This window comes from Streptomyces globisporus C-1027, assembly GCF_000261345.2.
GTDB lineage: Bacteria > Actinomycetota > Actinomycetes > Streptomycetales > Streptomycetaceae > Streptomyces > Streptomyces pakalii.
On sequence record NZ_CP013738.1, the window covers coordinates 6,789,604 to 7,019,190 of the forward strand.

At 71.9% G+C, this 229,587-nt stretch carries 210 protein-coding genes, 1 tRNA gene, 3 pseudogenes and 1 riboswitch (2 of these 215 cut by a window edge); of the genes and pseudogenes, 141 read left to right on the forward strand and 73 right to left on the reverse strand.

Annotated features, from left to right (window positions below; genetic code table 11):
- On the forward strand, positions 1–352 hold the 3' portion of the coding sequence (locus tag WQO_RS29945) for an ACP S-malonyltransferase (RefSeq protein WP_010058244.1). 587 nt of this gene lie to the left of the window's left edge; the window shows 352 of its 939 coding nt (coding positions 588–939); its start codon lies off the left edge, out of view; the stop codon is at positions 350–352.
- A gap of 75 nt (positions 353–427) precedes the next feature.
- On the opposite strand, the gene WQO_RS29950 is transcribed toward WQO_RS29945, so the two are convergent.
- Entirely contained in the window at positions 428–1,369 is a 942-nt protein-coding gene (locus tag WQO_RS29950) for a 4'-phosphopantetheinyl transferase family protein (protein WP_107115846.1), read from the reverse strand.
- Between the two features lie 45 nt (positions 1,370–1,414).
- Positions 1,415–2,860, reverse strand: coding sequence for a cytochrome P450 (locus WQO_RS29955; RefSeq protein ID WP_010058240.1), 1,446 nt, complete (start codon positions 2,858–2,860; stop codon positions 1,415–1,417).
- Positions 2,861–3,187: 327 nt separating this feature from the next.
- On the opposite strand from WQO_RS29955, the gene WQO_RS29960 reads away from it, so the two are divergent.
- The 28 genes from WQO_RS29960 to rbsD all read left to right on the forward strand — a co-directional run bounded on the left by WQO_RS29960 (position 3,188) and on the right by rbsD (position 29,605).
- Positions 3,188–3,442 (forward strand): acyl carrier protein, encoded by a 255-nt coding sequence (locus WQO_RS29960; RefSeq protein ID WP_010058239.1) that lies wholly within the window; start codon positions 3,188–3,190, stop codon positions 3,440–3,442.
- Between the two features lie 76 nt (positions 3,443–3,518).
- Positions 3,519–4,751: a beta-ketoacyl-[acyl-carrier-protein] synthase family protein gene (locus WQO_RS29965; RefSeq protein WP_010058238.1), complete on the forward strand. Its 1,233-nt coding sequence runs from the start codon at positions 3,519–3,521 to the stop codon at positions 4,749–4,751.
- Positions 4,748–5,938 carry a beta-ketoacyl-[acyl-carrier-protein] synthase family protein gene (locus WQO_RS29970; protein ID WP_010058237.1) on the forward strand — a complete coding sequence of 397 codons (1,191 nt, stop codon included), beginning with the start codon at positions 4,748–4,750 and terminating at the stop codon, positions 5,936–5,938. The genes WQO_RS29965 and WQO_RS29970 overlap by 4 nt, the downstream gene beginning before the upstream one ends.
- Positions 5,935–6,903, forward strand: coding sequence for a beta-ketoacyl synthase N-terminal-like domain-containing protein (locus WQO_RS29975; protein WP_010058236.1), 969 nt, complete (start codon positions 5,935–5,937; stop codon positions 6,901–6,903). The genes WQO_RS29970 and WQO_RS29975 overlap by 4 nt, the downstream gene beginning before the upstream one ends.
- Before the next feature lie 17 nt (positions 6,904–6,920).
- On the forward strand, positions 6,921–7,781 hold the full coding sequence (locus WQO_RS29980) for an alpha/beta fold hydrolase (RefSeq protein WP_058954149.1): 861 nt from the start codon (positions 6,921–6,923) through the stop codon (positions 7,779–7,781).
- Positions 7,774–8,793 (forward strand): thioesterase family protein, encoded by a 1,020-nt coding sequence (locus tag WQO_RS29985; RefSeq protein WP_029182065.1) that lies wholly within the window; start codon positions 7,774–7,776, stop codon positions 8,791–8,793. The genes WQO_RS29980 and WQO_RS29985 overlap by 8 nt, the downstream gene beginning before the upstream one ends.
- Before the next feature lie 55 nt (positions 8,794–8,848).
- Positions 8,849–10,036 carry a beta-ketoacyl-[acyl-carrier-protein] synthase family protein gene (locus tag WQO_RS29990; RefSeq protein ID WP_058954150.1) on the forward strand — a complete coding sequence of 396 codons (1,188 nt, stop codon included), beginning with the start codon at positions 8,849–8,851 and terminating at the stop codon, positions 10,034–10,036.
- Positions 10,033–11,040, forward strand: coding sequence for a beta-ketoacyl synthase N-terminal-like domain-containing protein (locus tag WQO_RS29995; RefSeq protein WP_079055610.1), 1,008 nt, complete (start codon positions 10,033–10,035; stop codon positions 11,038–11,040). The genes WQO_RS29990 and WQO_RS29995 overlap by 4 nt, the downstream gene beginning before the upstream one ends.
- 66 nt (positions 11,041–11,106) lie before the next feature.
- Positions 11,107–11,901 (forward strand): SDR family oxidoreductase, encoded by a 795-nt coding sequence (locus WQO_RS30000; protein ID WP_010058228.1) that lies wholly within the window; start codon positions 11,107–11,109, stop codon positions 11,899–11,901.
- Entirely contained in the window at positions 11,901–12,899 is a 999-nt protein-coding gene (locus WQO_RS30005; RefSeq protein WP_010058227.1) for an alpha/beta hydrolase, read from the forward strand. Before WQO_RS30000 ends, WQO_RS30005 begins: the two co-directional genes overlap by 1 nt.
- A complete protein-coding gene (locus WQO_RS30010; RefSeq protein ID WP_010058225.1) occupies positions 12,892–13,218 on the forward strand; it encodes a DsrE family protein in 327 nt (108 codons plus the stop codon). The genes WQO_RS30005 and WQO_RS30010 overlap by 8 nt, the downstream gene beginning before the upstream one ends.
- Entirely contained in the window at positions 13,218–13,625 is a 408-nt protein-coding gene (locus WQO_RS30015; protein WP_010058224.1) for a hypothetical protein, read from the forward strand. The genes WQO_RS30010 and WQO_RS30015 overlap by 1 nt, the downstream gene beginning before the upstream one ends.
- Complete coding sequence (locus WQO_RS30020) at positions 13,625–14,023, forward strand: hypothetical protein (RefSeq protein ID WP_010058222.1); 399 nt, start codon at positions 13,625–13,627, stop codon at positions 14,021–14,023. The genes WQO_RS30015 and WQO_RS30020 overlap by 1 nt, the downstream gene beginning before the upstream one ends.
- 73 nt (positions 14,024–14,096) lie before the next feature.
- Positions 14,097–15,188, forward strand: a complete 1,092-nt coding sequence (locus tag WQO_RS30025; RefSeq protein ID WP_010058220.1) for a beta-ketoacyl synthase N-terminal-like domain-containing protein — start codon at positions 14,097–14,099, stop codon at positions 15,186–15,188.
- A 78-nt stretch (positions 15,189–15,266) separates the two neighbouring features.
- The gene (locus tag WQO_RS30030) at positions 15,267–15,527 is read left to right on the forward strand and encodes an acyl carrier protein (protein WP_010058218.1); all 261 of its coding nucleotides are present in this window, start codon (positions 15,267–15,269) and stop codon (positions 15,525–15,527) included.
- Positions 15,528–15,911 (forward strand): 3-hydroxyacyl-ACP dehydratase FabZ family protein, encoded by a 384-nt coding sequence (locus WQO_RS30035; protein ID WP_010058217.1) that lies wholly within the window; start codon positions 15,528–15,530, stop codon positions 15,909–15,911. It abuts the gene before it with no gap.
- An 11-nt stretch (positions 15,912–15,922) separates the two neighbouring features.
- Positions 15,923–16,429 (forward strand): 3-hydroxyacyl-ACP dehydratase FabZ family protein, encoded by a 507-nt coding sequence (locus WQO_RS30040; RefSeq protein WP_010058216.1) that lies wholly within the window; start codon positions 15,923–15,925, stop codon positions 16,427–16,429.
- Positions 16,430–16,474: 45 nt separating this feature from the next.
- A complete protein-coding gene (gene fabG, locus WQO_RS30045; protein ID WP_010058215.1) occupies positions 16,475–17,215 on the forward strand; it encodes a 3-oxoacyl-[acyl-carrier-protein] reductase in 741 nt (246 codons plus the stop codon).
- A 49-nt stretch (positions 17,216–17,264) separates the two neighbouring features.
- Positions 17,265–17,966: a 2-hydroxychromene-2-carboxylate isomerase gene (locus WQO_RS30050; protein ID WP_010058214.1), complete on the forward strand. Its 702-nt coding sequence runs from the start codon at positions 17,265–17,267 to the stop codon at positions 17,964–17,966.
- Positions 17,967–18,116: 150 nt separating this feature from the next.
- Positions 18,117–18,998 carry an alpha/beta hydrolase gene (locus WQO_RS30055; RefSeq protein ID WP_010058213.1) on the forward strand — a complete coding sequence of 294 codons (882 nt, stop codon included), beginning with the start codon at positions 18,117–18,119 and terminating at the stop codon, positions 18,996–18,998.
- A complete protein-coding gene (locus WQO_RS30060) occupies positions 18,995–19,540 on the forward strand; it encodes a hypothetical protein (protein ID WP_010058211.1) in 546 nt (181 codons plus the stop codon). The genes WQO_RS30055 and WQO_RS30060 overlap by 4 nt, the downstream gene beginning before the upstream one ends.
- A gap of 268 nt (positions 19,541–19,808) precedes the next feature.
- Positions 19,809–21,359 carry a DHA2 family efflux MFS transporter permease subunit gene (locus WQO_RS30065; RefSeq protein ID WP_010058209.1) on the forward strand — a complete coding sequence of 517 codons (1,551 nt, stop codon included), beginning with the start codon at positions 19,809–19,811 and terminating at the stop codon, positions 21,357–21,359.
- A 208-nt stretch (positions 21,360–21,567) separates the two neighbouring features.
- Positions 21,568–23,394, forward strand: a complete 1,827-nt coding sequence (locus tag WQO_RS30070; RefSeq protein WP_010058207.1) for an acyl-CoA dehydrogenase — start codon at positions 21,568–21,570, stop codon at positions 23,392–23,394.
- 317 nt (positions 23,395–23,711) lie between these two features.
- Complete coding sequence (locus WQO_RS30075) at positions 23,712–24,728, forward strand: LacI family DNA-binding transcriptional regulator (RefSeq protein WP_010058205.1); 1,017 nt, start codon at positions 23,712–23,714, stop codon at positions 24,726–24,728.
- Complete coding sequence (locus tag WQO_RS30080) at positions 24,725–26,293, forward strand: sugar ABC transporter ATP-binding protein (RefSeq protein ID WP_010058203.1); 1,569 nt, start codon at positions 24,725–24,727, stop codon at positions 26,291–26,293. The genes WQO_RS30075 and WQO_RS30080 overlap by 4 nt, the downstream gene beginning before the upstream one ends.
- A complete protein-coding gene (locus WQO_RS30085) occupies positions 26,283–28,238 on the forward strand; it encodes an ABC transporter permease/substrate-binding protein (RefSeq protein ID WP_010058201.1) in 1,956 nt (651 codons plus the stop codon). The genes WQO_RS30080 and WQO_RS30085 overlap by 11 nt, the downstream gene beginning before the upstream one ends.
- 57 nt (positions 28,239–28,295) lie before the next feature.
- Positions 28,296–29,219: a ribokinase gene (locus WQO_RS30090; RefSeq protein ID WP_058954151.1), complete on the forward strand. Its 924-nt coding sequence runs from the start codon at positions 28,296–28,298 to the stop codon at positions 29,217–29,219.
- Positions 29,216–29,605 (forward strand): D-ribose pyranase, encoded by a 390-nt coding sequence (gene rbsD, locus WQO_RS30095; RefSeq protein WP_010058197.1) that lies wholly within the window; start codon positions 29,216–29,218, stop codon positions 29,603–29,605. Before WQO_RS30090 ends, rbsD begins: the two co-directional genes overlap by 4 nt.
- Before the next feature lie 51 nt (positions 29,606–29,656).
- Here the strand turns inward: rbsD and WQO_RS30100 are convergent, their stop codons facing one another.
- The 5 genes from WQO_RS30100 to WQO_RS30120 are packed head-to-tail and all read right to left on the reverse strand — an operon-like array spanning position 29,657 to position 35,381.
- Positions 29,657–30,283 (reverse strand): hypothetical protein, encoded by a 627-nt coding sequence (locus WQO_RS30100; protein ID WP_010058195.1) that lies wholly within the window; start codon positions 30,281–30,283, stop codon positions 29,657–29,659.
- Positions 30,280–31,824, reverse strand: coding sequence for a sensor histidine kinase (locus WQO_RS30105; protein ID WP_010058194.1), 1,545 nt, complete (start codon positions 31,822–31,824; stop codon positions 30,280–30,282). The genes WQO_RS30100 and WQO_RS30105 overlap by 4 nt, the downstream gene beginning before the upstream one ends.
- Entirely contained in the window at positions 31,821–32,504 is a 684-nt protein-coding gene (locus WQO_RS30110; RefSeq protein ID WP_010058193.1) for a response regulator transcription factor, read from the reverse strand. Before WQO_RS30110 ends, WQO_RS30105 begins: the two co-directional genes overlap by 4 nt.
- Before the next feature lie 28 nt (positions 32,505–32,532).
- On the reverse strand, positions 32,533–34,182 hold the full coding sequence (gene murJ, locus WQO_RS30115) for a murein biosynthesis integral membrane protein MurJ (protein ID WP_010058192.1): 1,650 nt from the start codon (positions 34,180–34,182) through the stop codon (positions 32,533–32,535).
- A complete protein-coding gene (locus WQO_RS30120; protein WP_010058191.1) occupies positions 34,179–35,381 on the reverse strand; it encodes a lipid II:glycine glycyltransferase FemX in 1,203 nt (400 codons plus the stop codon). Before WQO_RS30120 ends, murJ begins: the two co-directional genes overlap by 4 nt.
- A gap of 218 nt (positions 35,382–35,599) precedes the next feature.
- Between WQO_RS30120 and WQO_RS30125 the strand changes: the two genes are divergently transcribed.
- The 4 genes from WQO_RS30125 to WQO_RS30140 all read left to right on the forward strand — a co-directional run bounded on the left by WQO_RS30125 (position 35,600) and on the right by WQO_RS30140 (position 40,983).
- Positions 35,600–36,811 (forward strand): L,D-transpeptidase, encoded by a 1,212-nt coding sequence (locus WQO_RS30125; protein WP_010058190.1) that lies wholly within the window; start codon positions 35,600–35,602, stop codon positions 36,809–36,811.
- A 133-nt stretch (positions 36,812–36,944) separates the two neighbouring features.
- The gene (locus tag WQO_RS30130) at positions 36,945–38,399 is read left to right on the forward strand and encodes a hypothetical protein (protein ID WP_010058188.1); all 1,455 of its coding nucleotides are present in this window, start codon (positions 36,945–36,947) and stop codon (positions 38,397–38,399) included.
- A gap of 80 nt (positions 38,400–38,479) precedes the next feature.
- Positions 38,480–39,736 (forward strand): AAA family ATPase, encoded by a 1,257-nt coding sequence (locus WQO_RS30135; protein ID WP_010058186.1) that lies wholly within the window; start codon positions 38,480–38,482, stop codon positions 39,734–39,736.
- Positions 39,733–40,983: a vWA domain-containing protein gene (locus WQO_RS30140; RefSeq protein WP_010058185.1), complete on the forward strand. Its 1,251-nt coding sequence runs from the start codon at positions 39,733–39,735 to the stop codon at positions 40,981–40,983. Before WQO_RS30135 ends, WQO_RS30140 begins: the two co-directional genes overlap by 4 nt.
- A gap of 41 nt (positions 40,984–41,024) precedes the next feature.
- On the opposite strand, the gene WQO_RS30145 is transcribed toward WQO_RS30140, so the two are convergent.
- The 6 genes from WQO_RS30145 to WQO_RS30170 all read right to left on the reverse strand — a co-directional run bounded on the left by WQO_RS30145 (position 41,025) and on the right by WQO_RS30170 (position 47,092).
- A complete protein-coding gene (locus WQO_RS30145; RefSeq protein WP_010058184.1) occupies positions 41,025–41,834 on the reverse strand; it encodes an N-formylglutamate amidohydrolase in 810 nt (269 codons plus the stop codon).
- 109 nt (positions 41,835–41,943) lie between these two features.
- Positions 41,944–42,924 carry a sphingomyelin phosphodiesterase gene (gene sph, locus WQO_RS30150; RefSeq protein ID WP_010058183.1) on the reverse strand — a complete coding sequence of 327 codons (981 nt, stop codon included), beginning with the start codon at positions 42,922–42,924 and terminating at the stop codon, positions 41,944–41,946.
- Between the two features lie 161 nt (positions 42,925–43,085).
- Positions 43,086–43,736, reverse strand: coding sequence for a class F sortase (locus WQO_RS30155; protein WP_010058182.1), 651 nt, complete (start codon positions 43,734–43,736; stop codon positions 43,086–43,088).
- Between the two features lie 83 nt (positions 43,737–43,819).
- Positions 43,820–44,254 (reverse strand): hypothetical protein, encoded by a 435-nt coding sequence (locus tag WQO_RS30160; RefSeq protein ID WP_010058181.1) that lies wholly within the window; start codon positions 44,252–44,254, stop codon positions 43,820–43,822.
- A 104-nt stretch (positions 44,255–44,358) separates the two neighbouring features.
- Positions 44,359–46,389, reverse strand: a complete 2,031-nt coding sequence (locus WQO_RS30165; protein ID WP_010058179.1) for a sensor histidine kinase — start codon at positions 46,387–46,389, stop codon at positions 44,359–44,361.
- Positions 46,382–47,092, reverse strand: coding sequence for a response regulator transcription factor (locus tag WQO_RS30170; RefSeq protein ID WP_010058178.1), 711 nt, complete (start codon positions 47,090–47,092; stop codon positions 46,382–46,384). The genes WQO_RS30165 and WQO_RS30170 overlap by 8 nt, the downstream gene beginning before the upstream one ends.
- 215 nt (positions 47,093–47,307) lie before the next feature.
- Here WQO_RS30170 and WQO_RS30175 point away from each other — a divergent pair, with 215 nt between their 5' ends.
- The 8 genes from WQO_RS30175 to WQO_RS30210 all read left to right on the forward strand — a co-directional run bounded on the left by WQO_RS30175 (position 47,308) and on the right by WQO_RS30210 (position 57,879).
- Complete coding sequence (locus WQO_RS30175) at positions 47,308–48,609, forward strand: cytochrome P450 (protein WP_010058176.1); 1,302 nt, start codon at positions 47,308–47,310, stop codon at positions 48,607–48,609.
- Complete coding sequence (locus tag WQO_RS30180) at positions 48,606–49,859, forward strand: cytochrome P450 family protein (RefSeq protein WP_010058175.1); 1,254 nt, start codon at positions 48,606–48,608, stop codon at positions 49,857–49,859. The genes WQO_RS30175 and WQO_RS30180 overlap by 4 nt, the downstream gene beginning before the upstream one ends.
- Before the next feature lie 58 nt (positions 49,860–49,917).
- Positions 49,918–50,310 (forward strand): hypothetical protein, encoded by a 393-nt coding sequence (locus tag WQO_RS30185; protein WP_010058174.1) that lies wholly within the window; start codon positions 49,918–49,920, stop codon positions 50,308–50,310.
- 211 nt (positions 50,311–50,521) lie between these two features.
- Positions 50,522–52,024 (forward strand): aldehyde dehydrogenase family protein, encoded by a 1,503-nt coding sequence (locus WQO_RS30190; protein WP_010058173.1) that lies wholly within the window; start codon positions 50,522–50,524, stop codon positions 52,022–52,024.
- Between the two features lie 93 nt (positions 52,025–52,117).
- Positions 52,118–53,737, forward strand: coding sequence for a GMC family oxidoreductase (locus WQO_RS30195; protein WP_010058172.1), 1,620 nt, complete (start codon positions 52,118–52,120; stop codon positions 53,735–53,737).
- Positions 53,734–54,918 (forward strand): quaternary amine ABC transporter ATP-binding protein, encoded by a 1,185-nt coding sequence (locus tag WQO_RS30200; RefSeq protein WP_010058171.1) that lies wholly within the window; start codon positions 53,734–53,736, stop codon positions 54,916–54,918. Before WQO_RS30195 ends, WQO_RS30200 begins: the two co-directional genes overlap by 4 nt.
- The gene (locus WQO_RS30205; protein ID WP_010058170.1) at positions 54,918–56,903 is read left to right on the forward strand and encodes an ABC transporter permease; all 1,986 of its coding nucleotides are present in this window, start codon (positions 54,918–54,920) and stop codon (positions 56,901–56,903) included. Before WQO_RS30200 ends, WQO_RS30205 begins: the two co-directional genes overlap by 1 nt.
- 1 nt (position 56,904) lies before the next feature.
- Positions 56,905–57,879 carry an ABC transporter substrate-binding protein gene (locus tag WQO_RS30210; protein WP_010058168.1) on the forward strand — a complete coding sequence of 325 codons (975 nt, stop codon included), beginning with the start codon at positions 56,905–56,907 and terminating at the stop codon, positions 57,877–57,879.
- A 101-nt stretch (positions 57,880–57,980) separates the two neighbouring features.
- Here the strand turns inward: WQO_RS30210 and WQO_RS30215 are convergent, their stop codons facing one another.
- The gene (locus WQO_RS30215) at positions 57,981–59,348 is read right to left on the reverse strand and encodes a cytochrome P450 (RefSeq protein WP_010058167.1); all 1,368 of its coding nucleotides are present in this window, start codon (positions 59,346–59,348) and stop codon (positions 57,981–57,983) included.
- Positions 59,349–59,568: 220 nt separating this feature from the next.
- Between WQO_RS30215 and WQO_RS30220 the strand changes: the two genes are divergently transcribed.
- Positions 59,569–60,294 carry a GNAT family N-acetyltransferase gene (locus WQO_RS30220; protein ID WP_010058166.1) on the forward strand — a complete coding sequence of 242 codons (726 nt, stop codon included), beginning with the start codon at positions 59,569–59,571 and terminating at the stop codon, positions 60,292–60,294.
- Here the strand turns inward: WQO_RS30220 and WQO_RS30225 are convergent.
- The 3 genes from WQO_RS30225 to WQO_RS30235 all read right to left on the reverse strand — a co-directional run bounded on the left by WQO_RS30225 (position 60,270) and on the right by WQO_RS30235 (position 62,989).
- The gene (locus tag WQO_RS30225) at positions 60,270–60,719 is read right to left on the reverse strand and encodes a hypothetical protein (protein ID WP_010058165.1); all 450 of its coding nucleotides are present in this window, start codon (positions 60,717–60,719) and stop codon (positions 60,270–60,272) included. The genes WQO_RS30220 and WQO_RS30225 overlap by 25 nt on opposite strands.
- Positions 60,720–60,842: 123 nt before the next feature.
- The gene (locus tag WQO_RS30230; protein WP_010058164.1) at positions 60,843–61,709 is read right to left on the reverse strand and encodes a hypothetical protein; all 867 of its coding nucleotides are present in this window, start codon (positions 61,707–61,709) and stop codon (positions 60,843–60,845) included.
- Entirely contained in the window at positions 61,709–62,989 is a 1,281-nt protein-coding gene (locus WQO_RS30235; RefSeq protein WP_032747897.1) for a VWA domain-containing protein, read from the reverse strand. Before WQO_RS30235 ends, WQO_RS30230 begins: the two co-directional genes overlap by 1 nt.
- Before the next feature lie 112 nt (positions 62,990–63,101).
- Here WQO_RS30235 and WQO_RS30240 point away from each other — a divergent pair, with 112 nt between their 5' ends.
- Entirely contained in the window at positions 63,102–63,713 is a 612-nt protein-coding gene (locus tag WQO_RS30240) for a hypothetical protein (RefSeq protein ID WP_107115848.1), read from the forward strand.
- 45 nt (positions 63,714–63,758) lie between these two features.
- Here the strand turns inward: WQO_RS30240 and xylB are convergent, their stop codons facing one another.
- Entirely contained in the window at positions 63,759–65,240 is a 1,482-nt protein-coding gene (xylB, locus tag WQO_RS30245; protein WP_010058161.1) for a xylulokinase, read from the reverse strand.
- Between the two features lie 241 nt (positions 65,241–65,481).
- Here xylB and xylA point away from each other — a divergent pair, with 241 nt between their 5' ends.
- The gene (xylA, locus tag WQO_RS30250; RefSeq protein WP_010058160.1) at positions 65,482–66,648 is read left to right on the forward strand and encodes a xylose isomerase; all 1,167 of its coding nucleotides are present in this window, start codon (positions 65,482–65,484) and stop codon (positions 66,646–66,648) included.
- A gap of 169 nt (positions 66,649–66,817) precedes the next feature.
- On the opposite strand, the gene WQO_RS30255 is transcribed toward xylA, so the two are convergent.
- The 4 genes from WQO_RS30255 to WQO_RS30270 form a co-directional block, all read right to left on the reverse strand.
- Positions 66,818–68,065: an ROK family protein gene (locus WQO_RS30255; protein ID WP_010058158.1), complete on the reverse strand. Its 1,248-nt coding sequence runs from the start codon at positions 68,063–68,065 to the stop codon at positions 66,818–66,820.
- A 102-nt stretch (positions 68,066–68,167) separates the two neighbouring features.
- Positions 68,168–68,821, reverse strand: coding sequence for a DUF305 domain-containing protein (locus WQO_RS30260; RefSeq protein ID WP_010058156.1), 654 nt, complete (start codon positions 68,819–68,821; stop codon positions 68,168–68,170).
- Positions 68,818–69,468 (reverse strand): DUF3105 domain-containing protein, encoded by a 651-nt coding sequence (locus WQO_RS30265; protein ID WP_010058155.1) that lies wholly within the window; start codon positions 69,466–69,468, stop codon positions 68,818–68,820. The genes WQO_RS30260 and WQO_RS30265 overlap by 4 nt, the downstream gene beginning before the upstream one ends.
- 127 nt (positions 69,469–69,595) lie before the next feature.
- Positions 69,596–70,027 (reverse strand): hypothetical protein, encoded by a 432-nt coding sequence (locus tag WQO_RS30270; protein ID WP_010058153.1) that lies wholly within the window; start codon positions 70,025–70,027, stop codon positions 69,596–69,598.
- A 134-nt stretch (positions 70,028–70,161) separates the two neighbouring features.
- On the opposite strand from WQO_RS30270, the gene WQO_RS30275 reads away from it, so the two are divergent.
- From WQO_RS30275 to WQO_RS30310, 8 genes are all read left to right on the forward strand, one after another.
- Entirely contained in the window at positions 70,162–71,985 is a 1,824-nt protein-coding gene (locus WQO_RS30275) for an FUSC family protein (protein WP_058954152.1), read from the forward strand.
- Positions 71,982–72,488: a MarR family winged helix-turn-helix transcriptional regulator gene (locus WQO_RS30280; RefSeq protein ID WP_010058149.1), complete on the forward strand. Its 507-nt coding sequence runs from the start codon at positions 71,982–71,984 to the stop codon at positions 72,486–72,488. Before WQO_RS30275 ends, WQO_RS30280 begins: the two co-directional genes overlap by 4 nt.
- A gap of 464 nt (positions 72,489–72,952) precedes the next feature.
- Complete coding sequence (locus WQO_RS30285) at positions 72,953–74,593, forward strand: sensor histidine kinase (protein WP_032747894.1); 1,641 nt, start codon at positions 72,953–72,955, stop codon at positions 74,591–74,593.
- Positions 74,590–74,997, forward strand: a complete 408-nt coding sequence (locus tag WQO_RS30290; protein ID WP_006128841.1) for a roadblock/LC7 domain-containing protein — start codon at positions 74,590–74,592, stop codon at positions 74,995–74,997. The genes WQO_RS30285 and WQO_RS30290 overlap by 4 nt, the downstream gene beginning before the upstream one ends.
- Positions 74,994–75,365: a DUF742 domain-containing protein gene (locus tag WQO_RS30295; RefSeq protein WP_029182063.1), complete on the forward strand. Its 372-nt coding sequence runs from the start codon at positions 74,994–74,996 to the stop codon at positions 75,363–75,365. Before WQO_RS30290 ends, WQO_RS30295 begins: the two co-directional genes overlap by 4 nt.
- A complete protein-coding gene (locus WQO_RS30300; RefSeq protein ID WP_010058144.1) occupies positions 75,346–75,960 on the forward strand; it encodes a GTP-binding protein in 615 nt (204 codons plus the stop codon). Before WQO_RS30295 ends, WQO_RS30300 begins: the two co-directional genes overlap by 20 nt.
- A gap of 147 nt (positions 75,961–76,107) precedes the next feature.
- Positions 76,108–77,664, forward strand: a complete 1,557-nt coding sequence (locus WQO_RS30305; RefSeq protein ID WP_010058143.1) for a cytochrome P450 — start codon at positions 76,108–76,110, stop codon at positions 77,662–77,664.
- Between the two features lie 126 nt (positions 77,665–77,790).
- A complete protein-coding gene (locus WQO_RS30310) occupies positions 77,791–79,137 on the forward strand; it encodes a 6-phospho-beta-glucosidase (protein WP_010058142.1) in 1,347 nt (448 codons plus the stop codon).
- Positions 79,138–79,216: 79 nt separating this feature from the next.
- Here WQO_RS30310 and WQO_RS30315 read toward each other — a convergent pair whose 3' ends face one another.
- Both WQO_RS30315 and WQO_RS30320 read right to left on the reverse strand, forming a co-directional pair.
- Positions 79,217–79,654 (reverse strand): hypothetical protein, encoded by a 438-nt coding sequence (locus WQO_RS30315; RefSeq protein ID WP_029182062.1) that lies wholly within the window; start codon positions 79,652–79,654, stop codon positions 79,217–79,219.
- On the reverse strand, positions 79,648–80,124 hold the full coding sequence (locus WQO_RS30320; RefSeq protein WP_010058139.1) for an ATP-binding protein: 477 nt from the start codon (positions 80,122–80,124) through the stop codon (positions 79,648–79,650). Before WQO_RS30320 ends, WQO_RS30315 begins: the two co-directional genes overlap by 7 nt.
- A 207-nt stretch (positions 80,125–80,331) precedes the next feature.
- Between WQO_RS30320 and WQO_RS30325 the strand changes: the two genes are divergently transcribed.
- The 4 genes from WQO_RS30325 (at position 80,332) to WQO_RS30340 (ending at position 82,816) form a co-directional block, all read left to right on the forward strand.
- The gene (locus WQO_RS30325) at positions 80,332–81,192 is read left to right on the forward strand and encodes a helix-turn-helix domain-containing protein (RefSeq protein WP_010058137.1); all 861 of its coding nucleotides are present in this window, start codon (positions 80,332–80,334) and stop codon (positions 81,190–81,192) included.
- Entirely contained in the window at positions 81,192–81,428 is a 237-nt protein-coding gene (locus tag WQO_RS30330; RefSeq protein ID WP_010058136.1) for a DUF397 domain-containing protein, read from the forward strand. The genes WQO_RS30325 and WQO_RS30330 overlap by 1 nt, the downstream gene beginning before the upstream one ends.
- A gap of 43 nt (positions 81,429–81,471) precedes the next feature.
- Entirely contained in the window at positions 81,472–82,281 is an 810-nt protein-coding gene (locus WQO_RS30335; protein ID WP_010058135.1) for an SAM-dependent methyltransferase, read from the forward strand.
- A 100-nt stretch (positions 82,282–82,381) separates the two neighbouring features.
- The gene (locus WQO_RS30340) at positions 82,382–82,816 is read left to right on the forward strand and encodes a YchJ family protein (RefSeq protein WP_029182061.1); all 435 of its coding nucleotides are present in this window, start codon (positions 82,382–82,384) and stop codon (positions 82,814–82,816) included.
- Positions 82,817–82,861: 45 nt separating this feature from the next.
- Here WQO_RS30340 and WQO_RS30345 read toward each other — a convergent pair whose 3' ends face one another.
- The 8 genes from WQO_RS30345 to WQO_RS30375 form a co-directional block, all read right to left on the reverse strand.
- A complete protein-coding gene (locus tag WQO_RS30345) occupies positions 82,862–84,955 on the reverse strand; it encodes an MDR family MFS transporter (protein ID WP_010058133.1) in 2,094 nt (697 codons plus the stop codon).
- A gap of 66 nt (positions 84,956–85,021) precedes the next feature.
- Positions 85,022–85,876 (reverse strand): ATP-grasp domain-containing protein, encoded by an 855-nt coding sequence (locus tag WQO_RS30350; protein WP_010058131.1) that lies wholly within the window; start codon positions 85,874–85,876, stop codon positions 85,022–85,024.
- A gap of 117 nt (positions 85,877–85,993) precedes the next feature.
- Positions 85,994–86,170, reverse strand: a complete 177-nt coding sequence (locus WQO_RS36175; protein WP_010058129.1) for a hypothetical protein — start codon at positions 86,168–86,170, stop codon at positions 85,994–85,996.
- A gap of 357 nt (positions 86,171–86,527) precedes the next feature.
- The gene (locus tag WQO_RS30355) at positions 86,528–87,058 is read right to left on the reverse strand and encodes an excalibur calcium-binding domain-containing protein (protein WP_029182060.1); all 531 of its coding nucleotides are present in this window, start codon (positions 87,056–87,058) and stop codon (positions 86,528–86,530) included.
- 120 nt (positions 87,059–87,178) lie between these two features.
- Complete coding sequence (locus WQO_RS30360) at positions 87,179–88,393, reverse strand: acyl-CoA dehydrogenase family protein (RefSeq protein WP_010058125.1); 1,215 nt, start codon at positions 88,391–88,393, stop codon at positions 87,179–87,181.
- Positions 88,394–88,397: 4 nt separating this feature from the next.
- A complete protein-coding gene (locus WQO_RS30365) occupies positions 88,398–88,871 on the reverse strand; it encodes an SCP2 sterol-binding domain-containing protein (protein WP_010058124.1) in 474 nt (157 codons plus the stop codon).
- A 72-nt stretch (positions 88,872–88,943) separates the two neighbouring features.
- Positions 88,944–89,207 (reverse strand): hypothetical protein, encoded by a 264-nt coding sequence (locus WQO_RS30370; protein WP_010058123.1) that lies wholly within the window; start codon positions 89,205–89,207, stop codon positions 88,944–88,946.
- Between the two features lie 200 nt (positions 89,208–89,407).
- Positions 89,408–90,622: a PucR-like N-terminal domain-containing protein gene (locus WQO_RS30375; protein WP_029182059.1), complete on the reverse strand. Its 1,215-nt coding sequence runs from the start codon at positions 90,620–90,622 to the stop codon at positions 89,408–89,410.
- A gap of 809 nt (positions 90,623–91,431) precedes the next feature.
- On the opposite strand from WQO_RS30375, the gene WQO_RS30380 reads away from it, so the two are divergent.
- From WQO_RS30380 to WQO_RS30465, 18 genes are all read left to right on the forward strand, one after another.
- Positions 91,432–92,367 (forward strand): hypothetical protein, encoded by a 936-nt coding sequence (locus WQO_RS30380; RefSeq protein ID WP_029182058.1) that lies wholly within the window; start codon positions 91,432–91,434, stop codon positions 92,365–92,367.
- Between the two features lie 152 nt (positions 92,368–92,519).
- A complete protein-coding gene (locus tag WQO_RS30385; RefSeq protein WP_010058119.1) occupies positions 92,520–93,176 on the forward strand; it encodes a hypothetical protein in 657 nt (218 codons plus the stop codon).
- Positions 93,177–93,522: 346 nt separating this feature from the next.
- Positions 93,523–95,034 (forward strand): DUF6801 domain-containing protein, encoded by a 1,512-nt coding sequence (locus WQO_RS30390; protein ID WP_010058117.1) that lies wholly within the window; start codon positions 93,523–93,525, stop codon positions 95,032–95,034.
- 470 nt (positions 95,035–95,504) lie between these two features.
- Entirely contained in the window at positions 95,505–96,491 is a 987-nt protein-coding gene (locus WQO_RS30395) for an ABC transporter ATP-binding protein (protein ID WP_010058115.1), read from the forward strand.
- Complete coding sequence (locus tag WQO_RS30400) at positions 96,488–97,345, forward strand: MlaE family ABC transporter permease (protein ID WP_010058113.1); 858 nt, start codon at positions 96,488–96,490, stop codon at positions 97,343–97,345. Before WQO_RS30395 ends, WQO_RS30400 begins: the two co-directional genes overlap by 4 nt.
- 3 nt (positions 97,346–97,348) lie before the next feature.
- Complete coding sequence (locus WQO_RS30405; RefSeq protein ID WP_010058112.1) at positions 97,349–98,152, forward strand: MlaE family ABC transporter permease; 804 nt, start codon at positions 97,349–97,351, stop codon at positions 98,150–98,152.
- On the forward strand, positions 98,152–99,450 hold the full coding sequence (locus tag WQO_RS30410) for an MCE family protein (protein WP_010058111.1): 1,299 nt from the start codon (positions 98,152–98,154) through the stop codon (positions 99,448–99,450). The genes WQO_RS30405 and WQO_RS30410 overlap by 1 nt, the downstream gene beginning before the upstream one ends.
- A complete protein-coding gene (locus WQO_RS30415; RefSeq protein ID WP_010058110.1) occupies positions 99,447–100,478 on the forward strand; it encodes an MCE family protein in 1,032 nt (343 codons plus the stop codon). The genes WQO_RS30410 and WQO_RS30415 overlap by 4 nt, the downstream gene beginning before the upstream one ends.
- The gene (locus WQO_RS30420; RefSeq protein ID WP_010058109.1) at positions 100,475–101,494 is read left to right on the forward strand and encodes an MCE family protein; all 1,020 of its coding nucleotides are present in this window, start codon (positions 100,475–100,477) and stop codon (positions 101,492–101,494) included. Before WQO_RS30415 ends, WQO_RS30420 begins: the two co-directional genes overlap by 4 nt.
- Before the next feature lies 1 nt (position 101,495).
- On the forward strand, positions 101,496–102,671 hold the full coding sequence (locus WQO_RS30425; protein WP_010058108.1) for an MCE family protein: 1,176 nt from the start codon (positions 101,496–101,498) through the stop codon (positions 102,669–102,671).
- Complete coding sequence (locus WQO_RS30430) at positions 102,668–103,879, forward strand: MCE family protein (RefSeq protein WP_010058106.1); 1,212 nt, start codon at positions 102,668–102,670, stop codon at positions 103,877–103,879. The genes WQO_RS30425 and WQO_RS30430 overlap by 4 nt, the downstream gene beginning before the upstream one ends.
- The gene (locus WQO_RS30435) at positions 103,876–105,111 is read left to right on the forward strand and encodes an MCE family protein (protein ID WP_010058105.1); all 1,236 of its coding nucleotides are present in this window, start codon (positions 103,876–103,878) and stop codon (positions 105,109–105,111) included. The genes WQO_RS30430 and WQO_RS30435 overlap by 4 nt, the downstream gene beginning before the upstream one ends.
- Complete coding sequence (locus tag WQO_RS30440; RefSeq protein WP_010058104.1) at positions 105,108–105,629, forward strand: hypothetical protein; 522 nt, start codon at positions 105,108–105,110, stop codon at positions 105,627–105,629. Before WQO_RS30435 ends, WQO_RS30440 begins: the two co-directional genes overlap by 4 nt.
- 23 nt (positions 105,630–105,652) lie before the next feature.
- Complete coding sequence (locus WQO_RS30445) at positions 105,653–106,237, forward strand: hypothetical protein (protein ID WP_010058103.1); 585 nt, start codon at positions 105,653–105,655, stop codon at positions 106,235–106,237.
- A 59-nt stretch (positions 106,238–106,296) separates the two neighbouring features.
- Positions 106,297–106,863: a hypothetical protein gene (locus WQO_RS30450; RefSeq protein WP_032747891.1), complete on the forward strand. Its 567-nt coding sequence runs from the start codon at positions 106,297–106,299 to the stop codon at positions 106,861–106,863.
- Positions 106,864–106,913: 50 nt separating this feature from the next.
- On the forward strand, positions 106,914–107,678 hold the full coding sequence (locus tag WQO_RS30455) for a hypothetical protein (protein WP_010058101.1): 765 nt from the start codon (positions 106,914–106,916) through the stop codon (positions 107,676–107,678).
- A 15-nt stretch (positions 107,679–107,693) separates the two neighbouring features.
- The gene (locus WQO_RS30460; RefSeq protein WP_010058100.1) at positions 107,694–108,959 is read left to right on the forward strand and encodes a lytic transglycosylase domain-containing protein; all 1,266 of its coding nucleotides are present in this window, start codon (positions 107,694–107,696) and stop codon (positions 108,957–108,959) included.
- A gap of 165 nt (positions 108,960–109,124) precedes the next feature.
- Positions 109,125–109,847 carry a hypothetical protein gene (locus WQO_RS30465; protein ID WP_010058097.1) on the forward strand — a complete coding sequence of 241 codons (723 nt, stop codon included), beginning with the start codon at positions 109,125–109,127 and terminating at the stop codon, positions 109,845–109,847.
- 108 nt (positions 109,848–109,955) lie between these two features.
- Here the strand turns inward: WQO_RS30465 and ppk2 are convergent, their stop codons facing one another.
- Entirely contained in the window at positions 109,956–110,921 is a 966-nt protein-coding gene (gene ppk2 / locus WQO_RS30470; protein WP_010058095.1) for a polyphosphate kinase 2, read from the reverse strand.
- Positions 110,922–111,048: 127 nt separating this feature from the next.
- Positions 111,049–112,110 (reverse strand): ATP-dependent DNA ligase, encoded by a 1,062-nt coding sequence (locus WQO_RS30475; RefSeq protein ID WP_058954153.1) that lies wholly within the window; start codon positions 112,108–112,110, stop codon positions 111,049–111,051.
- A 76-nt stretch (positions 112,111–112,186) separates the two neighbouring features.
- Here WQO_RS30475 and ligD point away from each other — a divergent pair, with 76 nt between their 5' ends.
- Positions 112,187–113,209, forward strand: coding sequence for a non-homologous end-joining DNA ligase (gene ligD / locus WQO_RS30480; protein WP_237274182.1), 1,023 nt, complete (start codon positions 112,187–112,189; stop codon positions 113,207–113,209).
- The gene (locus tag WQO_RS30485) at positions 113,206–114,273 is read left to right on the forward strand and encodes an ABC-2 transporter permease (RefSeq protein WP_010058091.1); all 1,068 of its coding nucleotides are present in this window, start codon (positions 113,206–113,208) and stop codon (positions 114,271–114,273) included. Before ligD ends, WQO_RS30485 begins: the two co-directional genes overlap by 4 nt.
- A gap of 29 nt (positions 114,274–114,302) precedes the next feature.
- Here the strand turns inward: WQO_RS30485 and WQO_RS30490 are convergent, their stop codons facing one another.
- Positions 114,303–116,543 (reverse strand): OmpL47-type beta-barrel domain-containing protein, encoded by a 2,241-nt coding sequence (locus WQO_RS30490; protein ID WP_029182056.1) that lies wholly within the window; start codon positions 116,541–116,543, stop codon positions 114,303–114,305.
- The gene (locus WQO_RS30495) at positions 116,540–118,990 is read right to left on the reverse strand and encodes a ThuA domain-containing protein (RefSeq protein ID WP_010058089.1); all 2,451 of its coding nucleotides are present in this window, start codon (positions 118,988–118,990) and stop codon (positions 116,540–116,542) included. The genes WQO_RS30490 and WQO_RS30495 overlap by 4 nt, the downstream gene beginning before the upstream one ends.
- A gap of 336 nt (positions 118,991–119,326) precedes the next feature.
- On the opposite strand from WQO_RS30495, the gene WQO_RS30500 reads away from it, so the two are divergent.
- Positions 119,327–120,388, forward strand: coding sequence for a multicopper oxidase domain-containing protein (locus WQO_RS30500; RefSeq protein WP_010058088.1), 1,062 nt, complete (start codon positions 119,327–119,329; stop codon positions 120,386–120,388).
- A 38-nt stretch (positions 120,389–120,426) separates the two neighbouring features.
- Here the strand turns inward: WQO_RS30500 and WQO_RS30505 are convergent, their stop codons facing one another.
- Complete coding sequence (locus WQO_RS30505; RefSeq protein ID WP_029182055.1) at positions 120,427–122,658, reverse strand: DEAD/DEAH box helicase; 2,232 nt, start codon at positions 122,656–122,658, stop codon at positions 120,427–120,429.
- Positions 122,659–122,982: 324 nt separating this feature from the next.
- Here WQO_RS30505 and WQO_RS30510 point away from each other — a divergent pair, with 324 nt between their 5' ends.
- The 3 genes from WQO_RS30510 to WQO_RS30520 all read left to right on the forward strand — a co-directional run bounded on the left by WQO_RS30510 (position 122,983) and on the right by WQO_RS30520 (position 127,561).
- On the forward strand, positions 122,983–123,777 hold the full coding sequence (locus WQO_RS30510; RefSeq protein WP_010058085.1) for a VOC family protein: 795 nt from the start codon (positions 122,983–122,985) through the stop codon (positions 123,775–123,777).
- 85 nt (positions 123,778–123,862) lie between these two features.
- On the forward strand, positions 123,863–124,117 hold the full coding sequence (locus WQO_RS30515) for a WhiB family transcriptional regulator (protein ID WP_010058083.1): 255 nt from the start codon (positions 123,863–123,865) through the stop codon (positions 124,115–124,117).
- A gap of 69 nt (positions 124,118–124,186) precedes the next feature.
- Complete coding sequence (locus tag WQO_RS30520; protein ID WP_058954154.1) at positions 124,187–127,561, forward strand: hypothetical protein; 3,375 nt, start codon at positions 124,187–124,189, stop codon at positions 127,559–127,561.
- Positions 127,562–127,603: 42 nt separating this feature from the next.
- Here WQO_RS30520 and WQO_RS30525 read toward each other — a convergent pair whose 3' ends face one another.
- Together WQO_RS30525 and WQO_RS30530 are read right to left on the reverse strand one after the other, a co-directional pair.
- Positions 127,604–128,578 carry an acyl-ACP desaturase gene (locus WQO_RS30525; protein ID WP_010058079.1) on the reverse strand — a complete coding sequence of 325 codons (975 nt, stop codon included), beginning with the start codon at positions 128,576–128,578 and terminating at the stop codon, positions 127,604–127,606.
- Between the two features lie 187 nt (positions 128,579–128,765).
- The gene (locus tag WQO_RS30530) at positions 128,766–131,093 is read right to left on the reverse strand and encodes an ATP-binding cassette domain-containing protein (protein WP_010058078.1); all 2,328 of its coding nucleotides are present in this window, start codon (positions 131,091–131,093) and stop codon (positions 128,766–128,768) included.
- A gap of 100 nt (positions 131,094–131,193) precedes the next feature.
- Here WQO_RS30530 and WQO_RS35390 point away from each other — a divergent pair.
- Both WQO_RS35390 and WQO_RS36590 read left to right on the forward strand, forming a co-directional pair.
- Positions 131,194–131,811 (forward strand): annotated as a pseudogene (locus tag WQO_RS35390) (alpha/beta fold hydrolase); the annotation flags it as partial.
- Positions 131,808–132,463 (forward strand): annotated as a pseudogene (locus WQO_RS36590) (helix-turn-helix domain-containing protein); the annotation flags it as partial. The pseudogenes WQO_RS35390 and WQO_RS36590, both read left to right, overlap by 4 nt.
- Before the next feature lie 38 nt (positions 132,464–132,501).
- On the opposite strand, the gene WQO_RS30540 reads toward WQO_RS36590, so the two are convergent.
- Together WQO_RS30540 and ssgD are read right to left on the reverse strand one after the other, a co-directional pair.
- Positions 132,502–134,133 carry an ABC-F family ATP-binding cassette domain-containing protein gene (locus WQO_RS30540; protein ID WP_010058076.1) on the reverse strand — a complete coding sequence of 544 codons (1,632 nt, stop codon included), beginning with the start codon at positions 134,131–134,133 and terminating at the stop codon, positions 132,502–132,504.
- Between the two features lie 216 nt (positions 134,134–134,349).
- Entirely contained in the window at positions 134,350–134,766 is a 417-nt protein-coding gene (gene ssgD, locus WQO_RS30545) for a spore wall synthesis regulator SsgD (RefSeq protein ID WP_029182054.1), read from the reverse strand.
- 208 nt (positions 134,767–134,974) lie between these two features.
- Between ssgD and WQO_RS30550 the strand changes: the two genes are divergently transcribed.
- Positions 134,975–136,093 (forward strand): WD40/YVTN/BNR-like repeat-containing protein, encoded by a 1,119-nt coding sequence (locus WQO_RS30550; RefSeq protein ID WP_058954155.1) that lies wholly within the window; start codon positions 134,975–134,977, stop codon positions 136,091–136,093.
- Between the two features lie 6 nt (positions 136,094–136,099).
- Here the strand turns inward: WQO_RS30550 and WQO_RS30555 are convergent, their stop codons facing one another.
- The 3 genes from WQO_RS30555 to WQO_RS30565 all read right to left on the reverse strand — a co-directional run bounded on the left by WQO_RS30555 (position 136,100) and on the right by WQO_RS30565 (position 138,737).
- On the reverse strand, positions 136,100–136,966 hold the full coding sequence (locus WQO_RS30555; RefSeq protein WP_010058070.1) for an alpha/beta fold hydrolase: 867 nt from the start codon (positions 136,964–136,966) through the stop codon (positions 136,100–136,102).
- A gap of 63 nt (positions 136,967–137,029) precedes the next feature.
- Positions 137,030–137,326 carry a YciI family protein gene (locus WQO_RS30560; protein WP_010058069.1) on the reverse strand — a complete coding sequence of 99 codons (297 nt, stop codon included), beginning with the start codon at positions 137,324–137,326 and terminating at the stop codon, positions 137,030–137,032.
- A gap of 10 nt (positions 137,327–137,336) precedes the next feature.
- The gene (locus WQO_RS30565; RefSeq protein ID WP_058954156.1) at positions 137,337–138,737 is read right to left on the reverse strand and encodes a hypothetical protein; all 1,401 of its coding nucleotides are present in this window, start codon (positions 138,735–138,737) and stop codon (positions 137,337–137,339) included.
- Between the two features lie 108 nt (positions 138,738–138,845).
- On the opposite strand from WQO_RS30565, the gene WQO_RS30570 reads away from it, so the two are divergent.
- From WQO_RS30570 to mmpA, 3 genes are all read left to right on the forward strand, one after another.
- A complete protein-coding gene (locus WQO_RS30570; protein WP_010058067.1) occupies positions 138,846–139,538 on the forward strand; it encodes an endonuclease V in 693 nt (230 codons plus the stop codon).
- A gap of 22 nt (positions 139,539–139,560) precedes the next feature.
- Positions 139,561–139,998, forward strand: a complete 438-nt coding sequence (locus WQO_RS30575) for a glutaredoxin domain-containing protein (protein ID WP_010058066.1) — start codon at positions 139,561–139,563, stop codon at positions 139,996–139,998.
- An 80-nt stretch (positions 139,999–140,078) separates the two neighbouring features.
- On the forward strand, positions 140,079–140,222 hold the full coding sequence (gene mmpA, locus WQO_RS36485; protein ID WP_167552050.1) for a morphogenic membrane protein MmpA: 144 nt from the start codon (positions 140,079–140,081) through the stop codon (positions 140,220–140,222).
- Positions 140,223–140,249: 27 nt separating this feature from the next.
- On the opposite strand, the gene WQO_RS30580 is transcribed toward mmpA, so the two are convergent.
- Positions 140,250–141,440 (reverse strand): saccharopine dehydrogenase family protein, encoded by a 1,191-nt coding sequence (locus WQO_RS30580; protein ID WP_010058065.1) that lies wholly within the window; start codon positions 141,438–141,440, stop codon positions 140,250–140,252.
- A gap of 209 nt (positions 141,441–141,649) precedes the next feature.
- Here WQO_RS30580 and WQO_RS30585 point away from each other — a divergent pair, with 209 nt between their 5' ends.
- Genes WQO_RS30585 through WQO_RS30600 form a run of 4 tightly spaced genes read left to right on the forward strand, consistent with a single transcriptional unit; the run spans position 141,650 to position 147,417 of the window.
- The gene (locus WQO_RS30585) at positions 141,650–142,789 is read left to right on the forward strand and encodes a CaiB/BaiF CoA transferase family protein (protein ID WP_010058063.1); all 1,140 of its coding nucleotides are present in this window, start codon (positions 141,650–141,652) and stop codon (positions 142,787–142,789) included.
- A gap of 8 nt (positions 142,790–142,797) precedes the next feature.
- Positions 142,798–143,940: an acyl-CoA dehydrogenase family protein gene (locus WQO_RS30590; RefSeq protein ID WP_010058061.1), complete on the forward strand. Its 1,143-nt coding sequence runs from the start codon at positions 142,798–142,800 to the stop codon at positions 143,938–143,940.
- Between the two features lie 44 nt (positions 143,941–143,984).
- Positions 143,985–145,199 (forward strand): acetyl-CoA C-acetyltransferase, encoded by a 1,215-nt coding sequence (locus tag WQO_RS30595; protein WP_010058059.1) that lies wholly within the window; start codon positions 143,985–143,987, stop codon positions 145,197–145,199.
- Positions 145,200–145,242: 43 nt separating this feature from the next.
- Positions 145,243–147,417 carry a 3-hydroxyacyl-CoA dehydrogenase NAD-binding domain-containing protein gene (locus WQO_RS30600; protein ID WP_010058058.1) on the forward strand — a complete coding sequence of 725 codons (2,175 nt, stop codon included), beginning with the start codon at positions 145,243–145,245 and terminating at the stop codon, positions 147,415–147,417.
- A gap of 24 nt (positions 147,418–147,441) precedes the next feature.
- Here the strand turns inward: WQO_RS30600 and WQO_RS30605 are convergent, their stop codons facing one another.
- Positions 147,442–148,173 carry a MerR family transcriptional regulator gene (locus tag WQO_RS30605; RefSeq protein ID WP_010058057.1) on the reverse strand — a complete coding sequence of 244 codons (732 nt, stop codon included), beginning with the start codon at positions 148,171–148,173 and terminating at the stop codon, positions 147,442–147,444.
- Positions 148,174–148,304: 131 nt separating this feature from the next.
- On the opposite strand from WQO_RS30605, the gene WQO_RS30610 reads away from it, so the two are divergent.
- Together WQO_RS30610 and WQO_RS30615 are read left to right on the forward strand one after the other, a co-directional pair.
- Positions 148,305–148,781, forward strand: a complete 477-nt coding sequence (locus tag WQO_RS30610) for a macro domain-containing protein (protein ID WP_010058056.1) — start codon at positions 148,305–148,307, stop codon at positions 148,779–148,781.
- 114 nt (positions 148,782–148,895) lie between these two features.
- The gene (locus WQO_RS30615) at positions 148,896–149,876 is read left to right on the forward strand and encodes an oxygenase MpaB family protein (protein WP_010058055.1); all 981 of its coding nucleotides are present in this window, start codon (positions 148,896–148,898) and stop codon (positions 149,874–149,876) included.
- Positions 149,877–149,989: 113 nt separating this feature from the next.
- On the opposite strand, the gene WQO_RS30620 is transcribed toward WQO_RS30615, so the two are convergent.
- A complete protein-coding gene (locus WQO_RS30620) occupies positions 149,990–151,555 on the reverse strand; it encodes a M1 family metallopeptidase (protein WP_010058054.1) in 1,566 nt (521 codons plus the stop codon).
- Positions 151,556–151,818: 263 nt separating this feature from the next.
- On the opposite strand from WQO_RS30620, the gene WQO_RS30625 reads away from it, so the two are divergent.
- The gene (locus tag WQO_RS30625) at positions 151,819–153,204 is read left to right on the forward strand and encodes a M14 family metallopeptidase (protein WP_010058053.1); all 1,386 of its coding nucleotides are present in this window, start codon (positions 151,819–151,821) and stop codon (positions 153,202–153,204) included.
- A gap of 73 nt (positions 153,205–153,277) precedes the next feature.
- The gene (locus tag WQO_RS30630) at positions 153,278–155,086 is read left to right on the forward strand and encodes a BCCT family transporter (protein WP_010058051.1); all 1,809 of its coding nucleotides are present in this window, start codon (positions 153,278–153,280) and stop codon (positions 155,084–155,086) included.
- A gap of 357 nt (positions 155,087–155,443) precedes the next feature.
- Here WQO_RS30630 and WQO_RS30635 read toward each other — a convergent pair whose 3' ends face one another.
- Complete coding sequence (locus WQO_RS30635) at positions 155,444–156,382, reverse strand: FAD-dependent oxidoreductase (protein WP_032747886.1); 939 nt, start codon at positions 156,380–156,382, stop codon at positions 155,444–155,446.
- A 245-nt stretch (positions 156,383–156,627) separates the two neighbouring features.
- On the opposite strand from WQO_RS30635, the gene WQO_RS30640 reads away from it, so the two are divergent.
- The 4 genes from WQO_RS30640 to WQO_RS30655 all read left to right on the forward strand — a co-directional run bounded on the left by WQO_RS30640 (position 156,628) and on the right by WQO_RS30655 (position 161,394).
- Entirely contained in the window at positions 156,628–157,824 is a 1,197-nt protein-coding gene (locus WQO_RS30640) for a glycoside hydrolase family 64 protein (protein ID WP_010058048.1), read from the forward strand.
- 156 nt (positions 157,825–157,980) lie between these two features.
- Positions 157,981–158,715, forward strand: a complete 735-nt coding sequence (locus WQO_RS30645; RefSeq protein WP_010058047.1) for a carbonic anhydrase — start codon at positions 157,981–157,983, stop codon at positions 158,713–158,715.
- 239 nt (positions 158,716–158,954) lie between these two features.
- Entirely contained in the window at positions 158,955–160,592 is a 1,638-nt protein-coding gene (locus WQO_RS30650; protein ID WP_010058046.1) for an ABC-F family ATP-binding cassette domain-containing protein, read from the forward strand.
- Positions 160,593–160,626: 34 nt separating this feature from the next.
- The gene (locus WQO_RS30655; protein ID WP_029182053.1) at positions 160,627–161,394 is read left to right on the forward strand and encodes a class I SAM-dependent methyltransferase; all 768 of its coding nucleotides are present in this window, start codon (positions 160,627–160,629) and stop codon (positions 161,392–161,394) included.
- 214 nt (positions 161,395–161,608) lie between these two features.
- Here the strand turns inward: WQO_RS30655 and WQO_RS30660 are convergent, their stop codons facing one another.
- Positions 161,609–164,047, reverse strand: coding sequence for a Tex family protein (locus WQO_RS30660; protein WP_010058044.1), 2,439 nt, complete (start codon positions 164,045–164,047; stop codon positions 161,609–161,611).
- A gap of 199 nt (positions 164,048–164,246) precedes the next feature.
- A complete protein-coding gene (locus WQO_RS30665) occupies positions 164,247–165,116 on the reverse strand; it encodes an SCO6745 family protein (RefSeq protein ID WP_010058043.1) in 870 nt (289 codons plus the stop codon).
- 133 nt (positions 165,117–165,249) lie between these two features.
- On the opposite strand from WQO_RS30665, the pseudogene WQO_RS30670 reads away from it, so the two are divergent.
- Positions 165,250–166,222: pseudogene (locus tag WQO_RS30670) on the forward strand (GlxA family transcriptional regulator).
- 29 nt (positions 166,223–166,251) lie between these two features.
- Entirely contained in the window at positions 166,252–166,887 is a 636-nt protein-coding gene (locus WQO_RS30675; protein ID WP_010058040.1) for a DJ-1/PfpI family protein, read from the forward strand.
- Positions 166,888–166,892: 5 nt separating this feature from the next.
- Here the strand turns inward: WQO_RS30675 and WQO_RS30680 are convergent, their stop codons facing one another.
- Positions 166,893–167,657 carry an enoyl-CoA hydratase/isomerase family protein gene (locus WQO_RS30680; RefSeq protein WP_010058039.1) on the reverse strand — a complete coding sequence of 255 codons (765 nt, stop codon included), beginning with the start codon at positions 167,655–167,657 and terminating at the stop codon, positions 166,893–166,895.
- 80 nt (positions 167,658–167,737) lie between these two features.
- On the opposite strand from WQO_RS30680, the gene WQO_RS30685 reads away from it, so the two are divergent.
- Positions 167,738–168,361: an HdeD family acid-resistance protein gene (locus tag WQO_RS30685; RefSeq protein ID WP_010058037.1), complete on the forward strand. Its 624-nt coding sequence runs from the start codon at positions 167,738–167,740 to the stop codon at positions 168,359–168,361.
- A 145-nt stretch (positions 168,362–168,506) separates the two neighbouring features.
- The gene (locus WQO_RS30690; protein ID WP_029182052.1) at positions 168,507–168,962 is read left to right on the forward strand and encodes an ATP-binding protein; all 456 of its coding nucleotides are present in this window, start codon (positions 168,507–168,509) and stop codon (positions 168,960–168,962) included.
- A 51-nt stretch (positions 168,963–169,013) separates the two neighbouring features.
- Here the strand turns inward: WQO_RS30690 and idi are convergent, their stop codons facing one another.
- The 4 genes from idi to galE all read right to left on the reverse strand — a co-directional run bounded on the left by idi (position 169,014) and on the right by galE (position 172,496).
- Positions 169,014–169,607, reverse strand: coding sequence for an isopentenyl-diphosphate Delta-isomerase (gene idi, locus WQO_RS30695; protein WP_010058034.1), 594 nt, complete (start codon positions 169,605–169,607; stop codon positions 169,014–169,016).
- Positions 169,608–169,754: 147 nt separating this feature from the next.
- The gene (locus WQO_RS30700; protein WP_010058032.1) at positions 169,755–170,279 is read right to left on the reverse strand and encodes a GNAT family N-acetyltransferase; all 525 of its coding nucleotides are present in this window, start codon (positions 170,277–170,279) and stop codon (positions 169,755–169,757) included.
- Between the two features lie 115 nt (positions 170,280–170,394).
- The gene (locus WQO_RS30705) at positions 170,395–171,336 is read right to left on the reverse strand and encodes a cation diffusion facilitator family transporter (RefSeq protein ID WP_058954157.1); all 942 of its coding nucleotides are present in this window, start codon (positions 171,334–171,336) and stop codon (positions 170,395–170,397) included.
- Between the two features lie 182 nt (positions 171,337–171,518).
- Positions 171,519–172,496, reverse strand: a complete 978-nt coding sequence (gene galE / locus WQO_RS30710) for a UDP-glucose 4-epimerase GalE (protein ID WP_010058030.1) — start codon at positions 172,494–172,496, stop codon at positions 171,519–171,521.
- A 317-nt stretch (positions 172,497–172,813) separates the two neighbouring features.
- Here galE and WQO_RS30715 point away from each other — a divergent pair, with 317 nt between their 5' ends.
- The 17 genes from WQO_RS30715 to WQO_RS36490 all read left to right on the forward strand — a co-directional run bounded on the left by WQO_RS30715 (position 172,814) and on the right by WQO_RS36490 (position 190,760).
- A complete protein-coding gene (locus WQO_RS30715) occupies positions 172,814–174,568 on the forward strand; it encodes a DUF5941 domain-containing protein (protein WP_029182050.1) in 1,755 nt (584 codons plus the stop codon).
- Positions 174,565–175,302: a phosphocholine cytidylyltransferase family protein gene (locus WQO_RS30720; protein ID WP_010058028.1), complete on the forward strand. Its 738-nt coding sequence runs from the start codon at positions 174,565–174,567 to the stop codon at positions 175,300–175,302. Before WQO_RS30715 ends, WQO_RS30720 begins: the two co-directional genes overlap by 4 nt.
- Positions 175,290–176,351, forward strand: coding sequence for an iron-containing alcohol dehydrogenase family protein (locus WQO_RS30725; protein WP_010058027.1), 1,062 nt, complete (start codon positions 175,290–175,292; stop codon positions 176,349–176,351). Before WQO_RS30720 ends, WQO_RS30725 begins: the two co-directional genes overlap by 13 nt.
- Positions 176,329–177,108, forward strand: a complete 780-nt coding sequence (locus tag WQO_RS30730) for a CDP-alcohol phosphatidyltransferase family protein (RefSeq protein ID WP_029182049.1) — start codon at positions 176,329–176,331, stop codon at positions 177,106–177,108. Before WQO_RS30725 ends, WQO_RS30730 begins: the two co-directional genes overlap by 23 nt.
- An 8-nt stretch (positions 177,109–177,116) precedes the next feature.
- Positions 177,117–177,989 (forward strand): glycosyltransferase family 2 protein, encoded by an 873-nt coding sequence (locus WQO_RS30735; RefSeq protein ID WP_010058025.1) that lies wholly within the window; start codon positions 177,117–177,119, stop codon positions 177,987–177,989.
- A gap of 101 nt (positions 177,990–178,090) precedes the next feature.
- Complete coding sequence (locus WQO_RS30740) at positions 178,091–179,020, forward strand: ABC transporter permease (RefSeq protein ID WP_010058024.1); 930 nt, start codon at positions 178,091–178,093, stop codon at positions 179,018–179,020.
- Positions 179,013–179,798 (forward strand): ABC transporter ATP-binding protein, encoded by a 786-nt coding sequence (locus tag WQO_RS30745; protein ID WP_030711508.1) that lies wholly within the window; start codon positions 179,013–179,015, stop codon positions 179,796–179,798. Before WQO_RS30740 ends, WQO_RS30745 begins: the two co-directional genes overlap by 8 nt.
- Before the next feature lie 413 nt (positions 179,799–180,211).
- Positions 180,212–181,123: a squalene synthase HpnC gene (hpnC, locus tag WQO_RS30750; RefSeq protein ID WP_010058021.1), complete on the forward strand. Its 912-nt coding sequence runs from the start codon at positions 180,212–180,214 to the stop codon at positions 181,121–181,123.
- A gap of 29 nt (positions 181,124–181,152) precedes the next feature.
- On the forward strand, positions 181,153–182,073 hold the full coding sequence (gene hpnD, locus WQO_RS30755) for a presqualene diphosphate synthase HpnD (protein ID WP_193407312.1): 921 nt from the start codon (positions 181,153–181,155) through the stop codon (positions 182,071–182,073).
- A gap of 118 nt (positions 182,074–182,191) precedes the next feature.
- The gene (gene hpnE, locus WQO_RS30760; RefSeq protein ID WP_010058019.1) at positions 182,192–183,577 is read left to right on the forward strand and encodes a hydroxysqualene dehydroxylase HpnE; all 1,386 of its coding nucleotides are present in this window, start codon (positions 182,192–182,194) and stop codon (positions 183,575–183,577) included.
- Positions 183,574–184,677 (forward strand): polyprenyl synthetase family protein, encoded by a 1,104-nt coding sequence (locus WQO_RS30765; protein ID WP_010058018.1) that lies wholly within the window; start codon positions 183,574–183,576, stop codon positions 184,675–184,677. The genes hpnE and WQO_RS30765 overlap by 4 nt, the downstream gene beginning before the upstream one ends.
- Before the next feature lie 107 nt (positions 184,678–184,784).
- A complete protein-coding gene (gene shc, locus WQO_RS30770; protein WP_010058017.1) occupies positions 184,785–186,785 on the forward strand; it encodes a squalene--hopene cyclase in 2,001 nt (666 codons plus the stop codon).
- Positions 186,785–187,432, forward strand: coding sequence for a phosphorylase family protein (locus WQO_RS30775; RefSeq protein ID WP_029182047.1), 648 nt, complete (start codon positions 186,785–186,787; stop codon positions 187,430–187,432). Before shc ends, WQO_RS30775 begins: the two co-directional genes overlap by 1 nt.
- Positions 187,433–187,437: 5 nt before the next feature.
- Positions 187,438–188,457 (forward strand): adenosyl-hopene transferase HpnH, encoded by a 1,020-nt coding sequence (gene hpnH / locus WQO_RS30780; protein WP_010058015.1) that lies wholly within the window; start codon positions 187,438–187,440, stop codon positions 188,455–188,457.
- Positions 188,454–189,851, forward strand: a complete 1,398-nt coding sequence (locus WQO_RS30785; protein ID WP_010058014.1) for an aspartate aminotransferase family protein — start codon at positions 188,454–188,456, stop codon at positions 189,849–189,851. Before hpnH ends, WQO_RS30785 begins: the two co-directional genes overlap by 4 nt.
- Before the next feature lie 63 nt (positions 189,852–189,914).
- Positions 189,915–190,523 carry a helix-turn-helix domain-containing protein gene (locus tag WQO_RS30790; RefSeq protein WP_010058013.1) on the forward strand — a complete coding sequence of 203 codons (609 nt, stop codon included), beginning with the start codon at positions 189,915–189,917 and terminating at the stop codon, positions 190,521–190,523.
- Positions 190,524–190,586: 63 nt separating this feature from the next.
- Positions 190,587–190,760 carry a DUF6126 family protein gene (locus WQO_RS36490; RefSeq protein ID WP_010058012.1) on the forward strand — a complete coding sequence of 58 codons (174 nt, stop codon included), beginning with the start codon at positions 190,587–190,589 and terminating at the stop codon, positions 190,758–190,760.
- Between the two features lie 34 nt (positions 190,761–190,794).
- Here WQO_RS36490 and WQO_RS30795 read toward each other — a convergent pair whose 3' ends face one another.
- Complete coding sequence (locus WQO_RS30795) at positions 190,795–191,607, reverse strand: tyrosine-protein phosphatase (protein ID WP_010058010.1); 813 nt, start codon at positions 191,605–191,607, stop codon at positions 190,795–190,797.
- Positions 191,608–192,051: 444 nt separating this feature from the next.
- A riboswitch (cyclic di-AMP (ydaO/yuaA leader) is annotated at positions 192,052–192,212 on the forward strand.
- 3 nt (positions 192,213–192,215) lie between these two features.
- Here WQO_RS30795 and WQO_RS30800 point away from each other — a divergent pair.
- On the forward strand, positions 192,216–193,175 hold the full coding sequence (locus tag WQO_RS30800) for a LysM peptidoglycan-binding domain-containing M23 family metallopeptidase (protein WP_058954158.1): 960 nt from the start codon (positions 192,216–192,218) through the stop codon (positions 193,173–193,175).
- A gap of 162 nt (positions 193,176–193,337) precedes the next feature.
- Positions 193,338–194,177, forward strand: coding sequence for an SGNH/GDSL hydrolase family protein (locus WQO_RS30805; protein ID WP_010058006.1), 840 nt, complete (start codon positions 193,338–193,340; stop codon positions 194,175–194,177).
- Between the two features lie 21 nt (positions 194,178–194,198).
- Here the strand turns inward: WQO_RS30805 and WQO_RS30810 are convergent, their stop codons facing one another.
- From WQO_RS30810 to WQO_RS30835, 6 genes are read right to left on the reverse strand one after another with little or no spacing between them, the layout of a single operon-like run.
- Positions 194,199–195,116 carry an STM4011 family radical SAM protein gene (locus WQO_RS30810; RefSeq protein WP_010058005.1) on the reverse strand — a complete coding sequence of 306 codons (918 nt, stop codon included), beginning with the start codon at positions 195,114–195,116 and terminating at the stop codon, positions 194,199–194,201.
- Positions 195,117–195,123: 7 nt separating this feature from the next.
- A complete protein-coding gene (locus WQO_RS30815; protein ID WP_010058004.1) occupies positions 195,124–196,506 on the reverse strand; it encodes an STM4012 family radical SAM protein in 1,383 nt (460 codons plus the stop codon).
- Positions 196,503–197,333: an STM4013/SEN3800 family hydrolase gene (locus WQO_RS30820; RefSeq protein ID WP_029182046.1), complete on the reverse strand. Its 831-nt coding sequence runs from the start codon at positions 197,331–197,333 to the stop codon at positions 196,503–196,505. Before WQO_RS30820 ends, WQO_RS30815 begins: the two co-directional genes overlap by 4 nt.
- A gap of 43 nt (positions 197,334–197,376) precedes the next feature.
- Positions 197,377–198,534 carry an STM4014 family protein gene (locus WQO_RS30825; RefSeq protein WP_010058002.1) on the reverse strand — a complete coding sequence of 386 codons (1,158 nt, stop codon included), beginning with the start codon at positions 198,532–198,534 and terminating at the stop codon, positions 197,377–197,379.
- Positions 198,515–199,474 (reverse strand): STM4015 family protein, encoded by a 960-nt coding sequence (locus WQO_RS30830; RefSeq protein WP_010058000.1) that lies wholly within the window; start codon positions 199,472–199,474, stop codon positions 198,515–198,517. Before WQO_RS30830 ends, WQO_RS30825 begins: the two co-directional genes overlap by 20 nt.
- A 6-nt stretch (positions 199,475–199,480) precedes the next feature.
- Entirely contained in the window at positions 199,481–200,434 is a 954-nt protein-coding gene (locus WQO_RS30835) for an STM4015 family protein (RefSeq protein WP_010057998.1), read from the reverse strand.
- A 174-nt stretch (positions 200,435–200,608) separates the two neighbouring features.
- Here WQO_RS30835 and WQO_RS30840 point away from each other — a divergent pair, with 174 nt between their 5' ends.
- Together WQO_RS30840 and WQO_RS30845 are read left to right on the forward strand one after the other, a co-directional pair.
- A complete protein-coding gene (locus WQO_RS30840; RefSeq protein ID WP_010057996.1) occupies positions 200,609–200,935 on the forward strand; it encodes a hypothetical protein in 327 nt (108 codons plus the stop codon).
- 112 nt (positions 200,936–201,047) lie between these two features.
- Positions 201,048–202,049, forward strand: a complete 1,002-nt coding sequence (locus WQO_RS30845) for a DUF6745 domain-containing protein (RefSeq protein WP_010057995.1) — start codon at positions 201,048–201,050, stop codon at positions 202,047–202,049.
- 109 nt (positions 202,050–202,158) lie between these two features.
- Here WQO_RS30845 and WQO_RS30850 read toward each other — a convergent pair whose 3' ends face one another.
- Entirely contained in the window at positions 202,159–202,800 is a 642-nt protein-coding gene (locus tag WQO_RS30850) for a TetR/AcrR family transcriptional regulator (RefSeq protein WP_029182045.1), read from the reverse strand.
- Positions 202,801–202,969: 169 nt separating this feature from the next.
- Here WQO_RS30850 and WQO_RS30855 point away from each other — a divergent pair, with 169 nt between their 5' ends.
- Together WQO_RS30855 and WQO_RS30860 are read left to right on the forward strand one after the other, a co-directional pair.
- Positions 202,970–203,410, forward strand: coding sequence for a PPOX class F420-dependent oxidoreductase (locus tag WQO_RS30855; RefSeq protein ID WP_010057993.1), 441 nt, complete (start codon positions 202,970–202,972; stop codon positions 203,408–203,410).
- 102 nt (positions 203,411–203,512) lie between these two features.
- Positions 203,513–204,724, forward strand: a complete 1,212-nt coding sequence (locus WQO_RS30860) for an MBL fold metallo-hydrolase (protein WP_010057992.1) — start codon at positions 203,513–203,515, stop codon at positions 204,722–204,724.
- Positions 204,725–204,839: 115 nt separating this feature from the next.
- On the opposite strand, the gene WQO_RS30865 is transcribed toward WQO_RS30860, so the two are convergent.
- Both WQO_RS30865 and WQO_RS30870 read right to left on the reverse strand, forming a co-directional pair.
- Positions 204,840–205,601, reverse strand: a complete 762-nt coding sequence (locus WQO_RS30865) for a MerR family transcriptional regulator (RefSeq protein ID WP_029182044.1) — start codon at positions 205,599–205,601, stop codon at positions 204,840–204,842.
- Between the two features lie 131 nt (positions 205,602–205,732).
- Positions 205,733–206,233 (reverse strand): hypothetical protein, encoded by a 501-nt coding sequence (locus WQO_RS30870; RefSeq protein ID WP_029182043.1) that lies wholly within the window; start codon positions 206,231–206,233, stop codon positions 205,733–205,735.
- Positions 206,234–206,296: 63 nt separating this feature from the next.
- Between WQO_RS30870 and WQO_RS30875 the strand changes: the two genes are divergently transcribed.
- The 3 genes from WQO_RS30875 to WQO_RS30885 all read left to right on the forward strand — a co-directional run bounded on the left by WQO_RS30875 (position 206,297) and on the right by WQO_RS30885 (position 208,316).
- Complete coding sequence (locus WQO_RS30875; RefSeq protein ID WP_010057986.1) at positions 206,297–206,782, forward strand: hypothetical protein; 486 nt, start codon at positions 206,297–206,299, stop codon at positions 206,780–206,782.
- Positions 206,783–206,872: 90 nt separating this feature from the next.
- A complete protein-coding gene (locus WQO_RS30880; RefSeq protein WP_010057985.1) occupies positions 206,873–207,301 on the forward strand; it encodes a pyridoxamine 5'-phosphate oxidase family protein in 429 nt (142 codons plus the stop codon).
- Between the two features lie 85 nt (positions 207,302–207,386).
- On the forward strand, positions 207,387–208,316 hold the full coding sequence (locus WQO_RS30885; RefSeq protein WP_010057984.1) for an oxidoreductase: 930 nt from the start codon (positions 207,387–207,389) through the stop codon (positions 208,314–208,316).
- Between the two features lie 119 nt (positions 208,317–208,435).
- Here the strand turns inward: WQO_RS30885 and WQO_RS30890 are convergent, their stop codons facing one another.
- Positions 208,436–209,881, reverse strand: coding sequence for a glyceraldehyde-3-phosphate dehydrogenase (locus tag WQO_RS30890; RefSeq protein WP_010057983.1), 1,446 nt, complete (start codon positions 209,879–209,881; stop codon positions 208,436–208,438).
- Positions 209,882–210,223: 342 nt separating this feature from the next.
- Here WQO_RS30890 and WQO_RS30895 point away from each other — a divergent pair, with 342 nt between their 5' ends.
- From WQO_RS30895 to WQO_RS30915, 5 genes are read left to right on the forward strand one after another with little or no spacing between them, the layout of a single operon-like run.
- Entirely contained in the window at positions 210,224–212,404 is a 2,181-nt protein-coding gene (locus tag WQO_RS30895; protein WP_058954159.1) for a sensor histidine kinase, read from the forward strand.
- A gap of 5 nt (positions 212,405–212,409) precedes the next feature.
- Positions 212,410–212,844, forward strand: coding sequence for a roadblock/LC7 domain-containing protein (locus tag WQO_RS30900; RefSeq protein WP_029182040.1), 435 nt, complete (start codon positions 212,410–212,412; stop codon positions 212,842–212,844).
- A gap of 2 nt (positions 212,845–212,846) precedes the next feature.
- Positions 212,847–213,218 carry a DUF742 domain-containing protein gene (locus tag WQO_RS30905; protein WP_006128964.1) on the forward strand — a complete coding sequence of 124 codons (372 nt, stop codon included), beginning with the start codon at positions 212,847–212,849 and terminating at the stop codon, positions 213,216–213,218.
- Positions 213,196–213,819 (forward strand): GTP-binding protein, encoded by a 624-nt coding sequence (locus tag WQO_RS30910; RefSeq protein ID WP_010057974.1) that lies wholly within the window; start codon positions 213,196–213,198, stop codon positions 213,817–213,819. The genes WQO_RS30905 and WQO_RS30910 overlap by 23 nt, the downstream gene beginning before the upstream one ends.
- Positions 213,816–214,400 (forward strand): GAF domain-containing protein, encoded by a 585-nt coding sequence (locus WQO_RS30915; protein ID WP_010057973.1) that lies wholly within the window; start codon positions 213,816–213,818, stop codon positions 214,398–214,400. The genes WQO_RS30910 and WQO_RS30915 overlap by 4 nt, the downstream gene beginning before the upstream one ends.
- Before the next feature lie 42 nt (positions 214,401–214,442).
- Here the strand turns inward: WQO_RS30915 and WQO_RS30920 are convergent, their stop codons facing one another.
- Complete coding sequence (locus WQO_RS30920; RefSeq protein WP_010057972.1) at positions 214,443–215,465, reverse strand: LacI family DNA-binding transcriptional regulator; 1,023 nt, start codon at positions 215,463–215,465, stop codon at positions 214,443–214,445.
- A 255-nt stretch (positions 215,466–215,720) separates the two neighbouring features.
- Here WQO_RS30920 and WQO_RS30925 point away from each other — a divergent pair, with 255 nt between their 5' ends.
- From WQO_RS30925 to WQO_RS30935, 3 genes are read left to right on the forward strand one after another with little or no spacing between them, the layout of a single operon-like run.
- Entirely contained in the window at positions 215,721–216,584 is an 864-nt protein-coding gene (locus WQO_RS30925) for an ABC transporter permease (RefSeq protein ID WP_058954160.1), read from the forward strand.
- Between the two features lie 36 nt (positions 216,585–216,620).
- On the forward strand, positions 216,621–217,640 hold the full coding sequence (locus WQO_RS30930; RefSeq protein ID WP_010057969.1) for an ABC transporter substrate-binding protein: 1,020 nt from the start codon (positions 216,621–216,623) through the stop codon (positions 217,638–217,640).
- Entirely contained in the window at positions 217,637–218,467 is an 831-nt protein-coding gene (locus WQO_RS30935; RefSeq protein WP_010057968.1) for an ABC transporter ATP-binding protein, read from the forward strand. The genes WQO_RS30930 and WQO_RS30935 overlap by 4 nt, the downstream gene beginning before the upstream one ends.
- Before the next feature lie 87 nt (positions 218,468–218,554).
- On the opposite strand, the gene WQO_RS30940 is transcribed toward WQO_RS30935, so the two are convergent.
- Positions 218,555–218,965 carry a hypothetical protein gene (locus tag WQO_RS30940; protein ID WP_029182038.1) on the reverse strand — a complete coding sequence of 137 codons (411 nt, stop codon included), beginning with the start codon at positions 218,963–218,965 and terminating at the stop codon, positions 218,555–218,557.
- A gap of 124 nt (positions 218,966–219,089) precedes the next feature.
- Between WQO_RS30940 and WQO_RS30945 the strand changes: the two genes are divergently transcribed.
- Positions 219,090–220,040 carry an NAD-dependent epimerase/dehydratase family protein gene (locus WQO_RS30945; RefSeq protein WP_010057964.1) on the forward strand — a complete coding sequence of 317 codons (951 nt, stop codon included), beginning with the start codon at positions 219,090–219,092 and terminating at the stop codon, positions 220,038–220,040.
- Between the two features lie 61 nt (positions 220,041–220,101).
- Here the strand turns inward: WQO_RS30945 and WQO_RS30950 are convergent, their stop codons facing one another.
- On the reverse strand, positions 220,102–220,830 hold the full coding sequence (locus tag WQO_RS30950; protein WP_335339694.1) for a sugar phosphate isomerase/epimerase family protein: 729 nt from the start codon (positions 220,828–220,830) through the stop codon (positions 220,102–220,104).
- A gap of 197 nt (positions 220,831–221,027) precedes the next feature.
- Entirely contained in the window at positions 221,028–224,528 is a 3,501-nt protein-coding gene (locus WQO_RS30955) for a ThuA domain-containing protein (RefSeq protein ID WP_010057961.1), read from the reverse strand.
- A 301-nt stretch (positions 224,529–224,829) separates the two neighbouring features.
- Between WQO_RS30955 and WQO_RS30960 the strand changes: the two genes are divergently transcribed.
- Positions 224,830–225,219 carry an MmcQ/YjbR family DNA-binding protein gene (locus WQO_RS30960; protein WP_029182037.1) on the forward strand — a complete coding sequence of 130 codons (390 nt, stop codon included), beginning with the start codon at positions 224,830–224,832 and terminating at the stop codon, positions 225,217–225,219.
- A 55-nt stretch (positions 225,220–225,274) separates the two neighbouring features.
- Here WQO_RS30960 and WQO_RS30965 read toward each other — a convergent pair whose 3' ends face one another.
- The gene (locus tag WQO_RS30965) at positions 225,275–226,177 is read right to left on the reverse strand and encodes a transketolase family protein (RefSeq protein ID WP_010057959.1); all 903 of its coding nucleotides are present in this window, start codon (positions 226,175–226,177) and stop codon (positions 225,275–225,277) included.
- Between the two features lie 34 nt (positions 226,178–226,211).
- Positions 226,212–226,949 (reverse strand): thiamine pyrophosphate-dependent enzyme, encoded by a 738-nt coding sequence (locus WQO_RS30970; protein WP_010057958.1) that lies wholly within the window; start codon positions 226,947–226,949, stop codon positions 226,212–226,214.
- A gap of 127 nt (positions 226,950–227,076) precedes the next feature.
- Between WQO_RS30970 and WQO_RS30975 the strand changes: the two genes are divergently transcribed.
- A tRNA-Pro gene (locus WQO_RS30975) sits at positions 227,077–227,150 on the forward strand.
- Between the two features lie 243 nt (positions 227,151–227,393).
- Here the strand turns inward: WQO_RS30975 and WQO_RS30980 are convergent.
- Complete coding sequence (locus tag WQO_RS30980) at positions 227,394–228,575, reverse strand: serine hydrolase domain-containing protein (protein WP_029182036.1); 1,182 nt, start codon at positions 228,573–228,575, stop codon at positions 227,394–227,396.
- A 218-nt stretch (positions 228,576–228,793) separates the two neighbouring features.
- Between WQO_RS30980 and WQO_RS30985 the strand changes: the two genes are divergently transcribed.
- Positions 228,794–229,462 (forward strand): alpha/beta hydrolase, encoded by a 669-nt coding sequence (locus WQO_RS30985; RefSeq protein ID WP_073822208.1) that lies wholly within the window; start codon positions 228,794–228,796, stop codon positions 229,460–229,462.
- Between the two features lie 33 nt (positions 229,463–229,495).
- Positions 229,496–229,587: the 5' portion of a GNAT family N-acetyltransferase gene (locus tag WQO_RS30990; protein ID WP_010057953.1), read on the forward strand. The gene runs 415 nt beyond the window's last position; the window shows 92 of its 507 coding nt (coding positions 1–92); its start codon is at positions 229,496–229,498; the stop codon falls past the right edge of the window.

Sequence of the window (229,587 nt, forward strand, 5' to 3'; positions counted from 1 at the left end):
CCAGGTGGGCGGCGCCTTCCACAGCCTCTACATGGAGCCGGCGGTGGCGCCTCTGCACCGAGCGCTCAAGGACACGGCGTTCGCTGCCGCGCACCTGCCCGTGGTGGCCAACGTCGACGCCGAAGCACACGGCGGCGACGCCGACTGGGTCGAGCTGGGCGTCAGGCAGCTGACCTCGCCGGTGCTGTGGGAGCGGAGCGTGCGCACCCTGAGCGAGGAGCTCGGCTGCCGGAAGCTGGTCGAACTCGGACCCGGAAAGACGCTGACCGGGCTGATCAAGCGGATCGCCCCCGAGGTCGAGGCCGTGTCCCTGAACGATCCGAAGACGCTCCGGGCGAGTGCCGTCGCCTGAGGCGCGGGGAACGCGACGGGGCCGCCGGGAGGGAACTCCCGGCGGCCCCGTCGCGTCGGACCGGCGCCACGTCCCTCAGCGCCCCCTGAGCGGAACCGGCGGCCGGACTTCGCCGGTGAGCAGGACGGGGACGGCGCACACCACACTGGCCAGCGCCCCCCGCCGCTTGTCCGCCAGGTCCAGGACGTGGAATTTCTCGAACCGGCTGCGCTGCACCGAGGTCCCCGACCCGGCGGGGACCGGCGGCAGCCCGGAGAGGTCGACCTCGCGCATCGTCGCCCTGGACGTCCGGCCGACCTTGACCAGCGCCTCCTTCCGCACCCACTGCCGCATGAAGACGCCCTGCGGGTCGCGCGACCGGCCGGAGACACCCAGCTCGCGCTGGGTCAGCACCTGTTCGAGCACCGAGGGGGCCACGCTCCTGCGGCCCAGCAGCTCGACGTCGATCCCCACGGCGGCGGGGCCGGCCGCCGCCGCCACCACGCCCCGGGTGTGCGAGAGGCTGACCTGTACGTCATGACGGCCCGTCACATACGGTCTGCCGTGGCCGTGCTCCCGGCACTCGTCGCAGTACTGCGCGAGCTCGATGTCATGCGCCGCGACGCCCAGCGACCGTGCCGCGCACAGCCGTACCAGCAGGTGGGCCGCGACGAAGTCGAGCCGTGATGCCTCGTGCCGGAACCGCGCGGCCCGCCGCCGTTCCACCGGAGTCAGCAGGCTTTCGCGCGCCGCCGGATGGTGGAGGACCTCGGCGGTGGTCGACACCGTCGCGTACGCGGTGGTGACCGGTCCGGTTCCCCGTCGCGCCGGGTGGGCGGCTGCCGCTCCGGGGCGGGGCGATACCTGATGGAGCGGCTTTCCGGCGAGCGAGCGACGGGCCGACGCCAGAATGGCGTTGACCAGGTCGGCGGAGCTGTCGAGCGGCATCGCGTGGTCGGCCGCGGTGAGCTGTCGCGGAGCCTCGGGGAGGCTGCTGGTGGCTGATCGGATGACGGGCCTGGCGTCTGGTCGGGACATGAGGTGCCTTCTGTGTCCGGGTGGGGGGCGGTGTGAGGGCAGGGCCTACGAGTTGTCGGCGTACGGGCAGGCGGCGGGGGCTTCGCCGTGCGCCGGCCTCTCCCACGTCGTCGGCGGGCCGTCGTGCGCGGCGGGCCGCGACCGCCGTTCGACCCGCATGGGCAGACTGCCCCTGGGGCGCAGGGTGACCATGGGTTCCATGACCGGTGACGCCCCCGGCACGCTGCTCAGACGCACCTGTTGTGCGAGCGTCACCAGCGCGATGTGGCCGTTGAGCAGGGCGTGGTGGTTTCCGATGCAGACGCGGTGACCTGCCCCGAACGGCAGATAGGCGTGCCGGGGCAGCCCCGCCTCGCGCTCGGGCGAGAACCGCTCGGGATCGAACCGCTCCGGGTCGTGGAAGTAGTCCGCCCTGCGGTGCAGTGCGTACGGGCTGAACACGACGGCCGCGCCGGCCGGGAGGACATGGCCGAGCACCTCGACGTCCACGGTCGCCTGCCGGGTGAACATGTAGACCGGCGGATAGAGGCGCATGGTCTCCTTGAACACCTGCAGGGCGTAGGGGAGCCGCGGCAGGTCCTCCAGGGTCGGCCTCCGGCCGCCGAGGACCTCGTCCACCTCCGCGAGGAGCCTGTCGTAGACCTCCGGGTGCTCGGCGAGAAGGTGGAAACTCCAGCTCAGCGCCGTGGCGGTGGTCTCGTGACCAGGCATGAACATGTTGAGCGCCTCGTCCCGGATCTGCCGGTCGCCGATCGGGGTGCCGTCCTCGTACGTGGACTCCATGAGGAGGTTGAGCCAGTCGTCGGGCCTCCGGACGGCGGCGCGGCGTTCTGCCAGCAGGTCGTAGAAGGTCCGCTCCAGACGCTCGATCGCCCTCCGGTAGCGCAGGTTCGCCGGGGTCGGCCACTCGATCGTGAGCGGGATCAGGGCGCTGGCCTGGGAGTCGAACCCGTGGATGGCGTCGGTCAGGGCGTTGCCCAGTTCATCGGCCTCGCCCAGCACGTCCCGGCTGAAGAGGTTCTGACCGACGATGCCGAGCGTCACCGCGACCATCTCGCGCCGGACGTCGACCACGGCCCCGTCGCTCCAGCGGTCCGCGACGGTCCGGGTGACCCGCGCGGCGATGTCCGCGGAGGTCTTCACGGCGGCGGAGTGGAACCGCGGCTGGATCATCCGGCGGTTCGGCCTGTGCTGTTCGTTCGTCGCGGTGAGCAGGCCGTCGCCGAGCAGGGGCCGGGCGAAGGAGCGGAACCGGTCCGTCTTCTCGAACAGACCGCCGTTCCTGATGAGGATCTCGTGGACCAGCTCGACCGAGTTCGCGAGGTAGAGGTCCTGGCCGGCGATCGTGTAGACGCCGAGGTCTCCGCACTCCGCGAACGTACGGGAGAACAGCGCGAGCCGGTCCCGTTTGAACTCCCAGGTGTTCCCGATGAGCGCGCGGCCGGGAAGACGCGGCACACGCGAGGTGGGTGAAGCGGCGGACTGGGTCATGGGATGCCCTTCCGTGGACCGTCCTGAGGCGTGGTGGCTCCGGAGTGCCAGGTATCGAAGCACGGTGGTCCCGACGGGGGCGACGACGGCACAGCTTGCTGCCAGGGTCGGCAGCTTGCTGACAGGACAGGGGCCCCGGTTCCCTGCCGACGCTGTCAGTTAAATGCCAGGGGGGCCGAATGTTCGGCCGCTCCCGGGCCGGCTGGCAGGTAGTTGTCGGTCCGCTTGTCGTGCCGAAACCTGCTGAATAGCTTGATGGTCATGCGAGGGGCCTCTGTACGCCATCTCGTCTCCCGTCGGTTGAGCATCAGAAATGAGGGGTCCACTGTGTCCACCGTGACCGCGGAGCGCCAGGAAACCATCAAGGAAATCGTCTGCGACATCCTGGAGATCGAGCCGGACGACGTCACCCAGGAAAGCCTCTTCAAGGAGGACCACGACGCGGACTCGTTGCGCGCCATCGAGATCCTGGCCTCCCTGGAGAAGGCCTTCAACGTGGTCATCAACCAGTCCGAACTCGGCCGGATGGTCAACCTCAAGGGCGTCTACGAGGTTGTCGCGGAATCGGCCGACTGGAAGTAGCGGCAAGTGGCGCTGCGCCCGTGGATGAATGACCTTTTGGTGGTCGCCGCAAGGCCCGCCATATATGGGGGTGAAAATGTCTGACGTATCGTCGAACAGAGTAGTCATAACCGGGCTCGGTGCGGTTTCCGGCATCGGACTGGGGACCTCCGAGTTCCTGGCCGGACTTCGTTCCGGCCGCAGCGCCGCCAAGCCCATCACCGCGTTCGACACCCAGGGGTTCGAACACGCCAACGGCTGCGAGATCGTCGATTTCGATCCAGGCAAGTGGATCCGCAACTTCGACATCGAGGACCTGGGACGGGCGAGCCAGTTCTCGGTCGCGGCTTCGAGGATGGCGCTCGAGGACGCCGACCTGGACGAGGAGTACCTGGCCGCCCGGAGGTGCCTGATCTCCATCGGCACCACCGACGGCGAGTCCAGGGACCTCGACCAGCTGGTGGAGACCGAGGTTCGCGAAGGACCCGAGCGCATGGACCGCCGGGTCGCCGCCCGGGTGCCGGCCGGACGGCTGTCGGCCACCGTGGCACGGGAGTTCAAGCTCACGCAGGTCGAGGCGGTGACGTTGCCCACGGCGTGCGCCGCGGGGAACTACGCGATCGGCTACGGCTACGACGCCATCCGCACGGGAGAGGTCGAATTCGCCCTGTGCGGCGGCGCCGACGCCATGTGCCGGAAGACGTTCACCGGTTTCTACCGACTGGGCACCATCGCCCCGGAGGTCTGCCGGCCCTTCGACGTCAACCGCCAGGGCATCCTGACCGGCGAGGGCGCCGGCGTCCTCCTGCTGGAGAGCCTGGAGTCGGCGCTGGCCCGCAACGCGCGCATCTACGCGGAGGTGCTCGGCTACGGCCTCAACTGCGACGCCTACCACCCCGTGGCCCCGAACCAGGACAGCGTGGCGCAGTGCATGCAGCTGGCGCTCGACGGGGCGGGCGTCAAACCCGAGGACGTGGATTTCGTCTCGGCGCACGGCACCGGAACCAAGGCCAACGACGTCACCGAAGCGCGGGCGATCCGCCAGGTCTTCGGCGACGACACCCCCCGGACCGTCTCGATCAAATCGATGCTGGGCCACAGCATGGGGGCCGCGAGCGCGCTGTCCTCCATCGCCTGCGCCCTGGCGATCACCGAGGGCTTCATTCCGCCGACCATCAACCACGTCGAGACCGACCCCGAGTGCAACGTCGACTGCGTCCCCAACGAGGCCATCGAGGCCGATCTGCGGGTGGTGCAGAACAACGGGCTCGCGTTCGGCGGCAACAACTCGGTCGTGATCTTCGGCAAGTACGAGGCGGTGCGTTCATGACGGAGCCCCTCACGACGGACCTGCTCGCGGCGGACACCCCCGTGCTTCCCCAGGCCGTCGTCGGAGTCGGCGCCGTCAACAGCGTCGGCGGATCGGCGGACGAGGTCTTCGCCTCCCTGTGCGCCGGCCGCACCGGCCGCGCGGAGCTGCGCGGCTTCGACCGGGACCGCTTCCGGGCCCAGCACGCCTACGAGATCGACGACCGGCCGGAACCGGGCGACGACGTCACGGGCCGGGCCACCCGGTGGCTCGTCCGGGCCATCGAGGAGGCGGCCCGGGACGCCGGTCTCGGGGACGACCTCGGCGAGGTGCCGATCCTGATCGGCACCGGGCTGCGCGAGCTGCGCTCCGCCGAGCTGGGCTGGCGGGACGGCGCCGCGTTCGACGTGTCGGAGCTCCACTTCGGCACGGCCCTGCGGGAACGGTTCGGCGCGGTGCGGACCTACACCTTCTCCAACGCCTGCTCGGCCTCGCTCTACGCGTTGGCGATGGGCAGCGATCTGCTGGCCGCCGGGGGAGCCGACACCGTCATCGTCGCCGGCGTCGACACCCTCACCGAGAGCATGTACGGCCTGCTGGACCGGGTGCACATGCAACCCCCGGACCAGGTAAGGCCGTTCGACAAGGACCGCAAGGGCGTCCTGATGGGCGACGGAGCCGCCGCGATTGTCCTCCGGCGCGGCGACAGGGCGGCCGGCTCAGCGGTCCGCGGCCTGCTCCGCTCGGTCTACGTCAACTGCGACGGGTACCACGTGACCGCGCCGGACGTGGCCGGGGTCGCGGAGGCGCTGGTGGGCGCGCACCGGCTCGCCGGGGTGAAGTCCGAGGACATCGACCTGGTGATGCTGCACGGCACCGGGACGCTCCTCAACGACGAGGCCGAGGCCCTGGCGATCGGCCAGGTCTTCGGCGCCCACGCCGGAAATCCGCTGATGACCGCCGTGAAGTCGATGACCGGCCACACCTCGGGCGGCTCCGGCCTGCTCGGTCTGATCGTGGCCCTGAGTTCGCTGGAGTCGGGCCGGGTCCCGCCGACCGTCGGGCTGCGCGAGCCGGTCGAGGAGGCCGCAGGCTTCCGCTTCGTACGAGGTGAGCACGCGGAGGCCGAGCTGCGGCTCGCCCAGGTCAACGCGTTCGGCTTCGGCGGCGTCAACGCCGTGGCCGTCGTGGAGAGGGCGGAGAAGTGAGTACGTCGGACATTCTGGTGACCGGTGTCGGTCTCGCGCTGCCCGGTGTGGACGGGCCCGCGGACCTGCTGAGGACCGGGCCCACCGGCGGGGAGCCCCTGGTGGACCCGGCGGCACGGCTCGGCAAGCGCGGCCTGCGCTACAAGGACCGGGCCTCCCAGCTCGCCCTCTGCGCCTCGGCCGACGGACTGCGGGCGGCGGGACTGCTGACGGACGGCCTCACGGTCCCCGGCAGCACGGTCGGTGTGGTGGCGAGCTCCAACCTGGGCAACCTGGACACCGTCTGCGAAGTGGCGGACGGGATCAAGGAGACCGGCGTCGACGGCATCAGCCCGATGGGCCTGCCGAACGCCTCCAGCAACGTGATCGCCTCGACGGTGGCGATCCGCTACGGACTGCGCGGACCGAACCTGATGGTCTGCAACGGAGCGACCTCCGGGCTCGACGCGGTCCACTGGGCCGCTTCCTCGCTCGCCGCGGGACGTGCCGAGCGGTTCGTGGTGATCGGTGTCGAGACCGACAACCGCTACGTCCGGGGACTGCTGGGCGATCCCGCCGGGCAGCTCCTCGACGGAGCGGTGGCCCTGGTGGTCGAGCGGGCCGACGCGGCCGCCGCACGCGGGGTCACCGGCAGCGCCGTGCTCGGCCGGTACGCCCGGGAGGGCGGGATCGACCAGTGCCTGGAGCGGCTGGTGCCCGAAGGGGGAGAGGCGCCGGGCAACTGGTTCGTGCCGGAAGGCCATGGTTCCGGCGGCCGGCTCCCCGGGGACGTGCCGCGTACGGACCTCAGCGAGGTGTTCGGCCGCGCCTCGGGCGCGCTGGGCGTGCTCCAGGTCGCGGCGGCCGTCAGCTGGTTCGGCGCCGGTGAGCCGGACGCCGGCGGCCGGGCGCTGGTGATGGCGGGCACCGGCCGGGACGACGCGGTGGCCGGGCTCCTGCTCGCCTCCGCCGGGCCCGGGGCATGAGCGGGGCGGTTTTGCCGGTGACCGTGTCCCTGCGGAAGCCCGGTCGCGGGGCGTCGCCGCTGCGGGTCCTGATGCTGCACGGGCTCGCCAGCGGGGGAAACGTCTGGGACCGGTATCTGGCCCTCTCCCAGGACCAGCCGCACGAGGTGTGGACGGCGGAACTGCCGTGGCGGGCGGAGCAGGAGAGAGGCTGGACCGAGAGGTCTCCGGCCCACTGGGTGGCGCGGGCGATGGCCCAGGTGCCCGACGGGCCCGACGTGGTGGTGGCGCACTCCTTCGGATCGTGCGCGCTCCTCGCGGCGCTGGACGGCCAGGGCTCGGACCCGGACCACCCCGAGGACGAGGGGCCGGACGCGTTCGCCCGGCACCGGCTGCGGGGCGTCGTCCTGGTCTCCCCGTTCTACCGGGCCACCCCCGAGGAGTTCACCTGGGAGTCCATCTCCTACTACCTCAACGGGTTCGACCGCATCCTGGCGGAGGGCCTGCGGGTCCAGTCCGGCGGCCGGGTCACCGGCGAGCTGCGGCAGGACATGGCTCTGAAGGTGCGCGAAAGGGTGGGCCCGTACGGCTGGACCGCCTTCTTCGACACCTACCTCCGAACCCCCTACCTGCGGACCGAACGCCTGCGGGGCCCCTGCCTGGTCATCGGAGGAGAGGCGGACTTCTCGTCCTTCCCCTCCGACAGCGAGGCGCTGGGGGCCGCGCTCCCGGACGCCACGGTGAAGATCCTGGGCGACTGCGGTCACCTGGCGATGATCGAGCAGGCGGACGGGTTCGCCCAACTCACCAACGACTTCCTGGAATCCGCCGCGTCCCGGCCACGGCCGACCCGGCGGACCAAGCCCATCAGCCCACGAGGGAGCGGTACAGATGACTGAAGTGACCACCGAGGCCGTGAAGGCCCTGCTGGAGACCGAGACCAGCCTGCGGGTGCGGCCTCGCTACGAGGGCTCCAACATCAACACCTGGATCGGCTTCAAGCACGTCAACTACATGGTCGAGGAAGCGGTCCTGGAGCACTTCCGGGCATCCGGCCTGGGCTCCCGCCTTCTGTTCGAGGAGCACGGCCTCGGCGTCGACCTCGTCGACCTCGACACCCGGATCCTGCACGCCTTCCACCAGGACGACGAGGCCCGGGCGCTCGTGGCCCCGCGCACCAAGGGCGACGCCGACGTGCTCGGCTTCGACGTGACGCTGTACGTCGAGCGCGACGGCAAGGAGCTGAAGGCCGTCACGTCGAAGGTGAAGGTCTCGCTGCGGATCGACGGCTACCTCGACCGGGTCGGCGTACCGGAGCCGCTGGCCCGCTACGCCGCGGCCGAGCTCGGCGGCTCCGCCCAGGCCGGCCCCCACCACGGGGCCGAGGTGACCGAGGCGGCCAACACCGCGCTGTCCGCCGGCCGCGGCACGACGGGCGACGCCGACCCGGTCCTGGCCCAGCTCATCGGCGGCGACAACGCCTTCGGCTGGAAGTGGCGCATCCCCTACCCGTACTGCCACTTCAACGAGCGCCTGGCGATGTCGGGCTACCTCCGGCAGGTCGAGGAGGTCGTGGACCTCTTCCTCGCCGACCGGGGCATCTCCATCAAGACGCTTCTGGACGACCGCAAGTGGATCCCGGTGGTGCCGCGCTCGCACATCCAGGTCCTCGGCGAGGCGCTCATGGAGGAGGACCTCTACACCGTCTTCACGGTGGAGGAGGTCTTCAAGGACTTCACCTACACCGCCAGGACGGACTTCTACGTGGTCCGCGACGGCCGCCTGGTGCAGACCGCGACCGGCCGGATCACCCACGGCTACGCGGTGTTCCAGAACCGCAGCGACTGGAGCCTGGTGAGCTTCGACGACCACGTGATCCGCGCCTTCAAGGGCGAGACCGCAGCCGGCTGACCCCGGGACGGCCGCGAGCAGCCCCACCTGAAACCGCACCCCGGAGAGGGAACCGATGGACGATGTGCTGATCACCGGTATGGGCGTGATCTCCCACCTGGGCAGGGGAGTCGACGCATTCTGGAAGGGGCTCTCGGCGGCGCGGAGCACGCCGACCACGGCCGCCGACCCGTACGCACGCATGAGCCTGCCGCTGATGTACGAGGTCCCCGCGGAGGATGTCCCCGCAGGCCCCGAACGCCACGGAGACCTGGTTCTGGGGCGCGGCTCCCGGCTGGCCGTCGAAGCGGCACGGCAGGCGGTGGCCGACGCGGCGCTGGAGGGCGTCGCGCCGGACCGGATCGCCGTGGTCATCGGCACCGGGATGGGCGACTCGGGGCTGCACGAGGACTGGCGCTCGGGGACCGGGCCCGAGGGCGGCCACTGGTCGCCCACCTTCTCGGTCGCCTCGGCCGTCGGCTCGCTGCTCGGGGCCGAGGGGGCGAACTCCAGCGTCAGCAACGCCTGCGCGGCCAGCGGCTTCGGCCTGTCCATGGCGGCCGACCTGATCCGCACGGGCGAGGCCGACGTGGTCATCGCCGGCGGGGCCGAGGCGTACTCCCGGGTCGCCCTCGGCTGCTTCAACCGGCTCGGCGCGATCGACCCCGTGCGGTGCAGGCCCTTCGACCTGCACCGCCGGGGAACCCTCTTCGGGGAGGGCGCCGGGATGGTGATCCTGGAGTCGGCGTCCCATGCCCGGGCCCGCAGTGCTCCGCAGGTCTACGCCAAGCTGTCCGGTACGGGATGGAGCTGCGACGCCTTCCACACCACGGCGCCGGAGCCGACCGGAGCCCAGATATCCCGCGCCATGCGCGAGGCACTGGCCGAGGCCGGGGCCGGCGGCGACCGGGTCGGCTGCGTCATCCCGCACGGCACCGGTACCCAGCTCAACGACACCGTCGAGAGCCAGGTGCTCAACGAGGTTCTGGACGGTGGCCGGGTGGACCGGCCGCCGGTCTACAGCCTCAAAGCCCTGCTGGGGCACACCGGCGGAGCCGCCGCCGCGCTGGCGGTGGTGGCGGCGGCCCAGATCCTGCACCGCAAGACCGTTCCGCCGAACATCGCGCCGGACGAGCAGGACCCCGACTGCACGATCCGTCTGCCCCTCGACGAAGCGCCGCTGGAGGGGGAGTACGTGCTGGTCAACGCCTATGCGTTCGGCGGCAACAACGTGTCACTCGTACTTGAGGAGGCGTCGGCATGAGCGCGACGCGCATCGCCCCGGACCGGGTCGGCGACCTGGTGGTCTCGGGCATCGGAGTCGTCACACCCTGGGCGGACACCCCGGCCGACGCAGCGGTCGCGACCGGCAGACCGTCCGAACCGGGCGACTGGTTCGACCACCGTGAGCGGCTCGGCCGCCGCGGCTACAAATACCTGCCCACCGCCACCCAGTACTTTCTCGCGGCGGCCAGGAGCGCGCTCGCCGACACGGGCGAGACGCGCCCCGAGTCCGACATCTCGGACGAGCAGCGGCGCGGTGCGATGGTCGGGACGAACAGCGCGGCCGTGGCGCTGCACGAGTCGATGGACCGCACCGTGATGGCCGAGGGCGCCGACGCGCTCAGCCCGGCCACCGCGCCGTACTTCTCGATCAACCTCTTCGGCAGCCGACTGGCCACCGAGCACCTGTTCCGCGCCTTCAACCTCACCCTGACCTCACCGCGGGTGGCGGGCCTGGAAGCGCTCGAGACCGGGACCAGGTCCCTCGCGGCAGGGCGGGCGTCCTGGCTGCTGGCCGGGTCCACCGAGGAGGCGCTGCCCGCCGGGCACCCCGGCGCCGGCGCTTCCGAGCGGGGGGCCGTCGCCCTGGTCATGGAGCCTGCGGCGAGGGTGCTGGAGCGGGGCGCGGCCGGCTACGGCCGCTGCCGGGCCCGCAGTTTCTTCCTGCCGCCCGAGGTCGCGGCCACGCCCCGGGGAGCCGACCGCGCACGGGAACGGATCGACTCCGCGCTCACCGCACTGGGCCTCCGGCCCGGCGACGCGTACCAGGTGATCGCCGTGCTCGACGACTCGCCGGTCTCCGCCGCCGTGGCGGCCGCCGTCGGGCCGCGGGCGAAGCCGGTTCCCGCCGGATCGGGGGCGTTGGAGCCCCTGTTGCAGATCGCCGGGGCACTCAGCGATCTGTCCGGCACCGTCGTGGTCGTCACCGCCGCACGCGAGGGCAATCTGGCCGTCGCCCTGCTCACCCCGGCGGACGCGGTCTGATCCGCCCGTCACCACCAGGCCCGTCGACCGACGGCCTGCCTCGACGTGAGAAAGCAGAAGAGAGTCATGACGAAGCCACTTGAGGGCACCTGGAACCTCGTCCTCGGAGCTTCCAGCGGGATCGGACTGGCCACTGCCAAGGCCCTCGCGCTGGAAGGGGCCAACATCCTGGGGGTGCACTTCGACACCGCCGAGGGGCAGGAGAGGGCCGAGGCGGCCGCGACGGAACTGCGATCGGCCGGGGTGGCCGCGCACTTCTTCAACCTGAACGCCGCGAGCGCCGCCACCCGGTCCGAACTGGTCCCGAAGATCGCCGATCTGACCGGCGGCCGCCCCCTGAAGGTCCTGCTGCACTCGCTGGCCTTCGGCAGCCTCTCGCCCTACCTGGCGGACGATCCCGGCCAGGCGCTGACGCAGCGTCAGATGGACATGACGCTCAACGTGATGGCGCACTCCCTCGTGTACTGGGCCCAGGACCTGCACCGGGCCGGGCTGCTCGGCGGCGGCTCCAAGATCTACGCGATGACGAGCGCGGGCGACCAGAAGGTCACCGCAAGCTACGGCGCCGTGTCCGCCGCCAAGTGCGCGCTGGAGTCCCACGTCCGGCAGCTGGCGCTCGAACTCGCGCCGAGCGGAGTGGCGGTCAACTCGCTGCGGGCCGGCGTCACCCTGACGCCGTCGCTGGAGCGCATACCCGGGCACGAGAAGCTGGTCGAGCTCGCGGCGGGGAACAACCCCCACCAGCGGCTCACCCGGGCCGAGGACGTCGCCGAAGCCGTCGTCCTGCTGTCGCGGAGCCACTCCTCCTGGATCACCGGGAACATCATCGGCGTGGACGGCGGAGAGGCGCTGACCACCTGATGCCGCTCCCCGACCCCACCGCCCCCGCCCCCGCCGAAGAGGAACCGGACGGCAAGAGGCGCGCCCTGCCCCTGGTCGGCGTCCTCCCGGCCGTCGTGCTGGCGGCCCGGCACGCGTACGAGCTCTACCACCCGCCGCGGTCGAAGCCCGGCCGCACCCCGCGCAACAAGAACCTGCCGATGCGCGAGTTCACCGTCGTCACCCGCCGGGACCGGATCACGCTCCGCGGCTGGGTGGTCCCCGGCGAGGGGCCGCACACCGTGGTGCTCTGCCACGGCATGGGCCGGACCAGGTCCAGCACCCTCGGACACATCGAGATGCTGCACCGGGCCGGCTGGAACGTCGTCGCGTACGACATGCGCAACCACGGGGAGAGCGGCCGGGACAAGCGGTACGGCAGCATGGCGGAGCGCTACACCGAGGACCTCGCGGACGTCCTGCGGTGGGTGCGGGCGGAACCCGGCCTCGGCGGGGGAGAGATCGCGGTCTACGGGTTCTCGTTCTCCACCTGGGTGGCCCTCAGCGTGCTGAAACGGATCGACGACCGCCTGGCGGCGGTGATCTGCGACAGCGGCCCGGCGTTCGAGATCGACTCCGCCCTGCGGGGGTTCGCGGTCCTGCGGAGGTCGGCACTGCCCCGTTCGGTGCGTGGGGGAGCGGCGTTCTCGGTCTACCGCGCCTGCTTCAGCGCCCTGTGCGGGCACATGCTGGCCGTCCGCTCATGGCCGCCGGACCTCAGCCGGTTCACGACCCGGCTGATGTTCGTGGCGGGCGGACAGGACACCGTCGTCCCCGCCGCCCGGATCGCGCCGGCCGCCCGGCACTACCCCGACTCCGAACGGTGGACGGCGCCCAACGCCCTGCACATGAACGGGCTGAGGTTCGACCGTGAGGAGTACCGCGAACGCGTGCTCGGCTTCCTGAAGCGCAGCTTCGGCGAGGCGGGGCCGGCGGACCCGGACGGGCCACAGGACAAGAGGGCCGACATCCATGGATGAGTATCTGCTGATCGAGTCCCAGGGCCCGTGGGGCGGCCCCGGCGCGGACCGTTTCGTGGCCGACGCGGCCAGGCTCCGCAGAGCCGGCCACCGGGTCGCGCTGTTCCTCATCGAGAACGGTACGTCGGCCGCCTTCACCGGCGCCGACGAGGCACTGCGCGAACTCCTGGACGCCGGCGGCCAGGTGTGGGTCGACACCTTCTCCATGACCCACCGGGCCTTCGCCCCGGACCGGCTGATGCCCGGAGCCAGGCTGGTCGACATGGACGAGGTGGCCGGAAAGCTGCTCGAACCCGGCGTACGAGGGGTGTGGCACTGATGGACCGACGACTCCCGCGCGCGGACGTGCTCCTGGCGATCATGGGGCCGCCGCACATCAGCGACATGGTCACCAGCGCCGTCCGGCTCGCCCAGGCGCTGCTGGAACGCGGCGCCACCGTCCACATCTGGACCTGCGGCCACGCCACCGGTCTGACCAGCGCCGCCCTGGGCGACTCCAAGCCGCGCAACGTCGTGAACTGGTCGTACGACTACCCCTCCGGCGCGGCTCTGGCCGCGGAGCTGCTGGACGCCTTCCCCGACCGGCTCAGCTGGTACTCCTGCCGCTTCTGCACCGAGGAACGCGGCTCCGCGCCGCACATGTCGCGGATCAAGCAGCGGCCGCCGTTCAAGTTCACCGAGCACCTGGACGCCGTGGACTCCGCACTGTTCCTGGGGGTGTGCTGATGAGCGAGGACGGCCGCAGGCGGCTCCTGATCATCGAACGGGCCTACCGGGGCGCGCTGGAGACCCAGTTCGCCGACGTGCTGTACCTGGCGCGCGAACTGAACCGGCAGCAGGGCGGCACCGACATCCTGCTGCGCGGGCTCGCCGTCACCTACGCGGCGGCCGGGGCCCGGCCGACTCCCGCCGTGGTGGCCGGCGGCCGGACGGTCGACACCCTGCCCGACCCGAGGCGGTCGGTGCGCACCCTGATCGAGGAGGGCGCGGTGATCTGGGCCGAGGAGGACGACATCGCCCTCTTCGCGACGGGCCCCGACTGGCTGCTGCCCGGTGTACGACGGGGCGGCCCGTCGAACGCCCTGCCGGCCTGGTCCACATACCGGGGCGTCTATTTCCTGTGATCCGCCCGACCGGCGCCCGGCAGCCGGCGCCCCGAACCCAGTGAATCCGACAGTCAGCGAAGGAGCACGTCCCATGGAAGTTGCCACTGCCGTACGCGGCCCGCTCATCACCGCCTGGTCGGTCGTCTCCCCCTTCGGCATGGACGACTCCGCCTTCGGCAACGGGCTGCGCTCGGGCGCCGCCGCCACCACGGCGCTCGACGCCGGGGAATGGAAGGTGCCGTTCGACAGTGCCTGCCTCGTGGAGGGGTTCAGCAACCGCGAGGTCCTGGGCCGCAAGGGCACCCGTTCGATGGACCGGGTGACCGGCCTCGCCGTGGCGGCCGTCGGCCGGCTGCTCCAGGACTCCGAGGGCGAACGCATCTCCGGCGTGGGCCAGGACGCGGCCCTGGTGCTGGGCACCAGCACCGGCAGCGCACAGAGCATCATGGACTTCACCCGTGACTCGCTGGTCCAGGAGAAGCCGTTCTTCGTGGACCCGATGCGGTTCCCGAACACGGTGATGAACTGCGCCGCCGGTCAGTCGGCGATCTGGCACCAGCTCAAGGGCCCCAACACGACCATCGCCGGCGGGCGTGCCTCCGGGCTCCTGGCCCTCAACTACGCCCTGCGGCTCAAGAAGTCCGGCCACGCCGGCACCGTCCTCTTCGGCGCGGTCGAGGAGTTCTCCTCCGCCCGGGCCTGGCTGGAGTGGCACACCCGCGGCCAGGACGAGAGCGACACCGTCCTCGGCGAGGGCGCGGCGGTCCTGCTGCTGGAGTCCGACGACGTCGCCGAGCAGCACGGCAGGGACGGCCTGGCCGAGGTGCTCGGCCTGGAGAGCGGCGTCCACCACGAACCCGGCACCGAGGCCACCGTGCTCGCCGACTGCGTCCGGCGCGTCCTGGCGAGGACCGGCGTCCGGCCCGACGAGGTGCGCTACCTCTCCACCTCGGGGGCGGCCGCCGAACGGGACGCCCTGGCCGCGGTGCTCGGGGACCACGAGCCCGAGCCGGTGCGCTGCTCGGAACTGATCGGTGACACCCACGCGGCAGCCGCCGCCTTCCAGATCGCCGCGGTACTCGTGGCGGCGGAAGGGCGCGAGGACGCCAGGGGCCGGATCGCGCTGATCACCTCCGTCGACCGCGACGGAGTCGTCGGCTGCGCCGTGCTCCGGCTCTGCTGACCCGCGCCGCCCCGACCCCCGAAGTCCCTCGTACGGACGACACGGACCGTACGAACCACACAGAGAAGAGAGCTGAACATGACGAACAACACGGCAGCCGTCCTGGAGAAGGAAGACCTGCGGAGCACTGTCGCCGACGTCCTCGACGTGAGCGAGTCCGAACTGACCGACGAGGCCCAGTTCGTCGGGGACCTCGGCGTCGACTCGCTGATGGCCCTGGAGGTGATGGTGGTCCTGGAGAAGAAGTACGGCGTCAAGCTCGGCGAGTCCGAGCTCAAGGAGGTCACCTGCCTCCAGCGTGCGTACGACCTTCTCGCCACGAAGCTCAAGGAGTCCTGAATGCCCCCGCGCCAGGCCACCCCGGTCCAGGGCACGGCCGAGATCGTGGACCACGCCCCGGACAGGGCGGCCACCCGGGTGACCGTCGACGCCGGGGAGCAGGTCTTCCCCGGCCACTACCCGGGATTCCCGATCTTTCCCGGCGTCTGCGTCGTGGAGCACATCCACCTCAGCGCCCTGGCGACCGCGCCCGAGCCGGGCCTGAGGGTGGAGGCCATCGAGTCGACCCGGTTCCTGAGCCCCGTGTTCCCCGGCGACCGCCTGGCGATCGACCTCACGTGGGAGCGCAAGGGGGAGAAGTGGCGCTGCAAGGCCGTGGCGGCGACCGCACGCGGGGACTCCGCGAAGGTGCGCCTCCGCTTTTCGGAAGGACAGGACCAGTGAGCGCAGTACCGGTGACGGCCATCAGCGGGATCAAGCGGGTGCTTCCGCACCGCTACCCGATGCTGCTCGTGGACCGCGTGGACGAACTGGTGCCGGGGGAGAGCCTGACCGCCCGCAAGGCGGTCACCGCCAACGAGCCCTGGTACCGGGACCTCCCCGCCGACGCCACCGATGAGCAGCACCACTACCCGTCGGCCCTGCTCATCGAGTCGTGGTGCCAGGCGGCCGGCGTGCTGGCCGCCTGGAAGAACCCCAACCCCGACGTGCTCGACGGGCAGGTGATGCTCTTCGGCAGCATCTCGGAGGTGGTGTTCCGCCGCCCGGTCCTCCCCGGCGACGTGCTGGAGCACCGGGTCCGGCTGTTCCGCGAGCTCAGCGACACCGTGATCTTCGAGGGCGAGGCCCGGGTGGACGGCGAGACGGTGCTGGAGGTCGGCCGGGTGGTCATGGCCATGCGTCCGGCAAGTGAACTGGTCGGGGCGGCGGGCGACGCCGGCGGGTCCCCCGGCGCGCCGTGAGCGCGCGGACCGAGTGAGAGCTGCAACCGAGTGAAGGAGAGTCGCATGAGCGCGCAAACAGGCAAGGTGGCGCTGGTCACCGGCGGGTCCCGGGGTATCGGCCGGGCCACGGTCCTGCGCCTCGCGCAGGACGGCCACGACGTGGCGTTCTGCTACCGGTCGCGGCCGGACGCCGCCCGGGAGCTGGAGAAGGAGGTGTCCGAGCACGGTGTCCGCGTCTACAGCCACCAGGCGGACGTCTCCGTGGCCGACTCGGTGCGGGAGCTCGTCGCCGCCACCGAGGACCGGCTGGGCGCGGTCGACATCGCGGTGACCTCGGCGGGCATCGTCCGTGACCAGCCGCTGCTGCTGATGAAGGACGAGGACTGGAACGACGTCCTCGATACCAACCTGGACGGCACGTACCACCTGTGCCGCTCGGTGGTCTTCGAGATGATGAAGCGCAAGTCCGGCTGCATCGTGAACATCTCGTCGGTGGCGGGTGTCTACGGCAACCCGACGCAGAGCAACTACTCCGCCTCCAAGGCCGGGATCATCGGGTTCACCAAAGCCCTGGCCAAGGAGGTCGGGCAGTACGGGATCCGCGCCAACGTGGTGGCGCCCGGCTTCATCGAGACGGACATGACGGCGGCCCTCTCCGACAAGGTCAGGGAGCAGGCCGTGAAGAATGTGCCGCTCCGCCGCCTGGGCCGGCCCGAGGAGGTCGCCGACTCGGTGTCCTTCCTGGTCAGCGCCGCGTACGTGACGGGCGCGGTCCTCCAGGTCGACGGAGGCATCGTTGTCTGAGGCCGGGAGCGGGGAGAAGGGGGCGCGTCCCGCGAAGGGACGCACCCCCGTGCCCCCGCGGTTCTACTTCTCCTTGCGCAGCCCGTACTCCTGGCTCGCCTACCGCGACCTCATGGAGAGGCACGCCGAGCTGGCGGGCCGCCTGGAGTGGCGGCCGTTCTTCGAGCCGGACGAGCGGAGCGCGAAGGCACTGGCGGAGGCGGGTGGCGGCTTCTCGTACGTCGCGATGTCCCGCGAGAAGCACCTCTACATCCTCCAGGACGTGCGACGGCTCACCCGGGAGCGCGGGCTGGAGATCACCTGGCCGGTCGACCGGGACCCGTGCTGGGAGGTGCCGCACCTGGCGTATCTGGCGGCGGACGACCAGGGGTGCGGGGCACGGTTCATCGAACTCGCCCACCGGGCCCGGTGGGAGGAGGGCCGCGACATCTGCGACCGTACGGTCATGGGCGAACTGGCCGAGGAACTCGGCCTCGTCCCTGGGAGGTTGGCCCGGGCGGCGGACGATCCGCAGCTGCGGTCCCGGGGCGTGGCGGCGCTGCTCGCGATGGACCGGGACGGGGTCTTCGGGGTGCCGTTCTTCGTCCACCGCCGCGAGAAGTTCTGGGGTGTCGACCGGTTGGCCGCCTTTGCCGCGGCGGTGGACGGTACGCCGCGACCGGACGCGGCGCCCGGCGCTCAGGCTTCGGAGCCCGCCGCCACCGCCACAGAGCGAGGGGGTGACGGCGGACATGCGGGCGGCTGCGGTTGAGCTGAAGGGGAGGCCCCGCGTCTGTAGCATCGAGGGCGGCGGCGGCCGCCGCCCGGATCTTGGGGGAACCTGATGGAGAGCAAGGATTCCGCTGGCGGGGCGGCGGCGCCCCGAACCCGTCGGCCGTCACTGTTGAGGCGCGCGTCAGCCGTGCTCGCCCTGCCGGCGGCTCCGCTGTACGCCGCCTTCCTCTCCTACCTCGTCTACCACCCGCCGCGCCGGCCGCACCACCGGAGCCCGGAGGAGTTCGGGCTCCCCGCAACGGAGTTGACCATCCCGTGGACCGACGGGAAGGGCCCGGGGCGGAGCCTGCACGTCTGGCTCTGCCCCGGGAGCGAGGACCGGGTCGTGGTGATCGGCCACGGGATCGGGCTCAGCAAGTCGGCGAGTCTGGCCCAGGCCAGGTTCCTGCACGAGGCCGGGTACACCGTCGCGATGTTCGACCACCGCAACCACGGCCTGAGCGGCACCGACCGCGCTTTCTGGGGGCTGAGCCGCCGGCACACCGACGACGTGGAACGCGTCCTGACCCACCTGCGGGAACAGGGCGGTTACGCGGCGGCGAAATTCGCGGTCTTCGGGTTCTCCTTCTCCACCTTCCCGTCGTTCTACCTGCTGCGGCGACCGGAGAGCGGCATCGAGGCCATCGTCTGCGACAGCGGTCCGGCGCTGGAACTGCCGCCGCTGTTCCGCAACTTCATCGCGGCCAAGGGCGTTCCGGTGCCCGCTCCGCTGCGCACGGCTCCTTCGCTCGGGCTGTTGAGCCGGGTGTTCGGCTCGGTCGGCACCGCGATGCTCCAGGCCCAGTGGCCGCCGCCGGCCGAGGGCGCGTACACGCGGACGCCGGTGCTCATGATGGTGGGGGACAGCGACCGGATCATTCCGGTCGAGAGCGTGCGCGCCCTCGCCGACCGCTACCCGAAGGCGGAGGTGCGGGTGTTGCCGGAGACGGACCACCTGCAGGGGATGAAGTCCTGCCCCGAGCAGTACCAGGAGGCCGTACTGGACTTCCTCAAGCGGGCGTTCGGATGAGCCCCGCGCTGCCGGATCCGCGAGCCTGGGGCGCCCGTCCCGAGGAGATGGCGGCCGCCTACCCCTGCGACGGGCTGCTCACCGGTGCCGTCGAGGAGTGGTACCGGGCGGTCACCGTCCGGGCCGACCGGGCGACGGTCTTCCGTTGGCTGTGCCAGTTGAAGGTCGCTCCCTACAGCTACGACCTGCTCGACAACTTCGGTCGCCGAAGCCCCAGGGAGCTGACTCCGGGGGCGGACGCGCTGGAAACCGGGCAACGGGTCATGACCATCTTCGAGCTCACCGGCTTCGAGCAGGACCGCCACCTCACGATGCTGCTCGACACGCCCTGGGCGCGCCGGGCGTTCGGCGGCTTCGCGTTGAGCTACACCGTGCGGGACGAGGGGCGGGACGCCACCCGGCTGGTGGTGAAGCTGCTGGTGCGCACCGGCTCCGGGCCGATCCGTTCGCTCCGCGGCCGGGGGATGGCCTGGGGCGACCTCATGATGATGCGGTGCCAGTTGAAGACGCTCCGCGACCTGGCCGAGACGGTCGGCCGATAGCCGTCGCCCGGGTGGCCACGCGCCCCGGTCGCGAGCGCCGGTCCGGTGCCCGCGACCGGGGCTGTGCCGTTCCGCACAGGTCGTCCGTACCGGCCGCCGGGAACTCCTTGGCAGTTAACTGCCAAGCATCTGCCGTTTGTTGACTCTCCGGCGACGGCGCCCGGACGATCGTTCACATGCGGTGACGGCTCCGCAGCGGAGCGCCGCCCCGGGTGAGCATCTCGCGGGTCGGGACCGCACACCCGGATGCGGAGAGGGCTCTACACACATGGCTCAGCAACTCGACGGGCTCGCGTCGGACCAGGACCCGCCGAACACGGCGGAGGGATCGGGAGCCCGCCGGTGGCTGGCGCTGGGCGTCCTGATGCTCGCCCAGTTCACCGTCTGGCTCGACAACACGATCCTCAACGTCGCGCTCAACACGCTGGCTTCCCCGACCGAGGGCCTCGGGGCCACGACCAATGAACTCCAGTGGAGCATCAGCTCCTACACCCTGGTCTTCGCCGTCATGCTGTTCACCGGCGGTGCCCTGGGCGACCGCTACGGCCACCGCCGGCTGCTGGTCATCGGCATGGCGCTGTTCGGCGCGGCATCGCTCTGGGCCGGAATGTCGACCGGTGTCACCGAACTGATCATCGCGCGCGGCGCGATGGGGGTGGGCAGCGCGCTGATCATGCCCGCCACCCTGTCCCTGATCTCCGCCGTCTTCAGCGAGCGCGAGCGTCCGATGGCCATCGCGATCTGGTCCGGCGCCAGCGGGCTCGCCATCGCCGCCGGACCTCTGGTCGGCGGCGCGCTGCTGGAGAGGTTCTGGTGGGGTTCGGTCTTCGTGGTGAACCTCCCCATCGTCGGCGCCGCCCTGCTGGGCGTGATGTTCCTGCTGCCGGCGGCCAGGAGCGCGAACCGGGTCAAGCTCGACCCGCTCGGTGTTCTCCTTTCGATGATCGGCCTGCTCGCCCTGGTGTACGGATTGATCGAGGGCGGGCACCGCAACGAGTGGACCAGCCCGCTCGTCGTGGGCTCCCTGGCCGGCGGCCTGCTCGTGCTGGTGGTGTTCGTACGGATCGAACTCCGGGTACAGAACCCGAGTTTCGACATGCGGCTCTTCCGCAGTGGCAAGTTCACGGGGGCCAGCGTCGCCGTGATGCTCACCTTCTTCAGCCTCAGCGGCTCGATGTTCTACACCTCCTTCTACCTGCAGGGGGCGCTGGGGCAGACTCCGTTCGAGGCGGGGCTGAACCTGATCCCGGTGGCGGTCGGGGTCCTGCTGGGCGCCCCCGTCTCCGCGGCCCTGGTCCGCAAGCTGGGGCTCGGACCCGTGGTGGCCCTGGCGATGATGGTGGCGGCGCTCACCTTCCTCGCCTACACCTGGCTCGACCTGACCACCGCCATGCCGTGGTTCTGGCTGCTCCTGGCGGCGCAGGGCCTGGCGATGGGCTCGGCTGTCGCGCCGACCACGGAAGCCATCATGGCGGTGCTGCCGCCCGACCGCACCGGGGCCGGATCCGCGGTCAACAACTCCATGCGCCAGATCGGCGGCGTGCTCGGCGTCGCGATCCTGGGATCCCTGCTCAGCAGCGTGTACGCGGCCGATGTCGCCCCCGACCTGGCGGCCCTTCCCGGCCCGGTGAAGGAGACGGCGGAGCAGTCCGCCGAGGCCACCCGCCAGGTGGCCGCGGAGGCGTCGCTGCCCGAGCTGGTGGGAGCGGCCAACGACAGCTTCCTGCACGCCATGCATGTGACCTCCGTCGTCGCAGCCGGCGTGGCGGTCCTCGGCGCCGTCGTCATCTGGTTCTCGTTCCGGCCGAAGCGCGGCTGACCCGCCGACTCCGCGCCGCACACCTGCTCGTGCCGTCCGCCCCGCGCGCCCGCTCGTGCCGTCGACTCCCGGATCCGAACAGGGCTCTGGCAGGAAGCGGACACGGGCCGGGACAGTGGTCCGCCGCTGTGCTACTGCTGGGTAGCGAGAAAGCTACCTGTCGGTAGGGGTGCTGCGCAGGGCAGCGCTCCGAGGCGTCGGAGGAACCATGGGGCACTACAAGTCCAACCTGCGCGACCTGGAGTTCAACCTCTTCGAGGTGTTCGGCGCCCAGGAGCGGTACGGAGTCGGCCCGTTCGCCGAGATGGACCAGGACACCGCACGGAACGTCCTGGTCGAGGTGGAGCGGCTGGCGGTCGGCGAACTGGCCGGCTCCTTCGCCGAAGCGGACCGCACACCTCCGGTCTTCGATCCGCAGACCGGCTCCGCCTGCCTTCCCGAGGGGTTCAAGAAGTCCTACAAGGCGTTCCTCGACTCCGAATGGTGGCGGCTCGGCCTGGCGGAGGGGCTGGGCGGCGAGCCCTGTCCTCCGTCGCTGTTCTGGTCGATGGGGGAGCTGGTCCTCGGCGCCAACCCGGCGCTGTGGATGTACACCGGCTTCCCGTCCTTCGCCTCGGTGATCTTCCGCTTGGGAACCGAGGAGCAGCGGAAGATCGCCCGGCGGATGGTGGACGGGCGCTGGGGCGCCACGATGGTCCTCACCGAGCCGGACGCGGGATCGGACGTCGGCGCCGCTCGTACGACGGCCCGCCGCCAGGAGGACGGGTCGTGGCACCTGGAGGGCGTCAAGCGCTTCATCACCGGTGGTGAGCACGATCTCGCGGAGAACATCGTCCACTTCGTCCTGGCGCGTCCCGAGGGCGCGGGCGCGGGGACCAAGGGCCTCTCGCTCTTCCTGGTGCCGAAGTTCACGTTCGACTGGGACACCGGTGAGCTCGGCGAGCGGAACGGGGTGTGCGCCACCAACGTCGAACGCAAGATGGGCCTCAAGGCGTCCACCACCTGTGAACTGACCTTCGGCGCCGACCGGCCCGCCAAGGGCTGGCAGCTCGGCGAGCGGCACGACGGCATCCGGCAGATGTTCACGATCATCGAGTTCGCCCGGATGCTGGTCGGGACCAAGGCCATAGCCACGCTCTCGACCGGCTACCTCAACGCACTCGACTACGCCAAGTCCAGGGTGCAGGGCCCGGACCTGGCCGCGTTCGCCGACAAGGACTCGCCCCGGGTCGCGATCACCCGCCACCCCGACGTGCGGCGCTCACTGCTGGGCCAGAAGGCGTACGCCGAGGGCATGCGCGCCCTGATGCTCCACACCGCCACCGTCCAGGACCGGATCGCCGAGGCCGAACACCGAGGGGAGCCCGCCGACCGGCTGCGGCGCATGAACGACCTGCTGCTGCCGATCGTCAAGGGCTACGGCTCGGAGAAGTCGTACGACCAGCTGACGGAGTGCCTCCAGACCCTGGGAGGCTCGGGCTATCTCCAGGACTACCCGATCGAGCAGTACATCCGGGACGCCAAGATCGACAGCCTCTACGAGGGCACCACGGCCATCCAGGGCATGGACTTCTTCTTCCGGAAGATCGTCAAGGATTCCGGTCAGGCCTTCACCGCTCTGGTCGAAGAGATCCGCGCGTTCGTCGGGCGGGAGCCCGGCGGTGCGGAGACCGAAACCGCACGCGAGCTGCTGACCGCCGCGTTGGACGGTCTCGAGGGGATGCTCGGGTCGATGCTGGGGCGGCTCGCCGAGGCCCAGTCGGAGCCGCGGAACATGCACAGGGTCGGGCAGCACACCACCAGGCTGCTGTTCGCCGCCGGGGACGTCGTCGTGGCGTACCTGCTCCAGCGGCAGGCGGAAGTGGCGCTGCGGAAGCTGCCGACCGCCTCCACCCGGGACCAGGCGTTCTACCGGGGCAAGGTGGCCGCCGCGCAGTTCTTCGCCCGCGAGGTCCTGCCGCTCGTGCCTCCGCAGCGAACGATCGTGGAGCAGGCCGACCTCTCGCTGATGGAACTTCCGGAGGAGGCGTTCTGAGGACCGGTCCGACGTCCCGCGGGCGTCGCCGCACCTGACTCCGGCCGGGCGGAGCCGTCGCCGAAAGAATCGGCGGCGGCACCGGCCCGCGCGGTGCCTGGGAGAACCGCCTCTCCCCCTCACTCGCCGCGCTCCTCCCGTCACGCTGCACCCCTCCTGTCACGATCCGGTCTCGGCCACGGGAGGGGTCTTGATTCGAGCCATGTAATCGATTCCAATCATCCGTGTAATCGATTCCACGGCGTCGTGGTCCGGTCCCCACCGGTCGGCTCCCAGGTTTCGAGGTTGTACGGAAACCACAAGGAGGTGGTCCGGACATGGCGAGCATCAAAGATGTCGCGGCCGAGGCGGGGGTGTCCGTCGCCACGGTCTCGCGGGTGCTGAACAGCCATCCGTCCGTCAGCGAAGAGGCGCGCACCCGTGTCCTCGCCGCCGTCGAGGCGCTCGGCTACCGGCCGAACGCGGTGGCCCGCTCGTTGCGCACGGCGCAGACCCGCACCCTCGGCCTGGTCATCAGCGATGTGCTCAACCCGTACTTCACCGAGCTGGCCCGCTTCGTCGAGGAGGAGGCCCGCGCGCTCGGCTACAGCGTCATCATCGGCAACGCCGACGAGCGGCCCGAGCTCCAGGACCACCACATCCGCACGCTCATCGACCGCAGGATCGACGGGCTCCTCGTCTCGCCCGCCGACGGCGGCTCCCCACTGATGCGGGAGGTCGCCCGGGGCGGTACGCCGATGGTCTTCGTCGACCGCTGGATCCCCGCCATCGACGTGCCCGTAGTCCGGGCCGACGGTACGGGCGCCGTCAAGGATCTCGTCGCCCATCTGCACGGACTCGGTCACCGCAGGCTCGCCATCATCGCCGGGCCCGCCGCCACCACCACCGGCAACGAGCGTGTCGAGGCGTTCCGGGAGGCCATGCGGGGGCTCGGGCTCGCCCTGCCCGACGCCTACATCGGGCAGGGCGACTTCCAGGCCGCCAGCGGGCGGCGGGCCACCGAGCGGTTCCTCGCCCTGGCCGAACCGCCCGAGGTCGTGTTCGCCGCCGACAACCTGATGGCCCTCGGCGCGCTCGACGCGATCCGGGCGCACGGCCTGCGCGTGCCCGACGACATCGCGCTCGCCGCCTTCGACGACATCCCGTGGTTCGTCCACACCGATCCGCCGATCACCGCCATCGCCCAGCCCACCGCCGACCTGGCACGGGCCGCCGTGCGCGCACTGGCCGACCTGATCGAAGGGCGGACCCCGCAGTCCGTCACCCTGCCCGCCCGCCTCGTCGTACGCCGCTCGTGCGGCGGGGCCGCAACGAACCAGAGGAGCGACCGGTGACCGCACCGGAGGAGCAACCGACCACCGCGCCCGACGAGTTGCTGCGCATCGAGGGTCTGCGTAAGACCTTCCCCGGTGTGGTGGCGCTCGACAACGTCGACTTCGACCTCCGCAGAGGCGAGGTCCATGTCCTGCTCGGCGAGAACGGCGCGGGCAAGAGCACCCTCATCAAGATGCTCTCCGGCGCCTACCGCCCCGACCACGGCCGCATCCTGGCCGACGGCCGCGAGGTGCGCATCGACGGCGCCCAGGACGCCGAACGGCTCGGGATCGCCACCATCTACCAGGAGTTCAACCTCGTCCCCGATCTGACGGTGGCCGAGAACATCTTCCTCGGCCGCCAGCCCCGCCGCTACGGGCTCGTCGACCACCGTCGGATGCGTCAGGACGCCGCAGAGCTGCTGCGCCGGGTCGGCGTCGACGTGCGCCCCGACGCCAAGGTGCGTGAACTGGGCATCGCCCGGCTCCAGATGGTGGAGATCGCCAAGGCGCTCAGCCTGGACGCCCGCGTCCTGATCATGGACGAGCCGACCGCCGTGCTCACCTCCGAGGAGGTCGACAAGCTCTTCGCGATCGTCCGCCAACTCCGTGCGGACGGCGTCGGGATCGTCTTCATCACCCACCACCTGGAAGAGATCGCCGCACTCGGCGACCGCGTCACCGTCCTCCGTGACGGTCGCAGCATCGACCAGGTCCCGGCCTCCACCCCCGAGGACGAACTCGTCCAGCTCATGGTCGGCCGCAGCATCGAGCAGCAGTACCCGCGTGAACGCCCCGACACGGGCGACGCGTTGCTGTCCGTGCGGGGGCTGACCCGTAACGGCGTCTTCCACGACATCAGCTTCGACGTGCACGCCGGCGAAGTCGTCGGCCTCGCCGGACTCGTCGGCGCCGGGCGTACGGAGGTGGCGCGCGCGGTCTTCGGCGCTGACCCGTACGACGCGGGCACCGTCGACGTACGCGGCGAACGCCTCGCCCGGCACGACGTCCCCGCCGCGATGAGCGCCGGGATAGGCCTCGTACCGGAGGACCGCAAAGGTCAGGGGCTGGTGCTCGACGCCTCCGTGCAGGAGAACCTGGGCCTGGTCACCCTGCGGTCCGCCACCCGCTCCGGGCTCGTCGACCTCAAGGGCCAGCGCACGGCCGCCGCCCGCATCGCGAAGCAGCTCGGCGTCCGCATGTCCGGCATCGGCCAGCACGTACGCACCCTCTCCGGCGGCAACCAGCAGAAGGTCGTCATCGGCAAATGGCTGCTGGCCGACACCCGGGTCCTCATCCTCGACGAGCCCACCCGGGGCATCGACGTCGGCGCCAAGGTCGAGATCTACCAGCTCATCAACGAACTGACCGCCTCCGGCCACGCCGTCCTGATGATCTCCAGCGATCTGCCCGAGGTACTCGGCATGAGCGACCGCGTCCTCGTCATGGCCCAGGGCCGGATCGCCGGGGAACTCCCCGCCGAAGAAGCCACCCAGGACGCGGTGATGGCCCTCGCGGTCTCCACCTCCGCTCCCCACGAACACCCCGCACCGAAGAACGAAGAGGAGGGCCCCCGTGGCCACTGAGACACTCAAGAGTGACACGGGCGCAGGGGGCACCTCCGTGATACGCCGCATCCTGCTCGACAACGGAGCCCTGAGCGCCCTGGTCGTCCTGGTGGTGGCGATGTCGCTGCTCTCCGGCGACTTCCTCACCACCCAGAACCTGCTGAACGTCGGCGTCCAGGCGGCCGTCACCGCCATCCTCGCGTTCGGCGTCACCTTCGTCATCGTCTCGGCGGGCATCGACCTGTCCGTCGGCTCGGTGGCCGCCCTGTCCGCGACGGTCCTCGCCTGGTCGGCGACCTCGGCGGGCGTACCCGTCGTCCTGGCCGTCGTCCTCGCGATCGTCACCGGCATCGCCTGCGGCTTCGTGAACGGCGCCCTGATCTCCTACGGGAAACTCCCGCCGTTCATCGCGACGTTGGCCATGCTCTCGATCGCCCGCGGTCTCTCGCTGGTCATCTCGCAGGGCAGCCCGATCGCCTTCCCCGACTCCGTCTCGCGGCTCGGTGACACGCTCGGCGGCTGGCTCCCCGTACCGGTCCTCGTGATGATCGCGATGGGCCTGATCACCGCACTGATCCTCGGCCGCACCTTCATCGGCCGCTCGATGTACGCGATCGGCGGCAACGAGGAGGCGGCCCGGCTCTCCGGTCTCCGCGTCAAGCGCCAGAAGATCGTCATCTACGCGCTGTCCGGCCTCTTCGCCGCCGTCGCGGGCATCGTCCTGGCCTCGCGCCTCGTCTCCGCCCAGCCGCAGGCCGCCCAGGGGTACGAACTCGACGCCATCGCCGCCGTCGTCATCGGGGGCGCCAGCCTGGCCGGCGGCGTGGGCAAGGCGTCCGGCACCCTGATCGGCGCACTGATCCTCGCCGTCCTCCGCAACGGCCTCAACCTCCTCTCCGTATCGGCGTTCTGGCAGCAGGTCGTCATCGGCGTCGTCATCGCGCTGGCCGTCCTGCTCGACACGCTGCGCCGCAAGGCCGGTTCGGGGGCGGCCTCGTCGGCCGGAACGGCACCCGGCGCACCGGGCTCGGGGCGCAGGGGAGCGCTCAAGTTCGCCGGGGCGGCGCTAGCCGTTGCCCTCGTCGTCGGCGCTGTCTCCTACTTCAACTCCGGTTCGTCCGGAGGCACGAAGAAGGTCGGCATGTCCCTCTCCACGCTCAACAACCCCTTCTTCGTGCAGATGAAGGAAGGCGCACAGGCGGAAGCGGAGAAGGCGGGCATCGACCTCACCGTCACCGACGCCCAGAACGACGCCTCCCAGCAGGCCAACCAGCTTCAGAACTTCACCAGTTCGGGAGTCTCCTCGATCATCGTCAACCCGGTGGACTCGGACGCCGTCGGACCGGGCGTCCGCAGCGCCAACAAGGCGGACATCCCCGTGATCGCCGCCGACCGTGGCGTCAACAAGGCCGACACCGCCACCCTCGTCGCCTCCGACAACGTGGCGGGTGGCAAGCTCGCCGCCGACGCGCTGGCCGACAAGCTCGGCGGCAAGGGCAGCATCGTCATCCTCCAGGGCACCGCGGGCACCTCCGCCAGCCGTGAGCGCGGGGCCGGATTCGCCGAGGGGCTGAAGGCGTACCCGGACATCAAGGTGGTCGCCAAGCAGCCCGCGGACTTCGACCGCACCAAGGGCCTGGACGTCATGACGAACCTCATCCAGTCGCACCCCGGTGTCACCGGCGTCTTCGCCGAGAACGACGAGATGGCGCTCGGCGCGGTCAAGGCGCTCGGCAGCAAGGCCGGGAAGTCCGTCTCCGTCGTCGGCTTCGACGGCACCCCGGACGGCCTGAAGGCGGTCGAAGCCGGCACGCTCTACGCGTCGGTCGCCCAACAGCCCTCCGAACTCGGGAAGATCGCGGTGCAGAACGCGGTCAAGGCCGCGAAGGACGAGAAGGTCGCGAGCACGGTGAAGGTGCCGGTCAAGGTGGTCACCCGGGAGAATGTCGCCGACTTCTCCTGAACCCGCCCCGCACACCGGACTGTCGAACCCGGACCGACGAAAGCAGGAAGCACGCCCATGCACGACAACGCCCCCGACGACCGGTACGACCTGCTGGTCGTCGGGTCGGCCAACGCCGACCTGGTGATCGGCGTCGAGCGCCGCCCCGCCCCCGGCGAGACGGTCCTCGGCTCCGACCTGGCCGTCCACCCCGGCGGCAAGGGCGCCAACCAGTCGCTGGCCGCCGCCCGCCTCGGCGCCAGGACGGCTCTGCTCGCCCGGGTCGGCGACGACGACCACGGGCGCCTGCTGCTGGATTCCCAGCGGGCGGCGGGTGTGGACACGGACGGCGTCCTGGTCGGCGGAGCCCCCACCGGTGTCGCGCTGATCACCGTCGACCCCTCGGGCGACAACAGCATCGTGGTGTCCCCGGGGGCCAACGGCCGCCTCACGCCCGAGGACGTCCGGGCGGCGGCCCCGCTGCTGGTCGCCGCCCGGGTCATCTCCGTACAGCTGGAGATCCCGCTCGACACGGTGGCCGAGACGGTGCGGGGCCGGGGGCCGGACACCCGGCTCGTCCTCAACCCGTCGCCGCCCGCCCCGCTCCCGGGGGAGGTGCTCGCCGCCTGCGATCCGCTGGTGGTCAACGAGCACGAGGCGCGGTACATCCTGGGCGAGGACGCGGGGGAGGGGCCGCACGACTGGGCCCCTGCGCTCCTCGCGCTCGGCCCGCGCTCGGTCGTCATCACCCTGGGCGCCGCTGGGGCCCTGGTCGCGGACAGCCGTACGGGCTCCCTGGACCACCTCGTCAGCCCGAAGGTCGAGGCCGTCGACACGACCGGCGCCGGGGACGCGTTCACGGCCGCCCTGGCCTGGCGTCTCGGCCGGGGCGACGATCTGCGGGAGGCGGCGGCCTTCGCCGTGCGCGTGGGCGCTGCGGCGGTCACGGCACAAGGGGCGCAGGAGTCGTTCCCGACGCTGGAGGAGGTCGACGCGCTGTGAAGAAGTCGGGCATCCTCAACCGCCACCTGGCGGGCGCGATCGCCGAACTCGGCCACGGCGACACCGTCCTGATCTGCGACGCCGGGATGCCGATACCGTCCGGCCCCCGCGTCGTCGACCTGGCCTTCCGCGCCGGCACCCCGTCGTTCGCCGAGGTACTGGACGGCCTTCTCGACGAACTGGTCGTCGAGGGCGCGACGGCCGCCGAGGAGATCCGCGACGCCAACCCGGCGGCCGCGGCGCTCCTCGACACCCACTTCCCCTGGCTGGAGTCGGTCCCGCACGACGACCTGAAGGCGCTGACGTCGACGGCCCGCCTGGTGGTCCGTACGGGGGAGGCACGGCCGTACGCGAACGTCCTGCTGCGGTGCGGGGTGTTCTTCTGACACCGGCTTGAAGGCCGCTGCGGGGCTGTGCGTCCGGCCGAGGAGCTGTTCTCAGCCGGACGCACCCGGGGCGAGTCCGCAGGAGCCGGTCCTCTGCGCCCCGTCCTGTCCCCTCAGTGTCACGACCCCCCGGCCGTCCTTGGCCTGGTTGTACGCGATCGTGCAGGTCAACTGGCGTACGGCCGTGGCGTCCAGGTCCTGCACGGCGAGGGGCAGGCGGGCGGTGATCCCGCCGTCCGATCCGACCTCCACCTGCACGGCTTCCTTCTCGCGGAGAGCGGGAAGCGCCGTGGTCAGACCGGCGGCCCGGTCCGCCTCGCCCGGGCCGGAGAGCAGCGCCAGGACGACCTTCTCCGTGGGGGCGGGACCCGCGGGCCCGGAGGGGTCCCGGGCGACGGTGCCCGGCTCGATGTACTCGTCGCCGAAACCGGCCGAGGGCCTGACCTCACGGACCACGGGGCTCAATCCGCCGTCCGGGGAACGGAAGAAGAGCAGCATGTCGGCGTCTCGGTTGAGGAAGGCCTCGACCGTGGCGGGGCCGCCCGCCTCGATGACGTCGGAGTCCTGGATCCCGCAGCCGCCCGCCAGCGGTACGCCGACCGCGGCGACGACGGCCGTGGCGAGGCCGCGCCACCACGTACGCGTCCTCGCGGCACCGCGCCGCCCCCCACGCCTCATCTGCCGGCCTCCTCGGCCCGGAGCGGTATCTCGACGGTGAAGACGGCACCGCCGCCGGGCAGGTTGCCCGCGCGGATCGTGCCGTCGTGCAGGTTCACGTTCTCCAGGGTGATCGCCAGGCCCAGGCCACTGCCGGGCGAGCGCGTACGGGCCGCGTCGGCCTTGTAGAAGCGGTCGAAGATGTGCGGCAGCGCGGCGGCGGGGATGCCGGGGCCGCGGTCCGCGACCTCGACGACGAGCACGAGCGTGCCCGAGGAGCTCGCCTCGGTGCGCAGGAGCACGGTGACGGGCGCTCCGCCGTGCCGCAGCGCGTTCCCGAGGAGGTTGGCGATCACGACGTCGAAGCGGCGCGGGTCGAGCCGGGCCCGGATGTCCGGGGGGAGTTCGGTGCGGATCCGGGTGTCGTCCGCCCAGTGCCGGGCCTGGAGGGTCTTGCGGATGGCCTCGGCGACATCGATCTCGTCGGCGTTCAGCTCGGCCGCGCGGGCGTCGAAGCGGGAGATCTCCATCAGGTCCTCGACGAGCACGGCCAGCTTTCCGGTCTCCGCGCTGACCAGCCGGACCGCCTGGGCGGTGTCGGGGTCCAGCCGGTCCGCGTCCTCGTCGAGGACCTCGGTGACGGCGAGCATCCCGGCGAGAGGAGTGCGCAGTTCGTGCGAGACGTCGGAGGCGAAGCGGCGCGCACGCGCCTCGGCATCGCGCAGCTCACCGACGGAGCGCTCCAGTTGGCCCGCCGACTCGTTGAACGTCTCGGCCAGGTCGGCCAGTTCGTCCCTGCCGCGTACCGGGATACGGGTGTCGAGTCTCCCGCTGCCCATGCTCCGGGCCGCACGGCGCAGCTCCCGTACCGGACGCAGCACGCTGCGCGCCGCGAGCAGGGCTGGGACGAGCGCGACCGCGAGGCCGGGCAGGGCGCCGTTCCGGGCGGCGACGAGGAGGGCGTCCACGTTGACCTGCTCGTCGGTCAACCGCATGACGGCGTACAGGACGAGCCCGGTGGGCAGCGTGCTGTCGGGGCCGGTCTTGAAGACCGTGGGCATGCCGATGGTCAGGTAGGGGACGCCGTCCTTGACCACCCTCTCGAAGCTGCCGTAGCGGTCGGCCGTCGCCGCCCGGCGCAGTTCGGGGGTGATGACAAAGGAGACCGGGTTCTCGCCCGAGGACGCGCGGATCGAACCGTACTCGGCGAACACCACCCAGGGGCGCGGCTTGCCCGTGCGGGCGAGGTCGCGCAGGATCTCCTCGATCCCCTCCTCCTCGACGGGCAGCCTCCAGCCCGTCCGCTCGACCTGGTCGCGGAAGGTCGAGACGGCGGTGTCCTGGGCGGTCTTCAGCAGCGCGTTGCGGGCCTCGCGGTAGGTCAGGGCGGACGTCGTGCCGGCGCTGACCGCGGCGACCAGAAGGAAGGCGGCCAGCAGCCGGGTGCGCAGACCGAACGCCCTGACCCGCGAACGCCTGCGGGTGGGTGCGGCCGGCCCCGCGCCGTCCGCTCGCTCGTTTCCGCCGTCGCGCGGGCGGCCGGGGCGGGGGACGGTGATCACAGCGGGCCGAAGCGGTAGCCGAAGCCCCGCAGAGTCTGGACGTAACGCGGGTTGCCGACCTCGTCCTCGATCTTTCCGCGCAGCCGGGCGACGCAGGCGTCGACCAGCCGGCCGTCGGCGTGGAAGGTGTGCTCCCAGACGTTCTCCAGGAGCTGCTGTCTGCTGAACACCTGCTCGGGAGCGGCGGACAGGTGCAGCAGCAGACGGAGCTCCGAGGGAGCGAGCGACAGGGGCCGGCCGGCCTTGGACACCGTCAGTCCGACCCGGTCGATGGTGAGGTCGCCGTAGACCTCGATGGCCGGGCGGCCCGTCGCGCCGTCGTCCATACGGCGCAGCACCGCCCGGATCCGGGCGTCGATCACCTCGGGCCGGGCGGGCTTGACGATGTAGTCGTCGGCACCGGCCTCCAGGCCGATGACCACGTCGAAGTCGTCGCCGCGCGCGGTGAGCATGATGATCGGCAACTGGCTGTGCTCCCGGATCCGCCGGCAGACCTGTACGCCGGTCATGCCGGGCAGCATCAGGTCCAGCAGCAGCAGATCGGGGCGGAACTCGGCCAGCGCGGTGAGGCCGTCCTCGCCGGTTCCGGCTGCTCGTACGTCGTGGCCGCGTCGGCGCAGACCGAGTTGGACCCCCTCACGTACGAAGGGGTCGTCCTCGACGAGGAGCACGCGGGACATCGGCTGTTCTCCTTCGGTGGTCGGCGGGTCAGGTCCGGACCCGCCGACTGCGTACACGCAGGAGGAGCGCGTTCAGTTCGGCGAGTCGCAGCGGACGGGCGAGCAGGGCGAAGGTGAGGCCGAGGGCGGCCGCGCCCGCGACGGCGGCGGCGAGGGCTCCCGCCCGTCCCGCGCCGACGGACGCGAGGTGGCCGAACACGACGGCGGGGACAGCGGCGAGCAGCAGGCGTGCGTGGGCGGCCACGGGGGACGACCGGAGGGGCTGTACGACGCCGAGCCGGCGGCACAGCACCCTGCCGGTCAGTGCCCAGCCCGCGCACAGGGCCAGCGAATAGGCCGCTGCCATGCCCGTGACGGCCCACCGGGCCGGCAGCAGGTGCGCGGCGGCCAGGGACAGACCCGCGTTGAGCGCGACGATCACCAGGTTGAGCAGGAACGGCGTACGGGTGTCGGAGAGCGCGTAGAAGGCGCGGGACAGGACGTACTGGCCGGACAGGGCGATCAGCCCCGGCGCGAAGGCCATGAGGATTCCGGCCAGGGCGGCCGTGTCGGCGGCACTGGTCCTGCCGTACCCGAAGACGAGGGCCGTCACCGGCCCGGCGAGGGCGAGCAGTGCGCAGGCGGCGGGTACGACGGCGGCGGCGCAGACCCGCAGGGCGTGGGAGACATCGCGCCGCACGCCGGCGAGGTCCCCGTCGGCCGCCGCCGCGCTCATCCCCGGCAGGAGCGCCGTCACCACGGACACGGTGATGATGCCGTGCGGCACGACCCACAGAACGTAGGCGTTGTTGTAGGCGCCGAACCCCGGTCCGCCCTCGAGACCGGCGCTCGTGGCGAGGCGGGTGGTGACCCAGTAGGCGGCCTGGTTGGCGAGGACCAGCAGCACCAGCCAGCCGGCTGCCCGCAGGGGCCGGGTCAGGCCGCTGCCGCGCCAGTCGAAACGGGGCCGCCAGCGGAAGCGGGTGGCGCGCAGGGCCGGGACGAGGGCGAGCGTCTGGACGGCGATACCGGCGGTCGTACCCCAGCCGAGCAGGGCGGTCCCGGTCGGTGTGAGGGTGTCCCCGCCCCCCAGGGACAGAGCGAGGTAGAGGCCGAAGACGGCGATGACGACGACGTTGTTCAGGACCGGGGTCCACATCATCGCCCCGAACCTGCCCCGGGCGTTGAGGACTTGGCCGAGCAGGGTGAAGAGTCCCAGGAAGAAGATCTGGGGCAGGCAGTAGCGGGCCAGCGCGACGGTCATCGCCGCCTGCCGTCCGGTGTAGTCGGTGTAGGCGTCGACGATGGCGGGGGCGGCCCACACCGCGGCCGCGGTGATGACCAGCAGCGCGACGACGCAGACGGTGACGAGCCGGTCGGTGTACGCGACGCCCTTGTCGGGGTGCTCCTTCGCGGCCCGCACCAGCTCCGGGACGAAGACGGCGTTCAGCGCGCCGCCCAGCAGCAGCATGTAGACGATGGTGGGCAGGGCGTTGCCGACCGCGTAGCCGTCGGCGGCCGGCCCGATGGTGCCGAGGGCCGCCGCGACCACGGCGGACCGGGCGAAGCCGGTGGCGCGGGCGACGACGGATCCGGCGGCCATGACCGCAACTCCGCGCGGAGCGGTGACCGCCGCCTTCGCATCCGGCGGGACCACGGCGGCGCGGGCGGTGCGCGTCGTCGGTGACGTCTGCTTCATCGGCGGTTCAGGTACGCCTGGAAGGCACGGTGAAGCGCATGGTTGGTGCTGCCGCCCACTGGCCTCTCCCATTCCCCCAACGTCTCGACGACCTGACCACCGGTGCCGAGCTTCCACCGCAGCAATCCGTACGCACGTTCTTCCGGATCGAGAGTGGAGGGTACCCCGCGCATGTCGTAGACGTCCGCCCCGGTCGCGTGGGCGTCCAGCAGCATCCGCCACTGAAGGGCGTTGGAGGGCCGCACATCGCGGCGGTGGTCGGCCGACGCGCCGGTCTGGTACCAGGTCCGGCGGCCCACGGTGATCATCGTGTGAGCGGCCAGGATCTCGCCCCGGTGCCGGGCCAGATACAGCTTCATGCGGCCCGGTTCCTCGGCGTTGAGAGCGGCGTACTGACGCTCGAAGTACGCGAGTGAGCGGCCGAGACGGAATCCGTCGCGACGCTCGGTGAGGGTGAGCAGGCGACTGAACTCGGGCAGGTCCGCCGCACTGCCGACCACCACCTCCACCCCCTCCTTCCGGGCCCGGCGCACATTCCGGCGCCACTCCTGGTTGAGCCCGGCCCACAGGTCGTCCGGGGTGCGTCCGGCGAGCGGTACCTGAAAGACGTGGCGCGGCTGGGCGTCCCCGCCCTGGCCTGTCCCGTCGCCGCCGCAGCGCCGCCAGCCCCGGAGCCGCAGCCGGTCCGCGACGGCGGAGCCGAGGGGGTCGACCTCGCTGGCCAGGACGTCGCCGAGACGGCGGCCCGGGCCGGCGAGCGGCTTGAGCCGGGCGGCGTCCCAGCGCCGGTAGGCGGGCGAGGGGCCGATGCGCACGGCGAAGGCCCCCGCCCGGCGCAGGTGGTCCAGCAGCGGATCGAGCCATGCGTCGACGTCGGGGTCGCTCCAGTCCGCGACGGGCCCTTCGGGAAGGTAGGCGAAGTACTTCCGCGTACCGGGAAACTGACGCAGCAGCACCAAGGCCGCCCCCGCCAGCGCGCCCGCCTGCGGATCGGGCCCCCAGCCGATCAGGTGGGCGCGCCAGCCCTCCTTGACGTCGGCCCAGGACGGGCATTGGAGGAAGCCCGGGCCGAGGGCCCGCCCTTCCGGGGACGCGAGGAAGGCGCGGTAGGTCTCCGGGGTGATGGTGCCCAGGGCCGGGCCCTGGTTCCGTGCGCGGCGCACGGGGCTGGACGACGACGGCACGAGCAGCGCTGACACGGTCTGGCCTCTCCTTCTCCCCGGGACCGGCCGCGGGGACACCGAGGATGCTCACAGCGCCTCATGACCGCTCCGAGCGGCGAATGTGACCGGACCATGACCGTTCCTCACCAGTCGCCGTCACATCGCCCCATGGCATCTGAACTGGGGTTTTCCGCCTCTACAGTCGCAGCATCGCCGACTCGTCCGGCTCTCTCGCGGCTCTCCCGGAGGTCCTGTTGTCCCGCTCGTCACACATACCCGTGCACATCCACGCCCGCGTCCGCGCCGCCGTGGTCGCCGCCCTCGTGGCACCGCTCGCCGCCTGCTCGTCGAGCGCCTCTTCCGGCCCCCCGGCCGCCGAGGCGACAGCGAGCCCCGACGACCGGCCCGTCACGGTCTCCGTCACGCCGACGGGCAAGCAGGTCCCGGCCGGTGAGCCCGTACGGGTCACGGTCTCGGGCGGCCGCCTCACCTCGGTGACCGTCACCGACGCCGACGGCCACCGGCTCGCCGGAAAGACCGCCGCCGACGGCCGGTCCTGGGTCTCCGACCGCAAGGCCGTACCCGGTACGGCGTACGAGGTGACGGCCGCGACCCGGAGCGCGGGCGGAACCGCCCGGACCGCCCGGGCCGCCTTCACCACGGCGAAGGCGGACAAGGTCAATAAGGTCGACTGGCGACCGGGCACCGGCACCACCGTCGGCGTCGCCCAGCCCGTCTCGCTGGTCTTCGACCACCCGGTCAAGAACCGGGCCGAGGTCGAGAAGCAGCTCAAGGTCACCACGTCGAACGACACCGAGGGCTCCTGGGGCTGGATGCGCGACTGGTCGGGCCGGGACCGGGTGGACTGGCGGCCCAGGACGTACTGGAAGCCGGGGACCGAGGTCACGCTGAAGGCCGAACTGAACGGCACCGACTCGGGGCCCGGCGGCGGCTGGTTCGTACGCGACTACACGACGGCCTTCACCATCGGTGACGAGCAGATCGCGAAGGTCGACCTCGACCGCCACGAGCTCGCCCTCGTCCGCGACGGCGAGACGGTCCGCCGGATCCCGGTCTCCGGCGGCACGCCCGGCGGCGACAAACGATCCTGGCGCGGAACCGCCGTCCTCATGTCCAAGGAGGGCACGATCAACATGAACTCCGAGACCGTGGGCCTCGCCGACGCCTACGACAAGATGGTCGACCACTCGATGCGGCTGACCTGGTCCGGCATGTACGCCCACGCCGCCCCGTGGAACGCCCGCCATCTCGGCAGGGCCAACCGGAGTTCCGGGTGCATCGGCATGAGCGACGCGGACGCGGCCTGGTTCTACGGGCAGGTACGGCCGGGCGATCCGTTCGAGATCACCGGCAAGGACACCAAGGGCGTCGTCGCGCCCGGGAACGGCTTCGGCGCGTGGAATCTCTCGTGGGCCGCGTGGCAGGAGATGAGCGCGTTGCGCTGAAAGCGTTCGGCGGAGTGAGCCGTCCATGGCGCTGAAGAAACTTCTGGCAGATCCCGGTGACCGGAGCTAAGCTCCCCGCGATGACCCACTCCATGAACAGATTGGGGGACCCGTCCGCGCAAGGTGAGTGCTGATGCTCCCTTCGACCGCGAACCGGGATTCCCGCCCGTCCTCTTCTCCTTCCCCCTCCTTCTGGCCGCGCGTGCGTGAGTTCGCCGTGCCGGCTTCGATGATCGAGACTGCGACCGCCCGCCGCGAGGCCGGGGACTGGGCAGGAGCGTGCGCCGCGGCAGGCGTCGACGTCGATCTCCAACTCCGTTCCGTGGCACGCAGCCACGGCCGGGCCCTCGCCGCCCGCATCCGGGCGGACCTCCGCCACCTGGCACCCGACCTGCTGCGCTGGCACATGCCGAGAATCGCCCCGCACGGACTGCTGCGCCCGGGGCTGACGATCGACCTGGCCCGCTACGACCCACCGGGCCGTGACGGGCCGGGCCCGCTGCACCTGGTCGTGCGGACCCCGCCCGCCTGGGCGGACGCCGGGCAGCGGATCAGCCTCGCGCTGTGGGACGGCTCGCACACCGATCCCAACGCCCGCCGACACCCCCACCCGCATCCGAACCGCCGCTTCCGCCTCGATCTGCACCGCCACCTGTGGGATGCGCGCAGGGCCCATGAGCTGCGGCACCGCTCCGGGGCCGACGACCGGTCAACCGGGCACGCTGATCAGGCCGTTGACCCGGATCTGTGGAGCGCCGTGCCACCGGACCTCCGCTGTGCCGTCGACCGGTGGGCGGTGGAGGCGGCGACCCTGCTCCGAGCCGAGGGGCGGGGGCCGGGCGGCACGGTGAGTGTGCGGCTGGGCGGCCGACGCCGGCTGCTTCTCCGCGTGGAGGCCGACGGGGACGGCCCGGGCACACCCGCCGCGCGGCTCGCGGCGCTGCTGCCGGATTCGGGTTCGTCCACGGCACCGGTGCTGCCGGACGCGGCGACCTGGGTGCTGCCCGACCTCGACCTGCTCCGCACCGGGGCGATCGAGGCCGGGCAACTGCACCCACTGGTCGCGCGGGCGCTCGTGCCGGACCTCCCGCCGCCGGCTTCGGCCCCGACCCGTTCACGTACCGGCGGCGGGGCCGGAGCCACGCGCCTGGTGGAATGCCGGGGAGCCCAGCACAGGATCGGCCTGGTCGAAGGGGCCCTCGCGCCGCTGGACCACGACCCGGCCGAGATCCGCCGCGAAGAACTGCTGGTCGCCCTCACCGGTACGCCGTTGCCCTGCCTCCAGGTCATCGACGAGGCACACCGACGGCCCGACTGCCTCACCGGTGTGCGCGAACGCCTCGACCACGGGGACATCGCCGGTGCGCTGGCCGTCGTCGAGGGGCTGCTCGGCCCCGAGGCGGTGCTCCGCGACGGCCCCCTGCGGGACGAACTGGAAGCCGCGGCCCGACGTCGGATCACCTACGGACTGTTCCGGGCCGACCTGCTCGGCCCCGGCCCGATCCGCCGCCGCTCGGACCCCCGCCGCCTCGTCGACCCGCGCCCGCGCAGGGCCCGACGACCGCGCCACACAACAACCGTCAGCTGATACGGGGTTCACGACCCCAGGGGCCACCTCTGCCCGCCCCGCTCCCACTCGCCCTCTCGCACACCCTCAGGTGATCACTCATGCTCACGAACACGCCGCCCTCCGCGCCCACGACCCCCGCTCCCGGCTCCCAACTCGCCGTCGCCGACGTGCTGATGAGCCTGCTCCGCGACACCACGACCGAGCCGCGCCCCGACATCCAGCTGGAGGCGCTGACCCTGGCGGTCTCCGCCGATCTGCCCGTCCTGCTGTGGGGCGAGCCGGGGATCGGCAAGACCGCGGCCCTGACCCAGCTCGCCGTCTCCCTGGACCTGCCGCTCACCACCGTCATCGCCAGCGTGCACGAGCCGTCCGACTTCTCCGGGCTGCCCATCGTCGGCGACGATCCGGCCGAACAGGGCGTGCCGATGGCCCCGCCGGACTGGGCCGTCCGCCTCGTACGGGCGGGAAAGGGCCTGCTGTTTCTCGACGAACTCTCCACCGCACCGCCCGCCGTCCAGGCCGCGCTGCTGCGCCTCGTACTGGAGCGGCGGATCGGTGCGCTGCAACTCCCGCCCGGCGTACGGATCGTGGCGGCGGCCAATCCGCGTTCGTCCGCGGCCGACGGCTGGGAGCTGAGCCCGCCGCTCGCCAACCGGTTCGTCCACCTCCAGTGGACCCACGACCACGAGGTCGTCGTCCGCGGACTCGCCGGCACCTGGCCCCGCGCGACGCTGCCCCGCCTCGACCCCGAGAAGCTGCCCGAGGCGGTGGACTTCGCCCGGCGCGCGGTATGCGGGCTCCTCTCCGCCCGCCCCACGCTCGTCCACCGGCTGCCCACCACGGAGACCCGCCGGGGCGGCCCGTGGCCGTCGCCGCGCAGCTGGGACATGACGCTGAACCTGATCGCCTTCGCGACCGCCGCCGGATCCTCCAGGGAGGTGCTGTCCCTGCTGGTCAGGGGAACGGTGGGGGATGGCCCGGGCCTTGAACTGCTGGCCAGCCTGGACCGGATGGACCTTCCCGACCCCGAGGACCTCCTCGCCGATCCGGCGAACGCTGCCCTGCCCGAGCGCGGCGATCTCCGGCAGGCCGCACTGGACGGGGCCGTCGCCGCGGTCCGTACCCGCCCGGACCGGGCACGCTGGGACGCGGCGTGGGCGCTGCTCGTCCGGGCGCTGGAGACCGGAGCCCCCGACCTGGTGGTCGTCCCCGCCACCACTCTCGCCTCGCTGCGCCAGGAGGACTGGGACGTACCGGCCGCCATCGAGCACCTCGCCGGAGTGGTCTCCCTGTCCCAGCGGGCGGACCGGGCGGCGGACCGGGTGGCCCGCGTCGGAGCGAAGGCGGGCCGATGACGACGGCGGACGCGCCGGGCGCGCTCGACCTGGACCTGGACAAACTCTTCGCCGCACGTCTGCAGGCCGCCCGGGCCCGCCCCTACCTGGCCACAGCCCTGTTCGCCCTGCACACCGTGGAGTCGCGGGAGGTCCCGACCATGGCCGTCGACCGGTACTGGCGGTGCTACGTCTCCCCGTCCTTCGTCGCCCGCACCCCGGTCGAGGAGCTGGCCGGGGTCTGGGTCCACGAGGTGTCGCACCTGCTGCGCGACCACCACGGGCGCAGCGACCGGGTCGCCCGGCAGCGGGGGCTGACCGGCCCGGGGAACCGGCTGCGGATGAACATCGCCGCCGACTGCGAGATCAACGACGACGTGTACGGCGACGGCCTGGCCCGGCCCAAGGGCGCCGTCTATCCGTCGACGCTGCACCTCCAGTCCGGGGAGCTCATGGAGGACTACCTGTACCAGTTCCGCCTCGGCCCGCGCACCCAGAACCTCGCCTGGCTGGACTGCGGCAGCGGCGCCGACGGACTGGAGAGGGAATGGGACCTGGGGCCCGACGGCGCGCACGGGCTCAGCGCACACGAACAGGACGCCGTCCGCTTCCGCGTTGCCCAGGGCATCACCGGCCGCCCGGGAAACGCCTCGAAGGGGTGGAAGCGGTGGGCGGAGGAGGCGTTCCACCCTCCGCAGCCCTGGCGGGAGCTGCTGGGCGCCGCCGTCCGCTCGGCCGCCTCGGGCCCCGGCGCGGGGGAGGACTACACGTACGGGCGGCCCTCGCGCCGCTCCACCGGACTCCCCGGCGTCGTCCTGCCGAGCCTCCGCCGCCGACCGCCCCGGGTCTCCGTCGTCATCGACACCTCCGGCTCGGTCAGCGACGCCGAACTCGGCAGCGCCCTCCTCGAAGTCGCCGCCATCTCCCGCGCGGTGGGCGGCCGACGCGACCTGGTCACCGTCCTCGCGTGCGACGCGGCGACCCGGGTGGTCCACCCGCTGTGCCAGGCGGAAGGCATCCCGCTGGTCGGCGGTGGCGGCACGGATCTGCGTACGGGCTTCGCCAAGGCGCTCCGCTCCCACCCCCGCCCCGACGCCATCGTCGTTCTGACGGACGGCCAGACACCGTGGCCCTCGGCACAACCGTCGTGCCGCACGGTCATCGGCCTGTTCCCGAGGGACCACAGGCGCAACTCCTGGAACGAGGACAACCCCGACTACGTCCCTCGACGGCCGCCGGCGTGGGCGCGCGTGGTGGAGATCGGCTGAGCGCCTTTGCGGCCGGGCCGGACCTCGCCGCAGGGGGCCGGTCACCGGGCAGTGACGCTCCCCACCAGCTCCGCCAGCGCCTCCGCCAGCGTGTCGAGTCCCGGTCCCGCAGGCCCGCCCGGCTCGCTCATGTACGTGTCGCGGCGGATCTCGATCATCAGCGCGGTGACCCGGCGGTCCGTTCCGTAGTGCCGGAGAGGAACGTACGTACCGGCGAACGGCGTGTCGTGCCCGACGCCGTCATGGCCGACGCGGCCCTTGAACGCCGCCTCCGCCGCCGCGAGGAGTTCCGGCGGGGTGTGGAACGGGTCGGTGCCCAGGCAGACGGGCGGGCGGGGGCCGGTGCCGTGGAGCTCGTACGGGAGTGGCTCGGTCGGGTACGAGTGGACGTCGATGACCACCGCGCGGCCGGCGGCGGCGATGCGTGCCTCGACCGCCTCGGTCATCGCGGCGGCGTAGGGGTGGAAGTACGCTGCCAGCAGGGGAGTGGGGTCGCCTTCCGGCGGGCGCAGCGGTTCGCGGTGGGTCGTGCGGGTGTAGACGGCGCCCATGCCGACGGCGAGCATCTCCTCCCGCTCGTCCGGGAAGCGCTCGGGGTCGACGACCAGCCTGGACAGGTTGTTGACGAAGCGCCACGGGGCGGCCGGGGCGATCCGCGCCGCAGCCGCGGCCAGTTCGGCGGTGTGGGCGTCGGTGATGTGATCGAGCTCGCGCTCCAGGGCGGCGTCGTCCAACGCGATCCCCCGGCGCACGTGGTGGGGGATGCGGCGGGAGCCATGCGGTACGTGGAGGAGGACCGGGGAGTCGGGGGCGCCCGGGCTGAGGGTGAAGGGCTGTCGGGGGTCGCTCACGGGTACGTCTCCTCCGGTGTGCTGTCTTCGTAGCACACCAGTCTCCCGTGCCCGCCCGGGTGGTGGCCCCCCGGCGAGGCCGCCGGGGGACCGTCACGTCAGAGGACGGTTACTGGCCGGAGCCGATCACCGGGTAGTGGTCGGAGAGGTTCGTGTACGTGTACTTCTTGCCCCAGCTGGACACCGTCCACGGGGCGCTCTGCTCCTTGATCACGTCGTTCTTCCAGCCCGACGGCTTCGCGTGGCCCGTGCGGTGCAGGACGTGGTCCAGGTCCTCGCGCGGGTCGTCGGGGTAGCGCTCGGAGGCGATGGAGTTGTCGCGGGTGTCGAAGGAGTACGTATGGCCTGTCCGGGAGTCCGGGGTGGTCAGGCCGGCGTCGGAGAGGAACGACGCGTACTCCGCCGAGTGTCCGTCGACGTTGAAGTCGCCCGCCACGACGACCTGTTCGGAGGCCGGGATGTTCTTCGCGTCCAGGAACGCGTCCATCTGCTTGAACTGCCGGCTGCGCATCTGCGCCGCCTCGCCCGCCGAGCAGCCGGGGTCGGTCGACTGGGCGTGGGTGCCGACGACGTGGACCCGGGCGCCGTTCACGTTCAGCACCGCGTAGGCGAAGCCCTTGTTCGAGAACCAGTCACCACCGCACGCGTCCTTGAAGACGAACTGCTCCTTGCGGACGATCGGCCACTTGCTGAGGATGGTGACGCCGCCGTCCTCCGGCGTCGTCGCCGAGTAGGAGCCGCCCGTCGCGTCCCAGCCGCTCTTGCTCCGGCCGACCACCGGGGTCTGGTGCGGGTACTGGGCGGCCGCGTTGCGCAGCAGCGCGTCGGAGGCACCGTTGTCGAAGGCCTCCTGGATCACCACGACGTCGTTGCCCTGGAAGAACGGCGTCTTCGGGATCTCGGCCGCCCGGTGGTCCTGGCCCCAGTTGGGGTAGAGCGTCTTGCTGAAGAGGAACGCGTTGTACGAGAGCACCCGCAGCGACGGGGTCTCGGCAGCCGCTGCCTGCGGAGCGTTCGCGGCGAGGGTGGCGGTGGCGAGCGCGGCGGACAGGGTGACGCCGGTCAGGCGGCGGAACGCGGTGTTCGGCACGAGGTCTCCTGTGGTCGAGTGGGGGGCGTACCGGGCGACCCCCATCCAAGCAGCGGCAGTTACCCACGGGTAGACATCGGGTGGCACGAGTCTGTCCGATCGGCTGCCATCCGGATCCCGGCCGGAGCCGGCCGGATCCGCCGACTCCGGTGCGCCGTCGCTCAGGCGGGGGCGCCGTACACGATCAGGTTGTCCACCGGGTGGCCCTCCGCGTCGAACTCCCCGTCGCAGGTGATGAGCCGCAGCGTGCTGCCTTTCGTCGGGCCGTAGACCTTCTCGGTGGGAAAGGCCTTCTTGCTGACCGTTTCCTTCCCCGTGACCGTGAAGCGCAGGGTCTTCCCCGCTCCGTCGCGGACCAGCACCTCGGCGCCGTCGCGGATGTTCTTGAGGTCGTGGAAGACGGCCCGGCCGAAGCGGGTGTCGTTGTGGCCGATCAGCACCGCCGGGCCCGGTGCGCCGGGTACGGACCCGCCGCGGTACCAGCCCGCCGTCATACCCTTCTCCGCGGGCGGGACCTCGACCGTGCCGTCCGCGTTGAGGCCCAGTTCCATGAGGGTGCTCCGCACGCCGATCGAGGGGATGGAGACCTCCGTGGGAGCCGACCGTTCCGTCTCGTCGGCCCGGGGCGGCGCGGTCGATTCGGAGCCCGCCTCGTCCCGCGCCGACGCGGAGGGCCCGGCGGCCGTGGCCGCGGAGGTCTCGGCGGACGAGGGCTCGGCGGACGAGCATCCGGCCAGGGCGACACAGGCCGCGACGGCGGTCAGCAGGGCGGCGGTCCGCCGGAAGCGGTGGGACGTACGGGGCGACGGCACAGAAGACTCCGGGATCAGGGCGGGGCGGGGGCGTGGGTGTGGCGCCGCCCCGGTGCGGGGCGGCGCCACAGTCAGCGGTCGGGTCAGCCGTTGTGGCCGGTTGCCGAGCGGCGGCGCAGCACGATGGTGCCCGCGCCCGCGAGCAGCGCGGCCCCGGCCACCGAACCGGCGAGCAGCGCGGTACTGTTGTCGCCGTTGACGGCCGGGCGTTCACCGGCGGCGACACCGCCGCGCGGGGTGACCGCCGGGGCGGCCTCCGCGGGCGCGGCCTGCTTCGGCGCCGGCGCCGGGCGGTCGCCCGCCGCCACGCCGCCGCGCGGGGTCACTGCCGGGGCGGCGTCCTGCGGGGCCTCCGCGGCGGCCTCGCTCCGTTCCGGATACGGTGTGGCCTTGACGGGCGCCGACGGCTTCGGGGAGGCGTCGGCGAAGGCTGCGGCGGACGGGACCAGCACCGCGCCGGCCGCGACAGCGGCGAGGAATGCGGCGCGCAGGGTGGTGCGCGAGGGGAAAGCGGTCATACGGATGGCTCCATTCCATACTCGGCCCCATGACGGTCCCGGATGCCGGTTCGCACCGGGGACGGGGCATGCCGCCAGGCTGGCGTGGAGATGTGAAGAAGCTGTCAGAACGCTGTGGTCATCCCATCAGGGGCCGGACGGTGGTCTTGCTCCGAGGCCCCGGGCAGCCGGAGGGCGAACGTCGACCCCGCGCCCTCGGTGCTCGTCGCCTCCGCCGTGCCGCCGTGCGCCTCGACCAGTTTGCGGACGATGGCCAGGCCCAGGCCGCTGCCGCCCGTGCGGCGGCTGCGGGACTTCTCGGCGCGCCAGAACCGGTCGAAGACATGGGGGAGGTCGTCCGCGGGGATACCGGATCCGGTGTCGGTCACCTCGATCACCACCGTCCCGCCGCCGATCACGACCGTCCCGCAGCCATCCTCGGAGGCGTACGCACGCAGCGTCACCCGCCCGCCCTCCGGCGTGTGCCGTACGGCGTTGGACACCAGGTTCCCCACTGCCTGCCGCAGCCGGACCGGGTCCGCGCTCAACGCCGGGCCCGGGGCGGTTGCCGTGACGGCGAGCGTGACGCCCGCGTTCTCCGCCCGCGCCTGGTGCGCGGCGGCGACCTGGCCCAGCAGCTCCCGGACCTCGACGGGTTCCGGGTGCAGGCGCAGCGCCCCCGCGTCGGCCGCCGCCAGGTCCTGGAGGTCGTCGATGATGTGCTGGAGCAGCACCGCCTCCTCCAGCAGCGAGGAGACGAACGCCGGGTCGGGGTCGGCCAGTCCGTCCTGGGCGGCCTCCAGCCAGCCCCGGATGTTGCTCAGCGGGGTGCGCAGCTCATGGGCGACATCGCTCACCATCGCCTTGCGCTGCTCCTCCAGCCGCGCCCGATGGGCCGACATGTCGTTGAACGCCGCGGCCAGCCGCCCGACCTCGTCGTCCCCCGACACGGGCACCGACGCCGGCTGCTCCCCGTCCCGCATCCGCTGCGCGGCGCCGGTCAGCGCGTGCAGCGGGCGCACCAGCCGGGCTCCCGCGAACACCGAAGCGCCCACCGTGAGGGCCAGCACGAGCGCCGCTGCTCCGGCGATCCTGGCGGTGTTCGTCGGGGAGAGGTCGAAGCCGGGCAGCGTCGCGCCGCCCTCGTCGCCGATGAAGAGGAGGGCGGGGGACGCCACGTACGAACTGAGCTGCTCGGTCCGGGCCGTGCCCACACAGGACGCGATGGCCCGGTCGTTCTCCCCGGTCAGCTCCGGCATCTCGACCGACGGCGCGGTCTGCTCCGCCGGGGCGTCGCGCGGCGCGGGCACCGGCCGCGGTACGACCGCCCCGGGTTCGCCCGGCACGGCCACCGGGGCCGGATCGCCCCAGGACAGATCGTTGTTCAGCCGCACGCCCTCGCGGCCCTGGCGCTTCAGGCAGGCGTCGGCCAGCTCGGTGAGCGCGTCGAGCGCCTTGCGTTCCGAACGGGTGGGCGTGTCCAGGGCGGCGAGATCGCAGCGGGTGCCGAGCGCGCGTTCGGGGTCGTTGCCGACGATCTGCACCCGGGGGCGGCCGCTCGCGCCGACCACCACGTCCGAGGCGATCCCCGCCCGGTTCAGGCACGCCACCTTGTCGTCGGCCGTCCGCCGCAACGCCCGGCTGTCGGCCGCCGAGAGCCGGAAAGGACCCACCGCCCGGGGGTCGATCCGGTCGGCGCCCGTCCCCTGCCCGTCGGTGCCGCGCGCCGCCAGAACGGTGTCCACGGACAACGGGTCGACCACGGCCGACGCCTGCGGCGGAAGCGCCGGGGCGGCCTCCCCGGTGGCGGAGTCGGCGAGCGGCTGCCGGCCCTGGGTGGTCAGGGCGACCCGGCGGCCCGACTCACGCGCCAGCTCGCGGACCGTCGCCCCGACCCCGTCCCAGGTCGGGTTGCGGGCGGCGTACTCCAGCAGGGTGTCGTAGATCCGGGCGTCCGCGGTGAGGTTCTGCCCCTGCTCCTGCTTGATGGCGCCCGAGGTGGTCTGTACGGCGATCCAGGCCGTGGCCGCCACCGAACACGCGGCCACCAGCGCCGAGACGGCGAGGAGCCGCCCCAGCAGGCTCCGCCGCAGCGGCAGCCGCGCCCGGTCCGGCCGGCCCCGCTCCCGGGCGCCGTGCCCGCGTGCCCTACGCACGCCGGGCCGCGGCCTTCGCCGGGTCGGTGAGTTTGTAGCCGACGCCGAAGACGGTGAGCAGCCGCTCCGGCCGCCGAGGGGCCCGTTCGATCTTCTTGCGCAGGTTCATGACGTGTACGTCGACGGTCCGGGCGCTGATGTAGCGGTCGAACCCGTGGAGTTCCTCCAGGAGCCGCTGACGGCTGAACACCCGGTCCGGTTCCGCTGCCAGGGCCGCCAGGATCCGGAACTCGCCCGGGGTGCACTCGACCGTCCGGTCATCCACCGACACCTCGTGCCGGTCCGGGTCGACCACGAGGGTGCCGACGCGCAGCGCCGGGTCCTCGGCCACCGGCTCCGGGGCGGCGGTCCTGCGGGTGCGCCGCAGGAGGGTGCGGACCCGGGCCATCAGCTCGCGCGGGCTGTAAGGCTTGGTCATGTAGTCGTCGGCGCCGAGGTCGAGACCGAGCAGGAGATCGTCCTCGGTCGACCGAGCGGTCAGCATCAGCACGGGCAGTTCGCGGCCCTCGGACCGCAGCACCCGCACCACGTCCAGGCCGTCGGCCCGGGGCATCATCACATCGAGAACCAGCAGGTCGGGTTCCCGGTGCCGGACGGCGTCGAGCACGGCGAGGCCGTCGCCCACGATCCGCACGGCGTGTCCTTCCCGTTCCAGATAGCGGCGTACGAGCTCGGCCTGCTTCTCGTCGTCCTCGGCGACCATGACGTCTGCGCACACGCCCCCGATCGTAGAGCGGCGGGACTGCGGTGGGAGGCCGGGGCGGGTTCCGGCCTTGCGCAAGACGGGCCGGCGTCGTTCGGGGTTCGGACGAAAATGAGAGCGAACTGGGCCCAAGGGTTCACGGAACCTCCTTATAGTGGGGCCGCGTTGATCGTATGGTCGCAACGCGCGAAGTCGCCGCCACTGGAGTCCGTACGATGACGAACCCCTCGTCCGCCACGCCCGCGTCCCCGACCGGTACCGGCGGCGGCTGTCCCGTGGGCGCCGGTACGGGCGCCGTCGCGCTCGGGGGCCCCGGCTTCGACGCCGAACCCCATGAGCTCTACCGCTCCATGCGGCGCGAGCACGGTCCCGTCGTCCCGGTCGAGCTGCCCGGCGGCTTTCCCGCCTGGCTGGTGATCGGCTACCGGCAACTCCACCAGGTCACCAGCGACGGGGAGTTGTACCCCCGGGACGTCTCCCTGTGGAACCAGTGGGGCAACATCCCCGCCGACTGGCCGCTGCTGCCCATGGTGGGGACCCCGATGCCGTCCATCTACTTCACCGCCGGAGCCGAGCACCGCCGCCATGTCGACATGGTCGTCCCCGCCCTCGAAGGGGCGGACCCCTTCGAAATCCGGCAGCACTGCGAGCAGTTGGCCGACCGGCTCATCGACGCCGTGTGCAGCCGCGGAACCGCCGACCTCGTCGCCGAGTTCGCCGAGCCGCTGCCCGTGCTCGTGCTCGCCCGGCTCGTCGGCTTCCCCGACGACGAGGGCGCCGACATCGCGCGCGTGCTCAAGGACCTCGCCGACGGCGGCCCCGACGCACAGAAGGCGCACCTGCGCTTCGGCGATCACATGCAGCGGCTCGTCGCGGACAAGCGGGCCCGGCCCGGCGACGACGTGACCTCGCGGATGCTGGCCCATCCGGGGCCGTTCACCGACGAGGAGTACGCGCTCGACCTGATGGCCATCACAGCCGCCGGCCACCTGACGACCGCCGACTGGATCAGCAACTCCACCCGGCTGATGCTCACCGAGGACCAGTTCGCCGACGCGCTGTCCGGCGGCCGGCACAGCGTCGCCGAGGCCATGAACGAGGTGCTCTGGGAGGACGGCCCCACCCAGATCCTGGCCGGTCGCTGGGCCGCGCGCGACACCCGGCTCGGCGGCCGGAGCATCGCCCGCGGCGACATGCTGCTGCTCGGCCTCGGCGCCGCCAACGCGGACCCCCACATCCGGCAGCAGGTCACCGCCTCCGCCGTCCGCTCCGGGCAGGGCGGCAACAGCGCCCATCTTGCGTTCAGCCACGGCGAGTACCGCTGCCCCTTCCCCGCCCAGGAGATCGCCGAGATCATCGCCCGTACCGGCATCGAAGTGCTGCTCGACCGGCTGCCCGATCTCCAACTGGCCGTCCCCGCCACCGACCTGGTCCGCCGGCCGTCCGCCTTCCTGCGTGGCACGACCGCGCTGCCCGTCCGCTTCGCCCCCGTACGCACGACAGGAGACGCGTTGTGAACTGCCCGCACGCCGAAGCCGCCCGAGCCGGCCGGAATGCCGGGGTCATGACCATCGACCCCATGGTCCAGGACCTGGACGGCGAGACCGTACGGCTGCGCGACGCCGGGGTCCTCGCCCGGATCGATCTGCTCGGCGTCCCGGCCTGGACGGTCACCCGGCACGCCGAGGCACGCCAACTCCTGGTCGACCCGCGGCTGGTGAAGGACATCGACGCCTGGGGCCTGTGGCAGAGCGGAGTGGTGACACGTGCCTGGCCGCTGATCGGCATGATCGACGCCGGGCGCTCCATGTTCACCGTCGACGGGGCCGAACACCGGCGGCTGCGCACCAAGACCTCGCAGGCGCTGACCCCCCGCCGCCTGGAGGCGATCCGCCCGGACATCGAGAAGTTCACCGACGAACTGCTGGACGCCCTCGACGCGGCACGCGGCGAGGACGGGGTCGTCGACCTGAAAGCGGTCTTCGCCCAGCCGCTGCCGATGAAGGTCGTCGGCATGCTGATGGGCGTCGACGAGTCCCAGCACGCCATGCTCACCCGGCAGTACAAGGCGTTCTTCTCCATGCTCACCCCGCAGGACGAACGCCTTGCCCTGCTCGCCGAGTTGGACGTCTTCTACACCGACCTCGTACGGGAGAAGACCGCCCGGCCCACGGACGACCTCACCAGCGCGCTGATCCTGGCCGAGGAGGGCGGCGAACCGCTCACCGAGGAGGAGGTGGTGGGCAACCTCAAGGCCATGGTCGCCGCCGGACACGAGACCACCATCGGACTCGTCCTCAACGCCGTACGTGCCCTCCTCTCCCACCCCGACCAGCTGCGCAAGGTGCTCGACGGGGAGATCGGCTGGGACGCGGTGGTCGAGGAGACGCTGCGCTGGGACACCCCCACCACCCACCTGCTGATGCGGTTCGCCACCGAGGACATAGCCGTCGGCGACGAAGTGATCAGCAAGGGCGAGGGAGTCGTCATCTCCTACCGGGCCATCGGCCGCGACTTCGAGCAGCACGGCCCCGACGCCGACGCCTTCGACATCACCCGGCCCACCCGCAACCGCCACATGACCTTCGGTCACGGCCCGCACATCTGCCCCGGCGCGGCCCTGTCGCGCGTCGAGGCGGGTATCGCGCTGCCCGCCCTGTTCGCGCGCTTCCCCGGACTCCGCCTCGCCGTCCCGGACGAGGAGATCACCAGACTTCCCGTGATGACGCAGAACGACATGGCCGCCCTCCCCGTCCTCCTGGGCTGACGTCACGACCGGCGGGGCCCGGCAAGATCCTGGTTGCCGAACCCCTCTTGCGGCTGCGGTGCGCTCCGGGACGCCGCTCCCACCGCCCCGGCCGCCCCGGCTCGTCCCGGCGGCGGAACGCACCCACTGGCGTGACGTACGGGGCGCGCTCTCCCTCCGCCCGGACGCCGCGACGGACCCGGCGGCGGACGCCGCACCGGGCCAGGCGGACATCCTGCTGGTCCACGGTGAGGCCGCATCGGCACGGGAGGCGTACCGGGAGCAGGCGGCGGCGACTACGGGGGACCCGCATCTGCTGGCGGGCCGGCTGCTGGCGCACACCGCCCTCCACCCCGGCCACCGAAGGCTCCTCGCCCGTCCGGAGAGGTTCGCCGCCGCCGTCGAGAGGGAGGGGCCGGAGGTGTGGGAGCGCGCGGCGCACCGGCTGGCGTCGCCCGGATCACCCGTCTGACCAGCACTGAGCCGTTCGGGAGGGGGCTCCGGGAAGTGGCCCGCCGAGGCCGTCACGCGTGAGGCGCATCACTCTGCGTGAAATTCTCGGCATACATTCCGTCGGACTGGGGAGGGGTCCAGGCCGCTGGTGCGCCGGATGTCGGCCCGCCATGCGTACGCCCCGGCCGAAACCGGAGGGGGCATTTCAGGCACGGAAGGCTAAAAACGACATGTCGGCGCTCAGCACCATCCACATCGACGGCGTCTGGCGGGCCGCCGAATCCGGCGCGACCCGCGAGGTCCTCGATCCCGCCGACGCCACGGTCCTGGCCGTCGTCGCGGAGGGCGGCGTGGCGGACACCGACGCGGCGATCGCGGCGGCCCGCCGTGCCTTCGACGACGGCCCCTGGCCGCACCGGCCCGTCGCCGAGCGGGCCGGGCTGCTGCGCCGGGTCGCCGAGCTGCTCCAACGGGACCGCGAGGAGATCGCGATCACCGAGAGCCGCGACACCGGCAAGACCCTGGAGGAGGGCCGGGTCGACGTCGACGACGTCACAGGAGCCTTCCGCTACTTCGCCGACCTCGTGATGAACGAGAGCGGCGGCCGGGTCGTCGACGCGGGCGACCCCGACGTCCACAGCATCGTCGTCCACGAGCCCGTCGGCGTCTGCGCCCTCATCGCGCCCTGGAACTACCCCCTCCTCCAGGCCAGCTGGAAGATCGCCCCGGCCCTCGCCGCAGGCAACACCTTCGTGCTCAAGCCCAGCGAGGTCACCCCGCTCTCCACCGTCCACCTGATCAAGCTGCTCGCCGAGGCCGGGCTCCCCGACGGGGCCGCCAACCTCGTCACCGGCGCGGGCGACCCGGTGGGCGCCCGGCTCTCCGAGCACCCGGACGTCGACCTGGTCTCCTTCACCGGCGGCCTCGCCAGCGGTACGAAGGTGGCCCAGGCCGCCGCGCCGACCGTGAAGAAGGTGGCCCTGGAGCTCGGCGGCAAGAACCCCAACGTGGTCTTCGCCGACGCCTGCGCCACCGACGAGGGCTTCGACACCGCCGTCGACCAGGCCCTGAACGCGGCGTTCTTCCACAGCGGCCAGGTCTGCTCCGCCGGGGCCCGCCTGATCGTCCAGGACTCCATCAGCGAGCGCTTCGTCACCGAGCTGGCCCGCCGCGCCGACGCCATCCGCCTCGGCCGGGGCACCCTCGACGGCGTCGAGTGCGGCCCCCTCGTCTCCGCCCAGCAGCTCGCCAAGGTCGAGGCGTACGTCGCCTCCGCCCGCGAGGAGGGCGCCATCGTCCGGGCCGGCGGCGAGCGCCCGAAGCCCAGCGACGTACGCCCCGAGGGCGGCTACTTCTACCGGCCGACCGTCCTGGACGGCTGCCACCGCGAGATGAAGGTGGTCCGCGAGGAGACCTTCGGCCCGATTCTCACCGTCGAGACCTTCCGTACCGAGGAAGAGGCCATCACGCTGGCCAACGACACCGACTACGGGCTCGCGGGCGCCGTCTGGACGACCGACGCCGGCCGCGCCCGCCGGGTCGCCGGACGGCTGCGCCACGGCACCGTCTGGATCAACGACTACCACCCCTACCTCCCGCAGGCCGAGTGGGGCGGCTTCGGGAAGTCCGGCACAGGACGCGAGCTCGGCCCGACCGGCCTCGCCGAGTACCGCGAGTCCAAGCACATCTACCAGAACCTCAACCCGCGCCCCCAGCGCTGGTTCGCCGGCTGACGCCTGCGGGGGCCGAGCCGCAACCGCCCGGCCACGCCCGGCTGTTCGCAGCACCACGCACACGCACGAACCTTGCAGAAGGAGCAGTGACCGATGCCTTCCACCCCCCGCAGCACCGCCGTCCCCGACCCCGAAGGACCCGTGGCCGACTACGTGATCGTCGGCGGCGGCACCGCCGGATCGGTCATCGCCTCCCGGCTCACCGAGGACCCGGACGTGACCGTCACGGTCATCGAGGGCGGCCCCACCGACATCGACCGCGACGACGTGCTGACCCTGCGCCGCTGGCTCGGCCTCCTCGGCGGCGACCTCGACTACGACTACCCGACCACCGAACAGCCGCGCGGCAACAGCCACATCCGGCACAGCCGCGCCCGCGTCCTCGGCGGCTGCTCCTCGCACAACACGCTGATCAGCTTCAAGCCGCTGCCCGGCGACTGGGACGAGTGGGCCGAGGCGGGCGCCGAGGGCTGGGGCGCGGCCGCGATGGACCCGTACTTCGCCAAGCTGCGCAACAACATCGTCCCGGTGGACGAGAAGGACCGCAACGCCATCGCCCGCGACTTCGTCGACGCCGCCCAGGAGGCGGCGGGGGTCCCGCGCGTGGACAGCTTCAACAGCAAGCCGTTCCACGAGGGCGTCGGCTTCTTCGACCTCGCCTACCACCCCGAGAACAACAAGCGCTCCTCCGCGTCGGTGGCCTACCTCCACCCGCACATCGAGGCCGGCGACCGCCCGAACCTCCGCATCCTGCTGGAGACATGGGCGTACCGGCTGGAGTTCGACGGCACCCGCGCCACCGGCGTCCACGTCCGCACGAAGGACGGCGAGGAGATCCTGCTGCGCGCCGCCCGTGAGGTCATCGTCTGCGCGGGCGCGGTCGACACGCCCCGGCTGCTGATGCACTCCGGGATCGGCCCCCGCGAGGACCTGTCCGCCCTGGGCATCGACGTCCGCCACGACCTCCCGGGCGTCGGCGAGAACCTGCTCGACCACCCCGAGTCCGTCATCGTCTGGGAGACCGACGGGCCCATCCCGGAGAACTCCGCGATGGACTCCGACGCGGGTCTCTTCGTCCGCCGCGACCGCGGATCCCGGGGCCCGGACCTGATGTTCCACTTCTACCAGATCCCCTTCACCGACAACCCGGAGCGGCTCGGCTACGAGAAGCCCGAGCACGGCGTGTCGATGACCCCGAACATCCCCAAGCCGCGCAGCCGGGGCCGCCTCTACCTCACGAGCGCCGACCCCGAGGTCAAGCCGGCCCTGGACTTCCGCTACTTCACCGACGAGGACGACTACGACGGCCGCACCCTGGTCGACGGCATCAAGCTCGCCCGGGAGATCGCCCGCACCGAGCCGCTGGCCCACTGGCTGAAGCGCGAGGTCTGCCCCGGCCCCGAGGTCACCTCGGACGAGGACATCAGCGAGTACGCCCGCAAGGTCGCCCACACCGTCTACCACCCGGCGGGCACCTGCCGGATGGGCGCCACCGACGACCACGAGGCCGTCGTGGACCCGCAGTTGCGCATCCGGGGCCTGGAAGGCATCCGGATCGCCGACGCGTCCGTCTTCCCGACGATGCCCGCCGTCAACCCGATGATCGGGGTCCTCATGGTCGGCGAGAAGTGCGCCGAACTCCTCGCCGACCAGGCGCGCGGTACCGCGCCGGCCGCGGGAACCAGCACCAGCACCGGAGGCGATGCCCGATGACCGGAACCGAGACCCTCAAGGCCACCGGGCCCGCCGGGAACACAGGAGCCACCGGAACCGGTGAGAACCCGGTGTTCTCCGTGCGCAACCTCTGGAAGGTCTTCGGCCCCAAGGCCGACCGGATCCCCGGCAGCGAGCACGCATCGCTCCCGCCCGCCGAACTCCGCGAGGCCACCGGCTGCACCGCCGCCGTCCGCGACGTCTCCTTCGACGTCCGCAAGGGCGAGGTGTTCGTCGTCATGGGCCTGTCGGGCTCCGGCAAGTCGACCCTCGTACGCTGTCTGACCCGGCTGATCGAGCCGACCAGCGGCACCCTCGCCATCGACGGCGAGGACGTCCTCGCGATGGACCGCTCCCGGCTGCGTGAACTGCGCCGCCACCGCGCCGCGATGGTCTTCCAGCACTTCGGACTCCTGCCGCACCGGACGGTGTTGGACAACGTCGCCTACGGCCTGGAGATCCAGGGCCTGAGCAAGGCCGAACGCCGCTCCAAGGCAGCCGAGTTGGTGGCGAAGGTCGGTCTCGAAGGGCTGGAGGACCGTCGCCCCTCGCAGCTCTCCGGCGGCCAGCAGCAGCGCGTCGGGCTCGCCCGCGCGCTCGCCGTCGACCCGTCCGTCCTCCTCTTCGACGAGCCGTTCAGCGCGCTGGACCCGCTGATCCGCCGCGAGATGCAGGACGAGGTGGTCCGGCTGCACCGCGAGGAGGGCCGCACCATGGTCTTCATCACCCACGACCTCAGCGAGGCCCTGCGCCTGGGCACCCGGATCGCGCTCATGCGGGACGGCGGCATCGTCCAGCTCGGCACCCCCGAGGAGATCGTGGGCTCGCCCGCCGACGACTACGTCCGCGAGTTCGTCCGCGACGTCCCGCGCGAGCAGGTCCTCACCGTCGCCACCGCCATGCGGCCCGCGCTCGCCGGGGAGAGCGAGCGCGGCCCGGCCGTACGCCCCGAAGCCACCGTCTCCGAGGCCATCGAAGCGGTCTCCCGTTCCGGCGACCCCGTCGCCCGGGTGATGGACGGCGGCCGCCTCGTCGGTGTCGTCGACCACGCCTGCCTGCTCGACGTCGTCGCCGGAACGTCCGGACCCGGCGCGGCGGCCACGCCCGCGCCGACCGCCTCCGTGTCCGGGGCCACCGACGCCCCCGACGCACCGGACGGCTCCCGCGAGGTGACTTTCTGATGGCCACCGCACAGGCCACCTCGGCCCGCCCCGCCGCCGCGGGCGCGCGCCGGGGGCCGCTGGCCGCCCTCCGCGACCGCCCCGCCGCCGCGAAGCTCCTGCTGCTCGTGCTCGTCGCCGCCGTCGTCGTGCCCGTCGTGCACGGCCGCTGGGGCGGCGGGATCTGGCCCGGGGCGCTGACCGCCGACCTCTCCGCCCCGCTCGGCGAGATCACGGACTGGATCGTCTCCAACCGCGACAGCCACCCGCTGTTCCTCTACTTCTTCGGCCACATCAGCAACGCCGTCGTCCTCTCCGTACGCGGCGTCTATCTGGTCCTCCTGGCCCTCGGCTGGGCCGGCGTCACCGTGTTCGCCGCCGCCGTCGCCTGGCGCGTCGCCGGGATCCGGCTCGCCCTCACCGCGGGCGTGTCGTTCCTGCTCTGCGGGCTGCTCGGCATGTGGGTGCCGACCATGCAGACGCTCGCGCTGATGGTCGTCGCCGTCCTCGCCTCCGTGGTGCTGGGGCTGCTCCTGGGCCTCGCCGCCGGTCTGTCCGACCGGGTGTTCCGCATTCTGCGCCCGGTGCTCGACACCATGCAGGTGCTGCCCGCCTTCGCCTATCTGCTGCCGGTGGTGCTGGTGTTCGGCATCGGCGTGCCCGGTGCCGTCCTCGCCACCGTCGTGTACGCGGCTCCGCCGATGGCCCGGCTCACGGCGCTCGGCCTGCGCGGCGCGGACGGCGGCGTCATGGAGGCCGTCACCTCGCTCGGCGCGACCGGACGCCAGCGGCTGCTGAGCGCCCGGCTCCCGCTGGCCCGCAAGGAACTGCTCCTCGGCCTCAACCAGACCATCATGATGGCGCTCTCCATGGCCGTCATCGCCTCCGTGATCGGCGCGGGCGGCCTCGGCGACCGCGTCTACCAGGCGCTGTCCTCCGTGGACGTCGGCGCCGCCCTCGCCGCGGGCATCCCGATCGTGCTGCTGGCCGTCGTGCTGGACCGTACGACGGAGGCGGCGGGACGCCGTATCGGCACCGAGCCCACCGGCCCGGCCCTGCTGCGCGGCTGGCGCGGCTGGTCCCTGGCCGCCGCGGTCACCGCGGCCGTCGCCGTCGTCGGACGGGCCACCGACGGCCAGGTCTGGCCCGACGAGCTGACCGTGGCCATCGCCGGCCCTGTCAACACCGCCAAGGACTGGATGGTCGACCACCTCTACACCGGGGTCCCCGTCGTCGGCGGCACCGCCGACCTCGCCTCCCACTTCACCAGCGGCGTCCTCAACCCCCTGCGCAGCGGCCTCACCGGTCTGCCCTGGTGGTCGGTGCTGCTGATCGTCGCCGCCCTCGCCTGGACCATCGGCACCTGGCGCACCGCCGCCACCGCCGTCCTCGCCATGGCCGCGATCGGCGTACTCGGTGTGTGGGAGCCCTCGATGGACACCCTCAGCCAGGTGCTCGCCGCCGTCGCGGTCACCCTGGTCATCGGCTTCGGCGTCGCCGTCGGCGCGGCCCGCAGCGAACGCCTGGAGCGGCTGCTGCGCCCGGTCCTGGACGTCTTCCAGACCATGCCGCAGTTCGTCTACCTGATCCCCGTCGTCGCCCTGTTCGGCGTCGGCCGCGCCCCCGCCGCCGCTGCCGCGGTCGTCTACGCGCTGCCCGCCGTCATCCGCATCACCACCCAGGGGCTGCGGGGCGTCGACCCGGCGGCGATGGAGTGCGCGCGTTCGCTCGGGGCGACCCCGGGCCAGCAACTGCGCCAGGTCCAGATCCCGTTGGCCAGGCCCTCCCTGCTGCTCGCCGTCAACCAGGCGGTCGTGCTGGTCCTCGCCGTCGTCATCATCGGCGGACTCGTCGGCTCCGGCGCCCTCGGTTACGAGGTCGTCCTCGGCCTCGCCCAGGGCGACCTGGCCACCGGACTCGTCGCCGGAGCGGCGATCGTCTGCCTGGGCCTGATGCTCGACCGGGTCACCCAGCCCACCACCCGCCGCCAGCGACAGGAGAGCTGAGATGAACCGCTCCCGTACGCGCCTGATCACGGCGCTGTCGTCGGCCGCCGCCCTGCTCGCCACGGCGGGCTGCGGCGCCGCCGACATGACCAAGCAGGCCTCCCCGTTCGCCGCTCCCGCCGGGGTCAAGACGGTGACGCTCTCCGTCCAGTCCTGGGTCGGCGCCCAGGCGAACGTCGCCGTCGCCGAACAACTCCTCAAGGAGGAGCTCGGCTACCGCGTCGACCTCGTCCAGACCGACGAGGTCCTCGCCTGGGACGCCCTCAGCCAGGGCCGCGTCGACGCGATTCTGGAGGACTGGGGCCACCCGGACCAGGAGAAGCTGTACATCGACGAGAAGAAGACCATCGTCCGGGGCGGCGACCTCGGCGTCACCGGCCACATCGGCTGGTACGTCCCGAAGTACTGGGCCGACAAGAACCCCGACGTCACCGACTGGAAGAACCTCAACAAGTACGCCGACGAGCTGAAGACCGCCGAGAGCGGCGGCAAGGGCCAGCTGATGGACGGTTCGCCGTCCTACGTCACCAACGACGTGGCCCTGGTGAAGAACCTGGACCTGGACTACAAGGTGGTCTTCGCCGGCTCCGAGGCGGCCCAGATCACCCAGATCCAGCAGTTCGCCAAGGAGAAGAAGCCCTTCCTCAGCTACTGGTACCAGCCGCAGTGGCTGTTCAACGAGGTGCCGATGGTCGAGGTGAAGCTCCCCGAGTACACGGACGAGTGCGCCGCCAAGGACCCGAAGGACATCGACTGCGCGTACCCGACGACGCCGCTGCAGAAGTTCCTCAACGCGGACTTCGCCGAGCGCGGCGGTGACGCGTCCGCGTTCCTGAAGAAGTTCCACTGGTCGGAGAAGGACCAGAACGAGGTGTCCGAGATGATCGCCTCGCAGAAGCTCACTCCCCAGGAGGCGGCGAAGCGCTGGATCGAGCGCCACCCGGACGTCTGGAAGAAGTGGCTGCCCAAGGGCTGACACGCTCCGGTGCCCGGCCCCCCTGAAGGGGGCCGGGCACCGGGTCGACTGATGTGCGCCCGGCGCCCGGCCCCCTTCCCCAGGGACCGGGCGCCGTCCCGTCACCGCGCCCGGACCGTCGCCGTGACGTCCCGGTCCGGCTGGAGCGTCAGGCCCGTCACCGGCGTGACCTCGCTCTGGTCGACGTCCAGGGTGAAGCGGCGGGCCAGCACGGCCAGCAGGAGGACGGCCTCCACCATCGCGAAGCGCGTACCGATGCAGACCCGGGGGCCACCGCCGAACGGGAACCACGCGTACTCCGCGATCTCGTCGCCGCCCTCCGCGTCCCAGCGCTCGGGCCGGAACTCCTCCGGCTCCGGGAACCACCGCGCGTCGCGCTGTGCGGACCACTGGCTGGCCCACACCCGGGTGCCCTCCTCGATCGGCAGGCCCCCGATCACCGCCCCTTCCTTCGCGACACCGGTGATCAGCCAGACCGCCGGGTACAGCCGCAGGGTCTCCTTCACCACGGCCTGGGTGTACGTCAGCCGGGCGTAGTCGTCGAAGCCGGGCTCCCGCTCGCCGAGCACCCGGTCCAGCTCCTCGGCGAGCGCGTCGCGCACCCGGGGGTTGCGGCCGAGCAGATACCACGCCCACACCAGCGTCGTACTCGTCGTCTCGTGACCGCCGATGTACAGGGTGACCGTCTCGTCGCGGATCTCGTCGTCCGTGAGGTGCGTCCCGCTCTCGTCGACCGCGGTGAGCAACCGGCTGAGCAGGTCGGGGCGTTCCTCCTCGCCGTCCCGGTGCCGGGCGACGACCCGGCCCACCTCTGCGTCGATGACGGCGGCGGCCTTCCTGATGCGCACCCGGCCCGGTGTCGGCACCCAGTCGGGGAGCAGCGCGCCGATCCCGGCGAACTCCTTGCCGATCTCCATCTGGGCGACATCCATCGCCCGGCCCATCGCCTCGGAGTCCGCCGGGGTGTCGACGCCGAAGATCGTGCGCACGGCGATCTTCTGCGTCAGCGCGGCCATCTCCTGCTTGACGTCGATCCGTTGGCCGTCCGACCAGCGGTCCGCCAGCTCCACCGCCGAGTCCGCCATCGTGGCCGCGTACGACCTGACCTGCTTGGGCCGCACCGAGGGCTGCACCAGCGAGCGTTTGCGCCGCCAGTCCCGGCCCCGCGCCACGAGCATCCCGTTGCCCAGCACCGTACGGAAGGCGATACCGAGCTTCGGCTGGTCGAAGGTGTGCTCGGTCTCGGTGAGCAACTCGCCTATGCAGTCGGGGTCGGAGAGGAAGACGCACCGGTTGCGGCCGAACCGCCAGCGCACCATGTCCCCGTGCCCACGCAGGAGTTCGAAGAAGGCCAGCGGGTTCTTCCCGAACTGCGGCAGGTTCCCCACCAGCGGCAGCCCCTTGGGCCCCGGCGTGAACGCGTGGCCGCGAGGCTGGGTGTCGAGCGCCGGACCGGTCTGCGTGGACATCGAGGAACTCCGTTCCCTGGGGCGCGCCACTGCCGACGCGCGACCGTTCGAACCCCATCGAACAGGATGGGGGCGGCACTCCACCAGGACGTCGGCAGGGCGTGGCCGAAATCCGCCAGACGCCTTACGGGGTGAGCGAGTTGTCGAGGGTGGCCCCAGCCGCCCACGGATGCGAACAGGGATTGCGGGCGGAGTTTCGACCCCGTGCGAGAATCCCGCCATGCCGATGGATCCGCTCGTCTCCCGCGCCCGTGCGCTGTGGCAGGAGCTGGCGGCCGCACCGGGCGCCGCCTTCGGAACCCCCGGCCGCCCGGAAGTCCTTGTCTCCCCGGACTCGGCCGTCGCGCCGCCGTCCTGGGTGGGAGTGGTGGCCGTCGGGGACGCCGCGCTGATCACCGCACCGACCGGCCGCGCCGCGGAATCCGTACGTTCCGCGCTGACCGGCCTGACGACCGCCGCGCTCACCGACCCCGCCACCGTCGCCCGACTTCTGCCGGTGGCCGACACGCTCGGCCCGGCGGCCCTGGGCTACCTCGCCCCGGAAGCCCTCCGTCCGGCCGGACGAACAGCAGCCCCGACCACGCGCCTGTCTCCCGGCCATGCCGCGCTACGGGCGCTGTTGGCGGAGGCGGGCCCGTCGGACGCGGGCGAGAGCGGGCTGGCGGACGTCACCTCACCGGTGTTCGTCGTCCGCCGGGGCACGGAGGTGCTCGCCGCCGCCGGGTACGAGCACTGGCCGCGCGACACCGCGCACCTCTGCGTGCTGACCGCACCGGACGCGCGGGGCCGGGGCCTCGCCCGGCAGGCGGCGCACGCGGCGACCGCGCACGCCCTCGCCGCCGGCCTGCTGCCGCAGTGGCGGGCCCGGCCGCCCGCGTCCCGCCGGGTCGCGCGGGCGCTGGGCTACCGGGAAGTGGGGCGTCAGCTGAGCGTACGGCCGGCCTGAGCAGATCCGGAGCCGTCCGCGCGCACCGCCGCTCCCGCCTGCCGGGGCACCACGACGATCTGGACGTCGTCCTCGTACACGACCTTGCCGGGATCCGCCGACTCCAGCCGCTCACACGGCACCCCGTGGGCGGCCAACAACGCGAGATAGCCCGGGATCCGGTCCAGCAGATGGGTCGCCGTCCCCTTGAACCAGGCGACGGCCCCGGGGTTCACGTCAGGGTCGTACACCGACGGGTCGACTCGCGAGGGATCGGTGTACGCGGCGTCGTACCAGTCGTTCCCCGCCCGCCAGAAGCGGTGCTGCTCGTCGCTGAGACGTCCTTCCCGCGCCAGCCCGTTGGCCAGGGCGAAGATGCCCGGGAAATGGCCCCGGGGGCTGCGCTCGGTGCTCTGGAACCGTACGTACGTCGTCGTTCCGTTCATCCCGTTCCTGTCTACCGGGGCGTTCCCCGGCCTCGACGATCCCGCCCTTGCCGGGAGCCAGGATCGCCGAGACCGGGGGAGAGTCGCCAGCGCCGCCACGCAGGTGCGGGGCCGTCCCGCCTGTCAGACGCCGGGCGGTGCGTGGCCCGGGCGGCCCCGTCCCCGCGTCAGCGAGTAGCCGAACACGGCTGCCAGCGCGGCGAGTACGCCACCGCCCACGGTCCACAGCCAGCGGTCGGTCCACCAGCCCGAGGCCCAGCCGTCCTCGGGCTCACCGGTGGCGAGGGTCCGAGGCGCGCCCGAAGCGGCCCCATCGCCTTCGTCACCCGTCTCGCCCGCCGAGGCGACGGAGACGCCCGGCACGAGCGGCTCGGCGAGAGCGCCGCCCCCGTCGTGGCCCCCGCCCAACTCCTTGACGCCCGTCTTCACTTCCACATCGACCGGCAGCCCCAGGTCGGCGGCGGGCAGGTCCACCACCGTGAGGCGGATGTAGTAGCTGCCGGGCAGCGGGTCGTTCGCCCAGGGCTCGGACCAGGCCCGCACGGGCCGCAGGACGCAGGACAGCTCGACGGTGGCCGCGTCGGCCGCGGCCTTACGGGTCTGGTGCCCGTACATGCAGGCCTGGCGGCGGCGCAGCCCGTCGTACACGTCGACCTGCCAGGTGGACGTACCGCGCCGGGCGGCGCTCTCGGGCAGCTTGACGGTGGCCTCGACGATGGGCCGCTGCCCTGCGTCGGCCGGGAACACCCAGTACAGGTAGTCGCCGACCGAGGCCTGGGCGGTGCCGGACTGGCCCTGTTCGAGGGCGGTCGCCGTACGGAATGTGGTGCCGGCCTCGGTGGGTCCGGCCTCGTCTCCGGCGGGGCTCGCGCTCGCCGACGGGTCGTCCGCGAGTGCCGGGCAGGCCGTGGTGAGCAGGGTCAGCCCGGTGAGCAGCGCCCCGGTGAGCGCGAGCCGTATGCCGCGGGTGCGGCAAAGAGGCTTGGTCATCAGTTCGTCCTCCAGACGGCGACACGCCAGCGCGAGAGCCAGCCGGTCAGCAGGCCCGCGACCAGTCCGGTCAGGACGAGCACGCCGAGCAGCCACCAGCCGCGGCCGAGCCCGAAGGCCGCCACGTCCGATGCGTTGTCAGGGCCGTCCACCAGATCCACGGTCAGCTCGACCGGCAGGCCGGGAGACCGCTTCACCGAAGCGGGCGCGGAGAAGGAGTGCGCGAGCTGGAGGCAGACGGTCTCGGCGGCGGGCTCGTCGTCGCCGTCGTCACCGTCCGCCGCCTCGGGCTTCGGATAGCGCAGTCCGGACGAGATCACGTCCGTACGACCGGTCCCGGCCTCGGAACCCCGGACGATCTCGCGCCCGTGCGTGGTCACCGCGCGCAGCAGGACCCCGTAGTCGTTGTCCACGGCACGGTCGGCCGCGACGCTCGCCGAGGCGCGGAGCTCCTGACCGGGCAGCACATCGACGCGGTACCAGCGGTGCTGGCCGATCTCCGAGCGGTCGGTGAAGAGACCCGGCTTCAGCTCGGGCGCACCGGAACAGCTCTTGGCCCCCTCGGTCGCCACGGGAGTGACGACGGGCTCGGCCGCCCGGTCCACCAACTGCTTGACGCGGCCGGAGAGTTCTTCCTTGTGCTGGACGGCGGTGTACGTGCCGCCGGTGGCCTCCGCGATGCAGGTCAGCTGCTGGCGGATCTTGGCGTTGGGCACCAGACCCAGGGTGTCCACGACCAGATGGGTGCCCCGGGCCGCGATCTCCCGCGCCACCTCGCACGGGTCGAGCGGCCCGCAGGTGTCCTCCCCGTCCGTGATGAGGACGATCCGCCGCGAACCGTCTCCGCCCTCCAGGTCGTCGGCAGCGCCGAGCAGGGCGGGACCGATCGGGGTGAACCCGGTGGGGGCGAGGGTGGCGACCGCGGTCTTGGCCTCCGTACGGTCGAGCGGCCCGACCGGGTAGAGCTGCCGGGTGTCCTTGCACCCGACCTTGCGGTCCTCGCCCGGATAGTCCGCACCGAGCGTCCGGATCCCGAGCTGAACCTGCTCGGGCACCGCGTCCAGCACGTCGTTGAACGCCTGCTTGGCGGCGGCCATCCGGGACTGCCCGTCGATGTCCCGGGTGCGCATGGAACCGCTGACGTCGAGCACCAGCTCGACCTTGGGGGAGGGGGCGGCGGGGGCTTCGTCGGCGGCGGCGGGGATGGCGGTGCCGAGCCCGGCGGCCAGGGTGGCGAGCGTTATGCCCACCCCGGCCGTCAGCCGTTTTCTAGTGATCATCGCCGGATCTTATGGAAAATCAGTTCGTATTCCCAACCGGGGGCTTCGGGGTCCGAGGGGGGCGTTCGGCGGCATGGTTCGCGGCGTACGGAATCCTGCCTAGGCTGCGGCCATGGGGATGGATCTCACGTTGTTCATGGCGGACTGGGAGCGGTTGGGCGCCGTCCCCGTCGATGACCGGATCGGTCTGCTGGATGACATGGCCTGGCTATGGGGCCCCCGGGAGTCTTGCGGCCCCGGGCGCGGGCGGGCCGACGGCTGGCTCTGGCCTCCGGGCCTGGAGCCGGCGTGGTGTGCCGGGTACAGCTTCTTCACCACCAACGGCGCCCATGCGCCGCATGTCCGCGCGGGCTCCGCATGGGCTGACATGCGGTCGCTCGTCGATGCTTCCGTGCGTGAGCCGATGGACACCTTCCTCGACGGTCTGGTCCGGGACGCGGTGCCGGCCTTCGCCGGTGGCGGGGGATTCTTCCCGTCTGCCGTCGACCCGTGGCATCGGCGCGTCCTGCTGGCCTGCCCTCCGGAGGTGCTGCCGGGCAAGGCACGGGCCTGGGAACGGGTGGAACCGCGCCTGGAGGAACTGAGGGAGCCGTTCGCCGCCGAGTGCGAAGGCTGGGCGGGCCGCCCGGAGACCTTCGAAGGCTTCACCGCGTTGGTACGGGAATGGGGTGCCGTGACGATGACCGCCGCCGGACGCGGCTGGGGTCTGGTCGGCCTGCCGTGATGCCCTGGCTTCATAGCGGGCCGAACCCCGGCTCCGGCCGGTGCTTCAGCCGCCGAGCAACGGCTCCGACGCCCGCTCCAGGACCGAGGTGACCCGCTCCCAGGTCTCCGTGTCCCGTTCCACCGGCGGCAGCTGACGGTCCGTCCCGGACTGCTGCCAGGCCGTCGCCAGCGCCACCGGGTCGCCGCCGCCCGCGGCCGAGGCGGCCAGTGCCGCCGCGCCGAGGGCGACCAGTTCTCCGATGCCCGGGATGAACAGCGGGCGGCCGGAGAGGCGGCGTACCGTCTCCACCCACATCCGGCCCTGCGCCCCGCCGCCGATCAGGCGCAGCGGGCGGGCGGCGACCTCGGGGGCGGCAGGGTCGAGGCCGCAGGCCGACAGGAGTTCGTCCGTGGCGCGCAGCACGGTGACGGCCGCGCCCTCGTAGGCGGCGCCCAGCAGTTGCTGCCGGGTCGTGTCGTGGCGGAGTCCGGTCAGCAGGCCGGAGGCGGTGGGCAGGTCGGGGGTCCGTTCGCCGTCCAGGTACGGGAGCAGCACCGCTTCGCCGCCGGGCGCCGCGTCCTCGCGGTCAAGGCCCAGCAGGGACGCCACCTTGTCCACGGCGAGCGTGCAGTTGAGGGTGCAGGCCAGCGGGAGGTACGTACCGTCGGCGGCGGCGAACCCGTTGAGCGCGGCGGACGCGGGGCGGGTGCGGGAGGCCGCGAACACCGTGCCGGAGGTGCCGAGGCTCAGGGCCGGGTGGTCCAGCAGCCCCGCGCCGCCGAGACCGAGGCCCACGGCGGCACTCATGTTGTCGCCGGTGCCGGCCGCCACCGCGATGCCCGTGGGGAGGCCGAGCGCCTGGGCCGCCGCTTCGGTGAGCGAGCCGATCCGGGCCGCCCCGGTGGGCGCCACCTCCGGGAGCAGGGCCGCGTCGAGACCGAGGAGGTCAAGCAGTTCGGGGTCGTACGCGCCGGTCGCGGTGGAGTACCAGCCGCTGCCCGAGGCGTCCCCGGGGTCGGTGGCGGCGACACCCGCGAGGCGCTCGGTCAGGAAGTCGTGGGGGAGCCGGACGCCCGCCGCGTCCGCCGCGCTCGCCGGGTCGTTCTCCCGCAGCCACTGCCACTTGGAGGCGGTGATGGACGCCACCGGCACGGACCCGGTCCGCGCCGTCCAGGCTTCCGGTCCGCCGAGCGCCTCGGTGAGCGCGGCGGCCTGCGGCGCGGAGCGGGTGTCGTTCCACAGCAGCGCGGGACGCAGCGGCCGGCCCGTCCGGTCCAGCACGACGAGCCCGTGCTGCTGCCCGGCCACCGCGATCCCGGTGACCGCGCGGGCGGGGAGGCCGGACTCCTTCAGCCCGGCGGCCACCGCCTCGCACAGCGCCCGCCACCAGATCTCCGGATCGCTCTCCCGGGCCCCCGCCTCGCCGGTGACCACATGCGCGGCGCGCCCCACGGCGAGCTGCTCGCCGGTTCCGGCATCGATGAAGGCTGCCTTGGTGGACTGGGTCGAACTGTCCACGCCGATGACGACGGCGGGTGACGGCATGGGGGCCTCTTTCGCGCTGCGCGTGCTGGGTACCTGGCATTCACGTGCCGATCATTCGGCTGCGGCACGAACAAATTACGGGATGCGTGAGCCGCTGCACAGGGGGGTGCGGACGTTCCTCGCGGCAAGGGGGTTCCGTGCCGGGGGCGCGGTGTGCTTGATTAGTCATGACACTGAACAAATAGGGGTGCCGGGCTCGCCGCCGGGCGTCCCGACAGCAGGCGAAGGCGGTCGGACGACGATGACGGAACGCTTCACCCCCACCCCCGAGGACAAGTTCAGTTTCGGCCTGTGGACCGTGGGCTGGCAGGGCCGGGACCCCTTCGGCGACGCGACCCGCGCGGCCATCGACCCCGTCGAGTCCGTGCAGCGGCTCGCGGAGCTGGGCGCCTGGGGCGTGACCTTCCACGACGACGACCTGATCCCCTTCGGCGCGCCGGAGACCGAGCGCGAGACGATCGTCAAGCGCTTCCGGCAGGCGGTCGACAGCAGCGGACTCGTTGTGCCCATGGTGACGACGAACCTCTTCACGCACCCCGTCTTCAAGGACGGCGGGTTCACCGCCAACGACCGCGACGTACGCCGTTACGCGCTCCGCAAGACCCTGCGCAACATCGACCTCGCCGTCGAGCTGGGCGCGAAGACGTTCGTGGCATGGGGCGGCCGCGAGGGCGCCGAGTCCGGCGGGGCGAAGGACGTCCGCCTCGCCCTGCACCGGATGAAGGAGGCCTTCGACCTGCTCGGCGAGTACGTCACCGAGCAGGGCTACGACCTCCGCTTCGCCGTCGAGCCCAAGCCCAACGAGCCGCGCGGCGACATCCTGCTGCCCACCATCGGCCACGCCCTGGCCTTCATCGAGCGCCTGGAGCGCCCCGAACTGGTCGGCGTCAACCCGGAGACCGGGCACGAGCAGATGGCCGGGCTCAACTTCCCGCACGGCATCGCCCAGGCCATGTGGGCGGACAAGCTGTTCCACATCGACCTCAACGGCCAGTCCGGCATCAAGTACGACCAGGACCTGCGCTTCGGCGCCGGCGACCTGCGCCAGGCGTTCTGGCTCGTCGACCTGCTGGAGAGCGGCTACGAAGGCCCGCGCCACTTCGACTTCAAGCCCCCGCGCACCGAGGACTACGACGGCGTCTGGGCCTCGGCCGCGGGCTGTATGCGCAACTACCTCATCCTCAAGGAGCGGGCCGCCGCCTTCCGCTCCGACCCCGAGGTGCGGGCCGCGCTGCGGGCCTCCCGCTTGGACGAACTGGCGCGCCCGACCGCGGGGGACGGCCTGGCCGAGCTGCTCGCCGACCGCACGGCGTACGAGGAGTTCGACGTGGACGCGGCGGCGGAACGCGGGATGGCGTTCGAGGCGCTGGACCAGCTCGCCATGGACCACCTGCTCGCCGTCCGCTGACGTACGGGGGACCTAGCGGCTGGGCCGGGGCGGCTGACGTACGTGATGCCACTCCGGCTGGGCCGGGGCCGCTGACGTACCCGGGGACCCACCGGGTGGGCCGGGGCCGCTGACGGACCGGCTGAGTGGGGGCCGGGGCCGGGGCGTTCCCGGCCCCGGCCCCGCTCGCTCACCCGCCCGCCGGCTCCGCGTACGCCACCGGATCGTCCAGCACGTCCTGCACCACGAGCGCCGCCGCGCCCCGCGCCGCGTCCCCCGCCACCGACGACGCCCGCAGCCGGCCGCTGCCGGGCGACCAGAGACCCGACACCACCCGCCCCGTCAGCTCCTCGTCGGCGGGCGGCGCCAGCCACGGCATCAGGCCCCGGTAGATGCCGCCGAGCACCACCGCGTCGGGGTCGACCAGATTCACCGCCCCCGACAGCACCCGGCCCAGCATCCGGCCCGCCTCACCGATCGCGGCCACCGCACGCGGGTCCTCCGCCGCCGCGCGCCGCTCCAGCTCCAGCACTCCGGAGGCGCCGCCGGTCTCCGCGATCCCGGCCGCCCGCAGCAGCGCCGCCTGTCCGGCGTACTGCTCCAGGCACCCCCGCGACCCGCACCGGCACTCCGGACCCGCCGGATCCACCACCACATGGCCGATCTCCCCGGCGAAACCGTGCGCCCCGCGCAGCAGTTCGCCGTTCAGGACGAGCGCCCCGCCGACCCCGATCTCCCCGGTCAGATAGAGGAAGCTGCGGACGTCCCCGAGCCCGCCGAACCACAGCTCGGCCAGGGCCGCGAGATTGGCCTCGTTCTCCGAGGCGACCGGCAGCGCCGGACGGCCGGGGCGCAGGGCGGCCAGCGCGTCGGCGAACAGTTCCTGCGCCGGGACCTCGTTCCAGCCGAGGTTGGGGGCCTGCCGCACCGACCCGCCGGAGACGAGACCCGGCAGCGCCAGCGCCGCGCCCACCGGACGCAACTCCTGCTCGTACGCCGACTCCAGGGTCCGCGCCGCGAGCCGGGCCGCCCGTGCCAGCGCCTCCTCGGCGGGCGCGCCCCGGTTGTCGAGGTGTTCGGTCTGCCGTACCCGGCCGGTGCCCGCCAGATCCACGACGCACACCGAGACGTAATCGATGTTGATCTCCACGCCGAGCCCGGCGGGACCGGTGCGGGCCACCTTGAGCGCGGTGCCGGGGCGGCCGGCCTGGCCGCTGAACGTCTTGCCCGACTCGGTGAGGAACCCGCTGTCCATCAGCTGCTCGACGAGCGAGGACACCGCGGCCCGGGTCAGCCCGACCCGGGCGGCCACTCCGGCGCGCGTGGCGTCGCCGCGCTCGCCCTCGTCCCGCACGGCACGCAGTACCAGGCTCAGATTGTGCCGTCGCACGGTGTCCTTGTCGGCCTTGGGCCCCAGCGGAGTGAGGATGCTCTTCATATCGTCGCCGAGCCTATGTGATGCGGGGCTCCGGGAGGGCGGTACGAGAAGGGCGGCCCCGGCCCTCCGGCCGGAACCGCCCTCCACCGGGTGTCTTGCCGGTCAGGGCTTGGCGCCCCGGTCCTTCAGCATGTCCGCCATCAGCCCGATCTCCGACTGCTGGCCCCGGACCATGCCCTCCGCCAGATTCCGGATGGCGTCCGTCTTCGCCGCACCGGCGGCGGCCTGCGCCATGTCGGCGCCAGCGCGATGGTGCACGGTCATCAGCCGCAGGAACAGGATCTCGGCCTTCTCGTCCTTCGCGGCCGCGAGCGCCGCCAGTTCCGCGTCGGTCGCCATGCCCGGCATCAGCGAACCGTCGCCGGTCGGTGTGAAGGTGTGTCCCATCCACTTCATCGGCGGTCCGGCCGCGCTCTTCGGCAGCCCCCACATCTCCAGCCAGCCCAGCATCATGCCGCGCTGATTGGCCTGGGTGTTGATGATGTCGTACGCGAGCCGCCGCACGTCCTCGTCGCCGGTGCGGTCCCGCACGATGAACGACATCTCGACCGCCTGCTGGTGGTGGATCGCCATGTCCCGGGCGAAGCCCGCGTCCACGGAGTCCTCCGCCGGGGCGGACTGCGAGGACGCCCCGGACGGGGAGGCCGCGGAGGGGCGGACGACCATCAGCGCCACCAGTCCCAGCGCGACGAGGAGCACCGAGGCTCCCGCGAGGACCAGCCGGCGGGTGGAGCGGGCGGGCGCGAGGGCGGTCACTTGTCCAGCCCGCCGGTGCAGGCGGCCCCCGGCTCGGGGGTCTGCGGGCCCTGCACGTACTTGGTGAAGAACTGGTCGACCCGGTCGTCCGAGGCGTCCTTGACCGTGACCTGCTTGCCCCAGGCGCTGAGCATCAGCGGGTCCTTCTGGTCCTTGACCGGGCTCATCAGGGAGTACGGGGTCGCCTTGACCTTCTTGGTCAGCGCCTCGATGTCCGCGTCCGAGGCCTTGTCGTTGTACGTCACCCAGACCGCGCCGTGCTCCAGCGAGTGCACGGCGTTCTCCTTCGGTATCTCCTGGGTGTAGACGTCCGCGTTGCAGTTCATCCAGACCTGGTTGTGGTCACCCCCGACGGGCGGGTTCATCGGGTAGTCGACCTTGTTCGCCACGTGCTCCTGCGTCAGCTTGTCCCAGCTGCGCTCACCGGTGACGGGCGAGGTCTTGGCCTGCTCGTCCTTCTTCTCCTTCTCGTTGGCCTGCAGCATCAGGTAGCCGCCTCCGGCGACCAGCGCGGCGACGACGGCCACCGAAGCCCCGATGGTGATCATGCGGACCCGGCGCTCACGGGCGCGCTCCTTGCGGCGCGCCTCCTCCAGCTTGGCGCGACGCGCTGCTGCCGGGTTGTTCTGGTTCTTGGCGGAAGCCATGAGAAGTCCTCGTCGTTCAACCGATGCACAAGAGGTCTGTGCATGAGGGGGTAGGGGATGCGGTGCATACGAGAAGCCGCTCCCGGTGAACCGGCGCCGGGGCGCGGCGGGGGAGCGGACCCGGCCTCTAGATCCGTTGGACCTGGAGGCGCAGCTGATCGACGGAAGGCGCACCGTCGTGCGCGGGACCCCTGATGGCCGCGGCCCCCATGAGCGGGGCGGCCGGGGCCAGGGCCACGGGCGAGGGAACGGCAGTGGGGGCGGGCGGCACCGGAAGCACCACGGCCACCGTGTGCGTCGAGCCCCCGTGACACGACGCCCCGAGACCGCGGTCCGACGGCGACGCCAGCACGACCGGTTCGACGGCCGCGTCGGGGGTCGGGGTGAACGCGCGGACGGCGGCCGCTTCGGCCTGGCCCGCCGCGACCGGCACGGCGGCGGACGACGTGACGGCCGAGCAGCAGAAGAGCATGGAGAGCAGAAAGAAGACCCAGCCCAGGGCATAGGGCGCGCGGGAGCGGTACCGCTGCCGGTCGGTCCGCGTGCTCACCCTGGTCATCGCCCGTCATCGTAGTGGGTGCATGAAGATTCAAAGAATATGGTCGCGCTGTCCGCGGGACAGTGTGCCCGAGTCGCCGCCACTCGAACAGAGGTCACATCGTTTACGGGTGTAATACCTGTTAACTTATATGGGTGAGTGATACACCTGTCCGCCCCGGGCGGCCCTCCGCCCGCAAGCTCCCGAAGCTCCCGCCGGCCGTCCGCGTTCTCCCGTCGGCCTCGGCCTCGGCCCTCCGGCTCTCCCGGCCCTCGGACACCTGGTTCAAGCCCGCCCTCAGCGTGGTCGTCGCCTCCGCCGTACCCCATCTGACGCTCCTCGCCATCGGCCGGCTGGACCTGGTCGTCTCCACCATGGCCGGGTCGCTGTGCGCGCTGTACGGCCACGGCCTGCCGTACGCCCGGCGGGCGCGGGCCGTCGCGGGCGTGGTGCTCGGCATGGCCGCCGGGCTCGCCGCCTCCCTCGTCACCGCGTCGCTCACCGGCTCGACCGCCGTACTCATCGCGGTCGGGGCGCTGCTCGCCGCCGTACAGAAGGTGCTGTGCGACGCCACCCGGATCGGACCGCCCGGCCATGTGATCTTCACCTTCGTCAGCTCGGCCGCCCTCTTCGCCCCGCAACGCCTCGGCCAGATCCCCGGCCACCTCGCCCTGACCCTCGGCGCGGGCGCGTTCGCCTGGCTGGTCGCCCTCGCGCCCGCCCTGGTCCGCCGCGAAGGGCCCGAACGCCGGGCCGTCGCCCGCGCCCTTGAGGCCGCGGCGGTCTGCGCCGCCGACCCGGGCTCGCGAAACCGGAACGCCGAAGACCCGGGCTCGCGAAACCGGAACGCCGAAGGCCCGGGCCCGCGTCACCACAGCGCCGTCGACCTCGGCTCGCGTCATCGCAGCGCCGCGGCCGCCGCCGTGCACGCCGCCTGGCAGTGTCTGCTCGCCTCCGGGCGCCCCACCCCCGTACGCCGGTCGCTGGAGCGCCTGGTGGTGCACGCCGAAGCGGCCTTCGTGGCGCCGGGCCCCGGGGCTGGGGCGGCGGATCCGGAACAGCTGCGCGCCTGGGCCGCTCTGACCCGGGGCCGGGGGCCCGTGCCCACACCGCCCCCGGCCCCGACAACCGCCGACGAGCTGTACGGGATCGACGCCGAACGCGCCGTCCTGCGGGCCCGCGAAGGCCGCCGCGCGGCCCGCCGCGCCCTGCTGCGCCGCCTCGGCCCCGGATCCCCGCTGCTGCCGGTCGCCGTCCGCACCCTGATCGGCTGCGCGCTCGCCGGGTACCTCTGCGCCGCGCTCGGCGTCGGCCGCCCCTACTGGGCGATCGTCACCGCCGCCTCCCTCTACCAGGCCAACCTCACCCTGTCGTGGAACCGCACCCTCCAGCGCACCCTCGGCAACCTCCTGGGCGTGCTCGTCTTCGCCGCCGTGCTGCCGGTGTCGCGGATCAGCCCGCTCGCCCTCGTCTGCTGCTGCCTCTTCTTCGGCTTCACCGCCGAGGCCCTCATCACCCGCAACTACTGGCTGGGCTCCGTCGCGGTGACCCCGATGGCCCTGCTGGTCCTGGAGTTCGGCGGCGCCCACCCGGCCGGGGAGCTGATCGGCGACCGGGTCCTGGACACCGTCCTCGGCGCGGCGGCCGGCTTCCTGGCGGCCACGCTCGTCACCAACCGGCGGGCGGCGGGCCGGGTCGAGCAGGCACTCGACGCCACCGACCGGGCCCGCGCCGCCGCGGAACGGACCGTCGCCGACCCCGCGGCCGCGCCCACCGAGCGGGACCGGGCCCGCCGACGGCTCACCGCGAGCCTCGTCGAACTGCGCGAGGCGGGTGACACCGCCGCGGGCGAATGGTGGCAGCGCGCCCTGCCCGAGCAGCGTCTTCTCGCGGCCGAGCGGGCCGGACACCGTACGCTCGCCGCGACAGCACCACGGCGCGGGCCCACGGCCCACGCCCCTTCGATCGGAGCGGAGTGACCGACGACATCGTTGCCTCGGTGGTCCGGCAGTGGCAGACCGTCAACCCCGACCTCGACACCGGGCCGATGGAGATCATCGGCCGGATCAACCGCTGCGCCGCCCTGCTCCAGCAGGCGGAGGACGCCCCACTGCGCTCCGCCGGGCTGACCCGCGCCGAATTCGACCTCCTCGGCGCCGTACGCCGGACGGACCGGGAGCTGACCCCCGGCGAGCTGGCCCGCGAGACCTTCTCCTCCGGGGCCGCCGTCACCAAGCGGCTGCGCGCCCTCCAGGACCGTGCCCTGGTCGAGCGCCGGGGTGACGACCGCGACCGGCGGGTGGCCCATGTCCGTCTCACCGACGAGGGGCGGGCCCTGGTCGACCGGCTGCTGCCCGAGCAACTGGCCTACGAGCGCTCGGTGCTGGCCGGTCTCGACCAGCCCGGTCGCGATGAACTCGCCTCTCGGCTGAGTGAGTTGCTCGTCCAGCTGGAAGGGCGTCTCGGGGGCGCCCGCCGCTGACCCGGTGCCCCCTCGGCGGTGGGGGTCCGCATACGCGTCAGCGTGCCCATTTTTCCCATCACCCCTCTGCCGGCCGGGAATCTGTTCCTTTCGATCCGGTTCGGTCACCTGTGCCTCTGACTGATTCTGTGCGGTGGCAGGAGTGGGTGATGGGTCTTTTCACCCCGTAAACGGCTTGTTCGGCGGCGAAGGTGCCTCTTCCGCATGCGCCAACGGGCCGGAGAAGAGCTATTTCCAGCCGCCGCTACTCCCCGCACACGTTCCACAGCGCTCAGTGTAAAAACTGGTGAGTGTATTCCTCTCGGCGTGCTTCCGCAGGGGGTTGGGTGAATATGCCGAAGCACTGTTCTGATCTGGCTAAGCTCACGCGCAGTGAAGTCGAGTTGAGATGAATTCGAGCACTTGTTCCTGAGTCTCCGCTCACGTGCGCATACATCCCGGAATCAACCGCCAGAGGGTTTTAGATGGTCCGTGTTGAATCACCGCCGACCGACAGAGAAGTACCCGTCGTCCGCGTAGTCCTGCTGCCCGTGGTCCTGCTCCTCGGCGCGACCGCCGCCGGGTCGGCCCTGGTCGCACCGGCCGCGCGGATACCAGTCGCCGTGTGCGGCGCGATCGCCACGCTCGTGGTCGCCGTACTCACCGTGGCGCTCCACCGGGCTCGACGCGCGACGCGCGTCCAGCGCGCCGAGTGCGAACAGCGCATCGCCTACCTGGAACACCGCATCCTCTCGCACGACGCCGAGACGGTACGGCTCACCAAGGAAGTCATGCCCGCCGCCATCCGGCGGCTGCGCGTGGGCAATTCACCCGACGAGGTGATGCGCGACATCGTCGACGCGGACGCGGCCAACCGCCATCTGCCCAAGGCGCTGCGCGAGCAGATCCACCAGGTCCTCGAAGTCATCGACAACGAGGAGGCCCGGCGTGACTCCGCCCAGCGCGCCTTCGTCAGCGTCGCCCGCCGCGTCCAGGCGATCGTGCACCGCCAGGCCAGTGAACTGCGGGAGATGGAGGACCACTACGGGCGCAACCCCGAGGTCTTCGACGACCTGCTGCGCATCGACCACGGCACCGCGCTGATCGGCCGGCTCGCCGACTCCATCGCCGTGCTCGGCGGCGCCCGCCCCAGCCGCCAGTGGCCCAAGCCCGTGCCGCTGTTCAGCGTGCTGCGCGGTGCGATGTCCCGCATCCTGGAGTACCAGCGCGTCGACCTGCACTCGATCGCCAAGGTCGCCATCGTCGGCACCTCGGTCGAACCGCTCATCCACGCCTGCGCCGAACTCCTCGACAACGCGACCCGCTACTCCCCGCCCCAGACCCGGGTGCACGTCACCGCGGTCGAGGTGCAGACCGGCATCGCCATCGAGATCGAGGACGGCGGCGTCAGCCTCAGCGAGGAGGCCCGCGCCCGGGCCGAGAACATGCTCGCCCAGGCCCAGGCCGGCATCAACATGAACGACCTCGGGGAGTCCCCGCGCCTCGGCATGGCCGTCGTCGGCCGGCTCTCCCGGATGTACCAGCTCCAGGTGTCGCTGCGTCAGTCGGCGTACGGCGGCGTCCGCGCCGTCCTCATCGTGCCGCGCGAGATGATCACCACCGGGCCCGCCCCGGGCATCGCCCACGGCATCGGCGCCACCTCCCGGCCCACCAGCTCCCTGGACATGTCGCAGCTCCAGCACGTGGTGCCGCCACCCGGCAAGCGCAAGCCCAAGCCCGCGGCCACCGGCCCCGTGCCGTCCGTGGCCGCACCGGTCCCCACCGGCGCCCCCGCGGCCGCCGCGCGCCCGGCCTCTCCCGCGGCCGCCATGGAGGACGACGTTCCCGTGGTCACCGAGTGGACCGAGAACGGGCTGCCGCAGCGCCGCAGCCGGGGCCGCGCCCCGCTCGGCTCGCACAACCTGCCGCAGCAGCCCACCCCGCCCCCGGCCGCCGCCAACGGGTTCCAGCCCGGCCCGGGCGAGGGCGCGGACGGCGGACGCGGCGAGGAGAAGCCCCCCGGCCTGTGGCTGGAGGCCTTCACCAAGGCCGTCAACGGCGTACCGCAGGAACGACAGCACGGCGAAGACTCCGATGACGCGTGGGACAAGGGAGACCTGAAGTGATCCAGCAGCGGGGAAACATGGACTGGATGCTCAAGGAGCTGGCCGACGACGTTCCGAGCATCCACCAGATCGTGGTGCTCTCGTCGGACGGCCTGCGCATCGCGATGCACGGCGGCGACCCCGACGTCGCCGACCGGCTCGCGGCGGCCTGCGCCGGACTGCAGAGTCTGGCCGCCGCGGTGGCCACCGAGATCCCGTACAGCGACGGACTGATGAAGCTCGTGGTCATCGAGGTCACGGGCGGGTTCTTCTACTTGATGGCGGCCGGCACCGGCGCGTATCTCGCGGTCCTGGCCGGCGAGACCGTCGACGCCGGGCTCGTCGGGGCCCGGATGCGGGACATGGTCGTGCGCATCGGTGCCCATCTGACCAGCCCGCCCCGCCACGGCGGGCAGTCCGGATGAGTGGAGCTCGACGAGAACGCCGCAAGGCCGACCCGGATCTCCTCGATCCGGAACGGCTGTACGTGATCACCGGCGATCTCGACGACAGCGAACGGGCCGCACTCGACCTGGTCACGATGGTCGTCGCGCAGGCGGAGCCCTCGCCGACGTTCCAGCCCGAACAGGCGGCGATCCTGCGCCTGTGCCAGGCCCCGTTGTCCGTCGCCGAGATCTCGGCCTACCTCGGCCTGCCGTTCAGCGTGGTCACCTCGCTCCTGAGCGATCTCCTCGCCACCGAGCTCATCGAGTCGCGCGCGCCGATCGTCCGCGCCACTCTCCCCGACAGGTCCCTTCTCGAAGCGGTGATGCATGGACTTCAGAAGCTCTGACACGATCACCGGACCCCGCACCGAGGACGTCCTCCCCACCACGGCCACCGCCGCGGTGAAGGTGGTGATCGTCGGAGGGTTCGGCGTCGGCAAGACGACCATGGTCGGCTCGGTGAGCGAGATCCGGCCGCTGACCACCGAAGAGACCATGACCCAGGCCGGCGTCGGCGTGGACGACAACGCCGGGGTGGAGACGAAGACCGCCACCACCGTCGCCATGGACTTCGGACGGATCAGCCTCAGCGAGGAACTGATCCTCTATCTGTTCGGCACCCCCGGCCAGGAACGCTTCTGGTTCCTCTGGAACGGCCTCTTCGAGGGCGCCCTCGGCGCGGTCGTCCTCATCGACACCAGACGCCTCGAAGTCAGCTTCGACGTCATCGGCCGGCTGGAGGAGCGCGGCGTGCCGTTCGTCGTGGCCGTGAACACCTTCCCCGACGCACCGCACCACCCGGTCGAGGCCCTGCGCAGAGCCCTCGACCTGCCGGACGAGGTCCCGATGATCGACTGCGACGCCCGGCTGCGGGCCTCCAGCCGCGATGTGCTGATGACCCTGATGCGCTACCTGCACAGCCTGGCCGTCCCGCTCGCCTGACACCCCGCACCCGGGCCCGGCGACGGGACCGCCCCGGGGGCGCACGCCATCCCCCGGCGTACGCCCCCGGCCCGGTCCGCGCCCGAACGCCCCGTCGCACCCGCCCGCTCGTGCACCAGCCTTGGAATCCTGATCCCTGGAGCCCCTGTGACAACCCCCTTCCACCACGAACCCGGCGCCGTGCCCCCGCCCCAGTGCCCGGCCCACAACCTCGACATCGGCCCCGGCGGACTGCGCCGGCTCCACGGCCCCGAGGCGGAGAACAACCCCGCGGGCCTCTACGACAAGCTCCGCGCCGAACACGGCACGGTCGCCCCGGTCCTGCTCCACGGCGACGTCCCCGCCTGGCTCGTCCTCGGCCACAGCGAGAACCTCCACCTGACCCGTACGCCGTCCCAGTTCTCCCGGGACTCGCGGCGCTGGCGGGCCCTCCAGGACGGCAGCGTCGCCCCCGACCACCCGCTCGCCCCGATCTTCACCTGGCAGCCCGTCTGCGTCTTCGCCGACGGCGCCAAGCACGAGCGCCAGCGCGGCGCGGTCACCGACAGCATGGAGCGCATCGACACCCGCGGCGTGCGTCGCCACATCAACCGCTTCAGTAACCGCCTGGTCAACGACTTCTGCGAGAAGGGCACCGCCGACCTGGTCAGCCAGTTCGCGGAGCACCTGCCGATGATGGTGATGTGCGCGATCTTCGGCATGCCCGAGGAGTACGACGAGCGCCTCGTCCAGGCCGCCCGCGACATGACCCGCGGCACCGAGACCGCCGTGGCCTCCAACGCCCACATCGTGGGCGTGCTGACCCGCCTGGTCGAGCGCCGCCGCGCCGAACCGGCCCCCGACTTCGCCAGCTGGCTGGTCGAGCACCCGGCGACGATGACCGACATCGAGGTCGTCGAACACCTGCGCCTCATCCTCATCGCCGCGTACGAGTCCACCGCGAACCTCATCGCCAACGTGCTGCGCATGGTCCTCATCGACCCCCGCTTCCGCGCCCGGCTCAGCGGCGGGCACATGACCGTCCCCGAGGCGGTCGAGCAGACCCTCTGGGACGAACCGCCGTTCACTGCCGTCTTCGGCCGCTGGGCCGTCGGCGACACCGAGCTGGGCGGCCAGCAGATCAAGGCGGGCGACGCCCTCCTCGTCGGGATCGCCCCGGCCAACACCGACCCCACCGTCCGTCCCGACCTCACCGCCGACATGGGCGGCAACCGCGCCCACCTCGCCTTCAGCGGCGGCCCCCACGAGTGCCCGGGACAGGACATCGGCCGGGCGATCGCCGATGTCGGCGTCGACGCCCTCCTGATGCGCCTGCCGGACCTGGAGCTCGGCGTCGGCGAGAGCGAGCTGCGCTGGGTCGGCAACATCATGTCCCGCCACCTGGTGGAGCTGCCGGTGACGTTCGCCCCCAGCCCGCAGCAGAAGCTGGACGCCGACCCGCTCTCCGTGATGGCCCGCACCCCGCGCCCCGCCGACGCCTGGGAGATCTCCTCCCCGGCCAGGACCGTCCCCGAGCCCCGGCACGAGGAGGCGGCCGGAGCCCAGTCCGCCCACGCCCCGGCCGCCGTACCCGCCGCGGCCCAGCCGGTTCCCGCCGCCCCCGCGCCCGGGACGGCGCCGGTCGCGACGATCCCGCGCCAGCGCCGCCCCGCCGCCCCCGCCCGGCTCTGGCAGGCGGTCACCCGCTGGTGGAACGGCTACTGACCCGCCGTCCACGCTGCGGCCGCGGCGGCCCCGGATCACGCCCACGGGCCCGGGGCCGCCGCGTCGCGCACCGGGCCGGGCGCGGCCCGCCCGCGCGGCTCCGGCCTGCCCGTACCATCGAGCAGCGTGAAGCTGACAATTCTTGGTGGTGGCGGATTCCGGGTGCCTCTCGTGTACGGGGCCCTTCTCGGCGATCACGCCGAGGGCCGCGTCTCCCGGGTCACGCTGTACGACACGGACGCCGACCGGCTCACCGCCGTCGCCCGCGTCCTCGCGGAACAGGGGCGGGACATCGCGGACGCCCCGGCCGTCGTCGCCACCACGGAACTCGACGAGGCGCTGCGCGGCGCCGACTTCGTCTTCTCCGCCATCCGGGTCGGCGGACTCGCCGGCCGCGCCGCCGACGAACGGGTGGCCCTCGACGAAGGCGTGCTCGGCCAGGAGACCGTCGGTGCCGGAGGCATCGCGTACGGGCTGCGCACCGTCCCCGTCGCCCTCGGCCTCGCCCGGCGCATCGCCCGCCTCGCCCCGCGGGCCTGGGTCATCAACTTCACCAACCCGGCGGGCCTGGTCACCGAGGCCATGTCCCGGCACCTGGGCGACCGGGTCATCGGGATCTGCGACTCGCCGGTCGGGCTCGGGCGGCGCATCGCCCGTGTCCTGGGCGCCGACCCGGACCGGGCCTGGATCGACTACGCCGGGCTCAACCACCTCGGGTGGGTACGGGGACTGTACATCGACGGGCGCGACGAACTGCCCCGGCTGCTCGCCGACCCGAAGCTCCTCGAATCCTTCGAGGAGGGCCGCCTCTTCGGCGCGGAACTGCTCCGGTCACTGGGCGCGGTCCCCAACGAATACCTGCACTACTACTACGTCAACCGCGAGGCCGTACGCGCCTCTCAGGAGGCGGAGCAGACCCGGGGCGCGTTCCTCCAGGGCCAGCAGGAGGGCTTCTACGCCCGGATGCGCGAACCCGGCACGCCCGCCTGGCAGACCTGGGACCGCACCCGCGCCGAACGCGAGGCGACGTACATGGCGGAGAACCGCGAGGTCGCCGGGGCGGGGGAGCGGGAGGAGAGCGACCTGGAGTCCGGTGGCTACGAACAGGTCGCGCTCGCCCTCATGCGGGCCGTCGCCCGCAACGAACGCACCTCCCTGATCCTCAACGTCCGCAACCGCACCACCCTGTCCGTCCTGGACGCGGACGCCGTCGTCGAGGTGCCCTGCCTCGTCGACGCCAACGGGGCCCACCCGGTGACCGTCCCGCCGCTGCCGTACCACGCGGTCGGCCTCGTCACCGCGGTGAAGGCCGTGGAGCGGGCCGTGCTGGAGGCGGCGGAGACCGGGTCCCGCGCGGCGGCCGTCCAGGCCTTCGCCCTGCACCCGCTGGTGGACTCCGTCACGGTGGCCCGGCGGCTGCTCGACCGCTACACCGAGGTTCACCCCGGGCTCGCGTACCTCGACAGGGCCTGACCCGGCCGGGAACACGACCGAACGAGACGGGCCCGACCTGACCGGGCCCGGCTCGTTCGGTCGTGGGCTCTGAGCCCGGTCAGCCGGACGCCACGACGCTCCGCCTGCCGGGGGCGGCCCAGCTAGGGGTCACCCCCGCCACCTGGCAGACCATCAGGAACAGCGGGATGGGCGGGGTGTACGGGGTGAGGGCGTCCGGCGAGTGGATCAACCGGGGGCGTCCGCCGGGCACGGCCGCGTCGCGTGCGTACGTCACCTGCTCGGGCCAGTCCAGATCCAGGTCGGAGCCGGCCGGGACGATCCACCACCAGCGGTCCGCGTCGGCGAAGACACAGCCGGTGCGCGGCAGATGGGACATGAGGCGGAAGCCGTGCCGGGCGGGCACCCCGACCGCGTCGCAGCCCAGGGTCGCCGACATCGAGGCCGGCAGCGCCAGCCGCACCCGGCCGCCGCGCGCCTCTTCGGGCGTCCCGCCCCGGTGCGCGGAGCGCAGCCGGGACAGCGCGTTCCTCAACACGACCGGTCCGTGCCGGACAGCTGCTCGGTGCCGTGCGCCAGCTCCGCCCAGACGATGCGCCCGGAGGCGTCCTGGGCGTCGTGCGAACCCCAGGCGCTGCTCATCGCCTCGACGAGGAGCAGACCACGGCCGTGCTCGTCGTCGGAGGAGCGGCGCAGCCGCGGGCCGCAGGGCTGGTGACCCTGGTCCTGCACGGCTATCCGCAGTCGTCTGCCCAACCGGCTCAGCTCGCAGACCACCCGGGTGCTCGCCGTGTGCACGATCGCGTTGGTCACCAGCTCGGAGACGATGAGGACCGCCGCGTCACCGAGGTCCCGGCCCAGCCGCCAGGCGTCGAGCCGCGTTCGCGTCAGCTCCCGCGCGCCGGCCACCGACTCGGGGTGCGCCGGCAGCGCGAAGCAGTAACGGAGCGCCTCCGTCCCGGGGCTGAGGTCCGCGAGCCGGGGGATGAGCGCACTGCCAGGTGCCACGACCGATTCCTCACAGTGGGGGCTGCGTCACGCTTCGTTCCCCGGGTGCTCGGGGGCGGGCATGACTGAGCGAACGGGTTCGGGAGTCAACTCTCCCTCCGACGATGACACTTGGCAAGGGGCACTCTGAAATTTCCAGAGTGACTGTGTCGTTGGGGGCGCACGCATGGCACACTGCTCGCAAAACAGCGCATGGGGAGGTCTGAAGTGAGCGAACCGCGGTCCGCCCCGACCGTGGGCCAGGTCGTTCTCGGCAAGCGCCTGCAGGATTTGCGCGAGCGTGTCGGTCTGACCCGTGACCAGGCGGCGAAGGTCCTCCGGGTCGCCCCCGCGACGATACGCAGGATGGAGACGGCCGAGGTCGGCCTGAAGATCCCCTACGTCCAGCTGCTGCTGAAGGCGTACGGCGTCGCCGACCAGGAGGCCGAGGCCTTCGTCGACCTGGCGGAGGAGGCGAACAGGCCGGGCTGGTGGCAGCGCTTCCACGACGTGCTGCCCGACTGGTTCAGCATGTACGTCAGCCTGGAGGGCGCCGCGAGCCTGCTGCGCATGTACGAGCCGCACTTCGTGCCCGGACTGCTCCAGACCGAGGACTACGCCCGCTCCGTGATGCGGACCGGTGCGGTCGGCCAGACGCGGCCCGAGGACATCGAGCGCCATGTGGCGCTGCGGATGGAGCGGCAGTCCCTGCTGGCCAAGGAGGACGCCCCCCGCCTCTGGGTGATCATGGACGAGACCGTGCTGCGGCGGCCCGTCGAGAGCGCGCAGGTGATGCGCGGGCAGATCGACAAGCTGCTCGAAGCCACGGAGCTCCCGCATGTCACCCTGCAGATCGCGGAGTTCGCCTCCGGCCACCACCCGGGAACCTACGGCCCCTTCGTCCTCTTCCGGTTCGCCGTTCCCGAACTCCCCGACATGGTCTACAGCGAGTACCTGACCGGTGCCGTCTACTTCGACGCCCGCCCCGAGGTGGCCTCCTACCTCGAAGTCATGGACCGCATGGCGGCTCAGGCCGCGACTGCACAACGCACGAAGGAAATCCTCCGGGACTTCCGCAAGGAGCTGTGATGAACCACATATACAACGGCATGCCGGCCGGTGACCTCGGCTCCGAAGGCTGGTACAAGCCGTGGAGCGGCGGGAACGGCGGAAACTGCATCGAGGCGATGAAGCTCGCCGACGGACGGGTCGCCGTACGCCAGTCCGCCGATCCCGACGGCCCGGCTCTCATCTACTCCAACGGCGAGATCGCCGCGTTCATCCAGGGCGCCAAGGCCGGCCAGGCCGACTTCCTGCTCACCTGACACCGCACCCCCTCTGCACGGCCCACCGACCACGGAGCGCGCCATGACCGGGCAAGAACCCCACTCCACCGAGATCGACACCAGCAAGCCGCATCCGGCCCGCATGTACGACTGGTTCCTCGGCGGCAAGGACAACTACCCGGTCGACGAACAGATGGCGCGCCAGCTGCTCTCCCTGGACGCGCGGGGCCGTGACATGGCGCGGGTCAACCGGGCGTTCATGCACCGGGCGACCCGCTGGCTCGCCGAGCACGGTGTGCGCCAGTTCCTGGACATCGGCACCGGCATACCCACCGAGCCGAACCTCCACCAGATCGCCCAGCAGGCCGCCCCCGACGCGCGCGTCGTCTACTGCGACAACGACCCGATCGTGCTGGCCCACGCGGCGGCCCTGCTCCGCTCGACGCCCGAGGGGGCCACCGAGTACATCCAGGCGGACGCCCGCAAGCCGGAGACGATCCTGGCCGAGGCCGGCAGGGTGCTGGACTTCGAGCAGCCGATCGCCCTCTCCCTGCTGGCCCTGCTGCACTTCATCGACGACGAGGACGGCGCGGCCGCCCTGGTCGGCAAGCTGGTCGAACAGCTGCCCTCCGGCAGCTATCTGGTGCTCTCGCACACCACCGGCGACTTCGACCCGGAGGGCGCGGCCCAGGCCCGGGCCATGTACAAGGCGCGCGGGATGACGCTGCGCCCCCGCAGCCGCGCCGAACTGACGGCGTTCTTCGACGGCCTCGAACTGGTCGACCCGGGTGTCTCGCTCTCGGCCGACTGGCACCCCGAGCTCGGCGAGGTCATCGACGTACCCGGCGACGAGCCGATCCCCGGTTACGCGGGCGTCGCGCGCAAGCCCTGACGCCTGCCCCTCCCACCGTCGGCCCGGGCACGGGGCGGGCCGGCGGCGGTGGGGCACGGCTCGTACGCGGGTTGCGGCCGCCACGCGTCACAATGGACCCATGTCACGACGCACCCCCCGGCCCCGGAGGACCGCCACCCCGCGGATCACCCCCACCTCCCCGTGCCCCTGCGGCCTGCCCGCCGCCTACGGGGAGTGCTGCGGGCGATTCCACTCCGGCAGCGCCGCCGCGCCGACCTGCGAGGCCCTGATGCGCTCCCGGTACGCGGCGTTCGTCGTCCAGGACGCGGCGTATCTGCTGCGCACCTGGCACCCCGAGACCCGGCCGCCCGGAGTCGACTTCGACCCGTCGATGCGCTGGGTGGGCCTGGAGATCCTGGAGACCACCGAGGGCAGCGCCTTCCACTCCACCGGAACGGTCACCTTCCGCGCCCACTACACCGACGACGGGCGCCCCGACTCCCTCCACGAGAAGAGCCGCTTCGCCCGGCACGAGGGCGCCTGGGTCTACACGACGGCGGTCTTCGTCGACTGACCCGGGGCCTGCGCGTCGGGTTCGACCCGCCCCTGGCCGTCCGGGTCAGACCGGGGCCCCCACCCGCGACGATCCGCCGGAGCCGGTCGCGGGCGACAGCTCCTGGGCCAGGTCCTCCGCCAGCAGTCGCTTGGCGATCATGTCCACGGTGGCCCGGAGCTGACGGTCGTCTGGCCGTGCGCCGTCCTCGGCCAGGCGGTCGTTGAGCCAGCGGCCCCAGGCGTCGGAGATCACCGCCGCCTCCCGCCGGCCCGCCGCCGTGTGCGAGAAGATCCGGCCGTCGCCCGTCAGATAGCCCTCCTCGATCATCCGGTCGAAGACGGGCACCAGCACCTCCGGCGGGATACGGTGCCGGGCGGCGATCAGGCCGAGGCCCGCATGGCCGACCATCCGGGTGAACAGGTCCACCTGCATCACCGCCCAGGCCCCCGCCATGTCGAGCCGGGTGTCGGACTCGGCGGTGATCCGCCGGGCGGTCTCCGGACCCGCGCTGTGCAGGATCGTCGCCACGGAATACTCCAGGACCTTCGCCGAGTCACCGCTGCCCGGCTGGGCGAAGCCCTCGCCCATGTCCGTCGATCCGAGCCGGGCCGAGTCCCGCAGCTTCACCTCCTTGAGGAACAGCGCGATGACGAAGCCGATCAGGGCGACCGGCACCGTCCACAGGAACACCGTGTGCAGGGTGTCCGCGTAGGCCTGGGCCAGCGGCTCCGACTGGGCGACGGGCAGCGCGTGCAGGGCCTGCGGGCTCTCCGAAGCCCTGGCCAGGACCGCCGGGTCGCCGCCCGCGGCGACCGCCTGCGCGACGCCGTCGGTGAGGTTCGGCTTCAGCGCGTTGGTGTAGATGGTGCCGAACACCGCCGTGCCGAAGGCGCTGCCCAGCGTACGGAAGAACGTCACGCCCGAGGTGGCCGTGCCCAGGTCCTCGTAGTCGACGGTGTTCTGCACGGCGATGGTCAGCACCTGCATGGCCAGGCCGATGCCGAGCCCCAGCACCACCATGTAGAGGGACTCCAGCCAGACGCCGGTCCCCGGCCCCATCCGGGACAGCAGGAACAGCCCGGCCGCCATCACCAGCGTCCCCACGATCGGGAAGACACGGTAGCGGCCCGTCTTGCTCACCACGTTGCCGCTGAAGATCGAGGCGGCCAGCAGACCGGCGACCAGCGGCAGCGTCCGCACCCCCGACAGGGTCGCCGAGTCCCCGTCCACGTACTGCAGGTAGGTCGGCAGGAAGATCATCGAGCCGAGCATGGCGAAGCCCACGATGAAGCTGAGGATCGAGCAGACGGTGAACACCGGGTTCCGGAACAGCCGCATCGGCAGCATCGGTTCCTCGGCCCGCGTCTCCACCAGGCAGAACAGGGCGAGCGCGATCAGACCGCCGACGAAGAGGCCGATGATCACCGCCGAGCCCCAGGCGTACTCGTTGCCGCCCCAGCTCGTCGCCAGGATCAGCGCGCTCGCCCCGACGGTGACCAGCGCGATGCCCCGGTAGTCGATGACCGGCCGCCCCGCCGCCTTGACCGACGGGATGTTCCGGGCGGCGGCGATGACCACCACGATGGCGATCGGCACATTGACGTAGAACGCCCAGCGCCACGTCAGATGGTCGGTGAACAGCCCGCCGAGCAGCGGCCCGATCACGGTGGAGATGCCGAAGACCGCTCCGATCGCGCCCTGGTACTTGCCCCGTTCGCGCAGCGGGATCACATCCGCGATCAGCGCCATCGACGTGACCATGAGACCGCCCGCGCCGATGCCCTGCATGCCGCGCCAGATGATCAGCAGCAGCATGTCCGAGGCGAGTCCGCACAGGAACGATCCCGTGATGAAGATGACCGCCGAGACCTGGAAGACCAGCTTCCGCCCGAACAGGTCGCCGAACTTGCCGACCAGCACGGTGGCCACCGTCTCGGCCAGCAGATACGCGGTGACCACCCACGACATGTGCGAGGCGCCGCCCAGGTCCGAGACGATCGTCGGCAGGGCCGTGCCGACGATCGTCTGGTCCAGTGCCGCGAGCAGCATGCCGAGCACGATCGTCGCGAAGACGATGTTGCGCCGCCGCCGGTCGAGGACGGGCGGCGGCGCGGCGGCACTCTGCGTGGCGGGGGCTTGCTCGCTGGCAGTCGTCACCCCTGCACCCTCACACCGCCCGTGCGCCCCTGCACGCGGGAGCGGGCCGGACGGGCGTAGGGGCGCCTAGCGGGGCAGCGAGGCGATCGACGTCTTCAGCCGGGCCACGAACGCCTCCCGGACGTCCTCCCCGACCCGGTCGAGCGAGAGATACGGATTGAGGTCCTCCAACTCGACGAGCAGCAGCGCGCCGTCCGCCGTCCGGCAGGCGTCGACCCGCTGGATCCCGTGGCCGAGGGTGTTCCAGGCGATGAAACGCCGGGCGAACTCCAGGTCCTCCGCGCTCGCCGCGTACGGCTCCAGCACCCAGCGCCGCTCCGGGTCGGGGGCGTACAGCGCGTACTGGAAGTCGTGGTCGACGAAACAGAACGACACCTCGTGCCGGAAGTCGATCCTCGGCTGGACGAGGAGAGAGCCCTCGGCCGCCGCCTCCAGCTCGGCGCGGGCCTCCGCCGCCGTGACGAAACGCAGGCCGACCGAGTCCGCCCCGAGCTTCGGCTTCACCACGTACTGGGCGACATCGGGCAGCCCGGCCAGATCCGCCGCCCGGTCCACGGTGGGGATGACCGGAAGCCCCGCCGCCGACATCTCGACCAAATACTGCTTGCCCGCCATGTCGCCGCGCCCGTCCAGTGGGTTGTAGACGGCTGTCCCCAGCTCCCGGGCCCGTACGAGGAAGGCGTCGTAGGCATCCCGGTAGTGCAGCACCGGCCCGCTGTTGCGGACCAGCACGGTGTCGAACCCTGCCAGCAGCGCGGCCGCGTCCCGGGGGTGGCAGAGCGCGACGTCGAACGCCTCGCGGAGCCGGGAGGAGAGGTAGATGTCCTCGTCGCAGTAGCGGCGGCCGCGCGCCTCGTACGCGAGGTCGGTGACGAGCAGGAGGGACGGGCGGCGTGCGCCGGCGGGTGACGCGGCGGTCATGAGGTGCTCCCGGGGTGAGGACGCGGACGGACGATCACTATCGCCGACACCCGGACCGGGCTTCGCTGAGGGGGGAGACCTGCACAGCTCTCGGCGGGCGCACCCGTCGCCGTACCGTCAGACGGCTTCCGCGGAGCTGCCCTGTACGGCCGCCACCCACTCGACGAGAAGCCGCTCGTACTCCCGGCGGCCCTCCGGCGACACCACACCGCCGTCGGCGACCAGAGCGCGGATCTCCGCGTTCAGCTCAACCATCGGGCGGGCAGGCGTCGGCTCGGTCGAAGTGGAGGTCATGTGAAGAGGCTAGTGGCACGGAGGCGGTCCGGCTGCCGGTCGAACATGTGGGACCCACCACGGGCAGCCGCCGCCCCGGCAGAACAGCGCCACCGGGGCGCTGTCCGGCCGCGCGGCGAACCTCTTCACCGGGTCGCCACGCCCCGCCGCGACCGAGGGGCCCTGAACCCCCGTTGCCGCACGTGGACGGCGTGTGACGGGGCATCGGGGCCGACCGCGCCCGTCCCGACGGAACCGGAGAAGGGCCGGGTGCGCCCGGCCGGAAACGCGATGTGCGGGCCTCCGGTCCGGCGACGGCGTACCCGTCCGGCGCGACGAGAATCACATGCTTCGAGGGCCGGAGAACGGTTGCGGACCCTATTCGCAGCCCACCCCGTCCCCGTCACGGTCCAGATGCGGCCCGTACCCGGGCTGGCCGGACCGGATGGGCGAGGCGCCGGCGGCGCGAACCGCATCGCAGTTCTTGTAGTACGTCGACGTGCCGCCGGAGCCGGAGCCGCCACTGCTGCCGGTGGAGTCGTCCCGCGCGACGGGCTTCTTCGCGGGCTTCGGCTCCGGGGGAGCGGCGGTGACCGTGACCCGCACCTTCTTGACCTTCGTGACGGTCGGGGCCGGCTCCGGGGTCGCGGTCACCGTGACCTTCGCCGTCTCCGTGACGGTGACCGTCGGCCCGGGCTTCGCTTTCGCGGCGACCGTGCGCACTTCCTGCGGCTGTTCACCGGTGGCGCCGATCCCGACACCGAGCAGGAGCAACACCCCGGCCGCCGGGAGCACGACACGCTTCCGCGCCCACCGCGGTCCACCCGTCGAAGGCGGCGGCGGTGGGAAGTTGCCGCCCTGGCCCCAGCCGGGCTGACGCGACGGGTGCTGCGAACTGTTCCAGTCCATGGTCCCCCCAAGTGCTGTGCGGAGGCCCGACCGTAGTGACCCAACAGGGCTTGGGGGAGCGACTTGTTCCGGTGGTGATGGAGTTGTGACCAAAGGGTGGGGGAGAGGTGCTGAGCCCGTTCAGCGGATCTGCCGCCCCGAGATCGCCCGCGCGATGACCAGGCGCTGGATCTCGCTGGTTCCTTCGAAGATCGTGTAGATCTTGGCGTCGCGGTACATCCGCTCGACCGGGTGCTCCCGGCTGTATCCCGCGCCGCCGAGGATCTGGACCGCCTTCTCCGTCGCCGCGACCGCGAGTTCACCGGCTCGCAGTTTCGACATGGAGCCCTGGCCCGCGTCGAAGGTGCGGTCGTTGCGGGCCATCCAGGCGGCCTGCCAGATCAGCAGTCGTACGGCTTCGATCTCGGTACGGATGTCCGCCAGGGCGAAGGCGATCGACTGGTTCTCGATGATCGGCCTGCCGAACGCCTCGCGCTCACCGGCGTATTCGAGGGCGTACTCGTAGGCGGCCCGTGCGATGCCGAGCGCCTGCGCGGCCACCGTCGGGCGGCTGACCTCGAACGTGGCCATGGCCGCCTGGCCCTTGGCGGGGCCGCCCTCGCGGGCCCGGGCGAGGCGGGCGTCCAGCTTCTCCTTTCCGCCTAGCAGGCAGTGGCCGGGGACGCGGACGTCGTCCAGGAAGAGGTCAGCCGTGTGCGAGGCGCGCAGGCCGAGCTTCTTGACCGTACGGCCCGCCGTCAGGCCCTTCGTACCCGGCGGCACGATGAACGCGGCCTGTCCCCGGGAGCCGAGCGACGGGTCGACCGAGGCGACGACGACATGGACCTCGGCGATGCCGCCGTTGGTGATCCACGCCTTCTGGCCGGAGATCACCCACTCGTCGGCCGCCTCGTCGTAACGGGCCCTCGTCGTCATCGCGGAGACGTCGGACCCGGCCCCCGGCTCGGAGACGCAGAACGCGGCGACCTTCGGGTCGTCCTCGTCGCCGAAGCACTGCGGAACCCACTCGGCGAGCTGGTCCCCAGTGCCGGAGGCGAAGATCCCGGCGACCGCGAGCGAGGTGCCGAACAGGGCCATGCCGATGCCCGCGTCACCCCAGAACAGCTCCTCGTTGGCGATCTGGAGGGAGAGCCCCGTGGGGTCCCCGTACAGGTCGGCGAGCGATTCGAAACCGTACAGGCCGATCCGCGCGGCCTCCTGGATCACCGGCCAGGGGGTCTCCTCCCGGGCGTCCCACTCGGCGGCGGCCGGGCGGACCACCTGGGCGGCGAAGCCGTGCACCCAGTCGCGCAGGTCCTGCTGTTCCTCGGTCAGGGCCAGGGAGAAGAAGCTCATGCCCTCACGCCTTCGGGATGGCGAAGTAGCGGGTGAGGCCGGACGCCAGACCGACGTCACCGGCGACCTTGAGCTTGCGCGTCATGAACATAGTGACCGGATTGCCGTTGCCGGAGACGAGCTTGAGGAACTCCGCGTCGGCCATCACCAGCGTGGTGCGGGGCTCGGCGTCGGAGCGGCCCGCGGTGACCCGGCAGGCGCCGTCGGCTATCGCCGTCTCGTAGACCGCGTCGCTCTCCCCGGTGATCTTCCAGCGGATCAGCGCGGTGAGGCCGCCGGCAGCCTCGGGCCGGAACTGCCGGCGCATCCGGCCGAAGACCTCGCCGAGGATCCGGGTGCGCAGCTCGCCCCGCATGACCTCGGCGAGCTGCTTGGCCGACAGGCCCTTGACGATCCGTGCGAACTCCTCGGGAGCGACCGCCGCGAAGTCGAGCGCGGACAGGTCGTCGGTGAGATTGCCGCTGCTGGTTCCGTCCACGCCAATTCCTTACTCCGAAGTAAACTTACTTGGGAGTAAGGTAAGGGGAGCGGTGGCGTCCCGCAAGGCCGGTCAGAAGGGCGATCCGGGCAGGACGGCGAGGTGAGGGTGGTGCGCGGCGAGCACCTTGTTGGCGCGAGCCAGTTCGGACAGGGCCTGTTCGCGGTCGGCCTGGTCCTCGACGCCCAGCCGTGGCCCGCGGAACCTGCGGACCTCGCGGGCCGCGCAGTCGGCGTCGAACTCCGCCTGGAGGATGTGCGGCGGAATGCACGAACCGATCAGCGCGGCGACCCGGTCCGGGATCGGCACGGGGACGAGGAGGTGCGAGGCGGTCATGGGGCGTTCCCTTTTCGATGGTCGGCCAGGAGGCGGTGCGCGGGAGTCGTCGCCCGGCGGGCGACGACTCCCTCCTGTGTACGGGACGCGCTTCCGGGTTTCTCGCCGGATACGTCTCCGTGTCGCAACCGTTTGGGACTGACCGTCTATTTCGCCTTACGCGCCGGTAAGTTGACCCGTCACGCCGAACGTGATCCGGATCAGGGGGATGTGCCGGTGGCGCGGGAGCGCAGCCGCAGCGCGCGCAGTACCGCCTCGGTGGCGAAGCGGCTCTCCGGATCGACGAGTTGGTTACCGAAGATGGTCTCCAGGCTGCGCATGCGGTAGCGCACGGTCTGCGGGTGGACATCGAGCAGTGCGCCCATCTGCGCCGCGGTGCCCCGGGTGTCGAGCCAGATCCGCAGGGTCTCGACCAGCCGTTCCCTGCGGGTCGCGCTGATCCCCGCGACGGCGGCCAGCTCCCGCTGGGCCAACTGGTCGAGCAGGGCCGGGTCGGCGAGCAACCACAGGGTCAGGAGGTGGTCCTCGCAGCGGATCAGCGGAGCGTCGTCGATCACGCCGGAGTCGACGAGCTCCAGAGCCCGGCGGGCCCAGCGGAGCGATTCGCAGGCCAGCGCCGTGGGGACGGTCAGCCCGATCGCCGTCCGCCCGGCCGGCAGGGCCTGGGCGAGCATGGATCTTCGCGCGTCGTCCAGCGCTCCGGGGACGAGCAGATGCGGCTGCGGGGCGCTGAGATCGACGAGAAGGTCGCGGTCCGCATTGAGCCGGTCCAGCTCCGCCGGGGCGCGTACGGCGATCAGTGTGACCTCCTCCGGCAGCGCCCACCCGGTCTGCTCGCACAGATCGGCGATGGCGCTCCCGGGGGCCGGACGTCCGGCGAGGATCAGATGGAGCAGCCGGCGGCGCAGCGCCTCGCTGTGCTCGCCCGATTGGGATTGCGCCTCCAGGAAGCCTTCCCGGGAAAGCGATTCCAGTTCGTCGACGTAGGCGAAGAGCGCGTCGGCGAAGCTCAGCATCAGCGTGGGGGAGAGGTGGTAGCTCTGCCCGACCTTCTTCGCCCGGCGCAGCGCCACCCGCGCGCCCAGCCGGTAGGCCCCCTGGAGGGTGTCCATGCTCCGGCCCTCGTACGCCTCGAACCGGCCGAAGCGCCGGCACATGTCGTCCCGGAGCGTGGTCGGGGAGGAGGGCTCGGCCACCAGATCGACGAAGGAGGCGAGGCTCTGCTCCACGCCCACCCTGATGGCCTGCCCGTTCGGTCCGTCGAGCAGCCGGGCGTATTCCGGATAGGCCCGGGTGACCTCGACGCCGATTTCCTTGATGAGGCTGGGCAGTTCGGGCCGCATGATCGCCGCGAATTCCTGCGGGAGCGGCCCGAGCGGGTCTTCGGTATCCAACGGCTGTATGAGATGTGGCATGACAGATCCCCTTGCTCCCGGCGCCCGGTGGTGGGGTGAGACGGTGGGGGGAAAGCGCTCCCACGAACCGACAGGTGCGTACCAAGTCCGCGACGAAGATAGACCAAGGAACAGGTACTGCACACCACTTGGACAAGATCGACGTGCAGGGGGCACACATCTCGGCCGCACTGTGCGACTCCCGTGCAGGTCGGGCGCTCCTGCGCGCTTTCGGACAATGAATTTCGGCCGCCCGCTCAGGCGGTGACAACAAAGCGGTTCCGCTGCCGTCGAGTTGTTCCCGGCATGGTCCGGTCGACGTCGGCCGAGCCGGGGAGCGGGTGGGTGTACGGGCGGCTCACCACGGCGAACGCGGGTGAACGACCCCTCTTGGAGAGGGATTTCAAGCCGCCTGGCCGATTTCCATGAGCTCCGCCAGGGAGCGGAAGCCGGACTTCCGCGTCTCCCGGCGCGTCGGCCCCGCCTGCGCACCGCGCGCGGAGTTCCGGCCGACGGCACGCAATTCGCTCCCCTCGGGTGCGCATTCCTTGATAAGGCGAGCCTGCCTCGATGCTCATTTACGGATCAAAAAGAGTGCGATGCAAAGAATCTTAGCCGGACGGATTGTGTCGCCCTGTTTCCCGCGAGTAACATCACGCCTCGATCAATTCGGTCATGAAATCTGCCCGAAATTTGATGCTCCGATCCTCCGCCCCCGGGCCGTCCGAGGCCCCGACGCCGCCGACGGTCGTCGCGGTGCGGGCATGCGTTGCAGAACCGGTCAACTTCGTGCACGAGGCCGCGCCACGGCGGCCGACAGAGGGGACGACATGAGATCCGTTTCCAATCGAACCCGCGTAGGTCTGCTCGCGGCCTTCACGGCATTCAGCGCTGTGCTCTCCACCGGCTCGGCCACCGCCGCCACCCAGCTCAACGGCGACTGGGCGCCCTTCGACCGCTGTCCGGTCGACGCGCCCGCCATGCTGGCCGCCGACGGTGTGAACACCATCGCCGCCTGCATCGCGTCGGGTTCGGCCACCGGCTCCATCACGCTGGGCAAGAGCGTGGTCTCCACCGGCCACACCGATCTGCAGCTCGGCGTCGTCCAGCGCGCCGACGGCACCGCCTCGCTGGTGGCCCCGCCCGAAGGGGCCCTGACGGCGGACCCGGCCGAGATTCCCGGCGGGCTGCTCGGGCTGATGTGCCCCAGCGGAATTCCCCTCATCTCGGGAATCTGCCGTCAGTTGACGGACAACAATCTCAACCGGGTGACGGCCACCATCGAACCGGCCGGAGCGCCCCGCGACTTCAATATGAGCGCGGCTTTCTCCACCGGTGAGCCCATTCTCACCATCCCGGTGCGTATCCACCTCAAGAATCCGTTCCTGGGTGACAAGTGCTACATCGGGACCACCGCCAACCCGGTGCTCCTCAAGCCCCGGAACGTGACGGCGCCCACCCTCTCGCTCCAGCGGTTCGGAGCCGACGGGACGCCGAACGACGACGAGGGCGAGATGGGGCGCTACACCTTCGCCGGGGCCGACCAGGGCGACGCCACGTTCGCCGTACCGGGCGCAAGCGGTTGCGGAGCCGGGCTCCTGGACTGGGCGGTGAACCTCAAGACCGGTCTCCCGTCCGCCGCCGGGAAGAACAGCGTGACGCTCGACGCCACCACCACGTACTTCGGCAGCCCTTACGACCCCGCCGGCCTCGCGCCGAACGAGGGCCGGAAGCTGTCCGAATTCTGGCACTCCGCCAAGCGGTAGGCCGTCCCCTTCACTCGCACGAGGAGGTGATGCGGCAACCGTCCTTGGACCCGCCGAACGCCGCGCCGTCCGGCCCGGCGGACACAGCGCACGAACCTCTCCAGTCACGTTTCAGCCGAATCCCCAACGGGACGAGAAAAGGGAGTACCCCCATGTTCAAGCGAACCGGCGTCCTGACCGCGATCGGTGCCGCCGCGGCATCCCTCGTGCTGGCCGCCCCGTCGGCCGTCGCCGCGCCGACCAGCTGGACGATCAGCCCGACCGGCGCCTTCAAGGGCTCCGCCGGAGTGACCGTCCTGACCGACAACAACGGCAACAAGATCCAGTGCGCGAGCTCCGCCGCCTCGGGCTCCGCGCCGACCTCCCCGGTCGCGGGGAGCCCGGCCAAGCTCGCGTCCATCTCGGCGATCTCGTTCAACTCGCCGTGCACCGGGCCGTTCAGCTCCACCTGGACGGTGACCACCACGCCGCCGTGGGAGATCTGGGGCCTGGACTACGCGGCAGGCGCCGGGACCAACTCCACGGGCCAGGTGACCGGTGAGATCAGAGCGATCAAGGCGAAGGTGTCCGGGAGCAGCATCCTCGGCCCCTGCACCTTCGACGTGACCGGCAAGGTCGCGGCCAAGTACAACAACCCGACCGCGGGTGGCAGCAACGGCACCCTGAACACCGCCGGCGGCGGGCTCACCCTCTCCATAGCCAACAAGGTCGGCGGCGGCTGCGGCATCGTCGGCACCACCGCCAGCTTCCAGGGGCTGTACACCATCATCAGCACCGCGACCAACAAGTCCCCGGTCATCAGCGGCTGATCCGGTCTCCGCTGACGTACCGCTGACGTACCGCGTCCCAACGTCGTGCCCGGCCGTGCGCACCCGGCGGCCGGGCACGATTTCGCGCACCCGCAGACAAGGGGCCCGGCGGCGGATTGTCACCCGCTGCCAAAGTCCGCGCGCCGGTGATCCGATCGGGAACCCGGCCCTTCCCAGGGGGGCGTCGGCGTGCGTACCGTACCCGTCGGTAGGGCCGTCGTCCGACGCGCCCCGAAGTCCGCCCGCGGCCCGCCCGGCCGCCGCCCGCAGAGCCGCCGCCGCACCCCGGACCCGCTCCGCAGCCGCCCGCTCTCCGGGCCCACGCGCGCCGGAAGGACACATCCGTATGACCGTCGATGCACGCGCCGCAGCGAGACGACCGATCCACTGGGCCGTGGGCGGGGCGCTCGTCGTCGCCACCGCGCTCGTACCCAGCGCCGAATCGGCCGCCGCGGAACAGAAGTCGGAGGTCGCCCTCCGCTACACCTGCCCCTTCCCCTCCGGGCCCGAGGAGGTGGACGTCCTCGTCTCGGCGGTGCTGCCCACCTCGGCCCGTACGGGCGAGGAGATCCGCCCCGCTCAGGTGGCGGTCGAGGTGACTCTGCCACCGAGCGCGCTCGCCCGGTTCGCCGGCCTGGACGCCGCCGTCCTGTCGGCCGTCGCCCGGCTCACCGTCCGCAACAGCGTCGGCGACACGTCGGCCGACGCCTCCTGGCAGGACCTGACCGCCCCGCCGAAGGAACTGCCCACGCCGGGCGAGGGCGACAGCCACGACCCGGGCGCACTGACCCTCACCGCGACCGGAGACGTGCCGACGGTCACCTTCGGCAGCCCCGGACGTGCGACGCTGGCCCCCGACACGCTCGACCTCGCGCTGACCTCGTTCACGGAGGCCGGGGAGCCGACCACGCCCCCGGGGCTCGACGTCGCCTGTGCCCCGGCCCCCGGCCAGGAACCGGAACTGGCCGCCATCGCGATCCGCGGCGACCAGGACCCCACCGCCCCCGCGCCCCGCCCGGGGGAGAGCGACCCCGCCCCCGAGCCGACCCCCACGCGCCCGGAAGAAGGGCTGCCGCCCACCGCACGGGAGAAGATCGACGCCCTCACCGAGAAGCGGCGCGAAGCCCTGGAGGACGACCCGGGGAGCTGCCCGATCGAGATCCCGCCCGAGTGGGTGATGACCACCGCCGAGACCTACGCGGCCGGCTACGCGAACGCCGCCAAGCTGGACGGCGCGGCGGCGCTGGGGCCCGCGTTCATGAAGGTGGTGCTCAACAAGCGCTACATCAACGACTCCTGCGCCTCCACCGTCGACGTCAGCTCCGAGGTGAACTTCGACTACGAGGGGAAGCGCCAACTCCCGCCGACGAAGGCCACGTTCCTCAGCTACGGGTTCATGCCGACCACCGCCACCATGACGCTGGAGCAGGTGGGCCCCCCGGCCGCGATCCACACCCACACGGTCACCAACACGCCGACCTACCCGGAGGAGACCACGGTCACGGCCCGGCTCGTGATGCGGCTCTCCGACGTCGAGGTGAACGGCGTGCCCCTGGACGTGGGCCCCGACTGCCGCACCGAACGCCCCTTCGAGCAGGTGCTGAAGGGGTACGGCCAGAGCTATCCGCCGGCCGGCTACCTGGTGGCGTACGGCGGCACCCTGACCGGGTACGCCCACATCCCGCCGTTCGAGGGGTGCGGCGCCACCGAGGACCTGGACCCGATCTTCACCTCGGCGATCTCCAGCCCGGGCAAGAAGGCCGACAACTACACCAAGATGACCCAGGCGCCCCTGTGCGTGGCCACGAACCCGGAGGGGCCCGACTGCCCGCCGAGGAAGCCGAAGCCCGAGCGGTGACCTGAAAAGCCTCCGAGCCCTTCCGGTTCCACGGGACCGGAAGGGTTCTCTTCGCATGCCCGCCGGGCCGGTCCGCCGGCCAGGCGTTTCCTCATCATCCGACAGGTTTGACGGGCGGATTGCTCACCCGGCAACAATCCTTCGCTTCCCAGGAATTCTTGCCGAGGAAAATCTGTACCCAGTATTGCGAAGTCAGGTTACCGGCCCGTAGCGTCCCAGACGTGCCGATCGGGAACGCCCGGCTGCATGCGCAGATTTCGACAAGGTCGCAGACCGGCTTTGTCACCGAATGACAAGTGATCCGATCGCCGCCCCCGGCTCGTCGAAATCCGCTGTTCAACGGCTTGCCCTGGCGGTTTCGGCGGACATAACGTGCGCCCCCGGTGTATGTGTGACGAGCCGCCATCGCCTTTCTCAGAGCCGGAGCGTCAACCGATGAAAACGTTCACCGTCACTTCGAGGGAGGGCCGATGGGGATCGAAGTAGTCGTCGAGGGCCTGACGAAATCCTTCGGCAAGCAGAACATCTGGCAGGACGTCAGCCTCACCCTGCCCGCCGGTGAAGTGAGCGTCATGCTCGGTCCTTCCGGAACCGGAAAGACCGTTTTCCTGAAATCCATCATCGGGCTTCTGAAACCTGAACAGGGACGCGTCCTCATCAACGGCGTCGACATGGTGAACAGCCCGGAACGCGACATCATGGAGACCCGGAAACTCTTCGGCCTCATGTTCCAGGACGGGGCCCTCTTCGGCTCGATGTCGCTCTTCGACAACATCGCCTTCCCGCTGCGCGAGCACACCCGCAAGAAGGAATCCGAGATCCGTCGCATCGTGATGGAACGCATCGACATCGTCGGGCTCCTCGGCGCCGAGGGAAAGCTGCCGGGCGAGATATCCGGAGGCATGCGCAAGCGGGCCGGCCTCGCCCGCGCCCTCGTCCTGGACCCCCAGATCATCCTCTGCGACGAACCGGACTCCGGCCTCGACCCGGTCCGCACGGCCTACCTCTCGCAGCTCCTCATCGACCTCAACGCGCAGATCGACGCGACGATGCTCATCGTCACCCACAACCTCGACATCGCGGCGACCGTCCCCGACAACATGGGCATGCTGTTCTGCCGCAACCTCGTCACCTTCGGCCCGCGCGAGGTGCTGCTCACCAGCGACACCCCGGTCGTCTCCCAGTTCCTCGCCGGACGCCGCGAAGGACCCATCGGCATGTCCGAGGAGAAGGACGCCGCCACCCTCGCCGCCGAGCAGCTGGCCGACACCGTCCCGCTGCCCACCGGCCCCCGCACTGTCGTCCCCCAGCTGGAGCCCTCGCCCGGGATGCCCGTACGCCAGGGAGCGCTGCGCCGCCGGGAGCGGGTCATGTCGATGATGGGCCAGTTGCCGGAGGCCGCCCGTACGGCGATCCTCGACAGCTACGCCCCGGCCGCGGGAGGTGCGCGCACGTGACCGCCCCGATGCCGGTGCGGCCGCCGGAGCCGCCCGAGAGACCTCCGCCGGCCGACTCGGAGAAGGCCCCCGTCCAGGCCCGCCAGTCCCGGCTGCTCGCCCCGCTCCGCGAGACCGGGAAGCTGTTCGCGCTCGCCGTCGCCGTGGCCCGGGCCATCTTCCGCAGGCCGTTCCAGATGCGGGAGTTCATCGAGCAGTTCTGGTTCGTCGCGAGCGTCACCATCCTGCCCGCCGCCCTCGTCTCCATCCCGTTCGGCGCGGTCATCGCCCTCCAGGTCGGCTCCCTCACCCAGCAGCTCGGCGCCCAGTCCTTCACCGGCGGCGCCAGCGTCCTCGCGGTGATCCAGCAGGCGAGCCCGCTCATCGTGGCGCTGCTGATCTCCGGCGCCGCCGGCTCCGCGATCTGCGCCGACCTGGGCTCCCGCAAGATCCGCGAGGAACTCGACGCGATGGAGGTCATGGGCGTCTCGCCCATCCAGCGCCTCGTCGTCCCCCGGGTGCTCGCCACCATGCTCGTCGCCGTCCTGCTCAACGGGCTGATCTCGGTGGTCGGCACGCTCGGCGGCTACTTCTTCAACGTGATCATGCAGGACGGCACCCCGGGCGCCTACCTCGCGAGCTTCTCCGCCCTCGCCCAGCTGCCCGACCTCTACATCAGCGAGTTCAAGGCCCTGATCTTCGGCTTCATCGCCGGCATCGTCGCCGCCTACCGCGGCCTCAACCCCCGCGGCGGCCCCAAGGGCGTCGGCGACGCGGTCAACCAGTCCGTCGTCATCACCTTCATGCTGCTGTTCTTCGTGAACATGGTCCTCACGGCGATCTACCTCCAGATCGTCCCCGCGAAGGGGAGCTGACCGATGGCCATGCTGAACTGGCTCGACCGATCGGGCGATCAACTCACCTTCTATGTGAAGGCACTTGTCTGGATCCCGCGCACCCTGCGCCGCTATCTGCGTGAGGTCCAGCGACTCCTGGCCGAGGTCGCCTTCGGCAGCGGCGGACTCGGCGTCATCGGCGGCACCATCGGCGTGATGATCGCGATGACCCTGTTCACCGGCACGGTCGTCGGACTCCAGGGGTACGCCGCCCTCAACCAGATCGGCACCTCGGCCTTCACCGGGTTCGTCTCCGCCTACTTCAACACCCGGGAGATCGCCCCCCTGGTCGCCGGGCTCGCCCTCTCCGCCACCGTCGGCGCGGGTTTCACCGCCCAGCTCGGCGCGATGCGGATCAACGAGGAGGTCGACGCCCTGGAGGCGATGGGCGTCCGCTCCATGCCCTACCTCGTCACCACCCGGATCATCGCCGGAGTCGTCGCGATCATCCCGCTGTACGCGATCGGGCTGCTCTCCTCGTACGTCGCCTCCCGCTGGATCACCATCTTCTTCAACGGCCAGTCGGCGGGCACCTACGACCACTACTTCAACCTCTTCCTCTCCCCGCAGGACGTCCTGCTGTCGGTGCTCAAGGTGCTGATCTTCAGCGTGCTGGTGATCCTCGCCCACTGCTACTACGGCTTCCACGCCACCGGCGGCCCGGCCGGCGTGGGGGTGGCGGTCGGCCGCTCGGTACGCAACGCCATCGTGCTCATCAGCGTCACCGACTTCTTCCTCTCGCTCGCCATCTGGGGCGCCACGACGACGGTGAAGGTGGCCGGCTGATGCGCACATCCAGCACCCGCACCGTCCGTCGCCGCCTGGCCGGAGTCACCTTCCTGCTGGTGCCCGCCGTCCTGGTGTGGGTCTCGGTCTCCGTGTACGAGAAGGACTTCACGGACGACGCCACGGTCACCGTCCGCACCGGACCGGTCGGCAACGAGATGCACACCAACGCCGATGTGAAGCTCCGCGGCGTCGTGATCGGGCAGGTCCGCTCCATCGCGACCGACGGCGACGGCGCCCGGCTCACCCTGGCCATCGACCGAGACAAGCTCGGCCAGGTCCCCGCCGACGTCACCGCCCAGATGCTGCCGACGACCCTCTTCGGCGCGCGGTTCGTCGCTCTCGTCCCGCCCCGCATCCCCGCGGCCACCACGCTGCGGGCCGGGGCCGTCATCCCGCAGGACCGCTCCAGCAACGCCATCGAGCTGGAACAGGTCCTCGACAACGTCTTGCCGCTGCTGACCGCCGTGAAGCCCGAGAAGCTCTCCGCCACGCTGGGCGCCGTCTCCCAGGCGCTGGAGGGACGCGGTGAACGCCTCGGCGAGACGCTGACCACGCTGGATCACCACCTGAAGAAGTTCAACCCCCAACTCCCGACCCTCAACGCCGACATCAAGGAACTCGTCAAGGTGAGCACGCTGTACGCGGACGCCGCGCCGGACGTCCTCGACGCGCTGCGGGACGCCACGGTCACCAGCTCCACCCTCGCCGACGAGGAGGCGCGGCTCGCCGCGCTCCACGGCACCACCACGGCCGCCGCGCAGGACGTCACCTCCTTCCTGCGGGAGAACAAGGACAACCTCATCCGGCTCTCCGCCGCGAGCCGCCCCTCCCTCGAACTCCTCGCCGAATACGCCGAGTCGTTCCCCTGCACCCTGCGCACCATGGCCGGATTCGTGCCCGCCATGGACAAGGCGCTGGGCAAGGGAACCGACGAGCCGGGGCTGCACGTGTCGGTCAAGTCCGTTCCCTCGAAGGGGAAATACGTCCTCGGAAGGGACACCCCGGTCTACAACGCCACGGGCGGCCCGACGTGCTACTCGGTGCCGTACGTCGGCAAGCACGCCCCGACCGCCGACATCCGCCGGGCCACCGACGTCACCGCGCCCCCGCCCACCCGGGGCGACGGCTCCGACGGCACCGACACCGCGCTCGGACTGCCCAACTCGCCGCAGGAGTCCCAGCTCGTGAACGAACTGGTCGCCCCCTCGCTGAAGGTCCGGCCGGGAGAGCTGCCCGACTGGAGCAGCGTGCTCATCGGTCCGGCCTTCCGCGGTGCGGAGGTGAAGCTCAAGTGAAGCGCCGCTCGCTCGCGGGACCGATCGCCAAGTCCCTCGTCTTCATCGTCGTCACCGTCCTGGCCACCACCGTCCTCGGGCTCTCCATCGCCAACACGGGCGTCGGCGACACCACCACGTATAAGGCGCGGTTCACCGACGCCACCGGTCTCATCCCCGGCGACAGCGTCCGGATCGCCGGGGTGAAGGTCGGCCAGGTCGAATCCGTACGGGTCGCCGACCGGCGCGTGGCCGAGGTCGCCTTCGCCGTACGCAAGGGGCGCGACCTCCCCGCCTCGGTGACGGCGTCCATCAAGTACCTCAACATGGTCGGCCAGCGGTACGTCGACCTCGACCGGGGCCCCGGACCCGTCGGCCGGACCTTCGCGCCCGGGGACACCATCCCGCTCTCCCGCACCACCCCGGCCCTCGACCTCACCCAGCTCTTCAACGGCTTCCAGCCCCTCTTCGAAGGGCTGTCGCCGCCCGACGTCAACCAGCTCGCCGGCTCCATCGTCCAGGTCCTCCAGGGCGAGGGCGGCACCGTCGACAGCATCCTGCGGCACGTCGGGTCGCTCACCACGACCGTCGCCGCGAAGGACAAGGTGATCGGCGAGGTGATCACGAACCTCAACACGGTCCTCAAGACGGTCAACGACCGCGAGGAGGGCTTCGACGACCTCGTCGTCACCCTCCAGAAGCTCGTCACCGGATTCTCCGGCGACCGCAAACCGCTCGGCGAGGCCATCACCGCGATGGGTGCGCTCACCACCGTCACCGCCGACCTCTTCCAGGACGGCCGGAAGCCCCTCAAGGACGACATCCGCCAACTCGGACGGCTCAGCGGACAGTTGGAGAAGGGCACCCCGCAGATCGAGAACTTCCTCCAGAAGACCCCGGCCAAGATGGCGGCCATCAGCCGGCTGACGTCCTACGGATCGTGGCTCAACCTCTACCTCTGCGAAGCGAAGGTCAGCGGCGTCACCCATGACGACGGCAGCAAGCCGCCCACCGGCATCGCGATCACCCAACCGAGGTGCCTGGCATGAGACTCACCCCCATCCGGGAACGCAACCCGGTCGCCGTCGCCGTCGTCGGGCTCCTCGTCCTGGCCCTCGTCGGCCTCACCGCCTGGCGCGCCGACTCCCTGCCCTTCGTCGACAACGGCACGTCCTACAGCGCCGACTTCACCGAATCCGCCGGACTCGACGACGGCGACGAAGTGCGCATCGCCGGAGTGAAGGTCGGCGAGGTCACCGGCGTCTCCCTCGACGGCGCGAAGGTCCGCGTCGACTTCCGGGTCGAGGACGCCTGGATCGGCGACTCCTCCACCGTGGGCATCGCCATCAAGACCCTGCTCGGCGAGAAGTACCTCGCCGTCGACCCCCTCGGCGACGCCCCGCAGGACCCCGGCTCCCGGATCACCACGAGCCGCACGACCTCCCCGTACGACGTCACCCAGGCGTTCAACGGACTCGGCGAGACCATCGGCGAGATCGACACCGACCAGCTCGCCAAGAGCTTCGAGACGATCTCCGCCACCTTCAAGGACTCCCCGCCCCACGTCCGCAGCGCCGCCGAAGGGCTCTCCGCCCTCTCCCGTACGGTCTCCGAACGCGACGCCCAGCTCGCCACCCTGCTCAGCAGCAGCAAGAAGCTGACCCGGACCCTCGACGGGAAGAAGAGCAGCTTCGAAACGCTCCTGGAGGACGGAAACCTGCTGCTCGGCGAGATCCGGGCCCGCCGCGACTCCATCCATCTGCTGCTCACCGGCACCCGCGACCTCGGCACCCAGCTCACCGGACTCGTCAAGGACAACGACAAGCAGCTCGGGCCGACCCTGGCCTCCCTCGGCCGCGTCACCGCCGTCCTGGTGAGGAACCGCAAGAGCCTGGACAAGGTCCTCGCCACGACCGGCTCCTACAGCCGGCTCGTCGGCAACACCCTCGGCAGCGGGCGCTGGTTCGACAACTACGTCTGCGGTGTCGTGCCCAGGAACTATCTCCCCGCCGGCACACCCCCGGCGACCGGATGCATGCCACCCCGGCAGCAAGGGGGCCGCTGACATGAGACGCACCCGCATCACCGGCATCGGCGCCGGACTCGCCCTCGTCGCCGTCGTGGCCGCCACCGGCGTGAGCGCCCTGGAGGAGGACGGGAAGACCACCGTCACCGCCTACTTCGACCGGGCCACGGGCGTCTACGCCGGATCCGACCTGCGGATCCTCGGCGTCAAGGTCGGCACCGTCGACTCCGTCGAGCCGCGCGGCAAGGAGGTGAAGGTCGTGCTGCGCCTCGACCGGGGCATCGACGTCCCCGAGGATGCCCACGCCGTCGTCGTCGCCCCCAGCCTCGTCGCCGACCGCTACATCCAGCTCGCCCCGGCCTACGGCGGCGGCCCCCGGCTCGCCGCCGGCGCGGTGCTGCCCGCCGCCCGCAACGCCACCCCCGTCGAGGTCGACGAGCTGTACGCCTCCATCACCGAACTCTCCACCGCGCTCGGCCCCGACGGCGCCAACGCGAACGGGGCGCTCGCCCGGCTCCTGGACACCGGGGCGAAGAACCTCGACGGGAACGGCAAGGCCATCGGGGACTCCATCGAGCAGTTCGGCAAGGCCACCAAGACGCTCGACAAGAGCAGCGGAGACCTGTTCGACACCCTGAAATACCTCCAGAGCTTCACCACGATGCTGAAGGAGAACGACGGCAACGTCCGCAGCGCCGAGCAGCAGCTGAACACGGTCACCACCTTCCTCGCCGACGACAAGAAGAACCTCAGCGCCGCCCTCAAGGAGCTCGGCACCGCCCTCGGCCAGGTCAAGGCCTTCATCGCCAAGAACCGCGGCTCGCTCAAGAAGAACGTCGAGGCTCTCGTGCCGATCACCCAGGCGCTCGTCGACCAGCGCGCCTCGCTCGCCGAGGCGATGGACACCCTGCCGCTTGCCGCGGGCAACGTCCTCAACGCCTACGACCCGGCCCACCGCACCCTGAACGGGCGGACCAACCTCAACGAACTGTCCATGGGCGGACCGCTGGTGGAGCCCGGGGCCGCCGCCGCGGCGAGCCGGCTCACCGGCCTCGCCCCCGTCGACGCGACGCGCCGCAAGGCGCTGCCCGTCCTCCCGCTGCCCGAGGTCGGCACGGTCTACGGCACCCCCGAGAAGCAGCCCGGCAAGCCCGGCGAGGCCGGAAAGGCAGGCACGTCAGGCCGGGCCGACGAGGAGAAGGGGGCCGAGCGATGAACGACGAGATCCGGCGCAGACCCGCCGCACGTGCGGCCGTCGGCGCGGTCGCGCTGCTCGCCACCGGCGCGCTGCTCGCCCTGGTCGTGGTCCGCCCCGACGCCCCCTCCTTCACCGGCATCGAGCAGATCCCGCTGCCCGGCGGCGCGGACCTCGGCGACCGGCCGTATCAGGTCACCGCCGAGTTCGGCGACGTCCTCAGCCTCGCCCCGCAGTCCTCGGTCAAGGTCAACGACGTCTCGGTGGGGCGGGTCACGAAGATCACGCTCGCCCCGGACGGCTGGCGGGCCCGGGTCACCATGCAGGTCAACGGCAAGGTCGAGCTTCCCGCCAACGCCTACGCCCGGCTCGAACAGTCCAGCCTGCTCGGCGAGAAGTTCATCCAGCTCGCCCCGCCCCCCGAGGGCACCGCCCACGGATCGCTCGCGAGCGGCGGCCGCATCCCCGTCTCCCGCACCAACCGGAACCCCGAGGTCGAAGAGGTCTTCGGAGCCCTGTCCATGCTTCTCAACGGGGGCGGCGTCAACCAGCTCAAGACCATCACCACCGAGCTGAACAAGGCGCTCGCCGGGCAGGAACCGCAGATCCGCTCCGTGCTCGACCGGGTCGACACCCTCGTGACCAACCTGGACGAGAACAAGGGCGACATCACCCAGGCCCTCGACGGCGTCAACCGGCTCGCCACCACCCTCGCCACCCGCAAACAGGACGTCGGCACCGTCCTCACCGGACTCAGCCCCGGACTCAAGGTCCTGGAGAAGCAGCGCGGCTCCCTGCTGACCATGCTGCGCTCCCTCGACACCCTGTCCACGGTCGCCGTCGACACCATCAACCGGAGCAAGGCCGACATGATCGCCGACCTCAAGGCGCTCGCCCCGACCCTCAAGGCGCTCGCCGACTCCGGCCAGGACCTCCCGAACTCGCTCCAGGTGCTGCTGACCTACCCCTTCACGGACGAGGTACTGCGCGGGGTCAAGGGCGACTACCTCAACGTCTACCTGGACGTGACGGCCATGCCCGGCACGCAGATCATCCCGGCCCTCACCCCGGACCCCCCGGGGATTCCCCAGCCCCCGGCCGAGGGCGAGGAACCGGCCGCCTCGGCCAAGGGCGCGCTGCCGCTTCCACTCCCGCTGCCCGCCGTGTCGGGCACGCCGAAGACCACCGCTCCGGGCACGTCGAAGACCACGAAGGAGGCGACACCGTGATCACCCTCGCCGTCCGGCTGAAGAACCTCGCCTTCCTCGTCATCGCCGTCCTCGTCCTCGGCTACCTGGGCGTCCGCTACGCCGACCTCGGCCACTACGTCGGACTGCGCAGCTACTACACCGTCACGGTCCAACTCCCGCAGACGGGCGGCCTGTACACCCACTCCAACGTGACCTACCGGGGCGTCTCCGTGGGCCGCGTCGGCCCCATCGAGCTGACCGAGAACGGCGTCGAGGCCGAGCTGCGGATCGAGAAGGACGCCCCGCGGATCCCGGACAGTCTCACCGCCGTCGTGGCGAACCTCTCGGCGGTCGGCGAGCAGTACGTCGATCTGCGGCCCACCCGCACCGAGGGCCCCTTCCTGGGCAACGGCTCGGTCATCGACGAAGCCGACACGACCATTCCGGCACCCCCCACCGACGTCCTCACCAGCGTCGACGACCTGGCGAGCTCGGTGAACCTGGAGAGCCTGCGGACCGTCGTCGAGGAGTTCGGGGCCGCCTTCGAAGGGCGCGGCGACGACCTCCAGGTCCTCCTCGACACCAGCGGCGACTTCATCGAGACCGCGGACCGGGCCCTGCCGGTCACGACCCGGCTGATGGCCGACGGCGAGCAGGTCCTGCGCACCCAGGCCGAACAGGGCAAGGCGCTCAAGGGATTTGCCAGGGGCGCGAAGGAGCTGGCCGCCGAACTCAAGGGTTCCGACGCCGACCTGCGCCGCCTCATCGCGACCACCCCGGACGCCGCCGTCCAGATCAGCGGAATGCTGCGCGACGTGGACCCGGCCTTCGGCGTCGTCGTCGCGAACCTCCTCACCACATCGGAAGTGGCCGTCACCCGCCAACGCGGCCTGGAGGAACTCCTCGTGAAACTCCCCGCCGTCGCCGCCGCCGGGGCGAGCGCGGTCGACGACGACGGCGCCCGGTTCGGGATGTCCGTCACCTTCTTCGAACCCCTGCCCTGCACCGCCGGCTACGGCGGCACGGTCTACCGCAACGGGCTCGACACCTCGGCCGGGCCCGCCGTGAACACCGCCGCCCGCTGCACGTCCTCGCCCGGCACCGGCATCAACGTCCGGGGCAGCGCCAACGCCCCCAAGGGCGGACCGGTGCCGAAACCCGCCGTCTCGGGCTCGATGAAGCTGCCCGGAGCCGTGGACGGGGCAGCCGCGACCTCCCAGCCGCCGGCCGAGGACATGGCCGGGCTGCTGGGCCTGGGAGGCGGCTCATGACTCCCCGCCCCCGGCACCTGGGAGCCTGGACCGTCCTCCTCGTCGCCGCCCTGCTCTGCGGCCTGGGGGCCTGGTCGTACGGGCAGGCGCGCGGCGACCACTCCCTCTCCTACGCGAAGGCCCGCGACACGGCCCTGGCCGAGGGAAAACGGCACCTCGCGACGCTGAACAGCCTCGACGGTGAGAACGCGCAGCGGGTCGACGACGGGTTACGGGCCTGGCTGGACTCCTCCACCGGCCCGCTCCACGACGAACTGGCGCGGACCCGGAAGGCCGACGCGAAGTCCCTCACGACGGCGGGCGACACGGCCCGGGGCACCGTCACGTCGGCGGCGCTCACCGCCCTGGACGAGCGCACCGGTACGGCGGAGCTGATCGCCACCGTGGACGTCGAGGTCACCCCGCGCTCCGGGACGGCGGGAACCCAGCGCAAGCGGTTCGGGGCGACCCTCGCCCGTACGGCCGACGGCTGGAAGGTCAAGGCACTCACGGCGATCGGGCCGGGCGGCGGCCGATGAGCGCGAGCGGAGGAACGACGACGGTGAGCAGCGATGCCGCCCTCGACCCCGAGGCCGAGGAGGCCCGAACGGGCACGCCGGACCCGGAAAACGGAGCGGACGTGTCCCGCCGCCGGTGGCCGCGTATCCTCGGCGCCCTGCTGACGATCGCCCTGATCGCCACGGGCGGCGTCCTGTACGCCGAAGGGCGCCAGCTGCGCGACACCCCGGCCACGGCGAACCTGGCGCTCACCGACGCGGAGGCGACGACCCGGGTCACCGGCGATGTCAGCAGCGCGCTCAGCAAGGTCTTCTCGTACGGTCCCGGGGCCACCGCCACCACCAAGGCGGCAGCAAAAGAGGTCCTGGCGGGCAAGGCGCTCCAGCAGTACGCGGCGCTGTTCGGCCAGGTCGAGCGGCAGTCCGCCGACCAGAAGCTGACGCTCACCACCGAGGTCGTCCGGGCCGGCGTGACCCGGCTGACCGACGACAGCGCCCACCTCCTGGTCTTCCTCGACCAGGTCTACGAACGCCGGGGCCGCACCCCCACCACCGCCTCGGCGCAGCTCACGGTGACCGCCGAACTGCGCGACGGACGCTGGTGGATCGTCGAGATCGGCTCCACATGACGGCGGCCCGGAGGCGATGGCGGACGGGACCGGTTCGGCAGGCAGGGGAGAGGCAGCGCATGGCACGGCGGCGGACGACGACAGTGAACACCGAGACGAGCAGGACCACCGGGAAGAGAAACCCCGTCCTGCTCGCCGCCCTGGCCCTGGTGGTCTGCGCGGCCGGAGCGGCGGGCTGGGGTGGCTGGCAGCGGTACGAGGTCTCGCACGACGACGCGGCGTCCTTCGCGCAGGCGCGGGACGACGCGCTGGCAGCGGGGGAACAGGCGGTGCAGAACATGAACACGCTGGACCACAAGGCGCTGGAGCAGGGGCTCGACAGCTGGGAGCAGTCCACCACCGGCGACCTCCACCGCCAACTGGTCGACGGGCGGCATGATTTCGCCCGCCAGATCGCCGAGGCGAAGACGGTGAGCACGGCGAAGGTCCTTTCCGGGGCGGTGACCGAACTGGACCAACGGGCCGGACGGGCAGGGGTGATGGTCGCCCTACGGGTCACCGTGACCGCGCCCGAGGGTGAACCGGCGGTGAAGGAGAGCCGGTTGCTCGGCACCCTCACCAGGACCGCCGGGGGGTGGAAGCTCAGCGCCCTGGGCCAGGCGCCCGTCGGCTCCACGGGCGGCTGACCTCCGCGCCGCACCCCGCCCACCCCGTACGCCCCGGAGAGGATCCACCCATGTCGACGACCCGTCATCTCGTCAACCGCCGCCGCCGGCTGGCCACGACCCCTTCCCGTACGGCGGGAGCCGGGACGGAACCGGCGTACGGAGAGCCCGGCACCGTCGAAGCCGAGCCCGTCGCCGCTGACGACAGCGCGCCCGACGCGCCTGACGCCGTTGAAGCCGCGCCCGACACCGAACCCGACACCGAGCCCGACGCCGCTGACGACAGCCGTGCGCACGAGGCTCCCCACCCCCGGGCCTCCCGCCTCCGGATCACCCTGCCCGCCGTGCTCTGCGCGCTCACCGTGCTTCTCGGTGCCGTCGCCGTCTGGGCGTTCGCCTCGGCGAGCAGTCTCCGCGACGAGCCCGCCCGGCAGAACGCCGCGCTCACCGACATCGGCCGCACCAGCGAGGTGAAGGGCCGGATCAGCGAGGCGGTCGGCGCGGTGTTCAGTTACGACTACGCCTCGCCCGCCCGGTCCGACCGTGCGGCGAGCACCTATCTGACCGGCCGGGCCGTGCAGCAGCACAAGGACATGCTCGCCGACGTCCGGGAACAGGCCCCCGAACAGAAGCTCGTCCTGACCACCACCGTCACCGAGAGCGGGGTCGAGTTCCTCGACGGCGACCGCGCCCGGCTGCTGATCTTCGCCGACCAGAGCAACACCCGTACGGGCAAGGACGAGGAGACGACGTACGCGGCGGCCATGTTCGCCGTGGACGCCGTCCGCCGCGGCGACACCTGGCTGATCGCCGCCATCGACACGTTCACCCGCTGAGCGAAGGGATTCCGCATGAGCTTCCACCGCACGGTGCGCCGCCGGCTCGGCACCACGGCCACCGCCGTCGCCGCGATGACCGCGCTCACCGCCTCCCAGGCCCCGGGGCTCGCCCTGCCCGAGCCGCGGAAGGAGAAGGCGGCGGCCTCCGACGACGTGGTGTGGACCGAGGTGCCGGGCGACGACGTCTACCACACCGAGTTACCGCCGCTGCGGTCCCCGAAGCCGCCCGCACCCCTGAAGCCCGGGAAGAAGCCGAACCCCCTCGTGGCCCGCGCCTGGTCCGAGGCGGGCATCCCGGCCACCGTCCTGGCCGCCTACCGCAAGGCCGAGAGCGCGGTGGGCCGCAGCGACCCGGGGTGCGGGCTGCCGTGGCAGCTGCTCGCGGCGATCGGCAAGGTCGAGTCCGGCCAGGCGTCCGGCGGGCGGGTCGACGCGCGCGGGACGACCCTCACGCCGATCCTCGGCCCCGCGCTCGACGGCAACGGCTTCGCCCTGATCCGGGACACCGACGACGGGGCGTACGACGGCGACGGCACCTACGACCGGGCCGTCGGGCCCATGCAGTTCATCCCGTCCACCTGGGCGGCCTGGGGCGCGGACGGCAGCGGCGACGGCCGGAAGGACCCGGACAACATCTACGACGCGGCGCTCGCCGCCGGGCACTACCTCTGTGCCGGGCCGCGCGATCTGACCCGCCGAGCCGACCTGGACCGGGCGGTCCTCAGCTACAACCGCTCCGACACCTACCTGCGGACGGTGCTGTCCTGGCTGGAGTTCTACCGCAACGGCATCCACCCCGTCGCCGACGGCGAGGGCGTCCTCCCGGTCAGCCCCGGCCCCGGTGGGAAGACCCGCCCCAGCTCCCCGGTCGGCGGTCCCGGTGCTCCGGAGCGTCCCGGCAAGGACGACGGAGGCGTCGTCGTCGGGCCGCAGCCGACCAGGCCGCCGAGCCCGACCCCCACGCCCCGCCCGACGGGCCCCGGCTCCCCGAGCCCCAGCCCCGACCCGACGGACCCGGGCCCCGGACCCACCGACCCCGGTCCGAGCCCCAGCCCCGACCCGACCGACCCGGGCCCCAGCCCTGATCCGACCGGCCCCAGCCCCAGCCCCGACCCGACCGGGCCCACCACACCGCCCGACCCGGGCGGGACCGACCCGGGCTGCCCGGGCGAAACGCCGTCCCCGCCCCCGGCGGACCCCTCGCCGTCCGGCACGGCTCCGGGCGGCCAGGACGAGCCTGACGACCCGTGCGGCCCGGGGGAGGAAGCCGCGGTCTGAGTCACGCCCATTCCCTCCCGTCGGCCGGGAGGCCCGAATTCCGCTTTGCTCCCGGAGCCGCCGGAAAAGACAGCGGCAAAAAAGGTGAGTGACTTTCCGCATCCGCTGGGTACCCGGGCTCATGAGGGCCCGGGGAGGCCCTCACCTTTTCTGGGAGGGAATGCGATGAAGAAGGCCATCCTGGCTGCGGTTTCGGTTTCTCTGGGGGCTACGGCACTGGTGGGGTGCGGCGGTGGAGGATCCGATGAAGCGTTCGACGGAAAGAGTGCGGACACCATCGCTGCGGACGCGGTCAAGGCGACGCGTGACGCGAAATCCCTGCGGATCGTCGGAAAGGCGAAGCAGCCCGGCGGCAACGAGATCGGCATCGACTTCCATGTCGACGACCAGGACCACTGCACGGGCACCATGACCGGACAGGGCGCCAAGGCCGATGTCCTCCAGGTCGGGCAGAGCGTCTACGTACGGGGCGACGAGAAGTTCTGGCAGAACACGCTGAAGGGGAAGCCCGGCACCGAAGAGGTGGTCAAGCAGGTGCAGGGCAAGTGGGTGGCCTCCGATCCGGCGCAGTCCGGCACGGAGGGGATGTGCGACAAGCAGGCCGCCCTCGCCATGCTGGACAGCGACAAGTCCGAACGCAAGGGAATGAAGAAGGGCGAGACGACGGAGGTCGACGGCAAACCCGCGCTGATCCTGGAGAAGAAGCAGGAGAACGGCGAGAAGATCACCATGTACGTGGCCACCGAGGGTGAGCCCTATGTTCTCAAGGCGGTTTCCGAGGGCGGCGAAGCGCCGAGCGAGACGGTGCTGAGCGATTACAACAAGAAGGTCGAAGCCGAGAAGCCCGCCGCCGATGACGTGGTGGATCTGAAGAAGATCAACGCCTGAGGCATTCCGCTTTTGGGGCGCTGAGAAGGACGGTAAAGAAAGGTGGCTCCTCCACCAGTGGGCGGAGGAGCCACCTTTTTCTCGGCCCCGTGGCGGAAAAGCCCTGGCTCAATCCTGGCCGGGATGGTCGCCCGGCCCGTGCGCCCGGCCGGTAAGCGGCGTGGGCGAGAGGTCCGCCCGCTCCTCGCCCGGCTCCAGCAGAGTGTCCGCCGGTCCGACGATCAGCGGGTCCGGGTTCCCGACGGCCTTCTCGTCCTTGCTGTCGTAGTCGAACCGCGACAGGAGACTGCGCATCGCCTCCAGCCGGCCGCGCTTCTTGTCGTTGTTCTTCACCACGGTCCACGGCGCGTCATCGGTGTCCGTGGCCCGGAACATCTCGACCTTCGCGGCCGTGTACTCGTCCCACAGGTCGAGCGACGCCAGGTCGGTCGGCGACAGCTTCCACTGGCGGACCGGGTCGACCTGCCGGATCGCGAACCGGGTCCGCTGCTCGCCGCGGGAGACCGAGAACCAGAACTTCACCAGCAGCACGCCGTCCTCGACGAGCATCCGCTCGAACTGCGGTGCCTGGCGCAGGAAGTGCTCGTACTGCTCCGTGGTGCAGAAATCCATCACCCGCTCCACACCGGCCCGGTTGTACCAGGACCGGTCGAAGAAGACGATCTCCCCGGCGGTCGGGAGCTCGGCCACATAGCGCTGGAAGTACCACTGGCCGCTCTCACGCTCGGTGGGCTTCTCCAGGGCGACCACGCGCGCACCCCGCGGGTTCAGCCGCTCGGTGAAGCGCTGGATGGTGCCGCCCTTGCCCGCCGCGTCCCGCCCCTCGCACAGGACCACCAGCCGCTGCCCGCTCTCGCGGACCCAGCGCTGGAGCTTGAGCAGTTCTATCTGGAGGACGCGCTTGGCCGGCTCGTACTCCTTGCGCCGCACCCGTCGGTCGTACGGGTAGTTCTCCCGCCACGTGTCGATCGGACGGCCCCGCTCGTCCAGCAGGACGGGCTGCTCGGGACGGCTGCCGTCCACGGTCAGCCCCTTCAGCAGCTCCGCCGGATCGGTCCCCGGTCCTTCGGTCATCGCCCTGGTTCTCCCCGCTCGCCTCGTCGCCCACCGGTGCGGGAGAGGGCCCGCCCCGCCGCGGGTGGGCCCTCTCCCGCACCGGAACGTGCCCCCAGGACCGCCGTCCATGCCCGCGGCCGAGGGTTCAGCCGCCTGACAGCACCTCGGACAGATCGTAGGAGACGACCTCCTCCAACTGCGCGTACGTACAGCTCGCGGGGGACCGGTCCGGCCGCCACCGGCGGAACTGGGTGGTGTGCCGGAACCGGTCGCCCTCCATGTGGTCGTACGCCACCTCGCAGACCCGCTCCGGGCGCAGCGGCACCCAGGACTGGTCCTTCTTGCCCGTCCAGCGGTTCTGGGTTCCCGGCAGCCGCGACTGCTCGTGCGCCGCCGCGTCCGCCCAGGCGCCCCACGGGTGCTCGGCGAACTCGCAGCGCAGCGGGGCGAGTTCCTCGGCCAGCTCGGCACGCCGCTTCATAGGGAAGGCCGCGCAGACCCCGACGTGCTGGAGCACGCCACCGGTGTCGTACAGGCCGAGCAGGAGCGAGCCGACGACCGGGCCGCTCTTGTGCTCGCGGTAGCCCGCCACCACGACGTCGGCGGTCCGCTCGTGCTTGATCTTGTACATCGCGCGGGTGTCGGGCCGGTAGGGCAGGTCGAGCGGCTTGGCCACGACCCCGTCGAGCCCGGCCCCCTCGTACCGGTCGAACCACTCCCGGGCGACCTCGATGTCCGTGGTGGACGGGGCGAGGAGCACGGGCGCGGAGGCGCCGGAGAGGGCGGCCGTCAGCACGGCCCGCCGGTCCGCCTGCGGGGTGCTCAACAGGGAGGTGTCGTCGATCGCGAGGACGTCGAAGGCGATGAAGCTCGCCGGGGTCTGCTCGGCGAGCATCCGCACCCGGGAGTCCGCCGGATGGATGCGCTCGCTGAGCCGCTCGAAGTCGAGCCGCCCCTCGTGGGCGATGACGATCTCTCCGTCGATCACACAGCGCGGCGGGAGGTTGTCCCGTACGGCGTCGACCAGATCGGGGAAGTAGCGGGTCAGGGACTTGCCCGTACGGCTGCCGATCTCGACCTGATCGCCGTCCCGGTAGACGATCGCCCGGAAGCCGTCCCACTTCGCCTCGTACGCCATGCCTGGCGGGATCTTGGCCACCGACTTGGCGAGCATCGGCTTCACGGGCGGCATCACCGGCAGGTCCATGGCCCGATTCTGGACCCCGCATCGACCCGTGTCGCCCGATGTGCGGCATATGTGCGACCGGCCTACGGTGGCCGTCATGGGAGCAGCGGTGGAGCTGGACGCGGGCGGACGGGCCGTGAGGCTGTCCAACCCGGACAAGGTGTACTTCCCGGAGAAGGGCTACACCAAGAGGGACGTGGCCGAGTACTTCCTGGCCGTCGGCCCCGGCATCACCCGTGCCCTGAACCACCGGCCGACCACGCTCCAGCGCTTCGTGGACGGGGTCGAGGGCGACTTCTTCTACCAGAAGCGCGCCCCGAAGAACCTCCCCGAGTGGATCCCCACTGCCCAGATCGCCTTTCCCAGCGGCCGTCCCGCGCACGAGATCTGCCCGACCGAGCTCGCCGCCGTGATCTGGGCCGCCAATCTCGGCACCCTCACCTTCCACCCCTGGCCGGTGCGGGCCGGGGACACCGACCACCCGGACGAACTGCGCATCGACCTGGACCCGCAGCCCGGCACCGACTACGCCGACGCCGTCACCGCCGCCCACGAACTGCGCTCCGTCCTGGAGGACCACGGCGTACGCGGCTGGCCCAAGACCTCCGGCGGACGCGGGATGCACGTCTTCGTGCCCATCGAGCCCGCCTGGACCTTCGTCGAGGTGCGGCGCGCCGCCATCGCCGCCGGGCGCGAGCTGGAGCGGCGGATGCCCGAGCGGGTGACGACCGCCTGGTGGAAGGAGGAACGCGGCGAGCGGATCTTCGTCGACTTCAACCAGACCGCCCGTGACCGCACCATCGCCTCCGCCTACTCCGTACGCCCCTTCCCGCACGCCCCGGTCTCCGCACCGCTGCGCTGGGACGAGATCGACGACGCCGAACCCCGCGACTTCGACATCCGGACCCTCCCGGTGCGTTACGCCGAACTCGGCGACGTCCACGCCGATATGGACCAGGAGGCCTTCCGGCTCGACGGGCTGCTGGAACTGGCCGACCGGGACGAGAAGGAACGCGGGCTCGGCGACCTGCCCTACCCGCCGGAGTACCCGAAGATGCCCGGCGAGCCCAAGCGCGTCCAGCCCAGCCGCGCCCGCCACGACGACGAGGACCCCGTGTGAGCGGAAGCAGCGAGAGGCACGGCGCGCACGGGCGGCCCCTCACCCTCCGTGAACGCTGGGAGGCGTACAAGAACAGCCCGTTCCTCCCCGCGACCGTCCTCGTCCTCATCGTCGCCGCCGCGGCCGGTCTCTTCGCCGGCTCCTACACGTACGCGATGGCGAACCCCACCCCGCACCGGATCCCGGCGGCCCTGGTCACCCAGCCGGAGGTGGCGCGCGGCGAGGCGTTCGTCGCGGGGATGGAGAAGGCCCTCGACGCCTCGCTCGAACTCCACGACTACCCGGACGTCGCCGACGCCCGCCGCGCCCTGGACGAACAGAAGGTCTTCACCATCGTCCGCGCGTCGGACGACGGGGTGGCGCTCGACGTGGCCGGCGCCTCGGGCGCCTCGGTGGCCGAGCTGCTCGGCAAGGCGGGGATCGAGGTCGGGGACGCCACCGGTGTCGAGGTCACCGTGCGGGACGTCAAGCCGCTCCAGCGGGGCGACCCGCGCGGGCTCGCCCTGTTCTACATCTCGCTGGCCGCCGTCATCATGGGCTTCCTCGGCGCGATCCAGCTCAGCGTGCACGCCCACGGCCTCAACCCGGCCGAGCGCATCGCCTTCACCGTCGCCTACGCCCTCCTCGGCGGCTTCGCCATCGCGGCGGCCGTGGACTGGTGGCTCGGGGCGGTGGACCTGCCGTTCGTCCAGTCCTGGCTGATCCTGGCGTTCACGATGTTCACCTCCGGCATGGTCTTCACCATGTTCAACACCCTGATGGGCCGCTGGGCGATGATCCCGACGTGGGGCGTCATGGTGCTGCTCGGCAACCCGTCGTCCGGCGGGGCGGTGTCCTGGCCGCTGCTGCCCTCCGCGCTCGGCCACATCGGCCGCTGGCTGCCGCCCGGAGCCTCCGTCAACGCCCAGCACACCGCCGTCTACTACCAGGGCCACCAGTTCGTCTTCCCGTATCTGGTGCTCGCCGCCTGGGCGCTGGTCTCCTGCACGGTCTTCTGGGTATGGCGGCACCGACACCCAGGTGGCCGCGCCCGCACGCCGGAGCATGCGGCCGCGGCCACCTGAGAGCTTCTCCTTACGCGTTACCGCACGGCTTACAGCTCCTTGATGCGGATGTCGCGGTACGAGATGACGTCGGTGACGCCGTGCACCTGGAGCCCGATGTAACCGGAGGCGAACCGCCGGCCGTCGGTGCCCGGGTCGTCGCCCCGCGGCGGCTCGAAGAGCTGACCGCCGGTGTTGTCGAACTCGTTGATCAGGACACCGTTGCGGTAGATCTCGTAGTGCTGGCCGACCACCTTGATCTCGTAGTCGTTCCAGGTGCCCTTGGGCGTGACCCCGGCGCCGCCGAGACCCACCCGGTCGAAGCCGTACACCGAACCGGTCTTGTACATGTCGCCGTCCGGCCGGTCGTTGACCTGGATCTCATGGCCGTACTTGATGGCGACCCACTCCGGACGCGACTCCTCCGGGTGGTCGTGGACCTTCGGGAAGCGGACGAAGACCCCGCCGTTGGCGTTGCCCGAGCCCGGGGCGTCGTCCCGCCACTGGAGCTTCAGCGAGTAGTCGCCGTAGGCCCGGTTCGGCAGCCACAGCATGCCCATCCCCTCCACCTCGGTGGAGCTGGTGATCGAGCCCTCCTCCTCGTTCAGCTCGAACTTGCCGCCGCCGACCTGCTCCCACTTGGCGAGCGAGGCCGCCGTGCCGTCGAAGAGCTTGGTGTAGCCCTCGGACTGGCCCGGTTTGCCGATGCCCGACTTCTTGGCGGCCTGGTTGATCGCCTTGCGCTCGCGCTGGTCGATGACGCCGTCGGTCTTCAGCTTGTCGAGGACCGCCGTCACGTGCTTGAGGAACAGGGCATGGGAGGACCAGTCCTTCTCGTCCTCGATCAGCTCGTTGATCGTGCAGCGGTTACGGGTGATCCGGTTCGGGACGCCCGTGTCGACCGTGCCGACGAAGACGGTGTGCCGCTCGTCGAACTCCGCACAGTTCGGCGCGGGAACCCCGCCGCCCTGGGCGATGGTGAACGACGCCTTCTTCGCCTCGGAGGTGTTGCCCGCCTTGTCCGTCGCCCGGTGGGCGATGGTGTGGTGGCCGACCCGGTCGACGATCACCGGGGTGGTGTACGCGAGGTACGGTCCGCCGTCGAGGCTGTACTCGACCTTGTTCACGCCCGAGTCGTCGTCGGTCGCGGTGACGGTCGCCTTGGCGCTGGTGATGAACGCGCCGTCGCTGTTCCTGTCGCCCTCGACCTTCACCGAGGTCTCCGGAGCCGTCTGGTCCTGCGACGGCGGCTCGACCACGGTGAACGCGACGGACTTCTCGTCCGCGACGTTGCCCGACCGGTCGGTGGCCCGGTAGCGGACGGTGTGCTCGCCCAGCTCGTGGACCATCACCGGTGCGGTGTAAGGCTTCCACTCGCCGGCCGCGCCGAGCGCGTACTCGATGGTGTTGACGCCGGACCCGGTGTCGGACGCGGTCACGGTGACCGTGGCCATGCCCAGGTACGCGCCCGCGTCGTCCTTCTCGCCGGTGACGGTCGCCGAGGTCTCCGGCGGTGTCTCGTCGTCGGTCGGCGGGGCCGCCACCGCGAAGTCGACGGATTTCTCCTCGGCGGCGTTGCCTGCCTTGTCGGTGGCCCGGTAGCGGACCGTGTGGTCGCCGACCTCGTTCACCACGATGGGCGTGGTGTAGGGCTGCCACTCGCCGTCCGGGCCGAGTGCGTACTCGACGGTGTCGACGCCGGAGCCCGCGTCGGTGGCCTCGACGGTCACCGTGGCCTGGCCGATGTACGCGCCGTCGCCGTTCTGGTCGCCGTCGACCTTCGCCGAGGTCGCCGGGGCCTCGGTGTCATCCCCGCCACCGCCCTCGGTGACGGTCAGCACGCCCTTCATCTGCCCGTGGCCGGGGATCGTGCAGTGGTAGTAGTACTTGCCCGGCGTCAGCGTGACCTCGACGCTGTGCTTGCCGCCCTCGGCGTCGCTCGGGTTGGCCAGGATGTTGAGCTGGACGTCCTGGTTGTACTCCGGGTCCGACGTACTGAACGTCAGCGTGTGCGGCATGCTCGTCGTGTTGCCGGTGGCCGTGCTGTTCTCGAAGACGATCGTCGCCTTGCCGGCCACCGCCGTCTCGGGCGCGGTCAGGTAGCGGTCGATCGGGTCGCCCGCGGTCCAGGTGAGCACCTGGTCGGCGGCCTTGGCCTCGGGAGCGTCGCCGCCCTTGCCGTACGCGGCCGTCGAGGTCAGCCCGAGGACCATCAGGAGGGAGGCCAGCAGGGCCACCCAGAAACTCCGCGGACGATGCCGCCTGCGTGCGAGGTAGGGATGGTGTCTCACTTCGCCGCCGCCTTCCCGACGAGATCCGCGGCGGCCGGCGTCGCGCCGCCGCCCTTGTACGACACGCGCCACAGCGCGGACTTGGAGTCGGAGGTGAAGAAGCCGCGCCCGTAGTCCAGGACGTACAGCGAACCGTCCGGGGCGAACTTCCAGTCCATCAGATTGCGGATGCCGTCCGCCCCGACCGGGATGATCTTCTTCAACGACTCGGCGTGCGTGGGCAGTCCGCCCTTGCCGACCGTCTTCGGGTCGGTGATCACGGCGTGCCGGGGCTGCGTGTCGTCGTAGAAGTCACCGACGAACCACTTGCCGTCCCAGTAGGCCGGCCACTTGGCGGTGGACTCGCTCTGCGCGTCGTAGCGGTAGACCGGGCCGTTCATCGTGGCCTGGCCGCCGCCCTTGAGCCAGGGCAGCAGCTGCTTGCCCTCCTCCGGCTTGTAGCTCGGTACGCCGTTGGCGTCGCGCGGGTAGTCGACCCCGCCGCCCTGCGGCGAGTACCAGATGGTGTTCGGGGTCACCGGCGGCAGCTTGACCAGGCCGTCGTTGTTCGGCGACTCGTTCTTCGGGGCGTTGCAGTCGTACCAGCCCAGCGGCTTCGTCGGGTCCGGCAGATTGCGGTCGCGGTAGGGCTGGTTGTTGCCCATGCAGTACGGCCAGCCGTGGTTGCCCGCCTTGGTGATCGCGGCGAACGTGTCGTACTTCGCAGGGCCCCAGGTGGTCGACGGTGATCCCGCGTCGGGTCCGACCCAGCCCGCGTACAGCGTGTCCGTCGACGGGTCGATCGAGATCCGGGCCGGGTTGCGCACGCCCATCACGTAGATCTCGCCGCGCGTCTTGCCGCCGCCCTCGTCCGGCTCCTTGCCCGTGAAGAGGTTGCCGGAGGGCAGGGTGTAGGTGCCGTCGTCCTCGGGGTGGATCCGCAGGATCTTCCCGTTGAGGTTGTTGGTGTTGCCCGCGGTGCGCCGCGCGTCGGCGAAGGAGACGCCCTTGTAGTTCGGCTGCGGGTTGTTGCCGGAGTAACCGTCGCTGAAACCCGAGGAGTTGTTGTCACCGGTCGCGATGTACAGGTTGTCCTTCGAGTCCCAGGCCATCCCGCCGCCCGCGTGGCAGCAGCTGTTGATCTGCACCGGCCAGCCCAGCAGCACCTTCTCCGACGCCAGGTCCAGCTTGCCGGTCGCGGAGTCGAAGGTGAAGCGCGAGACCTGACGGGTCGCCATGCGCTTGTCACGGTCGATCTTCGCGTGCGGCGTGTAGTGCAGGTAGACCCAGCCGTTGGACGCGAAGTCGGGGTCAAGCTCGATGCCGAGCAACCCCTCCTCGTTCTTGACCAGTTCGTCGCCGCCACCCTTGTTGCCGAAGACGTCCAGCGCACCCGCGAGGGTGACCTTCTTGGTCTTCGGGTCGTAGAAGTGGATCTCGCCCTTGCCCTTGCCGATGTTCGGGTCGGCCCAGTCGATGACGACCGGCTGGGAGCTGTCGGCCCCGCCGCGCCCGATGTAGAAGACCCGTCCGTCCGGCGCGGTGACCATGCCGTGCGGCTCGCCGATCTGGTCGTTCTGGCCCGGCTGGTTGGGCTGGGTGACCCGCTCGGCGGTGTAGTTCGACGTGATCGTGGCCTTGCAGTCGGCCTGCGAGGTCCGGTTCGTCCAGGAGAGCGCCCCGCGCAGATGGTCGCGGAAGTCGGTCTCCGCGAAGCTGTCCGCCGTACCGCCCATCGCCGTGTAGAAGGAGCGGCCGCCGTCGTAATCGCGGCACCAGGAGACCGGGTGGTCCCAGCCGTTGGCGCCCTCGCCCGGCTTGTACGTCAACTCCCTTACGCGCGCCACTGTGTGGACGTCACCGGACGGGTTCTTCGTCCAGTTCAGCCACTTGTCGGGGCGCTTCCACTCCAATGGCAGGCTCTTGGTGGCCGGGTGGACCCGGTCCCCGATCTCCACGGTCGCCCGCTGCACGGCCGCCGGGCTCTTCGCCGCCGGACGGGCCCCGACCAGACCCGTGAACCAGTCGGAGTACGGCTCGGTGCGCGCCGCGTCATGGATGCCGAGGAAGCCGCCGCCCGCCTCCATGTACGCCTCCAGGCCCGCCTCCTGCTCCGGGTCGAGGACGTCGCCCCCGCCGGTCAGGAAAACGACGGCGTGGAAGGAGCCGAGCCGCTTGCCGTTGGTGAAGACCTTCGGGTCGGCGGTGGCCACGGTGGTGAACCGCTGGGCCTCCGGGCCGGACAGCCCGATCTTCTCGATCGCCGCGATGCCGGCGTCGGTGTACGGAGCCTCGTCGCCCGCCGACGCGTGGAAGACCAGCACCTTCACCTGGTTCTTCGCGCCCGGCGGCGACGGCAGGGACAACGTTGTCGCCATCTTCTCGACCAGGGCCCGGTCCGGCGACTGGTCCGCGCTGGCCGGGCCGCCGCCGCCCAGCATGGACACGGTCAGTGCGCCGGCCGCCACGGCCGCCGCGAGGCCGCGTCGTGATCTGGACCGGTGATGTGATGCGCGCTGCATGTGGTCACCCACCCCTCTGTGGTCACTGCACCTCTCGGTGACTGTGGCTTGCTCACTCTGCGTCAGGACGCTTCAGCAACTCTTGTTTCACTGCGACAGCGCACGAAGCTAGACCTCTTTTCGCGGTCCGCCAATAGCTACGGCAGCAATCGCACGAACTTTGTCCTGAGTGTGGATAAACGGAGGTGCCCCGGCTACGGTGTGGCCCGTTCCGGGGATCCCGGGAGTGCCGTCCCGTACCGGCGGCTTCGCCAGTTTCCTTATCGCAGTGGGGAGTTCGACATGGACCGAAGGACCTTCAGCCGGCGGATGCTGGTCGGTGGCGCGGCGGCCGCCGCGACGGGAGTGACATCGTTGTCGCTCGGGGCGGTGGAGGCAAGCTCGGCCGAGAACCCGCCGCGTACGGCCCCGGCGGGCGGCGTCACCCGCCGACTGAAGATGTACGCCGAGAAGTTGCCGAACGGCGAGCTGGGCTACGGCTTCGAGAAGGGCAAGGCGTCGATCCCCGGCCCTCTCATCGAGCTGAACGAGGGCGACACGGTCCACATCGAGTTCGAGAACCTCACCGATGTCGACGCCAGCCTCCATGTGCACGGAGTGGACTACGACATCGCCAACGACGGCACCCGGATGAACAAGAGCCACGTCGAACCCGGCGGCACCCGGACCTACACCTGGCGCACCCACGCCCCGGGCCGCCGCAAGGACGGCACCTACGAGCCGGGCAGCGCGGGCTACTGGCACTACCACGACCATGTCGTCGGCACGGACCACGGCACGGGCGGCATCCGCAAGGGGCTCTACGGGCCGGTCGTCGTGCGCCGCAAGGGCGACATCCTGCCCGACCAGACGTGCACGGTCGTCTTCAACGACATGATGATCAACAACAAGACGGCCCACAACAGCGTCAACTTCGAGGCCACGGTGGGTGACCGGCTCGAATTCGTGATGATCACGCACGGCGAGTACTACCACACCTTCCATATCCACGGTCACCGCTGGGCGGACAACCGGACCGGCATCCTCACCGGCCCCGACGACCCCAGCCGGGTCATCGACAACAAGATCTGCGGGCCCGCCGATTCCTTCGGCCTCCAGATCATCGCGGGCGAACGCGTGGGCGCGGGCGCGTGGATGTACCACTGCCACGTCCAGAGCCACTCCGACATGGGGATGGCGGGACTGCTGCTGGTCAAGAAGCCGGACGGCACGATCCCGGGCTATGAACCCCATCATGTGGCGGGCGGCGCGGAGAAGAAGACCGGCGACAAGGCCGAGAAGAAGAGCGCGGACAAGGACGCCGCGAGGGACACCGGGGCGGATGCGGGGGAGCACCAGCACTGACCCCGTCCGTCACGGGCCCGCGGAGGGGGCGGGCCCGGTCACGGCCTGCCGGTGTCACGTGCCAGCCGCTGCTGCTCCTCCTCGACGATGCGCCGGGCCAGCTCGGCGTCGGAGACGTCCACCGCGTCCGGAGTGGTCTCCGCGAGATCGCTGCGCCGGGCGTACGCGTCGAAGAGCCGGTCCTTGCGGGCCAGCAGCTCCACCAGGCGCTGGTCCACACTGTCCGTGGCCAGCAGCCGGTGCACCTGGACCGTGCGCACCTGCCCCATCCGGTGCGCGCGGGCGACGGCCTGGTGCTCCAGCGTGGGCTTGATCTGCGGCTCGCACAGGATGACCACGGAGGCGGCCTGCATGTTCAGCCCGGTGCCGCCCGCCTGGATCTGGCTCAGCAGCACCGCGTGCCCTTCCACCGCGGAGAAGGCGTCCACCAGCTCCTGCCGCCGGGCCGGCGGGACGCTGCCGGAGAGCGGTCCGAAGACGTCAGGACCCAGGGCGTCGCCGACCGCCGCGAGGACCTCCCGGAAGTAGGAGAAGACGACCACCTTCAGGCCGGTCTCCCGTGCCTCGTCGACGAGTTCGCGCAGCCGCTCCAGCTTGGCGGAGGTTCCGGGCACGGCGTAGGCGGCCCGGCGCATCCGCATGAACCGCCCGGAGGCGACCGCCTCGCGATACGCCTCCCGGTCCTCGGCCCCGAACTCCTCCCACTCGTCCACCTGGACCAGCGCCGGGAGTTCGGCCAGCACGTCCACCTGGTTGCGGCGCAGATAGGCGGGGGCGACGGCCCGGCGGAAGGCCCGCGAACCCGCGGCGCCGTGCGTCGTGCTCACCGACGGCGCGAGTTCGGGGCGCAGTTGGCGTACCAGACTGCGGAACTCCTCCACCCGGTTCTCCATCGGCGTGCCGGTCAGGAACAGCACCCGCTCCACCTGCTCAGCCCACCCCGCGACCGCCCGGGACCTGCGGGCCTCGGGGTTCTTCACGAAGTGCGCCTCGTCCACGACCAGCATCCCGGGCCGCACCTCGGCCGCCTCCCTCCCGGGCAGCAGATGCAGCGCGTCGAAGGTGGTCACCGCCACCCCGCCCGCCTCACGCCAGTCCGCGAACGCCTCCACGCGCTCCGCCCCGTGCACCGGAACGGCCCGCAGGGTGGAGCGGGCCCGGATCTCCCGGGTCCAGTTGATCAGCACGCTCGCCGGGCACACCACGAGGAAGTGGGTCTCGCCCCGGGCGGCGAGATGGGCGAGGGCCGCGATGGCCTGGACGGTCTTGCCGAGGCCCATCTCGTCCCCGATGATCACCCGCTGCTGCGCCAGCGCGAACCGCGCCCCGAACGCCTGGTAGCCCCGCAGGGACACCCGGAGAAACGTGTCGTCGAGCCGCAGGGCCCGCACCCGGTCCGCGATCCCGGCGGGCAGGAACCCCTCGGCGGCATCCCGGTCGGGTCCGCTGCCCGACAGCTCGGCGAGGAGGCTGTAGTACTCGGCGGACCGCAGCTCGAAGTCCACCCAGGCCTCGGCGGGCGACGCCGGGGAGCGCAGCAGGTCGGCCGACGCCTGCGCGAAGAGCACCGGCAGCTCCCGCTCCACCGCGTCCGCCACGGCCGACCGCACCGCGTCGAGCGCCTCCCGCACCCGCGCCCGGGACCCCCGCCCGGCGACCAGCATCCGCAGCCGGCTCCCGCCCGGTGCGGCCGTCTCCACCCGGGGGCCCAGCAGTGCCGCCAGCCGCCGGGCCGCGTCCACGGCGCGCCGCGCGTCCGCACCGGCCACGACCAGCCGGTGCAGGGCGATCACCAGCGCGGTGCTCGTATCGTCCGGGGCGTCCACGTCGATCCGCACCGAGACGGTGTCGCGCACCGCGTGGGCGATCTGCCCGGCGGCGGCCAGCGCCTGGTCGGCGGTGTGCGCCCCGACCCCGGGGATCTGCCGCAGCGCGTAGCGGTCCGTGCCGTGGACCTGCCCGACGGTGCCGAACCCGGCCTGTTCCAGCGCCCCGAGACGCAGCCGCCCCTCCGTGACGTCCTTGAGCCGGGAGACGGGGATGTGGGCCAACTCCCCGCCCACCAGGGTGTCGAGGAGCGGATCGAGAACGGAACGTACGGCGGCCACGGCGTTCGTCCGGTCCGCCGGCACGGCACGGGCGCTCTCCAGCAGCAGCTCCGCCCGCGCGAGCAGCTCACGGGCCGCGCCGCCGGTGGGCACCGGGCTCCCGGCGGGCCCGCGTGCGCGTGTTACGTCCGCCGAGTCGCCCGCCGCCCCGCTCCGGTTCATGTACGTCCTTCTCTTCCCGAGGGGAGTCTCACCCGCCCGGGGCCCCGCTCTCCCGACCTCCCCGCCATCGTGCCACGCCCCGCCGACACCCCTGGCCCGGTCCGCCCCGACCGCCGCGCGACGCGCCGGTCCAACGCTTCGCCCCGGCCGCCACACGCTGCCTACCCTGGGCCGCACGGCGGACGCGACCACCGCCGGTGGACCGCGCCCCGGTCGGCCCCGCACGGACTGCGGCTGTCAGTGCCCGGTGCAAGACTCGAAAGGGAGGGAATCACCCGACAGCACCCGACGAGCAGGACCCCCGGATCGACTGAGGAGCACGCCATGATCAGCCCCACCTTCCTCGACGGAGCACCCAACTGGGTCGATCTCGGCACCCCCGATCTCGACGGGGCCACCGCCTTCTACCGGCGGCTGTTCGGCTGGGAGCTGATCCCCGGCGGCCCCGAGGTTGGGGGCTACGGGATGCTCACCCTCGACGGGCGGTACGTCGGCGGGGTGATGACGGTGTCCGAGGAGGAGGCTCCGAGCGCCTGGTCGGTGTCCTTCCAGTCGCCCGACGTCGACGCCACCGCACGGGCGATCACCGAGGCGGGCGGCAGCGCCGTGTTCGAGGCGATGGACGTCCTCGACTTCGGCCGCATGGGCGGCTTCACCGACCCGGCCGGCGCGTACTTCGGGGTGTGGCAGCCGAAGGAGCACCCCGGCTTCGGCGTGATCCAGGAGCCGAACGCGTTCCTCTGGGCCGAGCTCTACACCCCCGACGTCCCGGCGGCGGCCGCGTTCTTCGACAGCGTCTTCGGCTGGGGGACCGACGAGATGAAGGTGGAGGGCTCCGACTACACCTACACCACGGTCCACCCGGCGGGCGCGGGACCGGACGCCTCCTTCGGCGGTCTGGTCCGGCAGGGCGACGTCCCCTCCGAGGCCGCCCGCGGCCCCCACTGGCTGCCGTATTTCGCCGTGGCCGACGTCGACGCCGTCGTGGCCGAGGCGAAGCGGCTGGGCGGCAGGGAGACGCTGGCCGCCATGGAGGTGCCCGGCGTCGGCAAGATGGCCAACGTCGCCGATCCGTACGGGGCGGTCTTCGCGGTCATGAAGCCCGATCCGAGGCAGTAGCGCCTGGCCGCGAGGAGCGGGCCGTCGTGGCCGGATTGATGAGTCGTTGATCGGTTGTTTATCGCCACCGGGCAGCGTGTGCTCCATGCTGATCAACACCGTGACCGACGACGCACCCGCCTGGCAGGAGACCGCGTTGTGCGCGCAGGCCGGGCCCGAGTTCTTCTTCCCGGCCCCGGGCAGTTCGACCCGCGAGGCCAAGCGGCTCTGCAACGCCTGCGAAGGGCGGCTGGCCTGCCTGGAGTACGCACTCGCCAACGACGAGCGGTTCGGCGTCTGGGGCGGGCTCTCGGAGAAGGAGCGCGAGCGGCTGCGCCGAGAAGGACGCGACCGGGGCTGACCGTTCCGCCCTGCACGAACGCCCCGTAAACCCCTGGGGCGTTCGGTCCGTGCCCGGCACAATCGGGCCATGACCGACGCATCGCCGCTCGCCCTCACCGTCGCCCTCCTCGACGCGCTCGAACCGCTGCCTCATACGGAGCGCATGGGCGAACTGGCCGTGCGGACACGTCGGCTGGCCGCCCAGGGGGCGTTGCGCGCCGTCCTCGACGAACTGGAGGACGGCGACCCGTACGAGCGGCGGATCGCGGTCATCGCCGCCGCGGTCGGCCGGGACGACGAGTGGATCGGCGCACGTCTCGCCGACGAGGACGCCGTCGTACGCGGACACGCCCTGCGCGCGGCCCGGACGCTCGGGGTGCCGGACCCGGCGTACGAGAGCGCCTTCGCCGACGCGCCCGCCGCCGTGCGCCGCCACCTCGTGCGGGCGATCGTGGCCGACCGCCGCACCGCGCTCGCCGACCGGCTGGTCATCACGGCACGCGAGACGTACGGCGACATCGAGGCGGCCCGCCTGCTGCCCGGCTGCTCGGCCACCACGGTCGCGGCCCTGCTGCCGGAGCTGCGCCGCTCGACGGACTGCTGGTCCTCACTCGGCCACCACCACCCCGGACCGCTCCTGGACGCCGCCGAGGAGGAGCTGGCCGGCCTCCCCACGACGGCGCGGGACGCCTGGTGGCAGGACGAGGGGCACCCCCGGGGTATCGCCGCCGCCCTCCCGGCCCTGCCGCACCGGGTGCTCGACCTCCTCGAACGGTTCGGCCCCAGCCGCCTCCCGGCCGCTCTGTTCGGCCCCTTCGGGCGTCTCGTCGCTGCCGACCCGGTCCGGGTGGCCCGCCTCGCCATCAGGCCGGACGTCTGCACGCAGCTGCACCGGGCGCTGAGCGGAACCCAGTTGCGCCGCCTCGTCCGTGCCCTGCCCGACCCGCTCCTCGTCGAACTGGGCCGCAGCGCGCCGGACCAACTGCCCCCGCTCCTGTGCGCCCTGCCGCCCGCCCGCCGTGCCGAAGTGCACGAGGCGGTCACCGAAGGCCGGGGCGAGGGAGCCTCGGGGACCACCGCCGACACCGGGCTGCTGGACGCGCTGCCCCGCAACCGGGTCGCCGCCGTCGCCCGGCGGCTGGCCGAGCGGGCCCGTGACCGCGGGGCCGACGCGGCCGTCCTGCTCGCCACGTCCTATCTCCCCTTCGACGAGGGGCGCGAGCCGCTGCTGGCCGCCACCCGCGGGCCCGTCGCCGACGACCGCGCCACGGCCTGGTCGCTGTTCGTGGGCTGCGCCGGCCGCTCCGGAGACCCGGCGGTCGTCGCCGACGTGCTGGAGGACCTGCTGCGCCTGCGCAACGAGCAGGACCCCGTCCGCTCCGCCGCCCTCACCGCCCTGGCCGGGGTGAAACCCGCTCTCTTCACCGACGCGGTGGAACCCCTGCTCGACCGCGTCGCCGCCGATGCCGTGGAGGCCCGCGACTCGTCCCCGGCCACCCGGTCCGCCCTGGGCCGCCTGGCCGTCGGCGTGCTGCGCGAGCACGCGGTGACCGGCCAGCGGGACCTGCTCAACTGGGCGCTGCGCACCCTGGTCCGCATCACCGGCAGCAGCGGCAGCGCCGACTTCGGCCGGCTGGACCGGACCCTGCGCAGGGGCCAGGAGCACACCGTGTTCGAGGCGCTGCGGCCCTGGCTGGAAGCGGGCGCGGAACGCTCCGACTACGGACTCGTCCTGGCGCTCGCCCGCGCCGTGGGCCGTCGCGCCGACGCCATGCCCGGCCTCCAGGAGCTGTTGTGGCAGGCGGTGAACTACGGCGAGCCCTCGGCCGCCCGGAGCGCCGCGACCCTCTGGCTCCGCGCCCCGGCCGGCCGAGACGAGCGGGCCGAGCGGCTGCTCGCCCGGCATCCGTCGGCGCTCGCGCTCCCGGAGGTCCGGCGCGTCGTGACGCACCGGCGCACGGACCTGCTGGAGCCCTGCCTCGACGGGACACCGCCGCGCGGCCGGTTCCTGGCGCCCGGCGCGCCCTGGACGGTCGAGGTCGCCGGAGCCGAGCGCTGGACGCCCGGCCGGCAGCGTGCCGCCCGGCGCGCGGTGGAGCGCACGGTCGCGGACGAGAAGCTGCCGCTGCACCTGCGGACCGCCGCCCTGAGCCGGCTCGCCCGCATACCCGGGCGGGGAGCCGACGCCGTACGGCCCTGGACCGACGACGAGGACGTGGTGATCGCCGAGGCCGCGCTCGCCGTCCTGCCGCACACCGACCGGCCCGCCGACGCTCTGCCCGACCTGCTCGCCCACGCCGGTGACGACCGGGCGCGCGTCGCGATGTACGCGGCGGGCCGGGCCGCCGCGTACACCCAGCCCTCCCGGCTGGCCCCGCTGCTCGCCGCCCGTACGGCTCCCGGCACCGGCAAGGTCACCAGCCGCAAGGAGGTGGTGCGTCTCGCCGCCGAGCTGCTGCCCCGTGCGGAGGCGGCCGCCCTCCTCGCCGACGCGTACGACCAGCCGGACCAGCACGTCGACGTACGGGCCGCCTGTGTGACCGCGGGGACGCCGCTGCTCGGCGACGTACGCATGTGGGAGGTGGCCGAGCACGCGGCGGGCGGCGAACGCGCGCTGCGGGTCGCGGTGTTGCGGGCCCACCCGACGGAGCTGGACCCGGACCTGCGCCCGCGCTACGCCCGGCTGATCCAGGACCTGTGCCGCACCGGCGACGACACCCTGGCCCCCCTCGCCCACACCGCGCTCGTCCCCTGGCTGCCCTGGGCCCCGCACGCGGCGGCGGTCCTGGTCGAGGCGGTCACCGACCTGGACCGGCGGGGGAGGTGGCGCTCGGCCGCCGGCGCCCTCGTGGACGCCGCCCTGACCGTCCCGGACACGAACCGGGCCCTGATCCGCGGCCTGTCCCTGCTGTCCACGGGCGAGACGGCGGACGACGCGGGGGCGGAGCGGGACCGGCCCGCCCGCCGGAGGATCGGCCATCTGGCCAGGACGCTGTCGCTGCGCTCCGGGACGAACAACCGGCAGGTGGCGGCGGTGCTCGCCGAGGCCGGCCGGACCCTGGCCACCCAGCGCGACCTCATGCCGGACGCCGTCGCCCTGCTCGCGCGCTCCCTGGACCTGGCGGCGGACCCGGACCCGCTGCACACCGATCTCGTCGCGCTCGCCGCCTTGCACACCGGCCGCCCGGCGCTCGCCGCCAGGACGGCGGCGACCGTCGGCAGGCGGGTCGTCGGATACCGGGGAGCGGAGATCGGCGATCCGGACACCCTGCTTCTCGTCGTCGCACGGCTGGCGGCGACGGGGGATCCCGCCGAGGGACTGCTCGCCGCCGAACTGACCGTGGCGTGCGGCCTGCGGACCGGGTGGACCGGGCCGTGGCGCACCCAGCTGCGGATGCTCCGCCAGCACCCCTGCGACGACGTACGCGACGTGGCGTACGCGGAGGCCACCGCCGAGGAGTGAGGCGTCAGGGCGCGGCCCCGGGGTCCGCCCGGACCGGGAGGATCAGGCGCGGTCGCGCGCCGCCATCCGGGCCTTGCGGGCGGCGAGCTTCTCGTCGAACTTCGACGCCTCGCTGTCCAGACCGCCCATGTACAGACCGAGCTCCTCCTGGGCCTTCGCCCCCTCCGGGCCGAGCCCGTCGATGCTCATGACCTTCAGGAAGCGCAGCACGGGCTGGATCACGTCGTCGTGGTGGATGCGCATGTTGTAGATCTCGCCGATCGCCATCTGCGCGGCGGCCCGCTCGAAGCCGGGCATGCCGTGTCCGGGCATCCGGAAGTTGACGACGACGTCCCGCACGGCCTGCATGGTCAGGTCCGGGGCCAGCTCGAAGGCGGCGCCCAGGAGGTTGCGGTAGAAGACCATGTGGAGGTTCTCGTCGGTCGCGATCCGGGCCAGCATCCGGTCGCAGACCGGGTCGCCGGACTGGTGGCCGGTGTTGCGGTGCGAGACGCGGGTGGCCAGCTCCTGGAAGGCGACGTACGCGACGGAGTGCAGCATCGAGTGCCGGTTGTCCGACTCGAAGCCCTCCGCCATGTGCGCCATGCGGAACTGCTCCAGCTTGTCCGGGTCCACGGCGCGCGAGGTGAGCAGGTAGTCACGCATCACGATGCCGTGGCGGCCCTCCTCGGCGGTCCAGCGGTGCACCCAGGTGCCCCACGCGCCGTCGCGGCCGAAGAGGGAGGCGATCTCGTGGTGGTAGCTGGGGAGGTTGTCCTCGGTGAGGAGGTTCACCACGAGAGCGATCTTGCCGATGTCGGTGACCTTGGACTGGTCCGCCTCCCAGGCCTCGCCGTCCTCGAAGATGCCGGGGAAGTTCCGGCCGTCGGAGAACGGGACGTACTCGTGCGGCATCCAGTCCTTGGCGACCTTGAGATGGCGGTTGAGCTCCTTCTCCACCACCTCTTCCAGCGCGTACAGCAGCTGGGCGTCGGTCCACGCCTTCGAACTGCCGAGGTGGGGAGAGGTGATCGTCACGGGGAGCTCCTGGGGACGGGAGAAGTACCTACGGCTTCGTAGGTTACGAGACCGTAGGTTAAGGCGACCGTAAGGCCGAAGCCAAGCCCACCACCGGCATGGGCGGGCTACACAGCGTCATACCCGCAGGTGAACGGGTGGTCGAGCGATGCTTCGGGGCCTTGTCAGGACCCTGCTCCACCGGCTTTCAGCTTTCCGGACTCGGTGATTCCACCCCTGGATCCCGGCGCAGATACCGGCCCGTGACGGACGTCGGGTGCGCGAGCAGTTCGGCGGGCGTCCCCGCGAAGACCAGCTCCCCGCCGCCCTTGCCACCGTCCGGACCGAGGTCGATCACCCAGTCGGCCCGCTTGACCACCTCCAGGTTGTGCTCCACGCAGATCACGGTGTTCCCCGCGTCGACCAGCCGGTCCAGCAGCTCCACCAGCGTGCCCGTGTCCGCGAGGTGCAGTCCGGTCGTCGGCTCGTCCAGCACGTACACGCTGGAGGTGCGGTGCAGCTGGGTGGCGAGCTTGATCCGCTGACGCTCGCCGCCCGACAGCGAGGAGAGCGGCTGCCCCAGGGTGAGGTAGGTGAGCCCGACCGCGTCGAGGGTCCGCAGCTTCCGCAGCAGCACCGGGTCGTCGGAGAGTCCGGCCGCCCGCGCCGCCGTCATGTTCAGTACGTCCACGATCGACCGGCCGCCGACCCGGTGCTTCAGCACGTCGTCGTGGAACCGGCCGCCCTCGCACGCCGGGCAGGTGGTGGTGACCGGATCCATGAACGCCAGGTCCGTCGAGATCTCGCCACGGCCCGAGCAGCCCGCGCAGGCACCGGCGGAGTTGAAGCTGAACAGCCCGGCGTCCACGCCGTTCTCCCGGGCGAACACCTTGCGGATGGCGTCCAGCGCGCCGATGTACGACGCGGGTGTGGAGCGGGACGAAGCCGTGATCGCGCTCTGGTCGATCACCACCGCGTCGGGGTGCGCCGCCGTGAACACCCGCGACACCAGGGTCGACTTCCCGGACCCGGCCACCCCCGTCACCGCGGTCAGCACCCCGGCGGGAAACGACACGTCCAGGCCCTTGAGGTTGTGCAGATCCGCGCCGTACACCGGGAGTTGGCCGGTGGGGGAGCGGACCGCCTCCTTCACCGGGGTGCGGCGGCGCAGCGACCGGCCGGTGAGCGTATCGGCCTCGCGCAGCCGCGCGAACGGACCCTTGAAGACGATGTGGCCGCCGTCGGCGCCGGCCCGCGGCCCCATGTCGACGACATGGTCGGCGACCGCCATCACATCCGGGTCGTGCTCGACGACCAGCACCGTGTTGCCCTTGTCGCGCAGCCGCACCAGCAGATCGCCCAGCCGGCCCACGTCGCGCGGATGCAGGCCGACGCTGGGCTCGTCGAAGACGAACGTCAGCCCGGTGAGCGAACTGCCCAGGTGCCGCACCATCTTGAGGCGCTGGCCCTCGCCTCCCGACAGGGTCGTGGTCTCCCGGTCCAGGCTCAGATAGCCGAGCCCGATGCCGACGAGCCGCTCCAGCCGCTCCCGGGCCGCGGCGGCGATCGGCCCGCCCACCGGATCGTCGATCCGCGCCAGTACGCCGACGAGGTCGGCGACCTCCATCCGCCCGTAGTCGGCGGGTGAGAGCCCGTCGATCCGGGTGGCGAGCGCCGCCGCGTTCAGCCGTGCCCCGCCGCAGGATCCGCAGACCCGCTCCACGGTGAACCGGGCGGCCGCCTCGCGGCGCTTCTCGGAGAGGGAGGCGGTGTCGCGCTTGAGATACAGGCGCTCGAAGCGGGTCGCGACCCCCTCGAACTTCATGTCGGCCGACCCGGTCCGCAGGTCGAGGCGGACGGTGAACCCCGATCCGTACAGCAGGAGCCGGCGTTCCTCCTCGCCGTACTCGGCCAGCGGCAGGTCGTTGTCGAACCGTCCCGACCCGCCGTACAGATTCCACTCCCAACTGCCCACCGACAGACCGGGCAGCAGCAGCGCCCCCTCGTTCAGCGACTTCGACCAGTCGACCGCACGGTCCAGATCCAACTGGACCGTGCGCCCCACCCCGTCGCACTCCGGGCACATCCCGGCGGGATCGTTGAACGAGTACGCGGTCGCCCCGCCCGCGCTCGGGGCCCCGCACCGGGAGAACAGCACCCGGAGCACCGACCAGATGTCGGTCGCCGTCCCCACCGTCGAGCGGACGTTCCCGCCCAGCGGCTTCTGGTCGATCACGATGGCCACCGACAGGTCCTCGACGGACTCGACGTGCGGCCTCTCGTACTTCGGCAGCCGGTTGCGCAGGAACGAGGTGAACGTCTCGTTCAGCTGCCGCTGCGACTCCACGGCGATCGTGTCGAAGACGACCGACGACTTGCCCGAACCGGACACACCGGTGAAGACGGTGATGCGGCCCTTGGGAATCCGGAGGGAGACGTCGCGCAGATTGTTCTCGCGCGCGCCGGTGATGACGATGTCGCGGTGGGCGGAGCCGGGGGCGTCCGGCTCCGCGTCGCGGTCGGAAAGGCGATCCATGGGCGCGACGCTAGGGGGTATACCAGACAACTTCTGTCTGCTTTTCCGCGGGATCTGAGGGGCGACATTCGTACAAGACCGTGGAGCGGCGCCTCGGCCATCCTCGCCCGCCGCGTCGTGCGACGTGCCCGGGCAGGCAGCGGTCCCGGCCGCGGCGTTCGACGAGCTCGCCCCGAGGTCCGTGGCGGTGGCCGGGCACTCCAGCGGCGGATACATCGCCACCGCGCTCGCGGAGCGGCGCCCGGACCTGGTGGCAGCCCTCGCGCTGATCAGCAGCGGCCCGAGCCCCGACGCGCTCCTTCCGCAGCCCGCCTTCCTCCGGGCGCTCATCGCCCCGCCGCTCGGCCCGCTGATGTGGCACGTCCGGTCCGACGCGATGCTCCGACGAGGGGTGACCGCGGTGTGCAGTCGCCCGGTGACCGTCCCGGACGACCTGGTCGACGACGTACGGCACATCAGCTACCGCACCTTCAGGACGGTGCTACGGCGCAACACCCAGTACATCGCCGAGCGGAGCGTCCCCGCGCGGCTCGGCGCACTCGACGGCCCGGCTCTCGTGATCTTCGGCACCGCCGACCCCCGGTGGGACCCGGATGCGGCGCTCCTCTACGACGCGGCACCGGACACGCGCGTCGAGCGACTGGCCGATGCCGGGCACTTCCCCATGCTCGAAGCACCCGCGGAAACGGGTGAGTTGCTGCTGCGCTTCATGGCGACGACGGGCGCGCACGCGGCAGCACGGTCGCGGGGTTGGTACCGGGAGACCTGCGGCGCGGCGGCCGGGCGACCAGGGGGATCGAGTGCCTGCAGATCCGGCTGTCGCCGCCCCTGGCGGTCGCGGTGCTCGGCACGTCCGCCGACCTCACGGGGACGGTCGTCTCGCTGGAGGACGTCTGGGGCCGCGACACCGAGCGGACCGAGGGCAGGCTGCGGGCGGCCGGGACGTGGGACGAACGGTTCGCGATCGCGGCGGACGCCCTCGGCCGGCGACTGGACGACCGCCGGTCGCCGGACCCGGAGGTGGCCGCAGTCTGGGAGCTGATCCTCACCGGCCGGGGCCGGGTGGGCGTCGACAGCCTGGCGAACGAGGTCGGCTGGAGCCGCAAGCGTCTGTGGTCCCGCTTCCGGTCCCAGATCGGCCTCGCCCCGAAGCACGCCGCCCGGCTGGTCCGGTTCGACCACGCCGCCCATCTCCTCGCGGCCGGCCCCCCGCCGCCGAGGTGGCGGCCTTGAGCGGCTACGCCGACCAGGCCCATCTCCACCGTGAGGTCAAGGCGTTCACCGGAGTGACGCCCACGGCTGTGGCCGCCGCTCCATGGCTCGCCATCGACGACCTGGCATGGCCGACGGCCCCGGCCATGCCGTCGTAGGTGTACGCGCACCGTCTGAGCAGTCCTCGCGCACCGCGTCAGCGGCCCTCGCGCACCGCCTCCGCCGTCGTGTCCCGCAGCCCGCCGTCGAGCCGGAGCCACCGGGTGATCCCGATCGACTCCAGGAACGGCATGTCGTGGCTGGCCACGATCAGCGCCCCCTCGTACGCCTCCAGCGCCTCGGTCAGCCGCCGTACGCTCGCCAGGTCGAGGCTGTTCGTCGGCTCGTCGAGCAGCAGCAGCCGGGGCGCCGGATCGGCCAGCAGCAGCATCGCCAGCGTCGCCCGGAACCGCTCCCCGCCCGACAGGGTCGAGGCCGGCCGGTCCGCCGCCGCCCCCCTGAACAGGAAGCGCGCCAGCCGGGCCCGCACGGCGTTGTCCGTACGGTCGGGCGCCGCCCGTGCCACGTTCCGCGCCACCGACGACTCCTCGTCCAGCACGTCCAGCCGCTGCGGCAGGAGCCCCGTCGCCACCCACGGGCTGGCCTCCCCCGAGAGAGGCTTCAGCTCGCCCGCGATCGTCCGCAGCAGCGCCGTCTTGCCCGCCCCGTTGCGCCCGGTCAGCGCGATCCGCTCGGGGCCCCGCACCGTCAACTCGCCGTGCAGCGGAGGCCCGTACGGCGGAACAGGGTCGCGCAGCAGCAGCACTTCGCTGCCCGGGTGGACCCGGGTGTCCGGCAGCTCGATCCGGATCTCCTCGTCCTCCCGGACCGCCGACTCCGCCTCGTCCAGGCGCTCTTCGGCAGCCGTCAGCCGCTCGGTGTGCAGGATGCGGTGCTTGCCGGCCGACACCTGGGCGGCGCGCTTGCGCTGCCCCATGATGACCTTGGGCTCCCGCTTGGTGTCCCACATCCTCTGCCCGTATCGCTTACGTCGGGCCAACGTGACGTGCGCGGCGGACAGTTCGCGTTTCTGCCGCTGTACGTCGGACTCGGCGGCCCGCACCATGCGCCGCGCCGCCTCCTGCTCGACGGCGAGCGCCTCCTCGTACGCCGACAGGTTCCCGCCGTACCAGGTGACCGACCCCTCGCGCAGGTCCGCGATCCGGTCCACCCGCTCCAGCAGCTCCCGGTCGTGGCTGACGACGAGCAGCGCCCCCGTCCAGGCGTCGACCGCGTCGTACAGCCGTCGGCGGGCGTACGCGTCCAGATTGTTCGTCGGCTCGTCCAGCAGCAGCACCCCGGGCCGGTCCAGCAGCAGCGCGGCCAGCCGCAGCAGGACGCATTCGCCGCCGGACATCTCCCCGACGGTGCGGTCGAGCCCGATGTGCCCGAGGCCGAGCCCGTCCAGCGTGGCGAGGGACCTCTCCTCGATGTCCCAGTCGTCGCCGATCACCGCGAAGTGCTCCGCCCGGACATCGCCCGACTCCACGGCGTCGAGCGCCGCGCGCCGCTCCGCGACCCCGAGCACCTCGTCGACCCGCAGCGCGGTGTCCAGGACCACGGACTGCGGGAGATGGCCGAGCTCGCCACGGATCCTGACCGTCCCGGAGGCCGGGGTCAGTTCACCGGCGATCAGCCGCAACAGGGTGGACTTGCCGCAGCCGTTGAGCCCGATGAGCCCGGTGCGGCCGGGGCCCACGGCCAGGTCGAAGTCGGTGAAGGCCTCGGTGCCGTCGGGCCAGGAGAAGGAGAGGGAGGTGCAGCTGATGTGCGTGTCGGTGGATGACATACGGAACTCCCGTTGTACGTCGAAACGGGCAAGGACGGCTGAAGGAGGCTGAGATCGCACACGGGCGCTCCGGGCCACGACAGGGCACGGCGGGGCGCTGCACGGTGTGCACAGGACCTCAGATCAGCAACGTCCTACTCCGATCGACGACAACAGGGACGTCTTCGAAGGTAGGGCCGGGGCGCGGGCCCGGCAACCGGATTTACGGCCGGGGCGTCAGCAGGGGCCGCCGAGCAGATCGGCCAGATTCCGGTCCAGGTCCAGATACCGGTGCTCGTCGCCCACCGGAACCAGCTCCTGCGCCCGCTGGAGGAAGAGCCGCAGCTCCTCGGTGCGCACATGGACCATCGCGATGCCCTCGGGGGCGTGGAACTCCAGGACGGTCCGCTCGTACCCGAACGGCCGGACGCGTACGTCGCCCTGCCCGGCGGGGGAGTCCACCCCGGTGGTCAGCAGCTCGCGGGAGAACTCCCAGGACACCTCGGTGCCTTCCAGGGTCGCCGGGGCCGGGAACGCCATGCGGACGGCGAAGGGGTACTGGCGGTCGTAACTGAGCATGGCGGGCAAGGTCTCCATCCGTGGTGCGGACGCGACCATGCGAGCCTGCACGGACTGCTCGATAACGCTGGACAAGACCTGCTCCCTCTCGCGGCTGGGTGAACGGTTCCCGGCACTGGAGTAGACGACGGAACTCCTCGTTTCGTGCACCGGCGCGCGGCGTGAGCTGCGTCACCGGTTTCGTCCGGCTCCTGCCCGTATCCCCGCGCACCCCCGCTCTCCTGCCCGTTCGACGGCGACGCACCCTGGACGGGTTCCGACCCGTGGGCTAGCTTCCAGCGCCATGAAGGCCATGGGGAAGACGAGACGGCTGATGGCACTGGTGACCGGAGGGGCGGCCCTGGCGGCCGCACTGGTCGCACCGGGCGCCCACGCGGCGCAGGGCACGGAGACGGAGTCGGCCTCCCAGGAGGCCGCCGTGCGCGGGCTCCTGCCCGGCTGGCGGCTCACCGACACCGGCACCGACGTCCGCTTCCGAGGGCTCGCCGCGGTCAGCCGCACCACGGCCTGGGTCGCCGGGTCGAAGGGCACGGTCCTGCGCACCTCGGACGGCGGCCGCACCTGGCGTGACGTGTCACCGCCGGGCGCCGCCGAACTGGAACTGCGGGACATCGAGGCGTTCGACGGCCGCCGGGCCGTCGCCCTGGCCATCGGCGAGGGCGAGGCATCGCGGGTCCTGCGCACCGAGGACGGCGGGGCGACCTGGACCGAGTCCTTCCGCAACACCGATCCCCGCGCCTTCTTCAACTGCCTGACGTTCTTCGACAGCCGGCACGGTCTCGCGGCGGGCGACCCGGTGGACGGGAAGTTCCGGGTCCTGTCCACGGCGGACGGCGGCCGTTCCTGGCGGGTCCTGCCCGATGCCGGGATGCCCGCCGCCCTGCCCGGCGAGGCAGGGTTCGCGGCGAGCGGCCAGTGCCTCGTCAGCTCCGGCGCCAAGGACGTCTGGCTGACCACCGGGGGAGCGGAGACCGCCCGGGTCCTGCACTCCCGGGACCGGGGCCTGACCTGGACGGCGAGCGCCTCGACCCTCCCGGCGGGCGACCCGGCCCGGGGCGTCTTCGCCGTGGCCTTCCGCGACCGGGCCCACGGCATCGCCGTCGGCGGCGACTACCGCCCCGACCAGGCGTCCCCGCAGGCGGCCGCCGTCACCGGGGACGGCGGCCGGAGCTGGCGGCAGTCCGCCACCCCGCCGCCCGCCTACCGCTCCGGCGTCACCTGGCTCCCGTACAGCCGCACCGCCGCCCTGGCCGTCGGCCCCACGGGCACCGACCTCACGCTGGACGGCGGGCGCACCTGGCGGACGGTCGACCCCGGCTCGTACGACACCGTCGACTGCACCCCCGACCTCGGCTGCTGGGCGGCGGGCGAGAAGGGGCGGGTCGCCAGGCTCGGGTTCTAGACAGTTTTACGAGGCGTCCAGCACCTCCCGCAGCCGCGCCGCGAACGCGTCGGGCTGCCCGGGATAGCCGAACTCCCCGTCGAGGAAGCCGCCGTGATGACTCGGGAAGACGGTCACCCGCTGCCCGAGCAGTCCGGCGGCCGCCTCGGAAGTCCGCCCGGTCTGCACCGCCCGGGACTCCTCGCCCACGGCGATCACCACACGGGTGGGGGCCGCGTTGATGGCGTCGACGTCCGGCCGGTGGTCGCTGACCGCCCAGGACCGGTCGGACAGCAGCGGGTCGTCCCGCGAGCCGTCGTCCTCGGCCGGCATGCCGAACGCGGCGGGATCGGGAGCGGGCTGCGCGAAGTAGGCGTCGGTGAACTCGCCCTCCCACGAGGCCATGGCCACGAACGCGGCCATCCCGGCGCCCCATCCACGCTTCTCGTAGGCGTCCCGGACCTCGGCCCGGGCCCGGACGGCCGCCTGGCCGTCCGGGGTGATCGTGATGAGCGGCGGCTCGTGCGCGACGAGGGCGGTCACGTCGCCGGGGTGGCGCGCCACGAGGGCGAGGGCGGTGACCGCCCCGCCGCTGCTGGCGAACATCTCGACCGGCCCGGCCCCGAGCCTCGTGATGACGGCGTGCACATCGTCGGCCAGGGTCTCGGGCGTGTAGTCCACCCGCCCGTCCGCACGGGTGGAGCGGCCGAGCCCCCGGGGGTCGTACGTGACGACGGTCCGGTCGGGGAAGCGTGCCGCCAGCGCGACGAACCCGCTCGCGTCCATGGGGTGGCCGATCAGGAGCAGCGGCGGGCGGCCGTCGTCGGTGGGCAGTGGTCCGCGGACGTCGTACACGAGGTCGGCGCCGGCGGTGGTCAGGGTGGAGGTCTCCATACCCGTACAGACCGGCCCCGCCCCGGAAAGTCATCGGTGGCGGCCACCATAATCCTCCGCCCGTTACGGCAGTTGCTGCCGGTAAGGCGCGAGCGCGGGCGCCGACTTGGTGGCGATGAACTCGGTGATCCGGTACGCGCACACGCCGTGCGCGGCGAACGGGTCGGCCGCCGCGATCCTCTCGATCGCCGCCCGGTCCTCCCCGACGGCCAGGATCACACCGCCGTCCCGGGGGTTCTTGCGTCCCGAGGCGATGAAGACGCCCGCCGCGTACTGCTCGTCGAGCCAGGTGATGTGCTCCGCCATCAGCGCGTCGACGCGCTCGACGGGGGCCGTGTAGGTCAATTCGAGTACGAACATGATCGTCAGGCTACGGGATCCCGGCCGCCGCGAGGATGGCCTCCGTGGCCGTGAGCGGGAGGGCGGGCCCCTCCGCCGCAGCCCCTATGGTCTCCGGCTCGTCGAGCAGGTCGAGCAGCCGGCCCACCGGCAGCCGGGCGTCCCCGGCCATGACGCGGCGGACGCCCGCCGACGGGTCATGACTCAGCCGCTCGATCAGCTCCGCCGGGGCCTCCGGATCCCGCGCCACCAGCGACCGCGCCCCCGGATCCTCGCTCTCCGCGAACCGCGCCAGCCCGGCGCGCGGGAACTGCGGTTGGGGCAGCTGCTCGAACCGGGTGATGAAGGGCGATGCGAGCAGTGTCTCCAGCAGCAGTTCCCCGGGGGCCGCCGGATGGTTCTCGCACAGCAGCATCCGCACCACGAAGTCCTCGTCGGCGGCGAGCCGCGCCACCAGATCGCCGGGCAGATGCGGGCTGTACGCGGCGAAGCGCCGCATTCCCGGGTGCGCGGACTCGGCGCAGGCCAGCATGAGCACGGGATCGGTGAGCGACTGCATCACCCACGCCGGGGGGTAGATGCGGTCCTCCGGCCCGACGTGCCAGTCGATCGCCGCCCGCCGCTCCTCGGTCAGCTCCGGCCGCAGCGACACCGCGAGCCGGACCGCCGGGGAAGCGTCCGAGGCGAGGGCGGTGACCAGCCGGTCGGGAAGCCCCCGGTTGGCAGCGAGCCCCGCGCGTACGTCCTCGTCGCCGGTGGCGTACAGCCGGTCCGCGAGGTCGTCGGTGAGCACGGCGCCCGCGACGATCTCCCGCCGCCCCCAGCCGGAGTCAGCGGCGGCGACCTGCTCCAGGATCTCGGCGGGGGAGCCGAGGACGACGCCCGCGACATGGGCGGCCGCCCGCCGCACCGCCGGATCGGGGTCGTCCAGGAGCGGCCGCACCGCTTCGATCGGGGCACGCCGCCGGTGGTACAGGGCGGACTCCCGCACCTTCGCCTCCGGATCCGCGAGCAGCAGCGCCCACACCTCGTCCGGAACCGGGACGAACATGCCGAGCCAGGCCCGTACCTGCCGGTCCTCGTCCCAGGCGAGAGAGGCACACACCTCGTCCGGCAGGGGGTCGGCCTTCCGCCAGCGGCCGTGTACCTCAGGACGCGCCGCCACCCGGCTGCGTACCCACGGATCCGGGTCCGAGGCGAGCCGGGCCCGCTGCGCACCGGAGGCGCCCCGGCCCACCGCCAGATAGCTGCGGACCTCCCGGTCGGGGTGGGACACGGCGACATCGCACAGCGACTCCGGGACCTCGTCCCGCTCGAAGACGGAACGGCGCACCGGTCCCTCGGCGCCGGTCAGAATCCGCAGGAGCACCGATTCCGGGGCGGCCGGATTGCGCGCCAGGCCGTCGAGGCGTTCGAGGTCCGCTCTCTTCATCGCGCCAGTATGAAGATCGCGCCCGCCGACCGGTACCCCCGGCCCCACCTGCGGCCTCGCGGCCCACCGGGGACGGGACGGGCCTCGTCACCGCATAAGCTTCCCGGCATGACGAGCTCTCCCGCCCCCGCCCACGAGACCCCCGCCGACGAAGCCGAGGGCCGGGCGGTCCAGGACCGGCTGCGCGACCGGGTGATCCTGGACGAGGCGGGGCCGGAGCCCGGAACCGGCCTGGTCACCGGGGTGGACGTGGCCTACGACGACGAGAAGGACGTCGTCGTCGCGGCGGCCGTGGTGCTGGACGCCGCGACGCTGGAGACGGTCGAGGAAGCCACCGCCGTCGGCACGATCGCCTTCCCGTACGTCCCCGGGCTGCTGGCCTTCCGCGAGATCCCGACGGTCCTTCAGGCACTGGAGGAGCTGAGCGTCGACCCCGGTCTCGTCGTCTGCGACGGCTACGGCCTCGCGCACCCGCGCCGCTTCGGACTCGCCAGCCACCTGGGCGTGCTCACCGGACTGCCGGTCATCGGCGTCGGCAAGAACCCGTTCACGTTCACCTACGAGGCCCCCGGTCCCCTGCGCGGTGACTCCTCCCCGCTGCTGGACGGCGACGAGGTGGTCGGCCGCGCGCTGCGCACCCGGGAGAACACCAGCCCGGTGTTCGTCTCGGTGGGCCACCGCATCAGCCTCGACAACGCCTGCGCCCACACGCTCCGCCTCGCCGGCCGCTACCGCCAGCCCGAGAGCACCCGCCGGGCGGACGCCCTGTGCCGGCGGACCCTGCGGGAAGCGACCGCCTGACGAAGCCGTAGCGTGCGGTGTCATGAGACGCGCGTGGAGGCTGCCGGCCCTGTTCCTGCTCACTGGCGCGTTCGCCGCGACGGGGTCCGCCCTCGGCGGCGACACCGCCATGACGGCGGTCTTCCCGGTGCTGTTCGTGCTGTTGGCCGTCATCCACTCGCCCCTGGTCTTCCCGGCGCCGGTCTCGGCTGCCGAGGCCGCGCGCCGCAGCGCCGTGGACGGCCGCCCGGTCGTCTACTGGCGGCCGGGCTGCACGTACTGCCTGCGGCTGCGCCTCCGGCTGGGCCGGGAGGCCTCCCGGCTGTACTGGGTGGACATCTGGCGTGACCCGGCGGGCGCGGCCGCTGTACGGGCTGCCACCGGCGGGGACGAGACCGTGCCGACCGTCGTCGTCGCGGACCGGCCGCACGTCAACCCGGACCCCGCGTGGGTGCGCGGGCGGCTGCCACCCCACACATGATCGCCCCGGGCGTGGAACAGCCCTGCAACTGAGTACCCGTACGGATGGCATAGATCCGTACAGCTGGGCAGGCTGAACGCATGAACGCCTCTCGCACAGCCGTCCGCCCCGCGCCCTTCGACCCGGCCCAGCGCCGGATGGCCCTGGGCCTGCTCCTCGGCAGCGCCGTCGGCCTCGTCTGGCTGGGCGCGATGCTCTACACGCTGGCCGGCTGGATCTTCTAGACCTCTCCGGCCCGCCCGGGGCCTCGGCTACCGCACCGCCGCCACCCGGAACCGCAGCCCCGCCGCCGTCAGCCGGTCCAGGAGCGCGTCGCCCATCGCCACCGCCGTGGTGATCTGCCCGGAGGTCTCCGGCAGCTCGTCCAGGGCCAGGCACACCGCCGACTCGGCAAGGATCTTCGCCGTCTCGCCGTAGCCCGGGTCGCCGCCGGACACCTCGGTGAAGACGCGTCGCCCGCCGCCCCCGCCGACGAAGCGGATGGTGAACCAGCTCCGTCCGCGGCGCTCCTCGTCCGGCCCCTGCCCCGGCTCGTAACGGCTCATCAGCCACTCCCGTACGGCTTCCACCTGGGCGGCCGCGACCAGCCCGCCGATCGCCACCGGGGCGCCGAGGGCCATGGGCAGCGTTTTGACCGAGGCGAAGTGGCGGTAGCGGAAGTCGGGGCCGTACCGCTCCAGGGCACGCGCCGAGCGGCCCACGATCGTCGGGTCGACGGTCGGCAGCGGCAGCGCCCAGGTGCCGGTCTCCCCGCTGAAGTGCGGGGCGCCCGCCGGGGTGCTGACCCGCCGGCCCGCCAGGCGCGGCTCGTGCAGTCGGCGCTCCCGGGCGGCGGCCAGCATCTGCGGGCCCCGGCCCATCGCGGTCAGCGCCGAGGCGAACGTCCCGCCGGAGAACACCGCGTTGGTGCGGACGAAGCCGTCGACCGTCAGGGGGACGTCCTCGGGCAGCTGCTTGACGGTGAAGTACGCACCGAGGTCGTGCGGCACGGAGTCGAAGCCGCAGGCGTGCACGATGCGCGCCCCCGTCTCACGGGCCCGGGCGTCGTGCTCCAGATACATCCGGTCGATGAACTCCGCCTCGCCGGTGAGGTCCGCGTAGTCCGTCCCGGCCTCCGCGCAGGCGGCGACGAGCTTCTCGCCGTACCGCAGGTACGGCCCCACGGTCGTGGCCACCACCCGGGTGGAGGCGGCCAGTTCGGCCAGTGCGTCGGCGTCGTCCGCGTCGGTCTCCAGGAGTTGGAGATCCGCGCACCGCGGGGCGATCGCCGTCAGCCGCTCGCGCAGCTTCTCGAGCTTGGTCCTGCTGCGCCCGGCCAGCGCCCAGCGGAGAGTGGCGGGGGCGTGGGCCGCCAGGTACTCGGCCGTGAGCGCCCCCACGAAGCCGGTGGCACCGAAGAGGACCACGTCCAAGGGGCGTGTCGCGTCGTTCTGCCTGTTCACGAGTACCTCCGGCTGGGAGACGGGTGCCGACGTGGCAGGCAGAGGGTAGCGGAGAGCGCCGTGGCGGCGTGCGGCCGGGCGGGCCGCGTGCGAGAGGATCGGGGGAAAGAGCTAAGCGCTTGCTCGGCCCGAGGGGTTGTGCGGAGCCGGGGACGTTCTTAGCATCGCAGGTGTTACATCGGTTGTGTCACACCCCTGGGGGCTCACAGATGGCGAAAGGCCCAACACCCGGGCACGGTCCGCTGACCGGTGTCCGGGTCGTCGAGCTGGCGGGCATCGGCCCCGGACCGTTCGCCGCGATGCTGCTGGCGGACCTCGGGGCCGACGTCGTCCGCGTCGACCGGCCCGGCGGTGCGGGGCTCGGCATCGATCCCGCGTACGACCTCACCAACCGCAACAAGCGCTCCGTCGTCCTGGACCTCAAGAGCGACGAGGGACCGGCCCGCGTCCTGGACCTCGTCGAACGTGCCGACATCCTCGTCGAGGGCTACCGCCCCGGCGTCGCCGAACGCCTCGGCGTCGGACCCGACGCCTGCCTCGCCCGCAACCCGCAGCTCGTCTACGGGCGGATGACCGGCTGGGGCCAGGACGGGCCGCTCGCCGACCGCGCGGGCCACGACATCGCCTACATCGCGCTCACCGGCACCCTGTCCATGATCGGCAGGCCGGACGAACCGCCCACCGTCCCCGCCAACCTGGTCGGCGACTACGCGGGCGGCTCGCTCTACCTCGTCATCGGCGTCCTCGCCGCCCTCCAGCACGCCCGATCCCACGGTGAGGGGCAGGTCGTCGACGCCGCCATCGTGGACGGCGCCGCCCATCTCGCCACGATGATCCACGGCATGCTCGCCGCCGGGAGCTGGCAGGACCGGCGCGGCGCGAACCTCCTCGACGGCGGCTGCCCGTTCTACGGCACCTACGCCACGTCCGACGGCGGCCACATGGCGGTCGGCCCGCTGGAAGGCCAGTTCTACGCGGAGTTCGTCCGGCTCCTCGGTATCGCGGACGCCTTCCCCGACCGGTGGGACCTCGCCCGCTGGGACGAGCTGCGCGCCACCGTCACCGAACGCTTCCTGACCCGTACGCGCGCCGAGTGGACCGAGGTCTTCGCCGGCACCGACGCCTGCGTGGCCCCCGTCCTCTCGCTCGGCGAGGCCCCGCACCACCCCCACCTCGCCGCCCGCTCCACCTTCGTCGAGCACGGCGGCCGGACCCAGCCCGCCCCCGCCCCGCGCTTCTCGGCCACCCCCGTCTCCGTACGCACCGGGCCCGCGCTGCCCGGCGCGGACACGGAGGCCGTGGCGGCCGACTGGGACGTACCGGGGCTCCGGCCCACCCCCCGAGACTAGGAGACCCCGTGCAACGGCAGATCTTCACCGAGGAGCACGACGCGTTCCGCGAGACCGTCCGGGCCTTCCTGGCCAAGGAGGTCCTCCCGTACTACGAGCAGTGGGAGCAGGACGGCATCGTCTCCCGCGAGGCCTGGCTCGCCGCCGGGCGGGCGGGGCTGCTCGGACTGGCCGTCCCGGAGGAGTACGGGGGCGGCGGCAGCGACGACTTCCGCTACAGCGCGGTCCTCGCCGAGGAGTTCACCCGCGCCGGGGCCGCCGGGCTCGCGATCGGCCTGCACAACGACATCATCGGCCCCTACCTCACCGGCCTCGCCACCGACGAGCAGAAGCGCCGCTGGCTCCCCGGATTCTGTTCCGGCGAGACCATCACCGCCATCGCCATGACCGAGCCGGGCGCGGGCTCCGACCTCCAGGGCATCCGCACCACCGCCGAGGACAAGGGCGACCACTGGCTGCTCAACGGCTCCAAGACCTTCATCTCCAACGGCATCCTCGCCGACCTTGTCGTCGTCGTCGCGAAGACCACCCCCGAGGGCGGGGCCAAGGGGCTCTCCCTCATCGTCGTCGAACGCGGCGCGGAGGGCTTCGAGCGCGGCCGGAACCTCGACAAGATCGGCCAGAAGTCCCAGGACACCGCCGAGTTGTTCTTCAACGACGTCCGCGTCCCGAAGGAGAACCTCCTCGGTGAGCGGGACGGCGCGTTCATCCACCTGATGACCAACCTGGCCCAGGAGCGCATGGGGATAGCGGTCGCCGGGATCGCCGCCGCCGAGCACCTGCTGGAGATCACCACTCAGTACGTCAAGGAGCGGGAGGCCTTCGGGCGTCCGCTCTCCAAGCTCCAGCACATCCGCTTCGAGATCGCCGAGATGGCCACCGAGTGCGCCGTCACCCGGACCTTCCTCGACCGGTGCATCGTCGACCATTCGGACGGGACGCTGGACGCCGTCCACGCCTCGATGGCCAAGTGGTGGGCCACCGAACTGCAGAAGCGCGTCGCCGACCGCTGCCTCCAACTCCACGGCGGATACGGCTACATGAGCGAGTACAAGGTCGCCAAGGCGTTCACCGACGGCCGTATCCAGACCATCTACGGCGGCACCACCGAGATCATGAAGGAGATCATCGGCCGCTCGCTGCTCGCCTGACCCCCCGCTCCCTCCTTCTCCACCACCCTCGAAAGGCAGCTGTCTTGAGTACCGAAGCATTCGTCTACGACGCGATCCGCACCCCGCGCGGCCGCGGCAAGGCCAACGGCGCCCTGCACGGCACCAAGCCGATCGACCTGGTCGTCGGCCTCATCCACGAGGTCCAGGCCCGCTTCCCGGACCTGGACCCGGCCGCCATCGACGACATCGTCCTCGGCGTGGTCAGCCCCCTCGGGGACCAGGGTTCCGACATCGCCCGGATCGCCGCCATCGCGGCCGGCCTGCCGGACTCCGTCGCGGGCGTCCAGGAGAACCGCTTCTGTGCCTCGGGCCTGGAAGCGGTCAACCTGGCCGCCGCCAAAGTCCGTTCGGGCTGGGAGGACCTCGTGCTCGCCGGGGGCGTCGAGTCGATGTCCCGGGTGCCGATGGGCTCCGACGGCGGGGCCTGGGCGATGGACCCGATGACCAGCTTCGAGACCGGCTTCGCCCCGCAGGGCATCGGCGCCGACCTCATCGCCACCGTCGAGGGCTTCAGCCGCCGCGACGTCGACGAGTACGCCGCCCTCTCCCAGGAACGCGCCGCCGCGGCCTGGAAGGACGGCCGCTTCGCCCGCTCCGTCGTCCCCGTCAAGGACCGCAACGGCCTCCTCGTCCTCGACCACGACGAGCACATGCGCCCCGGCACCACCGCCGACTCCCTCGCCGGTCTCAAGCCCTCCTTCGCCGCCATCGGCGACATGGGCGGCTTCGACGCGGTGGCGCTGCAGAAGTACCACTGGGTCGAGAAGATCGACCACGTCCACCACGCGGGCAACTCCTCCGGCATCGTCGACGGCGCCGCCCTCGTCGCCATCGGCTCGAAGGAGGTCGGCGAGCGCTACGGCCTCACCCCGCGCGCCCGGATCGTCTCCGCCGCCGTCTCCGGCTCCGAGCCCACCATCATGCTCACCGGCCCCGCCCCCGCCACCCGCAAGGCGCTCGCCAAGGCCGGACTGACCATCGACGACATCGACCTCGTCGAGATCAACGAGGCCTTCGCCGGAGTCGTCCTGCGCTTCGTCAAGGACATGGGTCTCTCCCTGGACAAGGTCAACGTCAACGGCGGCGCCATCGCGCTCGGCCACCCGCTCGGCGCGACCGGCGCGATGATCCTCGGCACCGTCATCGATGAACTGGAGCGCCGCGACCAGCGGTTCGGCCTGGTCACCCTCTGTGTCGGCGGCGGCATGGGCGTCGCGACGATCGTCGAACGCATCTGACCGTTCTGCCCCGGCCACCCCTGCTTACGGAGAAGACACCGACATGACCGAGAGCACCACCATCCGCTGGGAACAGGACGAGACCGGCGTCGTCACCCTCGTCCTCGACGACCCCAACCAGTCGGCCAACACGATGAACCAGGCCTTCAAGGACTCCATCGCTGCCATCGCGGACCGCGCCGAGGCCGAGAAGGACTCCATCCGCGGCATCATCTACACCTCCGCCAAGAAGACCTTCTTCGCGGGCGGCGACCTCAAGGACATGATCAAGGTCGGCCCGGAGAACGCACAGGCCGCCTTCGACACCGGCACCGCCATCAAGAACTCGCTGCGCCGCATCGAGACCCTCGGCAGGCCCGTCGTCGCCGCCATCAACGGCGCTGCCCTCGGCGGCGGTTACGAGATCGCGCTCGCCTCCCACCACCGCGTCGCCCTTGACGCCCCCGGCTCCCGCATCGGCCTCCCCGAGGTCACCCTCGGGCTGCTCCCGGCCGGTGGTGGCGTCACCCGGACCGTACGCCTCATGGGCATCGCCGACGCCCTGCTCAAGGTGCTGCTCCAGGGCACCCAGTACACACCGCAGCGGGCGCTGGAGAACGGCCTCGTCCACGAAGTCGCCGCCACCCGCGAGGAGATGATTCTGAAGGCCCGCGCCTTCATCGACGCCAACCCCGAGTCCCAGCAGCCCTGGGACGCCAAGGGCTACAAGATCCCCGGCGGCACCCCGTCCCACCCGAAGTTCGCCGCCAACCTCCCCGCCTTCCCCGCCAATTTGAAGAAGCAGCTCGCGGGCGCGCCCATGCCCGCGCCGCGCAACATCCTCGCGGCGGCCGTCGAGGGTTCCCAGGTCGACTTCGAGACCGCCCTGACCATCGAGGCCCGGTACTTCACCGAACTGGTCACCGGCCAGGTCTCCAAGAACATGATCCAGGCGTTCTTCTTCGACCTCCAGGCCGTCAACTCCGGCGCCAACCGGCCCAAGGACATCCCGGAGCGCCCGGTCCGCAAGGTCGCCGTGCTCGGCGCCGGGATGATGGGCGCGGGCATCGCCTACTCCTGCGCCAAGGCCGGGATCGACGTCGTCCTCAAGGACGTCTCCACCGAGGCGGCCGCCAAGGGCAAGGCGTACAGCGAGAAGCTGCTCGCCAAGGCGCTCTCCCGGGGCCGTACGACGGAGGCCAAGCGCGACGAGCTGCTGGCCCGGATCACCCCGACCGGCGACGTGGCCGACCTCGCGGGCTGCGACGCGGTGATCGAGGCGGTCTTCGAGGACACCGCCCTCAAGCACAAGGTGTTCCAGGAGATCCAGGACGTCATCGAGCCGGACGCCCTGCTCTGCTCCAACACCTCCACCCTCCCCATCACCGCCCTCGCCGAGGGCGTCTCGCGCCCCCTCGACTTCATCGGCCTGCACTTCTTCTCACCGGTCGACAAGATGCCGCTGGTCGAGATCATCAAGGGTGAGCGCACCGGTGACGAGGCGCTCGCCCGCGCCTTCGACCTGGTACGGCGCATCAAGAAGACGCCGATCGTCGTCAACGACTCGCGCGGCTTCTTCACCTCGCGTGTCATCGGACAGTTCATCAACGAGGGCGTGGCGATGGTCGGCGAGGGCGTCGAGCCCGCCTCCATCGAGCAGGCGGCCGCCCAGTCCGGCTACCCGGCCAAGGTCCTCTCCCTGATGGACGAGCTGACCCTGACCCTGCCCCGTAAGATCCGCAACGAGACCAGGCGCGCGGTCGAGGAGGCCGGCGGCACCTGGCCCGGCCACCCCTCGGACGAGGTCATCGACCGCATGGTCGACGAGTTCGGCCGCCCGGGGCGCAGCGGGGGAGCGGGCTTCTACGACTACGACGAGGACGGCAAGCGCGGCGGGCTCTGGCCGGGCCTGCGCGAGCACTTCACCACCAAGGCCGATGGGAACGTCCCCTTCGAGGACATGAAGGAGCGGATGCTCTTCTCCGAGGCGCTGGACAGCGTCCGCTGCCTGGAGGAGAACGTGCTCATCTCCGTCGCGGACGCCAACATCGGCTCCATCATGGGCATCGGCTTCCCGCCGTGGACCGGTGGCGTCCTCCAGTACATCAACGGGTACGAGGGCGGCCTGCCCGGATTCGTCGCCCGTGCCCGGGAGTTGGCCGAGCGCTACGGCGACCGGTTCCTGCCGCCCGCGCTGCTCGCGGAGAAGGCGGAGAAGGGCGAGACCTTCCACGACTGAGGCCGTAGCGGGCCGCGTTCACCGTCACTCGGTGGTGAACGCGGCCCGCAGCTCTTCCTTGAGAGACCGCTGAAAGGCCGTCACCAGCGCCTGCACCACGATCGGTTGCATATGAGCCGACAGCGACTTCATCGCCGCCACATGCTCCGGATCGCCCTCGCGCTCCCGGTACGGATTCCACACCTCGTCCCGGAAGAGCCGGGTCATCTCCTGCGCCGCCGACCGGGTGTGCTCCAGGAGGACGGTCCGCGCCGCCAGGATCGTCTCGTGGGCGATCGGCACGTCCAGCAGCTCCACCCCGAGCCGCAGCAGCCCGAGATCCACCCGGTACGCCGTGCCGTCCCCCTCGGGCCGGACCAGCACCCCCATCGCCGCCAGCCGGTCCACATCCGGCTCGGTGAGCGCCCGCCCCGCCCGCTTCTCCAGCTCCGCCCGCGTCATGTCCTCGGCCGTGTCCGGCGCCCAGGACGCGACCAGCGCCCGGTGGATGGCCAGATCGTGGGCGCTGAGGTCGGGCGGCAGCTGCAACAGATAGCGTTCGATCGCGGCGAGCGTCATGCCCTGCTGCTGGAGCTCCTCGATCAGCGCGAGCCGCGAGAGATGGTCGGGCCCGTAGTGTCCGACCCGGCGCGGACCGATGACCGGGGGCGGCAACAGGCCCCGGGTGCTGTAGAACCGCACGGTACGCACGGTGACCCCGGCGCGGGCCGCCAGCTCGTCCACCGTGAGCGTCGGCTCGTCGGTCCCCGTCGCCATCTCTGCTCCCCGCAGTCGAATCCCGATATCGGACAGTTCCGCTGTCTCACCACTACTGTGAAAGTCTCCGGCACCATCGCGCCGCCGTCCACCCCGGGCCCGTTGTCAGTGTCGGCCCGTACGGTGAGGTCATGTCGGAGATCACTTACGTACGGGGGGACGCCACCGCACCGCAGGGCAAGGGCGTCAAGCTGATCGTCCACGTCTGCAACGACCTCGGCGGCTGGGGCAAGGGCTTCGTGCTCGCCCTCTCCCGCCGCTGGCCCGAGCCCGAAGCCGCCTACCGCCGCTGGCACCGGGAGCACGCGGGCAACGACTTCGCCCTGGGCGCGGCGCAGTTCGTGCAGGTGGGGCCCTATCTCTGGGTGGCCAACATGGTCGGCCAGCGCGGTATGCGCACCGGCAGCAAAGGGGTGCCCGTGCGGTACGAGGCCATCGACGCGGCGCTCGGAGCGGTGGCGGCCAAGGCGCGCGAGCTGGAGGCCACCGTCCACATGCCCCGGATCGGCTGCGGGCTCGCGGGCGGCACGTGGTCCCGCGTCGAGCCGCTGATCGAGCGACGTCTCATATCCGCCGGCGTGCCGGTGACGGTGTACGACCACGACTGACCCGGCCGCCGGGGACCGGGCCCCGCCATCACGGCTCCGCCGTCCGCGAGGGATCATGGAGGTGAAGGGGACGGGCGGCGTACGGCAGGCCCGCCGGGATCGCGGGAGCACCGGATGAGCAGCGCGAAGGACGTGAAGGGCCCCTGGGCCCGCGGACCGGAGGCGGCGCCGGGCGGGGGTGCCCACCCCGAGCCGCTCTCGGGCCAGGGCTCGGGCCCGGAGCCGCCCGCGCACGGCCGTGGTGCGGACCCCGAGCCGCCTCGGCCCGGCGGCGTGCTCTGGAGCCTGTCCGGCGACATCCGCGCCCTGCTGATGCTGCCCGCCGCCCTCACCCTCCAGGTCGCCCACCCGGCCGTCGGCGCCGGAGTCGACGAGCACTCCGTCTTCCGTACGGACCCCTGGGGTCGCGGCGAACGCTCGCTGCGCTCGCTCCAGCTCTGGGTGTACGGCGGCGCGGAGGCGGCCGAGGAGGGCCGCAGGCTGCGTGTGCTGCACCGCACCATCCAGGGGACCGACACCCGGGGCCGCCGCTACCACGCCCTGACGCCCGCCAACTACGCCTGGGTGCACGCCACCGGCTTCCCCGTCTACCAGCACGCGGCCCGCTATCTGATCCGCCCCATGACCCCGGCCCAGGAGCGTGCCCTGTACGCCGAGTGGCTCCAGGTCGGCCGGATCCTCGGCATCCACGACCGGGACATGCCGCAGACCATCGAGGATTTCTGGCCGTACTGGAACAAAATGCTCGCCGAGGAGATCGAGGCGACGACCGTCGTGCGGGAACTGGTCGACGCCGACCAGCCCGTTCCCCCGCCGGACCGGGGTCCGTGGCCGCTGCGGGCGGTCCTGCGCGCGCTGTGGCCGGTGCTCCTGCCGCCGCTGGCCCGCTTCCGGCGGTTCGTCACCATCGGGCTCATGCCGCCCGACGCCCGCGCGGCCGTCGGCCTGCCGTGGAGCGCTGAGCAGGAGAAGCGGCTGCGCCGGATGTGCGCGGTCCTGCGGGTCGTCGTCCCCGTCCTGCCGGAGCGGCTGCGCTATCTGCCCCGGGCGCGAGCTGCCCGCGCGGCCCACCGTACGGCTGCGCCCAACGGCTGAGCGGGCCCGCGCCGTCGGCGTACGGCCGTGCGCCGACGCCGAGGGGCCGTCGGAGCGGCTGATCTCCCGCCGCTCCGACGGCCCCGGTCACTCGGCTCCCGGGCGTACGACCGTCAGCGGTGCTCGTGACCCGCGTGACCCCGCTCCGGGCGCTCGCCGTGCCCGTGGTCGCCGTGGTCGTGCACGGTGTTCGTCGCCGCGATCTTCTTCCAGGACGCGGGCCGCTCGACCCGTACCGCCGACCGCGCCGACAGGGCCGCCTTGGCGAGACCCGCATCCGTCGCGGCCGGGGCCGTCGGCCGCGACGGCTGGTACAGCCAGGTGTCGAACAGCGCAGCCAGCGGCTTGCCCGAGACCCGCTCGGCGTACCGGACGAAGTCGCCCACGTTGGCGTTGGCGTGCGCGTGCTCGGCCGGCCAGCCCTTCAGCAGCTCGAAGAAGGTGGCGTCGCCGACCTCGTTGCGCAGCGCCTGGAGCGCCAGCGCACCCCGGTCGTAGACGGCGATGCCGAACTGGTTGTCCGGGCCCGGATCGCCCGGCTTCACCTTCCAGAACGGGTCGTCGGCCGGGTGCTGGGCGTACGTGTAGTCCGCCAGCTCCTGCGCGGTGCCCTCGCCCTCCTTCTCCGACCAGAGCCACTGGCTGTAGCGGGCGAAGCCCTCGTTGATCCAGATGTCCTTCCAGCCGTCGACCGACACGCTGTTGCCGTACCACTGGTGCGCGATCTCGTGGACGACGACCGAGACGTTCGCGCCGTTCGCGAACTGCTTCGGGCTGTAGAAGGGCCGGGTCTGGGTCTCCAGGGCGAAGCCGCTCGTCACGTTGGGCACGTATCCGCCGAGCGCGTTGTACGGGTACGGGCCGAACACCTCGGTCAGCCACTCGGCGACCTCGGTGGTCCGCTCGATGCTCGCCCGGGCCGCACCGGCGTTGGCGCCCAGGTCCTTGCTGTAGGCGTTCAGCACCGGCAGGCCGTCGGCGGTCCTGTCGGTCGTGATGTCGAACTTGCCGACGGCGAGCGTCGTCAGATAGGTCGCCTGCGGCTTGTCGGAACGCCAGTTGAAGCGGGTCCAGCCGAGCTTCGAGCTCTGCGACTGGAGCACCCCGTTGCTGATCGCCTGGGTGCCGTCGGGCACCGAGACCGAGATGTCGTACGTGGCCTTGTCCAGCGGGTGGTCGTTGCTCGGGTACCACCACACCGCCGACTCGGGCTCCTGCGCGGCGACACCGCCGTCCGGGGTCCGCGCCCAGGCGGTCCAGCCGTTGATCTTCAGCTCCGAGGGCTTCCCGGCGTACCGGACGACGACGGAGACGGCCCTGCCCTTCGCCAGCTTCTCCGCCGGGGTGACTTCCAGCTCGTGGTCGCCGCTCGTGGCGAAGCGGGCCTTCTTGCCGTTCACCCGCACCTCGGAGACGTCGAGCCCGAAGTCGAGGTTGAAGCGGGACAGCTCCTGCGTGGTGGTGGCGAGGATCGTCGCCGTGCCCTCCAGCAGGTCGGTCGTGGGCTGGTACTTCAGCCGCAGGTCGTAGTGGGAGACGTCGTAGCCACCGTTTCCGCCGGCCGGGTAGTAGGGATCGCCGATACCCGGGGCGCCCACGGTGCCTGGTGCGGCCGCTGCCGGGATCGCCAGCAGAAGGGTGGCCGCCAGTGCGCTGGGGACGATGAATCTGCGGTGCACAACAAGCTCCAATTAGTCGGGACGGATGATCTTCCGACCGGTCGTCACGAGGCTATGCAGCCGACGGGGCGGGACGGGGCGTTCCGGGTGCTTCTGTCACACGATCGCCATTCCGTCGACACGGACGGCAGGGCGCGCGAACCTCCGGATGGCAGTGATCGCCCCCTGTTGCCCAGGAGTTGACCGGGGTAACGTCCGCACATCGCCGACAGACCGACGGGCGTCACAACGCCCGCCCCCACCCGTTCCGGAGGCAGCAGCTGATGACCCGTCGTGTCGCTCGCGCACTCCACCTGCTCAGCCCGCATCCGTGGCTCGCACCGGTCGCAGGACCCGCCCGGCCGGAGTCCGCCGCCCCACGCCGCGCGGCGCGGACGATGCGCCGGACGGCCGTCGCGGCGACGCTCGCCGCACTCGCCCTGCCGTTCGCCATCGCACCCGCCGAGGCCGCGCACCGCCCGCCCCGCACCGGGTTCGAGACGAGCGAGGGGGCCCGCTGGACCGGCGAGGCGGAGGAGCGGGACTTCCTCGCCGCGGTGGACCGGGGGAGCGACCGGGTCTCCGTGGACCGCGTCGGTACGACCGGCCAGGGCCGCGCCCTGCGGCTCGTACGCGTCGGCCAGGAGCGGCCCGGCGCCACGACCGTCCTGCTGATCTGCAGCCAGCACGGGGACGAACCCGCCGGGCGCGAGGCCTGTCTGACCACCATCCGCGACCTGGCGTTCGCCGAGGACCGGGCGACCCGCGCGTTCCTGGCCCGTACGACCCTGCTGGTGCTGCCGACGGCCAACCCCGACGGGCGCGCCGCCGACACCCGCGGCAACGCCGACGGGGTCGACATCAACCGCGACCACATCGCCCTGGAGACCGCCGAGGCGCGGACGGCCGCCGCCGTGGTCCGCGACGAACGGCCGGAGGTGATCTACGACTTGCACGAGTACGGCGCGACCCCGCCGTACTACGACAAGGACCTGTTCACCCTGTGGCCGCGGAACCTGAACGTCCACGACGGGGTCCACGACGCCTCGCGCGCCCTCTCCGAACGCTATGTCCGCCCCGCCGCGACGGCCGACGGCTACAGCAGCGGGCACTACGGCATCTGGACCGACCCGGCCACCGGGGAGCCGGTCAAGCAGGTCGCCGGGGACGGCCAGGAACGCATCCTGCGCAACACCTCCGGACTCAAGCACGCGGTCGGCCTGCTCATCGAGTCCCGGGTCGACGCGCTGAGCGACGCGGAGAAGGCCGATCCGGCGCTCAACCACCGGCGCAGGGTCGACTCCCAGAAGACCGCGCTCGGCGGCCTCTTCGACTTCACCGACGAGCAGCGCGCCCGGCTCCGGACGGCCACCGCCCTCTCCCGCCTGGCCGGTCTCGCCGACCGGGGGCCCGTCTATCTGGGCGGCGCCGACAACGACCCGGCCGAGCCGTCCGAGATCCTGGTCGACCCGCCGTGCGGCTACCGGCTGGACGCCGCCCAGTACACGGCGGTGAAGGACGAGCTGGCCCTGCACGGGGTCCGGGCCCGGCCGGAGCGAGATGGCGCATTCGTGCCCTTGCGACAGTCGGCTCGGAGCCTGATTCCCCTGCTCCTCGATCAGCGAGCGACATATCACCTCACAAACGGTCAAGCTCGAACCGCTTGTTGATCCTTCGAGATCCGGGGCAGGTGTGGTACTGCCTACGGAGAGCGTTTTTCAGACTCGGTGAAAGGTGCCATTTGTGTCCCAGGACGACCAGACAGCGGAGGGGCGGGAGGGGCTGGCGGTCACGGCCGACCTTCCCCCCGAACCGGTCAGTACCAGGACTCCCACCACCGACCGAGTGGTGTTCGGTGTCACGGCGGTCCTCACCCTCGCCTTCGTCGTGTGGGGAGCGACCGCGACCGACTCCCTGGAGAGCGTTTCCAGCAGCCTGCTCAACGGGCTGATCCACAACGGCGGCTGGGCCTTCATGCTCGCCGCCTCCGGCTTCGTCGTCTTCGCGCTGTGGCTGGCCATCAGCCGGTACGGCAAGATCTGCCTCGGCCAGGAGGGTGAGGAGCCGGAGTTCCGGACCGTCTCCTGGGTCGCCATGATGTTCAGCGCCGGTATGGGCATCGGGCTGATGTTCTACGGCGTGAGCGAACCCCTCGCCCACTTCCGTACCCCGCCGCCCGGCACCGACCCCGCGGACGCGGCCGACGCCATGGGAACGGCGATGGCCACGACCCTCTTCCACTGGACGCTGCACCCCTGGGCGATCTACGCGGTGGTCGGCCTCGCCATCGCCTACAGCGCGTACCGGATGCGCAGGCGGCAGACGATCAGCGCGGTCTTCGAGCCGCTGATCGGCAAGCGCCACGCCTACGGCGGCTTCGGCCGTTTCATCGACATCCTGGCCATCTTCGCCACCCTGTTCGGCTCGGCCGCCTCGCTGGGCCTCGGCGCGCTCCAGATCGGCAGCGGCTTCGAGGAACTGAACTGGATGGAGAAGACCGGCACCGGCCTCCTCGTCGCCATCATCGCCGTGCTGACCGTCTGCTTCGTCCTCTCCGCCGTCTCCGGTGTCGAGAAGGGCATCCAGTGGCTGTCCAACACCAACATGGTGCTGGCCCTGGTCCTGGTGGTGTTCGTCTTCATCGCCGGCCCCACGATCATCGTGCTCGACCTGCTGCCCACCTCCCTCGGCGCCTACCTCAGCGACCTCGGACAGCTCGTCGGGCGTACCGAAGCGTCCAGCGGCGAGGGCGTCGCGGACTGGCTCGGCAGCTGGACGGTCTTCTACTGGGCCTGGTGGATCTCCTGGACGCCCTTCGTCGGCATGTTCATCGCCCGCATCAGCCGCGGCCGTACGATCCGTCAGTTCGTCGGCGGAGTCATCCTGGTGCCCAGCACCGTCAGCCTGATCTGGTTCGCCGTCTTCGGCGGCTCGGCCATGAAGCTGGACGAGGCCGGCAAGCTCCAGGGCGCCGACACCCCCGAGGCGCAGCTGTTCGGCGTCCTCCAGGAGTTCCCGATCGCCACGGTCACCTGCATCCTCGTGATGGTCCTGGTCGGTATCTTCTTCGTCTCCGGAGCCGACGCCGCCTCGATCGTCATGGGCACCCTCTCGCAGAAGGGCGTCCTCGAACCCGGCAAGTGGGTCGTCATCTTCTGGGGTGTCGTGACGGGGGCCGTGGCCGCGATCATGCTGCTGATCGGCGAGGGCAAGGAGAACGCCCTCCAAGGCCTCCAGAACCTCACCATCCTGGTGGCCGCGCCCTTCACCATCGTGATGATCGGCATGTGCGTGGCCCTGATGCGGGACCTGCGCAGGGACCCGCAGATCGTCCGCCAGGAGTTCGGCGTGGAAGCGGTCGAGTCCGCGGTGATCGAGGGCCACGCCAAGTACGACGGCGACTTCGAGATCCGGATCGGCCCCGGGACCACGCCGGTCACGGACGAGCGCCACATGCACGAGTCCGGCGGATCGGGCTCGACGGCCACGTCCATCTCCACCGAGAAGCGGCCCTCGGGCCCCGGTCAGTCGGAGGACCGCCCCTCCGACTGACCACCGGCCGCGCTGCGCTGCGTAGCGTGACCGCACAGCTGCCCAGGAGCCCGCGACCGGACGCCGGTCGCGGGCTCCGGCGTGTGCGCGCCGAGCCCGGTCGGGCGGCCGGGGCCGCGCACCGACCGGGGGCCGTGCACCGGCGGACGGGGCCGCGTTCGGCTGCCCCGGGCCCGCGTTCGGCCGTCCCGAGCCCGGGGCAGCCCGGGATCGGGCCCGGGGACGGCCGGGCTCGGGCTCCGGCGGTGTTCGTACGCCGGTGGGCCGGGCTCGCCCAGGACGTGCGGCCTGTGTGGTGACGGGGCGGGCCGGGGCGGCCCGTGCAACGGCGGGCCCCAGGGGCGTGCCCGCGCCCCGTCACCCCACCAATGCCGCCGCCGCGCGTGCGCAGCCCCAGGCCACCGTCACGCCCGCGCCGCCGTGCCCGTAGTTGTGCACCAGGTGGCCGCCGTCCGGCAGGGTCTCCGCCTCGATCCGGACCCCCGCCTCCCGCGCCGGGCGCAGCCCCACCCGGTGCCCGAGCACCGGGGCGCCGGCGATCTCCGGCCGGATGCGCGCGCACCGCGCCACGATCTCCCGCGCCGTGTCCGGGTCGGGCTCCGTGCGCGGGTCGTCCGCCTCCGCCGTACCGCCCAGCACCAGCCGCCCCGGCTGCGGGAAGAAGTACGTCGTCGCGGCCGACGCCGGATCCGCCTCCGTGTACCACTCCTCGATCCCTGGGTTCTCCACCGCGACCAACTGCCCCCGCACCGCACGCACCCCGGCGTCGGGCACCAGCTCACGTGCCCCGAGCCCCGTGCAGTTCACCACCACCTGGCTCACCGCCGCCGCCTCGCCGAACCCCGTCACGGCCCGTCGCTCCACCGCACCGCCCGCCGCCACGAGCCGCCGCTCCAGCCACTCCAGATGGACCGGCATGTCCAGCAGCGGCAGCGTCACCCGCAGTCCCTCGGGCACCTCCACGGCGTCCTTCAGCCCGGCCGCCCACTCGCCCAGCGCCGCGAACCGCTCCCCGCCGTGCAGCCCGGGCACTCGCCGTACGCCGGTCTCCTCCGGGGCACCGGCCAGCTCCTCGTACACCGCCAGCGTCTCCAGCGACCAGTGGCCCACCCGCTCGGCCGGCTCGATCCGGTACGGCCACCACAGGGCCCCCGCCACCGCCGACGTGGTGGCCCCGGCCGGATCGCGCGACCAGACCCGCACCCGCAGCCCGCGCTCCGCCAGCGTCACGGCGGTGGTGAGACCGACGACCCCGCCGCCCACCACGATCACATCCGACACCACAGTCACTCCCATCCCCTCGACCCTCGCTGCCCGGACGCTAACCGAAACCGGAATCCCGGGACCAGGGGAACCGGAATCCCCGAGCCAGGGCGCGAGACGCAGCCCGCGCCGCAAGGCGCAGCGCCCCGCAGGTTCAACAAGTTGAGACAGGCTCGTTGACAGCGGTCGCCCCCGGCAGGATTCTGAGAGCGCTCTCAAGCTCAGGTGATGTGCCCCCCGCGCTCCATCCACGCATCCGCCCGATGAGGAGAACGAGCATGCCCGCTTTACGAAGAAGTCTCGGCGCGCTGACCGCCACTCTGGCCCTCGCCCTGGGTCTCACCACCGGCCTCGGCCAGACGCCGGCCGAGGCGGCGGTACCCGCCACGATCCCGCTGACCATCAAGAACGACTCGGGACGCGCCGACCAGATCTACGTCTACAACCTCGGAACGGAGCTCTCCACCGGCCGCCAGGGCTGGGCGGACGCGAACGGCACCTTCCACCCCTGGCCGGCCGGAGGTAACCCGCCCACCCCGGCCCCGGACGCGTCGATCGCCGGTCCGCGGAACGGGCAGTCGGTGACGATCCGGATGCCGAAGTTCTCCGGCCGCGTCTACTTCTCGTACGGTCAGAAGCTCGTCTTCAAGGTCACCACCGGAGGTCTCGTACAGCCCGCCGTGCAGAACCCGAGCGACCCGAACAGGAACATCCTGTTCAACTGGACCGAGTACACGCTCAACGACGCGGGTCTGTGGATCAACAGCACCCAGGTCGACATGTTCTCCGCCCCCTACTCCGTCGGCGTCAGGGCGCAGGGCGGCGCCGTCAGGAGCACCGGCAAGCTCAAGCCGGGCGGCTACAACGCGGTGTTCAACAACCTCAGGAACCAGTCCGGCGGCTGGTCCGGCCTCATCCAGACCCGGTCCGACGGGACGGTGCTGCGCGCCCTGTCCCCGGGGCACGGCGTCGGGAACGGCAGCCTGCCGTCCGGGACCATGAACGACTACATCAACCGGGTCTGGAGCCGCTACAGCAGCTCCGTCCTGACGGTGACACCGTTCGCGCACGAGCCGAACACCAAGTACTACGGCCGGGTCTCCGGCAACGTCATGAACTTCACCAACGGCTCCGGCGCCGTCGTGACCTCGTTCCAGAAGCCGGACTCGGACAGCGTCTTCGGCTGCTACAAGCACCTGGACGCCCCCAACGACCTGGTGCGCGGCCCCATCTCCCGCACGCTGTGCGCGGGCTTCAACCGCTCCACCCTGCTGAACGGTACGAACCACCCCGACAACAACGCGGCGAACTTCTACAAGGACTCCGTGACCAACCACTACTCCCGCCTCATCCACGCGCAGATGGTCGACGGCAAGGCGTACGGCTTCGCCTTCGACGACGTGGGCGCCCATGAGTCGCTCGTCCACGACGGTAATCCGCAGGGGGCGCTGATCACGCTCGACGGTTTCAGCTGACCGTCCCGCTCCCGGCCCGCTGGGACGTGCTCACCGGGCCGGTGGCCCCCGGGGTGTGCCCTTCTCCGTCCTCACCCGCCCAAGAGACGGTCAAGGTCTGGCCAAGGGTTGTCCGGCGTCAACTCCCTTACTCGTGAGGGGGGTTAACGTCCGCGCGTGAGAATCACCCGAACCCCCCGCACGGCGCCGACCACGCGCCGCACCCTGCTCCGGGCCTCCGCCGCCACCGCGGCGGCGGGCGTGCTCGCCGCGGGCTCCTCGCCCGTGGGCGCCGCCCCGCGCACCCGGTCCGCGACCGCCGCGAGGCCCGCGACCCCGGCCGCTGCGCTGAAGGAACTCGCGGCCGGGAACCGCCGCTGGCGTACGTTCCACCAACGGCATCCCCACGAGACCGCCGGGGTGCGCAGCGCCCTGGTCTCCGGCCAGTCGCCGTACGCGCTGATACTCGGCTGCATCGACTCCCGTGTCCCCCCGGAGCTGGTCTTCGACCAGGGGCTCGGCGACCTGATGACCGTCCGCTCGGCCGGCGAGGTGCTGGACGAGGCGGTCCTCGGCAGCATCGCCTACGGCGTCCTCGAACTCGGCATCCCGCTGGTCGTGGTCCTGGGACACCAGTCGTGCGGCGCGGTCGCCGCCGCGGTCCACGCGGAGGAGACCGGGGAGAGCCTGCCCGCGCACATCCAGTACGTGGCCGACCAGATCAGGCCCGCGATCGTGCACGGGCAGCACGGCGACGCCAAGGTGGACGCCACGGTCAGCGCCCAGGTCCGGCTGGTCCGCTCCCGGCTGGCGCGCGAGGCCGATCTCGCGGCGAAGGTGGCGGCGGGGGAGCTGGCGATCGTGGGGGCGCGGTACGAACTGAGCACCCAGCTGGTCCACCGGGTGGCCTGACGCCGGGGGCCCGGGCTCCCGGGCTCCCGGGCCACCGGACCCCGGGCTCCCGGGCCACCGACCCCGGGCTCCCGGGCCACCGACCCCGGGGCTCCTGGTCTCCGCGCCGACCGACGGGGCTGCCGCGCCGACCGACGGGTCCGGGCCGCCGTGGGCATCGCCCGCCCGCCGTGGGCATCGGCCGACGGGGCATCGCCCGGCCGGGGCATCGGGCACCGGCGACTAGGATCGGCACCCTGATGACTGCCACCCTCGTCGCCAAGGACCTCGCCGCCGGACACGGCGACCGCACGCTCTTCGCCGGGCTCGACCTCGTCGTCGCCCCCGGTGACGTGATCGGTCTCGTCGGAGTCAACGGGGCGGGCAAGTCCTCCCTGCTCCGTCTGCTCGCCGGGCTCGACCGGCCGGAGGAGGGGGAGCTGCGGCTCTCCCCGCCCACCGCCACCGTCGGCCACCTCCCGCAGGAGCCCGAGCGCCGGGACGGCGAGACCGTGGCCGCGTTCCTGGCCCGCCGCACCGGTGTCGCCGACGCCCAGCGCGTCATGGACGAGGCGACGGAGGCCCTGGTCGCGGGAGCCCCGGGCGCGGACGACGCGTACTCCGACGCCCTGGAGCGCTGGCTCGCCCTCGGCGGCGCGGACCTGGAGGAGCGGGCCGAGCAGGTCGCCGCGGAGCTGGGCCTGACCGTGGGCCTCGACCGGCCCATGACCGCGCTCTCCGGCGGCCAGGCGGCCCGCGCCGGACTCGCGTCGCTTCTCCTCTCCCGCTACGACGTCTTCCTGCTCGACGAGCCCACCAACGACCTCGACCTGGACGGGCTGGAGCGCCTGGAGCGCTTCGTCGCCGGCCTGCGCGCGGGCACCGTCGTCATCAGCCACGACCGTGAGTTCCTGATGCGCACGGTCACGAAGGTGCTGGAGCTGGACCTCGCCCAGCAGCAGATCAACCTGTACGGCGGTGGCTACGCCGCCTACCTGGAGGAGCGCGAGACCGCCCGCCGGCACGCCCGCGAGGGCTATGAGGAGTACGCCGACAAGAAGGCATCCCTCGAAGCGCGCGGCCACATGCAGCGCTCCTGGATGGACAAGGGCGTCAAGAACGCCCGCCGCAAGGCCACCGACGGCGACAAGCTCGGCCGCAACGCCCGCAGCGAGGCCAGCGAGAAGCAGGCCGCGAAGGCCCGCCAGACCCAGCGCATGATCGAACGCCTCGACGTGGTCGAGGAGCCCCGCAAGGAGTGGGAGCTGCGGATGGAGATCGCCTCCGCCCCGCGCTCCGGATCGGTCGTCGCCACCCTGCGCGAAGCCCGCGTCGTGCGCGGCGGCTTCACCTTCGGCCCCGCCTCGCTCCAGATCGACTGGGCGGACCGGGTCGCCATCACCGGGGCCAACGGCGCGGGCAAGTCCACTTTGCTGGCCGCCCTGTTGGAGCGGCTGCCGCTGGACTCCGGCAACGCCGCGCTCGGTTCGGGGGTCGTGGTCGGTGAGGTCGACCAGGCCCGCAGACTGTTCCTCGGGGCGCAGTCGCTGCTGGACGCGTTCTGCGCGGCCGTGCCCGACACGGAACCGGCCGAAGTCCGCACCTTGCTCGCCAAGTTCGGCCTGCGCGCCGACCATGTGACGCGCCCGGCCACCAGCCTCTCCCCCGGGGAGCGCACCCGCGCGGCCCTCGCCCTGCTCCAGGGCCGGGGTGTGAACCTCCTGGTGCTCGACGAGCCGACGAACCACCTGGACCTGCCCGCCATCGAGCAGTTGGAGGCGGCCTTGGAGACGTACACGGGCACCCTGCTGCTGGTCACGCACGACCGCAGGATGCTGGAGGCGGTCCGCACCACGCGCCGCGTCGAAGTGGCGGACGGCCAGATCAAGGAAGTCTGAACGGGATCGGGGAGCTGATGCCAGGCTTGCCGGTATGTCCCGTCGCGCAGTGAGTTTCGGAGCAATAGCGGAAGCGTACGAGCGGTTTCGGCCCGGATATCCGCAGGTGCTCCTCGACCGGGTGATGGCCTTCGCGGGTCACCCGGTCGACACCGCTCTGGAGATCGGCGCGGGAACGGGCAAGGCGACGCGTCTGTTCGCCCAGCAGGTGGCCTCGGTCACCGCCACGGACCCCGACGCGGTCATGCTCGCCGAGCTGCGCACGCACGTGCCGCCGGGCGTCCGCACGGAGCAGGCCGCGTTCGAGGAGCTGCGGCCGGACGAGACGTACGGGCTCGTCTACGCGGCGGCCTCGCTGCACTGGACCCAGCCGGAGGGCAGGTGGTCACGCATGGCCGAACTGGTGCGGCCCGAGGGCGTCTTCGCCTCGTTCGGCGGGCCTCTGCGACCGGCCGACCCGGCTGTCGGGGAAGCCGTACGCACGGTGCGGGCGCCGTTCCTCGACAGCGACGGGATCCCGTCCCCCGACGGAACGCCCCCGGAACACGCCATGCAGTGGCCGGGGACCGAACTCCAGCAGGCCCCGTGGTTCACCGACGTGCGGCAGTCGGTCATCGAACGGCGCTATGCGCTGAGCGCGAGCGACTACCTCGGCCACCTCTCCACGATCTCGGCCTATCTCGTGCTGGCCCCCGCGCAACGCGAAGAGCTGTTCAGGCGGATCGGGCGGGTGCTGCCCGAGGTGGTCGAGATGGAAGCCGACATCACGCTCCACCTCGCGCGCCGGCGCCACGAGCCGTAGGGCGCCGGCGACCGTCCGCCTCGCCGCGCACCGCCAGCTGCCCGCGCCGCCGGTAGGCAGCATCCACGGTGTCGCGGCGGCCCTTGCCGAGCGCAAGAACCGCCGCGAGGACGGGCACCGCGTCACCACGCCCACGACCGGACCATCACCGACCGCGGCCCGTCCCGGCGCCGACAGCCCTGCCGATGGTCCCCGTGGGCGGAGGTCATCGGGCTCAGCGCCCCCGGCCGCCGCCCTGCTTCGGGTCCGCCAGCCCGGCCCGCCGCAGCGCGTCCGCCATCGCGCTGTTGGCCGGAGCCGGAGCGCCCTGGCCGCCCTGCCGCGATCCGCCGCCGCGCCGGTTCCGGCCACCGCCGCCCTGACGGCCCTGGCCGCCACCGGACGACTGACCCTGGCCCTGACGCTGCTTGGGGGGACGGCCGCCCCGCTCGCCGCGGCCCTGCTGACCACCGCCGGAGCCGCCGCCCGCGCCGGGCTCGTCGTCGAGGCGCAGCGTCAGCGAGATCCGCTTGCGCGGCACGTCGACGTCCATGACCTTGACCTTCACGATGTCCCCGGGCTTCACCACGTCGCGCGGGTCCTTCACGAACGTCTTCGACAGCGCCGACACATGCACCAGCCCGTCCTGGTGGACGCCGATGTCCACGAACGCGCCGAACGCCGCGACGTTCGTCACGACACCCTCCAGCACCATGCCGGGCTCCAGGTCGCCGAGCTTCTCGACGCCTTCCTTGAAAGTCGCCGTACGGAACGCGGGCCGGGGGTCGCGCCCCGGCTTCTCCAGCTCCTTCAGGATGTCCGTCACGGTCGGCAGACCGAACATGTCGTCCACGAAGTCCGCCGCGCGCAGGGCACGCAGGGCGTCCGTGTTACCGATCAGCGAGGCGACCTCGCCACCCGCCGTTTCCCCCATCCGTCGCACCACGGGGTACGCCTCCGGGTGCACACTGGAGCCGTCCAGCGGGTCGTCGCCACCGCGGATGCGCAGGAAGCCCGCGCACTGCTCGTACGCCTTCGGGCCGAGGCGCGCCACGTCCTTGAGCGCCTTGCGGGAGCGGAAGGGGCCGTTGGCGTCGCGGTGCGTCACGATGTTCTCGGCGAGCCCCGAGCTGATCCCCGAGACCCGCGAAAGCAGCGGTGCGGAGGCGGTGTTGACGTCCACGCCGACGCCGTTGACACAGTCCTCGACGACCGCGTCCAGCGAGCGCGAGAGCTTCACCTCCGACAGGTCGTGCTGGTACTGCCCGACGCCGATCGACTTCGGGTCGATCTTCACCAGCTCGGCCAGCGGGTCCTGGAGCCGCCGCGCGATGGACACCGCTCCGCGCAACGACACGTCCATGTCGGGCAGTTCCTGCGAGGCGAACGCGGAGGCGGAGTACACCGAGGCGCCCGCCTCCGACACCATCACCTTGGTGAGCTTCAACTCCGGGTGCTTGTCGATCAGTTCGCCGGCGAGCTTGTCCGTCTCGCGGGACGCCGTGCCGTTGCCGATCGCGATCAGGTCGACCGCGTGCTCCTTCGCGAGGTGCGCGAGCTTCGCCAGCGCCTGGTCCCACTTGTTGGCGGGCACGTGCGGGTGGATCACATCGGTGGCCACCACCTTGCCGGTGGCGTCGACGACCGCGACCTTCACCCCCGTACGGAATCCGGGGTCCAGGCCCAGCGTGGCCCGCGTCCCGGCCGGGGCGGCGAGCAGCAGATCACGCAGGTTCGAGGCGAAGACCCGGACCGCCTCGTCCTCCGCCGCCGTACGCAGCCGAAGCCGCAGGTCGATGCCCAGGTGCACCTGGATCCGGGTCCGCCAGGCCCAACGCACCGTGTCGCCCAGCCACTTGTCGCCCGGGCGGCCCCGGTCGGCGATCTCGAAGCGGCGGGCGATCATGTTCTCGTACGCGGACGGGCCCGGCCGCTCGGCGGCCTCCGGCTCCTCCGGCTCCAGGACCAGGTCGAGCACGTTCTCCTTCTCGCCGCGCAGCATCGCCAGCACCCGGTGCGAGGGCAGCGCGGTGAAGGGCTCCGCGAAGTCGAAGTAGTCGGCGAACTTCGCACCCCCCTCCTCCTGGCCGTCGCGCACCTTCGCCGCCAGCCGGCCGCGCGTCCACATGCGCTCACGCAGCTCGCCGGTCAGGTCGGCGTCCTCGGAGAACCGCTCGGTGAGGATCGCCCGGGCACCCTCCAGAGCGGCAGCCGCGTCCGCCACCCCCTTGTCGCCGTCCACGAACGCGGCGGCAGCGGCGAGCGGATCGACCGACGGGTCCCCGAGCAGGCCGTCCGCCAGCGGTTCGAGCCCCGCCTCCCGGGCGATCTGCGCCTTGGTGCGCCGCTTGGGCTTGAACGGCAGGTAGATGTCCTCCAGGCGCGCCTTGGTCTCGGCCGCCCGGATGCTCGCCTCCAACGCCGCGTCGAGCTTGCCCTGTTCGCGTACGGAATCGAGGATCGCCGTACGCCGCTCCTCCAGCTCCCGCAGATAGCGCAGCCGTTCCTCCAGCGTGCGCAGTTGCGCATCGTCGAGGGATTCGGTCGCCTCCTTGCGGTAGCGCGCGATGAACGGCACGGTCGATCCGCCGTCGAGCAGCTCGACCGCCGCCCTGACCTGTCGCTCCCGTACGCCGAGCTCCTCGGCGATCCTGCCTTCGATGGACGTCGTCACGGTTTTCCCGACTCGCCTTCTCGTACTGGCTGTGCTGGCCGTGCTCGGGTCGTGATGAGCACGTTGTTGCTTGCCGGGGGCATCCCCCGGCCTGCATTGTGCCGCGTGGCCGGGGGCCGTGTCGCGTGACCTCGGGCAACACGCCCGGGAGCCCCGACGCGGTGCGCGGGGTCCCGGGCGGTGCCGGGGCCGGCCCGGGTCAGCCCCGGCCGGTCGCCGAGGCCGGGAACGCGCCCGCAGCCGCGGCCGTGAAGAGGAGGTTGCGAGCGAGTTCGGTGAGCCGCTCCACGTCTTCCGCGCCCAGGTGCTCGTACGGGGCGGTGTCCATCCGGTCCGTCGCCTCCTCGACCTCGGCGCGCAGCGCGGTGCCGGCCTCGGTCAGTGCCAGTTCCTCGCCCGCTTCCAGCAGTCCGCGCTCCCGCAGCCGCTGGGACGCCGCCTCCCAGTCGGTGCGCCGCCAGCCCCGGGAGGACAGGATCCAGCGGATCGCCATGCCCTTGCCGGTGGCCGTGTGGCTGACGAGCGACTCCAGCGGGTCGAGGCCGGCCGCGAGGAGGGCGGCGAGATGGGCGTCGCCCCGGTGCTCACGGAGCAGGGTCGCGGCGTGCCAGAACGCCAGGTGCGGCTCCTCGGGCACCGGCAGATCCGCGTGCGCGGCGTACAGCGGGCGGGCGTGCGGGGTGCAGGCCTCGGTTGCGCGCAGCGCGAGGCGGGCCGCCTCCGCCATTTCGTCGGAGGCGATGATCTCCTCGCCGAGCAGCCGCCGCAGCGTCGAGTCCGCCGCACGCAGCCGGGCTTCGAGGACCACCTCGGGGGAGGCGGTCTCCCAGACGGCCGGCACATGGCGGGCCACCAGCACGGGGTTGAAGTTGTAGAAGGTGGCGCTGACGGTCCCCGCGCCCACGGCGCCGAACGCGGCGGCACGGGTCGCGAAGTAGGCGGCGGAGGGATCCTCGATGCCGATCTTCGCCATCTCCGCACCCAGGTCGGGGGAGAAGAAGAGGCAGGAGTGCAGCGGGTTGACGGCGTTGTGGCAGCGGCGCTCCGCGCGGGCCGGGAGAGTACTCATACCTGCACGTTACCGACTGGTCGGTACGCCGTGAACCCCGGGGCACCACGGAACACGGCAGCCCGCGTCATGGCAGAAAAGGTGGGTTCCTCGTCATTGCGGCCATCGCCGACTGCCGCCCAGGATGACAGGCGTGACCCAGCGAACCGTGCTCGCCGTCCTCTTCGACGGTGTCCAGAGCCTCGACGTGACCGGTCCGATGGAGGTCTTCGCCGGAGCCTCCCGAGCGCCGGGCGTCGCCTACGATCTGCGCACCGCCTCGCTCGACGGCGGCCCCGTCCGCACGAGCGGGGGACTGACCCTGGTCCCCGACAGCAGCCTGGCCGAGGCACCCGTACCGCACACGCTGCTGGTCCCCGGCGGCTCCGGCACCCGGGACTCCCGGCCGGAGCTGACCGCCTGGCTGCGGGCCCGCGCCGGGCAGGCGGAGCGGCTGGTCTCCGTGTGCACCGGGGCTCTGCTGCTGGCCCGTGCGGGCCTCCTGGACGGCCACCGCGTGACGACCCACTGGAACTACTGCGAACAGCTCGCGCGCGACCATCCGGCCGTCCATGTCGACCCCGACCCGATCTTCGTACGGGACGGACACCTGGCCACCTCGGCGGGCGTCACCGCCGGTATCGACCTGGCGCTCGCGCTGGTGGAGGAGGACCACGGCCGGGACCTCGCGCTGACCATCGCCCGCCACCTCGTCGTCTTCCTGCGCCGTCCGGGCAGTCAGGCCCAGTTCAGCGCCCAGCTCAGCGCGCAGACGGCGCAGCGCGAACCGCTGCGTGCGGTCCAGCACTGGATCACCCAGCACCCGGACGCGGACCTCGCGGTCGACGCCCTCGCGGCCCGAGCCCGCCTCTCGCCCCGGCACTTCGCCCGCGCGTTCCAGGAGGAGACCGGGACGACACCGGGGCGGTACGTGGACCGCGTACGCCTGGAGCACGCGCGCAGGCTCCTGGAGGACACCTCCGACTCGGTCGAGCGGATCGCCGGTGCCAGCGGCTACGGGACACCGGAAGCCATGCGCCGCGCCTTCGTGAAGGCCCTCGCCACGGCACCCGGGGGAGTACCGCCGCCGCTTCCGTACACCGATGCCCGGTACCACCACTGTCTGACCCGACCCGTCCACCGAAAGGCAGCAACCGTGCAGATCGCCATCGTGCTCTTCGACCGCTTCACCGCCCTGGACGCGGTGGGCCCCTACGAGATCCTCAGCCGGGCGCCCGGGGCCGAGACCGTCTTCGTCGCCGAGCGGACCGGACCCGTCCGCAACGACAGCGGGAGCCTCGGGCTCGTCGCGGAGAAGACCCTCGCCGAGGTGACCTCGCCCGACCTGGTGATCGTGCCGGGCGGCCCCGGCCAGAGCGACCAGATGGAGAACGAGGCCCTGCTCGGCTGGCTGCGCGCGGTCGACGCCACCACCACCTGGACCACCTCGGTCTGCACCGGCTCGCTCCTGCTGGCGGCGGCCGGCCTCCTGGAGGGGCGGCGGGCCACCTCCCACTGGCTGGCGCTGGAGCTGCTGAAGGAGTTCGGCGCCGAGCCCACGGGGGAGCGTGTCGTCCTCGACGGCAAGTACGTCACCGCCGCCGGGGTCTCCTCCGGCATCGACATGGGGCTGACCCTGCTCGGCCGGATCGCGGGCGACGACACGGCGCGCTCGGTCCAGCTGCTCACGGAGTACGACCCGCAGCCGCCCTACGACTGCGGCTCGCCGGAGAAGGCCCCCGCGGCGCTCGTCGAGGAGTGGCGGACCAGGAGCCGCCACACCCCCAGGTAAGGGCCTCAGCGGGCGGGCGCCGTGGTGTAGGTGAAGCGGGGTGCGCGCCGCTCCAGGAAGGCGGCGACGCCCTCCGCCGTGTCCGTACTGCCGCGCGCCTCGGCGGCCCAGTGGGCGTCCCGGTCCGTCCGGCCCGCGGCGAACTCCTTCGCCGATGCCTGGGTCAGCTGCGACCGGGACGCCAGCACCCGTACGTACTCCTCCACCCGCTCGTCCAGGCCGCCGGGCGGCAGCACCTCGTCGACCAGGCTCGTGCGCAGTGCCCGTTCCGTGTCGATCAGCTCGCCGGAGAACAGCAGGTGCTTCGCCGTCCCCGGGCCGACGAGGGCGACAAGACGCCGGGTCGAGGACGCCGGGTAGACGATGCCGAGCTTGGCCGGGGTGACTCCGAAGGAGGCCCCCTCCTCCGCGAACCGCAGATCGCAGGCGGCCGCGAGCTGACCGCCGCCGCCCACGCAGTAGCCGCGTACCGCCGCCAGCGTCGGCCGGGGGAACGCGGCGAGCGCCTCCTCGGCCTCCACCGCCAGGCCCTGGGCGGTGCCCGCGCTCTCCCGCAGCGTGGAGATGTCGGCCCCGGCACAGAAGGTGTCCCCGGCCCCGGTCAGCACCAGCGCCCGGACCTCCGGATCGGCGGCCAGTCGCTCCAGCAGCTCCGGCAGGCTCCGCCACATCGCGGTGGTCATCGCGTTCCGCTTGGCGGGGTTGGTGATCACGACGGTGGCGACGCCGCGCTCGACGGACGTGATCAGCCGGGGTTCCGTACGGTCCATGCGCCGGATGCTATCCCCACGGTTCGAACCTATGATCAAGAAGGGGTCGCCAGGCAGGCACGCACCGTGAGGAGCTGTCGATGAACGGACCCACCACCGAGGGCAGGAAGCTCAGCCGCAGTTTCGGCTGGCTGGTGCTGCTCGGCACGCTGCTGGTGATCGCGGGCATCATCGGGCTCATCTACACCGGCGTGGCCACCCTCACCTCGATGCTGCTCTTCGGCTGGCTGCTGCTCGTCGGCGGTCTGGTCGGGCTGCTGCACGCGATCGAGTCGCGGGGCACGAGCTACTTCTGGCTGGGAGTGGTGGTCGCGGCCCTCAACATCGCCGCGGGCGTCGTCGTCATCAAGCACCCCGAGGGCACGGCCGAGGCGCTGACCATGTTCGCCGCCCTGCTCTTCCTGACCGGCGGGGTGTTCCGCCTCGTCGGCAGCGTCGTGGTACGCGGCCCGCAGATGGGGTGGACGCTGCTGCAAGGGGCCTTCGGCCTGCTGCTGGGACTGCTGGTGCTGTTCGACTGGCCGCACAGCAGCCTGTACGTGCTCGGCTGCTTCTTCTCGCTGGCCCTGCTGTTCGACGGACTCGGCCTGATCGCCATCGGCATCGGCGGCCGCCGTATCGTCAGCATGGTCTCGGAGCGGCTCGATGAAACGGTCCCGACCGCGGACGAGCCGATCACGACGGCAGAAGACGAGCAGAAGTAATCACCTGGCCGTCAGAGACCTACAGGTTTGGTCATATAGCGCCGATACCTGGCTACTTCCGGTCAGTGGCACGGTCCGGACCAAGCCATTCCCGCACTCTTTACTCGACGGTCAGTGCAGTGCGAGTGAGAGCTGGTGCCGGACGATGGAGAGCCTCGGGAGTGCCCCTGCCGACCCCGTGTCGTACGAGGGGGTGTGGCGCTTCACCGCCCCCGCCGTGGAGGCGTCCGTGCCCAGCGCCCGGCACGCCGTACGCGATCTGCTCGGCCGGCAGGGCGTGCCGATCGAGGACGACATCCTCCAGGGGCTTCTGCTGATCGTCTCGGAGCTGGTCACCAACGCCGTCAAGCACGCGGCGCTGCTCTCGCCCGAGCTGGCCGTCGAGGTGGCCATCGGCGCCGACTGGGTCAGAGTCTCGGTCGAGGACAACCACCCCTACCGCCCGACCGCCCTGGAGACGGACTACGCGCAGACCGGCGGCCGGGGCCTGCTGCTGGTCAAGGTGGTCACCGCGGAGGCGGGCGGTACCTGCGACGTCGAGCACACCGCGAGCGGCGGGAAGATCATCTGGGCGGCGCTGCCGTTGAAGACGCAGCTCTGACCGCCCCGTACACGACCGTCCGGCCGCCCCCGTACGCGACCGGGCGAAGGATCACCAGCCCGCGGAGGGCCCCGTCAGCTCACGGATCGCCGGCCGCGCCGCGTCCAGCACCGTCATGAACCACGCCGAGAACGGCCCGTCGGCGTGCCGCTTCTCCAGCTCGGCCGCCGTCACGAAAGCGGTCTCACCGACCTCCTCGGGGTCCGGCTTCAGCGCCGCCTGCGCCATTCCCACGAACAGGTGGTTGAACTCCTGCTCGACCAGGCCCGACGCCGGGTCCGGGTGGTTGTAGCGCACGGTGCCCGCCTCGGCCAGCAGTGACGGCGAGATGCCCAGCTCCTCGTACGTACGCCGGGCGGCGGCCGCGAACGGGGACTCACCCGGGTAGGGGTGTCCGCAGCAGGTGTTCGACCAGACGCCGGGGGAGTGGTACTTGCCGAGCGCCCGGCGCTGCAGCAGCAGCCGCCCCTGCTCGTCGAAGAGGAACACGGAGAACGCGCGGTGCAGCTGCCCGGGGGCCTGATGGGCCGCCAGCTTCTCCGCGGTGCCGATGGTGGTGCCGTTCTCGTCGACCAGTTCGAGCATGATCGGTTCGGCGGTGCCGTTCGACGAGCTGTGCGTCGCGGTGGCTGGTGTGGTCGGCATACCCATCCTTCGCTTTGGTCCCCGGCCTCGTGCGCCGGGCCCCTGGAGTCCGGTCAAGTCTGCCGTACAAAAGCCGCTTGTCCGCACTCCGGGGCCGGGCATGTCCGGCCCGCCACGCCCGGCGAGGGCGACGGGACGGACGGGCCGTCAGACGCCGAAGGCCGCGGGATAACGGATCAGGCCCGCCGGAACAGGAACCGAATCGTCCAGCACCAGGGCCATCATCGCCTCGTCCGGCACCTCGAAACCTGGCCGGATCCCGTAGCGCGAGGCCGGACCGAAACCGAAGCGCGGGTAGTACTCGGGATGTCCGAGCACCAGCACCAGGGCCTCACCTCGCACCCGGGCGGTGTCCAGCACCGCCCGCACCACGGCCAGCCCCGCACCCTGCCGCTGGTAGGCGGGGACCGTGGCCACCGGGGCCAGGGCGAGCGCCGGGGCGTCGTCGACCCGGCAGCGGGTCAGCAGCGCGTACGCCGCGAGGGACCCGTCCGGGGCCTCGGCGACGTAACCCAGCTCCGGCAGCCACGCCTCGGGGTCGGCCCGCAGAGCGTCCACGAGGTCCGCCTCGTCCCGGGTGGGGAACGCTGCCGCGTTGACGCCGTGCACGGCCGCACGGTCCGCCGGGGTCTCCGGACGGGTGGTCCACCTGGGGTCGGTGTGGTCGGTCAACGTGAAAACCCTTGTGTGAGAGGGCTCCGAGCCCGATCCGGGGGAGAAGCGGACCTGGCCCGGAGGCCCGGGAGGTGGGGAAGGAGCCGGCGGGTGCGGCACCCCCGCCCCTCGCTCAGTGGCAGAGACGGGCCTCGTGCTCCGCATGACCGCTCGGCTCCAGCTGGAAGGTGCAGTGTTCCACGTCGAAGTGGTCTCCCAGGCAGCCCTGCAGCTCGTGCAGCACCTTCTCGTGCCCTATCGAGTCGAGCATTTCCTGGCGCACCACCACATGGGCGGAGAGCACCGGCATCCCCGAGGTGATCGTCCAGGCGTGCAGGTCATGGACGTCCAGCACCCCGGGCAGGGCGGTGATGTGGGCCCGTACCTCCGCCATGTCCACCCCCTTGGGCGCGGCCTCCAGCAGCACGTTCAGGGTCTCCCGCAGCAGCTTCACCGTCCGGGGGACGATCATCAGGCCGATCACCAGCGAGGCGATCGGGTCGGCGGCCTGCCAGCCGGTCGCCATGATGATCCCGGCCGAGACGATCACGGCGATCGAGCCCAGGGTGTCGGCCATCACCTCCAGGTAGGCGCCCCGCACGTTCAGGCTCTCCTTCTGCCCGCGCATCAGCAGCGAGAGAGAGACGACGTTGGCCACCAGGCCGACCGCGGCGAACGCGATGGCGAGCCCGCCCTTCGTGTCGGCGGGGGTGATGAACCGCTCCACCGCCTCGTAGATCAGATAGGCACCCACGCCGAGCAGCAGCAGACAGTTGGCGAGCGCGGCCAGGATCTCCGCGCGGGCGAAGCCGAAGGTGCGGTTCGGGACGGCAGGGCGGTTGGCGAAGTGGATGGCGAGCAGTGCCATCCCGAGCCCCAGGGCATCGGTGGCCATATGGGCGGCGTCGGCGATCAGCGCGAGCGAGTCGGAGAGCACCCCGCCGACGATCTCCATGACCATCACGCTCAGGGTGATCCCCAGGGCGATCCGGAGCCTTCCCCGGTACGCGGCGGCCGCCGTTCCCGTCGGGGGCGGCCCGCCGTGCGTATGCCCGTGATCGTGGCCAGCCCCCATGCGAAACGCCTCCAGGTCCGTAGGACGTGCCGGAGCGAAACCGCCCCCGGTCAGGCCCAGTGAACTACGGGTGGGGGGTATCGGGCAACACGGGACTGAACACCGTTGTCATGTGCCCTGACCTGCGGAAACGTTCCGCAGGTCAGAGCGTTGACACGATCAAGGACGCCACCTGGAACCGATCACGGACGGGCCTCGGGGTGGTTCAGGCACCAGCCCTCCCAGGCCGACTCGACCATCTCGCGCACACCCCGCCGGGCCGTCCAGCCCAGCTCCGCGGTGATCCGCGCGGCCGACGCCACCGCCTTCGGCGCGTCCCCGGCCCGGCGCGGCTCGACCACCGGCTTCAGATCGCTCCCCGTCACCTCGCCGATCACGTCCGCGAGCTCCCGTACGGAGACACCCTCGCCCCGGCCGACGTTCAGCGTCAGATCGCCCGCGCCCGTCTCGTCCAGCCGGCGCGCGACCGCGAGGTGCGCCTCGGCCAGATCGGCGACGTGGATGTAGTCGCGGATGCAGGTGCCGTCCGGTGTCGCGTAGTCGTCGCCGAAGATCCGGGGGGCCTCGCCCTGCGTCAGCCGCTCGAACATCATCGGCACGATGTTGAAGACCCCGGTGTCCGCGAGTTCCGGCGCGGCCGCGCCGGCCACGTTGAAGTACCGCAGGCAGGCCGTCGAAAGGCCGTGCGCCTTGCCGGTGGCCCGCACCAGCCACTCACCGGTGAGCTTCGTCTCGCCGTACGGGTTGATGGGGAGGCAGGGCGTCTCCTCCGTGATGAGGTCCACGTCCGGTACGCCGTACACGGCCGCCGAGGACGAGAAGAGGAAGCGCCGCACCCCCGCCGCGACCACGGCCTCCAGCAGGACGGTCAGTCCCGCGACGTTCTCCCGGTAGTACAGCAGCGGCTTCTCCACGGACTCGCCGACCTGCTTCTTCGCCGCGAGATGCACCACGCCGCTCACCGCGTGACCGGCCAGCACCCGGTCCAGCAGGACCCGGTCGGAGGCGGAGCCCTCCACCAGCGTGACAGCGTCCGGTAGCCGCTCGGCGATGCCGCTGGAGCGGTCGTCGAGCACCACGACCCGCTCGCCCGCCGCGACCATGGCACGCGCCACGTGTGCCCCGATGTAACCTGCCCCGCCTGTGATCAGCCATGTCATGACCGCCAGCCTAAGCGCAGCGTTCCCGCCGCCCGCCCCACGGGTTTGTGGGCCGGGCCCCCGATCGATGATGATGATCGCGAACGGCGCCCGACTTCCCAGGTCCACCCGAACGGCGCACAAACGGGTGGTGAACTCGGTCTTCCGTTCATCCGATAGCCTCAGCCGACACGCCGCCGGCCCGCCATGTGGCCGTGCCGCCGTGTGTCGTCCACGTCAGTGCCAAGGAGTGAGTTCGTCTGTCGACCGCCATCCTCACCGGTACGCCGGTACCCGGGTCGTCGCTCGTGGACGATCTGCGGTCCCTGGGCTTCGACGTGCAGACCGCCGCCGACGCCGATGACGCCGCGACCCTCCTCGCCGCCGTCCCGGCCGGCCGCCGGGTCGCCCTCGTCGATCCGCGTTTCGTCGGCCACGTCCACGCGCTGCGGCTCGGGCTGACCGACCCCCGCTTCGCCGCCGCCACCGTGCCCGGTGCGCTCACCGCCCAGCCCGAGGCGCGCGGCGCCCTGCTGCGCGCACTCCGGCGCACCACGGCCGCCGTCGGCGCGGGCGCCCCCGTCGTCGCCCCGGACACCGACCCGGCGCCCGATGACCGCACCGTCCCCGGCCGGATCGCCGTGGCGCTGGAGGCCGAGGGCACCGCCGTCAAGCGCCCCGAGCTGGGATCGCTCACCGCCACCGTCCCCACCGACGCCGGAGCGCGGGCGACCGCCGAGAGCGCCCGCGACGAGGTCGACGACGAGGCGGTCCGGCTGCGCAGCGCGGTGAAGGCCCACGACGGCTTCTTCACCACCTTCGCCATCAGCCCGTACTCCCGCTACATCGCCCGCTGGTGCGCCCGCCGGGGTCTCACCCCGAACCAGGTCACCACCGCGTCCCTGATCACCGCGCTCGTCGCGGCGGGCGCGGCGGCCACCGGAACCCGCGGCGGCTACGTCGCCGCCGGGATCCTGCTGCTGGTCTCCTTCGTGCTGGACTGCACCGACGGCCAGCTCGCCCGCTACTCGCTGCAGTACTCCACGATGGGCGCCTGGCTGGACGCCACCTTCGACCGGGCCAAGGAGTACGCGTACTACGCGGGGCTCGCCATCGGCGCCGTCCGCGGCGGTGATGACGTCTGGGTGCTGGCGCTCGGCGCGATGGTTCTCCAGGCCTGCCGCCATGTCGTGGACTTCTCGTTCAACGAGGCCAACCACGACGCGGTCGCCAACACCAGCCCCACCGCCGCCCTCTCGGACAAGCTCGACAGCGTCGGCTGGACGGTCTGGGCGCGCCGGATGATCGTGCTGCCGATCGGCGAGCGCTGGGCCATGATCGCGGTCCTGACCGCGCTCACCACCCCCCGTATCGTCTTCTACGCGCTGCTCATCGGCTGCGCGCTGGCCGCCTGCTACACCACCGCGGGCCGTCTGCTGCGCTCGCTGACCCGCCGGGCCAGCCGCACCGACCGCGCCGCCCAGGCCCTCGCGGACCTCGCCGACTCCGGGCCCCTCGCCCAGGGCGTGGCGGCGGTCGCCCCCGGACTCCGGGGCGCGTTCACGGCACCTGCCGTCGCCCTGCTCGGCACGCTCGTCATGATCGGCGGGGCCCTCTTCCTCCCCTACGGCAGCTGGCTCACCGTCGCCGCCGCCGCGGTGTACGTGGTCCTCTCCGGCCTCGCCGTCGCCCGCCCGCTCAAGGGCGCGCTCGACTGGCTGGTGCCGCCGTTCTTCCGGGCGGCGGAGTACGTCACGATCCTCGTGCTGGCGGCCCGCAGCGACGCCGCGCACGCCGTTCCGGCGGCCTTCGGGCTGGTCTCGGCCGTCGCCTACCATCACTACGACACGGTGTACCGCATCCGCGGAGGCACCGGCGCGCCGCCCCAGTGGCTGGTGCGGACGATCGGTGGACACGAGGGCCGCACCGCGCTGGTGGCCGTCCTCGCCGCCGTACTCACCCACGCCGCAGGTTTCACCACGGCCCTGACCGCGCTCGCGGTCGCCGTGGCTCTGGTGGTGCTCGTGGAGTCCATCCGCTTCTGGGTGTCCTCCTCGGCTCCCGCCGTACACGACGAAGGAGAACTCGCATGATCGGCCTCGTACTGGCAGCCGGTGCAGGACGACGTCTGCGCCCCTACACGGACACGCTCCCCAAGGCGCTCGTCCCTGTCGACGGCGACAAGACGGTCCTCGACCTCACGCTGGCCAACTTCGCCGAGGTCGGACTCACCGAGGTCGCGATCGTCGTCGGCTACCGCAAGGAGGCCGTCTACGCCCGCAAGGCCGAGCTGGAGGCCACCTACGGCCTCAGCCTCACGCTGATCGACAACGACAAGGCCGAGGAGTGGAACAACGCCTACTCCCTGTGGTGCGCCCGTGACGTCATCAAGCGCGGCGTGATCCTCGCCAACGGTGACACCGTGCACCCGGTCTCCGTCGAGAAGACCCTCCTGGACGCCCGCGGCAAGGGCCAGAAGATCATCCTCGCCCTGGACACCGAGAAGGTGCTTGCCGACGAGGAGATGAAGGTCATCACCGAGGACGGCAAGGGCGTCCAGCGCATCACCAAGCTGATGGACCCGGCCACCGCCACCGGTGAGTACATCGGCGTCACCCTCATCGAGGCCGAGGCCGCCGAGGAGCTGGCGGACGCGCTGAAGACCACCTTCGAGCGCGACCCCGACCTCTACTACGAGGACGGCTACCAGGAGCTCGTGAACCGCGGCTTCACCGTCGACGTGGCCCCCATCGGCACCGTGACCTGGGTCGAGATCGACAACCACGACGACCTCAAGAAGGGCCGGGAGATCGCGTGCCAGTACTGACCCGGCTCATTCCGTCCCCGGTCGTCGTCGACATCCGACGCGGCGCCATGGACGATCTGGCGGGTCTCCTGGCCGATCAGCGGATCTCCTCCTCGGGCAAGCTCGCCATCGCGATCAGCGACGGCTCCGGGCGCGCCCTGAAGGAGCGGCTCGCCCCGGTCCTGCCCGGTGCCGACTGGTATCCGGTCGCCGACGGCACGATCGACTCCGCGGTGAAGCTCGCCGACGGCATCAAGGGCAACCGGTACGACGCCGTGGTGGGCCTCGGCGGCGGCAAGATCATCGACGTGGCGAAGTACGCCGCGGCGCGGGTCGGGCTGCCCATGGTCGCCGTCGCGACGAACCTCTCGCACGACGGCCTGTGCTCGCCGGTCGCCACGCTGGACAACGACAACGGACGCGGCTCCTACGGGGTCCCCACCCCGATCGCCGTGGTCATCGACCTCGACGTGATCCGTGAGGCGCCCGCCCGTTACGTCCGCTCCGGCATCGGCGACGCGGTCTCGAACATCTCCTGCGTCGCCGACTGGGAGCTGGCCCACGAGGTCAACGGCGAGGAGATCGACGGGCTCGCGGCCGCGATGGCCCGCCAGGCCGGCGAGGCCGTGCTGCGCCACCCGGGCGGCGTCGGCGACGACGCCTTCCTGAAGGTGCTGGCCGAAGGGCTCGTCCTGACGGGCATCTCGATGTCGGTCGCGGGCGACTCGCGTCCGGCGTCCGGCGCCTGCCATGAGATCAACCACGCCTTCGACCTGCTCTACCCCCAGCGCGCGGCCAGCCACGGCGAACAGGTCGGCCTCGGCGCCTGCTTCGCCATGCATCTGCGCGGTGCCCGCCAGGAGTCGCTCCTGATGGCATCGATACTGCGCCGCCACGGTCTGCCGGTCCTGCCGGAGGAGATCGGGTTCAGCGTCGACGAGTTCGTGAAGGCCGTCGACTACGCGCCGCAGACGCGTCCGGGACGCTTCACGGTCCTGGAGCACCTCAACCTGTCCACCGACCAGATCAGGGACGCGTACGCCGACTATGCGACGACCATCAGTAGCTGAACTCCGTCCGGTCGTTCACCCTCCGGGCGTGAAGGACCGGCGCAGCGGCGAGCACTGGGCCGGGCGCATGTACATGCGCGAGGTCTCGCTGCGCGTGGACCGCTACCTGGTCAACACCCGCGTCACGCCGAACCAGGTCACGTACGTCATGACGCTGGCCGGCGCGCTGGCCGCCCCTGCGCTGCTGGTGCCGGGCGTCTGGGGCGCCGTGCTCGGCGTGGTGATGGTCCAGCTCTACCTGCTCTTCGACTGCGTGGACGGCGAGCTGGCCCGCTGGAAGAAGCAGTACTCGCTCAGCGGGGTCTACCTCGACCGCGTCGCGGCCTATCTGTGCGACGCGGCGGTGCTGGTGGGCCTCGGCCTGCGGGCCGCCGACATCTGGGGCGAGGGACGGATCGACTGGCTCTGGGCGTTCCTCGGGACGCTCGCCGCGCTCGGCGCGATCCTGATCAAGGCCGAGACGGACCTGGTGGGCGTGGCCCGTCACCAGGGCGGGCTGCCGCCGGTGAAGGAAGCGGCGTCCGAGCCGCGCTCCTCCGGTATGGCGCTGGCCCGCAAGGCCGCCGCCGCGCTCAAGTTCCACCGGCTGATCCTCGGCATCGAGGCATCCCTGGTGATCCTCGTGGTGGCCGTCGTGGACGCGATCGCGGGCGATCTCTTCTACACCCGCCTGACCGTGGCGGTCATGGCCGGCATCGCGCTGCTGCAGACCCTGCTGCACCTGGTGTCCGTCCTGGCGTCCAGCAGGCTGAAGTGACCCTTCCCATGAAACTGGGCGCGGTGATCATCACCATGGGCAACCGCCCGGACGAGCTCCGCGCCCTCCTCGACTCGGTCACCGCCCAGCACGGTGACCGGATCGAGGTCGTGGTGGTCGGCAACGGCGCCCCGGTCCCCGACGTGCCCGCCGGGGTGCGCACGGTGGAGCTGCCCGAGAATCTGGGCATCCCCGGCGGCCGCAACGTCGGCATCGAGGCGTTCGGTCCCTGCGGGGCGGACGTGGACGCGCTGCTCTTCCTGGACGACGACGGACTGCTCCCGAACCGCGACACCGCCGAGCTGTGCCGGCAGGCGTTCGAGGCGGACCCGAAGCTCGGGATCGTCACCTTCCGCATCGCCGACCCGGACACCGGCGCCACCCAGCGGCGGCACGTGCCCCGGCTGCGGGCCGCCGACCCGATGCGCTCCTCGCGCGTCACGACGTTCCTCGGCGGAGCCAACGCCGTCCGCACCAAGGTCATCGCCGAGGTCGGCCCGTTGCCCGAGGACTTCTTCTACGCCCACGAGGAGACGGACCTCGCCTGGCGGGCGCTGGACGCGGGCTGGATGATCGACTACCGCGCCGACATGGTGCTGAACCACCCCACCACCGCCCCCTCCCGGCACGCGGTCTACCACCGCATGGTCGCCCGCAACCGGGTCTGGCTCGCCCGCCGGAACCTGCCCGCCCCGCTGGTCCCCCTCTACACGGGGGTCTGGCTGCTGCTGACCCTGGTCAGGCGCCCGTCCCGGCCGGCGCTGAAGGCATGGTTCGGCGGATTCCGGGAAGGCTGGACGGCCCCTTGCGGAATCCGGCGCCCGATGAAGTGGCGTACGGTGTGGCGGCTGACGAGGCTGGGCCGACCTCCGGTCATCTGAGACGCTTACCTCTGAGAGCATGAGGCGTATTTTCTTTCCGGAACCTGTCCGCCTGAGCCGCGCCCGCGACTGGCTGCGCGTGAAGACGAGAGTTTCAACTTGTGAGTGAGACGACCCACGACGGTGGGGTAGCCCTCGGGACCCCGCCGTCCGCCGACGAGGGCCTCGACGCGGCCCAGCTGGCCGCCAAGTACGGCCTGACCGTGAGCGGCGCCCGGCCGGGGCTGTTCGCGTACATGCGACAGCTCTGGGGCCGACGCCACTTCATCCTGGCCTTCTCCCGGGCGAAACTGACCGCCCAGTACAGCCAGGCCAAGCTGGGCCAGCTGTGGCAAGTGGTCACACCCCTGCTGAACGCCTGTGTCTATTACCTGATCTTCGGCCTGATCCTGGGGACGAGGGAGGGGATCCCCCACGACGTCTTCGTGCCGTTCCTGGTCACCGGCGTCTTCGTCTTCACCTTCACCCAGAGCTCGGTGATGGCGGGTGTCCGGTCGATCTCCGGCAACCTCGGCCTGGTCCGGGCCCTCCACTTCCCCCGGGCCTCACTGCCCATCTCCTTCTCGCTCCAGCAGCTCCAGCAGCTGCTCTTCTCGATGATCGTGCTGGTCGCGGTCGCCGTGATCTTCGGCAGCTACCCCTCGCTGTCGTGGCTCCTGGTGATCCCCGCCCTGCTTCTCCAGTTCGTCTTCAACACCGGCCTCGCCCTCGTCATGGCGCGGCTCGGCTCCAAGACCCCCGACCTCGCGCAGCTGATGCCCTTCATCATGCGCACCTGGATGTACGCCTCGGGCGTCATGTTCTCCATCCCGGTGATGCTGAAGGACAAGCCGGCCTGGATCGCGGACGTGCTCCAGTACAACCCGGCGGCGATCTACATGGACCTGGTCCGCTTCGCCATGATCGACGGGTACGGCTCCGAGAACCTGCCGGACCACGTCTGGGCCGCCGGGCTGGGCTGGGCCGTGCTGCTGGGCGTCGTGGGATTCGTGTACTTCTGGAAGGCGGAGGAGCGGTACGGCCGTGGCTGACGACAACGCGCAGGGGCGTATCCCCACGGTGATCGCCGACGACGTGCACATCGTGTACCGGGTCAACGGCGCGGGCGGCGGCCGGGGCAGCGCCACCGCCGCGCTGAGCCGCATGGTGCGGCGCGGCAAGGGCGAACCGCGCGGCGTCCGGAAGGTGCACGCCGTACGCGGTGTCTCCTTCACCGCCTACCGCGGCGAGGCCATCGGCCTCATCGGCACCAACGGCTCCGGCAAGTCGACGCTGCTACGGGCCATCGCCGGTCTGCTGCCGACCGAATCCGGCCATGTCTACACCGATGGCCAGCCCTCGCTGCTCGGCGTGAACGCGGCCCTGATGAGCGACCTCACCGGTGAGCGCAACGTCGTGCTCGGCGGTCTGGCCATGGGGATGACCCAGGCCGAGATCCGCTCCCGCTACCAGGAGATCGTCGACTTCTCCGGCATCAACGAGAAGGGCGACTTCATCACCCTGCCGATGCGGACGTACTCCTCCGGCATGGCGGCGCGGCTGCGCTTCTCGATCGCCGCGGCCAAGAACCACGACGTCCTCATGATCGACGAGGCGCTGGCCACCGGTGACCGCAAGTTCCGCATCCGCTCCGAGGAGCGGATCCGCGAGCTGCGCAAGGAGGCGGGCACGGTCTTCCTGGTCAGCCACAACAACAAGTCGATCAGGGACACCTGCGACCGTGCGCTGTGGCTGGAGAAGGGCGAGCTGCTGATGGACGGCCCCACCGAGGAAGTCCTCAAGGCGTACGAGCGCGAGACGGGCAAGTAGCCCCGAGCCCACCCCGTGGCCCCCGCCGGATCCGTCCGGCGGGGGCCGTGCGGTGCCCGTTGCCGGGCAGGCCCCCCGCAGTAGGGGCCGGGGTCGATCTCCTCCCGGCGGGGGACGTCAAGTCAGCCGTGCGCGGGGAAGGTTGACGGGGACGGCCGGGAAGCGGTGGCGGGCGCTCCACCCCGCCGACCCCCCGTGAGCTGTACAACGTAAGCTGGAGCGGTGCTGATTCATGGCAAGTGGGGCGATACGCCGCTCCATCGACGCTCTGCCGCAGTGCACTCGGAAGGCTGAGCGGCGTGTCCGAAAAGGGTTGTTTTGGGTCAGCAGTGTAGAACGGGAGATGTGACGGCAATGACGGAAGATCTCCAGCTCCGACGTGGTTTCGCCGTCCCCGCGCCGGGCGGTCCGCAGTGACCCCGACCCCCACGGCGCGCACCGGCGACGCCACCCTCGGCAAGGCCGCGGACGAGAACTTCCCCGTGGCGCCCTTCTTCCTGCCCCGCGCCTGGCGCGGGGACCTGATGGCGGTCTACGGATTCGCCCGGCTCGTCGACGACATCGGCGACGGCGACCTCGCCCCCGGCGGCGCGGACGCCCGCCACCTCGGCCTGGAGCCGGAGCAGAGCGACGACCGCCTCGCCATGCTCGACGCCCTGGAGGCCGATCTTCGCCGGGTCTTCGCCACCACCGGCGAGGAGCCGCACCACCCCCTGCTGCGCAACCTGCGCCCCACCGCGCGGCGCCGCGCGCTCACCCCCGAACCCTTCCTCGGCCTGATCGAGGCGAACCGCCAGGACCAGAAGGTCCGCCGCTACGGCACGTACGCCGAGCTCGCCGCCTACTGCGAGCTCTCCGCGAACCCCGTCGGCCGCCTGGTCCTCGCCCTCACCGGCACCACCAGCCCCGAGCGCGTCCGCCGCTCCGACGCGGTCTGCACCGCACTCCAGATCGTCGAGCACCTCCAGGACGTCGCCGAGGACCTGGAACGCGACCGGATCTACCTGCCCGCCGAGGACATGGAGCGCTTCCGGGTCACCGAAGCCGACCTGGCCGCGCCCTCCGCCGGAGCCTCCGTCCGCGCCCTGATCGCGTACGAGGCCCAGCGCGCGAGCGACCTGCTGGACGAGGGGCCCGCACTGGTGGGCAGCGTCGACGGCAGGCTGAAACTGCTCCTTGCCGGCTTCGTCGGGGGCGGCCGCAGCGCGCTCACGGCGATCTCGGCCGCCGGGTTCGACGTCCTGCCCGGACCGCCCAAGGCCACCAAGCCCAGCCTGCTGCGTGAAGTGGGAACCGTCTTGCGAAGAGCGCGTGGAGAGAGGTGAGCCGGACCGTGGAGGGACAGACGACGTACATGTCGCCGCCGGTGCAGGCCGCATACAGTTACTGCGAAGCCGTCACCGGACAGCAGGCCCGTAACTTCGCCTACGGCATCCGGCTGCTGCCGAACGAGAAGCGGCAGGCCATGTCGGCGCTGTACGCCTTCTCCCGTCGGGTCGACGACATCGGCGACGGGGAGCTGGACGCGGGGACCAAGCGGACCCGGCTGGAGAGCACCCGCGAGCTGCTCGACCGGGTGCGGCACGGCAAGGTCGAGGAGGACGACACCGACCCGGTGGCCGTCGCGCTCGCCGACGCCGCCCGCCGCTTCCCGCTCCCGCTCGGCGGACTGGACGAGCTGATCGACGGCGTCCTGATGGACGTCCGGGGTGCGACCTACGAGACCTGGGACGATCTGAAGACCTACTGCCGTTGCGTCGCCGGAGCCATCGGACGCCTCAGCCTCGGCGTCTTCGGCACCGCGCCGGGCGCCCGCGGGGCCGAGCGGGCCGCAGAGTACGCCGACACCCTCGGCCTCGCCCTCCAGCTCACCAACATCCTGCGTGACGTCCGCGAGGACGCGGGCAACGGGCGCACGTACCTGCCCGCCGACGACCTGGCCAAATTCGGCTGCTCGGCAGGGTTCCACCGGACCACCCCGCCCCCCGGGTCCGACTTCGCCGGCCTCGTCCACTTCGAGGTCCGCCGCGCCCGCGCCCTGTTCGCCGAGGGCTACCGGCTGCTGCCGATGCTCGACCGCCGCAGCGGCGCCTGCGTCGCCGCGATGGCCGGGATCTACCGCCGCCTCCTCGACCGGATCGAGCGCGACCCCGAAGCCGTCCTGCGCGGCCGGGTCTCCCTGCCCGGCCACGAGAAGGCCTACGTCGCGGTGCGCGGCCTGTCCGGTCTCGACGCCCGCCACATCTCGCGGCTCACCGCCAGGGGGCGAGCCTGATGCGGCTGCGCGTCTCCGGCCCCCGGGCAACCCTCCGGTGGCCCGACGCGTCACTGACTGCGACGATCTGCAGGGTGAGGACCCGGCAGACAGTCACGATCCGGCGGGAGGGGCAGGCATGAGCGACGAGAGCCCGCGCCCCGTCGGCGTGGTCGTCGGCGGGGGCCTCGCCGGGGTGACGGCGGCGCTCCGCCTCGCCGACGCCGGACTCGACGTGACCCTCCTGGAAGGACGCCCCCGCCTCGGCGGCCTCGCCTTCTCCTTCCAGCGCGGCGACCTCACCGTCGACAACGGCCAGCACGTCTACCTGCGCTGCTGCACCGGCTACCGCTGGTTCCTCGACCGCATCGACGCCGCGCACCTGGCCCCGCTCCAGGACCGCCTCGACGTGCCCGTGCTGGACGTCGGCCGGGCCGCCGGGCCGCGTCTGGGACGGATCCGCCGCACCGCCCTGCCCGTACCGCTGCACCTGGCGGGCGGGCTCGCCGCCTATCCGCACCTCTCGCTCGCCGAGAAGGCGGCCGTGGGCCGGGCCGCCCTCGCGCTCGGCCGCCTCGACCCCGCCGACCCCGAGCTGGACCGGATCGACTTCGCCACCTGGCTGCGCCGCCACGGCCAGTCCGAGCGCACCATCGAGGCCCTCTGGGACCTCGTCGGCGTCGCCACCCTGAACGCCACCGCCCCGGACGCCTCCATGGCGCTCGCGGCGAAGGTCTTCAAGACCGGCCTGCTCTCCGACCCCGGCGCCGCCGACATCGGCTGGGCGACCGTCCCCCTCGGCGACCTGCACGACACCCTCGCCCGCAAGGCCCTGGACACCGCGGGCGTCCGCACCGAACTGCGCGCCAAGGTCGGCTCCCTCACCCGCACCGAGGACGGCCGCTGGAGCGTGGAGAGCGCGGGGGAGCGGATCACCGCCGACACCGTCGTGCTGGCCGTGCCGCAGACCGAGACCCACGACCTGCTGCCCGCGGGCGCGCTGGACGAGCCGGAGCTGCTGCTCGACATCGCATGCGCTCCCATCCTCAACGTGCACGTCATCTACGACCGCGCGGTGCTGCGCAGGCCGTTCTTCGCCGCGATCGGCTCCCCGGTCCAGTGGGTCTTCGACCGCACCCACTCCTCGGGCCTCAAGGGCCCCGGGCAGTATCTGGCGGTCTCGCAGTCGGCCGCCCAGGCCGAGATCGACCTTCCCGTCGCCGAACTGCGCTCCCGCTACCTGCCCGAGCTGGAGCGGCTGCTGCCCGCCGCCCGCGGCGCGGGCATCCGCGACTTCTTCGTCACCCGGGAGCGCACCGCCACCTTCGCGCCCGCCCCGGGCGTCGGGCGGCTGCGCCCCGGCCCCCGCACCCGGCTGCCCGGCCTCCAGCTGGCCGGAGCCTGGACCGACACCGGCTGGCCCGCGACGATGGAGGGTGCCGTGCGCAGCGGCGCCGCCGCCGCCGACGCGGCCCTCCACGACCTCGGCCGCCCCCCAGGACATCCGCTGCAGGAGGCGGCATGAGCAGTACCACCGGAACAAGAGGAGAGTCTGTGACCCCGGCGAATCCGGCTTTCGACACCGTGGCTGACACCGCGGACGTCACCGCGCTTCTGGAGCGCGGACGAGCCCTGTCAGCGCCGGTCCTGCGGGCTGCCGTGGACCGGCTCGCGCCGCCCATGGACACCGTCGCCGCGTACCACTTCGGCTGGATCGACGCCGAGGGCCGGCCCTCGGACGGCGACGGCGGCAAGGCCGTACGCCCCGCGCTCGCCCTGCTGTCCGCCGAGGCGGCGGGCGCCCCGGCCGAGGCCGGCATCCCCGGCGCCGTGGCCGTCGAACTCGTGCACAACTTCTCGCTGCTGCACGACGACCTGATGGACGGCGACGAACAGCGCCGCCACCGCGACACCGTATGGAAGGTGCACGGTCCCGCCCAGGCGATCCTGGTCGGCGACGCGCTCTTCGCCCTCGCCTACGACCTGCTGCTGGAGCTCGGCACGGTCGAGGCGGGCCGCGCGGCCCGCCGGCTGACCACCGCCACCCGCAAGCTCATCGACGGGCAGGCCCAGGACATCTCCTACGAGCACCGCGAGCGGGTCACCGTCGAGGAGTGCCTGGAGATGGAGGGCAACAAGACCGGCGCCCTGCTGGCCTGCGCCGTCTCCATCGGCGCGGTGCTCGGCGGCGCCGACGACCGCACCGCCGACACCCTGGAGGCGTACGGCTACCACCTCGGCCTCGCCTTCCAGGCCGTCGACGACCTGCTCGGCATCTGGGGAGACCCGGAGTCCACCGGCAAGCAGACCTGGAGCGACCTGCGCCAGCGCAAGAAGTCCCTGCCGGTCGTCGCCGCGCTCGCCGCGGGCGGCGAGGCATCCGAGCGCCTCGGCGAACTGCTCGCCGCCGACGCCAAGAGCAACGACTTCGACAGCTTCTCCGAAGAGGAGTTCGCCGCCCGCGCGGCGCTCATCGAGGAGGCGGGCGGCCGCGAGTGGACCGCCCAGGAAGCCCGTCGCCAGCACGGACACGCCATCGAGGCGCTGCACGCCGTCGACATGCCCCACCGGGTGCGGGAGCAGCTCACCGGGCTCGCCGACTTCGTGGTGGTACGCAAGAGATGATCACTTTCTCCATATGACTCGCAGTCGCCGGCCGGCGCCCTCACCGGGGCGCCGGCCGACGGAGACCCCAGCACAGCAGAGAACCGACTGCACGTAAGGGGAAGCTCATGACAGCGACGACCGACGGATCGACCGGGGCCGCGAACATCACCGGGGCCCCCGCCGACGATCCGACCGACACGAGAACCGCCGCCGACGATGTCACCGACGCCGCGCGGCGGGCCGCGGAACGCTCCGTGGAGCACCTCCTCGGCAGACAGGACGAGCAGGGCTGGTGGAAGGGCGACCTCGCCACCAACGTCACGATGGACGCCGAGGACCTGCTCCTGCGCCAGTTCCTCGGTATCCAGGACCCCGAGACCACCCGGGCCGCGGCCCTCTTCATCCGCGGCGAACAGCTCGGCGACGGCACCTGGAACACCTTCTACGGCGGACCCGGCGACCTCTCCGCCACGATCGAGGCGTACGTCGCCCTGCGGCTGGCCGGGGACCGCCCCGACGAACCGCACATGGCCCGCGCCTCCGGCTGGATCCGCGACCAGGGCGGCATCGCCGCCGCCCGCGTCTTCACCCGCATCTGGCTGGCCCTGTTCGGCTGGTGGAAATGGGACGACCTCCCCGAACTCCCGCCCGAGCTGATGTTCTTCCCCAAGTGGGTCCCGCTCAACATCTACGACTTCGGCTGCTGGGCCCGGCAGACCATCGTGCCGCTCACCATCGTCTCCGCGAAGCGCCCCGTGCGGCCCGCGCCGTTCGCCCTGGACGAGCTGCACACCGACCCGGACCACCCCAACCCGCCCAGAAAGCTTGCCCCGCCCACCAGTTGGGACGGGCTCTTCCAGCGCCTCGACAAAGGGCTGCACCTCTACCACAAGGTCGCCCCGCGCCCGCTCCGCCGCATCGCGATGAACGTGGCCGCCCGCTGGATCATCGAACGCCAGGAGAACGACGGTTGCTGGGGCGGGATCCAGCCTCCGGCCGTCTACTCGGTCATCGCCCTGCACCTCCTCGGCTACGACCTCGACCACCCGGTGATGAAGGCCGGCCTGGCCTCGCTCGACCGGTTCGCCGTCCGGCGCGAGGACGGCGCCCGCATGATCGAGGCCTGCCAGTCGCCCGTCTGGGACACCTGCCTGGCCACCATCGCACTCGCCGACGCCGGGCTCAGACCCGACCACCCCGCCCTGGTGAAGGCAGCCGACTGGATGCTGGCCGAGGAGATCACCAGACCCGGCGACTGGTCGGTCCGCAAACCCGAACTTCCCCCGGGCGGCTGGGCGTTCGAGTTCCACAACGACAACTACCCGGACATCGACGACACCGCCGAAGTCGTCCTGGCGCTGCGCCGGGTGCGCCACCCCGACCCCGCCCGGCTGGAGTCCGCCATCGCCCGCGGGGTCCGCTGGAACCTCGGGATGCAGTCCCGCAACGGGGCTTGGGGCGCCTTCGACGCCGACAACACCAGCGCCTTCCCCAACCGCCTGCCCTTCTGCGACTTCGGCGAGGTCATCGACCCGCCGTCTGCCGACGTCACCGGCCATGTCGTGGAGATGCTCGCCGTCGAGGGGCTCGCGAGCCACCCCCGTACCCGCGAGGGCATCGAGTGGCTGCTCGCCGAACAGGAGGCGTGCGGCGCCTGGTTCGGCCGCTGGGGCGTCAACTACGTCTACGGCACCGGGTCCGTGGTGCCCGCTCTGATCACCGCCGGCCTGCCCGCGGGACACCCCGCGATCCGCCGGGCCGTCGACTGGCTGGAGTCCGTCCAGAACGACGACGGCGGCTGGGGCGAGGACCTGCGCTCCTACCAGGAGGAGAAGTGGATCGGGCACGGTGAGTCCACCGCCTCCCAGACCGCCTGGGCGCTGCTCGCCCTCCTCGCCGCGGGACGCCGGGACACCGCCTCGGTCACCCGGGGCGTCACCTGGCTGACCGAGGCGCAGCAGGCCGACGGCTCCTGGGACGAGCCGTATTTCACCGGCACCGGATTCCCCTGGGACTTCTCGATCAACTACCACCTCTACCGCCAGGTCTTTCCCCTCACCGCACTCGGGCGCTATGTGCACGGCGACCCGTTCGCGGACCGCCCGGACGCCGCCGAGGGGGCCTGATGGGCGATCCGCGAGGGTCCGGGAGCCCCGTGACGCCGCTGCTGGTCGCCTGCGCCCTCGGCATCGAGCAGGTGGCCCTGCGCAGCGGCAGGGGCGCCCCGGGCCCGGTCCGGGTCCTGCGCACCGGGATGGGCCCCCGGGCGGCGGAGGCGGCCGTGGCGCGCCTCCTGGGCCCCGGCGGGGTCCCCGACGCCGCCGTGATCGCCTCCGGCTTCTGCGCCGGGCTCGCCCCGGGGATGCACCCCGGGGACCTCGTCGTCGCCGAGGAGACCCGGGACGCGGACGGCACCACCCCCTGCACCGGCACCGGCGTCCTGGTCGCCGCCCTCACCCGCGCCCTTCCCGGCCGCAGCGTCCACACCGGCCCGCTGACCGGCTCCGACCACGTCGTACGAGGGCCCGAGCGGGCCGCTCTGCGGGCGAGCGGGGCCATCGCGGTCGACATGGAGTCCGCGGCGACACTGCGTACCGCCCTGTGTCACGGACCGCGCCCGGTTGCGGCCGTCCGGGTGGTCGTGGACGCTCCTGAGCATGAGCTCGTCCGTATCGGCACGGTCCGCGGTGGAATATCGGCGTTCCGCGTACTTCGTGCCGTCCTTCCGGCTTTCTACGAATGGCACCGATCTTTACTGCTCCCCAGGAGGTGAGCTAGATGGCCATGCCGCTCCGCCAGACCATCAAGGTTGCGACGTATCTCTTCGAACAGAAGCTCCGCAAGCGTGAGAAGTTCCCGCTGATCGTCGAGCTGGAGCCGTTGTTCGCCTGCAACCTCGCCTGCGAGGGATGCGGCAAGATCCAGCACCCGGCCGGTGTCCTGAAGCAGCGCATGCCGGTCGCCCAGGCGGTGGGCGCGGTGCTCGAATCCGGGGCCCCCATGGTGTCCATCGCCGGTGGCGAGCCGCTGATGCATCCGCAGATCGACGAGATCGTGCGCCAGCTCGTCGCCCGGAAGAAGTACGTCTTCCTCTGCACCAACGCGATGCTGATGCGGAAGAAGCTCGACAAGTTCACCCCGTCCCCGTACTTCGCCTTCGCCGTGCACATCGACGGGCTGCGCGAGCGGCACGACGAGTCGGTCGCCAAGGAAGGCGTCTTCGACGAGGCCGTCGCCGCGATGAAGGAGGCCAAGGCGCGCGGCTTCCGCGTCACCACCAACTCCACCTTCTTCAACACCGACACCCCGCAGACCATCATCGAGGTCCTCAACTACCTCAACGACGACCTGCACGTCGACGAGATGATGATCTCTCCCGCCTACGCCTACGAGAAGGCCCCCGACCAGGAGCACTTCCTCGGCGTCGAGCAGACCCGCGAACTGTTCAAGAAGGCCTTCGCGGGCGGCAACCGGGCCCGCTGGCGGCTCAACCACTCGCCGCTCTTCCTGGACTTCCTGGAGGGCAAGGCGGACTTCCCGTGCACCGCCTGGGCGATCCCGAACTACTCCCTCTTCGGCTGGCAGCGCCCCTGCTACCTGATGAGCGACGGCTACGTACCGACGTACCGTCAGCTCATCGAGGAGACCGACTGGGAGAAGTACGGCCGGGGCAAGGACCCGCGCTGCGCCAACTGCATGGCCCACTGCGGCTACGAACCCACCGCCGTGCTCGCCACCATGGGATCGCTCAAGGAATCCCTGCGCGCGGCCCGGGAGAGCGTGGGCGGCAACCGGTGACGGACGGCGGGCCGGGCGGCTTCGACCTCGGGCGGCTCCTGGCCGAGCGCGGGGCCGAACGGTACGAGCTCCATGCGCGCCACCTGAACCACCAACTGCCGCGCATGCTGCACACCATCGGCTTCGACAAGGTCTACGAGCGGGCCGAGGGCGCGTATTTCTGGGACGCGGAGGGCAACGACTACCTCGACATGCTCGCCGGGTTCGGCGTCATGGGGATCGGCCGGCACCACCCGGTCGTCCGCAAGGCCCTCCACGACGTGCTCGACGCCCAGCTCGCCGACCTCACCCGCTTCGACTGCCAGCCGCTGCCCGGACTGCTCGCCGAGAAACTGCTGGCCCACAGCCCGCACCTGGACCGCGTCTTCTTCGGCAACAGCGGCACGGAAGCGGTCGAGACAGCGCTCAAGTTCGCCCGGTACGCCACCGGGAAACCCAGGGTCCTCTACTGCGACCACGCCTTCCACGGGCTCACCACGGGCTCGCTGTCCGTCAACGGGGAGAGCGGGTTCCGCGACGGCTTCGCCCCGCTGCTCCCGGATACGGCCGTCCCGCTCGGCGACCTCGACGCGCTGCGCCGCGAGCTGAAGCGGGGCGACGTCGCGGCCCTGGTCGTCGAGCCGATCCAGGGCAAGGGCGTGCACGCCGCGCCGCCCGGCTATCTGCGCGAGGCCCAGGAGCTGCTGCACCGCCACAAGGCCCTCCTGATCGCCGACGAGGTCCAGACGGGCCTCGGGCGCACCGGGGACTTCTACGCCTACCAGCACGAGGAGGGGGTGGAGCCCGATCTGGTGTGCGTGGCCAAGGCCCTCTCCGGCGGCTATGTGCCGGTCGGCGCGACCCTCGGCAAGGACTGGATCTTCCGCAAGGTCTACTCCTCGATGGACCGGGTCCTCGTCCACTCCGCGAGCTTCGGCTCCAACGCCCAGGCGATGGCGGCCGGGCTCGCGGTCCTGACGGTGATGGAGGACGAGGAGACCGTCGCGAACGCCCGGCGCACCGGTGATCTGCTGCGTGAGCGGCTGGCGGCCCTGGTGGACCGCTACGAACTGCTGCACGAGGTGCGCGGCCGCGGGCTGATGATCGGCATCGAGTTCGGCCGGCCCTCCTCGCTGAAGCTCCGCAGCCGCTGGACCATGCTCCAGGCGGCCCGCAAGGGTCTCTTCGCCCAGATGGTCGTGGTGCCGCTGCTCCAGAAGCACCGGATCCTCACCCAGGTCTCCGGCGACCATCTCGAAGTGATCAAACTGATCCCGCCGCTGGTCATCGGGGACGCGGAGGTGGACCGGTTCGTGGCGGCGTTCACCTCCGTCATGGAGGACGCGCACAGCGGCGGCGGGCTGATGTGGGACTTCGGCCGGACGCTGGTCAAGCAGGCCGTGGCCAACCGCTGACCTGACGTTTGCCTCTGAGGCAAGTTATTTGCCTCAGAGGAAAGGTCCTGGCCCAATAGAGGCATGAACCCTCCGGACGAAGGGGTGCCGGACGAGCTCCCCGGCGTCGCCCCCCGACTGCGCGATCTGCGCCGTGCCCGCGGCCTCACCCTGGAGATCGCGGCCCAGCGGGCCGGGCTCTCCCCGGCCCATCTCTCCCGGCTGGAGACCGGCCGCAGGCAGCCCTCGCTGCCGATGCTGCTGGGGCTCGCCCGCATCTACGGTACGACGGTCTCCGAGCTGCTCGGCGAGCAGCCGCCCGAACGGGACGCGATCATCCGCGGCGGCGGCTTCGAGGGGACGGAGGCCGACGGCTGGATGTACCGGCAGGCGGGCGGCTCCGGCCGTGCCATGCAGGCGCTGCGGGTGCGTGTCCCGTACGGCGCCCAGGGCGACCTCGTCCGGGTCCACCCCGGTGAGGAGTGGCTGTACGTCCTGGAGGGCCGGCTGCGGGTCGGGCTCGGCGACACCGTCCACGACCTCGAACCCGGCGACAGCGCCCACTTCGACTCGCTCACCCCGCACCGGATCGCGGCCGTCGACCGCTGCGGCGCGGAGCTGCTCTTCGTCCACTCCCTGCTGCAGAGTCCCGCCGCCGAGCTCTGCCTCGGCAGCGGACTGCACCCGCGCTGACCGGCCGTCCCTGCCGGCCCACCCTTCACTCCACCGGCCGCGAGGCCGACAGAGAGGACCGTCATGTCCGATTCCGAGCACTACGACCCGCTGGGCCCCGGACGCCGCGTGAACGAGGACCCGCAGGAGAAGCGGATGCCGCGCGGCGTCATCATCCGGCTCTTCGCCTATCTGGTGGCGGGCCACCTCGTCGCGGCCTTCCTCTACCTGCTCTTCGTGGTGGCCGGGAGCAAGTGACGGACCACCACGGGGCGAGCGGTCGCCGGAGGGGTCAGCCCTCGTCGAGCAGCCGCTCGCGCAGCCGCTCCCGGGTCTCGGGGGAGATCTTCAGCCCCTCGGACAGATAGCGGTCCGTCGTTCCCCAGTTCTCCTCGATGGCCGTGAAGGCCGCCGCGAGATAGGCCGGCCGCGCCCCGAACAGCGGGTCCAGCAGTTCCAGCACCTCGGGCGACATGCCGGCCCCGGACGGGTCGGAGCGCTTCACCTTGTACCGGCGGTGGAGATCGTCGGACTTGAGGTAGTCCTCCTCGATCGCCTCGGGAACGACGCCGACCGCGAGCAGGGCGACCGCGATCGAGAGGCCGGCCCGGTCCTTGCCCGCCGCGCAGTGCATCAGCGCCGGGACGCTGTCCTCGGCCAGGGCGTGCAGCACCCGGCTGTGCTCGGCGGTGCGGTCCTCGATCGTCGCGCGGTACATCCGGATCATGCGGTCGACGCCCTTGCCGCCCGAGAGGACTGACCGCAGCTGCTCGATGTTCCCGCTGCCCACCAGCCGCCAGAACTCCGCGCCGTCGGCCGGGTCCGAGAGCGGAATGCTGACATTGCGGACACCGGTCAGCTCGATGTCGTACCCGTCGAGCTTGTGGTCGGCGGAGTGGCGGAAGTCGAAGACCGTGTGCAGTCCAAGGCCGTCGAGGAAGGCCGCGTCCTCGGCGGTGGCGTGCGCCAGATGGCCGCTGCGGTAGAGCCGGCCGAAGGCGGTGCGCCGCCCGTCCGCCGTGGGGAGCCCGCCCACATCGCGGAAGTTGCGGACTCCGGTCAGCACGGTCTCTGTCGGCGGGACCTGCGGCACCTGCTGCGTCACGGGGGCTCCTGGGATCTCGGGCGTCGGCGCGGCTCTCCGGCGAGGGCGCTCCCGTGACGATACGACATCGATTCGGCGGAAAATCATCACGGCCGCCTCCCCGGCGACGGGTACCGGGGAGGCCGGGCTGATGTGGCGTCAGGGGCTCCGTCCCCAGCATGTCCGTATTGGGGCATTTAGCAGAACGTGCCCCGCTAATGGGGGAGATGGGATTTCGGAGGTGAGCGGGATCATATCCGTGACGGTCCGTGGTGAGCGCGCCGTCGGACATTCCCGTTGTCCGTACGGAAATCCAAGATCCGTAATCCACGGAGTGTGACGGGAAATCCGGAGCGATATCGAATCGATGATTCCGCCGCGCAACCGATGGCTTGTTCCGCCCGTCCTGACCGGTTTACGGTCACCGTCAATCCGGACGGATCGCCTAATCCTGCCGCCGCCCGGAATTCGCACCCACCCACTCACGTGTGGCAGGAGCGGGGGAACCAGGTAAGCCGCCGACCCGGAGAGATCCGGACCGGCTAGGGGTGAAGTCGCCGCAATGCGACCGGGCATCTCCAGCCCGAACCCGACAGCTCACCTCGCAGGCGCCGGAGAGGAACTTCCCCATGCCCGCAAAGGGTAAGCACCGTCGTCCGAAGTCCGGCCCGATCTCCCGCGGCGTCCTCGCCGCAGGGGCCGGCGGCGCCGCACTCGCCCTCCCGCTCATCGGCGCCACCGCCGCGAACGCCGCCGGCCAGACCGCCCCGGCCGCCAAGCCGGCCGCCGCCTCGGTCGCCGCCGCGCACACCGCTCCGGCCGCCGCCCCCGCCGCGTCGAAGGCCGCCCCGAAGACGTACGCCGTCGTCGCCGGCGACTACCTGTCGAAGATCGCCGCCGAGCACCAGCTCAAGGGCGGGTGGGAGAAGCTCTACCAGGACAACCGCTCCACCGTCGGCGACAACCCCAGCCTGATCCACCCGGGCATGAAGCTGACCCTCGGCGCCAAGGGCTCCGCCCCGGCCGAGAAGTCCGCCGCTCCCAAGGCCGCCCCGAAGAAGGCCGAACCGGCCCCGAAGGCCGCGCCGAAGGAAGAGGCCCCGAAGGGCGACACCATCTCCGCCGACGACTCCGAGGGCTCCGGCGCCTCGGCGCAGACCGGCTCCTCCGAGGCCACCGGCTCCGGCTGGTCCGCCCCGCTGGCCAACGCCGACGTCACCACCCAGTACCGCGCTTCCGGTGCCAGCTGGTCCAGCGGCTACCACACCGGCTCGGACTTCCAGGCCGCCTCCGGCACCCCCGTCCTCGCCATCGGCCCGGGCACCGTCGTCTCGGCCGGCAACAGCGGCTCGTACGGCAACGAGGTCGTCATCAAGCACGAGGACGGCATGTACTCCCAGTACGCCCACCAGTCCTCGCTGAACGTCTCGGTCGGCCAGACCGTCACCGGCGGCCAGCAGATCGGCCTCTCCGGCTCCACCGGCAACTCCACCGGCCCGCACCTGCACTTCGAGGTCCGCACCGGCCCGAGCTACGGCTCGGACGTCGACCCGATCGCCTACCTGCGTCAGCACGGCGTCTCCGTCTGACCGAGCGGCGACGAGAAGTGTCCGAGGGGCGGTGCGCGGCGGCGCACCGCCCCTCGCTTTATTCCGGGTTTACCGAAAACTGACCGGGTGGTCTATCTCACCACCCGTCAACCCCGTATTACGGTCGCGTAGGTCACATCGGACGATGCAGGATACGTCCTTGTGGCAGTCGATTCGAGAAACAACCAGCAGCACACCATCGGGTCGTACGCGGCGATCGGCGACAGTTTCACCGAGGGCGTCGGCGACCCCGGCCCCGACGGGACCTTTGTCGGGTGGGCGGACCGCTTCGCGGTGCTTCTCGCCGACCGGCTCCCGGCCCCCGACCCGGTCGGCCCCGCGGACGCCCCGTACGAGGACTCCCCGCACGGGGACTTCCGCTACGCCAATCTCGCCGTACGAGGACGCCTCCTCGACCAGATCGTCGAAGAGCAGCTCCCGCGGGCCAAGGAACTGGCCCCCGACCTGGTCAGCTTCTGCGCGGGCGGCAACGACATCATCCGGCCCGGCGCCGACCCCGACGATCTCGCCGAGCGCTTCGAGCGGGCCGTCGCCGATCTGAGCAACGCCGTCGGCACGGTCATGGTCACCACCGGCTTCGACACCCGGGGCGTCCCGGTGCTGCGCCACATGCGCGGCAAGATCGCCACGTACAACGTCCATCTGCGGGCCATCGCCGACCGCTACCAGTGCCCCGTGCTGGACCTGTGGTCGCTGCGCTCCGTCCAGGACCGCCGCGCGTGGGACGCCGACCGGCTGCACCTGTCGCCCGAGGGACACACCCGCGTCGCGCTCCGCGCCGCCCAGGTCCTCGGCCACGAGGTGCCCGCCGACCCCGACCAGCCCTGGCCGCCGCAGGCCCAGCGCCGCCCCTTCGACGAGCGGCGCGACAACATCCAGTGGGCCCGCGAGTACCTGGTGCCCTGGATCGGCCGGCGGCTGCGCGGCGAGTCCTCCGGCGACCACGTCGAGGCCAAGCGCCCGGACCTGCTGCCGCTGTAGTAGGCCCGACAGGACTCCGGCTCAGGACTCCAGCAGGGGAAGCGCACGCCGGGACGGGTTCGGCACGACGAGCCCGTCCGGCGGCGTGCCTCGGTCGTAGGCGGCGGGTATCCGCTCCAAAACACCGCCGGCGAACACGTCGTACAGCGGCAGCGACTCCAGATGCACATAGCCGATGTGGCAGTCGCACACGGCGAGCGGACACCCCCGCGGGCCGAGCGCCCGGCGGTAACTGCCGTCGTACAGATTGCCCAGCTCCGCCTTGACGGAGTGACAGCGCCGCACTGTGCCGTCCCCGTCCACCGAGATCACCGACTCGCCCGTCCGGCAGGGCAGCCCCGCCGAGCGGTGCGGATCACGGCTGTAGGGGAACAGCGGATCCAGCTCCGTCCAGCGCGCCGCCTCCTCGTCGGTGTACGTGTGCCCCTCGGCGGCGTTCACCCAGAGATAGACCGCGGCCGGCAGCTCCGCCCGCAGCCGCCGCGCCTCGTCGAGATGCTCGTCGAACCCCACCACCCCCACGCTGTAGCGGATGCCCCTCGCCGACAGCTCCCGGCATTTCCCCAGAAACCGGTCGTACGGGGTCTGTCCCGGGTGGTACGTGCACCAGAGCGCGATCCGCTCCGGATCGGCGTCCGCCAGCCAGTCGGTGCGGCCGCTGAGGTTCGTCTGGATCGCGACCCGCTCGATGTGCGGCAGCCGCGACAGCTCGGTCAGCGCCCGCCGGTACCAGGAGCGCACCAGCCCCTCGCCCCACGGCGTGAACAGCACCGACAGCCGCTCGGCCGTCTGCGCTGCGGCCCAGCCGGTGAACCGCTCCAGCGCCTCCCGGTCCGCGGTGAGCTGCGCGCGGCTGTCCCGCCGCTTGGCGAACGGGCAGTAGGGGCAGTCGTAGTCGCAGGAGGCGAGCGGCCCCCGGTAGAGAATCGTCAGGTCCACGGCCCGGTCACTTCCTCTCGTACGCGGCCATTGCCGCCCGTACCCCGGGGGAGAACAGCGTGGGACCCAGCGCGTCGGAGTGGGCGAGGCCCGACGGGGACAGCCTCAGCAGACCGTCCGGCGCCGACGTGTCGAGCCAGCCCCGGGCCGCGAACCCCGCCAGCTCGGCCGGGAAGTCCGCGCCCGGATCCGTACCGAACCGGGCCCGGTACTCCGCCACCGGCAGCCCCGCAGCCTGGAGCAGCGACTGCAGCAGATGCCGACGGCGCGCCTCGTCCGCGTCGACGTACCGGCCGACCTCGGCGCGGGAGAAGTCCTCGGTGGCGGTGAAGTCGTCGATGATCGACCGGATCTCCCTCATGTCCACCGCGTAGTCGAAGGAGTAGTGGAGGTCGGAGGTGTACGAACGGGCCCCGCAGCCCAGGCCGATCATGCCGTCGGTCTGGCAGGCGTAGTCCTCCGGGCCCTTCTGCTCACGCGGGGCGTCGGTCCGCCGGAACATTCGCATCGACACCTGCTCGTAGCCGTGCGCCAGCAGATGGTCCCGCCCCACCGCGTACAGCCGCAGCCGCTGCTCGTCCCAGGCGGCGTCCTCCAGGGCCCGCGCTTCCGGGCCCACGGCCGGACCGAGGCGGTGGAGGCCGGTGAGCGGGCGCACGTACAGCGGATAGAGATAGAGCTCCTCGGGCCGCCAGGCCAGCGCCGCGTCCAGCGAGGCGAGCCAGCTGCGCTCGGTCTGCCCGTCGATGCCGTAGATCAGGTCGATGTTCAGCACGGGGATCCGGGCGTCACGGATCCGGCCGAGCGCCGCTTCCACGTCGGCGCGGCGCTGCGGACGGACGGCTGCCCGGGCCTCCTCGTCCACGAAGCTCTGCACGCCGATGCTGATCCTGGTCGTGCCCCGGTCGGCCAGCACCGACAGCCGGTCGGCGGTGGCGGTGGAGGGCGAGGTCTCGACGGACAGCGGGACCGCGCTCAGGTCGGCGCCCATCCGCTTCTCCGCTATGTCGCAGAGCCGCTCCAGCTCCCCGGCGGTGAGGAAGGTCGGCGTCCCGCCGCCGAACGCCGCCGCCGCGAAACGCACCGGCTCCTCGTCGCCCAGCGCCTCCCGCACCGCCAGCGCCTGCCGGTCCAGTGCGTCCAAGTAGCGCGTCGTCAGCTCCTCGGGCGCGCCGATCCGGGTGAAGAGATTGCAGAACCCGCAGCGGACCTCGCAGAACGGTATGTGGAGATAGAGGGAGAGCGCGTCCTTCGGCTCCGCCGCCCAGAGCGAGCGCAGGGCCGGGCGGTCCGCCAGCGGCCGGTAGGCCGTCTTGTGCGGATAGGCGTAGACGTAACTCTCGTACGGCCGGACGGCGGGCGGCACGGGGGTGCCGGTGGTGATCGTCATCGGGCGGCCTCCGGCTCCGGCGTGACGGGTGGTTCGAGGAAGAAGTGGGCGTACGGGACGGTCCAGACGGCCGGGTGGCCGAGCCGGTGACCGGTGTAGCCGTCGTCGCCGTAGGCGGTGCCATGGTCGGAGCAGACGATCGCGAAACACCGGCGGCGGCTGCTCGCGGCGGCGAAGAGCCGGCCGATGTGCCGGTCCACATATTCCAGAGCCGCCGCGTGCGTGGCCCGGGAGTCGCCCGCCTCGCGGGTCGCCCCGGGCAGATGGAACCAGTTCGGCTGATGCAGCGCGGCCACGTTCACGAAGAGGAACAGCCGCTGCTCCCGGGGGAGCGCCGCGACGACCTTCTCCGCCCTGGCCACCTGCTCCTCGAACGAGGTGGGCGAGGCGACGCCGAAGCCGGGCTCCCAGTGGCTCTCCTGGAACATGCCGGGCAGCACCGAACCGAGCGGCCCCTGACGGTTGAAGAAGCCGACCCCGCCGATACACACCGTGCGATATCCCTCGGCGGCCAGCCCCGACACCAGATCCGGCGTGTCGAACACGAACGTGCCGTCCGCCGTCGTCTCACTGCCCGCGAACCGCGCCGCGAACAGCCGCGGGTGCGGCCCGGGGGAGGCGGGCGTCGGCAGGAACCCGGCGAACATCGCCTGGTGCGAGGCGTAGGTGAAGCTGCCCGGGGCGTGCCGCTCCTCCCAGCCGCCGCCGGGCAGATGCCGGGCGAGGTGGGGGATGCGCCCGGCGGCCGCCAGCTCGACGGCGACATCGTGGCGCAGGGTGTCCAGGGTGACCAGCAGCAGATCGTGGCTGCCCACGACGTCGCTCATGTCGGGCCGGCCGTCCGTCGCGGGCGTGGGGGAGACGGCGGGGTCAGGAAGCGGTGACAGCACGGTGGTTCCTTGTTCGGTCCAGTACGGCGGCGACCTGCGCCGCATAGGTGTCCAGGCCCTCGGCGCCGCTGCCCGGCAGACCGGTCAGTCCGGGCAGCAGATCGCCGAAGGCGTTGACCTCGCCGACGGCGAAGCGCCGCCAGCCGGCCGTGGGCAGGAGGTCGACGCCCACACAGGGCGTCCCGGGGAAGCAGGCCGCCGCCCGCCCGCACATCGCCAGCGCCTCACGCCAGCAGCCGCCCGCGGCCGCCACGGCGGACCGGACCTCGTCGAGGTCACCGCGCGCGCCGCCGAGATGCAGATTGGTCATGGGGCTCGTGCTCGTCCGCACCACGGCGTGTGTCGCCCGGCCGCCGACCACCACGATCCGCAGATCCGCGGCCCGTCCCCGCTGGGACGCCTTCGGGAGCCAGCGCTCGATGTGCAGCCCGTCCGGGGCCAGCGCGTCCACGACCGCGCCGACCTCCCGCTCCGAGGTGTAGCGCCTCACCCGCAGAGAATTGAACAGCCGCCCCGACGCGTCCCGTTCCACCGAGGTGCTCGCCCGGACCCGGCCGGGACCCGCCGTCTCCACCGCCAGCACCCCGGAGGCGGAGGAGCCGTGCGCGAGCTTGACGAACGCCCGCGGCATGCGGTGCTCACGCAGCAACTCGCGTACGTCGGACCAGCCGCGCACCGGGGCCGCCGCCGGTCCCGAGGTCGGTGAAGCGGGCACGGGGACCCCCGCCCGGTCGAGCAGCCCGTGGCACAGCCGTTTGTCGAAGAGCACGGCAATGTCGGCGGGGGAGCCCAGCACCTCGGCACCGGCTGCGGACGCAGCACCGGCCACGGTCTCCACCGCCGCGGTGAAGTGGGCGTACCACCGGGCCGAGCCCTCCACCCGGGTCGGGTCGTCGACCCCGCGGAGCAGCCGGTCCACCTCGGCGTCCTCACCGGGCGAATCGATCCGCACGCTCTCGCCGGGGGCGAACTCCGCATCCCCGCGCAGCACCTGGAGCCAGGGCACGACCCTGGCCGCCGGCAGACCGGCGGACCGGACGGCCTCCTCGAAGAAGGCGACCCGCCGGTTGTCCGGGTTGCCGACGACCGCGAAGCGCGGCTCCGGGCCGCCCCCGCCGCTACTCGCTGACCGCGACATAGCGTTCCGGTTCGTCGTCCTCGTCGTCCGGGTCCGCGTAGTCGTCCTCTGCCTCGCCGGCCTCGACGACAGCGGGCGCGCACGCGGTCGTGATGCGGTCGACCATCGGATCGGTGAGGTAGTGATGGCGCAGGTCGAGCAGGGACAGGTGACTCAAGGGCTGACCGTTGAGCAGCGCCTCACCGCCGGTGTCGCTCAGCGTGCCCATGGACAGCGCCAGGGACTCCAGCTGGGCGACGACCGGAGCCGATCCCACGGCGGCGGCGATCTCGTCCTGGAACTCGCTGTTCTGCAGCCCCAGATGGCGCAGCCTGGGAAACAGGCCGCCCGCCAGGACCGGCCCGACGTCCTCGATCGTCGCGTCGCCGCCGTACCACGTACTGCCGAACCACAGCTCAAGCCGCTCCAGCGCGGGCAGTTCACTCGCGGTGACCGCCCGTACCAGCTCGCCGGGCAGACCACCGGACTCGAAACGCAGCGACTTCAGCGCCGCATGGCGCAGCGGCCGCAGCGCGAGCCCCTCCTGGCCGCAGCCGCGCACGCCGAACTCCTCCAGCGACGGCAGCGCTTCGAGTACCGGAGTGATGTCGCACATCTTCAGCCAGGACACCTCGCACTCCTCGCCCACCACATCGGCCAGGAAGAGCGCGCGCAGGGCCGGGAAACGGTCGGCGTGGGCGACGATCAGCTCCGCCACCGGATCGAACGGCGTGTACTCGTCGTGCCACCAGGCACCGATGACGAGAGCCCGGACCCGGGTCGTGTCCACCGTCTCCAGGAACTGTTCCCACAGAGCGGCGAAACCGGAGTCCTCGCCGTAGTCGCACACCAGCCGCCAGGCCACCGAGTCGGCGGCGGGCAGGGCGCCGGACGACGGCTCCGGAGTGTGGACCGGCAGCCCGTGGAAGTGCTCCAGATGCTCAATGCCGAGATACGTCATGTCGCTCTACTCCGATACCGCGGTGTAGCGGCCCTCGATGCCCCGGTCGCCCCACGGCTCGCACTTCTCCGAGAGGTCGACCCGGACCCCGTGCGGCTCCAGGGCGGAGCGGACCCGCTCCTCCATCGCATCGCTGAGGAAGTGGTGGTGGAGATCGAGGACTTCCAGGTGGGTCAGCGGCTGCCCTTCCAGCAGGGCGGCCGCCCCCTCGTCGCCCAGCGTCCCGTTGGACAGGTCGAGCACCCGCAGCCGGGCGACGACCGGAGCCGAGGCGACGGCGGCGGCGATCTCGTTCTGGATCTCGCTGTTGCGCAGGCCCAGGTGGTCCAGCCGGGGGAAGCGGGTGCCGGCGAGCACCGGAGCGAGGTCGGCGATGTTGGTGTTCCCCTCGTAGGCGGAGACCCCGAGCCAGAGGTCGAGCCTTTCCAGCGCGGGCAGTTCGCTGTCCAGCACCCCGCGCACCACCTCGACCGGCAGGCCGCCCGCCTGGATCGTCAGCGACCGCAGCCGCTCGTGCTTCGTCGGCGGGAACACCAGATCCGAGCCGCCGCGCACCCCGAGCTCCGTCAGCGCCGGGAAGGCGGCCAGCAGCGCCGTGACATCCGACTGCTGGATCCAGGTGATCTCAGCCTCCTCCGCCTCCAGATCACCGACGAACACCGCCTCCAGCGAGGTCAGCCGGTCGGCGGCGGCGATCACGAGGTCGATCGGCACGGAGGAGTTCTCCTCGTACGCCTCGCCCCACTGACCGATGATCAGGGCCCGGACGCCGGACGGATCGACCTCGTTGAGGAAGTGAGCGAACTCCTCGTCCCAGGAACGGTCCTCGTCGCCGTACGGATCTACGGAGACGCGCCAGGCCGCGGCATCCGCGGCGGGCCGGGAGCCCCCGTCGGTCGTGTGCTGGAAGTCGACGGCCGGAAGGCCGCCGAACTCGTGCAGATGCTGCGCACCGTACATGGCCCTGAGCTCCTGATCCTGGGGACGGCTGTTGCCGCAAGGTCTATCAAGCCGCACTGACAACGCTGCGACCGGGACCCGTCCACGCCCGTCTTCAGGGGCCGTTGTCAGACCCTGCCCGTAGCGTTTTTCCCGTGGTCGGCACAGCGGGTGCCGCGACGAGGGGAGACGTCCGTGTACCGGCAGGGCGATGTACTGATCATGGAGCTGGACGAGTCGGCGGTGCCCGCCCCCTTCCTGGAGGCTCCGGGCGAACTGCGCGACGGGCGGGGCCGGCTGGTGCTCGCACTGGGGGAGGTCACCGGACACGCGCACGCCGTGCAGGGTCCCGGCCGGCTGATCCGGGAAGCGGGCCAGTTCGGCCCGATGCTGCTCCATCTCCCCGAGGGCGGCCGGGTGGTGCACGAGGAGCACGCGGTGATCCCGCTGCCCAAGGGTTGGTTCCGCGTCGTGCGCCAGCGGGAGTACGCACCGGGCGCGGTCCGCATCGTGGCGGACTGACTGTTCCGCCGTGCCGGAGCACGCACGGCGCAACGGTCAGAGCGAACACAGCCGACACAGCCAGCACAGCCTTCCAGAACAGATCGAGCACAGCAGGGGACGGGGACAACCGATGCAGAACGTGAACACCTGGCGGAGCGTGGCGGCGGCGACGGGCCGGGCGGACCGGGCGGCGGCCGAGGCCGGGGTGCGGCGCGCCTACCGCACCGCCGGACTGGCCGAGCCGGACCGGATCATCTGGGCCGCATCGCCCCGGGCCGCCGTCGGGACGGTCGAGAAGCTGACCGACGCCGGACGGTCGGTGCGCGAGGAGGTCCGCACCCGTCCTTGGGCGGACGAGCGCCGCCGGATGTACGACGAGCTGGGCCCGGCGGGCTGGTCGGCGCTCTGGTCCGCCACCGGAGCCCAGCTGTGGGAGACCACGGCCGCGCTCGCCGAGCGGATACGGACCGGTGTCGTCGCCGACCTGGCACCCCGGCCCCAGGACGAGGGGGCCGTCCGGCTGGTGCTCCTGGACGCGGTGCTCGGCCAGCATGACGCCGCCTGGCTCGCCGCCTTCGACGGGCACGGCGACCGGCTCGCGGGCCTCGCCGAGGTCGCCCGCAACGCCGGCTGGTGGTGGCCCTACGAGCACGCCGTGGTCATCACCGAGCGGCCCGACGTACTCCACCGCGACGAGGCGGGCCGGCTCGACCACGGGGAGGGGCCGGCACTCGCGTACCGGGACGGGTTCGCCCTGCACGCCTGGCGCGGCATGCCCGTGCCCGCCGCATTCCTGGAGGAGCTGTCCTCCCTCACCCCCGAGCGGATCCGCGCCGAGGAGAACGCGGAGCTGCGCCGGGTGATGCTGGAGTACTACGGCTACGACCGGTATCTCACCGAGTCCGGCGCCGAGCCCGTCCACCGCGACGAGACGGGCATCCTCTGGCGCATCGCCCTCGACGGCGACGAGGACGTGGTGATGGTCGAGGTGGTCAACTCCACCCCCGAGCCGGACGGCACGTACCGCACCTACTGGCTGCGCGTGCCGCCCACCACCCGGACCGCGAAGGACGGGGTGGCCTGGACGTTCGGGCTGGAGGGGGCGGCCTACGCACCGGTGCGCCAGACCTGACCGGGAGGCCGTTCGGCCTCGCCCGGGGGGCAGGGCCGATGAGGGGGCGGCGAAGGGCCCGGCGGTCAGCTGTCGGCCAGGGGCGAGGGGCGGCGAAGGGGTCGGGCGGTCAGCCGTCGGCCGGGGCGTCCGCGACCGGCGCACCGGTCAGATCGGCGAGGTCGATGCCCAGCTCGCGGGCGAGCGCCTCGTCGGTCCACCGCAGCATCGTGGTCCGGGAGAGCGGACCCGCGTACGAGGTGGTCTGCACCGCCATCCCGTCCAGCAGGGCGGTCAGCCGCCAGGCCGCCGACCGGGGATCCCCGCACCGGAACTCTCCGGCGGCGGCGCCCTCCTCGATGACCTGGGCCAGCTCCGTCTTCCACTGCTGGTCGAGGTCGCCCGCGACCTCACGGAGGGCGGGGTCGCGCAGCGAGGCTGCCCAGCCCTCGATCCACAGCCGCCAGCCCTTGGCCGTTCCGGTCGGTGCGTACCACCGCACGGCCGCGCGCAGCCGGCGTACGGCGGTGGTGCGGCGGGCCAGCAGCTTGCGGAGGTGGGCGAGGTCGGCCTCGGCCGCGTACGCGAACGCCGCCGCGACCAGCTTCTCCTTGGTCGAGAAGTGGTAGAGGACGAGCGCGTTGCTCACGCCCAGCACCGAGGCGACATCGGCGATCCGCACGGACGAGACCCCGCGGACCTCGATCTGCTCGACGGCGGCGCGCAGCAGCTCCTCACGGCGCTCCGCCACGTTCAACCGGACTCTTGCCACCGGGACACCCTAACGAATGGGCCAGGTCAGCGGCGGCACGGACGATGGCCGGTGACCGGCGGCGAACTGGGAGACGGACGTTCACCAGGAGGACGTAACGGGGGCCACGGATGTGACAGGAGTGGGTGGGGGCCGGAATCCTCCGGCCCGCCCGGACGTTGCCTTCAGCATGACGCGAATCGAACCGGATCGGGAAGCGCTGCTCCGTCTCCTCGGTGACCAGGACAGCGGTGTTCTGGTCACCCTGAAGCAGGACGGACGCCCTCAGCTGTCCAACGTCAATCACGCCTTCTACCCCGAGGAGCAGGTGGTCCGCGTCTCGGTCACCGAGGGCCGGGCCAAGACCCGTAACCTGCGGCGCGACCCCCGGGCCAGCTACCACGTCACGAGCGACGACCGCTGGGCGTGGACCGTCGCCGACGGCACCGCCGAGCTGACCCCGCCCGCTCAGGCCCCCGACGACGCCACCGTGGAGGCCCTGATCACGCTCTACCGGGACGTCCGGGGCGAGCACCCCGACTGGGACGACTACCGGCGGGCCATGGTCGAGGACCGCAGGGTGCTGCTCACCCTGCACATCGACCACGTCTACGGGCAGCCGCGTGGCTGACGCCCCCGTCGGCCGGACCGGCTGCCCCGTTCAGCATCTTCTGGTCGCCCTGTCGTACGGGCCGACGATAATGAAACGACACCGACTCCCTCAGGAGATGTTGTGACCGGCGCTGACTACCTGCTTCCGCTCCGCACGAAACTGCGCTCGATGCGCACCGAGCCCTTCGGGGCCGATCCGGCCGGAGCGCGGATGGAGCGCATCCGCCGCTCGCCTCAATTCGTCGACGGTGCGTTCCAGAACCCGGTGGGGGCCCGGATCAGGCCCTCCGGCTCCTCCGTCGAATTCGCCAAGACCTATTTCCAGAAGGAGCAGCGGGCCCTCAGGACGCCGAACGGAGGCGTACCCGTCCACCCCACGACGCTCGCCGATCTGGCCGTGCCGCCCGTCAGCGGGCTCCGGCTGACCTGGATGGGCCATTCCAGCGTGCTCGCGGAGATCGACGGCCGGCGGATCCTGTTCGACCCGGTCTGGGGCGAGCGCTGTTCCCCGTTCCCGTTCGCCGGACCCAAGCGGCTGCACCCCACTCCGCTGTCGCTGGCCGCGCTCGGACCCGTCGACGTCGTCGTGATCTCCCACGACCACTACGACCATCTCGACCTGCCGACGATCCGCGCCCTGGCCGGCACCGACACGGTCTTCGCCGTGCCGCTCGGTGTCGGAGCCCATCTGGAGCGCTGGGGCGTGCCCGCCGCCCGGATGCACGAGCTCGACTGGAACGAGACCGCGACGGTCGCCGGCATCAGCCTCACCGCCACCCCCGCACGCCACTTCTGCGGTCGCGGGCTGCGCAACCAGCAGCACACCCTCTGGGCGTCCTGGGTCGTCGCGGGCCCGGAACACCGGATCTACCACAGCGGGGACACCGGCTATTTCCCCGGCTTCCGGGACATCGGCGCCGAGCACGGTCCCTTCGACGCCACCATGATCCAGATCGGCGCGTACTCGGAGTACTGGCCGGACATCCACATGACCCCCGCCGAGGGCATGCGCGCCCACCTGGACCTGCAGGGCGGCCGACCGCACGGTGTGCTGCTCCCGATCCACTGGGGCACGTTCAACCTGGCGCCGCACGCCTGGGCGGAGCCGGGCGAGTGGACGAAGGACGCCGGTGACGAGGCGGACCAGCCGGTGGCGTTCCCCCGCCCGGGCGAGCCGTTCGAGCCGGCCGGGATCCTCCCCGTGGAGCCGTGGTGGCGGGCCCTGTCGCCCGTGCTCGCCCGCCCGTGGCGCCTCTCCGGGGAACAGACCGGTTCCGGCCGCGGCCCCGCACCGGCGGCGCGGGGCGATCTCGACCTCGCAGGGGAGCGCTGACCACGCGCAGGACGTACGGCTCGGGGCCGCCGCCGGTTCGCCCGGCGGCGGCCCTTCGTGCCTCTCGTCCGGGTCACTTGGGGCTCGCCGGGTCCGGACGAAAGCCCTGGGCGACTCAGCCGAGCCGGGACACCGCGTAGACCTCGATCGCGTCCCGCTGGTACTCCGCCAGCCCCGGGGCGATGGCCTCGTACGCCGCGCGCCAGTCCTCGTTCTCGACGCAGGAGCGCCCGATCGCCCGGTACTCGTCGGCCGACACGGCGTGCAGCGAGGTGAGCGCCCGGTACTGCGCGTCGATCTCGGCCTGCACGGGCCGCGCGTCCGCAGGGGCGCCGCCGGCCATGTGCTCGGCCAGCCGGATCATCAGCGCCGTGCGCTCGCGCTGTCCCGCCTCGACCTCGGCCGGGGGCATGGCGGCCGCCCGTCGGCCGGCCTCCTCGGCGAGCCCGGGGAAGTCGCGCAGATTTCCCTCGTACTGAGAGGGCTCGATGCCCTCGAACAGGTTCTCCGGTCGGTTGATCGCGGTCATGGGCCTTCCGTCCTTTCTGGACTGTTCCAGCTCGGCGATCGTGCGGGAGACGGTCCCGGCCAGGGCGTCCAGCCGGTCCCGCTCGGCGAGCAGCCGTCCGTGGTGGCCCCGCAGGGCCTCCACCGTGTCGACCTGGTCGGCGAGGACTCTGCCGATCTCCGGCAGCCCGACGCCCAGCTCCCGCAGCACGAGGATCTGCTGCAGCAGCAGAAGCTGGTGCTCCTCGTAGTAGCGGTGGCCGTTGGAGCCGATCCGGGCCGGCGGCAGCAGACCGATCTCGTCGTAGTGCCGCAGCGTCCGGGCGGTCACCCCCGACATACGGGCCACCTCGGAGATCGGCCAGTCCATCGCCACGTCCTCACTCCCTGACGAGCACTCCCTCACGAGCGCCTCACCGGGCCGGCTTCTCCGGCCCTGGTCATGACCGTAGAAGCTGCCGCAGCGGCAACTTCAAGCCCGGATCCGCGCCGGTCGGGCGCTCAGCACCGGCCTACCTCGAAGCTGATGGAGAGGCTGACCTCCACACGGGTCAGCACCGAATCCGGTTCGGGCGGCGACACGCTCAGGCAGAACGCGGTGTCGACGTCCTCCGCCCTGACCTCGAACAGGTCGACGGAGGGGTCCGCGTCCTTGTCGTAGGGATCGTCCGCTTCCTCGATGTGCAACCCGCCGCCGGACGTGGGGCCTTCGCCGCTCTCCTCCACGGCGTCGCGGATCATGCTCTGGTAACCACCGGTCCATGAACCCAGCGTCTGCGGTGTTGCCTCCAGGTCGCGGACTGCCGCGTGCACGGCGTCGCGCCACTCGCCCTCGCTCCAGGAAGAACTCGCGCGGAGGGAGTACATGGCTACGGCGGCGAACAGCAGGAAGCCGATGATGAGGCCCATTCCGACCGGATTTCTCGGGTTGTAGACATAACGACTTGTCCCCCAGTCCGAGCGGATGAATATCGGCTCGTCGTCGTCCTGGCCCTTGCTCATGCCCGGAGCCTAGTTGTCGCCCGAACGCGCAACGAACGTCGCCCCGTACGCGTCTCATCGAGCATGAACGATCTTCCTGAGGGCCCCTTCGACTCCGGCGACTCCGATGACTCCGAGGACGCGGAGGTGCGTCCCGGTCCCCTCTGGCGCCATGCGGTGTGGGTCGTGGCCGTGACCGGCGCCGGTGTGGCGTTGGGATGGGTGGGCGCGCTCTTCCGTATCGGACCGGAGGAGTTCGGCCTGCCGCCCGCCGCTCCGGGAGCGCTCTGGCCCTATCTGCTCGCCTGGGCCGCGATCGGCCTGGCCCTGGCCGCCGTCCTGCGCGTCGTCGCCGCGAAGGTGCCTGTCCACGAACCGGAGACGGCTGCCATCGGCGTCGTCATGATCGGTACGCGGCTGTCCCTCGGCTGGCGGCCCGAGCCGCTCGAAGTCGCCGGTCTCGCGGCCGCCGGACTGCTGCTTGTGGCCGTCTGGTGTGCTGTCGCCCTGCGCGGGGCGGCCGTCGTACGGCGAACCGAAGAGGTTTCTCGCGTCCGGGGAACCGCGTAGGACACGCCGACGGCGGGGACCGGGGGCCAGGCCCGGCGCGCGGGGCACACTGGGCCAGCCCCCGCATCCGCGTACGAGAAGGAGCCTCCCGTGGCACTCACCCGTGAAGAGCGCGAACAGTTCCTCGCCGAACCCCATGTCGCCGCACTGGCCGTCGCATCGGGGAACGGCGACCGGGCCCCGCTCAGCGTGCCGATCTGGTACGAGTACGAAGCGGGCGGCGACGTCCGGATCCTCACCGGCCGCACCTCACGCAAGGCCGAACTGATCGCCGCGGCGGGCCGGTTCACGCTGCTCGTCGACCGGCTGGAGCCGACCATCCGGTACGTCTCGGTCGAGGGCCCCGTCGTCGACACCCGCCCCGCGACGCGCGCCGACCTGGAGCACGTGTCGGCGCGCTACCTCCCGGCCGAGAAGGTCGCCGGTTACGTGGAGTTCGCCTGGGAGAACCACGGCGAGCAGGTGGTGATCACGCTGCGCCCCGAACGCTGGGTCAGCTCGGACCTCGGCCAGGTCTGAGACCCGGCCGCGCGGCGGGGCCGCCTCAGGCCCGGCCCGGCGGGGGCTCAGGTGTGGCGACGCCGAGACGGGGGAGGCGTGCCGCATGCACTCCTGGACCCTTGACGACATGCCCGACCTCGGCGGCACCACCGCCGTGGTCACCGGTGCCAACAGCGGCATCGGCGCGGTCACCGCTCTCGTACTGGCCCGCTCGGGCGCCCGTACCCTTCTCGCGTGCCGCGATCCCGAGCGTGGCCGACGCGCCGTGGACGCCGTCCGCCGGGCCGCTCCCGCGGCGGACGTGCGGCTCGTCCGCCTCGACCTCGCCGATCTGAGCAGCGTGGCGGAGGCCGCGGAGGCCATCGGGAAGGAGGCCGACGGGCAACTCGACCTGCTGGTGAACAACGCCGGGGTGATGGCCCTGCCACCCCTCCGTACGGCGGACGGTTTCGAGATGCAGTTCGGCACCAACCACCTGGGGCACTTCGCCCTGACGCTCCGGCTGCTCCCGGTCCTCGGAGTCCAGGGGCCGGCGCGCGTGGTGACGCTCTCCTCGCTCGGCCACCGCATCGGCCGCATCGACCTCGACGACCTCAACGCCGAGCGCTCGTACGGCAAGTGGCGGGCCTACGGTCAGTCCAAGCTCGCCAATCTGCTGTTCACGGCCGAGTTGGACCGGCGGGCCCGTGCCGGGGGCCGGGACCTGGTCGCGCTGGCGGCCCACCCCGGGCTCTCCGCAACGGAGTTGGGGCAGGCCGGGCCCCGGCTGGCCGGGCGGAACTGGGCGGCGAAGCTGGAGCGGGCCTCGCGGCTGTACACCCAGCCGGCCTCGGCGGGCGCCCTCCCCGTCCTGTACGCGGCGACCCTGCCGGATGCCCCGGGCGGCTCCTACTACGGCCCCTCCCGTCTCGGCGAGACCCGGGGGGCTCCCGCACCCGCCCGGAAGTCGCACCGCGCCCAGGACCCCTTCGTGGCACGAGCGTTGTGGGACGAGTCGGCCCGGCTGACCGGGCTGGACGCCGACGCCGTGTGACGCGCCCCGGGGTCGAAACAACCTGACGCCCGCCCCCTCCCCAGGAGGGATTCACGCCGATGCCCGGCAGGCGGACCTGCCGGGCACCGGGCGTCGTACGGAAGGGCGTACCGGAGGCGTCAGACCGCCGGGGCCGGGTACGTCGGGTACTCCACGCCGGAGACGTGCTGGACGACCCGGATGACCTGGCACGAGTAGCCGAACTCGTTGTCGTACCAGAGGTAGAGGATCGCGTTGTCGCCGTCGACCTTGGTCGCGCCCGCGTCGACGATCGAGGCGTGGCGCGAGCCGATGAAGTCGCTGGAGACCGCGTCGGGCGCGCTGATGAAGTCGATCTGGCGCTTGAGCGGCGAGGCCAGCGACACGTTGCGGAGGTAGTCGAGGACCTCCTCGCGGGTGGTCTCGCGCTCCAGCCGCAGGCTGAGGATGGCGATCGAGACGTCCGGCACGGGGACGCGGATCGAGCTGCCGGTGATCGGCGCCTTCAGCTCGGGCAGCGCCTTGGCCACGGCCGACGCGGCCCCGGTCTCGGTGATGACCATGTTGAGCGCCGCCGAACGGCCACGACGGTCGGAGCTGTGGTAATTGTCCAGCAGATTCTGGTCGTTGGTGTACGAGTGGACGGTCTCCACGTGCCCGCGCAGAACGCCGTACTCGTCCGCCATCGCCTTCAGCGGCGGGACGATCGCGTTGGTCGTGCAGGATGCGCAGGACAGGATCTGCTCGTCCGGCTTGACCGTGTCGTGGTTGACGCCGTGCACGATGTTCGGGACGTCGCCCTTGCCGGGAGCCGTGAGCACGACCTTGGCGATGCCCGGCTGGAGGTGCTTGGAGAGGCCCTCGCGGTCCCGCCACCGGCCGGTGTTGTCGATCAGGATGGCGTGCTTGATGCCGTACGCCGTGTAGTCGACCGTCGTCGGGTCGTCCGAGTAGATCATCTGGATCTCGTTGCCATTGGCGATGATCTTGTTGTTCGCCTCGTCCACGGTGATCGTGCCCTGGAACTGGCCGTGGATCGAATCGCGCCGCAGCAGCGAGGCGCGCTTGACGATGTCCTGGCCGGAGCCCTTGCGGACGACGATGGCCCGCAGGCGCAGGCCGTTGCCCGAACCGGCCTTCTCGATGAGCAGGCGGGCGATGAGCCGGCCGATGCGGCCGAAGCCGTAGAGCACCACGTCACGCGAGGCGCGGCGCTCGATCTTGTTGTCGCCCGTCGCCCCGGCGACGGCCTCCGCGGTGAACTCCTCGACGGAGAGTCCGCGGCCGTCGGCCCGGTGGGTGGCGGCCAGCATGCCTATGTCGATCTGGGACGGGCCGAGATCGAGCGTCGTCAGAGCCTTGAGGAAGGGCATCGTCTCGGTGACCGAGAGCTCCTCGCCCGCGATCTGCCGGGCGAAGCGGTGGGTCTTGAGGATGCTGACCACCGACTTGTTCACCAGGGAGCGGCTGTGCAGCAGGACGTTCACGTCCTGCTCGCGGTGCAGCTTCCCGATGATCGGGATCATCGACTCCGCGATCTCCTCGCGGTGCATCCAGTTGGTGAACGAGTCGTCATTGACAGTCACAAGTTTATCTTTCGAGCTAGGCGGCGCTCATATGGTAACCGGCCGCCTTCCCGCCCCTTCGGGGGGTGCCCTACCTGCGGGTAAACCCAGGGCCAAGGCTGCGCAATCGGGCGCGCGTGCGAGGGCTCATACCAGAGTGGGACGGATGGCGGGCAAGTTCGACAACTGCCCGTCGCGCATACGTCATTGACGACTACCGTGTGTGCCCGGTGATCAACGGTGGGCTCATGACGTGCGGGCCTGCCCGACCGATGACCCGCGCCTGACCGACCACCGTAGGGGCCACCGCATGGACGCCGGCACAACCGCCGATCCCCGGTGCCCCCTGTACCGAGGACGCTGATGTCTCAACTTCGCGCACCCGACGCGCGACCGGACCGCCGTGAGGGCGGGCGGCACGGCCGCCCCGGCACGCGCGGCCACTCGGCCCCGAGCAGGCCGCGCGCCGCAGGGCCTTCCCCCGACGCCCGCATCCGCCCCCAGCTGCTGCGGACCGCGCTGCTCCCGGCCGTCGCCGCGGTGCTCAGCGGCGCCGCGGCCGTCATCTTCACCGTCCGCGCCGGAGGCGTCGGCTCCTCGCCGAGCCTCTGGGCGGCGCTCGGCGGATCGGGAGCCCTGGCGGTCGCCGCCGTCGCGGCCGCCTACCTCGGCGCCAACCGCGTGGCGGGCCAGGTGCTCGACCGGGCCCTCGCGCTCCGGCGGGCCAGCGCCCAGGGCCAGGCCGAGCTGCAACGCGTGGTGGAACAGCTCCGCAACGGGGAGCCCGTCGCCGCGCGGCGTCCCTCGCCACCCCCCACGCCCGGGGCCGACGCCTTCGACCTGCTCGGACAGGAGATGGCCCGGGCCCAGGAAGCCTCCGTCGCCGCCGTCGTCCAGGCCTCCCAGCTCTTCAGCAGCGCCGGCAACGAACAGAAGGTCGAGGTCTTCGTCAACCTCGCGCGGCGGCTGCAATCCCTCGTCCACCGCGAGATCCAGATCCTCGACGAGCTGGAGCACGAGGTCGAGGACCCCGACCTCCTCAAGGGCCTCTTCCAGGTCGACCACCTCGCCACCCGGATCCGCCGCCACGCGGAGAACCTCGCCGTCCTCGGCGGGGCCGTCTCCCGGCGGCAGTGGAGCAACCCCGTCACCATGACCGAGGTGCTCCGCTCGGCCATCGCCGAGGTCGAGCAGTACCCCCGGGTCAAGCTGGTCCCGCCGATGGACGGCACCCTGCGCGGTCACGCTGTCGCCGACGTCATCCACCTGCTGGCCGAGCTGGTCGAGAACGCCACGGTGTTCTCCGCCCCCCACACCCAGGTGCTGCTGCGCGTCCAGCAGGTCACCGCCGGGCTCGCCCTGGAGGTGGAGGACCGCGGTCTCGGGATGCCGGACCACGAGCAGAAGCGGATGAACGCCCTGCTCTCCGACCCCGACCAGGTCAACGTCGCGCATCTGCTCCAGGACGGCCGGATCGGCCTGTTCGTCGTCTCGGCCCTCGCCCGCCGCCACGGCATCGCCGTCCGCCTACAGAGCAACATCTACGGCGGTACGCAAGCGGTGCTGGTCCTTCCGCAGTCGCTGCTCGGGACCGATCCCGACGCGCCACCGTCCGCCGACGCCGTGCCCGTACCACCCCCGGGCGCCGTGCACCGGCCGCCCGTCGAGGCCGGGAGCCCCGCAGCTCCACCGCGGAACGGCACCCCTCGTGCCACGGCATCCAGGGACCAGGCATCCACGGCCCAATCGTCGCCCCAGGCATCCACGGGCCTCCCGCAGCAGGCACCCGGCCCCACGCCGAACGGACACGCGCCCGGCTCCACGCCGAACGGACGTCCCGGTCCGCCCGCGGGCGAGGCCCCGCCCCTCCCGCTGCGCGCCGAGCGCATCGACCGGCCGGCACCGTCCTCCTCGCCCGCCGAGCGCGGCGGCCCGCCGAGCGCGGCGGCCGTCCACGAGCGCGACGACCGGCCGGCCCCGGCGGCCGTACCCGAGCGCGACCACGCGGCGCTCTCTCCCGCCCGGCCGGAACTGCCCAAGCGGACGAACCAGGAAAGTCTCGTACCGCAGCTGCGCGAGGCGCCCGCCCCGCGCGTCGAGGACGAGCACGCCCTGCACGACCCCGGCCTCATGGCCGCCTTCCGGCGCGGCGTCGACCTCGCCGAGGCCCAGACCGCGGAGGAGGAGGGCCCCGAGGGCGGATACGGGAACCCCGGCGGCGGAACCGGAGGGCAGACCGCGCTCGACGCCCCTCTGGAATCCCTCTCGCCCCTCCCGGTACGCGGAGCCACCGCACCGCACGACCGGCCCGGTCCGGCCCGGGCGTCGCGGCCGGACCACGCGCTGCCCGCGGGCGGCCTGCCCGTACCGGACAGCTACCCGCCCGACGCGTACCCGCACGACACCGCCGCGTACGCGCGCGGCAGCTACGGCGAAGGCACCCATGACCGCGTGCCGGGCGAGCCCGGAGCGTTCGCGGGCGAGCCCTTCGTGCCGGGCCAGGCCGTCCCGGAACCCCGCAAAGACACCACCTTCAAGGAGTAGACACCATGACGAGCGATATGCCGTCCGGTCAGGCCTCGGACCTGGACTGGCTGCTGAGCGGGCTGGTCCAGCGCGTGCCCTACACGCGCAGCGCGGTTCTGCTCTCCGCCGACGGGCTGGTGAAATCCGTGCACGGCATGGACCCCGACAGCGCCGACCACATGGCGGCCCTGGCCGCCGGTCTGTACTCGCTGGGCCGCAGCGCCGGCGCCCGGTTCGGGGACAACGGCGACGTCCGGCAGGTGGTCGTCGAGCTGGACTCCACGCTCCTGTTCGTCTCCACCGCCGGATCCGGCACCTGTCTCGCCGTCCTCGCCGGGCGTGAGGCGGACGCCGCGGTGCTCGGCTACGAGATGGCGATGCTGGTCAAGAGCGTCCGCCCCTACCTGACGACCCCGCTGCGGCAGCCGGCCGGCGCGCCGTTCACCCCGGGGATCTGAGGATGCCGGCCCCGCAGGACGGGCCCCTGCTCGACGACGCGGCCGGCCGGCTGATCCGCCCGTACACGATCAGCAACGGCCGGACCCGGCCGTCCACCGCGTTCGACCTGCTGTCCCTGATCATGGCCACGGGCATCGAGCCGGACATCCCGCTCGGCCCGGAACACACCGTCGCCCTCGGCATGTGTGAAGGGCCGATGTCCGTCGCCGAGATCGCCGCACACCTCCGGCTGCCCGCGGTCGTCGCCAAGGTCATCCTCTCCGACCTGGTCGCCTGCGGCGCGGTCACCGCGCACGCCCCCGCTTTCCACGACATGCCCACCGACCGATCCCTGCTGGAGGCAGTGCTCGATGGTTTACGACGACAGCTCTGACCGCACCGGAACCGCCGAGTTCTTTCCCGTGGCCCTCAAGGTTCTGGTCGCCGGAGGATTCGGCGTCGGCAAGACGACGTTCGTGGGCGCGGTCAGCGAGATCGCCCCGTTGTCCACCGAGGAGTTGCTGACCCAGAGCAGTGTGGGCACGGACAACCTGGAAGGCGTCGAGTCCAAGACGGCCACCACCGTCGCCATGGACTTCGGCCGGATCACCCTCTCCGAGCAGCACGTGCTCTACCTGTTCGGCACACCGGGCCAGGAGCGCTTCTGGTTCATGTGGGACGAGCTCTCCCAGGGCGCGCTCGGAGCGGTCGTGCTGGCCGACACCCGGCGCCTCGCCGAATGCTTCGGCGCGATCGACTTCTTCGAACGGCGCGGCATCGGATTCATCGTCGCCGTCAACGAGTTCGACGGCGCCTACCGCTACGAGCCGGACGAGATCCGCGCCGCGCTCGACCTCGGGCCCGAGGTGCCCGTCGTCCTGTGCGACGCCCGGATCGCCAGCTCCGGCACGGGCGCCCTCGTCACCCTGGTCCAGCACCTCATCAACGCCACCTCGGCGCCCGCCCCACTCCAGACCTTCGGAGCCCACCCGTGACATCCTTCGCCACCGGCCGGATGCTCCTCACGCCCACCGACCGGCACGGCCCGGCCCGCGCCAAGCGGCTGCGCAAACTGGACCTCGGCGAACGCCCCGACGCCTCGTACGACAACTTCGACGCCTTCGCCGACAAGGTGGCCGAAGTCACCGCCACGCCCTTCTCGATGGTCAACTTCATCGACGAGAACCGGCAGTTCTTCGCGGGACTGCACACCCCGGCGGGCAACCGCGGTGGCCAGGACCTCGGTTCGGCCGCGGCGGGCAGCAACCGCAGCAGCCGCTACATGGCCCGCGACCACGGCTACTGCCCGCACGTCCTCGTCCGGCGCAAGGCCCTCGTCCTCGACGACGTCTGCGACTACCCGCGCTTCGCGGGCAATCCGGTGGTGGACGACATAGGCATCCGCTCCTACCTCGGGGCGCCGCTGATCGACCGTACCGGCATCGCGCTGGGCACCGTCTGTGCCGTCGACACCGTGCCACGCCCCTGGGGGCGGGCCGGGCTCGACACCATCAAGTCGCTCGCCCATGAACTCGTCCGCCAGATCGACGACCGGGAGGGCCACCGCACCGTCTGACACCGCCGACCCGCACCCCGCACGGCGGCACGGCGCGGACGATCAACTCCCGGGCGGCGCACCGGTACTGCCCCGCAGGACCACGTTCCCCTCGATCCGCAGCACCCGGGAACGACCCGCCCCCGACGGCGTCCGCAGGGCGAGGGCGATCACCTGCTCACCCATCTCCGTGAGCGGCAGCGCCACCGTGGTCAGCGGCGGCGACACCTCCCGTACGACGGGGATGTCGTCGAACCCCGCGAGCGACATGTCCTCGGGGACGCGCACACCGGCCTCCCGCAGCGCGGCCAGCGCGCCGACCGCCATCACATCGGTCACCGCGAAGACGCAGGTGGGCCGTGCGCCCCCGGTGGTCAGCAGCTGACGAGCCGCCGCGTGCCCGCCCTCCCGGGTGAACGCGCCCCGCACCACCCGTCGAAGGGTGATGCCCGCGGCGGCGAGCCCCTCCCGGAACCCGGCCAACCGGTCGGCCACCGTGGTCAGTTCGGGAGGACCGCTGAGCACCGCGAAGTCCCGGTGCCCCAGCTCCACCAGCGAGGCCGCGAGCGCCGCCGCCCCGGCCCGGTTCTCCGGCTGGACGGTGTCCACCCGCATCGACCGGTGTCGGCTGACCACCGCGACCCGGCCGCCCGCCCGGACGTACGGCTCCAACTCGGCGTCCATCGCCCGCTCCCAGGCCCGGTCCTGGAAGCCGGAGCCGATCAGCAGGATGGCCCGCGCCCGCTGGGCCCGCAGCATCGAGACGTACGCGATCTCCCGTGCCGGTTCCCGGAAGGTGGAGGCGAGCATCACCAGCAGATCCTGCTCGGCGGCCGCCCGCATCACCCCGCTCGCGATGCCCGCGAAGTACGGGTCGCCCACGTCGTGGCAGATCAGCCCCACCGTACGGTTGCCCTCGGCGCTGGCGAGTGCCTGGGCGTGGGCGTTGGGGATGTAGCCGAGGAGGTCGGCCGCCGCGCGCACCCGGCCGCGCAGGTCGTCGCGGACCCGGGTGGTGCCGTTGAGGGCCCGGGACGCGGTGGCGAGCGATACGCCGGCCTCGCGCGCCACCGCGTCCAGCGTCACATGGGCGGCGGGGGCCCGACGTCGCGTATCGGGGTGGACCGGTGTTTCCCGTTCACTCAACTCGACCCCCAGGGGTGCGGTGGTGGCAGGGCCCCGAAACTTCGGGACGACCTCTTGACCGTGCGCGGGAGCAGTCATTAGCGTGGCGGCACCTTACCAGAAAGCGCTTTCTGAAAGCGCCTTCACGGATAGGTCCGCAGCATCGCAGCATTGCACAGCTCTCCACAACTGCCCCCGAAGTTCAGGGAGTTCACCGTGAGCCAGAGCGCGCTCAGCAAGCGCCCCGCCGATGTGGCAGGGGTCGCCCGCAGGGCCGGTCCCACGATGGGGGAGCGGCTCGCCCGCGCGGCGGAACAGAGCTGGCGGCCCCTCGCCCTGCTGCTGGCCGCCCTGGTGGTCTGGTGGGCGATCGCGGCCGCCGAGCTGATCGAGGCCTACCTCGTGCCGTCGCCCGGTGCGACGCTCGACGTCCTGACCTCGAAGGCCGGATACCTCTGGCAGCACACCTGGGTGACGACGTACGAGACGCTCCTCGGCTTCGCCATCGCGGTCGTCGTCGGGGTGCTGGCCGCGGTGGTGATGGTCTACTCCTCGACGGTCGAGCGCACGCTCTATCCGGTCCTGCTCTTCGCCCAGGTCGTGCCGAAGATCGCCATCGCCCCGCTCTTCGTGGTGTGGCTCGGGTTCGGCATCGCGCCCAAGATCCTCATCGCCGTGCTCATCGCCTTCTTCCCGGTGGTGATCTCGATGGTCACCGGGCTCAAGGCCGTCGACCCGGAGATGCTCCAACTGTCCGCCACGATGGGGGCGAAGCCCTGGCAGACCTTCGTGAAGATCCGCTTCCCGGCGTCCCTGCCGCATCTGTTCTCCGGACTCAAGGTGGCCGTCACCCTCGCGGTGACCGGCGCGGTCGTCGGCGAGTTCGTCGGAGCGAACGAAGGGCTCGGCTACGTCATCCTCCAGGCCAACGGCAACCTCGACACACCGATGCTCTTCGCGGGGCTGCTGGTGATGTCGCTGATCGGCGTCGTGCTGTTCGTCGTCGTCGAGATCGCCGAGAAGCTGCTCCTGCCGTGGCACGCCAGCCGCCGGGACACCTCGGCCACCACCACGTTCTGAACCACGCACCGACCTCCTCGTGAGAAGGGCCAGCCCATGCATGCGCGCAGACTTCTGATCGGTGTCGTTCCCCTCGTCCTGGTGGCCACCGCCTGCGGCGGTGAGGACGCGTCGACCAGCACCAGCGACTCCGGCAAGAAGCTGGACAAGGTCACGCTGACGCTCAACTGGTATCCGTACGGCGAACACGCGCCGTTCTACTACGGCAAGCAGCAGAAGATCTTCGAGAAGCACGGCATCGACCTGGACATCCGGGCGGGCCAGGGCTCCCAGAAGACGGTCCAGGCGGCGGCCGCCGGCCAGACCGACTTCGGCTGGGCCGACACCCCGGCCCTGCTCGCGGGCGTCGACCAGGGCGTGAAGGTGAAGAGCCTCGGTGTCTTCCTCCAGACGACCCCGGCCTCCGTGCAGTCCTTCGACGCGAAGGGCATCGAGGGGCCCGGTGACCTGAAGGGGCGGACGATCGCCGGGACGGCCGGGGACGCGCTGTCCAAGACCTTCCCGATCTTCCTGAAGAAGAACGGCATCGGGGAGTCCGATGTCACCGTCCAGAACACCGACCCGGCGGGCAAGATCGCCGCGGTGATCTCCGGAAAGACCGACGGCCTCCTCGGCTACGCGAGCGACCAGGGCCCGACCATGCAGGACAAGGCCAAGAAGCCGGTCTCCTACGTCCGCTTCTCCGAGCACGGCCTGAACTTCTACTCCAACGGGCTGCTCGCCGGACAGAAGATCCTCGCCTCGAAGCAGGCGGTGGCGGAGCGCATGGTGAAGGCGGTCAGCGAGGCCTGGGCGGCCGCCGCGAAGGCGCCCGAGCCGGCGGTGGCGGCCATGGAGGGAGCCTCCGAGCAACTGCCGCCGAAGACCGTGCTGTCCGAGCAGTTCGCGACGACGCTGACCCTGCTCCACACGGCGGCGACCGAGGGCAAGGCGCCCGGCGTCAACACCGAGGAGGACTGGCAGCAGACCATCGACGTGTTCGCCGAGGCCGGCATGGTCACGAAGCCGAAGGCCGTCGGTGAGTACTGGGACACGAAGACGGCGCTGAAGGGATGACGATGCCGAAGCAGCAGACGACACCGCGCGTCCCGGCCGCCGCGGGCGCGGGCCCGGCGGCCGGGGTCCGGCTCTCGGACGTGGCGGTCCGCTTCCGCAGCAAGAAGCGCGATGTCACCGCGCTCAGCGATGTCTCGCTGGACGTGGCGCCGGGGGAGTTCGTCGCCATCGTCGGACCGTCCGGGTGCGGCAAGTCCACCCTCCTCAAACTGGTGGCCGGCCTGCTCACCGCCTCCTCGGGGGACGTCCTGCTCGGCGGCGAGCGCGTCACCGGCCCCCGGCACGACATCGGTTACGTCTTCCAGCGCGCGGCCCTGCTGGAGTGGCGCTCGGCGCTGCGCAACATCCTGCTCCAGGCCGAGATCCGCCGCATGGAGCCGGCCGTGGCGCGCGCCCGGGCCGACGAGCTGATCCGGATGACCGGACTGGGCGGGTTCGAGGATGCCTACCCGCACGAGCTCTCCGGCGGTATGCAGCAACGCGTCGCGCTCTGCCGGGCGTTGCTGCACGAACCGCCGGTCCTCCTCATGGACGAGCCCTTCGGGGCGCTGGACGCTCTCACCCGCGAGCAGATGAACACCGAGCTGAACCGCATCTGGCGCACCACCGGCACCACGGTCCTGCTGGTCACCCACTCCATCTCCGAGGCCGTCTATCTGGCCGACCGGGTGGTGGTGATGAGCCCGCGTCCCGGCACCGTCACGGAGATCATCGAGGTCGGCCTGCCCGCCGAGCGCGACTACAGCGAGACGCTGGGCCGCCCGGAGTTCCGGGCGGCGGCGGCACACATCCGCGACCTGCTGGGGGCGGTGTCCGCGCACGACTGAGGGTGTCCACGGAGAAGGTTCGGTCCCGGGCAGGGTTTTCGTGCCCGGGACCGACGCGTTACGGGTCGTGGTGCGCCCGCCCGAGAACTAGGGCCGCACCGCTTCGGCCGCGACGCCGACCGCGCGCAATCTCCGCGCCAGCAGCTCGATCTCGGGCCCGGTGCCGTGATGGCCACCGCCGCGTATCAGCTCCAGCAGCGCCCGCGTCTCGGAGAGCGTCCGATCGCCGTCGTTCCGCAGAACGCGGAGGATCGGCAGCCGCCGCGCTCGGACGTCCGAGAGGATCAATCTGGCCGCGCCGTGTTCGGCGAGCATCCGGGTGCGCAACCGGTCGGGGAGGGTGTCGCCGCACACCAGCACCGCCGCCCCGCAGCCGGGACACAGGTGCTCCTCGTCCCATCGCAGCCGGTCGCCCACCACGGCCTGTGTTCCCGAGCAGTGCTGGGCCGCCCCGCAGGCATCGCAGGGGGCCGACCAATGGATCGTTGCGCAGTCCACCGCGACCGCACCTCTCTTGGCAGGAAAGCTCATTTCCGTTAAGGATTCTAACTGGAGCTCTTGTGAGGTGCTATAGCTGTCGTTATAGTCTCTAACGAAAGTGAACGCCCCGAAGGGACATCTCATGGCCATCACCCACGCCCTCCACACCGTCCTCGGCTCCGGACCCGCCGGTACCGCCCTCGCCCGCGAGCTGGTCCGCCGGGGCCACGCCGTCCGGCTGGTCGACCGATCGGGGAGCGGCCCCGCGCTCGAAGGCGTCGAGCGGTACGCCGCCGATGTCGCCACCGCCGACGGCGCCCGCGACGCCGTGGCCGGGGCCGCCGTCGTGTACCACTGCGTCAATGTCGGCTATCACCTCCAGGTGGAGGTCATGCCGAAGATCCAGGAGGCGGTCCTCGACGCCGCCGAGGCGGAGGGCGCGCGGCTCGTCGTGCTCGACACGCTCTACCCGTACGGGGAGACGCACGGCGCGGTGATGACCGAGGACTCCCCGTGGAACGCCACCACCCGCAAGGGGCGGATGCGGGCCGAGCTGGATGCCCGCTATCTCGCCGCCCACCGCGAGGGCCGGCTCCCCGTCGTCCTCGGGCGCTCCGCCGACTTCTTCGGGCCCGGGGTCCTCAACTCCACGCTCGGCGGGGCCGTCTTCCCGGCCGCGCTCACCGGACAGCCCGTGCCCGCGCTCGGCGACATCGACCTGCCGCACAGCTACACCTACATCGAGGATGTCGCGACCGGCCTCGCCACCCTCGGTGAACACCCGGACGCCGACGGCCGCGTCTGGCACCTGCCCACCGCACCGGCACGCACCACCCGGGAGATCCTGGCGTTCGTCGAGCAACGCACCGGCCGGCCCGTCGGCCTGACCGTCGTCGCCGAACCCCGACCCTTCGGCCCGTTCGACGAGACCTTCATGGCGGAGTACGCCGAGATGTTCTACCAGCACACCGAACCGCAGATCCTCGACTCCTCCGCCGTCGAGAAGGCCTACGGACTCACCTCCACCCCGCTGGAGACGGCACTGGACGCCACCCTCGCCTGGTACGGGGAGTTCCTCGCCGCCCGCCGCTGAGAAGGGGTACGGCCCCGGGCGCCGTACCGCACACCCGGGGCCGGACCATCGCTACGACAGCTCAGTAGCGCAGCCGGGACAGATACCGGTAGCTGGCCCGCGCCGAGGCGAACGGATCGGCCGGGGCGTCGTGCTCCACCAGCCACTGCTTCACCCCGCCCTGCCGCGCGGTGTCGAACATCGCCGGGAAGTCCAGGATCCCCGACCCGACCTCCGCGAAGTCCCCGTTGGGCGCCATGTCCTTCACATGGAGGGCGGGGAAGCGCCCCCGGTGCCGGACGAACAGTTCGCCCGGGTCGGAGGAGCCGCCGTCGGCCGCCCAGTACAGATCCAGCTCGAAGCCGACCAGCTCCGGATCGGTCTCGTTCAGCAGGATGTCGTACAGGCTGACACCGTCCACCACTTCATGGTCGCTGCCGTGATTGTGGTAGAGCAGCTTGAGCCCGGACTCCCGGGCGGCCAGACCCGCCCGGTTGAACTGCCGTGCCACCTCCCGGTATCCGCCCGGCGAGTGCAGCGAACCGGGCAGGCTCGGCACCACGATCCACTGACCGCCCAGCGTGTGGACGTCCTCCAGCGCCTGCGGCAGCCCCGAGCCGGTCACGATGTCGTAGCCGACATGCTCCAGCACCGCCTTGAGCCGGGTCCGGTCCAGCATCTGCCGGATCGCGGCGGGGGAGTTGCCGTGCCGACCGCTGACACCGACCGTCGCGTACCCGATCTCCGCGAGCTGCTCCAGCGTCCCGGCGAAGTCCGCCGCGAGCGGGGTTCGCATCGTGTACAGGTGCATGCCGATGCCCGACGGCGGGATCCGGCGGCAGCCCCGCGGGGCCGTCGCGGCGGCCGGGACCGCGCCGAGGCCGACGGCGGCCACCGCGCCCAACGCCGTACCGAGAAAGGATCTTCGGGCTCCGTTCGCGTGCTGCGTTCCCACGGGACTCCTCACTTCGCGTCGATTCACGCCCCACCGGCTCCCTGCGCGCCGACTCACTCGACGTCGATGCGGACGGCGCCGGTGGTCGTGTCGCCCTTGTTGTCGGTGACCGTCAGATGCGCGGTGTAGGCGCCCTTGCGGTCGTAGGTGTGCGTCGCCGTCGGCCCCTCGGTACCGGACGGCTTCACGTTGTCGCCGAAGTCCCAGTGGTACGAGGCGATCGTGCGGCCTTCGGCGGGCTCGACCGTGCTGCTGAGCGACACGGCCGACGGAGCGGTACCGGAAGCCGGTTCGGCCTTCACCGCCACCGTCGTCCCGCCCTGCTTCTCCACTCCCGGGCCGTTGAAGTGCAGCCAGTCGACCGACAGCAGATCGGCCTTGTCGGGACCCCAGTCCGGGTTGGTGAAGACCGCGTACAGCGTCGCCGAGCCGCCCGGGTCCTTCAGCTCCGTCGTCGGGGAGATCAGCTTGTCGTAGCCGCCTGTGTTGGGGATCTCGACCGAACCCAGCAGCTCACCGGTGGGGGAGCCGGCCCGGAACTCCACCGTGCCGCCGAGCCCGCCGGAGGACGCGCCGACCGTCACCGAGTCGACATTCTTGAGGTTCACCGGGTCGAAGCCGACCCAGTCGCCGTCCTCGATCTCGATCAGCCGCTTCCCGCCGGACGCGTCGGCCCGACTCCCGATTTCCGCACCGCCGTTGGCACCACCGGTCGCCGTGCGGTGCTCGGCCTCACGGAAGGAGGTGCGCAGCGTCAGCGAGGTGGAGCCGGTCAGCGCCGGGGCGTCCGGGGCTCCCTTGTCCTCGTACTGGGCGGTGATCCCGTAGTAGAGGTTCTGTCCCGGGCCGTGGCTGTCCCCGGCGTCCGTGACGATCTCGCCCGTGCAGCCGGTGTAGTTGTCCAGCGGATGCAGATGGGTGTCATGGCCGAGCTGCGACTGCACCACGACCCGCGAGCAGTCGATGGGCCCGGTCTCGTCGTCCTCCGCGTCGGTCACCTTCACCGTGAAGGGGATCGTGTCCCCGAAGCTGAACATCCCGCCGTCCGGCGGCTGTTGGATCGTCACCTCGGGCCGGGTGTTGCCCACCGTGATGTCCTGCACCGCGAGCGCCGTCAGCTCGTCGGGGCCGGTCACGGTGAGCCGCGCGGTGTGCAGCCCCTTCGCGGTGTACGTGTGCGAGGGGGCGGCCTCGGTGGAGTCCGTGGTGCCGTCGCCGTCGAAGTCCCAGGCATAGGTGATTGGTTGATCGCCGGGCAGCCCCGAACCCTCGCTGGAGAACTTCACGGTCAACGGGTCCGGTCCGCTGTCCCGGTCGACGGAGATCTTGGCGTCGGGCAGCCGGCCGTCGCCCACGTAGTCGATCCGGTAGATCCCCGCACCCTCGTTGCTGCCGCCCCGGCCGGTACCACTGCCGAGACCGAAGTCGATGACGTACAGCGCCCCGTCGGGACCGAAGTCCGCGTCGAAGGGCTGGTTCCACTCCATGTCCTCGAAGATGCCGTTGACCGAATGGAGGTCGCCCGCCTTCACCGGGTCGAACCGGGGGTCGGAGAACGTCTGGTCCTCGCTCTGGTACGAGAACGTCTTGAACCACCGGCGGGTCAGCTCGTAGTTGAACGCCTTTCCCTCGAAGTACTCGGGGAACTTGGTGCGGTAGGTGTTGTCCGGGTCGTAGTCGTACACCGGACCGCCCATCGGACCGCCGCCCCCGGTGCCCACCTCCGGGAACTCGGCCGACGCGGAGTACGCGTACCAGACCGTGGCGGGCTGGGCCGGCGGCAGCTCCCGCAACCCGGTGTTGTTCGGCGAGTCGTTGACCAGCGCCCCGCAGTCGAACTTCGGGCCGGACGTCTTCGTCGCGAAGTCGTAGTCGTTGAACGGGGTGTTGTCGCCGATGCAGTACGGCCAGCCGAAGTTGCCCGCCTCGGTGATACGGGTGTACTCGACCGTGCCCTCCGGACCCCGGTCCGCCTTCGCCTCGCGGGCGTCGGGGCCGTAGTCCGCGACCATCAGGGCACCGCTGATCGGATCGGTGGTGATCCGGAACGGGTTGCGCATCCCCATCGCGTAGATCTCGGGCCTGGTCTTCTCCGTACCCGGGGCGAAAAGGTTCCCCTCGGGTACGGAGTACGTCCCGTCATCCTCGGGGGTGATCCGCAGGACCTTGCCCCGCAGGTCATTGGTGTTGCCCGCGGTCATCTGCGCGTCCCAGGCGCGGCGGCCCTCGCCCTCGTCGATCGGCGTGAAGCCGTCCGAGGCGAACGGGTCGGTGTTGTCGCCGGTCGCCGCGTACAGGTTGCCGTCCTTGTCGAAGGCGAGCGAACCGGCCATGTGCGAGTTGGCCCGCCCCTCGCCGCGCAGCGTCGGCACGGTCAGCAGCCGCTTTTCGGAGGCCGGGTCGACGGTGTTGCCGTCAGCGGTGAAGCGGGACAGGTTCAGGCGCTTCTCGACCTTGTCGGAGTAGAGCAGATACAGCCAGTTGTTCTCGGCGAATCCGGGGTCGAGCGTGAGACCCAGCAGGCCGTCCGACTGGCTGGTCATCTCCGGGGTGTACGCGAAGTCCAGCGCGGTGGAGACCTTCATCGTCTCCTGGTCGATCACCTTCAGCTTCCCGGTCCGCTGGGCGAAGAACACCCGGCGGTCGGGGGCGACGGCCAGCTCGAACGGGTCGGCCAGATCGCTCGTGGCCAGCGGGGTCCGCTGGAACGAACCGGTGCGCGTCGCGGTGCAGTCGCCCTCCGCCGCACCGGCCGCCCACTGGATGCCGCCGAGCAGGTGCTGGACGAACGCCTCCTCCTGGAAGGCCGCCTTGTCGTGCCCGCCCGCCGTGAACCAGGACCGGCCCCCGTCGTAGTTCTGGCACCAGGAGAACGGGTGGTCGACGCCCTCGTCGAGCCCGTCGATGCCGTCGCGCACCTTGATCTGGGCGAGGGTGTGCACCTTGGACGTGGGGTTGGTGCGCCAGTTGTACCACTCCTCCTGGCGCTCCCAGAGGTCGGGAAGGTGCTGAGTCGAAGGGTGCGCGTGGTCGAGGACCTTGATCCGGCCGGTCTGCGGGGTGGGGTGCTTGTCGAAGATCGCGCCGACCAGGCCCTCGTACCACTCCCAGTCCCGCTCACTGGCGGACGCGGAGTGCAGCCCGACCCAGCCGCCGCCCGCCCGGATGTACCGCTGCAGGGCGGAACGCTCCTCAGCGTTCAGCAAGTCACCCGTCTCCGGTGTGGAGTTGGTGTTGTTGAAGACGACCGCCTGGAAGCGGCCGAGGTCCGCGTCGTTGAAGACCGAGGAGTCGGCGGTGGCCTCCACCGCGAAACCGTGCTCGGCCCCGAGCTTCTCGATGGCCTCGATGCCCGCCGGGATCGAGGGGTGGTCGGAGTTGGTGACCTCGGAGTAGACGAGCACCCGGTACGCGTCGGCTGCCTGCGCGCCGGCCGGTGACGCCACCAGCAGGGCGAGGACCAGCGCCAGGAGCGAGGTGACGGCGATGAGGGGGGACGGGCCGCCGGGGGATCGGCCGACGCGGCCGGCCCGGCGTAACGAACGGCGTCTCATGGGGCGCTCCCTGTGCGGTAGAAGCCGACTGCGGGGTGTATAGAAAGCGCTTTCTGACGTACGCCGTTCAGAGTAGGTTCAGCTCTCCGACGCGGTCAATGGGTCTGCGGGGCCCACTGCGCCGGGCGAGGCGCGGGGCGCGGAATCCCGGTCATGGAGTCCGGCGCAGGGCGCGAGGTCGCGGTCATGCGGTGCGGCGCGGGGCGCTGGATGCGATGCCGGCCGCGGGTGGATGTCGGTGCCGGGCGTTACGGTCGAATCCCGGCAGCGCACCGCCGGGTCCCTCGAAACGGAGTCCGGGATGACCGCCGACGCCACGATCACCGCCGCCGACGTCCGCTCGGCCGCGCTCTCCCTCCCCGACACCACCGAGAAGCTCGCCTGGGGGCAGCCCACCTTCCGGGTGGCGGGCAGGATCTTCGCCTCGCTCGGCGACGACGAGACGTCGATGGGCGTGAAGTGCCCCCGGGAGGGCCGTGCCGAGCTGATCGCCGCCGAGCCGGAGAAGTTCTTCATCCGCGAGGGGCACGACGACCACTACGCGTGGATGCGCGTCCGGCTGGCCGCGCTGGAGGACGCGGACGAGCTGACCGCCGTCCTCGCCGACTCCTGGCGGCAGGTCGCCCCGCGCCGGCTGGCGGCCGCGCATCCGGAGCTGGCCGCCCCGGGGCCGGACGCGCCGGGGGAGTAAGGCGGCCGAGTGCGGCGGCAGGCCGTCGAGGTCCCCCCGGGGGGACATGCGCCGGTCAGGGGCGCAGGAATCCGCTGATCCGCTCCTCCAGGCCCTGCGGGTCCAGCCCGTGGGCCGTGAGGTGCTCCTCCATCTGCCCGTACCGCCGGAGCTCGGCGCGGCCCACGCCCAGCCCGAGCACCCGGTGGGGGAGATCCATGAGCGCCTCGCCCGCGGCCGCGGAGGAAGTGCCCGCGAGATACGGCTCCACGATCACCACGTCCGCGTTCGTGGCCGCTCCGACGGCCCGCCGCACCCTTTCCGCGTCGAAGGGCCGAACCGTCGTCGCGTACAGCACGGTGACGTCCAGCCCTTCGGTGGCGGCGAGGACGTTGTCGAGCATGGGGCCGACGGCGATCACGGTCCCGCGCCGCCCCTCGCGCACCACGGAGAACCCGGAACCACCGCTCACCCGCCGCGCCTCCCGGTTCTCCTGGAGCGAAAGGCGTACGTACACCCGGTCGTCGCCGGTGACCGCCTCCCGCAGCAGGGCCTCGGCCTCGTCCGGATGGCCCGGCACGTGCACCGTCCAGCCGTCCAGCGTGTCGAGAAGGGCGACATCACCGGGTGCCATATGGGTGAAGCCTCCGGCCGGCCAGTCGTACGAGCCGGCGGCGCTCACCAGGATGCCGCCGACGTCCTGATGCCCGAAGTCCAGCTTGACCTGCTCGAACGGGCGCTCGACCAGGAAGCTGGCGAAGGTGTGCACGATCGGCCGCATGCCCGTCAGTGCCATGCCGGCGCCGGCTCCGACCAGCAGCTGTTCCCGGATGCCCACGTTGATCACCCGGTCCGGGTGGGAGCGCCGGGCCGGGGCGAAGCCGTCGGCGCTGATGTCGGCGAGCACGACGGCCAGCCGTGGCTCCTCGTCCAGGAGCTGCGAGGCGGTGCTGATGAATCGGTCACGCATGGTGTCCATGAAGGGTCCCTCCCGGGTTCTCGGTCTGCCGCCGTCAGTTCTTGGGTTCGACGCGGGCGACGACGGCCAGCGGCCTGCCTGGGTGGGGCGTGGTGAACGCCTCGTGCAGGGCCTCGTGGTCGCGGCCGTCCACGGTCACCGCGTCCCATCCGGCAGACGCGAAGCGGGAAGCGATCCCGCCGGGCCAGCCGTGGGTGGCGGACGCGTTGTCGATCACGAGGGTGTGCAGCTGTTCGAGTCCGGCAGGGCCCGCGTGGGCGATGGCCTCGTGGTTGCTGCCCTCGTCCAGCTCGGCGTCGCCGATCAGGACCCAGACCCGGGGATCGGTGAGGCCCTGGGCGCGCAGCCCCAACACCGTCCCGACGGCGAGCGGCAGCCCGTGTCCCAGGGACCCGCTGCCGATCTCCGCCCCCGGCACCAGCAGCCGGTCGGGGTGGTGGCCGAGCGGTGAGTCGTACGCCCCGAAGCCGGGCAGCAGTGCCTTGTCGAAGAATCCGTGCGCGGCGAGGACCGCGTAGTAGGCCATCGGCCCGTGCCCCTTGGACAGCAGGAAGCGGTCGCGCCCGGGATCGTCGGCCGTGTCCGGTGTGACCCGGAGCACCCGGTCGTAGAGGACCCACAGGGCGTCGAGCGTGGAGTGGGCGGCGGGGGCGTGCTTCTCCGCGCCGGTCATCAGGGCGATCAGCCGGGGCAGATCCCGGAAGTCGGGCGAGGGTGCGGGCGCGGGCGCGGCATGGCGGTCGGGGGCCGGTGCGGCTGTCGTGTTCGTCATGACCCAGAGCGTCCAACATCAACCATGGTTGAGGTCAAGAGGGGAATGGTGTTGGTGACCACCTGCCGGAGTGCGGTATTGTTCTCATGCGCGTTCGGCCGGGGGAAACCCCAGGTCAGGCGGGCAGCGGGACGTGGCGCAGCTTGGTAGCGCACTTGACTGGGGGTCAAGGGGTCGCAGGTTCAAATCCTGTCGTCCCGACTGGAGACAGTCGTAGATCAGGGCCGGTTTCGGAGCAATCCGAAACCGGCCCTTGATCGTTTTTGGGGACCGGTTGGGCGGCCACGGCATCGCACGCCTCACCCGCGCTGTGCGCGCCCGCCGCGACCGGGCCGGATCGGATCGGACGGGCGCTCCGATCGGATTGGACGGGCGCTCCGGCCTTGCCCTGGAGGCTGTTGCGCAACAGCGATCACCCGGCGCCCTCCGCCCGGGGCGGACGCCTCAGTTGCAGAACGCGGTGTCCGTTGCGGACATGACCGCCTTCGCGCTCTTCTCGGCATCGCTGAAGGTTCCGGGGAGCGCGGTCACCGCCAGGCCGACGGAGCGGCCGTCGTCGGTGGCGCCGCCCCGGGTCTCGTAGCCGTCGATGTCGCCGCCGTGCCCCCAGTACGCACCGCCGCAGCTCAGCGGGATGCTGAAGACGCCGAGGCCGTAGCGCCAGCCGGGCATGAGGGGCGCGTCGACCGTCCTGCGCATCTCGGCCAGCTGTTCGGGTGCGAGGAGCTTTCCGTCGAGGAGGAGGCGGGCGAACTTCGCGAGGTCGCTCGGCGTGGAGATCATCTGGCCGGCGGCTCCGCCCCAGGACGGATCCATGCGTGTGGCGTCGACGACCGTGCCGTTCTCCAGGCTGCTGAGGGCGTAGCCGCGAGCGTGAGGCTTGGGGACGGTCATGTCCCCGGGCTGCGGCCAGGAGGTGTGGCGCAGCCCCGCCTTCCGGATCACGCGCTCGGTGATCTGCTCCTGCACCGGCCGTTCGGTGACCTTCTCGATCAGCATGCCCGCGAGCAGGTAGTTGGTGTTGCTGTACTTCCACTTGGTGCCCGGTGCGAATTCCGCCGGTTGGTCCAGAGCGGCGGCGAGCAGATCGTGCGGATGGAAGAACTTGTGCTGGATCCTCGCGAAGTTCTCCAGGCCGATGTGCTCGGTGTAGTTGGGCAGGCCGCTGGTGTGCTGCAGCAGTTGCCGCACGGTGATCTTCCTGCCGTCGATGCCCTCGCCGCGTACCACTGCGGGCAGGTACGTCTCGACGGGCTCGTCCAGTGCGACCTTGCCCTCGGCCACCAGTTGCAGGACCACGACCGCGGTGAACGTCTTGGTGTTGCTGCCCGCCCGTACGTAGCCGTCGTGCGGGACCGGAGCCTGTTCGCCGAGCCGCGCGGACCCGGAGACCAGCGAGGAGGTACGGCCGTCCTTGCGGACCCATGCGAAGGCGGCGGGGAACTTGTCCTCGCTCACCAAGGCGTCGAGGCTCTTCTGGAGGGCCCTGTCCTTGCTGCCCCGTCCGGGTGTGTCCTCGGGAGGATTCGCCACGGCGGCAACGGTGGTGGCGGATCCCACCAGGCCTGCCGCCGCTATGACCAGCAGGCACCTGCGCAGCTTTGACGTGGTTGTCTTCGGTGTCATCAGCACTCCTTGGTATCCGGTTCGGGCACTGAAGATCCTGCCGGGGGCCGCGGTCGAGGTCAGTGGCGCGGACCCCCGGATTCCGGCGGGGGCGGCCTCCACCGGGCAGGTACACCTGAGGACACCTCGGCGGTCCGCCGGGGCACGCGATCGCGGGCCTTGTGGCGACCGACGCCTATGATCGCCAGCCGGAATCCGATCCCGAGGAGGCGGGCCAACTGCCGACCGTCGTGCTCGTCCATGGCCTGTACCACCGCCCCGAGCACTTCGACGCGGTGGCGCGACGCCTGCGGTCCTCGGGGGTCGACGCCGTCGCCCCGGAACTCCACCGAGGCTCGCTGGCGGCCGACACGGAGGCGGTCCAGGCCGCCGTCGACGCCCTGCATGAGCCACCGCTGCTGCTCGGGCACTCCTACGGCGGATCCGTGATCACCGGAGTGCGCGGAGCTTGCCATCTGGTCTATCTGGCGGCCTTCGTCCTGGACACCGGGGAGAGCGCGGCCGCCCTGGGCGGGGCATCCGCGGAACTCCGGGACGCGATCAGGCCCGAGCCCGACGGCTCGACCAGCCTGCGTCCCGACCGGGCCGCCGACGTCCTCTACGACGACTGCCCCGAACCACTCGCCGCCCGGGCGGTCGGCCTGCTCCGACCCCAAGCCCCCGGCTGCGGACGAGGAGTTCCGCACCGCCACAGCTGGAAGGACACCCCCTCCACCTACGTCGTCTGCGGGCAGGACCGGGCCATCGACCCCGCCCTGCAAAGGACGATGGCCTCACGCTGCACCGAGGTACGCGAGTGGGGTACCGGCCACTCCCCGTTCGTCGGGCAGCCCCGCCTCCTCGTGGGACTGCTGCGGGAACTGCTCGTACCGAGGCACCGGCCGTAGTGCGCGAGCAGCCCATAGGCCAGAGTGGGGCGCATGTCCACCACGTACACGACCATGCCGTTCCACCTGGAGACCGAGCGCCTGATACTCCGGCCGTGGGCCGAATCCGACGCCGCCGCATTCTG

Bases quoted from the DNA above. Each gene is read 5' to 3' on its own strand.
- WQO_RS29950 (WP_107115846.1), bottom strand. From the start codon at position 1,369: ATGTCCCGACCAGACGCCAGGCCCGTCATCCGATCAGCCACCAGCAGC.
- WQO_RS29955 (WP_010058240.1), bottom strand. From the start codon at position 2,860: ATGACCCAGTCCGCCGCTTCACCCACCTCGCGTGTGCCGCGTCTTCCC.
- WQO_RS29965 (WP_010058238.1), top strand. From the start codon at position 3,519: ATGTCTGACGTATCGTCGAACAGAGTAGTCATAACCGGGCTCGGTGCG.
- WQO_RS29970 (WP_010058237.1), top strand. From the start codon at position 4,748: ATGACGGAGCCCCTCACGACGGACCTGCTCGCGGCGGACACCCCCGTG.
- WQO_RS29985 (WP_029182065.1), top strand. From the start codon at position 7,774: ATGACTGAAGTGACCACCGAGGCCGTGAAGGCCCTGCTGGAGACCGAG.
- WQO_RS29990 (WP_058954150.1), top strand. From the start codon at position 8,849: ATGGACGATGTGCTGATCACCGGTATGGGCGTGATCTCCCACCTGGGC.
- WQO_RS29995 (WP_079055610.1), top strand. From the start codon at position 10,033: ATGAGCGCGACGCGCATCGCCCCGGACCGGGTCGGCGACCTGGTGGTC.
- WQO_RS30000 (WP_010058228.1), top strand. From the start codon at position 11,107: ATGACGAAGCCACTTGAGGGCACCTGGAACCTCGTCCTCGGAGCTTCC.
- WQO_RS30005 (WP_010058227.1), top strand. From the start codon at position 11,901: ATGCCGCTCCCCGACCCCACCGCCCCCGCCCCCGCCGAAGAGGAACCG.
- WQO_RS30010 (WP_010058225.1), top strand. From the start codon at position 12,892: ATGGATGAGTATCTGCTGATCGAGTCCCAGGGCCCGTGGGGCGGCCCC.
- WQO_RS30015 (WP_010058224.1), top strand. From the start codon at position 13,218: ATGGACCGACGACTCCCGCGCGCGGACGTGCTCCTGGCGATCATGGGG.
- WQO_RS30020 (WP_010058222.1), top strand. From the start codon at position 13,625: ATGAGCGAGGACGGCCGCAGGCGGCTCCTGATCATCGAACGGGCCTAC.
- WQO_RS30025 (WP_010058220.1), top strand. From the start codon at position 14,097: ATGGAAGTTGCCACTGCCGTACGCGGCCCGCTCATCACCGCCTGGTCG.
- WQO_RS30030 (WP_010058218.1), top strand. From the start codon at position 15,267: ATGACGAACAACACGGCAGCCGTCCTGGAGAAGGAAGACCTGCGGAGC.
- WQO_RS30035 (WP_010058217.1), top strand. From the start codon at position 15,528: ATGCCCCCGCGCCAGGCCACCCCGGTCCAGGGCACGGCCGAGATCGTG.
- fabG (WP_010058215.1), top strand. From the start codon at position 16,475: ATGAGCGCGCAAACAGGCAAGGTGGCGCTGGTCACCGGCGGGTCCCGG.
- WQO_RS30060 (WP_010058211.1), top strand. From the start codon at position 18,995: ATGAGCCCCGCGCTGCCGGATCCGCGAGCCTGGGGCGCCCGTCCCGAG.
- WQO_RS30065 (WP_010058209.1), top strand. From the start codon at position 19,809: ATGGCTCAGCAACTCGACGGGCTCGCGTCGGACCAGGACCCGCCGAAC.
- WQO_RS30070 (WP_010058207.1), top strand. From the start codon at position 21,568: ATGGGGCACTACAAGTCCAACCTGCGCGACCTGGAGTTCAACCTCTTC.
- WQO_RS30075 (WP_010058205.1), top strand. From the start codon at position 23,712: ATGGCGAGCATCAAAGATGTCGCGGCCGAGGCGGGGGTGTCCGTCGCC.
- WQO_RS30090 (WP_058954151.1), top strand. From the start codon at position 28,296: ATGCACGACAACGCCCCCGACGACCGGTACGACCTGCTGGTCGTCGGG.
- WQO_RS30100 (WP_010058195.1), bottom strand. From the start codon at position 30,283: ATGAGGCGTGGGGGGCGGCGCGGTGCCGCGAGGACGCGTACGTGGTGG.
- WQO_RS30110 (WP_010058193.1), bottom strand. From the start codon at position 32,504: ATGTCCCGCGTGCTCCTCGTCGAGGACGACCCCTTCGTACGTGAGGGG.
- murJ (WP_010058192.1), bottom strand. From the start codon at position 34,182: ATGAAGCAGACGTCACCGACGACGCGCACCGCCCGCGCCGCCGTGGTC.
- WQO_RS30130 (WP_010058188.1), top strand. From the start codon at position 36,945: ATGCTCCCTTCGACCGCGAACCGGGATTCCCGCCCGTCCTCTTCTCCT.
- WQO_RS30135 (WP_010058186.1), top strand. From the start codon at position 38,480: ATGCTCACGAACACGCCGCCCTCCGCGCCCACGACCCCCGCTCCCGGC.
- WQO_RS30140 (WP_010058185.1), top strand. From the start codon at position 39,733: ATGACGACGGCGGACGCGCCGGGCGCGCTCGACCTGGACCTGGACAAA.
- WQO_RS30160 (WP_010058181.1), bottom strand. From the start codon at position 44,254: ATGACCGCTTTCCCCTCGCGCACCACCCTGCGCGCCGCATTCCTCGCC.
- WQO_RS30170 (WP_010058178.1), bottom strand. From the start codon at position 47,092: ATGGTCGCCGAGGACGACGAGAAGCAGGCCGAGCTCGTACGCCGCTAT.
- WQO_RS30175 (WP_010058176.1), top strand. From the start codon at position 47,308: ATGACGAACCCCTCGTCCGCCACGCCCGCGTCCCCGACCGGTACCGGC.
- WQO_RS30190 (WP_010058173.1), top strand. From the start codon at position 50,522: ATGTCGGCGCTCAGCACCATCCACATCGACGGCGTCTGGCGGGCCGCC.
- WQO_RS30195 (WP_010058172.1), top strand. From the start codon at position 52,118: ATGCCTTCCACCCCCCGCAGCACCGCCGTCCCCGACCCCGAAGGACCC.
- WQO_RS30200 (WP_010058171.1), top strand. From the start codon at position 53,734: ATGACCGGAACCGAGACCCTCAAGGCCACCGGGCCCGCCGGGAACACA.
- WQO_RS30205 (WP_010058170.1), top strand. From the start codon at position 54,918: ATGGCCACCGCACAGGCCACCTCGGCCCGCCCCGCCGCCGCGGGCGCG.
- WQO_RS30210 (WP_010058168.1), top strand. From the start codon at position 56,905: ATGAACCGCTCCCGTACGCGCCTGATCACGGCGCTGTCGTCGGCCGCC.
- WQO_RS30215 (WP_010058167.1), bottom strand. From the start codon at position 59,348: ATGTCCACGCAGACCGGTCCGGCGCTCGACACCCAGCCTCGCGGCCAC.
- WQO_RS30220 (WP_010058166.1), top strand. From the start codon at position 59,569: ATGCCGATGGATCCGCTCGTCTCCCGCGCCCGTGCGCTGTGGCAGGAG.
- WQO_RS30225 (WP_010058165.1), bottom strand. From the start codon at position 60,719: ATGAACGGAACGACGACGTACGTACGGTTCCAGAGCACCGAGCGCAGC.
- WQO_RS30230 (WP_010058164.1), bottom strand. From the start codon at position 61,709: ATGACCAAGCCTCTTTGCCGCACCCGCGGCATACGGCTCGCGCTCACC.
- WQO_RS30235 (WP_032747897.1), bottom strand. From the start codon at position 62,989: ATGATCACTAGAAAACGGCTGACGGCCGGGGTGGGCATAACGCTCGCC.
- WQO_RS30240 (WP_107115848.1), top strand. From the start codon at position 63,102: ATGGGGATGGATCTCACGTTGTTCATGGCGGACTGGGAGCGGTTGGGC.
- xylB (WP_010058161.1), bottom strand. From the start codon at position 65,240: ATGCCGTCACCCGCCGTCGTCATCGGCGTGGACAGTTCGACCCAGTCC.
- xylA (WP_010058160.1), top strand. From the start codon at position 65,482: ATGACGGAACGCTTCACCCCCACCCCCGAGGACAAGTTCAGTTTCGGC.
- WQO_RS30255 (WP_010058158.1), bottom strand. From the start codon at position 68,065: ATGAAGAGCATCCTCACTCCGCTGGGGCCCAAGGCCGACAAGGACACC.
- WQO_RS30265 (WP_010058155.1), bottom strand. From the start codon at position 69,468: ATGGCTTCCGCCAAGAACCAGAACAACCCGGCAGCAGCGCGTCGCGCC.
- WQO_RS30270 (WP_010058153.1), bottom strand. From the start codon at position 70,027: ATGACCAGGGTGAGCACGCGGACCGACCGGCAGCGGTACCGCTCCCGC.
- WQO_RS30285 (WP_032747894.1), top strand. From the start codon at position 72,953: ATGGTCCGTGTTGAATCACCGCCGACCGACAGAGAAGTACCCGTCGTC.
- WQO_RS30295 (WP_029182063.1), top strand. From the start codon at position 74,994: ATGAGTGGAGCTCGACGAGAACGCCGCAAGGCCGACCCGGATCTCCTC.
- WQO_RS30300 (WP_010058144.1), top strand. From the start codon at position 75,346: ATGGACTTCAGAAGCTCTGACACGATCACCGGACCCCGCACCGAGGAC.
- WQO_RS30330 (WP_010058136.1), top strand. From the start codon at position 81,192: ATGAACCACATATACAACGGCATGCCGGCCGGTGACCTCGGCTCCGAA.
- WQO_RS30335 (WP_010058135.1), top strand. From the start codon at position 81,472: ATGACCGGGCAAGAACCCCACTCCACCGAGATCGACACCAGCAAGCCG.
- WQO_RS30340 (WP_029182061.1), top strand. From the start codon at position 82,382: ATGTCACGACGCACCCCCCGGCCCCGGAGGACCGCCACCCCGCGGATC.
- WQO_RS30350 (WP_010058131.1), bottom strand. From the start codon at position 85,876: ATGACCGCCGCGTCACCCGCCGGCGCACGCCGCCCGTCCCTCCTGCTC.
- WQO_RS36175 (WP_010058129.1), bottom strand. From the start codon at position 86,170: ATGACCTCCACTTCGACCGAGCCGACGCCTGCCCGCCCGATGGTTGAG.
- WQO_RS30355 (WP_029182060.1), bottom strand. From the start codon at position 87,058: ATGGACTGGAACAGTTCGCAGCACCCGTCGCGTCAGCCCGGCTGGGGC.
- WQO_RS30360 (WP_010058125.1), bottom strand. From the start codon at position 88,393: ATGAGCTTCTTCTCCCTGGCCCTGACCGAGGAACAGCAGGACCTGCGC.
- WQO_RS30370 (WP_010058123.1), bottom strand. From the start codon at position 89,207: ATGACCGCCTCGCACCTCCTCGTCCCCGTGCCGATCCCGGACCGGGTC.
- WQO_RS30375 (WP_029182059.1), bottom strand. From the start codon at position 90,622: ATGCCACATCTCATACAGCCGTTGGATACCGAAGACCCGCTCGGGCCG.
- WQO_RS30380 (WP_029182058.1), top strand. From the start codon at position 91,432: ATGAGATCCGTTTCCAATCGAACCCGCGTAGGTCTGCTCGCGGCCTTC.
- WQO_RS30385 (WP_010058119.1), top strand. From the start codon at position 92,520: ATGTTCAAGCGAACCGGCGTCCTGACCGCGATCGGTGCCGCCGCGGCA.
- WQO_RS30390 (WP_010058117.1), top strand. From the start codon at position 93,523: ATGACCGTCGATGCACGCGCCGCAGCGAGACGACCGATCCACTGGGCC.
- WQO_RS30395 (WP_010058115.1), top strand. From the start codon at position 95,505: ATGGGGATCGAAGTAGTCGTCGAGGGCCTGACGAAATCCTTCGGCAAG.
- WQO_RS30405 (WP_010058112.1), top strand. From the start codon at position 97,349: ATGGCCATGCTGAACTGGCTCGACCGATCGGGCGATCAACTCACCTTC.
- WQO_RS30410 (WP_010058111.1), top strand. From the start codon at position 98,152: ATGCGCACATCCAGCACCCGCACCGTCCGTCGCCGCCTGGCCGGAGTC.
- WQO_RS30420 (WP_010058109.1), top strand. From the start codon at position 100,475: ATGAGACTCACCCCCATCCGGGAACGCAACCCGGTCGCCGTCGCCGTC.
- WQO_RS30425 (WP_010058108.1), top strand. From the start codon at position 101,496: ATGAGACGCACCCGCATCACCGGCATCGGCGCCGGACTCGCCCTCGTC.
- WQO_RS30430 (WP_010058106.1), top strand. From the start codon at position 102,668: ATGAACGACGAGATCCGGCGCAGACCCGCCGCACGTGCGGCCGTCGGC.
- WQO_RS30440 (WP_010058104.1), top strand. From the start codon at position 105,108: ATGACTCCCCGCCCCCGGCACCTGGGAGCCTGGACCGTCCTCCTCGTC.
- WQO_RS30450 (WP_032747891.1), top strand. From the start codon at position 106,297: ATGGCACGGCGGCGGACGACGACAGTGAACACCGAGACGAGCAGGACC.
- WQO_RS30455 (WP_010058101.1), top strand. From the start codon at position 106,914: ATGTCGACGACCCGTCATCTCGTCAACCGCCGCCGCCGGCTGGCCACG.
- WQO_RS30460 (WP_010058100.1), top strand. From the start codon at position 107,694: ATGAGCTTCCACCGCACGGTGCGCCGCCGGCTCGGCACCACGGCCACC.
- WQO_RS30465 (WP_010058097.1), top strand. From the start codon at position 109,125: ATGAAGAAGGCCATCCTGGCTGCGGTTTCGGTTTCTCTGGGGGCTACG.
- ppk2 (WP_010058095.1), bottom strand. From the start codon at position 110,921: ATGACCGAAGGACCGGGGACCGATCCGGCGGAGCTGCTGAAGGGGCTG.
- WQO_RS30475 (WP_058954153.1), bottom strand. From the start codon at position 112,110: ATGGACCTGCCGGTGATGCCGCCCGTGAAGCCGATGCTCGCCAAGTCG.
- ligD (WP_237274182.1), top strand. From the start codon at position 112,187: ATGGGAGCAGCGGTGGAGCTGGACGCGGGCGGACGGGCCGTGAGGCTG.
- WQO_RS30500 (WP_010058088.1), top strand. From the start codon at position 119,327: ATGGACCGAAGGACCTTCAGCCGGCGGATGCTGGTCGGTGGCGCGGCG.
- WQO_RS30505 (WP_029182055.1), bottom strand. From the start codon at position 122,658: ATGAACCGGAGCGGGGCGGCGGGCGACTCGGCGGACGTAACACGCGCA.
- WQO_RS30510 (WP_010058085.1), top strand. From the start codon at position 122,983: ATGATCAGCCCCACCTTCCTCGACGGAGCACCCAACTGGGTCGATCTC.
- WQO_RS30515 (WP_010058083.1), top strand. From the start codon at position 123,863: ATGCTGATCAACACCGTGACCGACGACGCACCCGCCTGGCAGGAGACC.
- WQO_RS30520 (WP_058954154.1), top strand. From the start codon at position 124,187: ATGACCGACGCATCGCCGCTCGCCCTCACCGTCGCCCTCCTCGACGCG.
- WQO_RS30530 (WP_010058078.1), bottom strand. From the start codon at position 131,093: ATGGATCGCCTTTCCGACCGCGACGCGGAGCCGGACGCCCCCGGCTCC.
- WQO_RS30540 (WP_010058076.1), bottom strand. From the start codon at position 134,133: ATGTCATCCACCGACACGCACATCAGCTGCACCTCCCTCTCCTTCTCC.
- WQO_RS30550 (WP_058954155.1), top strand. From the start codon at position 134,975: ATGAAGGCCATGGGGAAGACGAGACGGCTGATGGCACTGGTGACCGGA.
- WQO_RS30555 (WP_010058070.1), bottom strand. From the start codon at position 136,966: ATGGAGACCTCCACCCTGACCACCGCCGGCGCCGACCTCGTGTACGAC.
- WQO_RS30560 (WP_010058069.1), bottom strand. From the start codon at position 137,326: ATGTTCGTACTCGAATTGACCTACACGGCCCCCGTCGAGCGCGTCGAC.
- WQO_RS30565 (WP_058954156.1), bottom strand. From the start codon at position 138,737: ATGAAGAGAGCGGACCTCGAACGCCTCGACGGCCTGGCGCGCAATCCG.
- WQO_RS30570 (WP_010058067.1), top strand. From the start codon at position 138,846: ATGACGAGCTCTCCCGCCCCCGCCCACGAGACCCCCGCCGACGAAGCC.
- WQO_RS30575 (WP_010058066.1), top strand. From the start codon at position 139,561: ATGAGACGCGCGTGGAGGCTGCCGGCCCTGTTCCTGCTCACTGGCGCG.
- mmpA (WP_167552050.1), top strand. From the start codon at position 140,079: ATGAACGCCTCTCGCACAGCCGTCCGCCCCGCGCCCTTCGACCCGGCC.
- WQO_RS30585 (WP_010058063.1), top strand. From the start codon at position 141,650: ATGGCGAAAGGCCCAACACCCGGGCACGGTCCGCTGACCGGTGTCCGG.
- WQO_RS30600 (WP_010058058.1), top strand. From the start codon at position 145,243: ATGACCGAGAGCACCACCATCCGCTGGGAACAGGACGAGACCGGCGTC.
- WQO_RS30605 (WP_010058057.1), bottom strand. From the start codon at position 148,173: ATGGCGACGGGGACCGACGAGCCGACGCTCACGGTGGACGAGCTGGCG.
- WQO_RS30610 (WP_010058056.1), top strand. From the start codon at position 148,305: ATGTCGGAGATCACTTACGTACGGGGGGACGCCACCGCACCGCAGGGC.
- WQO_RS30615 (WP_010058055.1), top strand. From the start codon at position 148,896: ATGAGCAGCGCGAAGGACGTGAAGGGCCCCTGGGCCCGCGGACCGGAG.
- WQO_RS30625 (WP_010058053.1), top strand. From the start codon at position 151,819: ATGACCCGTCGTGTCGCTCGCGCACTCCACCTGCTCAGCCCGCATCCG.
- WQO_RS30635 (WP_032747886.1), bottom strand. From the start codon at position 156,382: ATGGGAGTGACTGTGGTGTCGGATGTGATCGTGGTGGGCGGCGGGGTC.
- WQO_RS30640 (WP_010058048.1), top strand. From the start codon at position 156,628: ATGCCCGCTTTACGAAGAAGTCTCGGCGCGCTGACCGCCACTCTGGCC.
- WQO_RS30650 (WP_010058046.1), top strand. From the start codon at position 158,955: ATGACTGCCACCCTCGTCGCCAAGGACCTCGCCGCCGGACACGGCGAC.
- WQO_RS30655 (WP_029182053.1), top strand. From the start codon at position 160,627: ATGTCCCGTCGCGCAGTGAGTTTCGGAGCAATAGCGGAAGCGTACGAG.
- WQO_RS30665 (WP_010058043.1), bottom strand. From the start codon at position 165,116: ATGAGTACTCTCCCGGCCCGCGCGGAGCGCCGCTGCCACAACGCCGTC.
- WQO_RS30680 (WP_010058039.1), bottom strand. From the start codon at position 167,657: ATGGACCGTACGGAACCCCGGCTGATCACGTCCGTCGAGCGCGGCGTC.
- WQO_RS30685 (WP_010058037.1), top strand. From the start codon at position 167,738: ATGAACGGACCCACCACCGAGGGCAGGAAGCTCAGCCGCAGTTTCGGC.
- WQO_RS30690 (WP_029182052.1), top strand. From the start codon at position 168,507: ATGGAGAGCCTCGGGAGTGCCCCTGCCGACCCCGTGTCGTACGAGGGG.
- idi (WP_010058034.1), bottom strand. From the start codon at position 169,607: ATGCCGACCACACCAGCCACCGCGACGCACAGCTCGTCGAACGGCACC.
- WQO_RS30705 (WP_058954157.1), bottom strand. From the start codon at position 171,336: ATGGGGGCTGGCCACGATCACGGGCATACGCACGGCGGGCCGCCCCCG.
- galE (WP_010058030.1), bottom strand. From the start codon at position 172,496: ATGACATGGCTGATCACAGGCGGGGCAGGTTACATCGGGGCACACGTG.
- WQO_RS30720 (WP_010058028.1), top strand. From the start codon at position 174,565: ATGATCGGCCTCGTACTGGCAGCCGGTGCAGGACGACGTCTGCGCCCC.
- WQO_RS30730 (WP_029182049.1), top strand. From the start codon at position 176,329: ATGCGACGACCATCAGTAGCTGAACTCCGTCCGGTCGTTCACCCTCCG.
- WQO_RS30735 (WP_010058025.1), top strand. From the start codon at position 177,117: ATGAAACTGGGCGCGGTGATCATCACCATGGGCAACCGCCCGGACGAG.
- hpnD (WP_193407312.1), top strand. From the start codon at position 181,153: ATGTCGCCGCCGGTGCAGGCCGCATACAGTTACTGCGAAGCCGTCACC.
- hpnE (WP_010058019.1), top strand. From the start codon at position 182,192: ATGAGCGACGAGAGCCCGCGCCCCGTCGGCGTGGTCGTCGGCGGGGGC.
- WQO_RS30765 (WP_010058018.1), top strand. From the start codon at position 183,574: ATGAGCAGTACCACCGGAACAAGAGGAGAGTCTGTGACCCCGGCGAAT.
- shc (WP_010058017.1), top strand. From the start codon at position 184,785: ATGACAGCGACGACCGACGGATCGACCGGGGCCGCGAACATCACCGGG.
- WQO_RS30775 (WP_029182047.1), top strand. From the start codon at position 186,785: ATGGGCGATCCGCGAGGGTCCGGGAGCCCCGTGACGCCGCTGCTGGTC.
- hpnH (WP_010058015.1), top strand. From the start codon at position 187,438: ATGGCCATGCCGCTCCGCCAGACCATCAAGGTTGCGACGTATCTCTTC.
- WQO_RS30790 (WP_010058013.1), top strand. From the start codon at position 189,915: ATGAACCCTCCGGACGAAGGGGTGCCGGACGAGCTCCCCGGCGTCGCC.
- WQO_RS36490 (WP_010058012.1), top strand. From the start codon at position 190,587: ATGTCCGATTCCGAGCACTACGACCCGCTGGGCCCCGGACGCCGCGTG.
- WQO_RS30800 (WP_058954158.1), top strand. From the start codon at position 192,216: ATGCCCGCAAAGGGTAAGCACCGTCGTCCGAAGTCCGGCCCGATCTCC.
- WQO_RS30815 (WP_010058004.1), bottom strand. From the start codon at position 196,506: ATGACGATCACCACCGGCACCCCCGTGCCGCCCGCCGTCCGGCCGTAC.
- WQO_RS30820 (WP_029182046.1), bottom strand. From the start codon at position 197,333: ATGAGCGACGTCGTGGGCAGCCACGATCTGCTGCTGGTCACCCTGGAC.
- WQO_RS30825 (WP_010058002.1), bottom strand. From the start codon at position 198,534: ATGTCGCGGTCAGCGAGTAGCGGCGGGGGCGGCCCGGAGCCGCGCTTC.
- WQO_RS30830 (WP_010058000.1), bottom strand. From the start codon at position 199,474: ATGACGTATCTCGGCATTGAGCATCTGGAGCACTTCCACGGGCTGCCG.
- WQO_RS30835 (WP_010057998.1), bottom strand. From the start codon at position 200,434: ATGTACGGTGCGCAGCATCTGCACGAGTTCGGCGGCCTTCCGGCCGTC.
- WQO_RS30845 (WP_010057995.1), top strand. From the start codon at position 201,048: ATGCAGAACGTGAACACCTGGCGGAGCGTGGCGGCGGCGACGGGCCGG.
- WQO_RS30855 (WP_010057993.1), top strand. From the start codon at position 202,970: ATGACGCGAATCGAACCGGATCGGGAAGCGCTGCTCCGTCTCCTCGGT.
- WQO_RS30865 (WP_029182044.1), bottom strand. From the start codon at position 205,601: ATGGACTGGCCGATCTCCGAGGTGGCCCGTATGTCGGGGGTGACCGCC.
- WQO_RS30870 (WP_029182043.1), bottom strand. From the start codon at position 206,233: ATGAGCAAGGGCCAGGACGACGACGAGCCGATATTCATCCGCTCGGAC.
- WQO_RS30875 (WP_010057986.1), top strand. From the start codon at position 206,297: ATGAACGATCTTCCTGAGGGCCCCTTCGACTCCGGCGACTCCGATGAC.
- WQO_RS30885 (WP_010057984.1), top strand. From the start codon at position 207,387: ATGCACTCCTGGACCCTTGACGACATGCCCGACCTCGGCGGCACCACC.
- WQO_RS30895 (WP_058954159.1), top strand. From the start codon at position 210,224: ATGTCTCAACTTCGCGCACCCGACGCGCGACCGGACCGCCGTGAGGGC.
- WQO_RS30900 (WP_029182040.1), top strand. From the start codon at position 212,410: ATGACGAGCGATATGCCGTCCGGTCAGGCCTCGGACCTGGACTGGCTG.
- WQO_RS30905 (WP_006128964.1), top strand. From the start codon at position 212,847: ATGCCGGCCCCGCAGGACGGGCCCCTGCTCGACGACGCGGCCGGCCGG.
- WQO_RS30910 (WP_010057974.1), top strand. From the start codon at position 213,196: ATGGTTTACGACGACAGCTCTGACCGCACCGGAACCGCCGAGTTCTTT.
- WQO_RS30930 (WP_010057969.1), top strand. From the start codon at position 216,621: ATGCATGCGCGCAGACTTCTGATCGGTGTCGTTCCCCTCGTCCTGGTG.
- WQO_RS30935 (WP_010057968.1), top strand. From the start codon at position 217,637: ATGACGATGCCGAAGCAGCAGACGACACCGCGCGTCCCGGCCGCCGCG.
- WQO_RS30945 (WP_010057964.1), top strand. From the start codon at position 219,090: ATGGCCATCACCCACGCCCTCCACACCGTCCTCGGCTCCGGACCCGCC.
- WQO_RS30950 (WP_335339694.1), bottom strand. From the start codon at position 220,830: ATGCACCTGTACACGATGCGAACCCCGCTCGCGGCGGACTTCGCCGGG.
- WQO_RS30955 (WP_010057961.1), bottom strand. From the start codon at position 224,528: ATGAGACGCCGTTCGTTACGCCGGGCCGGCCGCGTCGGCCGATCCCCC.
- WQO_RS30960 (WP_029182037.1), top strand. From the start codon at position 224,830: ATGACCGCCGACGCCACGATCACCGCCGCCGACGTCCGCTCGGCCGCG.
- WQO_RS30965 (WP_010057959.1), bottom strand. From the start codon at position 226,177: ATGGACACCATGCGTGACCGATTCATCAGCACCGCCTCGCAGCTCCTG.
- WQO_RS30970 (WP_010057958.1), bottom strand. From the start codon at position 226,949: ATGACGAACACGACAGCCGCACCGGCCCCCGACCGCCATGCCGCGCCC.
- WQO_RS30980 (WP_029182036.1), bottom strand. From the start codon at position 228,575: ATGACACCGAAGACAACCACGTCAAAGCTGCGCAGGTGCCTGCTGGTC.